We start from the raw sequence: 230,686 nt of genomic DNA on the forward strand, positions 1-230,686 counted from the left end.
GACGTGCAGAACATCGCCAGTGAACGCAAGGTTGAACCGGGCTACAGCATCACCCTGCCGACCACCGCCACCGGCGTGTTCACCATTGCCGTGTTCGCTGATGACCCGCGCAACGACGCCACCCTGCACGTCGATCAGTACACCGGCAAGGTCCTCGCCGATGTCCGCTTCGAGCACTACGGCACCGTCGCGCGCGCCACGGAAATCGGCGTGATGCTGCACGAAGGCAAGATGTTCGGCACCTTCAACCAGATTGTCGTGCTGCTGATCTGCCTGATGATTCTGCTCAGCGCCGTCAGCGGCGTGGTGATCTGGTGGAAGCGTCGGCCTGAAGGCAAATTCGGTGTGCCGCCGCTGCGCCATGACCTGCCGAAGTGGAAAACCGGCGTGGCGATCATGCTGGTGCTGGCGGTGGTGTTTCCACTGGTGGGGGCGTCGCTGGTGGTGGTCTGGTTGCTCGACCGGTTTCTCGTGCCCCGACTTGGCGAGCGTTCCGCGCAGGTGCAGCGTTGATGTGACGGGCGCGGGCCGTTGCGGCGGCCCACGCCTGTTCATTCATTTCACTTACAACTCGTCGCGCAAGCGCACGGTTCCGGGTGTCGGGGTCTGCTGACGACGGCTTCGCCAGGTAGTGTTCATGCGGCCGGTCTGGCGCCAGTAATAACCGCCGATCAGCACCCGAAACTCACCCAGCGCCATAAGCCGCGAAAGAAACTCTCCAGGGCTCAGCCGGCTGATCCAGCGTCCGCCCTCGAAAGTGGCTGAGCGGGTCAGCAACAGATCTCTTTCCGCCCTTGAATACACAGGTGTGTACTTGAGCAGCACATCGTGCGGCGTTGAATAGTAGTAGTGCAGGATATGCACGCCTTTTTCCGTGGGTGCATGGGTGTGCGCATGCACCAGCGAAGGCGCAGCGTAATTGGCATAGACCTGATCCACGTCCGCCGCCAGCGTGGTGTTGCCCGAGACATGCAATTGATGGGTGGCCATCACCGAGTAACCCTCGGGATAACGCGGCGCCGGATCGCGCCAACTGACAGCCGGATCCGCGACGGTACGCAGTATGCGCAACAGCGGATTGTCCTCGTTGGCCAGATACACGATCGGCTCAAGCGGAACGAAGCGAAGGCTGGACGGGTTCGCCAGAATCGCACTCTCATAACCGGTGCCTATTACCGCCTGGCCGGCTACCCGCCCATGAACATGGCAGGCGGCATCATCGGGATGATGAAAGACAGGTCCCAGCGCTGGCGCCGGATGCTCGCGCCAGCGTTGCTCACTGGACACCTCGGTCAGCCGTGGCTGCCAGTGTTCATCCACCTGACCATGCCGCGACCAGTATTCACTGGTTTCGATTACCTCAAGTCGACCGGCATGAGCCATCCGTTGGACATAGTCGACAAATCTGAACGTACCGCTGGCAATGCCCCGCTCATCGACCGCCGCTTCCACCTTCGACACAAAGGCATTGGGGCGCAGTTGCACTTGCCCGAACTCATCGTAGAAAGTGCCGGGCTCGAATGCATGCAGTTGCAATTTCAACAACGCGCCATCGGCGCAGGAGAAGTAGATCGGCCGGTAACCCTGGGGCGTGTTGGCCCAGGCGCAGGCTGCCTGGACATCGTTGGGCACCAGAAAAAAGTGCCGTACGTCGTCCGGCCGCGCGCCCAGCGGTGGCAGCGCTGCTCGCAAGTAAATGGCGTTCAGATTGAAACCTGACGGCAGCTTGCCCTGCTCGAAAACCCGATCCAGCGCCAACCCCGAACGCTGCACCGCAACTGGCAGAGTGGACACGAACAGACCCTCCGGGCCGTTCAAAACGTAGCCGAAGGTCTGCGTATCCCTGCTCAACGACAGTTGATGAGCGTACCGCGCGGCAGCGTCTGCCTGGATGAACAGCGGGCTGCCGACCGGGCTGCTCAACGCCTTGTCATAATCGGCGGCCGGCAACAGATCCCCGGAGTATGGTGCCCACTGGATAATCTGGCGCGGTTGCCCCCAGATCGCGCTTGCGGCGACCACCCACAGACGTCCGGCCCTGGCCAGCTCGTTCACCCATTCGACGGGTTTCAATTGCCGATTGCGCAAGCGCTGTCTTATCGCTTTTGCATCGACGACGGACAGCCGCTCGCCCTGATCAAGCAGCTGCGAAAGCAGTTCGGCTTGCGGCCGATAGCCAATCACCGCGCCATCCGGACAGAACAGGTATTCATCCCGTGGGGCGGGTGTATAGCGAATCAGCGAACCGTCCGCCGCCACCCGGTATTCCTCTTTGATGCCGCGTTTGTTGAACGCCGACTCCAGCACCTCGACCGAAAACACGTTCTGGTACACCTGCCTTTGCACAGGCGCCAAGACCAACGATACCTCTTGGGCAACGCGCGATCGGTATCGCGCTGCGATGCGACAACCCGCAGGAAACAATCCGGCTGCGCGACTTTCCTCAGGGCAGATATCGGTGAAATCAAAATCCTCATGGCTGACTTCAACAGGCACTGTGGCAACGTAGCGCTTGTCGACCGTCTCCAGAATCAGCCCGCCATGCACCCTGTCGGTCACCAGAGGCACGAGTGTCCTGGCGTGGACGGCCGCGTCGTCAGCCGTCAGAAAAACCGGACCGAGCCGGCGCCGTTCGAGATTTGCGTACGGTTGCCAGGTGGCTGGCACCAGCCCCGCTCGGTCCCAGCACAGACCGGTGCGCATGACGGACAGCTCGCCGCTGCTGGCGACCTCATGGATAAAGTCGGTCGGTCGGCGGACTCCAGCGGCCAGATCGCTTTTGATCTGTTCAAGCGTGCGCTGGGACGAGGCGTCATGAAACAGTTTGCTGGACTTGCTCCACACATATTTGAGCAAAGCACCATCGCGCACGGCGATATAAAGCGCTGCGGGCACGTCCGGCACCATGACCGGGCGCCGGCCGCCGTAATACATCGAGGCTGTCAGGTGGTCCGGCGAGATGAAGTAATGCGCCAGCCATTCATCCGGGCTTTTCGTCGGATCACCGGCTCGTTGCGACGCATAAAAATTGCCGTGCAGTTCGAAGCCCTCGGGCAACGCATGCCAGGGCTCTGAGGGCAGGTCGGCGAAAACCGAATCGAGCCTGAACAGATTTTTGCCTTGATCACTGACGGGCACCAGCTCGGTAGCCACATACTCTGGCCGGCTCTTGTGCCTGAGAATGAAGCCGAAGTACGCGCGCGTTTCGCCCTGTGGACGAAAGTCCCCCATGCATCGATCCCGTGCAGCCTCATCCGCCGAGGGAAAAATCGCGCCGAATGCCACACCTTCCAGGCGTTTCCAGGGCAACGGCAACGTCAGCGGCGGCAACGGTATTTGCGGCTGCGGGAGTGGCGTGGGTTTGGGCAGGATCGGCTTGTCTCTGTCCGGCTGGGGATACAGAAGCGGCGGCAGTTGCACCACCGGCAACTGCGGCACGGGCAAAGGCGCGGGCGTGGTGCGCAGCGACCAGGTAGCCGGCACCCGCCCGCGATAGCCCCACAGTTCATTATCGATCAGAACCGTTAAACGTCCGGCCGCTGCCTGTTCACGTATGAAGTCCTGCGGGCGTTTACGGCCGCTGTCCAGTTCCAGCGCCAGGGCGCCCGGATGCTGGCGCGTGCCCAGGCGCCGAGCCAATTCCGTGGAGCCCGCAGATCCGATGACCTCATACCTGACGAGACTGTCCGGCGCCGCGCTGACATACAAGGCAATCTCGTCGAGCAGGACTTGCCTGACCTCCGCCACACTCAACATCTGCAAGCTCACAGCCGCTTCCTGATACGCCCAGCCAAAAAGCTCCGTATCCACCGGCAACAGTTGTGACAGCGCCGTGTGTGAGACGTAACGGGCGTGCAGCGCATGGTCGTCGGGAAAGACCGGACGCCCATGATTGTCCATCGGATAAAGCCTGCCCTGACTGAGCGTGTCGATATCTCCCGGCAACGGTTCGGTCACCACGAAACGCTTGTCGCTGCGCTGAAAAACATACCCGGCGTACGGTTTGTCACGGCGCAGGCCGGCGAGTTCATGGGCATGACGAGCGGCATCATCGGCGCACAGAAAAGCGTCGCTCAATCGCGGCCAGGGGAAGTTCGCGAAGGGTTGCCATTGCAGATCCACCGGCCCCAGATGCGCCCACAGCGCACTGCCGCGCACGACCTCCAAGGTGCCAGCCAGTACCAGCATCGAGACAAATGCGCGGGTATCCAGTGTGCCGGCCAACAGCCTTGCCTGCAGACCATTGTCACTGACCGTGCCGTCCGACTGCGTAACGCTCAGTGCCGCTTCGATCGAATCGCCGCTGAAGCGGTACTTCAACATCGCATGATCCTGCGCCCGCATGTACAGCGACAACGCATGTCCCGCTTTCGCCAGATGTTTGCTGCGGGCATTCGCTTCGATAGCGACGGCGATCTCCCGGGGCGTGAAGAAGTTCTCGTAGAGCCACGGCTGAGCGGGTGGAAACTGCGCAGGGTCGGGCCGCGAGGCGAAGTAGAAGCCCTCCAGCAAATAACCCCTCGGCAGCTGCAATTGCCCTTGGGCATCAACCGGAAATATTCGCTCAGGATCCCATGCAGCCAGCCCGGCCGGGCGCGCATGGGTGGCGACATACTCCTCGCCAATCAATTTTTTCAATATCAGGCCCGTCGTCTGTGCGCCTCTGGATTTCAAGGCGGCAAGCACGGCGCGTTCGGCATTGACGCATACCCGGGTCATCAGCGGCAGTTCGGTGACCGCACCCTTTGAAAACGACGCCCCGGCCTTCCAGTCCGCAGGTACGCGCCCCACCGAGTAGCCCCAGTCGGCATTCGAAACAATGACTTTGAGTTCACCCACGGTCGCCAGCTTGTTGATCACCGCCATCACGTCATAGGCCCCCGCCGGATGGCCCGACGGCCCGCCGGACTGCTGCCAGAGGAAGTAGTCGCGTTCCTCGGGCGAGCCGCTCGAGACGTATTTGAGCAAGCTGCCATCCGGGCCTGAAAGGTAAGCGCTGCGGAAAAAATCCCGCGCCGACACATCGCCAATGAAATCGCCGCCTGAATAGAAGCTCATGAACAGCCTGAGCAGGGTTTCATCCTGACGCCGATTGCCATTGCGGAACTGGTCATGTATCGGCGGATGGCTGTGTACGCTGGCGATACATCGGTAGCCCAGCGGATGGAGCATGCCGCCAAGGGCATCGGTCTGCACAATCGTGCCGAAGTCGAAGCGCGTGGCTTCACCTGCGATGGGAGAGGTGGCGAGGAATTTCCCGTCCGGTCGCAGCAGGATCACGCTGCCGTACTCTTTGTCCGGGTTGAGTGGAATTCGTGTGTGCACCCAATAGGCGGCGTCTTCTTCAGTCAGAAAAGCCGGGCTCAGTGGGGGCAGCTTGAACGTTGCTGAAGAACTTGCGGTACGACCGGATCGGCCTGAGACATGACTCATAAAAACCTGCGCTGAGAATCGGATGAGCAACTGAGTGTGGCCCGTCGGTTTTCTCGAGCTGTGGTACAGGGTTATCGCTTTTGTATCCGCATCTGAGTGCCAGCGGGCGCCCCAATCTGGCGCAACTCGACGCACCATCGGCCGCCTGCCGTCCCCTCCTGGTGCACGCATTCAGCACGCAAGCGCTCTGGCACGACATTTTCTTGCCTGAACGCGACCGGGCACAGCCTTTGCAAAACACAGCTTCAGTCGTCCGCATCTGCCAACCAGAAAAAATCGAATGTTCATGGAGATCGCACAATGAAGCGTCGCAGTTTGATCAAGGCTTTCACACTCACGGCATCCATTGCCGCGATGGGCATGACCTGGACTGTCCAGGCCGCCGAGACCATCAAGGTCGGGATTCTGCATTCGTTGTCCGGGACCATGGCGATCTCCGAAACGTCGCTCAAGGACATGGCACTGATGACCATCGACGAGATCAACGCCAAGGGCGGTGTGAACGGCAAGATGCTTGAACCTGTTGTCGTTGACCCTGCATCGAACTGGCCGCTGTTCGCCGAAAAAGGCCGGCAGTTGCTGACCCAGGACAAGGTCGCGGTGGTGTTCGGCTGCTGGACCTCGGTATCGCGCAAATCGGTATTGCCGGTGTTCGAAGAGCTCAACGGCCTGCTGTTCTACCCGGTGCAGTACGAAGGCGAAGAGATGTCGCCGAACGTCTTCTACACCGGCGCCGCGCCGAACCAGCAAGCGATCCCCGCCGTTGAATACCTGATGAGCGAAGAAGGCGGCAGCGCCAAGCGCTACTTCCTGCTCGGCACCGACTACGTCTACCCGCGCACCACCAACAAGATCCTGCGCGCGTTCCTGCACTCCAAAGGCGTGGCCGACAAGGACATCGAAGAGGTCTACACGCCGTTCGGTCACAGCGATTACCAGACCATCGTTGCCAACATCAAAAAATTCTCCGCCGGCGGCAAGACTGCGGTCATCTCCACCGTCAACGGCGACTCCAACGTGCCGTTCTATAAAGAGCTGGCCAACCAGGGCCTGAAAGCCACCGACGTACCGGTGGTGGCGTTCTCGGTCGGCGAAGAAGAACTGCGCGGCATCGACACCAAACCGCTGGTGGGCAACCTCGCGGCGTGGAACTACTTCGAGTCGGTGGAAAATCCTGCGAACAAGAAATTCGTCGCGGACTGGAAAGCCTATGCGAAGAAACACAACCTGCCGGGCGCCGATAAAGCCGTGACCAACGACCCGATGGAAGCCACCTACGTCGGCATCCACATGTGGGCGCAGGCGGTCGAGAAAGCCAAATCCACTGACGTCGACAAGGTTCGTGAAGCACTGGCCGGGCAGACCTTTGCTGCGCCGTCCGGTTACACGTTGACCATGGACAAGACCAATCACCACCTGCACAAGCCCGTGATGATCGGCGAAATCCAGAGCGACGGGCAATTCAACGTCGTGTGGCAGACCGAAGGCCCGATCCGCGCACAACCGTGGAGCCCGTTCATTCAGGGCAACGACAAGAAGCCGGATTATGCGGTGAAGAGCAACTGAGTCACCGGATGTCAGTCTCGCGCCTGGCGTGAGGCTGATGCAATTCCCTGTGGGAGCGAGCCTTTGTGGTGAGGGGATTTATCCCCGATGGTTGCGAAGCAGCCCCAAAGCCATCAGTCGCGGTGTATCAGATCGATCGCGTCGACCGATATCACGACTGCTTCGCAGCCGAACGGGGATCAATCGCCTCGCCACAAAGGCTCGCTTCCACAATGTCCGCGTCAAGGCGACTGACTATGCCCACTGCCCTTTTCCGATTTATCTGTGCCATCGCACTGTTGCTGCCACTCCTGGCCCACGCCGGCGACGCCGAAGACTTCGTCGCGGCCAACCCGATGCAACAGGCCAAACTGCTGGAAGCCTGGGCCGCGCAGCCCGATCCGGCGCGTATCGAATTGCTCAACGCCCTGCAACAAGGCGAACTGACGATCGACGGCCAAGCGAAAACCCTGCGCCTGAACAATCGCCTGCGGGGTCTGATCGACACCGCAATGGCCAGCCATCAATTGCTCGCCGCTGACAGCAAAATCCGTCTGAGCGCCGCGCAGCAATTGCAGAAAAGCGCGAAACCCGCGCAGCTGAAATTTCTCGACCGGCAACTCGCTGGGGAAAAAGACCCAAGCGTCCACGCCGCCCTGAGCCTGGCGCTGGCCAATCTGCAACTGGTCGACAGCGACCCGGCGGTGCGCCTCGCGGCGGTACGTCTGCTCGGTGAAACCGGCGACCCGCTGGCACGCACGCGTCTTGAAGGCCTGCTCGAGCCCGGCATGGAAAGCGATGCCGGCGTGCGCACCGCCGCCGAAACCAGCCTCGCTCAGGTCAAGCGCAAGCTGCTGATCGGCGAAGTGCTCGGCCAGGCCTTCAGCGGCATGTCGCTGGGCTCGATTCTGCTGCTCGCGGCCCTCGGCCTGGCGATCACCTTCGGCCTGCTCGGGGTGATCAACATGGCGCACGGCGAGATGCTGATGCTCGGCGCCTACTCGACCTACGTGGTGCAGTTGATGTTCCAGCGTTACGCGCCGCAAGCCATCGAGTTTTATCCGCTGATCGCGCTGCCGGTAGCGTTTTTCGTCACCGCCGCCATCGGCATGGCCCTGGAGCGCACAGTCATCCGCCACCTTTACGGTCGGCCACTGGAAACCCTGCTCGCGACCTGGGGCATCAGCCTGATGCTGATCCAGCTTGTGCGTTTGTTGTTCGGCGCGCAGAACGTTGAAGTCGCCAACCCGGCGTGGTTGTCCGGCGGCATCCAAGTGCTGCCCAATCTGGTGCTGCCGTACAACCGCATCGTCATCATCGCTTTCGCATTGTTCGTGGTGGTGCTGACCTGGCTGTTGCTGAACAAAACCCGCCTCGGCCTCAACGTCCGCGCCGTCACTCAGAACCGCAACATGGCCGCCTGCTGCGGCGTGCCGACCGGGCGCGTGGACATGCTCGCCTTCGGCCTCGGCTCGGGCATCGCCGGCTTGGGCGGCGTGGCGCTGAGCCAGATCGGCAACGTCGGTCCCGACCTTGGCCAGAGCTACATCATCGACTCGTTCCTGGTGGTGGTGCTCGGCGGCGTCGGCCAACTGGCCGGTAGCGTGCTCGCCGCATTTGGCTTAGGGATCGCCAACAAGATTCTCGAACCGCAGATCGGTGCGGTGCTCGGCAAGATCCTGATCCTCGCGCTGATCATTCTGTTCATTCAGAAACGTCCGCAAGGCCTCTTCGCACTGAAAGGACGGGTGATCGACTGATGAACCAGCCTCTGTTAGTCACGGCCACACAAAAGGCCGGGCCGAAAGTCACGCTCGCGGTCGGCGGGGTGATCCTCGCGCTGCTGATCGTTCTGCCGCTGCTCTCGTTGTTGTCGCCGGACAATGCCCTGCACGTCTCGGCCTACACGCTGACCCTGGTCGGCAAAATCCTCTGCTACGCCATCGTCGCTCTGGCGCTGGATCTGGTCTGGGGCTATGCCGGCCTGCTTTCGCTGGGCCACGGCCTGTTCTTCGCCCTCGGCGGGTACGCGATGGGCATGTACCTGATGCGTCAGGCGGCCGGCGATGGCTTGCCAGCGTTCATGACTTTCCTGTCGTGGAGCGAATTGCCGTGGTACTGGACCGGCACCAGCAGCTTCCTCTGGGCGATGTGTCTGGTGGTGCTGGCGCCGGGGTTGCTGGCGCTGGTGTTCGGCTTCTTCGCCTTCCGCTCGCGGATCAAAGGCGTGTATTTCTCGATCATGACCCAGGCCCTGACCTTCGCCGGCATGCTCCTGTTTTTCCGCAACGAGACCGGTTTCGGAGGCAATAACGGCTTCACCAATTTCCGCACGATCCTCGGTTTCGGCATCACTGAGCCGGGCACGCGCGCGGTGCTGTTTCTGGCCACGGTGTTGCTGCTGGTGGCGAGCCTGTTCATCGGCTGGCGCCTGGCGCAAAGCAAGTTCGGTCGCGTGCTGACGGCGTTGCGCGATGCGGAAAACCGTTTGATGTTCTGCGGCTACGACCCGCGCGGTTTCAAGCTGTTCGTCTGGGTGCTGAGTGCGGTGCTGTGCGGTCTGGCCGGAGCGCTTTATGTGCCGCAGGTCGGCATCATCAACCCCAGCGAAATGTCTCCGACCAACTCGATCGAAGCGGCGGTGTGGGTCGCCCTTGGCGGGCGCGGCACGCTGATCGGGCCGCTGCTCGGTGCCGGCGTGGTCAACGGCATGAAGAGCTGGTTCACCGTGGCCTTCCCGGAATACTGGCTGTTCTTCCTCGGCGCGCTGTTCATCGTCGTGACGTTGTACCTGCCCAAGGGCGTGATCGGTCTGCTGAAGAAACGAGGTGAACAATGAGAGTCACAGCGAGTGCTGAATTCATGCTGGAGCCGGCGTTTTTCCCCGTGGAACCGAACAAGGACGAAGGCACCAGCCGCGACTCGATCGGCCTCGGCCAGCGCGTCGGCCCGGGCCTCGATACGCGTCACGGCACGATCCTCACCCTGGAGGACATCAGCGTCAGCTTCGACGGCTTCCGTGCGTTGAACAATCTCAACCTGTACATCGGCGTCGGCGAACTGCGCTGCATCATCGGCCCCAACGGCGCGGGCAAGACCACGCTGATGGACGTGATCACCGGCAAGACCCGGCCCAGTCACGGCAAGGCCTGGTTCGGCGAAACCCTGGACCTGACGCAGATGAGCGAAGTGCAGATTGCCCAGTCCGGCATCGGCCGCAAGTTTCAGAAGCCAACGGTGTTCGAAGCCTTGAGCGTGTTCGAAAACCTTGAGCTGGCGCAGAAGACCGACAAGTCGATGTGGGCGAGTTTGCGTGCACGCCTGAGCGGCGAACAGAAGGACCGCATCAGCGAAGTGCTCGAGACGATTCGCCTGACCACCTCGGTCAATCGCCAGGCCGGCCTACTGTCCCACGGCCAGAAGCAGTTCCTCGAGATCGGCATGCTGCTGATGCAGGACCCACAACTGCTCCTGCTCGACGAACCGGTGGCGGGCATGACCGACGCCGAAACCGAGTTCACTGCCGAGCTGTTCAAATCGCTGGCGGGCAAGCATTCGTTGATGGTGGTCGAGCACGACATGGGCTTTGTCGGCTCGATTGCCGACCACGTCACCGTGCTGCACCAGGGCAGCGTGCTGGCCGAGGGCTCGCTTGAGCAAGTGCAGGACAACGAGCGCGTGATCGAGGTCTACCTCGGCCGCTGAACATTGCGAATACAAAACCTGTGGGAGCGAGCCTGCTCGCGAAAGCGGTGCATCAGGCGATGAACATGCTGAATGTCACACCGCATTCGCGAGCAGGCTCGCTCCCACAGGGTTCTGTGTGCAACAGAAGGAATTCGAACATGCTGCAAGTCGACAAGCTGCATCAGTACTACGGCGGTAGCCACATCCTGCGCGGCCTCAGCTTCGACGTGAAAGTCGGCGAAGTCACGTGCCTGCTCGGCCGCAACGGCGTGGGCAAGACCACTCTGCTCAAATGTCTGATGGGCCTGCTGCCGGCCAAGGAAGGCGCGGTGAACTGGGAAGGCAAACCGATCACCACGTTCAAACCGCATCAGCGTGTGCATGCCGGTATCGCCTACGTGCCGCAGGGCCGTGAGATCTTCGGGCGCCTGACGGTAGAAGAAAATCTGCTGATGGGCCTGTCGCGCTTTCCAGGCTCAGAAGCCAAGGAAGTTCCAGGTTTCATCTACGAATTGTTCCCGGTGCTGCTACAAATGAAGCAGCGCCGTGGCGGCGATCTGTCCGGTGGTCAGCAACAGCAACTGGCGATCGGCCGGGCATTGGCCAGCCGCCCGCGCCTGCTGATTCTTGATGAGCCCACCGAAGGCATTCAACCGTCGGTGATCAAGGAAATCGGCGCGGTGATCAAGCAGCTCGCGGCGCGCGGTGACATGGCGATTCTGCTGGTCGAGCAGTTCTACGACTTTGCTGCAGAACTGGCCGATCAATACCTGGTGATGTCGCGGGGCGAGATCGTTCAGCAGGGTCGCGGTGAAAATATGGAGGCCGAGGGTGTACGCGGGCTGGTCACGATCTAACGCGCCGGTCTAATCTGTAGCTTCCTAACGATAATCACAAACCATGAATTCGATTGTTGCACCTGCCCTGTTTACCCCGAGCTGGCACGCCGAGCTGGAACTGGCGTACGCGCGTTTCGGCGATTGCACGCGTCCGGTCATGCGCCGTCACCTCGGCCCGCTGCGCGTGCAAAAGCATCTGTACGCCGAAGGCCCGCAAGTCTGCCAGCACATCATCGTCCATCCGCCGGGCGGAATTGCCGGTGGTGATCGGCTCGATATCAGCGCCCGCGTCGAACACAACGCCTGGGCGCAAATCACCAGCCCCGGCGCCGCCAAGTGGTATCGCGCGGGTGGGCCGGCGTATCAACAGCTCGACTTGAAAGTCGCTGCCGGTGCGACACTGGAATGGCTGCCGCAGGAAACCATCGTCTACAGCGCCGCGCAGGCCGAGTTGACCACAACGATCGAGCTTGAAGGCGATGCGCGGCTGTTCTACTGGGACGTGGTGGCGCTCGGTCGGCCGGCCAGCGGCGAGCGTTTTGACCTCGGGCATTTTCAGGCGCACCTGGACATCCGCCGCGACGGTCGGTTGCTCTGGCACGAACGGCAGCGCATTGTCGGCAACGATGGTTTGCTCGACTCGCCAATCGGCCTGGATGGGCAACCGGTGTTCGCAACGATGCTGGTGACCGGTGAGATAGACGCCGAGTTGCTGGAGCGCTGCCGCTCGCTGGGGCATGGGGTACGCGGGGATCTGACGCAATTGCCGGGACTGCTGGTGGCTCGTTGCCTGGCCAGTGAGGCGTTGCTCGCCCGCGCCTGGCTCATCGATTTGTGGCGATTGCTCAGACCTGCGCTGCTGGGGCGCGAAGCTATCGCGCCAAGAATATGGAGCACCTGAAACCCCGACCCTCACCCCCCGCCCTCTCCCGGAGGGAGAGGGAGCCTGACCGAGTCGTCTGAAATAAATTTATCTGCCTGAACGAATATTGCTGACTGAATTGGCCATTGAAAACAACCAAGATCAGTCCCCTCTCCCTCGGGAGAGGGCTAGGGTGAGGGGCTGCTCCAACTGGCACCCCACACTTCTCGAGAGCCACCCGAATCTGCCCTGATGGAACCCGAACCATGGACCTGACCCCACGCGAAAAAGACAAGCTGCTGATCTTCACCGCCGGCCTCGTCGCCGAGCGGCGGCTGGCCCGTGGCGTAAAACTCAACTACCCGGAAGCCATGGCCTACATCTCCGCCGCGCTGCTGGAGGGTGCCCGCGACGGCCAGACCGTGGCCGAGCTGATGCACTACGGCACCACCCTGCTCAGCCGCGAACAAGTGATGGAAGGCATCCCGGAAATGATCCCGGAAATCCAGGTCGAGGCGACGTTCCCCGACGGCACCAAACTGGTCACCGTTCACCAGCCGATCGTCTGAGGCCGCGCCATGACTTACGCCATTCGCGATGCAACCCGGGCCGACCTGCCGGCGATCCGCGACATCTACAACGACGCCGTGCTCAACACCACGGCGATCTGGAACGAACAAGCGGTCGACCTCGGCAATCGCCAGGCATGGTTCGACGCGCGTCAGTTGCAGGCGTACCCGATTCTGGTGATCGTCGACAGCCACAACGCGGTGCTGGGTTACGCCTCGTTCGGCGATTGGCGGCCGTTCGACGGTTTCCGCCACACCGTCGAACACTCGGTGTACGTGCGCAGCGATCAACGCGGCAACGGCCTCGGCCCGCAACTGATGACCGCGTTGATCGAACGCGCCCGCGCCTGCGGTAAACACGTCATGGTCGCTGCCATCGAGAGTGGCAACGCCGCGTCGATTCGCCTGCACGAGCGCGCCGGTTTCAGCATCACCGGGCAGATGCCGCAAGTCGGCACCAAGTTCGGCCGCTGGCTCGATCTGACCTTCATGCAGTTGACCCTCAATCCCGGCGCACAGCCGCCGGATACTCACAAGGAGTGATGTCGATGAACGCCGCCCAGTTGCGCCGCGTCAACGCTGAAAGCTTTGCCCACTATCGCCAGGGCCTGATCGATCTGCTGCTCGACGCCGTCGGTTACGGCGCCAGCGTCGGTTTTATGGCCGACCTCGATGAGGTGCAGGCGCGCGCATATTTCGATGAGGTGCAGGACAACATCAACAAGGGCAGCACGCTGCTGTGGGTGGTGGTCAAGGACGAGCAGGTGCTGGCCAGTGTGCAATTGTGTCTGTGCCAAAAGGCCAACGGTCTGAACCGCGCCGAAGTGCAGAAGCTGCTGGTACGCGAAGACGCCCGGCGGCGTGGCCTCGGTCAGCAACTGATGCAGGCGCTGGAACTCGAAGCGCCCAAGCACAAGCGCGGCATGCTCTATCTCGACACCGAGGCCGGCTCGCCGGCGGAAGATTTCTACAAGGCGCTGGGCTACGTGCGCGCCGGCGAAATCCCTGATTACGCCTGCGACCCCAACGGCACCTATCGCCCGACCGCGCTCTATTACAAAGTCCTGCAAGGAGCCCAGCGATGATTCCTGGCCAATACCAGATCCAGCCCGGCGACATCGAACTCAACGTCGGCCGTCGCACCCTCAGCCTGAAAGTCGCCAACAGCGGCGACCGGCCGATTCAGGTCGGCTCGCATTTCCACTTTTTTGAAACCAACGACGCGCTGACCTTCGATCGCGCCGCCAGTCGCGGCATGCGCCTGAATATTCCGGCGGGCACGGCGGTGCGCTTCGAGCCAGGGCAAAGCCGTGAAGTCGAGCTGGTCGATTACGCCGGGCATCGCCGGGTGTTCGGCTTTGCCGGCCGCATCATGGGTGATCTCTAAACAACACGGTGCCCGCTCTGGCCCCTTCGCGAGCAGGCTCGCTCCCACATGAGAACGCGATCAAATGTGGGAGCGAGCCTGCTCGCGAAAGCGAGTAATGCGAGCGATTTCAGACCCAATTGAATCTCAAGGCATGCCCATGAAAATCTCCAGACAAGCCTACGCCGACATGTTCGGCCCCACCGTCGGCGACAAGGTGCGCCTGGCCGACACCGAGCTGTGGATCGAAGTCGAAAAGGACTTCACCACCTACGGCGAAGAAGTGAAATTCGGTGGCGGCAAAGTCATCCGCGACGGCCAGGGCCAGAGCCAATTGCTCGCCGCCGAAGTGGTCGACACGCTGATCACCAACGCGCTGATCATCGACCACTGGGGCATCGTCAAGGCCGACGTCGGCCTCAAGAACGGGCGCATCGCCGCGATCGGCAAGGCCGGCAACCCTGACGTGCAGCCCAATGTGACCATCGCCATCGGCGCCGGCACCGAGGTGATTGCCGGCGAAGGCATGATCCTCACCGCTGGCGGCATCGACACGCATATCCACTTCATCTGCCCGCAGCAGATCGAAGAAGCGCTGATGAGCGGCGTCACCACCATGATCGGCGGCGGCACCGGGCCTGCCACCGGCACCAACGCCACCACCTGCACCTCCGGCCCGTGGCATCTGGCGCGCATGCTCCAGGCCGCCGATGCTTTCCCGATGAACATCGGCCTGACCGGCAAGGGCAACGCCAGCCTGCCGGAGCCGTTGATCGAACAGGTCAAGGCCGGTGCCATCGGTCTCAAGCTGCACGAGGACTGGGGCACCACTCCGGCGAGCATCGACAACTGCCTCAACGTCGCCGACCAGTACGATGTGCAGGTGGCGATCCACACCGATACCCTCAACGAATCCGGCTTCGTCGAAACCACCCTTGGCGCGTTCAAGGGCCGCACCATCCACACCTATCACACCGAAGGTGCCGGTGGCGGCCACGCGCCAGACATCATCAAGGCCTGCGGCTTTGCCAACGTGCTGCCAAGCTCGACCAACCCGACCCGGCCGTTCACCCGCAACACCATCGACGAACACCTCGACATGCTGATGGTCTGCCATCACCTCGACCCGAGCATTGCCGAAGACGTCGCCTTCGCCGAAAGCCGGATCCGCCGCGAAACCATTGCCGCCGAAGACATCCTCCACGACCTCGGCGCGTTCTCGATGATCAGCTCCGACAGTCAGGCCATGGGCCGCGTCGGTGAAGTCATCACGCGCACCTGGCAGACCGCCGACAAGATGAAAAAACAGCGCGGCCCGCTGCCACAGGACGGCGCAGGCAACGACAACTTCCGCGCCAAGCGTTACATCGCCAAGTACACGATCAACCCGGCAATCACTCATGGCATCAGCCATGAAGTCGGCTCGATCGAAGTCGGCAAGTGGGCCGATCTGGTGCTCTGGCGCCCGGCGTTCTTTGGTGTGAAGCCGACGCTGATCCTCAAGGGCGGTGCGATTGCCGCCAGCCTGATGGGCGACGCCAACGCTTCGATTCCAACACCGCAACCGGTGCATTACCGCCCGATGTTTGCCAGCTACGGCGGCTCGCTGCACGCCACCAGCCTGACCTTTATCAGCCAGGCGGCGCAGGAGGCCGGATTGCCAGAAGCCTTGGGATTGAAGAAGCAGATCGCTGTGGTGAAGGGCTGCCGCGACGTGCAGAAAACCGACCTGATCCACAACGACTATCTGCCGAACATCGATGTCGATCCACAGACCTATCAGGTCAAGGCCGATGGCGTGTTGCTGTGGTGCGAACCGGCGGAAACGCTGCCGATGGCGCAGCGCTATTTTCTGTTCTGATGAAGGCGTGCGCTGAATACGGACGCGCAGGTCCGTATTCAGTCGCGATCGCTCAGGCAATCACGGGAACAGTTTCGCGATGTCCGCATCGCTGTAGTTGTAATCGATGCGTAACTCGGTTCCCGCCGGAATGTCTTCGGTAGCGAAGATGGCGTTGAGAATGAAGTCTCGGGTGACCAGTTCCTTGCCTATCCACTGTTGCGCTTCGACATCGAACGGGACGAACTCGACGTTGTAACCCTCCGTAGCCTGACGAACTGGTTTGCCCGTGGCGTCATACCAAAAGCGCGTGTTGATCCGGGAAATAATCGTGTCACCGACCAGCGCGAATTCGTAGGGGATCAAATATCCAGGCCCTGGTTGATAACGGACGCCGACCTTCATGGTGTATGACTGCTGGGGCAGCGGCACAAGACGTCCCGGCATGATCGCGCCAGCATAGACACCGACCACCTCGCCTCGGGTGATGCGCCGGTTGGCGACCACCATTGACTGGCCGACCAGGGCCTGCTCTCCGGGCACCGTCATGTCGGCCTCGGTGAACAATCGCCATTGCAGCTTTTCTTCATACAACCGCGCGACATGCTCGTAGGCGCCAAACTTGATGTAGGGCTTGATCTGCTCGGAGGTATAACGGCTGCCGTCTTCGAAACGCGCCAGGGTCTGGAGCTTCTTTATCCTGACAGGCCGGCCGGCCATGTCCCGGAAAGGGTATTTGCCGTTATTGGCACGGTCGTAGACCCCGGGCCGATTGGCAAGGAACGAAAACCGCGTTTCGCTGCGCATCGCACGCAATTCGTCAGCGGTGAAGGGTTTGACGGGCATCGACTCGGACGCCAGATAAAAATGTTCCTGCGTTGCACCGCCATCGTCGGGCAGCTCCTCAACGGCAGACTCATAGTCTTCATCGCTCTGGCGCGCCACCCTGCGGCTTTTACCCGGGACAGCGGCAGCGTCCGGCGACGCGCCGGACTCTTCAAGCGCGTACCAGTGCTTGGTCAACGGATCGTAGGCAAGCACAGGGCCGGACGGCTGCAGCTCGCTGGACAATCTGGCCCGATGCAGACCGGTCTCGGCATCGACGCCGATCAGCACCGTACCACCGCCCTGCAGGTCCGCGTATTGGCGTCCTTTGAATACGCGAAACCCGTCAACGTCCGCTTGCGGTAGAGGGGCTGTCGAGGCAATCAGGTAACGCTCCAGAGCCGAGGTTTTAAGCTTCGGGACGAGACCAGATGTAGACGGCGTCGGGTCGACGTGCACGCTGTGCGGGGCAACTGCAGTTTCCATTTGCTGCGTGTTGCTGCCGGGCTCACTGGCATCGGGCGGGGTCTTGCGAATGAACGGACCGGGGGTCACGTGCGGCGACTCGATACCGTGCGTGGCGGAATCCCGGGATGTGCGCCCAGGGGTGGTGATATCGACTGCGCCCGGCTTGGGCGGCTTGGGTCTGACTGGCATTGACAGGCTTCCTTGCAAAGATTGCGCAGCGCTGGCCAGTCTGGCTGGCGCTACGACCGTCGGCATCCATTGCCAACATGTGCCCGGAAAACTATCAGACCATCCTGCCGGTTCATACCGGACGAAACACCCGCAAACATTAATCAGGCGGGAGCGGGCCGGCACGTGATGAGGCCTGCTAGGACCTCACGGCCTCAAACAATTCATTCGACCACCAACCGCCCCAAACGCTGGCGCAACATGCGGTTCTCGGCACGCAACTGCTTCACCTCGTCCAGCAGATCCAGCGCCAGCGCCACGCCTTCCCACTCCAGTTCCAGATCACGGCGCAGCTTGGCGGCGCGTTTGGCCAAGGCCAATTCGTAATCGGTGAAGCGCCATTCCCGGGGCTGCGCACCCTGAGGTTCGAGGATGCCGTGCTCGACGATTTCGATCACGTAGACGTCCGACAAGTCGGCCGCCTCACAGAATTCTGCCAGGTCCAGTTGAACGATCAGGGGGCTGCTCATGATGGGCTACTCCGTCGTCGGGTTCAGAAGTTCTCTCGCGGATTGAAGGCGGCTTTCTTCGCCAGTTCCTGCCACAGCGCCTTGACCTCATCGTCGGAGGCTTTGGGCATCACGGCCTTGAGCTGCACGAACAGATAACCGCGTTCGCCGGCCTTGTTCAGCAGGCCATGGCCCTTGGCGCGCATGCGCTGGCCGTTCTGGCTGCCGGCCGGGACCTTGAGGTTGATCTTGCCGGTCAGGGTCGGCACGGCCACTTCAGTGCCCAATGCCAATTCCCACGGAGCCAGGGGCAAGGTGATGATCACGTTTTCTCCTTCGACATCGAATTTCGGGTGCGGCGCAAAACGAATGGTCAGGTACAGGTCGCCATTCGCCCCGCCACCGATGCCCGGTGCGCCCTGGCCCTTCAGGCGAATCCGCTCGCCGTCGGTGACGCCGGCCGGAATCTTCACGTTCAGGCTCTTGCTGGTGTTGCTGACATGCTGGCCGTGCGCGTTGTATTGCGGCACCTGAAAGGTGACTTTCTTCGATTCGTTCGACAGGGTTTCTTCGAGGAAGACCGGCAGTTCCATTTCCACGTCTTGCCCTCGGCGTCCGCGTGATTGGCGGCTCTCGGCGCCACCGAAACCGGGGCCGCGATTGCCGAAGATCGAACTGAAGAAGTCCGAGAAGTCGCCCGTGTCGCCACCCCCGCCACCGAAGCCGCCACGGCTCTGCCAGCCCGGTGGGCCCTGAAACGGCTGACCGTGCTGGCCATAACGGCGCAGTTCGTCGTATTCGGCGCGCTTGTCGGCGCTTTTCAGCGCTTCATAGGCTTCCGAGGCATCCTTGAACTTGGCCTCGGCGTCTTTTTCCTTGCTGACATCGGGGTGGTATTTGCGCGCCAGCTTGCGATAGGCCGCCTTAATGGCCTTGTCGTCGGCTGTCGGCTCCACGCCGAGTATCTTGTAATAGTCTTTGAAGTCCATGGAAGGATCACCATCCGTTATCGATTTCGCGCCGAGACCAGCATGCGCCGATTGGCACGTGCCGGGTTGACCGATCTCAAGTTTGTGACCGGGTGGCGCCGCAGAAGTTTATCGGCAGTGGACGGCGGTTCTTGCGACCGCCGGTGTGTCTGCCGGCCCATGCCAGCAAGTTTGGGGCGATGCGGTGGTTTTCAACTGTCAGGTGGCGAAATAGCGGATGACCGGCCTTCGAATCTGCCGCGCACTGACATACACTGCGCGGCCGTTTTTTTGACCGGAAACCGAAAGACATGAAAGACGCCTCTCCAGCCCGTGCCTGCGGCATCGACTTCGGCACGTCCAACTCCACCGTCGGCTGGCTGCGCCCCGGCATGGACACCATGATCGCGCTGGAAGACGACAAGATCACCCTGCCGTCGGTGGTCTTCTTCAACATCGAGGAACGTCGCCCGGTCTACGGTCGCCTAGCCCTGCACGAGTATCTGGAAGGCTACGAAGGCCGGCTGATGCGCTCGTTGAAAAGCCTGCTCGGCTCCAAGCTGATCAAGCACGACACCAGCGTCCTCGGCACGGCGATGCCGTTCAAGGACCTGCTCGGGCTGTTCATCGGCCAGCTCAAGAGCCGCGCCGAAACCGCCGCTGGTCGGGAATTCGAGCAAGTGGTGCTGGGTCGCCCGGTGTTCTTCGTCGACGACGATCCGCTCGCCGACCAGGAGGCCGAAGACACCCTGGTCGAAGTGGCGCGCAAAATCGGCTTCAAGGACGTGTCGTTCCAGTACGAGCCGATCGCGGCAGCGTTCGACTACGAGTCGACCATCGAGAAAGAAGAGCTGGTACTGATCGTCGACATCGGCGGTGGTACCTCCGACTTCTCGCTGGTGCGCCTGTCGCCCGAGCGTCGTGGTCTCGACAACCGTCACGATGACATCCTCGCCACCGGTGGTGTGCACATCGGTGGTACCGACTTCGACAAACAGCTCAGCCTGCAAGGCCTGATGCCGCTTTTCGGCTACGGCAGCCGCATGAAGAGCGGCGCGTACATGCCAACCAGCCACCACATGAACCTGGCGACCTGGCACACGATCAACTCGGTGTACTCGCAGAAATCCACGCTGGCACTGGGCAGCATGCGTTACGACATCGAAGACACCGGCGGCATCGATCGCCTGTTCAAGCTGATCGAACAGCGCGCCGGGCACTGGCTGGCGATGGAAGTGGAAGAAACCAAGATCCAGCTGACCCACGCCGACAGCCGCCACGTGCCGCTGGACCGCATCGAAGCCGGGCTGAGCGTCGAGCTGAGCCGCGCGCTGTTCGAATCGGCGATCGAAGCCTTGCTCGAGCGCGTGCGCGGCAGCGTTACGCAATTGCTCAATGATGCCGGCGTGGCGGTCGATCAGGTCGACACGGTGTTCTTCACTGGTGGTTCGAGCGGCATCCCGGCCCTGCGTAACAGCGTCTCGGCGATGTTGCCGAACGCGCGGCATGTCGAAGGCAACATCTTTGGCAGCATTGGTAGCGGTTTGGCGATTGAAGCGATGAAGCGTTACGGTTCGATGGCCTGATCACAATCTGTGGCGAAGAGCCTTTGTGGCGAGGGGATTTATCCCCGTTGGGTCGCGAAGCGGCCCCCGATTTATGAAAGCAGGGGCCTGCTGCGCAGGCCATCGGGGATAAATCCCCTCGCCACAGATGCATTCAATTCAGTTGCTTGGCCTTAGACCATCCCGCCCAGCTTCAGCTCACTCTTCAGATACGCGTAATAAATCGGCCCCGCCACCACTCCCGGCAAACCGAACGCGGCTTCGAACACCAGCATCGCCAGGAGCAACTCCCACGACTTGGCACTGATCTGCCCGCCGACGATGCGCGCGTTGAGGAAGTATTCGAGCTTGTGGATAACGATCAGATAGCCCAGCGCGGCGATCGCCACCCAGATCGACAGCGACAGACCGACGATGGTGATCAGCGTGTTCGACATCAGGTTGCCGATCACCGGCAGCAGGCCGAGCAGGAAGGTCAGCACGATCAGGGTTTTGGTCAGCGGCAGCTTGATGCCGAACATCGGCAGGATCACCGCGAGGAAGATCCCGGTGAACACGGTGTTGAGCAGGGAAATCTTGATCTGCGCGAAGACGATATTGCGAAACGCCTGCACCAGCAGATGCAAACGGTCGAACAAAGCGGCGGCCAGCGGCTTGCGCTTGGTCACGTCGGGGATGCGCTGCAGGGCGATGATCGCGCCGAGCACCATGCCGATCAGCAGGGTGACGAACATGTGCGCGGCGTCCTTGCCGACCAGTTGCAGGTCGGCCAGATGCTTGCTCGCCCACTCGCCGATCGCCACGCGAAATTCCGCTGCACTCGCCGGCAGGTAGGCATCGATGAACGGCGGCAACTGCCCGCGCGCGCGATCGACTACGCCCATGAATTTGTCGAGTGAAGCGCCGGGGTTTTCCGCTTCATGCAGGAGGAAACTGATAGCCCCGGCGAAAATCAGCGCCAGCGCACTTACTACCAGCGTGCCGAGCAGCGCCACCGCTAACCAGCGGGCACGCCGCCCTTCGATCAGCCGTTGCAGTTGCGGGGTGAGCATGTTGACCAGCTCGAACACCAGCAACCCGGCCAGCAGGCTGGGCAACAGGCGCAGCGGCAGCACCAGCAGCAAACCGCCAAAAATGATGATGCAACTGACCCAGAACACAACATGACGCTGAGAAAACGTTGGCATACAGCCTCAAAACGAACGGCGTGAAAGGATGGGCAGTCTGCCAGCGATCCTGGGTTAGCACTAGGGATATGCGGGGTTTCGGATTTTCGTGCAAGGCTTGCGAATTTCCCCCTCACCCTAGCCCTCTCCCAGAGGGAGAGGGGACCGATTGGGGGTTGCTCGAAAAATTTTCCGACCTGAACGTGCAGTGCCGAATCCGCAATCGACCCGGTATTTCAGACCCCAGTTCCTGTCGGCATCAATGCGGTCGGTCCCCTCTCCCTCCGGGAGAGGGTTAGGGTGAGGGAAAATCTCAAGCCGACCGAGTCAATCGGACACCCATGGCGCCCGCTTATTTTTTCTTCAGACACTCACTCATGAACGCCTTGCGCGCATCGCCGGTCAGCGCCTTGGTTTTCGCATCGGCATTGCAGGTGGTCATCTTCTGCTGCTGCGGGGTCAGCTCCTTGCCATCGTTGGCCGCTGGTGCCGCTTTCAGGCAGGTGCTCATGAACGCCTTGCGCTCATCGCCCTTCAAACTCTTGGCGGTCGCATCGGCATTGCAGGTGGTCATCTTGTTCTGTTGCGCCGTGGCGGCGAAACCCTGGGAACACACAAGCAGCCCGATCATCAACAACGGCACACGCAACATCTTCATGGAGTTTTCTCCTTGTTGCCGCACCGATGGATGCGGCCTCTGTCGCAGTGTAGTCAAAGCTTGTTACACCTTCCTGCCCTCGAGGTGGCTGCGCCGATACTGCTCCGGCGTACAACCCGCCTGACGGGCGAACATGGCGATGAATGCCGAGCCGCTGCTGTAGCCGAGGTCGAAAGCGATTTCCTGCACCGAACGCGAGGTCTCAAGCGCCTCGATCGCCGCCAGATAACGCAAGCGCTGACGCCACTCGCCAAAACTCATGCCCAGCTCACGAACGAACTGCCGCGCCAGAGTGCGCTCGCTGACATGCACTTGCGCGGCCCAATGCGCCAACGGTTGGTTGTCGCCCGGCGCGGCCTGCAAGGCGTCGAGAATCGTCAGCAAGCCCGGGCTGCTCGCGTACGGCAGATAACATTCCTGCACCGGTGCCTGTTGCAGTTGATCAACCAGTACCTGGGCCAGACGCTGATCGGCTTCATGCTCGGGGATCTTCACATCGCGGGCGGCGAAGTCTTTGAGGATGGCCTTGAGAATGTCGCTGATTGCCAGCGTGCAGGCCCGCGCCGGCAATCGCGCGCAGACGTCGGGATCAAGACACACCGCGCGGTAGTTGACCGGTTGATGGCTGTAGAAACTGTGCTCGACCTCGGGCGGCACCCACACCGCGTACTGCGGCGGCGACATGAAGCGGCTGCCGTCGACATCCATGTGCAGCACGCCATGGGCCGCGTATTCCAGCGTGCCCCAAGGATGCCGGTGTGGCGCGGCATATTCGTGGGCATTGAAATCGGCGTAGCGGAAATACACCGCTGACGGCAGTTCGCTGAAATCGAGCAGATCGATGTGTTTGCTGTTCATGCTGTCCGGATGCAAAGGCAGGTTGTCTGGATCGCAGTATAGGCCTGCATCCAGACAGGCGATAATCGCGTTTCATCAACGTTCTGGTTTTGTCCCATGCAATACGCGTTTCCCCTGCTGGCGATTTTCATCTGGGCCGGCAACACCGTGATCAACAAACTGGCGGTCGGGGCAATCTTCCCCGCCGAGATCGGTTTCTATCGCTGGCTGCTGGCCGGCGTGCTGTTCACGCCATTCATGCTGAAGAAAGTCATCGCCCACTGGCCGCAGATTCGGCCGAACCTGGGGCGGATTTTCGTCCTCGGCGTGCTCGGCATGGCGGTGTATCAGAGCCTCGCCTATTTCGCCGCAACACTGACCACCGCGACCAACATGGGCATCATCCTGTCGCTGATGCCATTGATGTCGCTGGCCATGGCGATCATCAGCCTCGGCCAGCGCCTGACCGCTGGTGCGCTGGTCGGTGCGGTGCTGTCGTTCGCTGGCGTGCTGGTGGTGGTGTCATCCGGCAGCCTCGGAGCGCTGCTGCAACACGGGGTCAATCTGGGCGATGCGATGATGCTGATCGCCACGCTGGCCTACGCGGTTTACAGCACGCTGCTGAAAAAGTGGCAACTGCGCCTGCCGCCGCTGGTGCTGCTGTACTTGCAGGTGCTGGTGGCGATTGTGGTGTTGTTTCCGTTGTTCGCTGTTTCGCCGAAGACCGGTTTGAATCTGCAGAACGTGCCGCTGGTGCTCTATGCATGCCTGCTGGCTTCGATGGTCGCGCCGCTGGCGTGGATGCAAGCGGTGCAGCGGCTGGGACCGAGCCGGACGACGTTGTTCTTCAATCTGCTGCCGCTGATTACCGCGTTGATCGCAGCGCTGGTGCTGAAGGAACAGTTGGCGATGTATCACCTGGTGGGCGGTTTGCTGACCTTGGGTGGGGTGGTTTTGTCGGAGCGCTGGACCACCGTGTTGGGCCGCAGGATCAGCGTTGCCTGATAAGGCCCCTTCGCGAGCAGGCTCGCTCCCACATTGAAATGCAGACACCTGTGGGAGCGAGCCTGCTCGCGAAGAACGATGACGCGGTCTGTTTGGCTATAACCCTGCAGCCTCCAGCCGCGCCGCATGCTCGACAAACAGCCTTACCGGATCCGCGCCTTTGCCCACCAGTCCCAGCGACTGATTGACGATGTCGAAATGATCCAGCGGATAGTCATCACCGATCACCGTGCCCAGATGCGAGCTGTAACGGCCGACCATGCCATCGCACTGCCCCGGCTCACGGACGAAGGTCTTGGCAAACAAGCGACAACTGCGGTTGGTGCCGTCAAAAAGATTGCCGCCACGATCAGTCTTGCCCGGTTGCAGCGTCCCTGACCAGGAGTAATAACGAACACCGTTGACCTCTTCCCGCCCCTGGCCGCCCCAGACTTCCGGCAGCCCTTGTGGATAACGCTGATTGAATAATGCAACGCCCGCCGTCGTCAGCGATTGGTGAGAAGCGTGGATATCCACCGGCAGTTTCGGCCCGTGGTAACCCGTGTCGAGCAATGCCATGACCCAGCCGATCAAGCGCAGCAACGCTTCGAGCAAGCGGCCCTTGGCACTGCTACCGGGGTAGTGCTTTTCCAGATAATCAGCCAGCTCGGAACCATGATTCGGCCCGGCGACCGATGTTACCGAGGCGACCAGATCCGGACGCTTCGCCGCCGCATACCGTGCGGTCAACGCGCCTTGGCTGTGGCCGAACAGATTGACCTTTTGCGCCCCGCTCTCGCGCAGGATTTCCTCGATCCGCGCCAGCAACTGCTCGCCGCGCACTTCAGTAGAGTTGAGCGGCGAGACCTGCACCGCGACCACCGTCGCACCACCACGGCGCAAGGCCTTGATGATGCCGAACCAATACGGGTAAAGCACCAGCCGGATAAAGCCGAGCATGCCCGGCACCAGCACCAATGGATAACGTGTCGACATGGGTTACATCCTTGTGCGCGGTGAGTGGATGCCAGACTTGCAAGACGCCCGCCAAGCATCCAACGTGACGATGACAACTGAACGATGAGCCTACTTCAGCCCGCCACGATCCGCTCCACCGAAACCGGACTGACCAGCGTCAGGCCCTCCCGACATAGCAGTCTTCAGCAGTTCCTGCAGCGCGTCCGGCATAAATCGCATAAAACTTTTCGCTTCGCTCAAGACTCACAACCTGGGTAGCGACCGCGTCTTCAGAACGTGGCGCCTATCGGATTAGCCTCCAGGAGAATGAAATGAGTGACGTGCATTTGTCTGATGTTCAAACCCTGCGCGAGCGCGCGCGGCAACACGTGGAAAACGGCGCGGTCACCGAGGGCTACAACGCCAACCGTGAAGAAATACTGCGTTTGCTCAATGAGTCGCTGGCCACCGAGCTGGTGTGCACCTTGCGCTACAAGCGCCACTACTTCATGGCCAACGGCTTGAAAGCCAATGTCGCCGCCGACGAATTCCTCGAACACGCCAACCAGGAAGCCGAGCACGCCGATCGCCTCGCCGAGCGGATCGTGCAACTGGGCGGTGAGCCTGAGTTCAACCCTGACCTGCTGAGCAAGATGTCCCACGCGCAATATGTGGCTGGCAACACGCTCAAGGAAATGGTTTACGAAGATCTGGTGGCCGAGCGCATTGCTATCGACAGCTATCGCGAAATCATCCAGTACATCGGTGACAAAGACCCGACCACCCGCCGCATCTTCGAAGACATCCTCGCCCAGGAAGAAGAACACGCCGACGACATGGCGGATATCCTCAACGACCTGTAATCACAGTCAGGCCGCATTCGCGAGCAGGCTCGCTCCCACCGGATCGCATTTCAATTGAAGGAATGCGTTCGAATGTGGGAGCGAGCCTGCTCGCGAAGGCGCCTTCAGAGACGCCGCATTACTTACTGGGTTTAACGGTCACCGGCGCCTTGCCCTGCTTCATCTGCTCCAGCAACGGTGCACATTGATTCGGCTCGCCACCGCTCGGCGCCACCAGTGCCAGCAACCCCGCCGCCGGTGCGGCGATCACGCCCAGCGCAACCATCCCCGCCCCGCGCAGCATCAACGGTACGGCTTTGACGCCGGCATCCGGTTTGATGAACTTGCCGCGCACATACAGCGGCGAGCGCAGCGAGATCAGACGCCAGCCCTTGGATTCCGGGGTCACGGTCAGATCGAGTTGTTCGGTGGCCATGTTCGCCGTGCCATCGATGTAGATGATTGCGTTCTCGGTATCGAAGACAAACAGCCGTGTCGTGGCCAGGCCGGTCTTGATGTCGAAGTCCGCCGCCGCGCAATTGATCTTCACTTCCTTGTCGCCAAAGATCTTGCCGACCACGTAGTTACCGACGTTGAGCCCGGCCAGCTCCATCAACTCACGGCTGATTGCACCGTCGTTGATCAGCATCTTCAGATTGCCGTTGGCACCACCGAGCAGCTTGGCCACGGAGTTGCCCCGGCCACTGATGTCGGCATCGCCATTGAGCTCACCGAAACTGGTCTTCATCGGCTCGAAGGTCGGGAACAACTCTTTGAGTTTGAATTTGCGTGCGGTCAAACGCGCCCGGCCTTCCAGCGGCTCGGTGCGGCCATTGAGGCGAATCAGCGCATCCAGCGTGCCGCCGGCGACGCCAAAGCGCAGCGGTTCTAGGCTGAGCTCGCCGTCGTTGAGTTTCAGATGGGTATAGAGGTCTTTGAACGGCAGCTTCTCGCTGTGGACGATGCGTTTGCCGGTGAACTCGACATCGGCGTCCATGGCCCGCCAGCGATCGGTTTTGAATTCTTCGACCGGCAGGACTTTGTCCGCCGGTTGCTTGCTCGCGCCGCCACGGGCCTTTTGCTCGGTGTTGGAGTCGGCGCCGATCAGTGGCGCGAGGTCGGCAAACAGCAGTTGATTGGAGAGCAGCGCACCGCTGAGTTTCGGCCGTGGCTGGCTGGCGACGTAGGTGAGGTCGCCGTGGATGTCGCTGTCGCCGATCTTGCCGTTGAATTTCTCGTAAGTGAATCTCGCCCCGGCCTCGTCATGCAGCTTGGCGATAAGGTGACCGTCGGTGGAATACGGTGGCGTGTCCGGTAGGGTCACGCCGGTCAGCGGGTAGAGATTGCCGAGGCTGTCTCCAGCGAGCTTGAGGCGCAGATCAAGAGCGCCAAGATTCAGCGGGTCAGTCAGGGTGCCGGCCAGTTCGATACGGGTATCGCCGATCTTCGCCTGGGCCTGCAACGGGAACGGCTTGCTCGCGTCCTGCAACGCCAGCAACCCGCCGATCTTGCCCTGCCCGGTGAGGTTCTGCCCGTGGTACTGGCCTTTGACCTTGAGCGCAAAGGCGTAATCCTGCGGTGCGCCGCCCTTGTCCTGAGCAGTTTTCGCCGCTTTGTCGCCGACGATCTCGCTGAATGGAATCGGCTTGCCGAGCGGGTCGATCAACACATCGAGATTGGTCTTCAAGGTCTGATCGTCGAGGGTCACGTGGCCCTTGTCGAAACCGATCGCGCCGATATCGACCACCCAGCTCGAAGGCTCGGCGTTCGGGTCCTTGGGATCGAATTTGAACGTCCAGTTGGCGCGGCCATCGGCCAGACGTTGCAGCTCGGCATTCGGCTCGGTCAGGTCGATGCGCGGAATCACCACGCGCTGGGCCAGCAGGGCCAGCGGCGAAATGCGCAGCTCGACACGTTTCAGAGTGACCATCTGCGGCTGCTTCGACCAGTCAGGATTACCCAGGCTCAGATCCTCGGCGACCACGTGCGGCCAAGGCACCCAAGAGCGCCAGCCGCCCTCTTCCGGCTCGCGCTGCCAGATCACCGCGAGGTTGCCATTGATGGCAAACGCCCGGTGCAGTTCTTCCGAGACTTTGGCATTGATGGTCGGTTTGATCCGGTTCCAGTCGAAGAACACGATGATCAGAATCAAGGCTGCCAGCAGCAGCACGAGGATGGCGAAGATCCAGCTGAAGATTTTTCCAGTGCGCGTCATGCACAAAGCTCCTGATCACGACCGCACGCCGATTACCCGACGCACAGCTGAAACGGCAGACCTAAGCGGCCCCTATGCAGTCTGTGACTGGCGAAAGGCCCGCAGGTTTAATCGAAAGGCAGTTTAAGCCATAAAAAGCGCAGCAAAACTGACCGATCGGTCGAGCAGTGTTACCGCGACCCGCACTTTTGCGAGGCACGAGTGAGTCGAAAATACCCACGACGGTGCAAAACCGTCGCCCGCAAAGGCCCGATCTAGAGCCTTCGCGCCGAACAATCAATTCTGTTGATTATTACCATTGCGTTTATGAACTTTTATATCGACATATCGAGAGTAGCATTGCCCTCGTACCCACTTTATCGCCCTCCCAAGGAGCCACTATCATGAAACGCCAATTACTGCTCAGCCTTACCCTGTCGATGCTAGCCAGCACTGCTTTTGCCCTGCCCGCTGCCGATCAGGCCACTCCGCAAGTCAAAGACAGCCACTCGGTGTTCAGCCAGACGCTCGCTGAAGACGGCTACGACAAAACCCCACAAGGCCAGACTCTGGCTGAAGACGGCTATGACAAGACCCCTCAAGGTCAGACTCTGGCTGAAGACGGCTATGACAAAACCCCACAGGGCCAGACCCTGGCTGAAAACGGCCGCAATCGTCTCGAAGAAAAAGGTCTGGTGGAAGACGGCTACGACAAGACTCCCCAAGGTCAAGCCCTCGCCGAAGGTGGTGGTGATCGTGTAATCGAACGCAACAGCGCCGTGAGCTGAGCCTATGACGGCCCAGCGAAAAAGCCCAATCAGCGGATTGGGCTTTTGACTTTTCAGCTTCTGTGAATCCCTCGCTGCATGACTCCCCGTTCGACGCCGACAAAGCCGATTTGCTAGAGTGCGGCGCTTGTCCTGCCGAAGAACACACCCTGCGATGCTGCCCCGCGCCGAACAGAAACAACAGACCCGCAACGCCCTGATGGACGCTGCCCGCCACCTGATGGAAAGCGGCCGAGGATTCGGCAGCCTGAGCCTGCGCGAAGTGAGCAAGACCGCCGGCATCGTGCCCACCGGTTTCTACCGGCACTTTGCCGATATGGACGAGTTGGGTCTGGTACTGGTCAGCGAAGTCGGCCAGACCTTCCGCGAAACCATCCGCCTGGTGCGGCACAACGAATTCGTCATGGGCGGCATCATCGACGCTTCGGTGCGCATCTTCCTTGATGTGGTCAACGCCAACCGCTCGCAATTCCTGTTTCTCGCCCGCGAACAATATGGCGGCTCGCTGCCGGTGCGGCAGGCGATCGGACGCCTGCGGGAGAACATCAGCGCCGACCTCGCGGCGGACCTGGCGCTGATGCCCAAGCTGCAACATTTGGACATCGCCGGTCTGAGCGTGATCGCCGACCTGATCGTCAAATCGGTGTTCGCCACCCTCCCCGACATCATCGACCCGCCCGCCGAGGCCTTGCCGGAGCATCTGACGCCGCAGGCGAAGATCACCCAGCAACTGCGCTTCATCTTTATCGGCCTCAAGCACTGGCAAGGGCTGGGCAGTACCGAGTAATCCCCTTCTCTATCTGACACAGCGCAAAGCCTCTGTGGGAGCGAGCCTGCTCGCGAAAGCGCTGGGTCAGCTGAATACATCTGTCTGACACGGCGCATTCGCAAGCAGGCTCGCTCCCACATTGAACATCCGTCACGGCATCGAATTGGTGCATGACAAATCCTTCATGCACCAAAACCTTCCAGAATCGCCGCGCCTGTTGAAAGATCAGGCAAGCGCCGACAGCTATTTCCTACAGATCACCCGATTGGCGCGGCGCTTGCTCTAGCCCATTCAACGTTCATTGCTGGAAGCTTTCCGATGCTGGTGATTCATCGCAGAATCGACCCTCAACCCGTCTGGGCCGCCGAGCTGCACCTGACCTTCGAAGCGCGCAGCAAAAGCCGTTTGCGCTGTTTCAGTGCCGAAGGCGAAGACGTCGGGTTGTTTTTGGAGCGCGGCCAGCCACCGCTGTATGACGGCGAATGCCTGCAGGCTGAAGACGGCCGTGTCGTGCGCGTCTGCGCCCGCCCTGAACAACTGCTCCATGTCACTTGCGCCAATGCGTTCGAACTGACCCGCGCGGCCTATCACCTCGGCAACCGCCATGTCGCCCTGCAAGTCGGCGGTGGCTGGCTGCGCCTGCTCGACGATTACGTGCTCAAGGCGATGCTCGAACAGCTCGGCGCGCAGGTCGAGGCTATCGAAGCGCCGTTCCAGCCGGAACACGGCGCTTACGGCGGCGGCCATCATCATTCCCGCCACGGCGACGAAGACTTCAACTACGCGCCGAAACTCCACCAGTTCGGCGTGCGCCTGTGAATCCGGCCTGGGCGCTGCTGCGTCTGGCCAGTCCGCAATTGCCGATTGGCGGCTACAGCTATTCCCAGGGTCTGGAAATGGCGGTGGATAATGGCCGGGTCCACAACCCGGACGGCGCCCGCCGCTGGATCAGCGATCAACTGCTGCTCAACCTCGCGCGCTTCGAAGCGCCGCTGCTGTTGGCGCATTGCCAGGCCGCAGCAGATGAAAACTGGGCCGAATTACGACAACTCTGCGAGAGCCACCGCGCCAGTCGCGAAACCCGCGAGTTGCATCTGGAGAGCCGGCAGATGGGCTACTCCCTGCAGCAGTTGTTGAACGGTTTGCCAGAACTCGATGCGCCCGCCCGCGACTTTCTTGAACAGACCACAGAACCGCATCTCGCCCTGTGCTGGGCACTGGCGGCACGCGCCTGGGGCATCACCCCGCAGGACGCTCTTGCCGCGTGGCTGTGGAGCTGGCTGGAAAACCAGCTCGCCGTGTTGATGAAAACCCTGCCGCTGGGCCAGCAAGCCGCCCAGCGCCTGACCAGCGAACTGCTGCCGCTGCTGCAACAGGCGCAGCACGACGCGACCCACCTCAACCCCGAACACATCGGCAGCGCCGCGTTTGGCCTGTCTCTGGCGTGCATGGCCCACGAGCGCCAGTACAGCCGTCTCTTCCGCTCTTAGGGCTGTTTATTTTGGAGAATGAAATGGATACACAACCTCTGCGCGTCGGCATCGGCGGCCCGGTCGGTTCCGGCAAAACCGCACTGACCCTGGCCCTGTGCCTGGCCCTGCGCGAGCGCTACAACCTCGCCGTGGTCACCAACGATATCTACACCCGCGAAGACGCCGATTTCCTGGTGCGCAACGAAGCCCTCGCGCCGGAGCGGATCATCGGCGTGGAAACCGGCGGCTGCCCGCACACGGCAATCCGCGAAGACGCCTCGATCAACCTTGAAGCAGTCGACCAACTGAACCGGCGCTTTCCCGGGCTGGATCTGATTCTGGTGGAGTCCGGCGGCGACAACCTCTCGGCGACCTTCAGCCCGGAGCTGTCGGACCTGACCATCTACGTGATCGACGTCTCCGCCGGCGACAAGCTGCCGCGCAAGGGCGGCCCGGGGATCTGCAAGTCCGACCTGCTGGTGATCAACAAGATCGACCTCGCGCCACTGGTGGGCGCCTCGCTGGAAATGATGGACAGCGACACCAAACGCATGCGCAACGGCAAGCCGTTCGTTTTCAGCAACCAGAAAACCGGTCAGGGCCTTGAAGAAATCATCGCCTTCATCGAACGCCAGGGCCTGCTGACCGCCGCCTGATCCACTTATCAACAAGGAAGCTTATCCATGACACTCAAACGCATTCTTGGCGCTCTGGCGTTGCTGCTGACACCGGCACTGGCCTTCGCTCACCCGGGGCATGGCGACAGCGGCCTCGTCGCGGGCATCAGCCACCCGATCGGCGGTCTCGATCACTTGCTGGCAATGCTCGCCGTCGGTTTGTGGGCCGCGCAGCAACAAGGCGCGGCGCGCTGGGCGCTGCCGTGCACGTTTGTCGGCACCATGCTGCTGGGCGGCCTGCTCGGTTTTGAAGGGCTGGAGTTGCCGGCGCTGGAAAGCGGGATTGCTGCTTCGGTATTGGCGCTGGGCCTGGCCGTGGCACTGGCCGTGCGTCCGCCGCTGGTGATGGCGGTGGCAGCGACGGCGCTGTTTGCGCTGTTCCATGGCGTGGCGCATGGGCTGGAGCTGCCGGAAATGAGCAGCCCGTGGGCGTATGCGGCCGGGTTTGTCGCGGCGACAGCGGTTTTGCATGCGCTCGGTTATGGCGTGGTGCGAGTTCTTCCGCAGGCAGCGGCGCCGCTGGTGCGGTTGGCGGGTGCGGCTTCGGCGGCGACTGGGGTGTGGTTGCTCGCAGGCTGATTTTTTATTGCCTGAACTGGCCTCTTCGCGAGCAGGCTCGCTCCCACAGGTTTTGTGTACGCTGCAAATCCACTGTGGGAGCGAGCCTGCTCGCGAAGACGGCCTGACAGACACCGCCTCTCTCAAGCAGTGCTCTCTGCTACCATGTCGCGCAATCGCCCCAGCCCGTGACGACGCCCGCCCATGCCCCACGCTTCCCGCTCCACCGCCCTGCCCGAATTGACCGCCCTGTTTGGCCAAGTGCAGCAGCACTTCCTCGACGTGATCGTGCCGCTGTGGCAAGGCCCGGGCTGGAATGCCGACATGGCGTTGCCGTACGAGGCGCTGGACGCCGCGCATCAACCGCTGCCAGTGCAGCGCTATCGGGCGATGGCCTGCGCACGGCAGCTGTATCTGTTCTCCAGCCTGATCGGGATTGTGGATAACGCCGAAGTCCGCGCCGCCGCGTTGTTCCGTTCGCTGCAACGCCATTTCCATGATGCCGAGCACGGCGGCTGGTTCTACAGCATCGATGCGCAAGGCAAGCCGCTGGACCAGCGCAAGGATCTCTACACCCACGCCTTCATCCTGTTCGCCTGCGCGCATTACTGGGACAAGTCCCGGGATTCGCTGGCCGAGTCGACATTGAACGCCGCGCTGGAAATCATCGGCCGCCGATTCGCCACCGGCGACGGTTTATACGAAGCCTGCCTGGAGCGTGACTGGCTCACCCTGCAAACCGGGCCACTGCAAAATCCGCTGATGCACTTGGCCGAAGCTTTTCTGGCGACCCTCGCCGTGCGTGAAGACCCGCAAACGCAGAAGGCCCTGCTTGAGTTATGCACAGCCATGCACAAGCAATTCGTCGATCCGCAATATGGCGTGTTGATGGAGAAGCCGCTGGGCGCTGTGGATAACTGGTACGAGCCGGGGCACCAGTTCGAATGGTATTTCCTGCTCGAATCGTCGGCGCTGTTGCGCGATTCGAAACTGCATCGGGCGCTGGATCGGGCATTTGCCTTCACCGAGCAGTACGGCGTGCTGGAGTCCTGCGGCGCGGTGCGGGCGATGCTTGATCTGGAAAGCAATGGACGGCCAAGGGATTCGACCCAACGGATCTGGGCTCAAGCCGAATACCTGCGCGCGCTGACCTTGCGGGCGGACAGCGAAGCGATGGTACTGCGCCAGTTGCAGGCGTTGCAGCAGCGGTTTCTGCATGCCGGCGGCTGGCATGAGTGTCGCGATGAGAATGGAGAGGTCAGCCGCAAGGACATGCCTTCGACCACGCCTTATCATTTGGCGACTTGCTACCACGGTTTGGCTGCGTATCTTCGCTGACCGAACAATTGCTATCGCGAGCAGGCTCGCTCCCACATCTTGGAATGCATTCTCCTGTGGGAGCGAGCCTGCTCGCGAATGGCCTCAGCGCGGTATCAAGCCTTGTTACGCTCGATGGCAAACCCGGCCCAGGTCTGGCTCACCGGCATCAGCTCCAGGCTATTGATGTTGATATGAGCCGGGGTGTTCATCACCCAGAAAATCGTCTCGGCGATGTCCTGCGGCTGGATCGGCTCGGCGCCGGCGTAAGTGGCGTTGTAGCGTTCCTGGTCACCGGCAAAACGTACCAGCGAGAACTCGCTTTCGCACAGGCCGGGTTCGATGTTGCTGACCCGCACGCCAGTACCCTGCAGGTCGCAACGCAGGTTCAGCGAGAACTGTTTGACGAAGGCTTTGCTCGCGCCGTACACGTGGCTGCCCGGGTACGGGTAGTTACCGGCGATGGAACCGAGGTTGACGATACCGGCGCCACGGCCGTGGGCAATCAGCCGTGGCAGCAGCAGGCGAGTGGCGTACATCAGGCCTTTGACGTTGGTGTCGACCATGGTGTCCCAGTCATCCAGATCGCACTTGGGCGCCGGATCGACGCCGAGCGCCAGGCCGGCGTTGTTGATCAGGCCACGGAGTTTGGCGAACGACGGCGGCAGGTTGGCGATAGCCTCCTCCATCGCTTTGCGATCGCGCACATCGAGAACCAGACCATGCACTTCGGTCTGCTTCGACAGTTCGGCGCACAGGGCATTGAGGCGTTCTTCACGACGGCCGGTCAGGACCAGCTTCCAGCCAGCCTCGGCAAAACGCCGGGCACAGGCTTCACCAAAACCGGACGTCGCGCCGGTGATAAACAGGGTGTCGGACATCGTGTTCTCCTTGCTTCGGCCGCCACGGCAGCCCTTGGAATAGAAAATCAGCAGGCAGCATGCCCGCCCTCGCGAATACGGGCAACACTTGCCAGCTGTACAAAAAACAACCAGACCTGCCAAGACCACAGCCAGCGTGGCCTGTAGCCATGTGCACGCATGTTATCCACAGTCTGCTCCACAGTTTCCGGGGGCAAGTGCAAACGCGCAAAGCCGCGCCACACAAGGCTTTGCGGGCGAAATGGAAAGTTTTTTGCTTGACCGTGATGCGGGGGATGTGCGGGACAGGGCATTTTGCACGACGGGCGGTGTCACCGGGTGATTGCGCGAGGCCAGCAATTACGGCGCTCCGCGAGGTCTTTCCAGAGTTTAGTCACAGACTTATCCACAGGCTTGCGCACAGGGAATTGCCATGTCTCTGCCCCCCAGAAAAAGGTTGACAACGACGCCGCGCGCTCCAGCAAAAATGCCTGATCAAAAAACAAACACATCCCTGCAAGCCACGTTTCATAAGGCTTGCAGCCAGATACACCCACGTTATTCACAGCCAGCTCCACAGTAACCGGGGACAAGTCAAAACTGTGGAAAAACAGCCATTTGCAGCGTCTATATGTCGCGCTTTGGCAGCTTGGGGAATTTGTTTTCCACAATTCTGAATTCCGCTTGATGTCATGCCTTGATTCCATGTAGGAGCTGCCGAAGGCTGCGATCTTCTGATTTTTTTAAGATCAAAAGATCGCAGCCTTCGGCAGCTCCTAAACAGTGAGTTTGAGGAATAAAAACAGCCCCGGGACTCTCGTCGCCGGGGCTGTGTGCAACCGCGAGAAAATCAGTGCCCACCCAGATAGGCGTTACGCACCTCCTCATTCACCAAAAGCTCTTTGCCTGTGCCGGTCAGACGGATTTCGCCGTTGACCATCACATATGCCCGGTCCGACAGCTTCAGCGCATGGTTGGCGTTCTGCTCGACGAGGAAAATCGTCATCCCGGTTTTTGCCAACTCACGCAGCGTGGCGAAAATCTGCTTCACCACGATCGGAGCCAGACCCAGGCTCGGCTCATCGAGCAGCAACAGCTTCGGCCGGCTCATCAGCGCACGGGCGATGGCGAGCATCTGCTGTTCACCGCCAGACATGGTCATCGCCCGCTGATTGCGTCGCTCCTCAAGCCGTGGAAACAGCTCGAACATGCGCTGCATGTCCTCTTTGGCGTACTTGTCGCCAATCGGGATGGTGCCCATCAGCAGGTTTTCCTCGACGGTCATGTCGGGGAAAACCCGCCGCCCTTCCGGCGACTGCGCGATACCGTTGGAGGCGATGTAGTGCGAGGACTTCTGCGTGATGTCGACGCCCTGATAGAGAATCTGCCCGCCCGCCGCTCTGGGCTGGCCGAAGATCGACATCAGCAAGGTCGACTTGCCGGCGCCGTTGGAGCCGATCAGGCTGACGGTCTCGCCTTCGTTGATCTGCAATGAAACGCCCTTGAGCGCCTGAATCGGGCCGTAGAACACGTCCAGATTGCGCAGTTCGAGGATCGGTTGGCTCATACCAGCTCCTCTTCGTCGGCGCCCAGGTAAGCCGCAATCACTTTTGGATCATTGCGGATCGCTTCCGGTCCGCCCTCAGCGATGACGATGCCGTGGTCCAGCACCACGATGTGGTCGGAAATGCTCATAACCATGCCCATGTCGTGTTCGATCAGCACCACGGTCAGATCGTGCTCGTCGCGCAGCAGCCGGATCATCGCGCTGAGCGCTTCGGTTTCCTGAGGATTGAGGCCGGCGGCCGGTTCGTCGAGGCAGATGATCTGCGGCCGCGTGCACATGGCCCGGGCAATTTCCAGACGCCGTTGTTGGCCGTAGGACAGCTCACCGGCCAGACGGTTGGCGCAGTCGACCAGATCGACCACTTCGAGCCAGTAGAACGCGACATCCAGCGCATCGCTCTCGGCCTTGCGATAGCCCTTGGTGTTGAGGATGCCGGCGAGCATGTTGCGGTTGACCCACATGTGCTGCGCCACCAGCAGGTTTTCCAGCACCGACATTTCCTTGAACAGGCGAATGTTCTGGAACGTACGGGCGAGACCGGCACGGTTCACCAGGTGAGTACCGCCGAACATTTTGTAGTACATGCGGCTGAGGAAGGATTTCGGCGAAACGAAATCGGTCGGTTTGAACGACTCGCCCAGCAACTGGATGACGTTGGTCTGCTGGCCGCGCACATTGAGTTCGATCTTGCCGCCCGTGGCCTTGTAGAAACCGGTCAGGCAGTTGAACACCGTGGTCTTGCCGGCGCCATTGGGGCCGATCAGGGCGAAGATCGAATTGCGTTTGACCTTCAGGCTGACATCGCTCAAAGCCTTGATGCCACCGAAATGCATCATCAGTTTTTCAACAGAGAGTACGACTTCACTCATGGCGCAGTCCTCTCGTAGTGAATGGCACCTTTGCGTGGTTTGACCCCGGTGCGGCTGATGCGGATCAGCCCGCGTGGTCGCCAGATCATCATCAACACCATCAGGATGCCGAACAGCAGCACGCGGTATTCAGCGAAGCCACGCAGCAGTTCCGGGGCGACGGTGAGCACGAATGCGGCGATGACCACGCCGATGGTCGAACCCATGCCGCCGAGCACGACGATGGCGAGGATCAGCGCCGATTCGAAGAAGGTGAACGAGGTCGGGTTGACGAAGCCTTGATAGGTGGCGAAGAACACCCCGGCCAGACCCGCCGTCGACGCACCGATGGTGAACGCCGAGAGCTTGACCAGTACGTGGTTGAGGCCCATCGAGCGGCAGGCGATTTCATCTTCACGCAGGGCTTCCCAGGCGCGACCGACCGGCATCTTCACCAGCCGATGCTTGACGTACAACACCGCCAGCACCACCAGGAACAGCACCGCGTAGATGAAGTAATACTTCACGTCGGGGTTGTAGGTCAGGCCGAAGAACTCATGAAACGGCACCCCGCCATCCTTCGCCCGCTTGCCGAACTCCAGACCGAAGAACGTCGGCAATGGCGCCGGCATGCCGTTCGGGCCGCCGGTCAGGGACAGCCAGTTGTTCAGCACCAGACGAATGATTTCACCAAAACCCAGGGTCACGATCGCCAGATAGTCACCGTGCAGACGCAACACCGGGAAACCGAGAATGCAGCCAGCCAGGCCTGCGGTGATTGCCGCCAGCGGCAGCACGGTCCAGAAACCCAGACCGAGATACTGGTAACCCAATGCCAGACCGTAGGCGCCGATGGCGTAGAACGCCACGTAACCGAGATCGAGCAGCCCGGCCAGACCGACCACAATGTTCAGCCCCAGCCCCAGCAGCACGTAGATCAAACCAAGGATGACCACCCCCAGCAGATAGGAGTTGGAGACAAACGGCACGATGATCGCCAGCACGATAATCAGCGGGATGATCCAGCGCAGCCGTGATTTGTAATCCGCCGGCAGCACGTGCACACCGGAACCGCTGCTCTCGAATCCGTCGAGGATCTTCAAGCCTTTGGGTGTTTGCAGGAACAGGCTGAGGGCAAAGCGACCGGCCATGACGATGGCAATGATCCACGCCACGCGAGTCGCTTCGAGGTTGAAGCTGTAGCCGTCGAGGACCACGCCGACAATCGGCCCGAACACGATCAGCGCAATCAGGCCGGCAAGAATCGCCTCGACCAGACTTTTTTTGATATCGATGGATTTTTCAGTGGTTGCAGACATCGCTTACACCTTCGACACAAGAGGACGGCCCAACAGGCCCTGCGGCCGGAAGACCAGTACGAGGACGAGCAGCGAGAAACTGAACACGTCTTTGTAGTCGGAGTTGACCAGACCGGAGAACAGCGACTCGGAGATGCCGAGGATGATCCCGCCGAGCATCGCGCCGGGCAGTGAACCGATGCCGCCCAGCACCGCTGCGGTGAACGCCTTGATGCCGATGATGAAGCCGGCATAGAAGTCGAACGTGCCGTAGTTCATGGTGATCAGCACACCGGCCAGTGCCGCCATGGCTGCACCGATGATGAACACGTAGGAAATCACCCGGTCGGTGTTGATCCCCAGGATCGAGGCCATCTTGCGGTCTTGCTGGGTCGCACGGCACATGCGGCCGAGCTTGGTGTATTTGATGATGTAGGTCAGCAGCCCCATGCCGACAAACGCGGCGATCAGGATGAAGACTTTGGTGTAGGTCAGTTGCACGAAGCCGGTGCCGACTTCAACACGCCAGGCACCGGTCAGCAGCGTAGGCACGCCCTGTTGTTTGGCGCCCTGAGCGATCTGTGCGTAGTTCTGCAGAATCAGCGAAATACCGATAGCGCTGATCAGCGGCGCCAGGCGGGTCGAGTTACGCAGGGGTTTGTAGGCAACACGCTCGATGACCCAGCCATATACCGCCGTGACGACGATGGTGAAGATCAGCGTGCCGAGCATCAGCAGCGGGAAGGATTCGATACCGAAGTAAGCCAGCAGAGCCAGACTGATTGCCGCCAGGTAAGCGGAAATCATGTAAACCTCGCCGTGGGCGAAGTTGATCATGCCGATGATGCCGTAGACCATTGTGTAGCCGATGGCGATCAGGCCATAGACCGACCCGAGGGTCAGGCCATTGACCAGTTGCTGCAGGAAAATACCATCCATAACGCAATCTCACGCAGTGAGAACCTGCGCGCCCATGACGCGCGGTTCTTCTAGGAAAAATACAGATGTACGTCGGAGCAATGTCGGAGCGTGATCAGCCCGATCGCCACTGAATCCTGTGGGAGCTGGCTTGCCAGCGATAGCGGTGGATCAGCCAACTTGTGTGTCGATTGACCTGACGCCATCGCGGGCAAGCCCGCTCCCACAGGGTTTCAAGTGAGCCGAGTGATCGCTTCAGCCCTTACTTCTGCTTTTCCAGCTGGTGGTATTTGCCGTCCTTGTCCCACTGGTAAACCACGTAGTCGGAGACTTTCAGGTCGCCTTTGGCGTCCCAGGTCTTCTCGCCCATCACGGTTTTCACCGGGTTGGCCTTCAGCCACTTGGCAGCGGCTTCGCCGTCGTTTTTCTTCGCGCCATTGAACGCTGCCGCCAGGGTCTGAACCGAGGCGTAAGCGTACAGGGTGTAGCCTTCAGGCTCGGTGCCGGCCTTGCGGAACGCGTCTACTACGGTCTTGCTTTCTGGCAACAGGCGCGGGTCGGCGCCGAAGGTCATCAGCACGCCATCGGTGAATTGCGGGCCGCCAGCGGTGGTCACCAGTTCGTCGGTCACGATGCCGTCGTCGGACATGAACTTGACGTCTTTCAGACCTTGTTCACGCAGCTGACGAACCAGCGGACCGGCTTCCGGGTGCAGGCCGCCGAAATAGACGACATCGGCGCCGGCGCCACGGATCTTGGTGACGATGGTGCTGAAGTCTTTCTCGCCACGGGTCAGGCCTTCGTACAGCACAGGCTTGACGCCGCGCTTTTCCAGCTGAGCCTTGGTGGCGTCCGCCAGGCCTTGGCCGTAGGTGTCCTTGTCGTGCAGCACGACGACTTTCTTGCCCTTGAGCATGTCGACGATGTAGTCGCCGGCAACGATGCCTTGCTGGTCGTCACGTCCGCACATACGGAACATGGCGCTGAGACCGCGTTCGGTAACTTGCGGGTTGGTCGAGCCCGGGGTGATCGCGATGATCCCGGCTTCGTCGTAGATTTCCGACGCTGGAATGGTCGACGAGGAGCAGAAGTGCCCGACCACGCCGGCGACTTTCTGGTTGGTGAGGTCCTTGGCGACCGTCACTGCCTGCTTCGGTTCGCAGGCGTCATCGCCTTTGACCAGGACGATTTTTTCCCCGTTGACGCCACCCGCCGCGTTGACCGCATCGGCCGCCGCCTGTGCACCCTTCATGTACTGCTCGCCGAATGCCGCGTTGGCACCGGTCATAGGACCCGCTACACCGATCTTGATATCAGCTTGAGCAAACGCAGAAACACCCAGCGCAGTAGCGACTGCGAGGGCCAGAAAGCCTTTCTTGTAAAACGTCTGGGACATGAGGTGGTGCTCCAAGGTTTTTTTTAGTTGGCACTGCGACTTCACTTCACTCAAAGCTCAGAGCAAGGCCCGTGCCATCGGTTTTTTATTCTTCAAAAAGTCGCTGCGTTGTTGTTATTTCGACTGTTTCGGTCCCATTTTCATTGGGCGTGCAACCGTCTAAACCGCGGAAGGTGAAACCATTTGTTTTTTCCGGCGCAACCCGCACGCGCCATCATTGCAACCGCAGCGGCAAACGACGTGCAACCAGCCTGTAACAGCCCGCGTCACCGAACTGCACACTGCTGGTGCGGGACTGCTACAACCCGCACCATTACAGGCTAGTCGCTGGATGCAAAAGCGCCGCTTGCGGCAACAAATTTCAACACTCAAATAACGATGCGCAGGCACTGGCCCGCGTGATACAGGGAAAACCCGGCCTCGTACAGGCAACTGCGCAAGCCCACACCGGCCAGGGGCTGCATCGGTGCGAAGGGAATCGGCAGTGCCTGCGGATCGCCGTTGCACAGGTAATCGGCGAAAGCTTTGCCGACGACCGTGCCGGTGGTGACGCCGCGACCGTTATAACCGGTGACGGCCACCAGTCCCGGCGCCGGCTCGAACAGACGCATCAGGTGATCAGGGGTAAACGCAATGCGCCCGGTCCAGGTGCACTGCCACTCGACCGGCTTCAGATTGGGGAAGTAATGCTGCTGCACCCGATCGGCCCAGGCTTTGAGAAACCAGGTCGGTTTCTGGTTGCCATTGCCGAGGCTGCCTAGCAACAGGCGCCCGTCCTTGTCACGGCGGATGCTGCTCAATACCTGACGGGTGTCCCACGAGCCCTGACCGCCCGGGAGAATTTCTTGCGCAGCGTCTTCGGTAAGTGGCACCGAGGCGACCTGGTAGTAATAACCGGGAAAGAAATTGCGCTTGAGTTCGGTCCAGTCGCCTTCGGTGTAGGCGTTGGAGGCGATGACCACTTGTTCGGCGAGTACCGAACCCTGGGCGGTTTGCACCGACCAGTTCTGCCCGATGCGCTCGAGGCGAGCCACTGGCGAATGATCGAACATCTGCCCGCCGAGCCCGCGCACGGCATTGGCCAGCCCGGTGACATAGGCCATCGGATTGAGCGTGCCGGCGCGGCGGTCAAGCAACGCGGCGGCGATTTTCTGCGTGCCGGTGGCTTGCTCGCAGGCCTTGCCGGTGAGCAGTTCGACCGGCGCGCCACGACGTTTCCATTGCTGCTCGCGACTGCGCAGATCCGCCTCGCCCTTGGCGTTATGCGCCATGTGCAAAGTGCCTTCGCGGCGCAATTGGCAATCGATAGCGTATTTATCCACAAGGCTGAACACCAGCGCCGGCGCCGCACCGAGCATGCGGTTGAGCTGACTGCCGACCGCCTCGCCGAACCCCGCTTCGATCTCGTCCGGAGGAATCCACATGCCGGCGTTGACCAGCCCGACATTGCGCCCGGAGCCACCATGCCCTGCGCGATGCGCTTCCAGCACGCAGACGCTTTTGCCTTTTTCCAACAGATGCAGCGCCGCTGACAACCCGGTGAACCCGGCGCCGATCACACAGACATCGACCTTGACCTCGCCCTTGAGCGCGGTGTTATCCGGGCGTTGTGGCGTGAGCGTTTCCCACAGACATTCTTCGCGTAACGGCATTGCCAGACTCCAACAGAAACCCAACAAACACACAAACCTGAGTGAGCCCCCTGTGGCGAGGGGATTTAGCGAAACGTCGCACCGCCCCGCTGGGTCGCGGAGCGGCCCCAAAATTTCAAAAGCGACGACTGCTTCGCAGCCGAACGGGGATAAATCCCCTCGCCACAGTGCTCACTCCTACAGAGGATCTCCACCTGTCAGTCGAATGTAATGCCCTGCGCCAACGGCAATTCCAGCGAATAGTTGACGGTATTGGTCTGCCGCCGCATGTACGCGCGCCAGGCATCGGAGCCGGACTCACGGCCGCCGCCGGTTTCTTTCTCGCCACCAAACGCGCCGCCGATTTCCGCGCCGCTCGGGCCGATGTTGACGTTGGCGATGCCGCAGTCACTGCCGACCGCCGACATGAACCGCTCGGCCTCACGCACGTCGGTGGTGAAGATGCACGAAGACAAGCCTTGCGGCACGGCGTTGTTCAGGCGCAGCGCTTCCTCGAAATCGCTGTAGCCGACCACGTAGAGAATCGGCGCGAAGGTTTCGCTGCAGACCACATCGCTCTGCTCGGGCATTTCCACGATGGCCGGCGACACGTAATAAGCATTGGGGAATTGCTCTTCCAGTTGGCGCTTGCCACCGAACACCCGGCCGCCTTCGCTCAGCGCCTGTTCCAGCGCATCCTGCATGTTTTCGAAGCTGTGCCTGTCGATCAGCGGGCCGACCAGATTGCCTTGCAGCGGATGGCCGATGCGTACTTTCGAATAGGCAGCCTTGAGGCGCGTGACGATTTCTTCCTTGACCGATTCATGGGCGATCAGACGGCGCAAAGTCGTGCAGCGTTGCCCGGCGGTGCCGACGGCGCTGAACAGAATCGCGCGCACTGCCATGTCCAGATCGGCGCTCGGGCCGAGGATCATCGCGTTGTTGCCGCCCAGTTCAAGGATGCTGCGGGCAAAACGCGCGGCGACTTTCGGCGCCACTTCGCGGCCCATGCGCGTGCTGCCGGTGGCGCTGATCAGCGCGACACGCGGATCATCGACCAGCGCTTCGCCGGCATCGCGACCGCCGATCACCACCTGGCACAGGCTCGGTGGGGCATCACTGAAATTTTTCACCACGCGATCAAACAGCGCCTGACAGGCCAGCGCGGTCAGCGGGGTTTTCTCTGATGGCTTCCACACCACCGGGTTGCCGCAGACCAGCGCCAGGGTGGTGTTCCACGCCCACACTGCGACCGGGAAGTTGAACGCGCTGATGACGCCGACCACGCCGAGCGGATGCCAGGTTTCACGCATATGGTGGCCCGGGCGCTCGGAGGCGATGGTCAGACCGTACAACTGGCGCGACAGGCCAACGGCGAAATCGCAGATGTCGATCATCTCCTGTACTTCACCCAGGCCTTCCTGAGTGATCTTGCCAGCCTCCCACGACACCAGCTCGCCGAGATCGGCCTTGTACTCGCGCAACACTTCGCCGAACTGACGCACCAGCTCACCGCGACGCGGTGCCGGCACCTTGCGCCAGTGCTCGAATGCATGATCTGCGCGACTGATGTGCTGCTCGACTTCGGCAGCGCCCTCCCATTTCACCGAGGCAATTTCACTGCCATCGATGGGCGAATGCACCGGCACCTTGCCGTTCTGGTACAGGGCCGGGTTGACTCCAAGACGATCAAGCAATGCGGCTACCATCGGTCTCTCCTCAAGCAAAAACAGAATGTGTGCGGCCATCCTTTGCATGGCCGGGCAGGCCTTTAGTTGTAGCCTCACTGCGGCGATGCAACAAACGACCTTTACGCCAGATATCATTCCGTTTATTCATGCTGCCTTGAGAAAGACAAGAAAAAGGACTGGCCATGCTGAACAAACGCCACTTGCCCTCGATCACCGCGCTGCAATGCTTCGAGGCCGTGACCCGGCACCTGAGTTTTACCCGCGCCGCCGAAGAGCTGAACCTGACCCAGAGTGCGGTGAGCAAACAGGTCGCACAGCTTGAAGAACTGTTGCAGCACTTGCTGTTCCGCCGCGTGCGTCGGCGCTTGCAGATGACGCCGGCCGGGGATTTGTATCTGGTCGAGGTCAGAAAAATCCTCAGCCAAGTGGAGATGTCGACGCATTACCTGCGTTCCTACGGCGGCGAAACCGAAGTCTTGCGCGTCTCCACCCCGTCAACCTTCGGCGCCCGTTGGCTGGTGCCGCGCCTGAAAGGCTGGCGCCTGCGCCATCCGTCGATTCATCTGGATCTGTGTAACGAGCAGGAAGCCGACGATCTGTTGCAGGGGCGCAGCGATCTGGCCTTCTATTTCGGCCAGGCTTCGCGTCCGGGCACCGAATGCCTGAAATTGTTCGGCGAACAACTGGTGCCGGTCTGCGCCCCGGGCAGCCTGCCGGACACGCCATTCACTGACCCGACGCAACTCACCGACCTGGTACTGCTGCAAAATGCCTCGCGACCGCAGGCCTGGCACGACTGGTTCGACAGTCAGGGCTACCACACCGAACACAGCTACCACGGGCCGCGTTTCGAAACCTTTTACATGTGCATCCGCGCCGCCCAGGTCGGCTGTGGCGTGGCGCTGCTGCCGCGGTTTCTGGTGGAAGAGGAATTGGCCGAAGGCAAACTGGTCATACCCTGGCAGCATGCGATGCCCAGCAGCGATGCCTATTACCTGGCCTACCCGGAGCACGCGGCGGAAGTGCCGAAGGTGCGGGATTTTGTGAAATGGATGCTTGAACAAATCGATAGCCCGGTGTGAGGTCAACCGGGATCCCTGTGGGAGCGAGCCTGCTCGCGAAAGCGTCGGGTCAGCCACATCATCTTTAACTGACACACCGCATTCGCGAGCAGGCTCGCTCCCACAGTGGATCTGCGGCGCTCTGAAAAAATGCTGGCAATCCCCACCGCCGATATGCGCCACTAGCGCCATCGATATAGACCGCGCCAGGCGCGGCGCAACTGGAGACCCGTTTATGAGCGAGAGTGTGTTTGCCGATCGCATCGTGCAGAACCTGCTCGACACCGACTTCTACAAGCTGACGATGATGCAGGCGGTGCTGCACAACTACCCCAACGTCGAAGTCGAATGGGAGTTCCGCTGCCGCAACGCCGAAGATCTGCGCCCGTATCTGGCCGAGATCCGTCATCAGATCGAGCGTCTGGCCGAGCTGAGCCTGAGTGCTGATCAGTTGAGTTTTCTCGAGCGTATCACCTTCCTGAAACCGGATTTCCTGCGTTTCCTGGGTCTGTTCCGCTTCAACCTGCGCTACCTGCACACCGGCATCGAGAATGGAGAGTTGTTCATCCGCCTGCGCGGGCCGTGGCTGCATGTGATCCTCTACGAAGTGCCGCTGCTGGCGATCGTCAGCGAAGTGCGCAATCGCTATCGCTACCGGGAGACTTCGCTGGAGCAGGCACGCGAACAGCTGTATCGCAAGTTCGACTGGCTGACCGCCAATGCTTCGGCCGATGAGCTGTCGCAATTGCAGGTCGCCGATTTCGGCACGCGTCGACGCTTTTCCTTTGGCGTGCAGGCCGAAGTGGTCAACGTGCTCAAGCACGACTTCCCGGGTCGTTTCGTCGGTACCAGCAATGTGCACCTGTCCCGCGAGCTGGACATGAAACCGCTGGGCACCATGGCTCACGAGTGGATCATGGCCCATCAGCAACTCGGCCCGCGCCTGATCGACAGCCAGATCGCCGCGCTCGATTGCTGGGTTCGCGAATACCGTGGCCTGCTCGGTATCGCCCTCACCGACTGCATTACCACAGATGCGTTTCTTGGCGATTTCGATCTGTTCTTTGCCAAGCTCTTCGACGGTCTGCGCCACGATTCCGGGGACCCGGTAGCGTGGGGTGAAAAGTGCATCGCGCACTACCACAAGCTCGGCATCGACCCGATGAGCAAGACCCTGGTGTTTTCCGACAGTCTGACCCTGCCCAAATCGCTGGAGATTTTCCGCGCGCTGCACGGTCGCATCAATGTGAGCTTCGGCATCGGTACCAACCTCACTTGTGATATCCCGGGTGTCGAACCGATGAGCATCGTGCTTAAAATGACCGCCTGCAACGGCCAGCCGGTGGCGAAGATCTCCGACGAGCCTGGCAAGACCCACTGCAAAGATCCGAATTTCGTCGCCTATTTGCGACATGTGTTCAAGGTTCCTGCCGAATCCAGTCTATCTAGCAAGGAGTGAATTCATGCAAGCCGTACAGCGTGAGATTGCTGAGCAGCTCAAGGTGCAACCACCGTTCGCCGACGATCAGGCCCTGCAGGCCGAAGTCGCCCGGCGCCTGACGTTCATCCAGGAATGTCTGGTCAATTCCGGGCTCAAGACCCTGGTGCTGGGCATCAGCGGCGGCGTCGACTCACTGACCGCCGGCCTCCTGGCCCAGCGCGCGGTACGTGAACTGCGCGAAAAAACCGGCGACGACCGCTACAAATTCATCGCCGTGCGCCTGCCGTATGAAACCCAGTTCGACGAGCACGACGCCAAGGCTTCGCTCGACTGCATCGCCCCTGACGAAATCCACACCGTGAACATCGGCCCGGCGGTCAAGGCACTGGCGGCTCAGGTGTCAGCGTTCGGAGGCAAACCGGCGGCGTCGGTGGACTTCGTGCTGGGTAATACCAAGGCGCGGATGCGCATGGTGGCGCAGTACACGATTGCCGGGGTGGCGGGCGGTCTGGTGATTGGCACCGACCATGCAGCGGAAGCGGTGATGGGTTTCTTCACCAAATTCGGCGATGGCGCCTGCGACCTCGCCCCGCTCAGTGGCTTGGTGAAAAATCAGGTGCGCGCCATTGCCCGCAGCTTTGGCGCGCCGGAATCGCTGGTCGAAAAAGTCCCGACAGCCGACCTCGAAGATCTTTCGCCAGGCAAGCCGGACGAAGCAGCGCATGGCGTGACCTATGCCGAGATCGATGCGTTTCTGCACGGTGAAGCGGTGCGGGACGAGGCGGCGAAGATCATTGTCGATACGTACAACAAGACCCATCACAAGCGCGTGATGCCGTTTGCGCCTTGAGGCATGGAAGTGCCTGCACGAGCCTGTAGGAGCTGACGAGTGCAACGAGGCTGCGATCTTTTGATCTTGCTTTCAAGATCAAGATCAAAAGATCGCAGCCTTCGGCAGCTCCTACACAAAAAAGCGTCCCGGGGGGACGCTTTTTTTGTGCCTGGTTTACTTGACGACGATAGTGCCTTTCATCATCGAGATGTGCCCAGGGAACGAGCAGAAGAAGCCGTAGCTACCGTCAGCCACCTTGGCCACATCGAAGGTCACCGAATCGGTTTCCTTGGCGCCGATGATCTTGGTGTGGGCGATGATGCGTGCGTCGCCGTCTTTCAGGTAGTTCTTGTCGATGCCAGCGGCGAGCCCGTCGGTGGCGATTGGCTGCATGTCAGCTTCTTTGCTGATCACCAGGTTATGGCCCATGACGTTCTTCGGCAGGCTGCCGGAGTGGGTCAGTTCGACGGTGAAGGTCTTGCAGCTCTTGTCGATCACGATTTCCTTGGTGTTGAAGGTCATCTGATCGGTGGAATCAACGGTGGTTTTGCACTCGGCAGCCATCAATTGGCTGCTGGCCAGCGCCAGCAGGGATACCGCAACAACTTTGGAAAACATGGTGAATCTCCAAGGCAGGGTTAACAAAAACACTAGTGGTGGAAAGACTGCCTGAAATCATCGCAAGTTCATATGACTTGAGTCAAAAATTGTATACAACTTTCAGGCTATGGCACCCATCGACACAATCTAACGGCCATTTCGTACGGCCAGCCCTATGATCGGCCCACCTACTGAAACGGAGTGCCAGTCATGTTCTTTAACGGTCTGTTGTGCAGCTTGCTCGCCGCCTACGCCTGTGGCGCCAGCGGTACTTTTGAATCACCTGAACGCGAAGTCTAGTCCTTGGAGCGCAGCGTGCCAGCCGTTACCCTGTGCGCCTGATCGACTCAGGAGTAACGCATGTCGCTGAAATCCGTTTGTGTGTTTTGCGGTGCCAACGCCGGTACCGTACCGGCCTACACTGAAGCTGCCGTGGCCCTTGGCCGGGCATTGGCCGAGCGAAATCTGACGCTGGTCTACGGCGGTGGTGCCGTCGGTTTGATGGGCATTGTGGCTGATGCCGCGCTGGCCGCTGGCGGCGAAGTGATCGGCATCATTCCGCAAAGCCTGATGGACAAGGAGATCGGCCACAAAAGCCTGACGCGCCTGGAAGTGGTAGACGGCATGCATGCGCGCAAGGCGCGGATGGCCGAACTCAGCGATGCATTCATCGCCCTGCCCGGCGGCCTCGGCACGCTGGAAGAGCTGTTCGAAGTCTGGACCTGGGGCCAGCTCGGCTACCACGGCAAGCCTTTGGGGCTGCTGGAAGTGAACGGTTTCTACAGCAAACTCACGGCTTTTCTCGATCATATCGTCGGCGAAGGCTTCGTTCGCGCGCCACACCGTGACATGCTGCAAGTGAGCGAATCGCCAGAATCCCTGCTCGACGCCCTCGATCAGTGGCAGCCGACCGTCACGCCCAAGTGGGTCGACCAAAAACCCGGTTAACCCCCGGACACCGATACAGGGCAGAATACGCGCCGCTCAACCTCACCTTCGACCCCAGAGGATCGCCCATGGCCAAACCCAATTACTCCTTCGCCAAACGTCAACGAGACCTGGCAAAGGAACAGAAGAAAGAGGAAAAGCTTCAGCGCAAGAAGCAAACCGCTGAAGAAGCGGCACTGAACCCTGACGGTGAAGTGGCGACCGATGATGATGTTGATGCATCCGATGCACCGAAAGATCAGACGCCCGACGCCTGAGCCCCACCGGGTTTGATGATCGAATCAGACCCTGCGGATTTGTGACGGGGCTGGCAGTTCTGCTGCCGGCCCTCACAGCCCTGCTTTCCCTGAAACACCAAAATCCCCTGTGGGAGCGAGCCTGCTCGCGAATGCGATATATCTGTTACAAATCTATTGGCTGACCTGACGCTTTCGCGAGCAGGCTCGCTCCCACATTTGAAGACTCATCAATTCTGAGGCATCACCGTAACCCGCACTTCCGGGTCGTGATTACCGCCACCGAGAATCACCCCCCGCAACGGCGACACATCGGAAAAATCCCTCCCCCACGCCAACGTGATGTGTTCCAGCGCCGGCCGCACATTGTTGGTCGGATCGAAATCCACCCAGCCCGATACCGGACAGAACACCGATACCCACGCATGCGAGGCGTCGGCGCCGATCAGGCGTGGCTGTCCCGGCGGCGGCTGGGTCAGCAGGTAGCCGCTGACATAACGCGCCGCCAGACCGCGCGAGCGCACACAGGCCAGCATCAGATGAGCGAAGTCCTGACACACGCCGCGTCGACGCTCCAGCACTTCCACCAGCGGCGTCGCCACCTGGGTGGCTTCGGCATCGAAGGTGAATTCGCTGAAGATCTTCTGCATCAGCGCCTGCACGCCGAGCAGCAACGGTCGCCCTGGCGGAAAACAGCTTTGCGAGAACTCGACGAAGCTGCGCTTCAAATGCACATAAGGTGACTGGAACCGGTAGCGACAGGCTTCGAGCAAGTCGGCGGACAACGGCTGACTGCTGTAGGTCAGCGCATCGCGGGTCTGCTCCCACGCCGGCGACTGATTGAAATCCAGCGCCGGTCGCGCCAGCACTTCGACCGTCAGCCGGGCGTTGACCTGCAATTGGTCATGGGGCCGCTCAAAGGCCAACCGCGTCAGCGGATTGCCGAAAACATCCAGCTCATCCCGGCGCATGGTCGGTTCGGGGCTGATCAGCAACTGCTGCTCGGTGCAGCGCTGCCAGCTGCATTCGCGCGGCCACAGGTGCGCCAGTTGCTGCGCGAGGGAGACCGGGCTGTCGTAGTGATAACAGGTGTCGTGAAAGATCTGGTACTGAGCGCTCATCACACGGACACCGTTCGCTGGCTGACATCATCGACATGGGCGAAATGGCGCAGGGCCAGACGATCCGATACCTGGCCGCTGGCTTCGGCGATTTCCTGCAACAGATCGGCCAGACCATCCAGCGCGGCACGTACGCTGGATTTGCCGAACAGCGGGTTCTCCAGACAACCGAGATCAAACCGCGAGAGGCGTTCGACCAGCTGCGGCAGCGCGGTTTCGCGAGGTGCGCCGAAGTCGTCGTTCAAGCGTTTCAGCGTGCGGGTGACCAGTTTCAGCTGAAACAGCACCGCGTGGGGGTTCTGCTCATCCAGCAACAGCAGATCGAGCACCGGAATCAATTGCGCCACCGCCAGATAGCGCGAGCGGTAGGTGATGCTGCTGTTACCCAACTCCAGCAACCACTCAAGCCCCGCCTGATCGAACGCACCCGCACCGCGCAGAAACGCGGCGAGGCTGCTGCTGAGAAATTGCAGGCGTTCGATGCGCCGGCCAATCATCAGAAAGCGCCAGCCTTCGTCACGGGTCATGTCATCCAGCGCAAACCCCGACAGCGCTGCCAGCGACATCACCAGACGGTTGAGGAAATCCAGCAGTTCGCCGAAGTCCGGTTCATCGACTTCCAGCTCCAGCGCCTCGCGCTGCAACTCGACCAGCGCCTGCCAGTTTTCCCGGGACAGCTTGCCGCGCACTTGCGACGCAGCCCACTGCAAGCGCTGCAAGTTGGAACGCAGGCTGAACGACCAATCCTCGCCCAGCAACGCAGCGAGCAGGCGCTCCGGCAGTTCGCCTTCATCGGGCAGCAAGGCCAGCCGCTCGCCGAGATCGACCGCTGCTTGCAGCGCCTGCGGATCATCGCCATCGACGTAACGCGTGAGCATGATGCGCAGCAGCCGCGCGCTGTCGTCGCAGCGTTCGCAGTAGCGACCGAACCAGAACAGATTCTCCACTACCCGCGATGGCAGGTAAGGATCGCGCCGCACCAGATCGTGCACGCCGACATTGCGCTGCGCCTTCCACTGCTCGCCACTCGGCGCACGGTCGCTGAGCACCCAGGTGTCCTTGCTCGCCCCGCCGCGCTGCATCGACACCACTTCGGCATCAGCCTCGGCCGCCACTCGGGTCAGACCGCCCGGCAACACGCGGTAGCCATCGTGGCTGGCCACCGCATACATGCGCATGCCGATCGCGCGGGGTTGCAGATGACCGTCCTCGGCTTGCCAGACCGGCGCCTGCGACAGTTGCGCAAGCTCTTGCGCGACGTAGGCATAAGGCCGTGCCTGCATACGCTGCGCCAGCTCGAGGCGCTGGCTTTCATTCAAGTCACGGCCGAAAACAGGCGCGAAGCTCTGCGACGGGAACGCCGGTTTGATCAACAGCTCCGGAAGTTTTTCCAGCGCCTGCGCCAGCACCGGCGCTTCACCGCACCACCAGGTGGCGATCGAGGGCAGGATCAGTTCTTCGCCGAACAGGTACTGATTGATCTTCGGCAGAAACCCCAACAGCCCCGGCGATTCCAGCACGCCGCTGCCCAGCGCATTGGCCACCAGCACCCGCCCCTGACGCACCGCCTCAAGCAGACCGGGGACGCCAAGCGCCGAGTCGGTACGCAGTTCCAGCGGGTCGCAGAAATCATCGTCGAGGCGGCGCATGATCGCGTGCACCCGGCGCAGGCCACTGAGGGTTTTCAGGTAAACGGTGGCATTGCGCACCGTCAGATCGCCGCCCTCGACCAGCGGATAGCCGAGCTGGCGCGCCAGATACAGATGTTCGAAATAACTTTCATTGAACCGCCCCGGTGTCAGCAGCACCACCAGCGGTGCGTCATCGCCCTCCGGTGCCTGACGGGCCAAAGTTTCCTGCAAGGTGCGGAAGAAACCGGCCAGATGCTGGACCTTAAGATCCCGGTACAAATCGGGAAAGGCGCGGGAGACGATGGTGCGGTTTTCCAGCGCATAGCCGGCCCCGGACGGCGCCTGGGTGCGATCGGCAGTGACCCACCAGCGACCATCCGGTGTGCGCGCCAGATCCACGGCATACAAATGCAAAAAGGCTGATTCGGGCGGGGCAATGCCCTGACAGGGCCAGAGAAAATTGTTGTGTCCGAATACCAGCTCGGCGGGCAGCAGGCCTTCGCTGATCAACCGCTGCGGACCGTACAGATCCGCCAGCACTGCATTGAGCAAGCGCGCACGCTGAGCGATGCCGGCGGACAATTGCTGCCATTCATCTGCCGCGATCACATGGGGCAGCAGATCCAGCTCCCACGGCCGGTCAGCGCCCTTGGGATCGGCATAGACGTTGTAGGTGACGCCGTTTTCCTGAATCTGCCGCGCCAGCAAGGCTTGGCGCTGCACCAGTTGCGCCGGACTGCTGCGCTGCAACTGATCGAACAGGCGCTGCCAATGCGAGCGCACCGCGCCGCTGCCGTCGAGCAGTTCATGATAGGTGCCCGCGGTCAGCGGGTAGCGGTCTAGCAGGTCAGGCATGGAAAGCTCGGCAGACAGCAGGGAACGGTCAGACTAACGCAGGCACATGACACGCGGATATACGAAAAATCCGCGTGTTGCGTAGGCTCTAGAAACGGCGCAGATCGATGGTCATCGGTAGCTCGTCATTGATTTCTACTTTGGGTACGGGAAGCTTCCCCGGCGTGTGTCCGAGGCGGAAAAACCGCGCCATGCGCCGACTCTCCGCTTCATTGGCATTGACCGGCAAGGTTTCGTAATTGCGCCCGCCGGGATGGGCCACGTGATACTGGCAACCGCCCAGCGAACGCCCCATCCAGGTATCGAGCAGGTCGAATACCAATGGTGCGTGCACCGCTATGGTCGGATGCAGACAGTTGGCTGGTTGCCAGGCCCGAAAGCGCACCCCGGCGACAAACTCGCCTACTCGTCCGGTCGGGTGCAACGGCACCGCGACGCCATTACAGGTCAGCAGATAGCGCTGTGGCGGCAGGCCGTTGAGCTTGACCTGCAAGCGCTCCAGCGATGAATCGACGTAGCGCACCGTGCCGCCCGCCGAGCCCTCCTCGCCCAGCACATGCCAGGGTTCAAGCGCCTGACGCAGCTCCAGCTCGATGCCATTGACGGCGTAGTCGCCGACCTTGGGAAAACGAAATTCCAGATGCGCCGCGAACCACTCGGCGCGCAACGGGTAGCCAGCGTTGTTGAGTTCGACGATAACGTCGGCGAAATCCTCTTCGATAAAGTGCGGCAGCAGAAAGCGGTCGTGCAGCTCGGTGCCCCAGCGCGCCAGTTTCGCCGGCGCATAAGGCTCGCGCCAGAACCGCGCGACCAGCGCCCGCAGCAACAACTGCTGAGCCAGACTCATGCGCGCATGGGGCGGCATTTCAAAAGCGCGCAGTTCCAGCAAGCCAAGACGCCCGGTGGCGCCGTCCGGTGAATACAGTTTGTCGATGCAGAATTCGGCGCGATGGGTATTGCCGGTGACGTCGATCAGCAAATTGCGCAGCAGTCGATCGACCAGCCACGGTGCACATTCCTCGCCCGGTTCCGGCATTTGCGCAAAGGCGATTTCCAGTTCGTACAAGGCGTCATTGCGCGCCTCATCAACCCGTGGAGCCTGGGACGTCGGACCAATGAACAGCCCGGAAAACAGGTACGACAGCGAAGGATGGTTGTGCCAGTAACTGATCAGGCTGCGCAGCAGATCCGGCCGCCGCAGAAACGGTGAGTCCGCCGGTGTCGCGCCGCCGAGGACGAAATGGTTGCCGCCGCCGGTGCCGGTGTGGCGCCCGTCGATCATGAACTTCTCGGTGGTCAGGCGGGTTTGCCGTGCCTGTTCATAGAGAAACTCGGTGCGCTCGACCAACTCGTCCCAGGTCGCCGATGGCTGCACGTTGACCTCGATCACGCCCGGGTCCGGAGTGACACGGAAGTTGCTCAGGCGCGGATCACTTGGTGGTTCATAGCCTTCCAGCAGCACCGGGCAGTGCAGTTCTTCGGCGGTGGCCTCAATGGCCGAGACCAGTTCCAGATAATCCTCGACCCGCTCCAGCGGCGGCATGAACAGATACAGCCGGCCTTCGCGGGCCTCGGCGCAGAATGCGGTACGGGTCAGCCAGTCAGCGGATTCGTCGATTTTCGGCACCCGCTCATCCAGCGCAGCAGGTTCGCCGTGCACACCGAGCTGCGCCGGATCCGGCAGTTCAGCGAAGTCCTGATTCGGATCGTTGGGATGGATGAACGGATATTCCGCCGCTTTCACCCACGGCTGCGAGGCCAGCGGCAAGCGGTAACCCAGCGGCGAATCCCCCGGCACCAGGCGACAGTGCTCGTCACGCAGATACCAGCGCCCGCTCTGCCATTGATCGCCCTTGGCCGTGCGCGCCAGCGGCAGCACCTGGCCGATCACCTTGTTCAGGCCCTGACTGAAGACCTTGCGCAATCGCGCGCGCTCCAATGGCTCTTCCAGACGCGAATCTTCGGCGCTGACGTTGCCGGGCAACGCACCCTCGCGCCACAGGTAGTAGAGATGATCCTCGTAAGCCGGGAAGACGAAGCGCGCAGGCAACTTCAGACGCTCGGCGACGCTGGCGAGAAAGCGTCCGGCCAGTGCGCCGTCGGCGCCATAGTCCTGCTGTTCGTCGGCGATCAATGCGTCGTTGTGCCAGATCGGCTGACCGTCGCGGCGCCAGTAACAATTGAGCGACCAGCGCGGCAACTGCTCGCCGGGATACCACTTGCCCTGGCCGAAATGCACCAGCCCCTGTGGTGCGTATTGCTTGCGCAGGCGCTGAAACAGTTCGGCGGACAGCCGGCGCTTGTCCGGCCCCAGCGCGGCGGTGTTCCATTCGGCGCCGTCCGGATCGTCGATGGAGACGAAGGTCGGCTCGCCGCCCATGGTCAGGCGCACATCGCCTTCGAGCAGGTCGGCATCGATCTGCCGGCCCAGTGCCTGGATCGCCCGCCACTGTTCATCGGTGTAGGGCTTGGTGACGCGTGGCGCTTCCCAGATTCGCTCGACCGACATTTCATGGCTGAACTGCGTCTCGCAAGGTTCGACCAGACCACTGATCGGTGCCGCCGAGGACGGATCGGGACTACAGGCCAACGGAATATGCCCTTCCCCAGCGAACAACCCGGACGTGGCATCGAGGCCGATCCAGCCGGCACCCGGCAAATACACCTCGCACCAGGCGTGCAGGTCGGTGAAGTCGACGTCGGTGCCGGACGGGCCGTCGAGGCTTTTCACGTCGGCGGTCAGTTGAATCAGGTAGCCGGAAACAAACCGCGCCGCCAGACCGAGATTGCGCAACAGCTGCACCAGCAACCATGCCGAATCACGGCAGGAACCGGAGGCGTGTTGCAGTGTGTGCTCCGGAGTCTGCACGCCGGGCTCCATGCGGATCAGGTAGCCGATGTCTTCACTGAGGCGCTGATTGAGCGCCACCAGAAAATCCACCGCCGGCAGTGGCGTGCGGTCGATGCTGTCCAGGTAAGCCTTGAACGTTGGCGTCAGCGGCAGGGTTTCGAGGTACGGCGCCAGCTCCTTGCGTTCATCGGCGGCGTAGCTGAACGGAATTCTCTCGGCGTACGGTTCGAGGAAGAAGTCGAACGGATTGAACACCGCCATTTCCGCGACCAGATCGACTTCGATGCGCAGCTCTGCGGTTTTTTCGGGGAACACCAGACGTGCCAGGTAATTGCCCTGGGGGTCCTGCTGCCAGTTGATGAAATGCTGCTCGGGCGAGACTTTCAGCGCATAGGAAAGAATTCGCGTGCGGCTGTGGGGCGCCGGGCGCAGGCGGACGATCTGCGGGCCGAGTTCGACAGCGCGGTCGTAGCGATAATGCGTGACGTGATGCAATGCGACATGAATCGACACGGCGTGCCTCCTGCGAGCCTTGGGCGTATGGGAAAGCGCGCAAGACTTATGCCATGCACAGGCTTGCGCGCTTTCGCGAAATGCTCAAGGCAGTACAGCACCAAAACCGGGCGATGCGAGGAAATGCTTGGACTCAGTTGCACGCAAATGTTGCGGACGCTGATTCTTGCGGTGTTTGATCGGACGCTTTCGCGAGCAGGCTCGCTCCCACATTTGGAATGCGTTCCCCTGTGGGAGCGAGCCTGCTCGCGAAGAGGCCAGTGGCAACAACTTGATCATTCCCACGCTCTGCGTGGGAATGCAGCCCGTGACGCTCCGCGTCACAACCATGTTCGACAATACTGCGAGTAACGGCTGGAACGCGGAGCGTCCCGAGAGGCATTCCCACGCGGAGCGTGGGAACGATCAGCAAAACGCCAACCCGAAGGTTGGCGTTCTGTTCAGCTCAAGCAGTGTTTAGCGCGGCACGACCGGCTTGCGTGTCGGCTTCGGCCCTTTGCCTTTGGCCGCATCCTTGCGCTCCTTGGCCGCCTGCTGGTTGCGGGCGAAAGCCGCAGCCTTGGCCTGTTCACGCTTGTCCCACGGATTACCGCCATCACTGGCACGCGGCGGCAGACCGGTGTGCTGGGTGAGAATCTTGGTGGTCTTCTCTTTGGCGACCTTGTGGCTGCCGGCCGGCGTCGAGTTCTTGCGACGGGCGCTCTGGTAGCTGTCGGTGGCTGGCTGATGCGCCGGGATCAGTTGATCCTTGCCCGGCCCGATCAGATCGGCGCGGCCCATGCGGATCAGCGCTTCACGCAGCATCGGCCAGCCTTTCGGGTCGTGATAACGCAAGAACGCCTTGTGCAGACGACGCTGATCTTCGCTCTTGACGATGGTCACGCCGTCGCTCTTGTACGTCACCTTGCGCAGCGGGTTCTTGCCCGAGTGGTACATCGCCGTGGCGGTGGCCATCGGCGACGGGTAGAACGCCTGCACCTGATCGGCGCGGAAGCCATTGCCCTTGAGCCACAGAGCAAGGTTCATCATGTCTTCGTCGGTGGTGCCCGGGTGGGCAGCGATGAAGTACGGAATCAGGTACTGCTCCTTGCCCGCTTCCTTGGTGTACTTCTCGAACATGCGCTTGAACTTGTCATAGCTGCCGATGCCCGGCTTCATCATCTGGTTGAGCGGACCTTCCTCGGTGTGCTCCGGGGCGATCTTCAGATAACCGCCGACGTGGTGAGTCACCAGCTCCTTGACGTATTCCGGCGACTCGACGGCGAGGTCGTAACGCAAACCGGAGGCGATCAGGATCTTCTTCACACCCGGCAGGGCACGGGCGCTGCGATACAGCTGAATCAGCGACGAATGGTCGGTGTTCAGGTTCGGGCAGATACCGGGGAACACGCACGAAGGCTTGCGGCAGGCGGATTCGATTTCCGGGCTCTTGCAGGCGATGCGGTACATGTTCGCAGTCGGGCCGCCGAGGTCGGAAATGACCCCGGTGAAACCCGGCACCTTGTCGCGGATCTCTTCGATTTCGCGAATGATCGACTCTTCGGAACGGTTCTGGATGATGCGGCCTTCGTGCTCGGTGATCGAGCAGAAGGTGCAGCCACCAAAGCAGCCACGCATGATGTTCACCGAGAAACGGATCATGTCGTAGGCCGGGATCTTCTCCTTGCCGTACGCCGGGTGCGGCACACGGGCGTAAGGCATGCCGAACACGTAGTCCATTTCTTCGGTGGTCATCGGAATCGGCGGCGGGTTGAACCAGACATCGAGCTCGCCATGCTTCTGCACCAGCGCACGGGCGTTGCCCGGGTTGGTTTCCAGGTGCAACACGCGGTTGGCGTGGGCGTAAAGAACCGGGTCGTTGCGCACCTTCTCCATCGACGGCAGACGAATCACGGTCTTGTCACGGGTCATGCGCGGGCTGGCCAGGATCTGCACGACCTTGGCTTCCTGCGGATCTTCGACCGGGCCTTTTTCCTGCTCGATGGCGCAGGCCTGGGTGTCCTGGGTATTCACGTACGGGTTGATGATCTTGTCGACCTTGCCCGGACGGTCGATGCGCGTGGAGTCGACTTCGTACCAGCCCTGTGGCGTGTCGCGACGGATGAACGCGGTGCCGCGCACATCGGTGATGTCTTCGATCTTGTGGCCCCACGACAGGCGCTGGGCAACTTCGACAATGGCCCGCTCGGCGTTGCCGTACAGCAGAATGTCGGCGCTGGCGTCGATCAGGATCGAGTTGCGCACGCGATCCTGCCAATAGTCGTAGTGGGCGATGCGGCGCAGCGAGGCTTCAATGCCGCCGAGCACGATCGGCACATGCTTGTAGGCTTCCTTGCAGCGCTGGCTGTAGACCAGACTGGCGCGATCCGGACGCTTGCCGGCCATGCCGCCGGGCGTGTACGCGTCATCGGAACGGATTTTCTTGTCCGCGGTGTAACGATTGATCATCGAGTCCATGTTGCCCGCCGCGACGCCGAAGAACAGGTTCGGCTCGCCGAGCTTCATGAAGTCGTCTTTGGACTGCCAGTTCGGCTGCGCGATGATCCCGACGCGGAAGCCTTGCGACTCCAGCAGCCGGCCGATGATCGCCATGCCGAACGACGGATGATCGACGTAGGCATCACCGGTAACAATGATGATGTCGCACGAATCCCAGCCGAGCTGATCCATCTCCTCCCTGCTCATCGGCAGGAATGGCGCTGGCCCGAAACATTCGGCCCAATATTTTGGATAGTCAAATAACGGCTTGGCTGCTTGCATGTCGACGACCGGTGTTGAAGTGAAAAATCGCGGGCGCGGAATATAGCACAAATTTTGACCAATTCCGACGACGGTGGTCGGTTTCTCTGCGAGCTGGTCTCGCGCAGCCAGCCCGCGACACATCACGAGTTTTCGCTGAGCGTACGACGCACCAAAACGGCAAGGAAGCCGCCCGCCCGCAGCACTCCCCCGGGAGTAACGGGGCATTCAACGTAAAGGAAGACAGGCAATGTCACCCAAACCGCCAATCAGAGGTATTACAACCGTCTCGGTCCATAATCCGCGACCCGATTATTCGCTAACCCGGCCTGGTTTCCCCCTGTCCTTCGATGGCACGTCGGGGCTCAGGATTCCCACGCGCCCGACGACAACGATCGCAACAGCGATCGATCACGTGCTCAACCACATTATCCCCATGCCTGCGCGGGCGGCGGTCAGAACGGCAGCGGTAGCGCAATCTGTTGCCTTTGTGCACGACCGCCCTTTGAAGGATTACTGGATCACTTCGCTGGTTGTGCTGCCGGCGGCCGATGCCGAAGGCATGTCGACGCTCAATGGACGCCAGTATGTCCAGGTACCGGAGGGTGGCACCGTACAGGTGAGTCTGGACTCGGCCAGCGGTTTCTACCGGGCAAAATTGCCCAGCGAATTGCACGCGTCGGGACCGCTATTGCGCTTCGATACCGACAGCCGTCTCTGGCAGCCCATCGACACCTCGGCGCCCTCCACCTACCCCTTGTCCACGACCCGGCTGGAGGCGTTTCGCACCGATCTGGATTTCAGCACGGTCGAGCCGGACGGCGATGGCCTGTTGCGCTTCAACGGCAAACTCTATGTGCAGATCGAGAGCTACGCCTATCAGGTTCTGCATGATCTCGACGCCTCGACACCGCACAGAGCGGTGATGCGCATCGTTCGCCCTGAAGATCCGATCGCCGCCGATGCGACAAACGTTTACGTCGCATCACGTTTCGGCAGGTCGGAAGCGATTACTTTCAATGCTCAATCCGGCTGGCGCGGAACCTCCTTGACAGGTGTAGCCGGAATGCCGAGAGGCGCAGCGGCGCGACCCTCAGACTTATGGCTGCATCTGGAGGTGACAGTCGCACTCGAGGGTATCAACAAGCGGATCAAGCAGGATCAGGATAAACGTGAACAGCTGATAAACGCCTGGCTGGAGGCGAGTAACGCACAGGGAGAGCATGCGCAAACCGTTCGACGCGAAACAATGGCGCTGCTTGATCGCGAGGTTCACTGCCACAAAGAACTGAAACACCTTGGAAAGGCGCTGAAATACTACGAGGAGCAAAAATCCTCGATCAAGCGCTTCATGAAGCAGGACGCTTACCTGAACAACATAATCAGGCTGCAAAAAAAACAGATGCTCGCCTATCAGCAACTGATCGAATGCGGCTTGACGCGCCACGCCCTGGAGGGTCCGATGATCGACCTCGACCCGGAGCGGCTTCCGCGAACAGTCAACGTTCTGGGCAGGATGCTGAGTCATCTGAAAGAGCGCCAGCAAATCGCCGACAATCTGGTGAACAAATGGCGGGTCTCTCCAGACGAGTTCAGCGCGGATGTTCTTTCACCAATGGACACCCATAACGTTGTTGCCTCCTGGGTCCTGACCAAAAGTCTGATGCTGGATACCCCACAATCGGCCGGCAACGCCCCTCTGGCATCGGAACTGGCCACCCGCTTTGGTCAGGTGACCTTTGTTTATGGAGCGCTTGGCGCAGTTCCCGAAGTTTCCCACCCTGCCGTATTGAATAACCTGTTCCAGGAATGCACAGCCATCCGCCACTGGTTCGAACGCCTTGATCTGGCACCGGGGGAGCAGCACGCCACTTCACGCAGGGAGATCACTGCGGAAATCGAAATATTCGAGCAGACGCTGGTAGGCCGCTTGAACCAGTTTCTCCATCAGGCTGACCGTCCGGTGCTGACGTTCGACCAGCAGAACATTGATTTCGAGTTCATTCCGGCCCAGGACAGAAGCGGTCTCCAACCGCCGCCCAAGCTCATCTTTCGGGCAAAGAAAAACGGCGTCTACAAGCTCAATGTCGGCGAGTCTCGACGCACCGCGCAAAACGAAGAGGTGATTGAGGTCCGCAACCTCCACAATCCCAGGCAGCCGTCACAGACCTATGACCGAGGACGCGGTGAATGGCGCTCGCCGCGGACAACGCCGCAGAGGAGCTTGCCGTCATTGGTTGCCGAAGCCACTCGGCACCTTGACCGTGTCGACGCGCATGTCCGCGCTGCCCTCCACGAAGAACGGCAAAGAAACCATCCGGACAACATTGTCGAGATGCTCGAAAGCAGCGCCGGGGCAATGGATGACACCGTATTGCAGTTGCAGCGGGCGGAACCGGCCCATGATGAGACCGCCGCGCTGATTCGACGCCTGCAGGACGCCAGTGAACGTCTGCGCAATGAGGGCGAAAACATCCGCCTGCGAATCTATAAGGACAAGCATGTTCTGAACGTCGACCGACTGCTGTACCTGATCGACAAGGGCCACGTGAACGCCCGGAAAATCGAGAGCCGATTGAAACGTGGCAAGGGTTCGGACCGGCAATATCTCGACATTTATCTAGTCACCGATGCACATACCCACGATCCCCTCTGGCACGCACATTTTCATTATGCGAGACAGGATTCCCCGGACTTGAATTTCAACGTGCGCGGCGCGCATCTGAAAACCCTTGAACAAAGCAGCAGGGGTATTCAATCGCAGCGCAGGGAAGAACTGGCGCAGCGGCCGCATCAACCTGTCTGGCGCGAATATCTCGATGGACGCACAGCGCAGAAAATCTTCGACCTGGCCGCCGCCTCCGCTCACCCGATGACACAGCCTAAGGCAATGACGCCGAACAGGCCGGCAGCTTCCGCTGAAGAAGCTACCGTGCAACGACTACAAGGAATGTAAGACATGCCAAGCAAACCGCCGTCGAAAGTGACGCTTCCCGGTCATTCACATATTCGACCGGACACATCCATGGATACGCCCCCGCCACGCCTCAACCTGACCCCGCGCCCCGGCCTGGATCCGACCACGTTGAGCGGCCCGTCAATCCGCGCGAACAGGCCCACAGACGGTATCGATCCTGATGCAATCGTTCCTGCTCCCAACGTCACAGTGCAGGCGATTGCTTCAATGCATGACGCCTTCGCTCATGTGGGCCACCCGCCTGAGCATTACCGGCTCAGTGCAACGATCGGCTTGCCCGATGCCGACGCTGAAGGCCTGAGAACATTCAAGGGCCGCCATTACGTGGAAATGACCGATGGTGGCTTCGTGCAGGTGGGCAAGGATGCGCAGAGCGGCCTCTGGCGCGCCAGGCTGGCCAGTGAATCGATCCCCTCCGGACCGCTGATGCTGCACGACCCCGACAATGGTCGATGGCATGCGCTGGAGTTTTCGCAACCAAGCACCTTCGCTTTATCGGGGGCGCGTCTGCAGGCGTTTCGCACGCCGCTCGACTTCAGCACCAGCTCACCCGACAGCGACGGGCTGCACCGCCATGACGGCAAGCTCTATGCAGTGATCGATAATCACGGCTATCAGGTCTTGCACGATCCCGATGCATCGACGCCTCTGGCCGAAGTGATGCGCATCGTTCGCCCGCAAGATCCTGTCGCCGCCGACATCGACAACATCTACAGCGCTACGCGCCCGGGCAGATCCGAGCCTGTGGTGTTCGATGCCCGTCAGGGCTGGCAAGGCATCGTAGTCGGCGGAGCCGGCGGAATGCAGCGTGGCAGTCCCGACCAACCGGCTTCACCGGGGCTGCGGGAACGGCTCAACACCGCGTTCAACCGACTGCGCACGCCACAATCGCGACTGCGAAAACTTTATCCCTCTCTGGACAGCGAGCAGATCCGCACGCTGCTGAGCCCCCACGGCGACGATGTACAAGGCTTCTTGACCCGCGTCGAGACTGAATACAAGACCTTGAAGCTGGAACTCGCGACGTGGCTGAAGACCAGTGCGCTGGCCGGCGGGGCGACCCATCCCTCGGTGGAGCGCGCCGCGCAAGAGATCAAGCGTTGCTGGAAACGGCAGACGGGAACAACGCTGCAGCTGGATCTTGGCGGCGCCGGCATCGCTGCGCTCTCGGCAGATTTCAGCCATGTACGCACGCTGCACTTGCAGGCGGTGGCATGGTCGGCGGGCTCCGAAACTTTTCTCAAGCGGTTCACAGCCCTTGAGCGCTTGAAAATCAACGCTTCGGCGCTCGATACACCGCCGGCGAACCTCACGCAGATGCCCGGCCTGAAGGAACTGGACCTGCGAGCGAACCGCATTGAACTGAGCGAGCAAACCGCCGGCGAGCTGGCTTCGCTCAGCCAACTGGAAAGCCTTGATCTGTCGGACAACCCGCTGGGCAAGACCCTGGACTTCAGCGGCATGCTCCAGCTCAAGACCGTGAGTCTGCGCAACACCGGGCTGGATGAATGGCCAACCGGGCTGCGAGATCAGCTAGCGATAGAGTCAATCGATCTGCGCAACAACCGATTGCGCGAAATTCCGCAGGCGATCATCAATCCGGCGAGTGATCAGTTGCTCGACATCGCCAACATCAACCGCGTCACCCTGATCGAAGGCAATCCCTTCGCCAGCGGTTATTGGCGGCGGCTGGAAGTCTATTGGCAGCGGGTTACGGCGCAATACCCGGCACTGATTACCAGCGCACGCACGGCTGCATTCCGGATTGATGGCGACATTCCAGAAGTCGCCATGCTGCTGCGGATGCATCCAGAGAGAACCCCGCAAACTGCCCGGGAATACCTGATCGGTCTGGGGGATGATGCAGAAGCCACGATCAGCCGGCGTTTCGAGGAGTTCAAGGTGCTCGACGCACAGCTGCAGGCTTACGTCGCCGACAGCACGTCGGCAGCATCCAGCGCCGCCGGCCAGGAAAAGCTTCGGGCAGAATACATTGCCCGGACTATCAAGGACTGCTGGCTCCAGGAATCGACGTCGCTCATGCTGCCAGCAGTGAACGGACCGCTACCGTCACTGACGGCCGACTTCAGTCGGTTGAAAATGCTCATCCTCAATAACGTCGTCTGGTCCGACACTGCCGACACGTTCCTGTCGCGGTTGCCTGATCTGGACATTCTGACGATCACCCGCTCCGGCCTGAAAAAATTGCCCGCAGCCATCAGCGGGATGAGCCGGCTCGCCCACCTCAATCTGACTGAAAACCAGATAAAACTCGATGAGCACAGCGCTGGTGCATTGAGTGCATTGCATCAGCTGGTTACCGTCAAGCTCTCTGACAACCCACTGCAGATACCGCCCGATTTCAGCGCGATGTCCGGACTGCAGACACTGGAGCTGAGGAACACCGGAATCAGCGAGTGGCCCCTCGGGCTGGCTGACAAGACCACCTTGACCGGCGTCGACCTCAGCAACAATAAACTGCGCATCGTCCCCGACGCGCATATCAACCCGCCTGCCGATCAATTGGCCGTGGTCGCGCGGATCAACAACCGCACGCTGATTGAGGGCAACGACTTCCCTTCGCCTTACTGGAGAAAGTTCGATGGCTACTGGCGAAGACTCAATGAACTGCATCCCGAGTTGATGACTCCAGCCCACCCCGCCGTATTCGATACTGAGAACTCGCGAGCGCAACGCTACCGAAGACTGTTTCCGGGCAAAAGCATCAAGGCCTGCCGGGATTTTATCTGGAGCCATGACAAGGGCACTGTCGCGACCAGGCTGTTGGCGCTCGAGCAGGATTTCGCCGTGCTGAAAAACCAGTTGGATGACTGGGTTTTTTCCGGAGGCAGCAATCGTCTGCGCTATATCCGCGTCAATCAATTGCACGCCAACACTCAAACCCGCAATGAGCGCATCGAGGCACGTGACCGGATCATCAGTTGCTGGCGACGTGAAACGCCGGAGCAACACGCCTTCGACGGCACGCCGATAGGTCTTGAACTGGATTTGAGCGGTTTGACACTGCCAACCCTGCCGGATCTGAGCAGCGACTTCAGCCATGTCGGCTCACTCAAACTCAACAACATGAATCTCACCGAATCCCCGGAAGGTTTCCTGACCCGCTTCCGGCATTTGCGCTGGCTGAACATGGCGAACAATCGACTCAGGGATCTCCCTCCGGCCATCGGCGAGATGCACGGGATGACGCGGTTGTTCCTGCAGGGCAATCAACTGGAACTCACCGCCGAGACCGCGCAGATACTGGCCGGGAGAACCACTCTGAGGGCCTTGTGGATTCACGACAACCCGCACTTGAGCGTGAGCCCGGATTTCAGTGCGATCACTGACATGCGCGAGGTCGACATGTCCAATACGGGCATCGAAAGCTGGCCAACCGGACTGTTCGATCAGCCCCTGCTGGGCAAGGTCCATCTGAACGACAACCGGATCACGAGTCTGCCCGACTTTGTCGTCGCACCGGCAGCGGATCGCCTGACGCACTCGATTCAGGTCAACAGTGGCACTCAGATAAGCGGTAATCCCCTGAGCGCATACACACGAGAACGCCTGGCCGGCTACGGTGAATGGCTGAACCGCTCCGCAGCATCGCTCTACAATCCATTGAACCTGCTGACGACTTCTGTTTCGGCAGCCCACCCGCAAGCAGTGGCAACGAACTCTGTTTCGGTCTATCCGCAGTTGACCGTCGGCATGACGGCAGACGAGGCGATGATTCGCGCCGAGCAATTGAACAGGCTCAAAGCACAGGTGGGCTCAGATGGCTTTTTCAACATCATTTCCAAGCTCGCCCACCATGCCGATTTCCGCCGACAGATCTGGGACGTGGTCGATGCGATCAGCGAGAACAGCGTGCAGACACGTGCGCTGCGCAGAGACGTTTTTGATCGCGCCTGCGAGGCTGGCTGCACTGACCTTGCCGCTGCCACGTTTACAGACATGCAAGTACTGACCATGACGCACAAGGCGCGAATGCAGGCGAGGCAAGACGGCGATGGTGCTCGATTGGTGGACCTGTCCAGAAGCCTGTTCAGACTCAGACAGGTCGATGATCTGGCCGCAGCCGAAATCGCTGCGAGCAGGGCAATCGTCGACGATCCGCAAACTTCAGCGAGGGAGCGCAATATCCATCAGCTGCGCTTGCGCGACCCGCACGAGATGACGATGGCCTACCGCTTTGGGCTCAAGGATCGGCTGCAGTTACCGTTTCAGCCGCAGACACTGTCCTTTATCGGCATGGCCGGCGTCACATCGCCGATGCTGGAAGTGGCCTACCGAAAGGTCATCGCCTTGAACGACTCCCCCGATGAGTTTCAGGCTCTGGTATCGATGGATTTCTGGCAGGACTTCATCACGCACAAATACTCGTCCCGGTTCGACGCCGCACGTCAGCCCTATCAACAGAAACAGGCCGCACTGGACGCGCAGTCTGCGACAAATGCCCTGACCGAAACCGAATATCAGGCGCAAACCAATGACCTCACAGCACAGCTGGCCATCAGCGAAGCGACGCTGATCCAGGCACTGACCCGCGAGGAAATTCGCCCCGGTGACGGAGTCGAAACAACTGCAAGCAGCGAGACGGCAGCTTCGGCCGATTGAAACCGACCACGACAGCAGGCCGGATGATCCGGTCTGCTGTTACTCGTCGTCGTCGAAGTTGTAACTGCCCGGCGCGAGGTTTTCGAAGCGCGTGTACTTGCCGATGAACGCCAGCCGAATAAACCCGATCGGGCCGTTACGCTGTTTGCCGATGATGATTTCGGCAATGCCCTTGTGCTCGGTTTCCGGGTGATACACCTCGTCGCGATAAACGAACATGATCACGTCGGCGTCCTGCTCGATCGCTCCGGATTCGCGCAAGTCGGAGTTGACCGGGCGTTTGTTGGGGCGTTGTTCGAGGGAGCGGTTGAGCTGCGACAGGGCGACTACCGGGCAGTTGAATTCCTTGGCCAGCGCTTTCAGCGATCGCGAAATCTCGGAAATTTCGTTGGTGCGGTTGTCACCGCTGGAACCGGGGATCTGCATCAGTTGCAGGTAGTCGATCATGATCAAGCCGACATCGCCGTGCTCACGCACCAGACGCCGGGTCCGCGCGCGCATTTCCGAAGGGCTGATACCGGCGGTGTCATCGATGAACAGTTTGCGATCGTTGAGCAGGTTCACCGCTGACGTCAGGCGCGGCCAGTCGTCATCTTCGAGCTGGCCGGAACGCACCTTGGTCTGGTCGATTCGGCCGAGCGAAGACAGCATACGCATGATCAGCGATTCGCCTGGCATCTCGAGGGAGTAAACCAGGACAGCCTTTTCGCTGCGCAACACGGCGTTTTCCACCAGGTTCATCGCGAAGGTGGTTTTACCCATCGATGGACGGCCGGCGACGATAATCAGGTCGGACGGCTGCAAGCCGCTGGTCTTTTCATCGAGGTCGGTGTAACCCGTAGACAGGCCGGTGATGGCGTCGGCGGTGTTGAACAGGGTATCGATCCGGTCGATAGCCTTGGTCAGCAACTCATTGACGCCGACCGGGCCGCCGGTCTTCGGCCGCGCTTCGGCGATCTGGAAGATCTGCCGTTCGGCTTCATCGAGGATCTCTTCGGCGGTGCGGCCTTCGGGGTTGAAGGCGCTGTCGGCGATCTCGGTACTGATGCCGATCAGTTGGCGCAACGTCGCACGCTGACGGACGATCTGCGCATAGGCCTTGATGTTGGCGACGGACGGGGTGTTTTTCGCCAGTTCGCCAAGATAGCCGAGGCCGCCGACTTGCGACGTCTGACCTTCCTTGTCCAGCTGTTCGGCAAGGGTCACGACGTCGATCGGCGAGTTCTGATCAGCCAGTTTGGCGATCGCTCGGAAGATCAGACGGTGGTCATGTCGATAGAAATCGCCATCGGAGACTTGATCGAGCACGCGTTCCCAGGCGTTGTTGTCCAGCATCAGACCACCGAGTACGGCCTGTTCGGCCTCGATGGAATGCGGCGGCACCTTCAGGGCAGCGGTTTGCAGATCGTATTGCTCGGGAGCGGAGATATCGTTCATGGCCACTTGAGTGTTGGATGAAAAGCAGGGAATTCAGAAAGACAAAGGGCACGACCTGTAAACAGGATCGTGCCCGATGTTAACCGTCTGACGGACAAGCCGCCAGCCGATCGATGTTGCTTAAGCTGCTACCACGACAACGCGTACGGTGGCTTCAACTTCGGCGTGCAGGTGCACGGCCACGTCGAATTCACCCACGTTGCGGATGGTGCCGTTCGGCAGACGAACTTCGCTCTTCTGCACTTCAACGCCGGAGGCGGTCAGTGCGTCAGCGATGTCGTGAGTACCGATCGAACCGAACAGCTTGCCTTCGTCGCCAGCGGTGGCAGTGATGGTCACTTCCAGCTCAGCCAGTTGGGCAGCACGGCTTTCAGCCGATGCCTTACGGTCTGCGGCGGCTTTTTCCAGCTCGGCGCGACGCTCTTCGAACGCAGCCAGGTTGGCAGCGGTCGCAGCGGTAGCCTTGCCGAAAGGCAGCAGGTAGTTACGGCCGTAACCGGCCTTAACGTTTACTTTGTCGCCCAGGTTGCCCAGGTTGGCGATTTTTTCCAGAAGGATCAGTTGCATGTGAAAATCCTCTAACTTTTAACCTTCACCGTTCGCGCTGTCGGTGTCTTTCGACACGTGACGACCGCGAAAATCAATCAGGCTGTCGACAATGGCCAGAACCACGAGCAACGGATAGATCAGCTGCATGAACAACAGCAGCGTGACGTACAACCCCACCAGCCAGAAACCGGCCAGTCGCTTCTGCCCGACCAGCCCGTGAATCAGGGCCAGCCCAGCGAACACCAGCGGTACACTGCACAACGGCGTCAACATGGCCATCTGTGCACCGAGATTCGGGCCCAGAAGCATCAACGCCAGCAGTAACATCGCCGGCCCCAGCGGGATGCGGATGGCGCGAAACTCGCGACCGAAACCACCCGGGTTGTACAACAACGCCTGCCAATGCCGCCCGACAATCAGGCTCAGCACGCTGACGATCTGCAACAAGGCCGCAATCAGTCCGGTCAGGACCGGTGCAATCAGGGACGCGAAACGCGCTTGCTCATCGACCGACAATTGCTTGTAGGTCTCACCGAGAAGTGCCGGCATGACCTTTATGAGGGCCTGCGCGAGCATCTCGATCTGGGCCGCAAACGCGACCCCGAGCACCACTGAAAACACCACTCCGATCACTACGCTGACCAGCAGCGTGCGGACCCAGGATTCGCTTGCGCGCAAAACCAACGCAAGCCCCGAAGACCCCAGCAGCACCAGAAGTGCCCGTGGGTCGTCGGCATACAGCCACCAGATCAAGGCCGGCAGCAGTCCCAGTGACAGAACGCCAAGGGCGTCCGTCAATCCGCGCCGCAGCAGCACAAGGCTCCCGGCGGCAGCACCCAACCAATACAACAACGGCAATGTTGCACATCCGGCCACCACGAGAGTGGCCTGCATTCGGCCTCGCATGATGAACTCAGCTAAGGCGCGCATGCATTCAATCCTTTGCTACTTGTCGACTGCCCGGTCTCAGCGGCCGTGGCTGTCGGTGTAGGCCAGCAGGGCCAGGAAGCGGGCGCGCTTGATAGCGGTGGCCAGCTGACGCTGATAACGAGCTTTGGTACCGGTGATGCGGCTTGGAACGATTTTGCCGGTCTCGGATACGTAGGCTTTCAGAGTGTTGAGATCTTTGTAATCGATCTCTTTCACGTCTTCAGCGGTGAAGCGGCAGAATTTACGACGACGGAAGAAACGTGCCATTTGATAGGCTCCTTAATAAGGTCCGTGGATTACTCGTCAGCGTTATCGCTGTTGTCGCTGTCATCACTGTCGGTGCCTTCGGCGCCTTCGTGCTCAGGACGGTCGCGACGCTCACGGCGCTCACTGCGGTTTTCTTCAGCCTTGAGCATCTCGGACTGGCCGGTAACGGCTTCGTCGCGACGGATGACCAGGTTACGGATCACTGCATCGTTGTAGCGGAAGTTGTCTTCCAGCTCGGCCAGGGCCTTGCCAGTGCACTCAACGTTCAGCATCACGTAGTGAGCCTTGTGAACATTGTTGATTGCGTAGGCCAGTTGACGACGGCCCCAGTCTTCCAGACGGTGGATTTTGCCGCCGTCTTCTTCGATCAGCTTGGTGTAACGCTCAACCATGCCGCCGACTTGCTCGCTCTGATCCGGGTGGACCAGAAAGATGATTTCGTAATGACGCATGAATGCTCCTTACGGGTTGTAGCCTGCCGCTCAAAAACGGTCAGACAAGGAGTGAATGACACTTATGGACTTGCTGGCGCGGGGCACTGGCGTGCCTGCCGTCACAGCAAGGGGCGCAATTGTAGAGAAGGGACTGCGGGCGCGCAAGGCAATTGGTGAATATTTGAACAACCACCGATCTTCCAGACACCGTAAACGAATGTGGGAGCGAGCCTGCTCGCGAATGCGGCCTGCCAGGCAACAATGACGGACTGACACTCCCTCTTCGCGAGCAGGCTCGCTCCCACAGTTGATTGCGTTAAGCTTATTTCTTCGCGGCAGCCTTGGCCTTCGCACCGCGCTGGCGCTGGGCTTCGAACAGGCACACGCCGGTGGCGACCGAGACGTTGAGGCTGCTGACGCTGCCGGCCATCGGCAGGTTCACCAGATAGTCGCAATGCTCGCGGGTCAGGCGACGCATGCCTTTGCCTTCGGCGCCCATGATCAGAATGGTCGGGCCGGTCAGGTCCTGGTCATAGATGCTGACCTCGGCTTCACCAGCGGTGCCGACTACCCACAAACCGCGCTGCTGAAGTTTTTCCAACGTGCGCGCCAGGTTGGTCACGGCCACCAGCGGGATCACTTCCGCCGCGCCGCAGGCAACTTTACGCACCACCGGGGTCAGCGTGGCCGACTTGTCCTTCGGCACGATCACCGCCAGCGCACCGGCCGCATCGGCCGAACGCAGGCAGGCGCCGAGGTTGTGCGGATCGGTCACACCGTCGAGCACCAGCAACAGCGGCGCGCCTTCGGTGCGATCGAGCAACTCGTCGAGCATCGCCTCGCCCCAGACCTGACTCGGGCTGACTTCAGCGACAACGCCCTGATGCACGCCTTCAACCCAGGCGTCCATTTCGCGACGCTCGGCCTGGCCGACCTGAACACGGTTTTCATTGGCCAGCTCGACCAGCGTCTGCACGCGCGGATCGTTGCGGCTTTCCGCCAGCCAGATCTGCTTGACGCGCTTGGGGTGGTGACGCAGCAACGCTTCTACCGCGTGAACGCCGTAGATTTTTTCCAACTGACTCATGACTTCGCCTTCGGTTTACGCGCCCCGCCACTTTTGGCTGGAGCGGAACCCGCTTTTGGCGGGCCCTTACGGTGTTTGCTCGGCTTGGCTGGCTTGCCGTCGGTCGCCCTGTCAGGCGCCGACCGTCCGGTCTTTCCCCCGGACGCCGCTTTACCACCGTTTTTCGCATCGGCCAGCAAGGCCTTCTTCAATTCACGGCTTTTGCGCAGCTCGGCGTTTTTCGCCACGGCATCGCTCGGACGATAGGCTTCGGCAACCTTTTCCTTGGCCGGACGACGGCTGGCGGTTTTCGCTGGAGCCTTTTCTTCCGCAGCCTTGGCAGCAGGCGCAGCGGTTTCGGCGCCACGTTTCTTGCGACCGATCGGCGCGCTGATGGTTTTCTCGGCCATCTCGAAGTCAATCTTGCGCTCATCAAGGTCGACGCGCATGACGCGTACTTCAACGGTGTCGCCAAGACGGAAACTGCGACCGGTGCGCTCGCCCGCCAAGCGGTGATGCACAGGATCGAAGTGGTAGTAATCGCCCGGCAGCGCGGTGACATGCACCAGGCCTTCGACGTAGATATCGGTCAGCTCGACGAACAGACCAAAACCGGTAACAGCGGTGATTACGCCCGGGAACGATTCGCCCACGCGATCCTTCATGAACTCGCACTTGAGCCAGTTCACCACGTCACGGGTCGCTTCGTCGGCACGACGCTCGCTCATCGAGCACTGCTCGCCAAGCTGCTCCAGCGCCGCTTCGTCGTACGGATAGATGCGCGCTTTCGGAATGGTCATCGCACCGGCACGACGAACGTGCGGGGTGTCCTGTTTCGAATGGATCACGCTGCGGATCGCGCGGTGCGTGAGCAGGTCCGGATAACGACGGATCGGCGAAGTGAAGTGGGTATAGGCTTCGTAATTCAGGCCGAAGTGGCCGTCGTTTTCAGCGCTGTACACCGCCTGACTCAACGAACGCAGCATCACAGTCTGGATCAGGTGGAAATCCGGACGATCCTTGATGCTCGCGAGCAAAGCCTGATAATCCTTCGGCGACGGACCGTCCTTGCCCTTGTGCAGGGACAGGCCGAGCTCACCAAGGAACGCGCGCAGCTTTTCCAGACGCTCTGGCGGCGGACCGGCGTGAACGCGATACAGCGCAGGGATTTCGTGCTTCTTGAGGAATTCGGCAGTGGCCACGTTGGCGGCCAGCATGCACTCCTCGATCAGCTTGTGCGCATCGTTGCGCACGGTCGGACGGATTTCCGCGATCTTGCGCTCGGAGCCGAAGATGATCCGGGTTTCCTGGGTTTCGAAATCGATCGCGCCACGCACGTGACGGGCGGCCAGCAATACCTTGTACAACGCGTAGAGCTGCTTGAGGTGCGGGACGACGTCGGTGTACTCGCCACGCAATTTGCGCGCTTCGGTAGCCTTCGGCGTTTCCAGCATCGCGCTGACCTTGTTGTAGGTCAGACGGGCGTGGGAATGGATCACCGCTTCATAGAAGCAGTAGTCGGTCATTTCGCCGGACTTGGAGATGGTCATCTCGCAAACCATGGCCAGACGATCGACTTGCGGGTTCAGCGAGCACAGGCCGTTGGACAGTTGCTCGGGCAGCATCGGAATCACGCGCTCGGGGAAGTACACCGAGTTGCCGCGAACCTGAGCTTCGTTGTCCAGCGCCGAGCCGATCTTCACGTAACTGGAAACGTCGGCAATCGCCACGTACAACTTCCAGCCACCGGAGAACAGACGCAGCTTGCCCGGTTTGGCTTCGCAGTAGACCGCATCGTCGAAGTCGCGGGCGTCTTCGCCGTCGATGGTGACGAACGGCAGATGACGCAGGTCGATGCGCTTTTCTTTGTCTTTTTCTTCGACTTCCGGCTTGAGCTTGGCGGCTTCTTTCACAACCGCCTCAGGCCAGACGTGCGGAATATCGTACGTGCGCAGAGCAACGTCGATTTCCATGCCCGGCGCCATATAGTTGCCGACCACTTCGACCACATCGCCTTGCGGCTGGAAACGCGGCGTTGGCCAGTGGGTGATTTTCACCTCGACGAACTGACCGATCTGCGCATTGGCGTTGCGGCCCGGGGTGACCAGCACTTCCTGCTGGATCTTCGGATTGTCGGCAACGACGAAACCGATGCCGCCTTCTTCGAAGTAGCGGCCGACGATGGTTTCGTGAGCGCGGGAAACCACTTCGACGATCACGCCTTCACGGCGACCACGACGGTCGAGCCCGGAAACCCTGGCCAGCGCGCGGTCACCGTCGAACACCAGACGCATTTGCGCCGGGCTCATGAACAGGTCGTCGCTGCCGTCGTCCGGCACCAGGAAGCCGAAACCGTCACGGTGACCGCTGATGCGGCCGAGGATCAGGTCGAGCTTGTCCACCGGCGCGTAAGTGCCACGGCGGGTGTAGATCAGTTGAGCGTCGCGCTCCATGGCGCGCAAGCGGCGGCGCAGGGCCTCGATCTGGTCTTCGGTGGTCAGACCAAACTCTTCGACCAGTTGCTCGCGGGCAGCAGGCGAACCCCGATCGGCGAGGTGCGCCAGGATCAGTTCGCGGCTGGGAATAGGGTTTTCGTATTTTTCCGCTTCACGAGCGGCCTCGGGATCGAGGGACTGCCAATCGGCCATTAGAGAGTTTTCACCTTGTCTATATGCGGGTTAGTTTGGCATAGGCGCCGGGAAACGGGAAATTTCCGCTTCTATAAGGCTTTGCATGGCCCTGTATCGACGCTCTGATAGGGTTTTGAACGCCGCTGGTAAAAAAATTCAGTTTTTTCTGCAGTAGGGGTTTACAGTTAAAAAGGCGCTCCGTATAGTGCGCGCCATCGACGACGCACAAGCGCTTTCGATGATGCCCAGGTGGTGAAATTGGTAGACACGCCAGCTTCAGGTGCTGGTGACCTTACGGTCGTGGAAGTTCGAGTCTTCTCCTGGGCACCAATTTCGAGTTTGAGACTAGATCAGTTTCAAGACTCACACAAAACCCGCGAAAGCGGGTTTTTTGCATTTGCGGGAAAGCTTTTGTTCACACTGATTTATTAAAACCAAATCAGGGGTTTACAGATCAAAAAGGCCTCCGTATAGTGCGCCACATCAACAGCGGCAACGCTTGCGATGATTGCCCAGATGGTGAAATTGGTAGACACGCCAGCTTCAGGTGCTGGTGACCTTACGGTCGTGGAAGTTCGAGTCTTCTTCTGGGCACCAATTCAAATTCAAGGTTCACGCCTTGGATTTCACAAAAACCCGCGAAAGCGGGTTTTTGCGTTTCTGGCTTCCTGAATTTCCGCAGGTCTTGTAGGAGCCGACGAGTGCAACGAGGCTGCGATCTCTTGATCTTGCTTTTCCCCGCAACTCGCAGGAGGCAGATCAAAAGATCGTCCGAACGCGGCCCGAGCCTTCGGCAGCTCCTACCCGATCCCCTTGTCCCGCACAAGGCGCACTTGAGAAACAATATCGTTTATCATTGTTGCAAGTTTTTGCAATGCGACAGTGAGGAACCCTGCGAATGACGTTTCGAAATACCCTGCGCCGAGGCCTGACCTTCACCCTCCTCGGCCTGGCACTCGCCACTCCCCTCACCCAGGCTGCCGATGCGGTTTCCCTGACTCTCTACAACGGCCAGCACAAGGAAGTCGGCGACGCGATTGCCAAGGCTTTCGAAGCCAAGACCGGCATCCACGTCAACGTGCGCAAAGGCAGCAGCAACCAGCTCGCCAGCCAGATCATCGAAGAAGGCGACCGCTCCCCCGCCGATGTGATCTACACCGAAGAGTCGCCGCCGCTGAATAACCTCGGCGAACAGGGTCTGCTGGCCAAGGCCGATGACGCCACGCTGGCAGTTCTGCCGGAAAAATACGTCGCCGCCAATGGCACCTGGATCGGCGTTACCGCCCGCGTACGCGTGGTCGCGTTCAATCCGAAACTGATCGATGAAAAAGACCTGCCGAAATCGGTGATGGAATTTTCCGAGCCGCAGTGGCAGGGCAAGGTCGGCTTCGTTCCGACCAGCGGCGCCTTCCAGGAGCAGGCCGTAGCGATCATCAAGCTGCACGGTCGTGACGCCGCCGAAGAATGGCTGACCGGCCTGCGCGCATTCGGCAAGACCTACAGCAACAACATGGTCGCGCTCAAAGCGGTGGAAAACGGCGAAGTCGCTACCGTACTGGTGAACAACTACTACTGGTTCGCCCTGCAACGCGAGAAGGGCAAGCTCGATTCCAAATTGCATTACTTCACCGGCGGCGACGCTGGCGGCTTGATCACCGTGTCCAGCGCTGCCGTACTGAAATCCAGCAAACATCCAAAAGAAGCCCAGCAATTCCTCGCCTTCATGGCCAGCGAAGAAGGTCAGCGCGTGATCACCCAGACCACCGCTGAATATCCGCTGCACAAAGGCATGGAATCGGATCGCGGTCTCAAGCCGTTCAGCGAACTGGAAGCGCCGAACGTCACCCCGGCGGATCTGGGCAACGCTGAAGAAGCGCTGGAACTGGAACGCGAAGTTGGCCTGAACTGATGGCAGCATCGTTATCGCCCCCCGCCGCGCGCGGGGGTTATGTGCCAAGGCGCAAGCGGCCGTCGATCTGGCTGGTGCTGCCGGTATTGCTACTGGTGGTACTGAGCCTGTTGCCACTGGCCTACGTCGGGGTGAAAGCCTGGCAGGCCGGCTGGGCCGAGGCGCTGCATTTGCTGTGGCGCCCGTATGTGTTTGGCCTGTTGCGCAACACCTTGGCACTGATGGTCGGCGTGACGATCACCTGCGCCGTGATCGGCCTGTCGCTGGCATGGCTACTGGAACGCAGCAATCTGCCGGGTCGACGCCTGTGGGGCGTGATCCTGTGCCTGCCGTTTGCGGTGCCGGCGTTTGTCAGCAGCTTCACCTGGGTGTCGCTGAGTGCGCAGTTCGAAGGCCTCGGCGGAGCGATTCTGGTGATGAGCCTGTCGAAGTATCCGCTGATCTTCCTGCCAGTCGCGGCGACCCTGCGCAATCTCGATCCCTCTCTCGAAGAATCCGCCCGCACGCTGGGACAGAATCGCTGGGGCGTGTTTTTCCGCGTCACCCTGCCGCTGTTGTGGCCATCGCTGTTGGCCGGCTCGCTGCTGATTGCCCTGCACATGCTGGTGGAATTCGGCGCGCTGTCGATCATCGGTTTGCAGACCTTTACCACGGCGATCTACCAGCAATTCGAACTGGAATTCAGTAACGCCAACGCAGCGATGCTTTCGGCGGTGTTGCTGGCGCTGTGCCTGCTGCTGTTGTGGCTGGAACTGCGGGTGCGCGGCAAGGGCCGGCATGTGCGCACCGGCCAAGGTGCAGCGCGACAGGCTGAGCAAGTAAAGCTTGGGCCATGGGCTGCGGCAGGTCAGTTGTATTGCCTGTTGCTGGCGATTATCGGCAGCGGCGTTCCGCTGGGCATGTTGGCCTACTGGCTGGCGGTCGGCTCATCGGCGGCGTTCCCGGTAGCGGCGATCACCGAAGCGCTGTTGTCGTCACTGGCACTGTCGCTGGGCGGCGCGGCGCTGTGCCTGGTACTGGCGGTTCCAGTCGGCTTGCTGGTGGTGCGCTACAAAGGCCAATTGGCAATCTGGGCCGAACGCCTGCCTTATCTGCTGCACGCGCTGCCGGGCCTGGTGATTGCGTTGACGCTGGTGTATTTCGCCCTGCATTACGTACCGGTGCTGTATCAGACGTCGGGCTTGCTGCTGATCGCCTATGCGCTGCTGTTTCTGCCACTGGCGCAGGCGCCGATTCGTACGGCACTGAACAAGGCTGCGCCACAGCTGGAAGAAGCGGCGCGGACCTTGGGCGCATCGTCGTTCACGGCTTTTTGCCGGGTGACATTACCGATCATTTTCCCGGCACTGGGCGCGGCGTTTGCGCTGGTGTTTCTCGATGCGATGAAGGAACTGACGGCAACGTTGCTGCTCAGCCCAACCGGACTCAATACATTGGCGACCGAGGTCTGGGCGCATACGGCGAATGTCGAGTTTGCGGCGGCGGCGCCTTATGCGGCGTTGTTGATTGTGGTCTCGGGGCTGCCGGTTTATCTGCTGACGACGCGGATGTATCTGAGCCGCTGATACCGCTTTCGCGAGCAGGCTCGCTCCCACAATGGATTGAGTTTCCCTGTGGGAGCGAGCCTGCTCGCGAAGATGCCAGCCCGGATAACATCAAGCGCGAAACTGCCCCAGGCTAGCCTTCAACTGCGCCGCCAGACCATCCAGCACCTTGCCACTGGCCGTGGTTTCCACCACTGCCTGCGCCGCTTTCTCGGCTTGGGCGTGAATCGTTTCGACGCGCCCACGCACTGCCTGTGCACCCTGCGCCTGATGCGCTGCTGCTTGCGTCGCCAGACCGATCGCCGCATGCACCTGCTCGACCGAAGCCTGCACCGATTGCTGCAAGCGCGCACTGTCGCGCAAGACCAGCAAACCTTCGCTGGCCTGCCGTCCGGCCTGGCCAATCGCCTCGACTGCCTCACGTGCGCCCTGTTGCAGAGCGACGATGTGCGCTTGAATATCGCCCGTCGAGCTCTGCGTTTTGCTCGCCAGTGCCCGCACTTCATCCGCCACCACGGCAAACCCACGCCCGGTTTCACCGGCCCGCGCCGCCTCGATCGCAGCGTTCAACGCCAGCAGGTTGGTCTGTTCGGCGATGCCATGAATCACCGTCAGCACCACCTCAATCTGCTCGCTCTGCTGCGCCAGTCGCTCGATAACCTTCGCCCCGGTATCGACCTGCCCGGCCAGCGCTTCGATCAGGCTGCCAACTTTCGCCGAAGTCCGGGTGTTCTCATCGGTGGCCTGACGAATATCGACAACCTGCTTGAGTGCCGCCTGCATTGCCTGACTTTCCGACTGCGCCTCGTCTGCCATTTGCGACAGCGCGCGCAGGCTTTCTGCAACTTCATCGCGCTGCATTCCGGCAGCCGCATCGGCGCCAGCGTTGCGCAAAGTCATCGCGCCGATTTCCACGCCAGTGCGCTGAGCGACATCACCCGCCTCGCGTACGATCGGCTGCAATTTATCTACAAAGCGATTGACCGCTGAGGCCATGTCGCCGATTTCATCCTTGCTGTTGATCTGCACACGCTTGGTCAGATCACCCTCGCCTGCTGCCAGATCGTCCATCGCTGCATTGAGCATTTTCAGACGATTGACCACCCGATGACCGAGCACCACGGCCAGCAACAGCAGCACGCCGCAACCGACCAGTGCCAGGCCAAGGCCAATGCGCCAGCGCAGTGTCGCGGCAGCGTCTTGAACGGTTTGTGCGGTGTTGGCTTTCATTTCGCCAGCGGTGCCCTGCGCCGATTGCAGACGCGCCTGCATCGCTTTGGCGCTGTCCGCCGCCGCGCCTTTGAGGCTGTCGCCGACCAATTGATCGCTGCTGGCAATCAGCGCCAGGAAGCGCTTGTCGAGCTCGGCCAGATCGGTTTCCACCGAGGCCGTGGACACACCCATCAGCACTTTGCCGATTTCCACGCCGTTGGGATTGATCGAGGCCTCGAGGTAGTAGACCGAAGGATCATTCTTCGCCGCATCCAGCACTTTATCCAGCGCGCGCTCGCCCTGACCTTTTTCCAGCAAGGCCTTGTTGATCGGGTTTTCACGGTTGAGATAACGGGTCAGATGCTGGCCGGTGGCGTCGTCATACACCACGAACAACACGTTGGGATTGCGCTGGGCGCGACGAGCGAACTCCGAGAGCGTCGGCACGTCGCTGTCCCACATGGCACGCGGCGCTACGGATGCAAGCAACTGCGCCATGTCGTTGGCCGAATCCTTCAGATCCTTTTCCAGCGTCGCTCGCAGCTGCGCCTGCTCTTCTTTCAGACGCGCGGACAGGCCGACCGTCAGGCGCTGACGAGTGCTGGCCGATAACGCATCAAGACTTGAAGTGACTTCACGCCCGGCCTGCTCCAGCTCACCGGAGAGCTTCTGGCTGTCGGCACCCAGGCGCAAGGCCAGATCGGCTTCCAGCGCCGTGACCGTGCTCCGCGTCAGGGCAACCGCCACCAACACCTGCACCAAAAGGGCGATACCAAGGGTAACGAACACCGGCCGCAACAAACGGCTTTGTAACAGTGAGAGAACGGCTGACACTTTAAATCCCTCTACTTCTGACGCCATTAATTTGATGGCACTCTTGTAGACAGATTCACAGCAAAGGTCATGCCGTCCAACAGGCATAAACGACAAAGGCCCCGATTAAGGGGCCTTTGTTTTTTACATCAACGACTTATCAAGCAAACGGATGACGCAGAACGATGGTTTCGTTGCGGTCCGGGCCCGTCGAAATAATGTCGATCGGCGCGCCGATCAACTCTTCAACGCGTTTGATGTAGGCACGAGCATTGGCCGGCAGCTCTTCCAGGGTTTTTGCACCCACGGTAGATTCGCTCCAGCCTGGCACTTCTTCGTACACAGGCTGCAGGCCTACGTAGCTGTCAGCATCGGTCGGGGCAACAGCATTGCCTTGCGCGTCTTTGTAGCCGACGCAGATGTTGATGGTTTCCAGACCGTCGAGTACGTCCAGCTTGGTCAGGCAGATGCCCGAGATGCTGTTCACATCGATAGCGCGACGCAGGATGACGGCGTCGAACCAGCCGCAACGACGGGCACGGCCGGTGGTAGCGCCGAACTCGTGACCCTGCTTGGCCAGGTGTGCACCGACTTCGTCAAACAGCTCGGTCGGGAACGGACCGGAACCGACGCGAGTGGTGTAAGCCTTGGTGATGCCCAGGATGTAGTCGAGGAACATCGGACCAACGCCCGAACCGGTCGCCACGCCACCAGCGGTGGTGTTGGAGCTGGTCACGTACGGGTAGGTGCCGTGGTCGATGTCGAGCAACGAACCTTGCGCGCCTTCGAACATGATGTCCTTGCCAGCACGACGCAGGTCGTGCAGCTCGGCGGTCACGTCGAGCATCAGCGGCTTGAGCAGCTCAGCGTATTCCTTGCACTCGGCCAGGGTCTTTTCGAATTCGATGGCTGGTTCTTTGTAGTAACCGACCAGCATGAAGTTGTGGTAATCCACCAGTTCACGCAGCTTGTCTTCGAAGCGTGGCATGTTCAGCAGGTCGCCGACACGCAGGCCACGACGGGCAACTTTATCTTCGTACGCCGGGCCGATGCCGCGACCGGTAGTACCGATCTTCAGCTCGCCACGGGCCTTTTCACGGGCCTGGTCCAGCGCGACGTGGAAGGACAGGATCAGCGGGCAGGACGGGCTGATACGCAAGCGCTCGCGCACTGGTACGCCTTTCTCTTCCAGCTTGGTGATCTCGCGCAGCAGGGCGTCAGGTGCAACCACCACGCCGTTGCCGATCAGGCATTGCACGCCTTCGCGCAGCACGCCCGACGGAATCAGGTGCAAGACGGTTTTCTCGCCGTCGATCACCAGCGTGTGACCCGCGTTGTGGCCACCCTGGTAGCGCACTACGGCGGCAGCATGTTCGGTCAGCAGATCAACGATCTTGCCTTTGCCCTCATCACCCCACTGGGTGCCCAGGACTACGACATTCTTACCCATAACACTTGTCCTCATTCGCGCAAACTTGGTGCCGGCGATGGCCGGCAGGAAAACTCAAGAAGCCAGTGGCGATACTTGCCAAAGCCCGTTCTGCTGAATCAATTGCCGGTCGCAGTCCGCATCACGGGCGGCGGCCAATGGTTGTCCAGGCAAGGCCTGAACGACACGCTGACCCTCACTGCGCAACTGGCAAACCTGCTGCCAGAGTGCCGCATCCGTACTGTCAGGCATCCAGATACCGCCAGACGGTAGCTCGATCTCAGCACGCCCCAGGGTCACCAGGGTTTTCAAATCGGTAGAGAAACCAGTCGCCGGACGCGCGCGGCCGAAGTCAGCGCCGATGTCATCGTAACGACCGCCCTGAGCGATGGACTGGCCAACGCCCGGCACGAACACCGCGAACACCACACCGGTGTGGTAGTGGTAGCCGCGCAACTCGCCGAGGTCGAAATACAGTGGCAGCTGCGGGAAGCGCACGGAAAGACGCTCGGCGATCGCCAGCAGATCTTCCAGCGCCGCCAACACCGGCGCCGGGGCATTGGCCAGACGCTCGCGGGCAGCGCTCAACACTTCCCGGCCGCCACACAGATCAACCAGTGCGCGCAGCATGCCCGACAGATCCGTCGGCAGGCCTTCGGTCAGGGTAATCACTTCATCGATGGCCTTGCGCTGCAGGGCATCGAACAACTGCTGCTCGACTTCACCGGACAGACCGGCGGCGCGAGCCAGACCACGATAGATGCCGACATGGCCTAGGTCCATGTGCACGTCCGGCACATCGGCCAGTTGCAGCATGGCCAGCATCAGGCTGATGACTTCGACGTCGCTGCTCGGGCTGGCGTCGCCGTACAGCTCGGCGCCCAGCTGGATCGGGCTGCGCGAGGACGACAATGCACGCGGCTGGGCGTGCAGGACACTGCCTGCGTAGCACAGACGGCTCGGGCCTTCGCGGCGCAGGGTGTGCGCATCGATACGCGCCACCTGCGGTGTGATGTCGGCACGGAAACCCATCTGCCGGCCCGATTGCGGGTCGATGACCTTGAAGGTACGCAGATCCAGATCCTGGCCCGCGCCGGTCAGCAGGGATTCCAGGTACTCGATATGGGGAGTCACGACGAACTCGTAACCCCAGCTCTGGAACAGATCCAACACCTGACGACGCGCGACTTCAATGCGCGCCGCCTCCGGTGGCAGTACTTCTTCGATGCCATCTGGCAGCAGCCAGCGGTCTACCGTTGCCATTACGCCATTCCCCTTTGATCCGGGCGGCCAGCACTAGGCGAGCCTTGAGTGAAGCAGAAAATGACCGGAGCGTTCAAAACGCACGCGCATGAACGACGCAGCGAAAGGCCGGCTGGCGGCTTCGCCCATCACTTTCCTCGAAAAACGCTCGGGCTATTCAAACCCGATGCCTGCAACAAAAACAGCAATCAAACGTGCAGACGCAAAAAAGCCGGGAATTTCCCGGCTGCCGCATCATACACACGTTTTCCGAAAGGATCACCCCGCCCGAGGTTTTAGCCGCCGGGCGGAATGATTCAGGTCAACGTCGTATCAAGGTTTGGCTTTTTCCAGGTAACGGAAGAAGTCGCTGCTTGGGTCGAGGACCAGGACGTCGGATTTGTTCGCGAAGCTTTCACGGTAGGCACGCAGGCTACGGTAGAAACCGTAGAACTCCTGATCCTGACCGTAGGCCTTGGAGTAGATCGCAGCTGCCTGGGCGTCACCGTCACCGCGAACCTCTTCGGATTCACGATAGGCTTCGGCCAGCAGCACGCGGCGTTGACGATCGGCGTCGGCACGGATGCCTTCGGCCAGCTCGTTACCCTTGGCGCGGTGCTCGCGAGCTTCACGCTCACGCTCGGTGCTCATACGCTCGAACACACTGCGGTTCACTTCCTTCGGCAGATCAATGGCCTTGACCCGGACATCAACCACTTCGATACCCAGCTCTTTTTCCGCCATCTTGTTCAGCGATGCAGTGATGTCAGCCATCAGCGCATCACGCTCACCCGACACCACTTCGTGCAGGGTGCGCTTGCCGAACTGGTCACGCAGACCGGACTCCAGACGACGGGACAGACGTTCGTCGGCGATCTGCTTCAGACCCGAAGTCGCGGTGTAGAAGCGCTCGGCATCTTTCACCCGCCACTTGGCGTAGGCATCGACCATCACGGCTTTCTTTTCCAGGGTCAGGAAGCGCTGCGTCGGCGCATCCAGCGTCAGCAGACGCGCATCGAATTTGCGCACCTGGTTGACGTAAGGCACTTTCACATGCAGACCCGGCTGGACATCCGCCTGAACCACACGACCGAATTGCAGCAGCACCGCGCGCTCGGTCTGAGCGACGATGTAGAAGCAATTCCAGCCCACCAGTACCACAACGACGCCAACGATCAGGGCGATCAGCGATTTATTGCTCATCAGCGGGTCTCCCTTGTACGCGTCTGCGGCACGTCAGTGACATGCGGCGTGACGTCCGTGTTGTTGCTGGCGGCCGAACCGGTCACCGGTGCGTTGCCCGAGCTGTTCTGGATCATTTTGTCCAACGGCAGGTAAAGCAGATTGCTCTGGCCGTTCTTGTTGCCGGTCACGAGTACCTTGCTGGTGTTGCTGAAGACTTCCTGCATGGTGTCCAGGTACAGACGTTCGCGGGTGACTTCAGGTGCCTTGCGATACTCGGCGACCAGCTTGGTGAAGCGATCGGCCTCACCCTTGGCGCGCGAGATGGTCTCGTCGCGATAACCGTTGGCATCTTCGATGATGCGCTGGGCCTGACCACGGGCTTCCGGCACAACGCCGTTGGCGTAGGTTTCAGCCTGGTTGCGCGAACGCTGCTCGTCTTCACGGGCGCGGATCACGTCATCGAAAGCTTCCTGCACTTCACGCGGTGCTGCTGCGCTCTGTACGTTGACCTGGGTGACGGTGATACCGGTGCGATAGGTATCGAGGAAACGTTGCAGACGCTCCTTGATTTCGCTGGCCATCAATTCACGACCTTCGGTCAGCACCTGGTCCATGGCGGTGGACCCGACCACGTGACGCAGTGCACTTTCGGTCGCGTGCTGCAGACTGATTTCCGGCTGATCGACGTTCAGCACGAAGTCCTGCAGGTTGCTGATCTTGTACTGCACGGTCAGCGGCACTTCGACGATGTTCTCGTCTTCAGTCAGCATCTGGCCCTGCTTGGTGTACGCACGCTCACGCGTCACGTTCTCCATGTACTTCTTGTCGATCGGCGGGAAGTAGATGTTCAGGCCCGGGCCGACAGTCTCGTAGTACTTGCCGAAGCGCAGCACCACGGCTTGCTCCTGCTCGTCCACCACGTAGACCGCGCTGTACAGCCAGACAGCCGCCAGCACGACCAGACCGATGCCGAGCAGACCGCCGAAGCCGCCACTGCTGCGCCCCGATCCGCCGCCGTCATCACCGCGTTTCTTACCACCACCGAACAACCCGTTCAGGCTTTCCTGCAGCTTTCGGAAGGCCTCGTCGAGATCCGGTGGCCCCTTGCGGTCGCCGTTATTGCGGCGCTTGCCACCCCAGGGATCCTGATTATTCGAGTTGCCACCCGGCTCATTCCAAGCCATAGCGCTCTCCATCTGATAAAGCAAAGACGCACCCACGGCGCGCCGACCAATGCTACAGAATGCCTGCCGTTGCGGCACAACCGCTTTGTCAGGCTTTTATTGCAAAGTGTGTTGCTCGATGAATTCCATCGGCTGCAATCCTTCGCGGCTTACCAATCGATTCAACTCGATCCGGGGCAAACGAACGGCCAGCAGGCTGACACCTTCATCATCGTATTCTTCTTTCTGCACCGCCCCGAGTTCGAAGAACTGCGCACGCAGCCGAGCGAATCGTTGCGGCAAGCGCAAGGTACCGACGAACAGATCACTGCCGAGCAACTCGGCGATGGCCTGTTCAAGCAATTCCAGACCGCTGCCATCACGCGCCGAGAGCCAGACCCGTTGCGGCTTGCCATCGGCATCGCGCTGGATCTGCGGCTCGACGCCTTCAAGCAAATCGAGTTTGTTATAGACCTCGAGGATCGGCAAGTCCTGGGCACCAATCTCGCCCAGCACCACCATCACCTGCTCGATCTGCAACATGCGATCCGGTTCGGCTGCATCGATCACGTGCAACAGCAGGTCGGAGTTGCTCGACTCTTCGAGCGTAGACCGAAATGCCTCGACCAGCTTGTGTGGCAGGTGACGAATGAACCCCACGGTGTCGGCGAGGACGATGGGACCGAGGTCGTCAAGCTCCAGCCGGCGCAGGGTCGGGTCGAGCGTGGCGAACAGTTGATCGGCCGCGTACACCTCGGACTTCGTCACGTTGTTGAAGAGTGTCGATTTGCCGGCGTTGGTGTATCCCACCAGCGAAACGGTAGGGATGTCCGCACGGGATCGGCCACGGCGCGACTGCTCGCGCTGACTGCGCACCTTCTCCAGCCGCCCCTTGATCTGACGCAGGCGAACCCGCAGCAGACGGCGGTCGGTTTCCAGCTGGGTTTCACCCGGACCGCGCATACCGATACCGCCACCCTGACGCTCAAGGTGAGTCCAGCCGCGAACCAGCCGCGTGCTCATGTGGTCAAGCTGGGCCAGTTCGACCTGCAGCTTGCCCTCATGGGTGCGTGCGCGTTGGGCGAAAATATCGAGAATCAGCCCGGTGCGGTCGATCACGCGACACTCGAAGACACGTTCGAGGTTGCGTTCCTGACTGGGCGTGAGGATGTGATTGAAAATCACCAGATCGGCTTCTTCAGCCTTGACCAGGTCGCGCAGTTCTTCGACCTTGCCGCTGCCGATCAGATATTTGGCGGTTGGCCGATGACGCGGCACGTTAAAAAACGCGACGGTCTCGGCGCCAGCCGAATTTGCCAACTCCTGAAACTCCTGCGGATCTTCGCGCGCCTCAGGGTCCTGTCCATCCAAGTGAACGAGGATGACTCGTTCACCACCACCGTGGCGCTCAAAGAACAAAGGAGACTCCTATCAGGCGTTACCCGGCGCTGCATCGGCATCGCCCTGTTCGTTTTCGGTTGCGCTAGGCAGACGAATTGGACGAACCGGCACGACGGTCGAGATAGCGTGTTTGTAGACCATCTGGCTTACGGTGTTTTTCAGCAGGATCACGAACTGGTCGAACGACTCGATCGTCCCTTGCAGCTTGATACCGTTGACCAGATAGATGGAAACCCCGACTTTCTCTTTACGTAAAGTGTTCAGGTAAGGGTCTTGTAGCGAATGCCCTTTTGACATGTGCCGCACTCCTTTAAGGATTCAATAATAAAAACAGGTAAATTCAGATGGCTTCGGCCGTCACACCCCCAAGGATAGACGGCAATTGCAAGGACTCAGCTCAATATGGAGATGGTCCCGAGGTATTTCAAGGCGCGTGGCAGATTGTCGCAATCAAGACTGTCCAGCCAATGCAAATCGTCCCAGCTGCGCAGCCAGGTAAACTGGCGTTTGGCCAATTGGCGCGTGGCGATGATGCCCCGCTCCTGCATCTGGGCCAATGTCAGCTTGCCGTCCAGGTAATCCCAGACTTGGCGGTAGCCTACCGCACGTATAGACGGCAACCCCGAATGCAGGTCACTTATTTTACGCAGGGCTACGACCTCGTCGATGAATCCCTGTTCCAACATATTTGTGAATCTTTGTTCAATTCGCTGGTGCAGAACCTGACGATTCGCCGGAGCAATGGCCAGGTTCGCGACAGTATAGGGCAATTGTTGCCGTCCCGAAGCGGCTGCTTCAGTACTTTGCACAGATTGTTGCTCGCGCAGAGCGGTCATGCTCTGCCCGCTGACTCGATACACTTCCAGTGCCCGACTCAAGCGTTGCGGATCATTGGGATGGATGCGCGCCGCCGACACCGGATCGATCTGCGCCAACTGTTCGTGCAGGGCTTGCCAGCCGAGGCGTGCAGCTTCTTCCTCGATCTGCGCGCGGACCTCGGGATCGGCTGCCGGCATGTCCGCCAGACCTTCGACCAGAGCCTTGTAATAGAGCATGGTGCCGCCGACCAGCAGCGGGATCTTTCCTCGCCCAGTGATTTCGGCCATGGCCTGCAACGCGTCGCGACGGAAATCGGCAGCGGAATACGCTTCAGCGGGGTCGAGAATGTCGATCAGCCGGTGCGGGTATTCGGCCAACAACTCTTTCGAAGGCTTGGCCGTGCCGATGTCCATGCCGCGGTAGACCAGCGCCGAATCGACACTGATCAATTCGCACGGCAGCACCTTGGTCAGCTCGATGGCCAGATCGGTCTTGCCCGCAGCGGTCGGGCCCATCAGGAAAATCGCTGGAGGCAGCTGGCTCATCAACGACCGCGCAGGAACAGTTTGTCCAGATCGTCCAGGCCCAATTGGGTCCAGGTCGGTCGGCCATGGTTGCATTGACCGCTGCGCTCGGTGTTTTCCATATCGCGCAGCAGACCGTTCATTTCCGGCAGGGCCAGACGCCGGTTGGCGCGGATCGCGCCGTGGCAGGCCATGGTGCCGAGCAGTTCGTTGAGGTGCGCCTGGATACGGTCACTGGTGCCGTATTCCATCAGGTCAGAGAGCACGTCGCCGACCAGTCGATTGGCTTCGGCCTGCTTGAGCAAAGCGGGAATCTGCCGGATCGCCAGGGTTTCCGGCCCCAGTCGCTGCAATTCAAAACCAAGACGCTGAAACCAAGCGGCGTGTTCTTCAGCGCAATCGGCCTCGCGCTGACTGACCGCCAGCGATTCCGGCACCAGCAACGGCTGGCCACTGAGACCTTCGCTGGCCATGGCGATTTTCAGGCGCTCGTACATGATTCGCTCGTGGGCGGCATGCATGTCCACCAGCACCAGGCCATGGGCGTTTTCGGACAAAATATAGATGCCCTTGAGCTGCGCCAGTGCATAGCCGAGCGGCGGGATATCTTCCTGACCGGTTGGCAGCGCGCTGGCATTGGCTTCAGGCAGCGGCGCGAAAAATTCCTTGTATGCGGCTTGCGCCTCGGCAGCGGGCAGCGCCGATTGCGGACGCGGCGTGTATTGATACTGATAAGCGCCGCCAGCGCTAGCCCCGGACGGAGTATTGAACACCGGCTGCGCCTGAGGCTGCTCCAGCAGCGCATTGGCGGCTAGACGCATCTCGCCTTGCGGGCCGAACTCGCCAGCCTCGATCCCACTCGGCCGAACGATCGCCGTGGTGACCGAGCCGGCAAGTTGATCTTCCGGACGCACATCGCCCAGCGCACGGTGCAGCGTGCCATACAGGAAATCGTGGACCATGCGCCCGTCACGGAAACGCACTTCGTGTTTGGTCGGGTGCACGTTGACGTCTACCGCTGCGGGATCGACCTCGAAAAACAGCGCGAAGGTCGGGTGCCGACCATTGAACAGCACGTCGCGATAAGCCTGGCGTACCGCGTGGGCCACCAGTTTGTCGCGCACCGCACGGCCGTTTACGAAGAAATACTGCAAATCCGCCTGACTGCGGTTGAAGGTCGGCAAACCGACCCAGCCCCACAGGTGCAAGCCATTGCGTTCGATCTCGATCGGCAACGCCTGCTCAAGGAAACCCGAACCGCAGATCGCCGCCACACGCCGGGCGCGGGCTGCATCATCGTGGGCCTCGTGCAGGCTGAGGATGGTCTTGCCGTTGTGGCGCAGATGAAAAGCCACGTCGAAGCGCGCCAGCGCCAGACGCTTGATCACTTCCTGCAGGTGATCGAATTCGGTTTTTTCGGTCTTGAGAAATTTGCGCCGGGCCGGGGTGTTGAAGAACAGGTCGCGGACTTCCACCGAAGTGCCGACCGGATGCGCCGCCGGCTGCACGCGCGGCGCCATGTCCCGGCCTTCGGTTTCGACCTGCCAGGCCTGATCGGCATCGCGGGTGCGCGAGGTCAGGGTCAGACGCGCCACGGAGCTGATCGACGCCAGCGCCTCGCCACGGAAACCCAGGCTCATCACCTGTTCGAGGTCTTCGAGGTTGCGAATCTTGCTGGTGGCGTGACGGGCCAGGGCCAGCGGCAGGTCATCGGCGGAAATACCGCTGCCGTCATCGCGCACGCGCAGCAACTTGACGCCGCCCTGCTCGACATCGACGTCAATACGCCTGGCGCCGGAGTCGAGGCTGTTTTCCAGCAACTCCTTGATCACCGAAGCCGGGCGCTCAACCACCTCACCAGCGGCGATCTGGTTCGCCAGTCGTGGGCTGAGCAGCTCGATGCGCGCGGTGTTCATTACCTGGTTCATTCTTTGGACGCCAGTTCGGTGCCTGGAATGGTCAGGTGCTGACCGACTTTCAGCTCATCGCTTTTCAGATTGTTGGCGGCGCGCAAGGTGGCCGGCGAAACCTGATAGCGCACGCCGATCATCGCCAGGGTTTCCCCCGGCCCGACGCGGTGGTCGCGCGGGCCTTGGGCAATCTTGCCGGAATCACGCAGCCAGGCGATGTAGGTGCCCGGCGGCGGATTCTGCTGGAAGAACTGGCGCACGCCGCTGCTGATCGAACGGGCCAGCGCTTGCTGATGGCTCGACGCGGACAGCTTGTTCGCTTCGTTGGCGTTGGAAATGAAGCCGGTTTCAACCAGGATCGACGGAATGTCCGGCGACTTCAGCACCATGAAGCCGGCCTGTTCCACGCGCTGTTTATGCAGCGGCGTAACGCGACCGATATTGGTCAGCACCTTCTGGCCGACGTTGAGACTGGAGGTCAGCGACGCAGTCATCGACAGGTCGAGCAACACGCCGGCGAGCATGCGGTCCTTGTCGTCGAGGCTGACGTTGCCGGCACCACCGATCAGGTCGGATCGGTTTTCACTGTCGGCCAGCCAGCGGGCGGTCTCGGAGGTAGCGCCACGATCGGACAGGGCGAACACCGAAGCACCGAAAGCGGCCGCGGACGGCGCAGCGTCGGCGTGGATCGAGACGAACAGGTCGGCGCCCTTCTTGCGGGCGATTTCGGTACGCCCGCGCAATGGAATGAAGTAGTCGCCGGTACGGGTCAGCTCGGCGCGGAAGCCTTTCATGCCGTTGACCTGACGCTGCAGTTCGCGGGCGATCTGCAGCACCACATCTTTCTCACGCTGGCCGCGCGAGCCGGACGCGCCCGGATCTTCCCCTCCGTGGCCGGCATCGATCACGACGATAATGTCGCGCTTGCCAGCCGGGGCTGGCGGCAGCTTGATCGCCGGTTCGGTCGGAGTCACCGGCACCGCCGGCACGGTCGCCACCGATGGCGTCGGGGCTGGCGGCGGCGCGGCATCGGCCGGGTTGTCGAACAGATCGACCACCAGACGGTTGCCGTATTGCGCGTTCGGCGCCAGCGAGAAGCTTTTCGGGGTGACGGCTTTTTTCAGGTCGATGACCACGCGCAGGTCGGTCGGCGTGCGCTGGGCTGAGCGCATCGCGGTGATAGGCGTGTTCGCGGTCTGCACGTTCAACGGCGCGCCGAGGGTGGCGCCGTTGATGTCGATCACCAGCCGGTCCGGGGCTGTCAGGGTGAAAACGCTGTGCTGCACCGGGCCGCTGAGGTCAAAGACCAGTCGCGTGTTGTCCGGCGCCCGCCACAGGCGCACGCTGTTGACCTTTGAATCGGCCACAGCGTTGACGGTTACTGCCATCAACATCAGTCCAGCGGCAGCCACCAACGCGCGAAAGCGCATACCAAACCCCATCATTTAATTGGATTCCAATGCCAAAGCGGCACACCAGGCCTCGCCACGCGAGCCCTGGGCTAAAATTTTCAGCGAACGCCCGCTGTCTTGCGGGCTAATGGTAATGGTCAGGTCAGGCTTTGGCAAAAAGCCTGCACCTTTATCGGGCCATTCGATCAGGCACAGGGCATCGTCTTCGAAGTAGTCGCGGATGCCGAGAAACTCCAGCTCCTCGGGATCGACCAGACGATAGAGGTCGAAGTGGAAGGCACGAATGTCACCGATCTCGTAGGGCTCGACCAATGTGAAGGTCGGACTTTTTACCGCGCCAACATGCCCCAAACCGCGAATGATGCCCCGCGACAGGGTGGTTTTGCCCATACCCAGATTACCTTCAAGAAAAATCAGGCCATGGCCCTGGGTGACGCGGGCGATCCGTGCGCCAAAGTCGCTCATTGCCTGTTCATCGGCCAGGTACAGGGTTACTTCAGACACGGTGCTTGCTCCTCCAACAACTGACGAATGGCTGGAATCAGATCACTGGCCGCCAGCCCACGGCCGAATTTGCCTTGTTGCATACCCGCGTTGGCGTGCAGCCAGACGGCCAGGCATGCCCCATCGAACGCGTCCATGTCCTGGGCCAGCAATGCGCCGGTCAGACCGGCCAGCACATCCCCCAACCCGCCCGTGGCCATCGCCGGATGGCCCTGATGACACAGGGCCATCCGCCCATCGGGATGGGCGATCAGACTGCCGGCCCCTTTCAGAACCACTACCGCTGAATACTTTTTGCTCAACGCCAGAGCAGCGGCCGGGCGATCGGCCTGCACTTCGGCGGTACTGATGCCAAGCAAGCGCGCCGCTTCACCCGGATGCGGGGTGATCACGCAATCCTTGGGCAACTGGACAAAATCGCTGGCCAGCAGGTTCAACGCGTCGGCGTCCCACACTTGCGGCAACGCAGCATTGGCGGCCGCCGACAAAAGGGCACGGCCCCAACTGGCCTGACCGAGACCCGGCCCGACCACCAGCACCGAAACCTTTTCCAGCAGCCCCATCAGTTGATTGGCTGACGAAGTGCCGAGCGCCATCGCCTCCGGGACCCGAGTCAGCGCCGCCGGCACATGCTCTGGGCGAGTCGCCAGCGAGACCATGCCCGCGCCGCCGCGCAAGGCCATTTCCGTGCTGAGCAGAATCGCTCCGCCGAAACCGTGATCGCCGCCGATCAGCAACACATGGCCAAAGCGGCCCTTGTGCGAGGTCGGCGCGCGCGGCGCAAGTGCTGGAAGATTAGCGGCGCTCAGGCGCTGAGCGCAGACAGGAATGTCACTGAAAATTTCGTCGGGGGCTTGCAGGTCGCTGAAGACCAGCTCACCGATATGATCCGCAGCATCACCGGTCAACAGTCCGACCTTCATACCAATGAAGGTCACCGTTAGATCGGCGCATACCGCGACACCCAGTTCACACCCGGTATCGGCACACAGCCCGGAAGGAATATCGACCGCCGCTACCGGCAAGCCGCAGGCGTTGATCGCCTTGATCGCCGAGGCATAGGGCTCACGCACTTCGCCGCTCAGGCCAGTGCCGAGCAAGGCATCGAGGACGACACCGCGCAGCTCGCTTTGCGCCTGCCAGCCTTGCACCACAACACCAGCAGCCACGGATTCGGCATGGGCCAGTGCGGCATCGCCCTGCAAACGTTGCGGATCGCCGACGGCGAGAACGCGCACGGTCCAGCCGGCCCGCAGCGCCAACCCGGCCACCAGATAACCGTCACCGGCATTGTTGCCATGGCCGGCGAGCACGGTCAGCTCGTTCGCGCCCGGCCATTTGCGCACCAGTGCGCGCCACGTCGCGCGGGCGGCGCGTTGCATCAATTCGAAGCCCGGCGTGCCGGCGGCGATCAGCCGCGCGTCGAGTTCGCGCACCTGCGCGGCGCGGTACAGCGCGTCGGGTAATTCATCTTTCGTCTGCGGCATGCGTCTTCGGGCTCCGATGTCTGGCAGAATTATACGCACCTCAGCTCCGGTTTCTCTCGCCTCATGTCCGCCATCACCACAGACCTGCCCGCCCTCGCCCAATCGATCAAGGATTGGGGCCGCGAGCTGGGCTTCCAGCAAGTCGGCATCAGCGGTCTGGACCTGGCCGAACACGAGCAGCATCTGCAGCGCTGGCTCGAGGCCGGCTACCACGGCGACATGGACTACATGGGCGCCCATGGCAGCAAACGCTCGCATCCCGAAGAGCTGGTGCCGGGCACGTTGCGCGTGGTTTCCCTGCGCATGGACTACTTGCCAGGCGATACCGAAATGGCCAAACGCCTGGCTGAGCCGGAGAAGGCTTACGTGTCGCGTTATGCCTTGGGCCGCGATTACCACAAATTGATCCGTAAACGTGTTCAACAATTGGCCGACAAGATCCAGGCGGAGATCGGCCCGTTCGGCTTTCGTGCGTTTGTCGACAGCGCACCGGTGCTGGAAAAAGCCATCGCCGAACAGGCTGGACTGGGCTGGATCGGTAAAAACACCTTGGTGTTGAACCGCAAGGCCGGCAGTTATTTCTTCCTGAGCGAACTGTTCGTCGACCTGCCGCTACCGGTGGACGAACCGCACAGCACTGAACATTGCGGGCGTTGCACCGCATGCCTGGATATCTGCCCGACCAACGCCTTTGTCGGCCCGTACGTGCTGGACGCCCGGCGCTGCATTTCCTATTTGACCATTGAGCTGAAAACCGCGATTCCCGAAGAATTGCGGCCATTGATAGGCAATCGGGTGTTTGGCTGCGATGACTGCCAGATCGTCTGCCCATGGAACCGCTTCGCTCGGCCGACTGGAGAAAGCGATTTCAAGCCACGGCACAATCTCGATAATGCCGAGCTGGCTGAACTGTTCATGTGGGATGAAGAAAAGTTCTTGAGCAGCACCGAAGGTTCACCGTTGCGGCGTGCCGGGTACGAGCGCTGGTTACGCAATCTGGCGGTGGGGCTGGGCAATGCGCCTTCAACGATTCCTGTGCTGGAAGCGTTGAAGGCGCGACGTGATTATCCGTCAGAGTTGGTCAGGGAACATGTCGAGTGGGCACTGGAACAGCACGCCCACCGCGCGCTCGCAAAACCGGCAAGCGCACTGTTCAAATCGTAGCCGGACCTTGAGTGTTCCTGCTTTCGCCTTGTATCGTTTCGTTGCGTGCTCCGACTTACTTTTTTTCCTTTAAATGACCACCCAGCTGGTTGATGACCGCGATCCGCTCCTTGGCGTTTTCGGTCATATATATTCGGTCTCCTTGCGACAGATAAAGATGCATCGGCTTTGATGCTGAGCCGGATGGACCATGCATGGGCGTGTATTTGGCATGAATCAGCGCTGCAGAAGACGTCGGGGAGTTACCCGCCTCAATGTGCTGCATGAAAGTTTCGGCCTTTTCAAGCAAGCCGGTAAGGCCCTCTTTCTCAAGGATGTTCTTTTTGGGGTCGACCCTGACGAGTGACCATGGTTTCTCGGCCTCTTCCTGAACGGCCGCGCTGGCCTTCGCCTTCGCCTTGGCCGCCGCCTTGTTTCCCTTACCCTTGATCATGCCTCGGGCCATCTCTTGACCCGCTGCTTTGGAGCCTTTACTACTCAGGCCCTGCTTGAAGGCGCCAGCCAGTTTCCTGCCAGCATTGATGCCCGCTTTGGCACCAGCTGCCAGCCCTGCCCCCACCGAAGCCAGCCCAAGACCAAAACTGATCCAGCCCAATATCTCGCCCGCTTGAGAACCCGGTGCGAGTTCATTGACCACCTCGCTGGCAATACCCGCCAGGCCTGAAGCAACCGCCAGCCCCAATGCCGCCACTGCCCATGGCGTCGCCGCGCCCATCGTCACCACGCTGGCAACAATTCCGAGAAAACTGAGGCCGATGCCCAGGATCGATTGCCAGGAGATATGCCCGGTAGGGTCGACACGATTGACAGGGTCGCCCAGGCAATAACTGTAGGCATTCAATCCGCCCGCGCCAAATGGACTCATGCTGTCGGGGGCGAGAAAGCGCATCAGTGTCGGACTATAAGCCCTGTAACCGTTGCCCAGCAGATACAGCCCGGTAACCGGATCCAGCTGTTCGCCGTTGAACCCTGCCACGCTGAACAATCCACCTTCGGCGGGACGATGCCCATAAGGGCTGTAGGCGCAATCGGTGAGCTGCTCCTTGCCCAGCGTTGCCAGCACACTTTGCTGCTGATCGGTGGCGTATAGCTGCGCGTCGGGGTTCAACCCCGATTGCTGTTGCCCCACGAGCGCTCCACCGTGACGCACAACACTGGTTGAACTTTCACCACTCACCTCGTTGGCAACCCGGCCTGCGTAGTAGTAACGCTGCACAATTGCTTTTTCGGCTTGCGACAGCTCCACCAGATCGTCGAAACCGTCGTAATGGTAGCCACGAATCACTGATCCCCCTGCGCTGGACAACTGCTCGAGACGTCCGAACGCGTCATAGGCCAGCGTTCGCGCCTGGTCGTCCTTGATCATCCTGCCGTTGGCGTCGTATTCCAGCGTCACTGCCGAGGGATAGTCGACGTGGGAATGTTTGACGGCGCTGAGCTGTGCAGGATCAGGATTGTCGTAACTGAAGGTGGTCAGATTCACCCCCAGCGGGAACTTCGTCTGCACGGTGAGGATGTTATCCAATGCATCGAAGGTGAATGTCTGGCGGATAATTTCCTTGCCATACGGATCGCGCGGCTTTTGCGTGCCGGCACAGTCGTACTGGATCAAGCGCCCGCGCACATCGTAGGTGAACTGTTCATCACGTAACACTTGAGTGCCACGTCTGGACACTTTCTGCGCCAGCTTGCCAGCCAGCGTGTAAGTCGATTCCAGGGTCTGGTCTGGCTGCCCCTGAATCTCGAATGTTCGGCGGGTTTCACGCCCGATATCGTCATAGGCAAACCGGGTGAGCATTTGACGCTTGATTGACGTTTCTTCGGTTTTCGTCCAGTCCAGCATCCCCGTCTGCGCGTCGTAGTGGAATTCGGTTTTAAGCGAGCCTTGAGAGGTGGATAGCAGGCGGCCGTGCTTATCGTATTCGGATGTGCTTTCGACTCCGAGCACATCGACATGGGCGATCGGTCGCCCCTGCAGGGACCAGGTACTGGAGGTTGCTTTGGTGATAGCGCCGAGGGTCGTCGTTTCGGTTTTCACACGCCCGGAGGGGTGATAGGCGAAATTGCGCTCTCTGCCGTTTTCGGTACAGGTCAAGGGATTGCCACTGAGGGGGTCATACGTCATGGTCGTGACCAGATCCCCTGCCTTGCGCTCAGTCAGCAGGCCGCCCAGTTCCCGCAAATAAGTGAATTCGGTTTTTTTGCCATCAGCACTCCTGTACCACTGCGGCTGGGTGAAGCCCGCTTCATAACCTGCCTCGGACTTACGTCCGCCAACGGTACTTCGGATCAAGCGACCCAGACCGTCATAAGTTTGCTGCCCCAACACTTTGTCAGCGACCTTGATGTTGATCGGCAGACCTTCATCACTGTGCCCGGCGTAGTCGGTCACGACCGCAGTGGCGTCGGGCAGGACACTGCGGGTTATCCGGTCAAAAACGTCGTACTCATATCGGCTGGTATTGCCGACAGGGCCTGTCTGACTGGTTGTGCGCCCGTAGCCGTCATAGGTGTACACGGTTTTGCCGAGACTTTTGTTCTTCAGATTGAAGCTCTCGACACTCAGCGGTTTACCGAAATCATTGACGAGGGTGATCGTCTTGCCCATCCCCTGGAGCCAATGGGTCTGCCGGCGAAGAACCGGGTCCGCCTCGCTGTGTTCGATACGTCCATCATCGTGCAGCGTCTTGCTGACCTGGCCCCAGGAATCGAATTCGTAGCCGGTGCTGACCGGATAAGGCTTGCCATCACGCCAATCAGTCAGCGTCACTTTCACCTTGTGGCCGACCGAATCATGCAGCGCAGAATAAAGCGTGCGTGTCTGAATCAGACCGTCCTTGTCGGGATGGTCGCAGTCCTTTTCATGAACGGTGATCACCCGTTCCATCCCGTCATAAGTCACTTTTTGCTCGCCGCCAGCAGGATCCGTGGTCACCATTGTCGCCGGATGCTGTTTGCTGGCAGCCAGATAGGTCCACCGGGTAACGGCCGCATATGGGGTGCCGCCAGCAACCGTTTTGCCCACTGCCCGACCGATTGCGTCGTACTCATGCTCGATGTGCTCGCCATCGACACCGACTTCAGAGACCTGTAATCCGGTCAGCGTCGACAGCACTTTCTCACTGGTCTGCAGCGTGCCGTCAAATCCGCGCGTGCTGGACCTGACTCGCAAACTGTCACCCTCAAGCTCATAGGAAAATTCGATAGCGGTTTTTTTTTCATTCAGGATGACACTCTGCTCTTTCGTGGCTCCATGCTTGAGTGGATCCTCGGGCGTATTCAAATAACTGCGTGCGGTTTTCGAACGCAATACCTCAACGCCTTCCAACACTTCACAAAAACGCTCCTCGACCGGTAACACGGATGCCAGTTCCGCACCGTCCAGCGCCGGATGCAGCGCGTAGTCGTAGTAGGTGACTGTCGAAGCACCATCGGATGCGGCAGCAGTCACCGTCCTTTTTTTCGGGAATCTGGAAAAGCCCAGCGGATCCTCTGGGCAGTTATCTCCACCACTGGCCGGATAAAATTCCGTGGTCGTCGTCACCCCTGTGGGCTCGACCTGCTTGAGCAAGTTACCTTCGTCATCGAACTCCGTGACGGTGGTTTCCACACGCTGCTGTTGAGTACGCCGATCGAGGTACGTCACCGTGTGGACTTTAGGCATGCGGAACTGAGCCACCTGCTCACTGAATGGCTTGGTAACGGAACAGTGATATTCCGTGGTGGTGGCGATCTGGGCGTCACCGCAGGTTGTAACCTCAGCCACCAACAGATGGAATTTGTTGTAGGTGCGTTTGATGCGGGTATGTACTTTGCCGCTGACCAGCAAGTGCTCGTCCGAGGTGTAGACGTAGTGGCCGGGCGCCAGATAGAGAGGATCCAGGTCACTATCCTTGGCAGGAAGGAGGCCCTGCCCAAGGAAGTTATGGTCGGAGTACGTGTAAGTCTTGCACAGTCGGGGCTGGCTGCGCCCAGGGTAGACATCGTGAGCAATCACAAACGGCAGTGTCCGTTCCACACCGCTGATGAAGCTGTGGCCGTGCCGCTTGTAGCGAATGATTTCGACCCCGCGCAGCGGATTGACGATGCGATGAACATAGCTGGCCCCGGCGATGACTTCATACTCAAGGTCCCAACCCTTACCAACCGGCAGCTCGATGGCCGTCACTCGAGAGTTCTTCAAGATCAGCTTGTAGTTGGAACTGGAAGTAGTGTCGGGATGCCGGGACAGCGTCACCTGACCTGCCGCGCGGGTGATTTTCAACAGGCAGCGCTTGGCATCACGGACTTCGGCCAATCGGGGAAACTGGTTGAACAACTCATGCTTCAGGGTAATGCTCACACCGTTCGCCGCTATTATTTTTTCCGCGACGGCGACCTGAGTGCCGGCCAGGACTTTGAGCAGTTCACGCCGGCCATCCTTGTATCGAACTTCATAGCGCCCTGCTCCAGCGACTGACACTTTCGCCGTTTGCAGTTTCATTTCCTTGAACTTAAGGCCGGTAGGCGTCTCGACAGCCTTGTAGCGCTCACCGTTGGACAAGGTCATCACGTTGCTGCGCAAGTCATAATTGGTCAGTGTCAAAGACCAGCCAACGCCGAAACCACTATCCGCCTGATTGAGCGGATTAAAGCCCACTGAAAGCGCAAGCTCCGGACCATTGAGATCCGCCGAGTGCAACTTGCCAAGCGAAAATGCGCAGGTGTACATGCCCGTGCGCGGATCAACGCCCCCGGAAACAAATTCACCGAAGTTGAAAGCGTTGGAGTGAACAGCGGAAGATGAATTACTTTCCATAGAAAAATATCCTTTATTCCAGGTGCAAATTTAAACAGGTCAAGCTGGCCAACGAAAATTCGCTGAATCACGCAAATGAAATCAGGCAAATTGTTTTGTTGACCGTTTCGACTCATCCAGAATAAAAGTTCGCTGTTCTGTATCACCTTTGATAGCAAGCCAGTGCTCCGTACCGAACTCATCAATCACGGCGAATTCGAACGCACCTCTCGTCGCCGGCTTCTCCTCCGCCTGTAGAGTCGTGCGCTGCACCAGCGTCAATACACCAGACACATCGTTAATCGGGAAAGTAATAAAACCAAGAGGCGTATTGACCGAAGCCGATCGCCCATAGATTGGCGCCAGATAGCCATAAAAACTCCTGCCGCCACCACTGTAGTGGTTTATCGTGCCTGACGAGTACACCATTACCGCGTCCTCAGCATCATACGGATTAAGTCTTATATCGGTGCTATACCAGTCAAGAATGTTGATCTGGCGACCGTCAGCGTGAAGCCCGAGATGAAAATACTGAATGCGCTCCTCGTACACTCTTTCGCTGAAAGTACCGTACTTATAAAGAGAGAAACTGTTCTGATTGTATTTTTTCGGAGGAATCGCCTCCAGCGTAACACTGCTGTCGAAACCAACCCCATTACTTCGCAATACCACGCCATTCAAGGAGATCTCGGCAGCCACTTCCATAATTCCAGGTCGGGAAGCCGAGACCCAGAACTGGAAAATCTGTACCGGATCTGCGGCGTTGCTTATCTGGTTGTCACTGACCCGAGGGAGTTCTGTCAGGCGCGTTGCACCACCCGACATTTCGTGAGCGTAACGATTTTCCTGAATCGAAACACTCCAGTCTCCCTCCAGAGGCCGAGCACCGTTGTAGGCAATCAGCCGCAATGACGGCAATGCAGGATGTCCATGCAGCGATACCCCGTCGCCATTGTTATCGATACCGTGCAGAAGCACCAATACACGCACCTGCATGCGACCGTTGGCATAAAGCACTTTGTGCTGGCCATGATTTGTGGCGTCGAGCTTTACCTCGATACGGGAAATACCAACTTGCTCATCAAACATCTGATAACACCTCAGCCGATTAATATATTTCGCCCTTCAAGGGCTCGGCAAAGTATTAACGTCGAATTTAAATATAAACAGCCGCAACATTTGACATTTTGTGAAAAAGCAAACTTTCAACATCATCTTTAATAATTCACACAGATGCTAATAACTTCAAAAAATGCGATCTGCATGTTACGAGATTCAACACTAAGCCTTTCGCCCCTATGATTCTGGCCCACGAAGGCCTGTTACCCCTTCCGAATTCAATCAACCCGAACCGGAAGGGGAGTCAGCGAGTAGCTTATGTTTGCCAAATCATGTTGGCAGCGTGATCGATCCGTTACTTTCGACAACACTCAGTCGCTATCTGGACCTGTCGAAAATCCGCTCTCCGATGACTCACTATCGGAATCAACGTCTGAAACTGTTTCTTCCGTTTGGATTTCCACTTTCCGGTCCATACTGGAATTTTCAAGATATTGATTAATCCGCCGCATCGACTCGTCACTCAGCGGATTGTTCAATAAACCAACATATAGATCTTGAGTATCCGGAATATCGAACAAATCGCCCCCTACGTCTGAGATATTATTATCCTGTAACGCCACGACCCGAAGATCTCCCAGCCTGTCTATGCCGGAGGGTAGGCTGGAGAGATTGGCGTTATATAGCATCAACTCGGTTAAACCTGTCATGAAGCCTACATGCGGAGCAACTGTCAGAGGGTTGTTGGCCAGATTCAACAAAGTGAGCGTCTCGATCCTGGACACACCTTCAGCCGTCGCTTCAGATAATTCAAGCGAGCAATCGTCCAGCACCAGTTGACGCAACTGGCGCATTTGGAATATCCCTGACGGGAAGTCCTCCATTTTTATGCCAGTGACCATCAAATATTGAACATTGGGAAAACTGTCAAAAAAAGCGCCGATGCGTGCGCCTGGTGTTTCTACAGTCAATATCAACTCTGTTACATAGTCGAACCTGGCGGATAATCTTGGTAACTCACCAGTAAAATCGACATGATGGGAAAAATGATAGTCACCGTAACCCCATCTCGAAACCGACTTGCGTCGCCAGATATCTTGCAGTTTTGCGCTAAATTGCTCGCGAGCCGGGCGCTGTTCTGCGATCTGCATTGCGTCCTGCGAAGAGTCCGCTTGGGTCGATAATCCTTCCGCACTCCAGATCGCCAATTCATTGCGCAATATTGCGAGGTCTGTCTCCAGGCGCGCTAAAACTGTGGACGGCTCAGATCCCAGGCGCTCGGAAACGAACGCGGCCAACTCCTTGTCATCAAGTTGCGGATAGAGGCTACGGACACGTTCCACAACGGATCCTGTCAACATCGGGTTGACATCGCCGCCGCCTCGCAGCCCCGCTTGCGCGTATTGGGCGCTGGCCGGAACAGCCGTTACCTGCACCGGTGCCAGTCCCAACAATTCGCTCACGCGTTGGCGCGACGGCAATGGCTGTGCGCGTACCAGTTGCCGCAGAGCCGCACCACCGCCCTGCGCTACACCGAGCAACTGGCGCTGCCCGGGCAGTAAAAGGCGCCAGACGGCGGCATACAGATCCATCCGATCCTGGGGGGACGCGATGCCGCTGCGTTGGATAACGTAGCCTTCATGCTGACGAATCAATATGTGCCGCACTGGCGATCGAGCATCGCCAATAGCACTCAATGACTCACCCTCTGACGCTTGCAGACGAATCTCGATACGAATCTGTCGCGGCCACTGATCAAGCTGCCCGAGCATCTGCAAAGCCAGTTGGTCAGTGTCCAGGCTGGCTACCGCATCCAGATAGATTCCTTCGCACGCCCTGGCGAGACGCACCTCGCGTAGCGCCACCAGCGTTTTTTCTGCCATGTGCCTCGGCATTCCCGGCCGCAGGCGCAAATGCCTGTGGTCGGCGGCACTGGCTTCTCGCCACAACGCCTGAGCAATCGTCTTGGGCAGATGAGGAAAAATCCGTCGCATCTGCAACGTATTGTCATCGCAATCGAGTTCGAACGCCCGCTCGCTCTGCTCAAAGAGCAAAGCGCGGGACTGTTCGATAACGCGCTCGCTCAGATCAGTTGCCTGTAGCGTTAACAAAGCCTGCAGTTGTGAATCGGCTTGCGCACGCACGGTCGGATCGGAATGTTGCACTTGGGTGATGAACTGACGGATCTTTTGATCGAGGGCGAAGCGCCTCGCAGTGTCCTGCAGCAATGCCAGCGAAGCGGGATGAATGTCGGACCTGTGCGCCATCATCGCGTCGACGCCGCTCACGGCAAATATGCGTTGGGTCATCAGTGGAGGGAAATCCTTTATTGAATACTCCGTGCCGGGAAGCTCTGTCGTGCGATTTCGTCCGGTAAAGACAGTTGCAACTGGATTGGCCGACTCAGGATCATCCAGCGGATGCCACAAATGGCCCTCGCTGTCAGGCCTCAACAGCGGACCGGAAGGATGCAGTTCTCTGGCATGTGTGGCGCGAAACAGGCCGCTCTCGGGGTCTCGGACCACTTGTACGATGTGATTGTCAGCGACGGCAACATACTGACGCTGCTTCATGATTGCGATGCCCCATGCATCGGTCTCGTCGAGACGCTCTTGCGTGGGTATCCAGTAGTTCTCCAGCGAATTCCTTGCGGACACACTTGCGAACTCGTCGATCGTGGAATATTTCGGCCTCGTGCTCACACTGATGACAGGCATCACTGCAAGCGAATCTGAAGAAGATAGCGAAGGCAAGGGTCCCTGATGATGTGCAACAGTCGAATGCGGCATTGTCGAAGACGGGTTCAGAGCCCGGGGCAGGCCATCCCCGCTGGACTCGATGGGTCTGGTTGGGGCAGATACAGGTTTGATTTTCGGCGGTTTGCCAGTCATGAATGCTCATCCTTGAGGAGTGGTGACGCTGGCCACACATCGCTGCGGGCCAGCGCAAGACATCAGATAAAGCACTTTCGTGCATATGCCTGATCATCGAACATGGCAGCTTATCTGCAGCCGCGATGCCAAACGCATATACAGCTACTACATCCCAAGACATTGCATCAATGGATGATGAAACTCAGCCTCGCTGAAGAGACAAATTGCGCTCATAAAAACTCACGCGAATCGCCAACTTATGCCCGGTACCATATTCATCGATAGCGATAAAGTAGAGGACACTTCCATATTTTTGCGCACCGGTATTTTCCGAGTATTCGGATAACGCCTGCACAATAGTGAGTTCTCCGTCGCTTTGCGTATTTACTTTGTAATGCTTGTGATTCCATGTTTGCGCATCGCCGGTGAAAGCATATACAAACGGATCACCCCTATCAGGCAAGGTGACGGTCACACTGGTTTTTTCGGGACGGACGAAAATGCACTTCATATAATTGGTTTTGATTTCGTTAAGCCTGTTCCCGCCCGCAAAATCGAGGTTTTCGCCCTCTTCAGCCCCCTCGACCATCCAATCGACCAGGCGGATTTGCTTCCCGTCCGGGTACAGCCCCAGATGGTACTTCCAGATACGATTACCAGGCGACTCATTACCAATCCTGTTCTGATACAACTGGAAGACTCCATATGTCGCAGGCTTTTCAGCCTCCAGAGTCACGCTGCTGTAATGAACACTGACAGAGGTGGTTCCGTTGCTCAAAATCCTCTCCCCGTTGAGAGACAGGCGCGCACCGACCTCAGTCGTTCCGGCACTCGACGAGGAAACCCAGAACGTACGCACCTGTGGATGTACGCTGTCATTCTCAAGATCATCATCGTGCCTGTCCAAGGCATCCGGTGCAGGCCGTGCCTCACGCGTAAACCGGCCTTGGACTGCGCTCGCGACCCAACCATCGCGCAAGGTCTTGCCGGTCGCGTAATGAATAAGCTGGATGCTTTCCATTACATCTTCCGGTACATGCACAGCGTTGCCGTCGGCGTCTACTCCGGCAACCAGCACCTGAACTTTGACTTGCATCCGGCCATTAGCAAAAAGTGCCCTGCTTTGAGTGTTATCACTGGCGTCAAACTTGACCTTCAGACTGGACAACCCCACAAGAACGGGCGAAGTGTTTTGTTGATTACCTGTAGCATCCATGCTTTCACTCATAATACAGCTCCTCTGTGAGAATATAACTTGATAGTGACATCGAAAACATGTCAGCAAAAAAAGTTACATACCCACCGAGAAAATATCAAAGTGAAAAGTGTAAGAAATATGCGCGCACCAGCCGCCGGCAACTCATACGCCTTTAAACCAGCCTCCAATACACCAACGCAAGAATGATCAATGTTCGTCGTTATAGACGAACTTCGGCATTTCCCAATGGAAACGGATGGCCAGCAGACGTAACAGAAACCCGCCAAACAAAGTGATCAGGATGGCTTGTTCGCCCGGCACATTTATATAAAGACAAAACATGTAGCACCATGCCGCAGCGAATGAAACACTGGCATAAAGTTCGCGGCGAAATATCAGCGGAATGTCATTGCAGAAAATGTCGCGCAGGATGCCGCCGAACACACCGGTGATGACGCCGCTGACCGAGGCCACCAGCATGCCGTGGCCCATTTCCAGCGCTGTCATGCAACCGATCAAGGTAAATGCCACCAGCCCCACCGCGTCGAGCACCAGAAACAGCGAGCGCAGGTGACGCATCCAGCGTGCGGCAAACACCGTAAACATCGCCGCCACCGAGGTCAGCACCAGATATTCCGGGTGTTTGACCCAAGTCAGCGGGTAGTGCCCGAGCAACACGTCGCGCACCGAACCGCCACCGAGCGCGGTGATGCAGGCGATCAGCACCACGCCGAACCAGTCCATGCCTCGTCGTCCGGCGGACAGCGCGCCAGTCATGGCTTCGGCGGTAATGGCGATCAGATATAGCATCAGCAACATGATGGCAGTCCAGGCAGGAAGGCGCGCAGTCTAGCCATTTCGGCCCCGCACCAGAAGAGGGCGCGCCTCTCGCGAGCAGGCTCGCGAAGGCGGAAAGCCGCTCCCTCAGAACTTGATGAAGTGCTTGCGGTAATGCTGCAGCTCGGCGATCGATTCGCGGATGTCATCCAAAGCCAGGTGGGTGCTGCCCTTCTTGAAGCTGTCGCGCACATCCGGAGCCCAGCGCGCGGCCAGTTCCTTGAGCGTGGAGACGTCGAGGTTGCGATAGTGGAAGTAGCTTTCCAGCGCCTTCATGTGGGTATAAAGGAAGCGACGATCCTGGCAGATGCTATTGCCGCAGATCGGCGACTTGCCCTTCGGCACCCACTTTTCCAGAAAGGCGATGGTCTCAGCTTCTGCCTCAGCCATGCTGATGCGGCTGTCGCGCACACGCTGGGTCAGACCGGAGTTGCCGTGGGTGCGGGTATTCCACTCGTCCATGCGCGCGAGCACTTCGTCGCTATGGTGGATGGCAATCACCGGACCTTCAGCCAATGTGTTCAGCTCACTATCGGTAACGATAGTGGCCATTTCGATGATGACATCGTTGTCCGGGTCCAGACCGGTCATTTCCAGGTCGATCCAGATCAGGTTCTGCGGATTTTGCATATTCGGGCTCCTAGGCAATGCTGCGCAGTTTAGCCTAGGCCGGTGGCCGGGCGTGCTAAACTCGCGGCCGTTTTACCTAATCGCTGCATTCTTCAGACGGAACACCCATGGCCAAACGCCAACTCAATCGTCGTCAAAACTGGCGCATCGAAAAGATCCAGGGCGAGCGCGCCGCACGCGCCGCCAAACGCGAGTCCTCGGCGGTCGAAGCCCTCGAAGGCGGCGACCTTGGCCCAGAGCAACACGGCCTGGTGATCGCCCACTTCGGCGTGCAGGTCGAAGTCGAAGCCGTCGACGGCGAACTCGCCGGTCAAGTGTTCCGTTGCCACTTGCGCGCCAACCTGCCAGCGCTGGTCACTGGCGACAAAGTGGTCTGGCGCGCCGGCAACCAAGGCATTGGCGTGATCGTCGCGCAACTGCCGCGCAGCACCGAACTGTGCCGCCCCGACAGTCGTGGCCAGCTCAAGCCGGTTGCCGCCAACGTCGACATGATCGTCATCGTTTTCGCGCCGCTGCCCGAGCCTCACGCCAACCTGATCGACCGCTATCTGGTCGCCGCCGAACATGCCGGTATCCGCCCGCTTCTGCTGCTGAACAAATTCGACCTGATCGACGAGCAGAACGCCCCGGCGCTGAACGCGTTGCTGGCGGTGTACCGCACGCTGGGTTATCCGGTGCTGGAAGTCTCGGCTCACCACGGCGATGGCATGGAACAGCTGCAAAAGCAGCTCGACGGGCGCATCAGCGTGTTCGTAGGCCAGTCCGGCGTCGGCAAGTCGTCGCTGGTCAACAGCCTGCTGCCGGAAGTCGAAACCCGCGTCGGGCCGTTGTCGGAATTGTCCGGTCAGGGCACGCACACCACCACCACCGCGCGCCTGTTCCACTTCCCTGGCGGCGGCGAACTGATCGACTCCCCGGGCATCCGTGAATTCGGTCTGGGCCACGTCAGCCGCGCCGATGTCGAAGCCGGTTTCATCGAGTTCGATGACCTGCTCGGCACTTGCCGTTTCCGCGACTGCAAGCACGACCGCGAACCGGGTTGCGCGCTGCTCAAGGCGCTCGAAGATGGCCGCATCCAGCAGCAACGGATGAACAGCTATCGCTCGATCATCGCCAGCCTGCCCGAAAACGGTTATTAAACAGTCGCGCCGGCAGCCCTGTGCCATGGGTTGCCGGCTGTCGGACTGCATCTGACTCACCTCTCTCCTCTTAAACGTCAGCCTCTTCTGTAGGCACTTGCGCGACTGCTTGCAGGACCTTTCTGTTTTGCCGCGCAGACCTTGTAGGCCTGAGCCAGCGGCCTACATTCCTTTCCTCCTTCGCTCACAGCGACCTTCGAGGAAAGCCATGCCAACCTGTGTTTTATTCATCCGCCATTCGTCTCGCTACATCCACGCGTGCAGTGCCCACAGCATCGTCGGCGCGATCCGCCTGCACACGGTGGGGTGACCATGCGCAAGGCACTGTTCATCGGCATCAACGATTACACGCATATCGGCGGCCTGAGCGGCTGTTGCAACGACGCCATGGCCATGGCTTCGGTGCTGAAAACCAATGCCAACGGCGACCCCAACTTCAAGAATGTCGTGTTGACGTCCGCCGAGGATTATTTGAGCCGGCAAAAACTCGAAGATCAGATCCGCGAGTTGTTTTCCGGTGACTGCAACGTCGCCCTGCTGTATTTCGCCGGCCATGGCGGTTTCGACGCCGACACTGACGAAGGCATGCTGATACCCCAGGACTACCGCAACGCCAAGGACGGCATCCGCATCAGCGACATCCTCAACTGGGCGGACAAGGCCACGCGGATCAAAAACAAAGTGATTATCCTCGACTGCTGCGAAAGCGGTTCGGCCGGCGAAGTGCGCGCCTTGCGCAGCGAGAGCAGCATGGTCAGCGAGGGTATGACGATCCTCACCGCCTGCAAAAAAACCGAGCCGGCGCTGGAGGGCGCGCAGCACGGCGTGTTCACCGGCTTGCTCCTGCAAGCGTTGCACGGCGGCGCGGCGAATATCCTCGGCAAAATCACCCCCGGCAGTCTGTATTCCTTTGTCGACAACGCCCTCGGCGCCTGGGAACAGCGTCCGGTGTTCAAGACCAATGTGTCGCAGTTCATTTCCCTGCGCGAAGTCTCGCCGCTGATCCCCAAGGAGATCCTGCGCAAATTGCCCGACTGGTTTGCCGAAGCCGAATCGGTCTACCCGCTCGACCCCAGCCATGAGCCCACCGAAAAGGAGTTCGTGCCTGAGCACGGCGAGGTCTTCGCCCAGTTGCAGAAGTGCAACCGCCACAGCCTGATCGAGCCGGTCGACGCCGAGCACATGTACTACGCCGCCCTCAACTCCACCGGCTGCCGCCTGACGGCACTCGGCGCCTATTACCGCGAACTCGCCCTCAAAGGACATTTCTGATGCCTGTCTTCATCAGCTACCGCCACATGGATCGCGCCCATGCGATCGCCATCAACACCCGCCTGACCCAGGCGAAGATCAGGACTTACCTCGACGTACTGGATCCGGAATCGCAGACCACCGACGACATCACCGGAGTCATTACCCGCAACATCACCGAGTGCACGCATCTGCTGGCGGTGGTGTCGGAGACAACTGCACTGTCGTGGTGGGTGCCGTTCGAAATTGGCGAGGCGACGATCAGCAATCGGCGGATCTGTACGTTCAAGACCGGACCTGCGCAACTGCCGATCTATCTGGACAAATGGCCGAAGCTGAGCACGGCCAGCGATCTGGATTTCTTTATCGATGCGTATCGGGATGAGGTGTCGAACAAGCGGTCGATGGCGCTGGATTCGATCAGCGAATCGGTCAAAGGGGCTTACAAGCGCGATGCAGAGATGTTTCATGAACAGCTGAAGAACCGGATTCGTCGGGGATTCTGAGACTGTGCCGGCCTGTGATAGCCACAAAAAAGCCGACATCACTGTCGGCTTTTTTTCACTTACTGCTTCGGCGCAGGCGCAGGCGCCGCCCCACCCGGCTCAGCCGGTTTCGGCGCCGCATCGTCAAACAGATTCAACCGCTCGCGCAGCTCGTGAGCCGGCACCGGCTGTTTGTCCGCCGGCAACGCATTCGGATCAACCGGGGCTGCCGGAGCAGCACCGTTCTGCCCCTGATCCGCCGGTTTCGCTGCCTCAGGCCCCTGCGCACCTTCGATGGCGGCCTGGGCTTTCTTGGTCAGTACGACGATGTCGATCCGGCGGTTGACCGGGTTGAACGGATTTTCCCGGTCGAACAACGCCGACGAGGCATAACCGACCACCCGCGCCACCTGCGCATCCGGATAGCTGCCCGCGACCAGGGCACGGCGAGCCGCATTGGCGCGGTTGGCCGAGAGCTCCCAGTTGCCGTAGTCGCCAGTGCCAATGTACGGCTTGGCGTCGGTGTGGCCGCTGATGCTGATCTTGTTCGGCACCGCTTTGATGGTGTCGGCCATGGCCAGCAGGATGTCCTCGAAGTACGGTTTCAGGCGTGCGGAACCGGAGTCGAACATCGGCCGATTCTCGGCGTCCATGATCTGGATGCGCAAGCCGTTCGGGGTGATTTCGAAGAGGATCTGATCCTTGAACTTCTGCAGTTGCGGGTTCTCGTCGACCTTGTTCTGCAGTTCTTGCAACAGCAGCTCGAGACGCTCCTTCTCGACTTGCTCGGCCATGCCTTCAACCTGATCGGTGTCGACCGTGACCTTGTCCGGTTGCGGCTGCGACTTCACTTCCGGGTTGAGGGTGTTTTCCGGCGCCAGGGTCGGCGTGCCACCCAAGTCGATGATGTACGGCGTGCCGCTTTCGGAGAAGCCGACCGGGTCCTTGAAATAACCGGCGATGGCGATCTTCTGTTCCGGCGTAGCGGTGGACAGCAGCCACAGCACGAGGAAGAACGCCATCATCGCCGTGGCAAAGTCGGCGAAGGCGATTTTCCACGCCCCGCCGTGGTGCCCGGCGGCAATGCGCTTGACGCGCTTGACGATGATCGGCTGATTATTTTCCATGACTTAGCGACCGCGAACCGCTTGTTCCAGCTCGGCGAAGCTTGGACGGTGCGCCGGGTACAGAACCTTGCGCCCGAACTCGACCGCCAGCGACGGCGGCATGCCGGACGCCGAAGCCACCAGCGAGGCCTTGATGGCTTCGTAGACGTTGAGCTCTTCCTTGGCATCGTGGGCCAGGGAATGCGCCAGCGGACCGAAGAAACCGTATGCCGCGAGAATACCGAAGAAGGTACCGACCAGTGCCGCACCCACGTGCAGACCGATCGACGCCTGGTCGCCCTCGCCCAGCGAGGCCATGGTCACCACGATACCGAGTACCGCCGCAACGATACCGAAACCGGGCATGCCGTCGGCGATGCCGTTGACTGCGTGCGATGGGTGCTCGAGGTCTTCCTTGAGGCTGTACAGTTCCATGTCGAACAGGCCCTCCAGTTCGTGCGGAGCCATGTTGCCGGAGGACATGATGCGTAGGTAATCGCAGACGAACGCGGTCATGCGTTCATCCTTGAGCACCGCCGGGTACTTGGCGAAGATCGGGCTCGCGGCGGCATCTTCGATGTCGCCTTCGATCGCCATCATGCCTTCACGGCGGCTCTTGTTGAGGATTTCGTAGATCAGCCCGAGCACTTCCAGGTAGAAGGTGTGGGTGAAGCGCGAACCGAACATGCTCAGGGATTTCTTGAGCACGTGCATCGTCATGTAACCGGGGTTGGCCTGGAGAAATGCGCCGAGGGCCGCACCGCCGATGATCATCACCTCGAAGGGCTGGATCAGAGCGGCAATCTTGCCGTGGGAGAGCACGTATCCGCCGAGCACGCTCGCGAATACGACGATGATGCCGATAATTTTAGCCATAGGTAGAAGGTACTTGTTTAAGTCGGGTTCAAGGTCATATTCGGAAGTTAAAAAATCTCTTCTTCTACTTATCGGCAAAACTGCGCCAGACTATAGCCAGTTCAGGCGAAAAGCCAATTTAGCCCATGCCGGGCGCGTCTACAGTCAGTGAAGATCTCGTCCAGACATGGCTAATGAAACGAACATTCCATCGGTAATACCGACCACGCTCCAGGCTTGGGTCAAGCTGCTCGACAGCGTCCGCCTGCCCGTACCACAAGAGGCTCACGACAAAGTCTGCCGGGCGATCCGCGACAATCGCAGCTCGCTGCGCGACATCGCCGATCTGATGCAGGACAGCCCGGCGCTGGCCTTGAGCGTCATCCGTGAGGCGAATCGTCACACCCACGGCACCATGGCCGCGCCGGCGGAAAATCTTGAGGTGGCAATCAATCGCCTGGGCCTTGCCCGCACCGAAGAATTGCTCGCGCGCCTGCCCGCCGAACCGCACCGGCAAATCCCCAAGGGTTTGCGCCAATTGCAACTGATCAGCCAACACGCGACACAACAGGCCAACGGTTTTTTTGCCAGTCGCCTCGCGCGGCTGTGGCAGGACATTCATTGGGGCAGCTTGCTGTTTTTGTCGCCGCTGTGGCCCTTGGCACTGACGTATCCGCAGTTGCTCGAGGAGTGGGAACTGCGCGTGATCCACAAGGGCGAGTCGGCACGTGTGGTCGAAAAGCAATTGTTCGGCGTGCGCCTGTTGAAGATCGCCGAGGCACTGGTCCACGCCTGGCATCTGCCGATCTGGGTCGAGCAAGGCTACAAATTGCTGCTCAGCGAACAACGCGAACTGGTCAAAGTGCTGCGCATCGCCCGCGACAGTGAACACCCGCTGCGCCAGCAGAATCGCCTCGACGATGACCCGACATTGCGCCGCTGGCTCAACCAGCCGGCGAATACCGTGCTGCTGGCCAATGGGCTGGCGCTGTCGGCGCAACAGGCCTGGGACAGTCCGCACAGCAAGCGCTGGCAGTACCTGACCAGTCTCTATCTGCAGATTTCCATGGACGAAGTGCAGCAACAGTTGCACCAGCAAGCGGCGAACAGCGCGCGTCAGCATGCGATGCCTGATCTGTGGCACCCGGCGGTTTCGCTGATCTGGCCGTGGGGCACTCGTCGCTTGCCGGCCGGCATGCTCCCGGCCGCAGCGCCGAATGCGGATGATCTGGGCCAATGGCGTCGGCAATGCGCCGAACTGCTCGCCGAGCCCAGCCGCTTCACCAATGCCATGAGCCTGACCGTCGCCGCCCGCGAGGCACTGGTGGCCAGCGGCATGCGCCGGGTGATAATTCTGATGGCCGACCGCACGCACTCGACCCTGCGCGTACACCAGACCGCCGGTTTGCCGAAGGATGCGGCGGCGCTGAGTTTTGTCGTCAGCCAGAGCAAAGTCCTGCAACGCCTGCTCGCTCAGCAGGCGCAGGTGCGGATCACGCCGGAGAACAACGCACAATTCTCGGCCTTGTTACCGGCGAGCCTGCGCACGCTGTTTCGTGGCGAACATCTGTTTCTGCGTTCATTGGTCAACAATGGTCGGGTGATCATGATCGTCGTTGCCGATCAGGGCGGCGGGCCGTTCGCCGACATCACCGTACAAGCCTTCGGCAAAACCGCGCAGTGCATCGAAAAAGCCCTGCACAGCTTTAGCAGCCGTGGCCAATGAGCCTGCGCTACAATCCTCCCCTTTGTGCTCTGGAGACCTCACATGTCTGACTTCTCTGGCTTGCCGCTTGTCATCGAGCCGAGCGACCTGCTGCCGCGTCTGGAGTCCCCGGAACTGATTCTGGTGGACCTGACCAGCCCTGCCCGGTATGCCGAAGGTCACTTGCCCGGCGCACGTTTTGTCGACCCGAAACGCACCCAGCTCGGCCAGCCACCGGCGCCGGGGCTGATGCCGGCGAAGGCCGATCTGGAAGCGTTGTTTGGTGAGTTCGGTCATCGCGAAGATGCGGTCTACGTCGTGTATGACGATGAAGGCGGCGGCTGGGCCGGGCGTTTCATCTGGCTGCTCGATGTCATTGGCCACGACAAGTACCACTATATAGACGGTGGTCTGCCGGCCTGGCTGGCGGACGGCATGCCCATGTCGATTCAGGTGCCGGCTGCCGTCGGTGGCCCAGTGTCGCTGACCCTGCACGACGAACCGACCGCCACCCGCGAATACCTGCAAAGCCGTCTCGGTGCCGCCGATCTGGCGATCTGGGATGCGCGCGGGCCGCTGGAATATTCCGGCGAGAAAGTCCTCGCCGCCAAGGGTGGCCACATCCCCGGTGCGGTCAATTTCGAATGGACTGCCGGCATGGACCAGACGCGTCAGTTGCGTATCCGCAGCGACATGCCGCAGATCCTCGAAAACCTCGGGATCACCAAGGACAAGGAAATCATTACCCACTGCCAGACCCATCACCGGTCGGGCTTCACTTATCTGGTGGCCAAAGCCCTCGGTTATCCGCGGGTCAAGGGCTACGCCGGTTCCTGGGGCGAATGGGGCAACCACCCTGACACGCCAGTCGAGATTTAAGGTTTTTAAGGACAACTAATGAAAGAGCGTCTGTTTATCCTCAGCCAGTACCTGCTGCCGCATCACCTGCTGTCGCGCCTGGCCGGCTGCATCGCCGAATGCCGCGTGCGCTGGTTCAAGAATGCCTTCACCCAATGGTTTGCCAAGCGTTATCAAGTGGACATGTCGCAAGCGCTGGTCGAAGACCTGACCGCTTACGAGCACTTCAACGCCTTCTTCACGCGTGCCCTGAAAGACGGCGCGCGTCCACTGGACGAGACCCCGGGCGCAATCCTCAGCCCGGCCGACGGTGCGGTCAGCCAGCTCGGCCCGATCGAGCACGGTCGTGTGTTCCAGGCCAAGGGCCACAGCTTCAGCGTGCTGGAGTTGCTCGGCGGGGATGCGGCCAACGCAGCGCCGTTCATGGGCGGCGACTTCGCTACCATTTACCTGTCGCCTAAGGACTACCACCGCGTGCACATGCCGCTGGCCGGCACCCTGCGCGAAATGGTCTACATCCCGGGCCGCCTTTTTTCGGTGAACCAGACCACTGCCGAAAACGTCCCGGAGCTGTTCGCCCGCAACGAGCGCGTGGCGTGCATTTTCGATACAGAACGCGGGCCGATGGCCGTGGTGCTGGTCGGTGCGATGATTGTCGCTTCGATCGAAACCGTGTGGGCCGGTCTGGTCACGCCACCGAAGCGCGAGCTGAAAACCTTCCGCTACGACGAAGCCGCACGCGCACCGATTCATCTGGAAAAAGGCGCGGAACTTGGGCGCTTCAAGCTCGGTTCGACGGCGATCGTGCTGTTTGGCCCGGATCAGGTGAAGTGGGCCGAAGAGCTGGTGGCCGGTTCACCCGTGCAGATGGGCCAAGGTCTGGCACTGCCAAAAGCGTGACTCTGTTCGCGGAAGCAGCCGAGGCTGCTTCCGCAAACCGCGGCATTTGCTGCTATGGTTTTGCTCATGAGCCAGACCAACTTTTCTCCCAAGCTGCGCGCTCCGACTCCCACGCAAACGCGCCTGTCGTTCTGCGACGCCAGCCCGCGCGACCTCAAGCGCTGGATCGCCGGCCTGCCCAAGGCCAACATCGGCGAAACCGCCCGCCTGCTCTTTCAAGGCCTCGGCGAACTGAACCTGTTGCTCACCCCCAGCGACAATCGCCTGCAATTGCTTGAGCTGCTGCGGCCCGAGGTGTATTTCGTCTGCCAGCATCTGGAACGGCATTTTCTGCATCAGGCGATCATGCTCGACGAGCGTTCGCGCAAAGTCAGCAACCTGTGTCAGGCGCTGCAGAGTCAGTTGGCCATCGGCTATAAACAGATCACTCTGCGCATCCTGCCCAAATACGGCAAGGATCGCGCGACATTGGTCAGCACCGCCTTGCAACGCGCGGCGCATGCCCTCAAGGCGCAACTGGTGCGCGCCACGCAGCTGTACAGTTCACCGCCGGAACACGTGTGGTTGGAATTGCATCAGCTGTATCGCAGCGCTGCGCAATTACAGCTGCAACAACGGCGGCTGCGCGATGATCTGGCGTTTTTGACCAGCGAATTGAGCGTCGAACAGACCTACATCGCCGCACTGCTATTGGGCAGTGCCCGTTGCAATCAATTACGCCAGAGCCAGATTGCTCGCCTGGCCGAGGTGATCGAGCCGTGGAGCGCCCTGCTCACGCTGCACCCCGGCCGCGCCGACGACGGCTTGTTCGCCATCAGCCCGGAACTGGATGTTGGTCCACGCTACCGCAAGATGTTTCGCAGTGAACAACAGAGCGCGCTCCTGGGCTTCGACCCGCAGCCCTTGGTCAAGCAGCTCGAAACGCACCTGCTGCAGCAGCCGACTTTGCCCCCCCTGCCTGTTTCCGCCGGTCTCAGCATCGATACCCTGCAACATCTGCACGCGACCTGGGGCCAGGCTGCCGAACGCAGTTTTCAGCGCAGCGCCGGCCAGGGCACATTGACCGTGTGCGTCGGCATGAGCGCCCTGCACTTCTACCTCGGCGGCGAGCGCACCTTCAGCGAGTTGCTCAAACATCCCGGTGCCCGCGCGGCAAATTTCAGCAGCGTCGTGGCCAACGGCGAAAAGGACAGCTGGAGTCAGGCGTTCGACGCTGCCCCGCAAAGTAACGATGAGCTGTTGCCGTACGAGGAAATCCAGTACGACCAGCTGAGCGAGGATGAAGGCCCCGGCAACGCGCCGAATTATCCGACTTACGCCTTGCCTGTGATCAACCATAGCCCCGGCGGCTATTGCCTGGCCTGGCCGAGCGAGGTGCCGGCGGAATTGCAGGCCGGGGAAATGCTCGGCATTCAGGACAGCGAGAGCAAAGGCTGGAGCATTGCGGTGATTCGCTGGATCCGTCAGGTGCGCGGCAGCGGCACGCAGATGGGCATTGAACTGGTTGCGCCACACGCGCAGCCGTGCGGGCTGCAACTGGTTCGTTCCAAGGACGATCACAGCCATTATCTGCGCGGTTTGCTGTTGCCGGAGATCAGTGCGATCGATGTGCCGGCCACCGTGCTTGCGCCGCGCCTGCCGTTCCAGGAAGGCAACAAGGTGTTGATCAACACCCAGGGCGAAGAACACCGCGCCGGGCTGGATCGGCGGGTGGCGAGTACGCACAGCTTCAACCAGTTCGCCTACCGCTCGCTGGATCCTGCGCAGAATGGCGGAGGTGAGGAGGATTTTGATTCGTTGTGGAATTCGCTCTAGACCGAGGCGCGGCCTTCGCGAGCAGGCTCGCTCCCACACTGGAATGAGATTTCCTGTGGGAGCGAGCCTGCTCGCGAAGAGGCCAGATCAGCTTATGGAGATCTCAGAGCTGCCCGTCGCGATCCCGGAAACCCAGCAGATACAACACACCATCCAGCCCCAGCGTTGAAATCGCCTGCTTCGCCGACTGCTTGACCAACGGTTTGGCGCGGAACGCCACGCCCAGCCCGGCAATCGCCAGCATCGGCAAGTCGTTGGCGCCGTCGCCGACAGCAATGGTCTGCTCCAGACGCAGCCCTTCCTTGTGCGCCAGCTCCTTGAGCAGATCAGCCTTGCGCTGCGCATCGACAATCGGCTCGATCGCCACGCCGGTGCACTTGCCGTCGACCACTTCCAGCTCGTTGGCGAACACGTAGTCGATGCCCAGCCTGGCTTGCAGCTGCTTGGCGAAATAAGTGAAGCCGCCGGACAGGATGGCGGTTTTGTAGCCGAGGCGTTTGAGTTCGGCGAACAGGGTTTCGGCGCCTTCGGTCAGGCGCAGCGAGGCGCCGATCGAGTCGAGCACGCTGACGTCGAGGCCCTTGAGCAGCGCCAGACGCTCCTTGAAGCTGGCGCGGAAATCCAGTTCACCGGCCATGGCGCGCTCGGTGATTTCCGAAACCCGGTCACCCACGCCGGCCGCTTTGGCCAGCTCATCGATGACTTCCGCTTCGATCAGCGTCGAGTCCATGTCGAACACCGCCAGACGCCGGTTGCGGCGAAACAGCGAGTCTTCCTGGAAGGCGATGTCGACGTTCAATTCCTGGGCAACGCTGAGGAATTCGGCGCGCAGGGCCTGCGGATCGGCGGCTTCACCGCGCACGGAAAACTCGATGCAACCCTTGCCCTTGTCGGCCGGCGTGTCCAGCGGCATGCGCCCCGACAGACGGTCGATATGGTCGATGTTCAAGCCATATTTGGCGGTGATCGCGCTGACCGCCTGCAATTGGCCGGCGGTGACTTTGCGCGTCAGCAGGGTAACGATATGGCGTTTCTTGCCCTGATTGCCCACCCACTGCTGGTAATCCTCTTCGGACACCGGGGTGAAACGCACTTGCTGATCCAGTTCGTAGCCCTTGAACAGGATGTCCTTGAGCACTGACTTGCCCTGTTCGGAATCGGGAATTTCAACCAGGATGCCGAACGACAGGGTGTCGTGGATCACCGCCTGACCGATGTCGAGAATGTTCACACCACCTTGTGCCAGAACACCGGTGATGGCCGCTGTCAGACCGGGACGGTCGACTCCCGTGATGTTAATCAGGACGATTTCGCGCAACGCGCACCCCCGCAACTGGAAAAAAACCGCATTCTACCCACTTTCAGTGACCATCGGGCACCGCGAGCGCTTTGCCGGTCTGGGGCCTGTCGCTATACTGCGCGTCAACTTCACGGACAAAGAGCCGAGCTCAAGTGAACCGGCCCACGCCAGTCAAAACCGATAACTTCTTCCTGCTGATCTTCCGTGCACTGCGCCATCGCCGTGTACCGATTGCATTGCGCATTGCCAGCCACAACGTGATCCTGGTCGCTCTGGCCCTGGTGATCTATGCCGGGGTGATGGGTCTGCAATTCAAGCAGGCCATGCACGAGCAGGCCGATGCGCTGGGCGAAAGCCTGACCACGCAGACCGCCACCTCCGCCACCGAGCTGCTGGTGTCCAACGACATCCTCAGCCTCAACGTGCTGCTCAACAACCTGACCAAGAACAAACTGGTCGCCCACGCGGCGATCTACAGTGTGGACAACCGCATCCTCGCCGAGTCCGGTCAGCGTCCCAAGCACAGCCTGCTGGGCGAAGCCGAGGGCATGTACGAGAGCAAGATCACTTTCCAGGACGTGACTGCCGGGCAACTGCGCATCAGCCTGGACATGGATCAGTTCCAGCAGCCGATGACCATCAGCCTGCAAAGCATGGGCATTCTGAGCGCAATTCTGCTGGCGCTGTCATTGGCTCTGAGTCTGCGCATGGGCCGCTATCTGTCGACGCCGTTGCTGCAATTGCGCGTGTGGCTGCGCCGGATCGACGCGCACACCCCGGGCATCGATCGCCAGGATGAAATCGGCGATCTGGCGCGCCAGCTGCATGCCAGCTACGCCCCGGAACCGGAGCCTGAGCCCGAACCCGAGCCGGAATTCGCCGAGGAAGAAGACGAGCCTGAATTCGAGGTGCGTAACCTGCGCGATCCGAGCTTCGACGAAAGCCGCCCGCTGGCCGCGAAGAAACCGGCACCGCGTCACCTGGTCAGCACCGTCGAAGACGATGATGACGATGACGCTTTCGCCGACCTGCGCGACGAATCGCTCAACGGCGCCGCCCAACCGCTGACGCGCAAACCGAGCCCTGACGTGCCACAGCACACCGCCGTACTGGCCGTGCAACTGGGCTCGCAGGAACAATTGCGTCGTTTGCCTCGCGCACGTCTGGAAGAATTGCAGGAACGCTATCGCGACTGCCTCGAGCAGGCCGCGTCGCTGTATCAGGGCGAAATCGAAACCCTCAACGATGGCAGCACGCTGTTGCTGTTCCATACCGAAGATTGCGGCGACGACTACCTGACCAATGCCATCTGCTGCGGCGAACTGCTGCGTGCACTCGGCCACCAATTGCAGATCGAGGTCGCGGACAGCGGCATCACCCTGCAATTGCAGCTGGGCCTGACCTTGGGCGATGAGTTGTTCGGTCTGAGCCAGATTGATCTGCTGCTGACCGATTCGGCTCAGGATGCACTGGCCTTGTCGCAACACAGCCGCAATCTGCTGCTGGTCGAGCGCAAGATCAGCGATGACACCTTGATCCGCCAGCGTGCGCGGATCCGGCCGATCGCCAGCCCTGAAGGCGCTTGCTGTGTGGAGCGGTTGATGGAGCCATATCCGTCGATGCTCGAACGGCAACTGGCGCGGATGCATGAGCGCCGGGCGTAAGGCTTAGGCCCGATACGCAAAAGCCCGCAGACAATTAATTGTCTGCGGGCTTTTTTGTGCGCGGTGTTATTGGATTCGAGAGCATCCCTGAAAAGCCCCTCACCCTAGCCCTCTCCCAGAGGGAGAGGGAACCGGTTGGGGGAAATTCCAGAATTACACCGACTTGAACGCCCTGCTTTGAATCCACAATCGCCAACATCTTTCAGGTCGACGTAAGACGCCCGACACCTCAGTCGGTCCCCTCTCCCTCCGGGAGAGGGCTAGGGTGAGGGGCTTTTGATCTTCCACCCCACCCCCAGACACAACAAAGCCCGCACTAGGCGGGCTCTGATCTGGCTCGTTCCAGCCTCAGAAGCGAAACACTTCCATATCGGTACGAATCGGCGAGGCCATCGGGATCTTCGGCTGCTTCTCGGCATCCGCCGCCGGCGCTGCGGGTTTCGGCGCGGCTTTACGCGGTGCCTCGGCCACGGGCGGCTGGTTGGCCAGTGGCTTGAGCGCCACCGACAACTGCTCGGCCAGACGCTGCAACAGAACCCCTTGTGCCTGCACCTGGGACGCGGTGCTGCCGGCGTGCGTTTCCTGCAGGTGAATGATGCGGTTATCGCGCACCTTGCCGCGACGATCGATCAAACGCCATTGCGCATCGAGAATCGCCGGTTGTTTCGCCCCGGAATCCAGACGGGTGATGGTCAGCAGAACCTGCACATCCGGCGTGAATCCGGCAGTAGCAGGCGCCAGCACCACACGCTGACTGTCCAGGTGACCGGCGACCTGACGCATCAGCAGTTGATCGATATCCGACGAAAGGCTGCCAGCCCAACGACCGTCGGTCGCCGCTTGCAGGCTGCCGTCGGGTTGACGTTGCAGCAGGGTTTCGCGTTGCAGGTAATCGGCAACAACTACCGGCCCCAGCAAAACCGCCATGCCTGCGCTTTGCGCAGGCTGAACCGGACTTCCGCTGTCCAGTTGGTACAGCGACACCGGCTGGTGAACGCTGCAACCCGCCAGGCCAAGAACGCCGGCGAGCAACAAAATAAGGGGGCGTAGAGCAGTCATCATCCCGTCCAGGTGGCCGCCACAAGGCTGACCACAGTGAAAATACTCAATAAATATGAAGAACGCTCGGCCACGCCGGCGCTTGAAAGGCCATATCATCCGTGAATATGCGTTCCGACTCCAGCGCCAAAGCGTCGATCTACGCGTTTAATCGCAGATCGAACGCTCTAGGAAGGCGTTCTCGCCTAATTGAGGTTTTCGACGAGCAGCGCATCCACTCTCTGGAAGCCCCGCGGAAGTTTGTTTCCGCGCCGTCCACGCTCACCTTTGTAGTGCTCGAGGTCGTCGGCTTTCAGCGACAGGGTCCGTTTGCCAGCCTGCAATACCAGGGTGGCGCCTTCCGGCAGGACGGCGATGTCCGTGACATATTCTTCGCGACTGGCCACGCGTTCACCGGATATACCGATGATCTTGTTGCCTTTGCCCTTACCTAATTGTGGCAGATCGCTGATTTTGAAGATCAGCAGGCGACCTTCGGTCGTGACCGAGGCCAGCCAGTTCTGCTCACGATCGGCCACAGGGCGCGGCGCGATGACCTTGGCGTTGTTCGGCAGGCTCAACAGGGCCTTGCCGGCCTTGTTCTTCGCTTGCAGATCTTCGCCTTTGACCACGAAGCCGTAACCGGCATCGGACGCAATCACGTACAGCGCATCGTCTTCGGGCATCAGCACGCATTCGAACGAAGCGCCCGGTGGCGGCGTCAGACGGCCGGTCAAGGGTTCGCCCTGGCCACGGGCCGACGGCAAGGTATGCGCGGCGACCGAGTAGCTGCGACCGGTGGAATCGATGAACACGGCAAACTGGTTGGAGCGCCCCGCCGCCGAGGTCTTGAAGCCATCGCCGGCCTTGTACGACAAACCGGTAGCGTCGATGTCGTGGCCCTTGGCCGAACGCACCCAGCCTTTTTCCGACAGCACGACAGTGACTTTCTCGTTCGGCAGCAGATCGTGTTCGCTCAGCGCCTTGGCTTCGGCGCGCTCGACGATTGGCGAGCGGCGGTCGTCGCCGTAGGTTTCGGCGTCTTTGAGCAGCTCGGTGCGCACCAGTTTCTTCAGCTTCGCTTCGCTGCCCAGCAGGGCTTGCAGCTTGGCTTGTTCCTTGAGCAGTTCGTCCTGCTCGTCGCGCAGCTTCATTTCTTCCAGTCGCGCCAACTGACGCAGACGGGTGTCGAGAATGTAGTCGGCCTGGATCTCGCTGAGGGCGAAACGCTCGATGAGCTTGGCTTTCGGGTGTTCCTCGGTGCGGATGATGTGGATCACTTCATCCAGGTTGAGGTAGGCGATCAGCAAACCGTCCAACAGGTGCAGGCGACGCTCGACCTTGTCGAGGCGGAATTGCAGGCGGCGACGCACGGTGAGCACGCGGAATTCCAGCCATTCGACCAGCAAGGCGCGGAGGTTTTTCAGCTGCGGCTTGCCGTCCAGACCGATGATGTTGACGTTGACCCGGTAGGTCGATTCCAGCTCGGTGCTGGCGAACAGGTGCTGCATCAGCGCTTCGTGATCGACGCGGCTGTTGACCGGGATGATCACGATGCGGCACGGGTTTTCATGGTCGGATTCGTCACGCAGATCGGCGATCTGCGGCGCTTTCGACGGTTTGGCCTGCATCAACGCGGCGATCTGCTCCAGCACCTTGGCGCCGGAGACCTGATGCGGCAGCGCGGTGACGATGATGTCGCCGTCCTCGACGTGGTACACGGCGCGCATACGCACCGAGCCCTTGCCGGTTTCGTACATCTTCAGCAGGTCGGCACGCGGCGTGATGATTTCCGCTTCGGTCGGATAATCCGGACCCTGGATGTGTTCGCAGAGCTGTTCGACCGTGGCTTTCGGCTCATCCAGCAAGCGCACGCAGGCGGTGGCGACTTCACGCAGGTTGTGCGGCGGCACATCGGTGGCCATGCCCACGGCGATACCGGTGGTGCCGTTGAGCAGAATGTTCGGCAGGCGCGCCGGCAACACCAGCGGCTCCTGCAGGGTGCCGTCGAAGTTCGGCCCCCAGTCCGCGGTGCCCTGGCCCAGTTCGCTGAGCAGCACTTCGGAATAGCGCGACAGCCGCGCTTCGGTGTAACGCATGGCGGCGAAGGACTTCGGATCGTCCGGCGCACCCCAGTTGCCCTGGCCGTCGACCAGCGTGTAGCGATAGCTGAACGGCTGCGCCATCAGCACCATCGCTTCGTAGCACGCCGAATCGCCGTGGGGGTGGAACTTGCCGAGCACGTCACCGACGGTACGCGCCGATTTCTTGTGCTTGGAATCGGCGTCCAGCCCCAGTTCGCTCATGGCGTAGACGATACGCCGCTGTACCGGCTTCAGGCCGTCGCCGATATGCGGCAAGGCGCGGTCCATGATCACGTACATGGAGTAGTTGAGGTAGGCATTTTCGGTGAAGTCAGCCAGCGAGCGGCGTTCTACACCATCCAGGCTGAGATCAAGGGAGTCGCTCATGCGGGCCTCATCGGTTCGTTGTCTGGCGCAGCAGCATGGTGCCACCGCGCTGGGTAAATTCAAGTTTGTTCAGGGCGCTCATGCCGAGCAGCACCTGGTCGCCATGCAGCCCCGGCGCCACCAGTGCACGGACATCCCGCAGCACGATGTCGCCCAGTTGCAGGCGGGCAATCTTCGTTCGATAGCCCTGGCTCAGGCCATTGGCCGTGCTCAGGGTCACGCCGAAACCTTCTTGCAGCTTCAAACGCTTGGCCAGATCCGCCGGGATCGCCACATCGGTCGCGCCGGTGTCGAGCATGAACTCCACCGGCTCGCCGTTGATCTGGCCGCTGGCGACAAAATGCCCTTGGGCATTGCTCGCCAGTTTCACTTCGATAAAACCTTCGCCCTGCTCCGACGTAACCACGATGTTCGGATTCTGCTGGCGCTGCTCCCACTGACCGAAAAACCGCGTCGCGAGAAACAGCGCCGCGCACCAGGCGAGGATCATCAACACCCGACCGGCACGCTTGCCCGGTGGCTGCTGACTCATGGCCTGGCGCTCCAGCCACCGTCCGGCGCGGCGAAGCGCCAGACCACCGGGCGGACTTCGCCATCAGCACGCGGGCCAAAATTGTTGTCGACGCCGATCCACGCACCCTCGACGTCGATGATCAGCGCTTCCTCCAGTCCGTAGTTCTGCGAGTAACGGCGATTTTCCTGCAACAGTTCGCCAGCATACGACCAGCATTGCTCGACCTTGGCCGTCTGTGCATCGCGACGGCAGATCTCGAAAGCGTTGCGCTCAAGGGTAAACAGCTTGCCGTTGAACAAGGAAATGTCGGAAAAGTCGCGATGAACCGCTTTCGCCTTGGGAAACTGTGGCGGCTGCATCTCCTTGCCGCCCTCACTGAGCAGCACGCAGCGACCGTCACAATCCCACACCGTCTGCTGGCGCTTGATCAGCAGCAAACCGCGCTTTTGCCGTTCGGCGGCCAGCCATATCTGATCACCGGCCGGGTTGATCGCCAGGCCTTCGAAGATCGAATTGAACTTGAGCAGCAGGCCGCTCGCCCGCGCTTCGCGAACCAGCAGCGGCGAGATTTTCAGCCAGTTCGCCGGGCCACTGACCGGCACCTGCAACACCGCCGCATGGGCTTCGCTGACGATGTAGCGATTGCCAGCGCTGTCGCAACTGATGCCTTCGAAATCCAGTTCGCCCCCGCGAATGAACGACGCCGCCCAGGTACGCGAGCTCAAGCCCCACGGCAAGCCGCTCTCGGGCACGGGCGGCACGTCGATGTGCACGGTTTGCGCCTGCCAGACCGGATCGCGGGTATCGAGCCGATAGATCTGCTCGTCATCGCGATCGGAAACCGTCCACAGCTCATTGCCGCACATGGCCAGACCCGACAGGTTACCGCCGCGCATGCCTTCGACCGGGTGTTCGGAAAGCAGCCGCAATTGTTGCAGCGGCTCGGCCGACACGCTCAGCGCACTCAGCAGCAACGCACCCGCCAAGGCCCAGCCAAACTGCATCAGGCCAGCACCTCGGCGAGGTTGCCTTTGGATTCGAGCCAGGTCTTGCGGTCACCGGCGCGTTTCTTCGCCAGCAGCATATCCATCATTTCCGAGGTTTCGGCGAAGTCTTCGCCCAGCGTCAACTGCACCAGACGCCGGGTGTTCGGGTCCATGGTGGTTTCACGCAACTGCGGCGGGTTCATTTCACCCAGACCTTTGAATCGGGTGACCTGCGGCTTGCCGCGTTTCTTTTCGGCCACCAGGCGATCGAGAATGCCGTCGCGCTCGGCTTCGTCGAGGGCGTAGTAGATCTCTTTGCCGAGGTCGATGCGGTACAGCGGCGGCATCGCCACGTAGACGTGACCGGCATCCACCAACGGGCGGAAATGCTGGACGAACAGCGCACACAGCAAAGTCGCAATGTGCAGACCGTCGGAGTCGGCGTCGGCGAGGATGCAGATCTTGCCGTAGCGCAGCTGGCTCATGTCCGCCGCGCCCGGATCGACGCCGATGGCCACGGCGATGTTATGCACTTCCTGGCTGGCGAGCACTTCGCTGCCGTCGACTTCCCAGGTGTTGAGGATCTTGCCGCGCAACGGCAGGATCGCCTGGAACTCCTTGTCCCGCGCTTGCTTGGCCGAACCGCCGGCGGAGTCACCCTCGACCAGGAACAGCTCGGAACGCATCGGGTCCTGCCCGGCGCAGTCAGCCAGTTTGCCGGGCAGCGCCGGGCCTTGGGTGACGCGTTTGCGCTCGACTTTCTTGCTCGCCTTGAGACGGCGGCCGGCGTTGTTGATCGCCAATTCGGCCAGGGCCAGACCGGTTTCCGGGTTGGCGTTGAGCCACAGGCTGAAAGCGTCTTTAACCACACCGGAGACGAACGCCGCTGCTTCACGGGAAGACAGACGCTCTTTGGTCTGGCCGGAGAATTGCGGTTCCTGCATCTTCATCGACAAGACAAAAGCGATGCGCTCCCAGACGTCTTCCGGCGCCAGCTTCACGCCGCGCGGCAGCAGGCTGCGGAACTCGCAGAACTCGCGCATCGCATCGAGCAGGCCCTGACGCAGACCGTTGACGTGCGTACCGCCCTGGGCGGTCGGGATCAGGTTGACGTAGCTTTCCTGCACCGCGTCGCCACCTTCCGGCAGCCACAACAGTGCCCAGTCGACCGCTTCTTTATTACCGGCGAAAGCGCCGCAGAACGGCTCGTTCGGCAGACGTTCGAATTCGCTGACCGCATCGACCAGGTAGGAGCGCAGGCCGTCTTCGTAATGCCACTCGACTTTCTCGCCGGTGCCTTTGTCTTCGAAGCTGACCAGCAGCCCCGGGCACAACACAGCCTTGGCCTTGAGCACATGCTTGAGGCGGCTGATGGAGAATTTCGGTGAGTCGAAGTATTTCGGGTCCGGCGCGAAGTACACGCTGGTGCCGGTGTTGCGCTTGCCGACGGTGCCGACGATTTCCAGCTCGGAGGCCTTGAAGCCGTCCTTGAAGGTCATCTGGTATTCGTTGCCGTCACGTTTGACCCGTACGCGCACTTCGGTCGACAGCGCGTTGACCACGGAAATACCCACACCGTGCAAGCCGCCGGAGAACTGGTAGTTCTTGTTGGAGAACTTGCCGCCCGCATGCAGCTTGGTGAGGATCAGTTCGACGCCGGACACACCCTCTTCCGGGTGAATGTCGACCGGCATGCCACGGCCGTCGTCGCTGACTTCCAGCGAATGGTCGGCGTGCAGGATGACCTGCACCGATTTGGCGTGGCCGGCCAGGGCTTCGTCGACGCTGTTGTCGATGACTTCCTGGGCGAGGTGGTTCGGCCGACTGGTGTCGGTGTACATGCCGGGGCGTTTGCGCACCGGGTCGAGGCCCGAGAGGACTTCGATGGCGTCGGCGTTATAAGAACTAGCGCTGGGAGTGGCCATAAGGTCTCGTCGTCAGTCATTCATGAAAGAGGGGCAAGACTTCACAGCGTGGTGAAATCGATTGCCTGATACATATCGGCAGCCATGCCGGCAAAACTCAGCAACGCCGGCAATTGCCCGGCAAAGCCCTGGAAACTGTGGTCGCCGCCGGCCTGGATGCGCAAGGCACAGGCGCGGTAATACTGTTGGGCGAGGCGATAATCCAGCGTTTCGTCGCCGGTTTGCAACCAGACCTGATAACGCTGCGGATCCTGCGGTGGTGGCACTTCCAGTTCGGCCAGCGCCGTGACGTGGTCGTGGGTCAGTTCCCAGGTTTCATCGGTGTAGAGGTTCTGCTGCGTGCCCAGATAACCATCGAACATCCGGTGCGGGCTGACCGCCGGGTTGACCAGCAGGGCTTTCAGGCCATGGCGCTCGGCCAGGTGAGTCGCATAGTAGCCGCCGAGCGAACTTCCCACCAGCAACGGCCGGCCCAGCTCGGCGATTGCCTGCTCGAGCTGACCGATGGCTTCGCGCGGATGGTGATGCAGCGCCGGCACGCGCAATTGCCCGCTCAACCCCAGCCGCTCCATGACCGCGACCAGCTGACAGGCCTTCTTCGAGGCCGGCGCGCTGTTGAAACCGTGGATATAGAGGATCGAACCGGACATTTGAGCTCCCTGGCTGTCGGCGAAAGATAGCGGAGTTTACAGGGAGAAGGACCGGGATTGGGGGTGGGTTCAATAAATTGGTGTGACAGCACAAGCTGCCCTCACCCTAACCCTCTCCCGGAGGGAGAGGGAACCGACTGGGGGATATTCGAGAGCTACACCGACCTGAGCGTTTTGCTGCGAATCCATAATCGATATCGCTGTTTCAGGTCGATGCACAGCCAAAGACACCGCGGTCGGCCCCCTCTCCCTCTGGGAGAGGGCTGGGGTGAGGGTCTTTGATTGTCAGTTCAGTAACCGTTGGAGCCGTAATCGACTGTGAACTCGAAGTCGGTGACTCTTTCGACGCCCGTTTCCAATTTCCCGTCCGGCAACAATCGCAACCAGCGATACCCCGGCGCCTGCTCGCCCACTTTGAAATCCGCACTCCCCGGCTCGAACTGGATACACGTCGAGGGCGAGGCCATCAAGCGCACGCCATTGCGGTCGCGATCGATTTCCTGATGCACATGCCCCCACAGCACCGCGCGAACCTGTGGAAAGCGATCCAGCACTTCAAAGAACGCTTCCGGGTTGCGCAAGCCGATCGGCTCCATCCACGCGCAGCCGATCGACACCGGGTGATGATGCAGGCACACCAGATGATGGCGCTCAGGCGCCTCGCTCAGCGCGCGGGCGAGCAGTTGCAATTGATCATCCTGCAGATAGCCCGGCACCGAACCCGGCACCGCCGAATCCAGCATCGTCACCCGCCAATTGCCAATATCGACCACCGGCTCCAGCAGCGTGCTTTGCACCGCCGCCTCGGCCATGACCATCGGCTCGTCGTGATTGCCGGGAATCCAGCGCGCGGGTGCACTGATCTGCGCGCTCAGTTGGCGGAATGCCTGATACGACTGCAGCGTGCCGTCCTGGGAAATATCGCCGGTCGCCAGCACCAGGTCGATCTGCGCCTGTTGCGCCAACACCAGGTCGATGACCCTTTGCAGGCTCTCGCGGGTCTTCATGCCCAGCAGCGTGCCGTCCGCCTCGGCGAACAGGTGGCTGTCGGACAACTGCACCAGCAGCGCCGGGTCGGCGCTGGTCAATGTCGATACGCTGGGCAAGGCGCTCTCCCGGGGCTAAGCACGCAATGGATGGGTGCGGCAATTATGCTGGGGGATGACACAAAGGGGAAACCGCCGAAGCGGACGCAGTTCACAACTAGCGAACGACTTCGTACTCGTGCCCCAACGCCAGGCAATGACTCAGCCATTCGCCCAGAAACACATTGAGCTGGGCCTTTTCATCGGGCTGGTGCATGGCGGCGTTCGGATAAGGATAGATGCCGCGAAAGCGTCGTGCATGCTCGGCGCTGACCACTTCGGCCATGCGCGCGTCGTGATAGACCTGCACTTCCAGTTGCGGCACCGGCAACCACGGCAGGCTGTGCTCCTGGCGCACCTGCAAGGTCGTGGTGTACGGGCAGGTCTGCAACACCTCGAGAGCGAGCACTCCAAGCATCTGCTCGCCCTGGGTCACAGCGATACGCCGCGCCTCGGGTTCGTTGCGCATGTCCGGCAGCAGTCGCATCAGGCGCGCGTAGTTGGCCTCGCAGGCGGCTTGCAGCCCTACGAGGTCAACCCGATAACGATCGCGCAGCTTGTTTACGACCATAGCCCCCTCACTTCGGCGCGGTTCAGCGCCAGCCACTGCAAGGCGATGATGCTCGCCGCGTTGGCAATACGTCCGTCACGCACGGCCTGCAAGGCATCTTCAAATGCCCAGACCGTTACGCGAATGTCTTCGGCCTCTTCTTCCAGCCCGTGCAGACCGCCGACACCGTCGGTGCTGCAACGCCCCAGATACAAATGCACGAATTCGTTGCTGCCACCCGGCGAGGGGAAGTACTTGGTCATCGGCCACAACGCCTTGATGTCCAGCCCAGCTTCCTCCTGCGCCTCGCGGTGAGCAACTTCTTCCGGTTGCTCATCCTTGTCGATCAGACCGGCGACCAGTTCGACCAGCCACGGGTTGTCGGCCTTGCCCATGGCGCCGACACGAAACTGCTCGATCAACACCACTTCATCGCGCTGCGGATCGTAAGGCAGGACGCACACGGCATCGTGGCGCACGAAGATTTCACGATTGATTTCGCGGCTCATGCCACCGGCGAACAGCTCATGGCGCAGGTGCACACGGTCAAGCTTGTAAAAGCCCTCGTAGCATTTTTCGCGCCGCACGATATCCACGGCGGTCGGAATGGCGTTGGCAAAGTCAGTCATAATCTTCCTCTTTACTGCACATCCATTACGAGGTTGCTGTGTACAACCGGCAACCTCGACTTCGCGCCATCCTAACGCGCCCGCACCGTTTGATGCAGCCCCTTTACCGTCAGCGGGATGGACGGTGACGGTGAAACACACTCTAATCAGCTTAGTGGCGAACTGACTGCTCCGTTGAGAGTCGAAGCGGTATCTTTTTGCCTTCCCCTGCTTTCGAAAGGACGCCCATGTCGCTTTTCAAAATTGCCTCTGTGGCCGCTATTGCCCTGACTCTGGGCGCTTGTGCCAGCCTGTTCCAGCCCAACTATCGCACGCCGCTGGAAACCACCCGCGACGCCTCGGAACAACTCAAACCCGGTTGTTCCAACCCCGATTGCCCGCTGGTGAACATCGACACCCTGCGCTTCCCGGACGAGCCGGCGCTGGATGGCATCATCGAAAAACGTCTGCTGCAAATGACCCGCACCGAGAAGAACGCACCCGTAGCGCCAACCCTGGCCGCCTACCGCGAGCAGTTCCTCGCCAGCGCCGGCCCGCGCAACAGCAGCTATCTGCAAGCGAAAGTACGCGAGCAGCATGACGGACTGGTGATCATCGAGCTGTCGAGCTACCTCGACACCGGCGGCGCCCACGGCACGCCGGGTCGCGGTTTCATCAACTATTCGCGCCAGCAGCACAAGGTGCTGAACCTGTCCGACATGTTGCTGCCGGGGCAGGAAGAGGCGTTCTGGAAAGCCGCGCAAGTGGCGCACAACAGTTGGCTGATCAGTACCAAACTCGATCAGGAGGCGGAATTCGTCGCGAACTGGCCGTTCGTGAAAACCCCGCACGTGGCGCTGACCTACGGCGGCGTGATCCTCAAGTACGACGTGACCACTATCGCGCCATATGCGCTGGGCCACGTCGAACTGAAGATCCCTTACCCGCGCCTGAACGGCATTCTCAAGCCTGAGCTGTTTCCCGGCCGTAACTGAAGGCCCGGCCCAGCACCAGTTGAAGCAATCCTGCCAGCACCAGCGCCGGCAGGGTTGCGCCGACATCCGGATACAGATTCGCCAGCAAGTGGTAGGTGCTCACACCACCCAGCCACGCCAGCAACGCCGGCCAGCGCAATGCGGCTGACGCGACCTGAGCACTGCGTTTGCGCAGGATGAAGTGATCCACCAGCACCACGCCGAACAGCGGCGCGAACACCGAGCCGATCAACAGCAGGAAATTCTGGTACTGCGCCAATGGCGCCAGCAGTGCGATCAGCGTGCAGATCACGCCGATGGCCAAGGCCAGATGCTCGACTTTCAGACGCAACAGAATCCCGCTCGAGACCGCTGCCGAATGTATATCGGCAAAAGCGTTTTCCGACTCGTCGAGCAGAATCAGCAACAGCGGAATGCCCAGGCCGGCGCCAGCCAAGGCCAGCAGCAACGCATTGACTTCACCGCTCGGCGCGAACGCCAGGGTGTAGGCCACGCCAAGGCTCATCAGCCAGAAGTTACCGATGAAGAAACCGACAGCCGTGCCACCGAAAACATTCTTCGCACGCTTGCCGAAACGCGAGTAGTCGGCAATCAGCGGCAGCCACGACAGCGGCATGGCGATGGCAATGTCGAAGCCCACGGCGAACGGCATCGAACCGTCACCGGCGCGCGCCCACAGCGCCGCGAGGTCGGCTTTGGCGAACAGGTTCCAGGTCAGCCACAGGCACGCGGCGAGCAACAGCCAGATGCCCCACTTGCGCAGAATCTGCCGCACGAACGTCAACGGCCCGCTCACCGCGAGCAAGGTCGCCAGCGCACCGAAGAACAGCGTCCACAGAATCGGATTGGCCCACAGCGAGCCTTCGCTGAAGGCGCGGCTGCCGAGCAGACTGGCAGCGTCGCGCATGACGATGATTTCGAACGAGCCCCAGCCGATCAGTTGCAGCAGATTGAGCAGCGCCGGCAGGCTCGCGCCTTTGCTGCCGAGGCTGAGCTTCAGCGCCGCCATCGATGAAAGGCCGGTGTCGCTGCCGATCACGCCGACTGCAGCCAGCAACAGCACGCCCACCAGCGTGCCAAGGAAGATCGCCAGCAAAGAACCGGACAGACCCAGACCCGGCGCGAGCAATGCGCCGGTCTGCAAAACCATCAGGCCGATGCCGAGGGAGAACCACAGGGAAAGCAGATCGCGCCCGCCGAACACACGCTTTGCAGCGGGGACGGCGAGATCGGGGGAATAAGTGCCGGGTTGAATGCTCAAGGGTGTTATCTCAAAGGGACATTTGGTGTGATCGTTCCCACGCTCTGCGTGGGAACGATCAGTACGGGGTCAAACTTTCTTGTACAGCTGACTGCCTTCCTTCTTGAACCGCTCGGCCTGTTCCGCGAGTCCTTTGGCGACGTCCACGTCGACCGCATCGATGCGTTGGTTGGCTGCGTATTCACGGACTTCCTGGGTGATCTTCATCGAGCAGAATTTCGGCCCGCACATTGAGCAGAAGTGCGCGACCTTGGCCGAGTCCTTCGGCAGGGTTTCGTCGTGATAGGAGCGCGCGGTGTCCGGATCCAGGCCGAGGTTGAACTGGTCTTCCCAGCGGAATTCGAAACGCGCCTTGCTCAGTGCGTTATCACGAATCTGCGCGCCCGGGTGTCCCTTGGCCAGGTCCGCTGCGTGGGCGGCGATCTTGTAAGTGATGATCCCGGTCTTCACGTCATCCTTGTTCGGCAGGCCCAAGTGCTCCTTCGGCGTCACGTAGCAGAGCATCGCGCAACCGAACCAGCCGATCATCGCCGCGCCGATACCCGAGGTGATGTGGTCATAGCCCGGAGCAATGTCGGTAGTCAGCGGGCCGAGGGTGTAGAACGGCGCCTCATCGCAGCATTCGAGCTGCTTGTCCATGTTCTCTTTGATCAATTGCATCGGCACGTGGCCCGGGCCTTCGATCATGCATTGCACGTCGTGTTTCCAGGCGATCTTGGTCAGCTCGCCGAGGGTTTCCAGTTCGCCGAATTGCGCTTCGTCGTTGGCGTCGGCAATCGAGCCCGGACGCAGGCCATCGCCCAGCGAGAAGCTGACGTCGTAGGCCTTCATGATTTCGCAGATTTCGTCGAAGTGGGTGTAGAGGAAGTTCTCTTTGTGGTGCGCCAGGCACCACTTGGCCATGATCGAACCGCCACGGGAGACGATGCCGGTGACGCGTTTGGCGGTCAGCGGCACGTAGCGCAGGAGCACGCCGGCGTGAATGGTGAAGTAGTCGACGCCCTGCTCGGCCTGTTCGATCAGGGTGTCGCGAAACAACTCCCAGGTCAGGTCTTCAGCGACGCCGTTGACCTTCTCCAGCGCCTGATAGATCGGCACGGTACCGATCGGCACCGGCGAGTTGCGGATGATCCACTCGCGGGTTTCGTGAATGTGTTTGCCGGTGGACAGGTCCATCACCGTGTCCGAGCCCCAGCGAATGCCCCAGGTCAGTTTCGCCACTTCTTCTTCGATCGAAGAACCCAGGGCGCTGTTGCCGATGTTGCCGTTGATCTTCACCAGGAAGTTACGGCCGATGATCATCGGTTCCAGTTCGACGTGGTTGATGTTGGCGGGAATGATCGCGCGGCCACGGGCGATTTCTTCGCGGACGAATTCAGGGGTGATTTCTTGCGGAATGCTTGCGCCGAAGCTGTGGCCGGCATGTTGCTGCTTGAGCAAACCGGCCGCACGGGCTTCTTGCAGTTTCATGTTTTCGCGGATGGCAACGTATTCCATCTCGGCGGTGATGATGCCTTTGCGCGCGTAGTGCATCTGGCTGACGTTGGCCCCGGCCTTGGCGCGGCGCGGGTTGTTGACGTGGGCGAAGCGCAGTTTGGTCAGCTCGGCATCGGCCAGACGCTGCTGGCCGAAGTTCGAGCTCAGGCCCGGCAGGCGCTCGGTATCGCCACGGTCATCGATCCACGCTGAACGCACATCGGCCAGACCTTTGCGCACATCGATGACCACGTTCGGGTCGGTGTACGGGCCGGAGGTGTCGTAGACCGTGACCGGCGCATTGATCTCGCCGCCGAAATCGGTCGGGGTTACATCGAGGCTGATTTCGCGCATCGGCACGCGGATGTCCGGGCGCGAGCCCTGAACGTAGATTTTTTGCGAACGGGTGAACGGCTTGACCGATTGCTCGTCGACCATGGCCGAGTCACTCAGGTTGATCGCGTTTTTTTCTTTTGTTGTCATCACGGGCTCTCCAGACAGCATCCAGCAGTGGATTGTCGGAGCAGAACCTGAAAGGCACGGACGCACCAGGACCGGTGCTGTGCATTCGTCATGAGCGTTCGATTGTCGAACAATATCCCGGACGAAGCACAAGAGGACTCGCCGGGTGACGAGAAATCTTGTTCCCTACGCAGGCGCTAACCTGATCAGGTTCAACGGGATCCGAAATTATTCGATCTCAGCCTCATAGCAAGGCACCCCGACAAGAACCCGGCCAGTCTAGACACAACCACCGAGGAACGCCAACACCGCAGCGAACGCCATGATGAATGGCGTAAATACCCAGGCTGGCCGATTGTTGCCGGAGCAATGCGCAACTACACTCGCTTGGCCTGCCCAGCCTTGACGCTGTGCGGGCTGCGCCTTACCTTTGGCGCCCGGATTACTTCCATAATATTCATGCTAGGGATCGCCTCATGCTGCGCAAACTTTCATTGGCTGTTGCCGTGTCCTGTGCGTCCAACACAATGGCCTGGGCAGCGGAAGCACCCTTGTCGACCAAAACCGATCTGGTCAGCGTCTATCAGGAAGCGGTCGACAATAACGCCGACCTCGCGGCGGCCCGCGCCCAGTATGGCGCGCAGAAAGAAGTGGTGCCGCAGGCCCGCGCCGGTCTGCTGCCGAACCTGTCCGGTGGCGCCGAAGTCGCCGACGTGCGCACCTCGATCGACCAGCCTTCGGCCGTCGCCAACCGCAGCGCGCATTCCTATCAGGCGACACTCGCGCAGCCGCTGTTCCGCGCCGATCGCTGGTTCCAGTATCAAGCAGCCAAAGACGTCAACGAACAGGCCGCGCTGCAGCTCTCGGCCACCGAGCAGAACCTGATCCTGCAGAGCGCCGAAAGCTACTTCAACGTGCTGCGCAGCCAGGACAATCTGGCCTCGACCAAGGCTGAAGAAGCGGCGTTCAAACGTCAGCTCGATCAGTCCAACGAGCGCTTCGATGTCGGCCTTTCGGACAAGACCGACGTGCTGCAATCGCAAGCCAGTTACGACACCGCGCGAGCCAACCGCATCGTCGCCCAGCGTCAGGTCGATGATGCGTTCCAGGCGCTGATCACCCTGACCAACCGTCAGTACAACTCGATTCAGGGCATCGTCCACACGCTGCCGATTCTGCCGCCTTCGCCCAACGATGCGAAATCCTGGGTCGACACGGCGGCGCGGCAGAACCTCAATCTGCTCGCCAGCAACTACGCGGTCAGCTCCGCCGAGCAGACGCTCAGGCAGCGCAAGGCCGGCCACTTGCCGACCCTCGATGCCGTGGCGAAATACGAGAAAGGCGACAACGACGCCCTCGGCTTCGCCAACCCCAACTCGTTCGGCGCACCTTATGGCGGCAACGTCGAGCAGAGCACGCTGGGCCTGCAACTGAACATCCCGATCTACAGCGGCGGGCTGACCAGTTCGCAAGTGCGTCAGTCCTATGCGCAACTGGATCAGAGCGAACAGCAGCGCGAATCGCTGCGCCGGCAAGTGGTGGAAAACACCCGCAATCTGCACCGAGCGGTAAACACCGACGTCGAGCAGGTGCAGGCGCGCCGCCAGTCGATCATCTCCAACCAGAGTGCGGTGGAAGCCACGGAAATCGGTTATCAGGTCGGCACGCGCAACATCGTCGACGTGCTCGACGCGCAGCGCCAGCTGTACACCTCGGTGCGCAACTACAACAACACCCGCTACGACTACATCCTCGACAACCTGCGCCTGAAGCAGGCGGCGGGGACGCTGAACCCGGGTGATCTGGAAGATCTGCGGCGCTATCTGAAAGCCGATTACAACCCGGACAAGGACTTCCTGCCGCCGGATCTGGCGTCGGCGGCTGAGGCGCAGCTCAAGGCCCGGCCTTAAGCGCTAAAAACAAAAGATCGCAGCCTTCGGCAGCTCCTACAGGGAAATGCATTCCAACTGTAGGAGCTGCCGAAGGCTGCGATCTTTTTGCTTACTTGATCAATCTGCCCAAGCTATCCAGCAGCCGCTGCAACGCGCCCTGATTGCGCCGCATCACCGCCAGCCCGGCCTCCGCCATGCGCTGCGCATCACGCGGCAGTTCGAACAAGCGCTGCACCTCGACTGCGAGCCCTTCGGCATCATCCACTTCGGCCAACGCCCCGGCTTCGCGCAATTGCGCGGCGATGTCGAGGAAGTTGAACAGGTGCGGGCCGCTGAGTACCGGTTTCGCCAGCGCGGCGGGTTCGAGCAGGTTGTGCCCGCCGTTCGGCACCAGACTGCCGCCGACAAATGCGCTGTCGGCCAGGGCATAGAGAAACAGCAACTCACCCATGGTGTCGCCGAGCAGCACGCTCGTTTGCGCATCGACATTGGCCCCGGTCGAGCGACGTACCGTGGCGAAACCTTCGCGCTGGCACAAGTCGAACACCGAATTGAAACGCTCGGGATGACGCGGCACCAGAATCAGCAACGCATCGGGATGACTGCCCAGCAAACGACGATGGGCGTCGAGCACCACTTCGTCTTCGCCTTCGTGGGTGCTCGCAGCGATCCATACCGGGCGATCCTGCGCCTGCCACCGGCTGCGCAGTTCGGCTGCACGCTGCAACAGTTGCGGGTCGATGGTCAGGTCGAACTTGATCGAACCGGTGACCTCGACAGTTTCCGGACGTGCGCCAAGATCGCGGAAGCGCTGGGCCTCGGCTGCGGTCTGCACGGCCAGCAAACTCATCTCGGCGAGCATCGGCGCAGTGAGTTTGCTGAAGCGGCCATAGCCTTTGGCGGAACGCTGCGACAACCGCCCATTGGCCAACGCCACCGGAATCCCGCGCTTGGCACATTGATGAATATGGTTAGGCCACAGCTCGGTCTCCATGATCACTGCAAGCCTGGGCTGTACGCGATCAAGAAAACGCGCCGCCGCACAAGGCAAGTCATACGGCAGATAGCAGTGTTGAATGCGCGCCTCGTTGGCGAACAGTGCCTGAATCCGCTCCGAACCGGTCGGGGTCATGCAGGTCACGGTGATCGGCAGCGTCGGGTAGCGTTCCAGCAGCGCGCGGATCATCGGCGCGGCGGCAATGCTTTCGCCGACCGACACCGCGTGCACCCAGATGCCACCGGGCTGCAACGTCGGCATGCCATAAGTAAAGCGCTCGCCAATGCGTTTGGCATACGCCGGCGCCTTGCGCGCACGCAGCCATAGTCGAATCGCCACCAATGGCAGCCCCAGGTAAAACAGCGCGGTGTAGAGAGTTCTATTCATGGCGGCGGAGTTTATCGGCTTTTGTCGCCGATCGCCCGCAAGTGCACGGCAAAACGTTCCGCCAGCCAGCGCGCGGCCGGGCCGAGCGGTTCGTCGCGGCGCCAGACCAGTTCCACCACCAGCGCTGGCGGCGTCCATTCGCTGTCGAGCTCAATCATCTGGCCTTGATACGCCGAGTACTGCACAACGTGGCGCGGCAACCAAGCCCAGCCGAGATCGCGCACCAGCCATTCGGACATTACGTAAAAGCTGTCGGCGCGCCACACCTGTGGGCTGGCCGGCTCGTTGCCGGGATAGACGCTGGTCTGCGTCGACATCAGCAATTGCCGGTGCTGCGCCAGTTGCTGGCAGGTCACATAGGAATGCTGCGCCAGCGGATGATTGACGCCACAGACCGTGACCATTTCCACTCGACCCAGCACGCGGCGCTCAAGGGCTTCGGGGATTTCATCGTGATAGAACAGCAGGCCGAGGTCGGCGCGACGTTCGACCAGTTTGCGCGCGACTTCGCCTTGGGCGGCGCTGGTCAGTTGCACTTCCAGGCTGGGAAACTGCTCGGCCAGTTCGCCGAAACTTTCCACCAGCGCCTGATACGGCATCGCCTCGTCCTGAGCCACCCGCAACTGCGCCTCCTGGCCGCGCAGCATGGCCATCGCGCGGCCGTTGAGGCGCTCGCACTGGCGCAACACTTCCCGCGCCTCTTCCAGCAACGCCGCGCCCGCCTCGGTGAGCATCGGCTGCCGACCGCTGCTGCGCTCGAACAGGCTTACGCCCAAATCCTCTTCAAGCATCGCAACGGCGCTGCTGATCGCCGACTGCGCCTTGCGTTGCCGCCGCGCCACGGCGGAGAAAGACCGCTGTTCAGCGACATCGACAAATACCCGCAGCTGATCGAGATTCCATTGCATGCTTGCTACCAACCCATCTATAGAACAGATAGGTAATGACTTTACCCCATCTGAGCAATCCCTAAAATGTCGCCTCAGCAAGCAAAGATTTATTTGAGGATCGAAACCATGAACGCCTACGTCTATCTGGCCATCGCCATCTGCGCCGAAGTGATCGCCACCGTTTCGATGAAAGCGGTCAAGGGCTTCAGCACGCCGCTGCCGCTGATTCTGGTGATTGTCGGCTACGGGATTGCATTCTGGATGCTGACGCTGGTGGTGCGCACCGTACCGGTCGGCGTGGCCTACGCGGTCTGGGCCGGTATGGGCATTGTGATGGTCAGCGTGGCGGCACTGTTTATCTATGGGCAGAAGCTGGATATCCCGGCGATGCTGGGGATGGCGTTGATCGTGCTGGGCGTGGTGGTGATTCAATTGTTCTCGAAAACCGCCGGCCATTAACTGCCAGACACAATCCCCTGTGGGAGCGAGCCTGCTCGCGAATGCGGTACATCAGTCAACACATATGTCGACTGGCATTCCCTCTTCGCGAGCAGGCTCGCTCCCACATTGGCCCATATGTTCGGCATGTTGATCATCGACAAATCCGCCCCTTTCCCGAGTCTGTATACTGCGCCCTCGTCTTGAACACTGAGGTCGCTGCATGCCATCCGTTATTTCCACCGACGTTCTGATTGTCGGCGCTGGTGTCGCCGGCCTCTGGCTGAATGCGCGCCTGCGCGGTCAGGGTTTTTCGACCGTGCTGGTGGAAAGCGCCAGCCTCGGTGGCGGGCAGAGCGTGAAGTCCCAGGGCATCATCCACGGCGGTGCCAAGTACGCGCTGCACGGCGCGCTGACCGGGGCCTCGGAAGCCATCGCCGACATGCCGCGCCGCTGGCGCGAGGCGCTGGCCGGCAATGGTGAGCTGGATCTGTCCGGCGTGCGCCTGCTGTCCGAAGCCCATTACCTGTGGTCGCCAGGCACTTTGGCCGGCAATCTGACCAGTTTCTTCGCCAGCAAAGCCGTGCGTGGCCGGGTCGATCAGGTCAAGGGCGATGAACTGCCGCTGGCCCTGCAAGACAAGCGTTTCAAGGGCAAGGTCTATCGCCTCGCCGAACTGGTAGTGGATGTCCCGAGCCTGATCCAGCGCCTCGCCGAGCTGGCCGGTGACGGTCTGCTCGCCGGGCAGGTCATCGAGCCGCTGCTGGAAGCCGGCGTGCTGGTCGGCCTGAAAGTCGACGGCCGTGAGATCCGCGCCCAGCGCATCGTCCTCAGCGCCGGCGCCGGCACGGCCGAACTGCTTGAAGCCCTGGGCCTGAGCCGTCCGGCCATGCAGCGCCGCCCCCTGCACATGATCCTCGCCAAAGGCCCCGGCTTGAAACCGCTGTACGCGCACTGCCTGGGCGGCGGCACCAAGCCGCGCATCACCGTGACCACGCATCCGGCGGCTGATGGCCAGTGGGTCTGGTACATGGGCGGCGACATCGCCGAAAGCGAAGGCGTGGCCCGCGAACCAGCCGAACAGATCGCCACCGCGCAAAAGGAAATCGCCCAATTGCTGCCGTGGATCGACCTCAGCACCACGCAATGGGCCACCCTGCGCGTCGACCGCGCGGAGCCGCTGCAAACCGGCCTGACCCGTCCGGACAACGCATTCCTCGCCGAGGAAGGTCGCTTGCTCGTCGGCTGGCCGACCAAACTGGCACTGGCGCCGGACTTCGCCGACCGCGTTATCGCCTCGCTGCAACGCGACGGCATCCAGCCGCAGGCGACTGATCCGCTGCCGCCGCTGCCGAAACCACCGCTCGGTGTACCCGCGTGGGAGCAACTGCTGCCATGAGCATCGCCACTCTGCACGAACTGCATCGCCCACTGGGTAGCACCGGCCTGACGGTTTCGCCGCTGGGCCTGGGCACGGTCAAACTCGGCCGCGATCAAGGGGTGAAATACCCCAACGGCTTTCAGATTCCCGGCGATGATGAAGCGCGCATGCTGCTGCGCCAGGCGCGCGATCTGGGCATCAACCTGATCGACACCGCACCGGCCTATGGGCGCAGCGAAGAACGCCTCGGCCCGCTGCTGCGCGGCCAGCGTCAGGACTGGGTGATCGTCAGCAAGGTCGGTGAAGAGTTTGCCGATGGCCTGTCGCGTCACGATTTCAGCGCCGCGCACACGCGAATGTCGGTCGAGCGCAGCCTGCAACGTCTGGAAACGGATTTTATCGATCTGGTCCTCGTGCACTCGGACGGCAACGACATGGCCATCCTCGAGCACGAAGAGGTCTACGCCACCCTCGCGGCGCTGAAGGCCGAGGGCAAGATTCGCGGCTTCGGGTTTTCCGGCAAAACCGTCGAAGGCGGCTTGAAAGCGCTGGAGCAAGGCGACTGCGCGATGGTCACCTACAATCTGAACGAACAAAACGAAAAGGCGGTCATTGACTATGCTGCTGCCCACGGCAAAGCCATTCTGGTGAAAAAAGCCCTGGCCAGCGGTCATGTCTGTCTGAGTCCGGGAGTCGATCCGGTGCGCGCCAGCTTCGAGTTGCTGTTCACTCATCCCGGCGTTGCCAGTGCTATTGTCGGCACGATCAATCCGCTGCACCTCGCCCATAACGTAGCGACCGTTGCCCAGGTCCTGCGTAGTCACTGACGCCGCCCCGCGGCCTTAAGCCAGGAGCCGATATGCCGCGCACGCTCATCCGCAAGAACCCGAGCAACTTCAAGACACTGCCGCTGTTCGTCGAAGCCACGCCCGAAGGCCTGAGCTATCAGAGCGTCGGCATGCCGCTGAACTTCGCCCAGACCCTGCAACGGCGTAAACCGGTCAGCGTCGCCGACAGCGAGCGCTTCGCCCTGGAACTGGCCAACCTCGGAGTGTCCGTGCGCCTGACCCTGCATTGGCAGAATCGCGATTACTGGGTGCTGGTGCGCCAGCGTCGGCAGGATCGCGGCGACGTGGTGCTGAAACTGATTTCCGGCTATGTGCCTGCTCATGAGCTGAACATTCCGCTGCACACGGCGATTCAGGAGATTGCCGAAGAGTGTCTGCTGGAAACCCCGGAAGGCTGGCTCGGCGGGCGCTTCAACGAGACTTGGTTGCCGGCGCCCTACTCCGCTGCGCTGCATTACCGTGAGGCGTTGCCGTTTCGCCTGACGCCGTTGTCCGGTTCGGCGCGTCCGGTGCGCTGCGCCAACCTGCAATTGCTGGAGCGACCAAGGGCGTACGTGCATCTGCCGACGGCGTCCCTGCAATTGATCTATGACTTGCGCCTGGACGTGCCCAAGGAGGCGAAGTCCTTGAGCCTGTTTCATGTCGACGAGCGTCTGGAAGGCGATCAACTGGTGGCGCGGCTCGATCGCAAACGGCCAGACCTGTACTTGATGCCATTGCACGACGGCCAGCCGCTGCCTGAGTTGTACACCCTGAAAAAGGATCAACTGTATCCGGCGAGTACCCGCGGTCTGTATCTGGCCGAAAGCTTCGCGCGACAGGATGGCTGGCTGGTGCGTGATGAGCGGATTCGCTGGAAAGACTGGTTGCGCCAACAGGGCCTGACGCCAGCGGAGAAAGCCACTGGACTGGCACGCCTGCGCGGCAAGGCCAGGCAGCTGCTGAAGAAAATCGTACCGCGCAAGAAAGTGAATTCCTGAAAGCAAAAGATCGCAGCCTTCGACGGCTCCTGCATTGGAATGTATTCCCCTGTAGGAGCTGCCGCAGGCTGCGATCTTTTGATCTTATTGGCCGCGGATCTTTTCCACGATCGCTGTCGTCGAGCTGTTTTCCACCAGCCCCAGGACTTTCACGGTGCCGCCGTAGGCGGTGACGATATCCGCGCCGACCACCTGATCGATACCGTAATCGCCGCCCTTGACCAGCACGTCCGGCTTGACCTCGCGCAGCAGGTTTTCCGGTGTGCCTTCAGAGAAACTGATCACCCAGTCCACCGCGCCGAGACCGGCGAGTACCGCCATGCGGCGATCCACGCTGTTGATCGGCCGGCCCGGGCCTTTCAGGCGGCTGACCGAGGCGTCATCGTTGACTGCCACGATCAGGCGGTCGCCCTGAGCACGGGCCTGTTCCAGATAGGTGACATGGCCGGCATGCAGGATATCGAAGCAGCCATTGGTGAAAACAATCCGCTCGTTGTGCGCACGGGCATCGTCAACCGCCAACAGCAGCTGCTCAAGTCCCAGCACGCCTCGCTCCGAACCTTCTTCGCGCTGAATGGCGCGGCGCAGTTCCGGGGCGCTGATCGCGGCGGTACCCAACTTGCCGACGACGATGCCTGCTGCCAGATTGGCCAGCGCCACGGCGTGCGGCAGTTCTTCGCCTGCGGCAATGGCCGCGGCCAGGGTCGAAATCACCGTATCGCCGGCACCGGTCACGTCGAACACTTCGCGGGCGCGGGCCGGCAGATGCAACGCCGGATGATCCGGACGCAGCAAGGTCATGCCGTGTTCACCACGGGTCACCAGCAGCGCGCCGAGGTCGAGCTCCTGCATCAGGACGGCGCCCTTGCTCACCAGTTCGTGCTCATCGGCGCAACCACCGACGATGGTTTCGAACTCGCTGAGATTCGGTGTGATCAGGCTGGCACCGCGGTAGATCGAAAAGTCCTTGCCCTTCGGATCAGCCAATACCGGTATACCTTTGGCACGGGCGGCCTGGATCAGGGCCTGGTGATTTTTCAGTGCGCCTTTACCGTAATCCGACAACACCAGCACCTTGATGCCTTCAAGCAACCCGTCAACCTGCGCGGCCAGTGCCAGAGCATCGGTGGCGAACACTTCTTCGAAATCGATACGCAGCAACTGCTGGTGCCGGCTCATGACCCGCAGCTTGACGATGGTCGGCTGGTGCGCGATGCGCTGAAACAAGGCGCGCACGCCCGCGCCCTTGAGACTGTTGCTCAGGCTGTCGGCGGCTTCGTCATCGCCGGTCACGCCCACCAGTGATGCCGGTGCACCCAGCGCGGCAATGTTGAGCGCAACGTTGGCGGCACCGCCCGGGCGATCCTCGATCTGCTCGACCTTGACCACCGGCACCGGCGCTTCAGGAGAAATCCGTGAGGTTCCGCCATGCCAGTAACGGTCGAGCATGACATCGCCGACCACCAAGACAGGGGCTTGATCGAATCGCGGCATCGACAATTTCATGGAGCAACCCACATACAAAATGAACAGGGGCGCGATATTAACAGGATCGCGCGCGCCGGGAATACACGAGGGTGAGGCTGGCCCACCCTCATCTGCAGATCAGGCAATGTCTTCAGCCGGGGCATCCAGCCCCATCGCATGCAGACGCGCGTAGTAGCCATTATGAGCAAGCAGTTGGGCATGAGTGCCGCGTTCGACGATCTCGCCCTGATCCATGACGAGGATCAGATCGGCCTTCTCGATGGTCGACAAACGGTGGGCAATCACCAGCGTGGTGCGGCCTTTCATGACATGGTCGAGTGCCGCCTGAATGTGCCGCTCGGACTCGGTATCAAGGGCCGACGTCGCTTCGTCGAGGATCAGCAGCGGGGCGTTTTTCAGCAAGGCCCGGGCAATCGCCAGGCGCTGACGCTGTCCGCCAGACAACAGCACACCGTTCTCGCCGACCTGGGTATCCAGGCCTTGAGGCATCTGCGCGATGAAGTCCATGGCAAATGCATCCCTGGCGGCTTTCTCGATATCTTCGCGAGGCGCGCCTGCCAGATCGCCGTAAGCGATGTTGTTGGCGATGGTGTCGTTGAACAGCGTCACGTGCTGGGTCACTTGCGCTACATGGCGACGCAGATTGCGCAGACGATAGTCCTCGATTTCGACATCATCGAGCAGGATTTCGCCGGTCTCGTGGTGATAGAAGCGCGGAATGAGACTGGCCAGCGTCGATTTGCCGCTGCCGGAACGCCCGACCAGGGCGATCATCTGACCTGGCGACGCGGTGAAGCTGATGTTTTTCAGCACTTCCCGTTCAGTGCCCGGGTAAGTGAAGCTGAGGTTGTTCACCGCCAGATGGCCACTGACCCGATCACGCTCGATCGTACCGGTGTCGATTTCCGGCTCGACATCGAGCTGCTCGAAAATGCTTTCGGCGCCGGCCACACCTTTCTGAATGGTCGAGCTGACTTCAGACAATTGCCGGATCGGTTTGGGCAGCAAACCGGCAGCCGTGATGTAGGCGACCAGATCACCGGCCGTTGCATCACCGCGCAGGAACAACACCAGGAACATCAACACCGCCATGGCGGTGTAGATCACCAGCTGCAGCATCGGCGTATACACCGCGCCAGTCTTGGTCATACGCAACTGTTTGTCGGTGTTGCTCTGGCTGGCCGCCGCAAAACGCTGCTGCTCATAAGCTTCGCCACCAAAACTGCGCACGACGCGATAGCCTTGAATGGTTTCGGAAGCCACATGGGTGACGTCGCCCATGGCCACTTGAATCTTCTTGCTCTGCTTGCGGAATTTCTTGCTGGTGTTGCCGACCATGAACGCGATCACCGGCAGAATGGCCAGCATCACCAGAGTCAGTTTCCAGTTCATCCACAGCAGATAGGCGAACAGGAAAACCACGGTCAGGCCTTCGCGGATCACCACTTTGATGGCATCCGTGGCGGCGCCAGTGACCATGGTCACGTTGAAAGTGATACGCGAGATCAGATGACCCGAGTTATGGGTATCGAAATAGCGATTGGGCAGTACCAACAGCTTGTTGAACAGTTCGATACGCAGGTCATGCACCAGCCCCAACGAAACCCTCGCCAGGTAATAGTTGCCGAGAAACGAGCCGAGGCCTTGCCACGCTGCGATCAGGATGATCAGCAACGGCACAGCCATCAGCAATTGCACGTCTCGCAGATAGGGAACGTTGGGGAAGAGCACCGCTTCCGGGTTGCTCAGGCCATCGACAAAATACTTGAGAATCCCGGCCAGCATTGGTTGCGTGGAAGCAAAGATCACGAAGCCCACGATACTCAGCAGGAAAAGACCGATATAGGGTTTTACGTACCCCAACAGCCGAAAGTAGATTTTCAGGCTGGATTCCTGTTCCGCTTTGGGCGGTGCGTCAGTCATCGTAGAGCTCACTGGTTAAGAAGAACGCGAAATTTTATCACAAGCGCCGCCATTGGCCCGCGCCCATACCAAAACGCTGGCAAGCCCCAACGGCAGCCAGCTGATGAACCACTCGGCGCGCGGGGTGCCGGTGAGGCTGGCAGCGTCGAATTGCATCGCCAGTGTCGAGAACAGCCAGATACCGATGATCCCCCGGGCATACAGCGTTTCCCGAACTTTCCACGCTTGGAAAATAACGGCGAACCAGACGGCAGACCATAACAGCAGTCCCGGCAGACCCAGTACGATCGCAACATGGGTGAACAGATTGTGGGCGTGATCGAAAGTCATGCCCGACCAGAAAACCCGGTAGTCCCCACCCAGGCCCAACCCACCCCAGGGATGTTGGGCAATCATATCCAGAGAGGCCATCAGAATCTGCGGACGAAAGGAAACTCCGCGCGCCAGCACCAACGGTTCGAACAGCCACAGCGCCACAATCGCCACCACCAGGGCCACGGCTGCGACGATTCGGCTGTGGCGGTCACGACACCAGATCGGCATGGCCAGGATGGTCAGAAACAACGCCAGCGCCGCGCCTCGACTCTGACTCATCAGTACAAAGATACCCAGCACCGCCAACGCCAGTGTCCAGACCCCTTGCCACATCACGCCACGCGGCGCCCACAGGGCCAGCCACACCGCCGCCAGGCCGATGACATAGCCGCCGAGGATCGGATGCGCCAGCTCACCCAGCCCTTCCACCCGGGCAGACCAGGCGTTACCTTCGATGACGTAAAACCTGACGATGGCCACCAGCGCAGTTACTGCCAATCCCAGCCCGCCCCACTGCATGAGACGAATCAATCGCTCGGGGCGTCCGCTGGCAAACACCGGAAAAAACAGCAGGAACACCACGATATACAACAGACGCTTGGCCTCGCGGCCCGTTTCCGGTGCGTTTGTCCATGCCAGACTGATCAGCGACCAGACCAGCAATCCGAGCAATGGCAGGTAGATCCAGCGTTGTTCATGGAGCACTTCTCTGACGCGGTGCCGCGCAGCCCAGCCCAGCACTAGCGCCGGCAACCAGACGAGAGCCACCAGCCCCTGCTGGTAGACCTTGTTGGTGGGCGCTACGGCAATAGCCAGTAAAAACCACAAGAGCCCCATCGCCATCCATAGTTGCGCCCAGCGTGTTTCCTGCATCAATCTGCTCCTGACAAGGGTTCGCCCATGCGACGCGGCATGGTTAAAATCGAAACTTTTCGGCATCATTGCCCGCTACTACACCCCGCACTTTCGACAAGGCTTCCTACGATGCGATGCTCCCGGCTCTCACAAGCCGCTCTAGACCAAATGATCGACGCCGCCAAAGTTCTGGAAGCGGACAGCTATGGGCCGAAAGTCTACCTGCTGCAGGATGGGAAAATTCTCAAACTGTTTCGTCGCAAAAGGTTTTTTTCATCCGCCTTGTTTCGCCCCTACTCGAAGCGATTCATCGACAACGCCGTCGAGCTGCACAAACTCGGCGTACCGACGCTGCAGATCCTCCAGTTCTTTCGCCTTGAGAAACCAGGCATGACCGCCGTGCTGTATGAGCCTCTGCCAGGGCAAACGCTGCGCCAGATCGCCGCAAAACAAGGTTTCAACTGGACTCAGGCATTGCCGGATCTGGCCGAGCTGATACGCAGCCTGCACCGCTCGGGCATCTATTTCCGCTCCCTGCATCTTGGCAACATCGTCGTCACACCAGACAACCGCATGGGCCTGATCGATGTCGCCGACATGCGCTTCACCCGCGGACCGTTGCCAAAGCGCTTGATCAAACGCAACCTGCAACACTTCGCACGCTATATTGCGCGCGAAAAGCTGAACGACAGCTTTCCGATGCAGGCACTTGAGCGCGCGGTCTTGTCGTCATGAAAACAATGCGCGGGCAGCCTGGCTGAAGTTCGCCCAGGCCTCGTCCGGTGAAAGCATCCGGTACTGCTCGGCATTGATCGCTTGAGATGAGGCACCGAAGGCGCGGTCGATGGTCTCGGACCAGGCCTTTGTGTCATTGACCGGGGCATACCAGCCGGCGCTGCCCAGTTGTTCGCTGAACACCTCCAGATCGCTGCACAACACCGGTACGCCGGCCATCACCGCTTCCTGCATGACCAGACCGAGGCCCTCTTCCAGCGAAGGGATCGCAACCCAGTCGAACGCACGATAAAGCTGCGCTGCTTCGTTCAGATGCCCGGTCAGCAAGACCTTGTCGTGCAAGCCAAGCGCGTCGATGCGCTGCTCCAGCGCCGCGCGTTTGGAGCCTTCGCCGATAATGACCAGGCGCAAGTCCGGGCGGCTGTCGAGTGCTGCGGCAAAGGCATCCAGCAAATAACCGAACCCCTTCTCGGAGACCAGCCGCCCTACCGCGCCCAATACCGGCGTATCGCCTTGCGGCAACCCCAACCGTGTCCGGGCTTGCTCGCGGGTGAACAGGTCAGCACGAAACGCTTCCGGATCAAACGCACTTCGCAACGGGGTGACAGGCATCTGCAGATCGCGGGCCAGTGAATCGGCGAGAGTGCTGGAAACGGCAACCAGTTTCAGCCGGGACGCAGGGATTGCCTGGAATAGAGCCTGGTCGCCGGCATTCAATCGCGCCGAACCGTGGAAAATAACTACCGCGCGGATATGCGGCAGCTTCTTGAGGACCGGCAATAACGTGCGGGCAACGCCCATGCCGTCCAGCAGCAGCAATCGAGCGTCACTGTCCACGAGCGCCTGGCGAAACCTCGCCCGCATCACGGGTTTGGCAAAACGCCAGAAATGCCGGCCCTTCAGGCGCGCTGACGATAACTGCCACTCACGCACCTCACCGACATCCACGCCGCACTCGGCTCCCTGCCCCTGGAGCAGCCAGGTCTTGACCACCGCCGACGGTGCCGCCTGAGAGAGTATTTGCTGATGCACTTTGTGAATTGATGCGAACGGAGCGCCACCGGCCCACATGATATTGAGAATATTCATAGGGCAGAAAGCCGTTGCACGGATTTGCGGGGACAAGCTGCGCGGTACTCGAACTCAGTTGATGAACCAGCCAATGCAGACTCCCAGCAACAGAAACAAGGCAAATTTGATCTGTTCGCGGCGATTGCGGCGCGCTTTGCGTTCACGCTCGACATCCGTTTGCACGTGCAGACCGAAACCGGTGTGCATGACCGCGTCTGCCTCGAGTATCAAGGCGTCCCTGTTCAGTTGTGAGTAGCGCTGTGACAAGGCCTTCTCGCCACCATGGCCGGCGAAAGGCGCACACAACCGATAGTCCTCAAGTCGACGCAACCCAGGGTTCAGCGAGAACCCCTGCCACTCCGGCTTGTCGGAAATCAGCGGATAACACGCAACGCCATCGACAATCTCGCGCGCGCCCAAATGGATGTAAGGACTGTGAACCCGCAGATCGTGATTATAGCTGCGCAACCAGATCTGCAGAATTTCCGGCCGCGCTTGCAGAATGGTCATCGAGTCTTCGACGAACCCCGGACGATAGAACTCCCAGTCATCTTCGCAATGAAAAATGTAGGGGGTGCTGACGTGTCCGTAGGCCAGGTCGATCGATGCCAACTGGCCCAGCTTCGGACGATTGACGAAGACCGTGCAATGCTCTTTCCAGTGAGCAGGCAGAATCCCGGCAACGCCTTCGTCGCCGGCATCTTCGGTGATGAACACTTCACGAATGGGTGCCGTGTTGTACCGGTCGAAGCTATCGAGAGTGGCCTTGAGCAGATCGAGTCGACCGCAGCTGGTAACCACCAATGTAATCTGGCTTTCTTTGGAAAATTGCACCGATATCTCGTTAATCAGAAGTCGCCAGCAATATCACTGGCTATATGACACTTGTCAAATGCCCACTTTCAGGCGGATTTTTTCCAGCAGGCTCAGCGGCGCCCGATCACGCAACGGCGGCTCAAGTTCTTCAACGATGCGCTGACCGATCCGCGCGAAGCTGAACTGCTCCACCGCCAGCTCGCGACCGTTGTCAGCGATGCGTTGCGCCAGTTGCGGATCCTCGCGCAGCGTGGCCAGCTTTTCCTGCAACTGCGCGATCGTCTGATAGAACACCACGTTGTGCATGTCCTGCAAACCCAGCGCCGCAGCTTCGGCGGCGCCTTGATCATAGGCCAGCAGGACGCAGCCGCAAGCCATGGCTTCGAAGTTCTTGATCATGAACTCGCCCATGCCCACGTCCGCGCTGACAAAAAAACGGATACGGTTGAGCGTGTCAACGTACTCGCCGCCGGACTTGGTCCGCGTCACCAGCAGCGGCTCGACCTGGCCCAGTTCATCCAGCAGCGCCTTGCGGCCACTGTAGGCCACACTGTTGGTGCTGCCGACGAAGGCGAGTTCGATATCCCGCTCGCGCCCCTGGTCCTGCAATTGCGTCTGATCGTAGCCCTTGGGCACGAACACGGCGTCGAAGCCCTCCGAGCGCAGGCGCTCGGCAACCACGAAACCGGAACTGATCACCCGTGCCCACGGCAAACGCCGATAGTGCGCACTGAACTTGCCGGTGTACTTGCAGGGGATGTAATTCTGATAGGCATCGTGCTCCAGAATCACCAGATTGGGGATAGTGCGGATAAACCCGACCTGCCGGATCTCCTGCTTGAAGCGCAGGAAAAACACGATGCGGTCATAGCGGGTAACATCGACTTCGCGGCGGAAATATCGCCGCAGATTGCGCTGCTCGTCACCGCTCAACCAGCGCAGATCGCACTCACAATGGGCGGCGACACCCTCATACAAACGATCGAGAATGGCCCGTTGATCTTTCTGCACCAGAAATAGAACTTTCATTGTCTTCCTTGCCGCAACAGCAACCCGAGCAAACCTGAACATGCCCGCCCGCAAGAAAGTCTTGCGCGGGCGCCTGTGTCGCTACAAACGCCAGAACAGTTCATGTCGCCGAACCGCCTTGCGGAAAAATTCGTTTTCGCCATAAGGCGAACCGGCGCGCCCAGCCAGCAATCGCTGCAAGCTGCGACGCAAGCGACGCTTGAACGGCGCGGGCGGCTGCAGGTCATGCATCATGCCCAGGGCCATTGCCTTGTCACGCTGCTGTTGCAGAGACAATGCCAGGCAAACCGGCTGCACCGGCACGCCAGCATCAAAGGCTGGCGGCAGCGCCACGCCATCGCCACTATTGCCCATCGGCCACCGGTCGTTATCGTGCAGATGGTTGGCATAACCGAGCAGCGTCGGCTGCCAGTCCAGCCCCTTCAACACTTCAAGCACAGCCTGCTGCGCGCAGACGTGGTCGGGGTGCGGGTCCAGCGTCGGATGCGGCAGCACGATAACGTCCGGACGCGCGCGCAGCATTGTTTCGCGCAGATCAGCCAGCAGATTGTTCCAGGTCGGCGCGCCATCGGCGTCACTTGGCAGAACAAACCGGTTGAATTGACGGAACAGACGGGTATCGCTCAAATCCGCTTCGCGCGAGCCCACCGGTTGCTCCGGCTTGTCCCGCATCGCGGCCAGTTGCAGGCAGAAATAGCCCAACTGCACGCAGCGTTCCTGGGGGACACCAGCCCATTGCGGCACGGTGAGGCTGTCCCAGGCGCGCAAGCGTCCCTTCAGCCGCGCTGCGTCGACCTTGCTCATGCCCATCTGCTGATAATGTTCGGCCTCGATTTCGCCAGCGGTCAAGGTGACGATCCAGGCTTCATCGGCCTGACTGTACAACCCGAATGCCGCCAGCTCCGCATCATCCGCGTGAGGGGCAATGACCATGACCCGCTGGCGACGATAATCAGCGTGTTCCAGCGCCCACAGTACCGGCTCGCCCGACACTCGACAGAAACGGCCGCGCAGACGCAATACTCCTTCGGACAACGCTTGCGCCTGACCGCTCAGGTTCAGGTAGCGCAGGCCGCCGACCCCGCGCTCAAAGGTCTGCACGTCAGGATTGGCGCCACCCGACAACTCGATGAAAGGGTCAAGAAAACGTCCCAGCCAAGTGCTTTTGACCTTTACAGCCAGAATCAGCACGGCTTCGTCAGCCAGCATCACCCCTTCATCCAGACGCAGTTGCTCGCCGTTCAGATGCACCTTAGGCTGCGGCGTATACGCCGGGAAGCTGTATTGGTAATCGTCGCCGGGCGCGTAGAAAAGATGATCGGCAAACCACGCCTCATGGGCGATCCAGCCGCCAATTAGCAACACCGGCGCCAGCCACCAGGCGACCAGCACGCTCAGCGCGATGATGGCGGCCAGCGCGACCAACATGGCCACGCGCTTGTTGCGTCGATGGCGTCTGAGCAATTGCTGTTTGCGGCTCATGGTCTGACTCATACGGTGAACACCGGCACAGGGTTGCACCAGCGGTCCTTGTATTCACGGTCAGCGCGACCGAACGAAAAACGCAACGGCTTGCCGAGTGCCCGTGCGTGTTCCCAGGCGCTTTGCGTATTGAGAAAGCTCAGCACGCTGCCGGGGCTGAACTCGCGGGTTTCGGGATCCACGCCGCCATTCACGTATTCGACACTGATCCATTCTGCCGCCTCAACGCGGTAGACCAATTGAATCGCAATCGGCGCATCGTTGAGGAAAATGACCGAGCCGATCAACAGCTCGCGCAGCAACTCGATGACCTCGGCCATGCGCGCCGCGCCGGTCGCCGGAAAGCCCCAGCGGCGCTGAAACAGATCGCAGTACATCGCGGCCAGCTCAACGCTGGAAAACTCGCTGACCGCTCGCACCACACCGCCCGCTTCTTCCAGCAGACGCAGCTCTCGACGCTGGTTATAGCGAAACTTTTTCGACAACTCTTCCGGCGTGCGGGCCATGGCCAGTTGTTCAGCCTGCAACTTCAGGCCACTGAAACGGCCTTCGTTGAGTGCCGACAGATAGCGCGCCCGATGCCGCAGCGGTGCCTGAGCATCGACGGCGGCCGGCAGAATCAGCTCGGCATTGCCGAGGTCGAACAGGCCTTTCTTGCCGTTGCGTTTGAGCACGTCCTTGGACAACGCCAGGTCGCGTCCCCAGGTAGCGATGGCGGCTTCAACCTCGCCCTGCTGCTGCCAGGCCAGATAACGCACCGGGATCCCGGCCAGATCCGCCAGGCGCTCGATGACCAGCGGATGTGTCGCGACACTGCCGCCATAACGTTGCCAGGTAGTGGCGTAGGTCGAGGCGTCAACGGGCGACCAGCCACGTTCGCGCCAGCCTTGAAATCGGTTGAGCATCAGCCCCTCGTTGCCAGATCGGTAACTGGCGGCAGGCGCCAGAAGGTCTCGCGCACCGCACGGTCGGAGAAACGCTCATGCAGTCGCTCGAGCATCATCTGCGCACATTGACTACGCTGCTGCGCATCCATCGCGGCCAGATGTTGCAGCCCCTGAGCCAGATGCTCGGCATCGCCCAATGGAAACAGAATGCCCACACCCTCCACCACTTCCTTCGCCCCGCCGCACGCGGTGGCCAGCAACGGTAAGCCGGCGGCCATGGCCTCCAGCAAGACCATGCCGAACGGCTCATGATCGGAGCTCAAGGCGAACACATCGAAGGCGCGGAAATAATTGCGCGCATCGGGCACCTGACCGAGAAACAGCACTCGGTCGGCAATGCCCAGCTCACGGGCCAGCACCTTGAGATCCTGCTCCAGGCGACCGCTGCCGAGAATGACCAACTGACTGTGGTCCGGCAGGCCTGGCAGCGCCTGGGCAAACCCGCGCAGCAACGTGGCCTGATCCTTGTCCGGGTGCAGGCGGCCGACGTTACCGACAATCCAGGCATCCGGCGACAGCCCGAGGATCTGCCGCGCTTCTTCGGAAGGTACCTGACGGGCTTGCAGTGCAGGCACATCGATGCGGTTGTAAAACGTCTGGATTCGGCTTGCCGGCCATTTCGGCAGGCAGCGCCGCATGTCGTCACGCACTGCATCCGACACGCCGAGAAGGCTCAGGCGCTGGCGGAAAATATGCGCGAACAACTTGCGCGTCCCACGCTGGTAATCGCCGAACGCGTGGTGCACACCAATGACCGGCAGCGATGTGCCGAGCAAGGCGATATAGATCGGCTTGAAGCGATGGGCGATGCAAAGACTGAAATTGCGTGAGGCGACGATCTTGCGCAGATCGCCGATAGCCCCCAGTTTCAGGCCACGAATGGCCTTGGAGCTGTACTCCATGAACAACACTTCATCGGAAGCACACGCTGCGGCCACCTCGCTATCGGCGGCCCCGGTCAGAAACACCGTGGTCACCCGATAGCCGGTGCCGGCAAACAGGCTGGCGTACTGCCGCGCGCAGTCCAGGAACGGCCCGTCATAGCCGTGACAGAACTGCAGCACATGGCGTTCAGCCGAGCGAGTCATAAGCGTTGGCGCCCTCTTTGACCACCAGAATGTCTTCCATGATCAGATACTGCAGATCCGAGCCGAAAAACATGTTCAGCGCGTCGGTCGGCGAGCAGATCATCGGTTCGCCACGACGGTTGAGCGAAGTGTTCAGCGACACGCCGTTACCGGTGAGGTTTTCCAGCGCCTTCATCATGTCGTAGTAGCGCGGGTTGTATTCGCGCTTGAGCACCTGGGCACGGGAAGTACCGTCCTCATGGACGACTTCCGGCACGCGGGTTTTCCATTCTTCGGCGACTTCGAAGGTGAAGGTCATGAACGGCGCCGGGTGATCGATCTTGATCATCTGTGGAGCGACTGTGTCGAGCATCGACGGGCAGAAAGGCCTCCAGCGCTCGCGGAATTTGATCTGGTGGTTGATGCGGTCGGCGACACCGGCCACGCTCGGGCAACCGATGATCGAACGACCACCCAACGCGCGCGGACCGAATTCCATACGGCCCTGGAACCAGGCGACCGGGTTGCCATCGACCATGATCTGGGCGATCTGCTCCGGCATGTTGTCGAGCTTGCGCCAGGTCGGCTTGTTCTCGTGCCGGGCACACGCGGCAATCACGTCCTCGTTGCTGTACGACGGGCCGAGGTAGACGTGTTCCATCTTCTCGACCGGTACGCCACGGGCGTGCGACACGTAAGCGGCAGCGCCGACTGCGGTGCCGGCATCGCCGGACGCAGGCTGTACGAACAGCTCTTTGATGTCGTCGCGAGCGATGATTTTCTGGTTCAGCTTGACGTTCAACGCACAGCCACCAGCGAAAGCCAGTTTGCCGGTTTCCTTGAGCACGTCGCCCAGATAGTGGTCGATCATCTGCAACGCGAGCTTCTCGAACAGTGCTTGCATGCTCGCGGCGTAGTGGATGTACGGCTCGTCGGCAATGTCGCCTTCGCGCTTCGGACCCAGCCACTCGATCAGCTTCGGCGAGAAGTAGAAACCCTTGCCCTTCTCTTTATAGCGACGCAGGCCGATCACGTTGGCGTAGTCGGTGTTGATCACCAGCTCGCCATTTTCGAACGAGGCCAGACGCGAGAAATCGTACTTGCTGGCATCGCCGTATGGCGCCATGCCCATGACCTTGAACTCGCCGTCGAGCATCTCGAAACCGAGGAATTCGGTGATCGCACCGTACAAACCACCGAGGGAATCCGGATCGAAGAATTCCTTGATCTTGTGGATCTTGCCGTTTTCGCCGTAACCGAAGAAGGTCGTGGCGTATTCGCCTTTACCGTCGATGCCGAGGATCGCGGTTTTCTCTTTGAAACCGGAGCAGTGATAAGCACTGGAGGCGTGAGCCAGGTGATGCTCGACCGGCTCGATCTTGATTTTCTTCGGATCGAAGCCCAGTTGCTCGAGGCACCAGACGATCTTGTTGCGATAGCGCTTGTAGCGACGGTTGCCCATCAGGATGGCATCGAGTGCGCGATCAGGGGCATACCAGTAGCGCTTGGCGTAGTGCCAGCGGGCCTTGCCGAACAGGCTGATCGGGGCGAAAGGAATCGCCACCACGTCAACGTCGGACGGTTTGATGCCGGCTTGCTCGAGGCAGAATTTCGCCGATTCGTAGGGCATGCGGTTCTTTGCATGTTTATCGCGTACGAAGCGCTCTTCCTCAGCCGCCGCGACCAGCTTGCCGTCGATGTACAAGGCTGCGGAAGGATCATGGCTAAGGGCGCCGGACAGGCCAAGAATCGTCAATGCCACAGGGGTCTAGCCTCTTTAGTCTGCATGCAGGCGCGATGCGCCTTGAAAATTGATGTGCCCTCGCACAGGGCGAGTGGCAGCTAAAGGGCGGGATTATAGCGTAAACATGACGGGAATTACCTTGTACGAATTGCCACCTGCGCGATTGATCCGATTCAACGAGTCCAACGACTCAATAGCCGTCTCTGCGCCAGTAAATACTCAGATTTGAATCGGTAATCTGCCGATAGACCGTGTAAGGCAACGAAAGCGTATCGAACACGGCGGACAGCGGAAGATCGAGCAACACAAAGGGCGCCAGCATACCCGTAGGATCAGGCGGCGCATTCAGCGTGCAAAAATCGAAGGCCAGACCACTGTAGATGCGCGGAATCGATTGGCAGTAGGTCTTCTTTTTGCGCAGGTCACGGGCAGCATCGGCGTCGCCCTGCAAAACGGTCGAGACACTGCCACAGCCTGAGAGCACCACAGACATTACGCCCAGCGTCAGAATTTTTTTCATGCTCAAGATTCGCCCTCCGAGATCGTCAGGCAAATTAGCATCGAGCCCGAGCAGGGCACAGTTCATGGCTTCTGGAGAAGTTGTAGGACAGATCGCTGTATTTTGTCCGCTACTGCCCACAGACTCCGTTTCGCAGTGGACCAGGTCCATTGCAAGAACGAGTCTGCTCGTGAGAAGGAATCACCCTGCGCTGGAGACTTCTTTCGGCAACCGCTGATCAATGACCTGGTACAACGCGCTGCTTTCAGGCCAGTTGCGCATGAACCGCGCGCGATCGCGGGCGTAAGCTGGGGCAAAACTGCCGACCGATGAGTGCTGACACATGGAGTCGAGGTCGATCAGCGCCCAGCGATCCGTCTGCCAGAATAGGTTGTGGCCTTTGAAGTCGCCATGACTGATGCGCTCGGCGATCAATCGGGCAAACAATTGATCAAGCGCCAGCAACTCGGCTTCCGGCGCCTGGCCATTTTCCACGTACGGCGCAAAGCGCTCGATGATGTCCGGCCCGGGCAGGTATTCGGTGACCAGATAGGCACTGCGGCGCAGCCACAAAAAACGCTTTTCCAGTACCGCCAGCGGTTTCGGCGTGGCGATGCCCAGGAACGCCAGGCGATTGCCTTCACGCCACGAATGCCAGGCCCGGCTCGGGCGCCAGAAGCGCTTGAGCCAATGGGCGAAATTCTTGATGTTGTAGCGCTTGATAACCAGAGCTCGCCCGGCCACCTCGACTCTGCCGACGCTGGCCGCGCCGCCGGTCTTGTACAGATGCCCCTGATCAAGCAAGGCGTCGGCCTGCTCAAGCACCGGCAGCATGGCCGCTGCTTCTTCACGGCGAACGGCGCGCAGGGCAAATGCACCGCGCTGCACGGCAAACAGCGTGCATTCACGGCCGACCTTGTTCAGGTAGTCCCTGAGCCGCCAACTGCGCACCTTGTCGATCTGTTTCTGCAGAGCCTCCAGCGGCAAAGCATGTTCGCTGTTGCTCAACAAGTAATAGACCAGCAACTCTTCGGTGAACGGCTCGAGTGACTTCGGAAGCTGAGCGAAAAACACCCCGAGATTTTCCAGCACTTTTTGTCGGGACAGTGGCTGGCCCGCAGCTTCCGCACGAACTCCGGCGCCATCGATCAGGTACAACTGACCGCCGTGACGCAGCAGATTGTCCAGGTGCAGATCCTCCTGCCAGAGTCCTTTGCCATGCATCCGACCGATAGCGTCAAGCGCTTCGGCCAGAACGGCGGTCTGCTCATCGGCCAGTGTTGGCAGAGACTCGACCTCGGCCCAGGCATCACCGAGGCTCTCGGCGCCCTCGAGGAATTCGAACAGCAGCCAGCCACCCTCACCGTCTTTCAGTCCATCGGCCAACAGCAGCGGCGTGGTCAGGCCTTGCGCAGCGAGCAGGCGCACACCGTCCAGCTCCCGCTGAAAATGTCGGGCGGCCTTGCTGCCGACCAGCAACTTGGCCAATACCGGCCGACCGCGCCAGACGCCGGCGCCAACATAGCGCTGCCCGGGCAACACCCGCAGCAGGCTCAGCAACTGCAAATCCGCAACACCGGCGGCGTCCGCCAGGGTCACGGTCAGCGGCAGTGAGGGGGTACGCCCGGAGCGGGCCAGCTCGGACAATTGCATCAGCGGGTCTCCTTGTGGCTGCGCCGCGCTGTCAGTCGGCTCAGCCAGCTGTCGAGCAGCGAGCTGTCAGTCGGCTGATCGAGATAAGCCGCGAGCAACTGGCGCAAGTCTGCCTCGCTCCATTGCGGCGCTCGCCGTTGCAACGGTTCCAGATCCTTGACCCGATCACGCATGCCGAACAGCAACGGCCGGGTTTTCTCCAGATCGATCAGCTGCGCCTCATAGCCGTCGCCGGTGGCGCGCAGGAAAATATGTTTGGGATAGAAACAGCCATGCACCTGACGCGCGCCGTGCAGCCGCCGCGCCAACAGCCCGCAAGCCTTGAGAATGGCCGAATGCTGCGCGGCACTGAGCTGCGCCCAGCACGCCAGCAACGAATCCAGGTCGCTCCAGCCGTCCAGTGCACGGGTGAGCAGAATGGCGCGCACTTCCCCGGCGACCTTGCGCTCACCGAAAAAGGCTGCCTGCAACGCCGGAATGCCTAGCTTGCGGTAACGGCTGATGTTGCGAAATTCGCGGGCAAAGCTCGGTTCGCCAAACGGCGCCTGCAAGGTGCGGGTCAGATAATTGCTCTGGCGCTTGAGGTAATAGCCCTGGCCTTCAAGATCGAGACGGAACACGCTGCTCCAGCCGCCACCGGCAGTGTTGGGCTCATCCACAGCTTCAAGCTGTTTGGCCCACAGTGCATCGAAATTGCCGAGACCGTGGCGCTCCAGCAGTGCGCGGTCCTGTTCGGCAAGAAAATCAGTCATTCGCGCCCCTCAAAAAATCTCACCACATGGCGGATCCGTTTCTTGTCGGCGACATCGAGCCGATCACACTGGCGATACTGCTTGTAGAAGCGCAGGCGCTGGGTGTTGGACAGGTGATATTTGGCCAGTTTGTCGAGACAGGCGAGGTCCTTGGTGATCCGGTACTTGAGCCAGAAGCCGCGCCAGAATTCGCCGTTGGGGCAGTCGATGAGGTAGATGCGCGCCTGATCGTCGATCAGCAGGTTGCGCCATTTCAAATCGTTATGCGTAAACCGATGGTCGTGCATGGTCCGGGTGTAACCGGCCAATTGCTGGCTGACACCGTCGACCCAGGCGCGATCCTTGAGCCTGGGATCCTTGCGCTCGGCCAGTGCCGAAAGGTCTTCGGTATTGGGCAGTTCACGGGTGATCATCGCGCCCCGATCATAGGCCGCGCCCCGCCGCTCCAGCCCCCAGGCCACCACCTCGGCCGTGGGGATGCCCCACTTGGCGAAGCGCTTGAGGTTCTGCCATTCCATTTTTACGCGCGGCTTGCCGAGGTAACGGCGCAGGCCCTTACCGGCGCCGACGTAGCGTTTGACGTAATAATTGACGCCGTCGCGCTGCACCCGAACCACCTCCGACAGCGGATCGCGGGTGAGGCGTTCGCCCTGCAAGGCAAATACGGCTTCGAGGCTGCCGAAATCTTCGGCGAGTTCGCCGTACTGCGGCTCAAGTGTCCAACCCGCCATCAGAGCGCATCCCCGTAACGCTGTTTACGCTCGTAGAGCTTGTCGGCCTTGCCTTGCAGCCAGCTCAGCAATGGCGCTTCTTCCGCCAGAATCTGCCGCACTGGTTGCTGGAAATAGCCTTTGAGAAAACGCAGTTTGTCGCGGCGGGTCAGGCCGATGTCCAGCGCGGAGAAGTACAGCGCCGCCAGATCCTTGTTGCGCCAGCGCTGAGTGATCTTTGCGCGGGTCTGGGCTCGATGCAGGTCAATCACCGAGAGTTTGAAATCCTGCGGTGTGACCGGTTTGTCGGTGTGCAGCAGAAAATGGCAAATGTAGCAGTCACGGTGATTGACCCCGGCGCGGTGCATCATCCCGGTCATCCGCGCGACTTCGGCAATCAGCGCGCGCTTGAGTGTTGGCTCCGGCGGCTGCTTGACCCAGTCAATGCTGAAGTCTTCGAGGCTGATGGTCGGCGCGAGTTCTTCGGTGACGATGAACGAATGCTGATCCGCCGGGTTGCTGCCTTTCTCGCCGTAGGCGACGGCAGTCATGGTCGGCACGCCGGCTTCCTGCAGACGCTGAATGGCTTTCCACTCCTGACCCGCGCCGAGCACCGGCAGCTTGGCGGTCAGCAGGTTCTTGAAGATCTCGCCCCAGCCGATGCCACGGTGGATTTTCACAAAAAACCCGTTGCCGTCGACTTCCGTGCGCAATGTCCGGCGCGCTTCCAGCTCGCGGTACACCTCGCCCTGCAAGCCTTCGACTTCGGCGAACGGGTCGCGTCCGGCCCAAAGGCTTTTGAACGGTTCAGCCAGCATCAACTTCATTAAGCGTGCTCCGCCAGAATCACATCCGCCGCGTGCTGCGGCATGCTGTAGAGGTCGGCCGTCTCGGCGAAGGCCAGACCGTTGCGGCTCCAGGCCGCCCGTGCAGCGTCGTCGCTCAACATCTCGGTCAGGTATCGGGTCAGCTGCGCCTGCTCGAACGGCTCGTCCAGCACTCGCCCGGCATCAGCCTCGGCGATGTAATGGGCGTAACCGCAGACCGCACTGACCAGCACCGGCAAACCGGCCACCAGTGCTTCAAGCAGCACGGTGCCAGTGTTTTCGTTGTAGGCCGGGTGAATCAACAGGTCGGCACCGAGCAGGAAACGCGGGATATCGCTGCGGCCTTTGAGGAAGGTCACATTGTCGCCCATGCCCAGCGTCGCACTCTGCATCTGGAACAATTTGGGGTCATCCTGGCCGATTACAAACAGCCGGGTGCGTTTTCTCAACTCGGCCGGCAGCGCGGCCAGCGCCTTGAGGCTGCGATCGACACCCTTGGTCTTGAAGCCGGAGCCGATCTGCACCAGCAGCAGGTCGTCGTCCTTGAGATTGAATTCCGCGCGGAACCCGGCGCGGATTTCATCGGCATCCGCCGGCCGCCGACGGTCCTGGGCAATGCCCGGCGGCAGCAGGTGGAAGCGCTCGAGCGGCGTGTCGTAATACTTGATGAACAGCGGCTGCTGCACTTCGGAAATCATCAGCACTTCGGTCTTCGCGTCCTTGGCGAACACCGCGCGCTCATACTCGGCGAAGTGGCGATAGCGGCCCCAACGGCGGTACAGCGAGTTGCGCAGGTTCTGCGCCTTGTCTTCGAAGCAGCCGTCGGCGGCGTAGTAGACGTCCAGGCCCGGCATCTTGTTGAAGCCGATCAAGCGATCGACCGGACGCTTGGCCAGATCCGCTGCCATCCACGCGCTGAGCTTTTCGTTGCGACGGTGGTTGAAGAACGCTTTGACCGGCGCCACCAGCACTTCGAAACCGGGCGGCACGTCGCCTTCCCAGATCAGCGTGTAGACGCGAATCTGATGGCCGCGCTTCTGGCATTCGAGAGCGATGCGCATGAAGTCGCGCTGCAAGCCACCGAACGGGAAATATTTGTACAGGACAAATGCCAATTGCATCAGCGCAGCTCCTCAGCCATTAACAACGTGCTCAGTCGGCTGGCGACACGCTCGGGGTTCACACGCGTGAAGCACAAAGGCTGCTCGCGTTTCAGGTCAAACTGACGGGCATCCTGCGCGGTCGGTTGATAGGTACATTTTTTCTGCATGCAGGGCGCGCACGGGAAGTCGCTGGCCAGATGAATCTGCAGCTTGCCGTAGGCGCCGGTGAGGCCCGGGTTGGTCGGGCCGAACAACGAAATCGTCGGTACATCCAGCGCAGCGGCCAGATGGCCGAGCCCGGTGTCCACCGCCACGCAGGCTTGCGCGCCGGCGAGGACTTTGCCGACGCCGGCCAGATTGAGTTTCGGCAGCACTTCGGCGTGTTTGAAGCCGGCGGCGATGCGTTCGGCGCGGGCCTTTTCCTGAGGGTTGCCCCATGGCAGCCTGACGCCAACGCCGAGGTAGCCGACACGCTCGGTCAGCTCGCGCCAGTAGATTTCCGGCCAGTGCTTGGTGTCCCAAGTGGTGCCGTGGAGGAACACCACGTAGGCATTCTTGCGCGGCAACTCGACCAGTCGCTCGACGTTGAGGCCGTAATCGCCGAGGCCTTTGGGCAGGTCGTAACCCAAGGCAATGGCGAACAACTGACGCACGCGTTCGACGGCGTGCTGACCACGGGCGACAGCGAGTTTGCGATCGTAGAAGCGCGCAGCTATCGGTTCGCGCGCGGAGGTTTTATCGAGGCCGGCCACCGGGGCTTTGACGTAGCGGGTCAGCCAGGCACTTTTCAGCAGGCCTTGGGCATCGATCACCAGATCGTATTTATTGGCGCGCACGCTTTGCTTGAAGCGTTTCCACTCGCCGCTGGTGATGGTTTTCCAAAGATTCTTGCGCCAGCGGCGGATCGCCACCGGAATCACTTTATCGACCGCCGGGTGCCAGCTCGGAATCTCGGCGAAGCCCTCTTCCACCACCCAGTCGAACTTGATCCCCGGGATCGCGCGTGCAGCGTCGGTCAGCGCCGGCAACGCGTGAATCACGTCGCCCAGCGATGAGGTCTTGATCAGCAATACCCGCAAGTTAATGAACCTCGACCACGGAGCCCTGCAACTTCTGCAAGGCATCGTTGACCGCTTCCGGCATCAACTGACGCAGGCAGTTGTAATGGCCGAACCGGCAAGTGCGATCGAAGCAAGGGCTGCATTCGATGCCCAGGCGCACGATCTCGACCTGCTCAGCCAGCGGCGGGGTGAAGCCCGGCGAGGTCGAGCCGTATACCGCGACCAGCGGACGATTCAATGCCGCAGCTACGTGCATCAGGCCGGAGTCATTGGACACAACGGAATCGGCGCAGGACAGCAGGTCAATGGCCTCGGCCAGCGAGGTGCCGCCGCTGAGGTTGACCGATTCTTCGCGCAGGCCCGGGATCAAACGTGCGCGGATATCTTCACCGACCGCGTGATCGTTTTTCGAGCCGAACAGCCACACCTGCCAACCTTCGCGGATGCGCGCTTCGGCGACCTTGGCGTAATGCTCGGACGGCCAGCGCTTGGATTCGCCAAACTCGGCGCCGGGGCACAGGGCCAGGACCGGGCGATCGAGGCTCAGGCCGAACTTGACCAGTGCCGCCTCGCGGGTCACCGGGTCGATTTGCAGACTCGGGCGCGGGTACGGCTTCGGCAGCTCGGCGTTGGCTTCATAGGCCAAGGCCATGAAGCGCTCGATCATCAGCGGGTAGCGTTCTTTGTCGAGAGTGCGCACGTCGTTGAGCAGGCCATAGCGGAATTCGCCGCGCCAGCCAGTGCGTTTCGGGATGCCGGCGAAAAACGGCACCAGCGCCGACTTCAGCGAGTTGGGCAGCAGGATCGCCTGATCGTACTGACCGCGCAGAGATTTGCCGATGCGCCGGCGCGTCGCCAGTTCCAGCGCGCCATGGCCGAGCGGGAAGCTCAAGGCCTTGCGTACCTCGGGCATGCGCTCAAGGATCGGCCGGCTCCACTCGGGGGCCAGCACGTCGATTTCGCACTGTGGGTGGCGCTGCTTGAGACACTGAAACAGTGTCTGCGCCATCACCATGTCACCGACCCAACTGGGCCCAACGATCAGAATATTCATGTGGTTTCCAAAAACGAACCGGGGAGGCATTTACGCCTCCCCGCCTCGAGAATTCTACAAACACTGTAGATCTACTGTGGGAGCGGGCTTGCCCGCGTTGGGGTCTTCACATTCAACATTATTGTTGTCTGATACTCCGCTATCGCTGGCAAGCCAGCTCCCACAGGGTTTTGCATCTGTTTCAACATCTGCATTTCAGCGCAGATTACTGTGGGAGCGAGCCTGCTCGCGAAGGGGCCATCACATCCGACATCGGTGTCGTCTGACACTCCGCCTTCGCGAGCAAGCTCGCTCCCACAGGGTATTGGGTGCTGCATAAACCGCTTTCAGCTTAGCCCCATCTCTTTCCATATCCGCAAAACCTGCCGGCGTTCGTCGGCAAACTGGTCGCCCGGTATTACCCCGGCGTCCTTCTGCAAGGCCTGCCGGTGAGCGGCGGAGCGGTAGGCTTTGTAGGCCTCGCGCAACAGACTGGCATCTTCGGCGGGCATCAGCCCTTCGTGTTCCAGCTCTTCCAGAATGCGGATGTTATCGGTCCAGCGCAGCAGCGGCGGATGGCTGTGCGACCACGCCAGGGCCGCGTATTGCACCATAAATTCAATATCGACGATACCTCCGGCGTCCTGCTTGAGGTCGAACGGCACGCCCGCGTCGAACGCATTCGCCGCCGTGCCGGCTGCGGTGCTGCGGGTGCCGAGGTTGTCGCGCATCTTGGCGCGCATCTCGCTGACTTCCTGTTGCAGCTTGGCCAGATCCCTAGGTTTGCCCAATACTTGCGCACGGACTTTTTCGAAGGCCTGGCCAACATCCTGACTGCCCACCAGCACCCGCGCGCGCACCAAAGCCTGATGCTCCCACGTCCAGGCTTCATTTTCCTGATAGCGGGCGAACGCGCCGAGGGAACTCACCAGCAGCCCGGAAGCGCCGGACGGCCGCAGGCGCATATCCACTTCATACAGCTGGCCGGAGTTGGTCTGCGCTGTGAGCAGGTGAATGATCCGCTGCCCCAGGCGCGTGAAGAACTGCGCGCCGTCGATGGATTTCGGCCCGTCGGTTTCCGCCTGCGGATCGCCGTCATGGATGAACACCAGATCCAGATCGGAACCATGCCCCAATTCCAGGCCGCCGACTTTGCCATAACCGACAATGATGAAGCCGGGATCGCACAGCGTGCCGTCGGTGCGCAGCGGCGTGCCGTACTTGGCCACGGTCTGCCGCCAGGCCAGGGCCAGCACCTGTTCGAGAATCGCTTCGGCCAGCCAGGTCAGGTAATCGCTGACTTTCATCAGCGGCAGGCTGCCTGCAATTTCCGAGGCGGCGACGCGCAAGCGGTGCGCCAGTTTGAAATGGCGCAGGGCTTCCATTTGCTGCTCGAGGTCGTCCTCGGGAATTCGTGTCAGCCGCTCGCGCAACTCGGCCGCCAGTTCCGGCGCCAGCGGCGGCTTGAACAGCCGACCTTCGTTGAGCAATTCGTCGAGCAGCAGCGGGAAGCGCGTGATCTGCTCGGCAATCCACGGGCTCGCCGCACACAAGGTCAGCAGGCGGCGCAGCGCACCGGGGTTTTCCGTGAGCAACACCAGATACGCCGAACGCCGCGCCACCGCCTCCACCAGCGGCAGCACGCGCTCGAGTACCAGATCGGGATTGTCGTGCTCCACCGCTTGCGCAAGCAGTCGCGGGATAAAAGCATCGAGACGCTCGCGCCCCAGCCGCTGCATCGCGCGCAATTGCGGACTGCCACGCAAACCGGCCAGCGCTTTCAGGGCTTTGCCGGCATCGACGAAACCGCCCTCCTGCAACTGTCGGCACGCGGCCTCTTCGTCCTGTTCTTCCTCCCACAGCGGCAGCCACTCACCACCGACCACCACTTCGCTTTCGCCGCCCTCTTCTTCGTCGGGATCGGCGATCACCTGGGCGAAATGCCAGGCTACGCGCCCGCGCCAGTACATCAGCTGTTGGTGGAACGCCGGCCAATCGGCGAAACCCAGCATGAAGGCGATCCGCGCCTGATCCTGCGCGCTGTCCGGCAGCATCTGCGTCTGACGGTCGGCAATCGCTTGAATGGCATGTTCGGTGTAACGCAGAAACTCGTAACCCTCGCGCAGTTCACTGACCACCGCCGGCGGCAGATAGCCCTGCCCTTCCAGCGTGCTCAACACCTTTAATAGAGGACGCTGTTGCAGGCTCAGATCGCGGCCACCGTGGATCAACTGAAAGGCCTGAGCGATGAACTCGACTTCACGAATGCCGCCGGAGCCGAGCTTGATGTTGTCGGCCATGCCTTTGCGGCGCACTTCCTGCTGGATCAACTGCTTCATGGTGCGCAGCGCTTCGATCGCCGAAAAATCCAGGTAACGGCGGTAGACGAACGGCCGCAGCATGTCGAGCAACTGCGCGCCGGCAACCTGATCGCCAGCCACCACCCGCGCCTTGATCATCGCGTAGCGTTCCCAGTCGCGGCCCTGATCCTGGTAATACTGCTCCAGCGCATTGAAGCTGAGCACCAGCGCGCCGGACGATCCGTAGGGGCGCAGGCGCATGTCGACGCGAAACACGAAGCCGTCGACGGTCATCGGATCGAGCGCCTTGATCAGACGCTGGCCGAGGCGGATGAAGAATTCCTGATTATCCAGCGAGCGTTTCACGCCGACGGTTTCGCCGCCTTCGGGGTAGGCGAAGATCAGGTCGATGTCGGAAGACAGATTCAGCTCGACCGCGCCGAGTTTGCCCATGCCGAGGATGACCATCTGCTGCGGCTCACCGCTGCGCCGGCCGGTGGGTGTGCCGAATTGCTCGCAATGGCGGCTGTACAGCCATTGATAAGCCTGATCGATGGTGGCGTCGGCCATGTCCGAGAGGTCGCGGCAGGTCTGCACCAGATCGGCCTGACGGGTCAGGTCGCGCCAGATGATCCGCACCTGATGGCGTGCACGCTGGCGGCGCAAGGCGCGGCCGAGTTCGTCTTCGCTCTGCGCGCTGTTCACGGCGGCGGCGATCTGTGCGCACAGTTCGCCGGGCGCGAACGCCCGATCAAGTTCGCCGGACGCCACCAGCGACAGCAACATCAAAGGGTCACGAATGCTCTGTTCAATGACAAATTCGCTGGCGGCGCTGACGCGGGCGAATTGCGCCCAGCGCTCCGGCGTCCAGTTCGACAGGCCGTGATCGTCTTCAAGGGCGGCGACGGACGTACGGAACGACTGCTCGGATCGGCTGACCAACGGCAGGAGAATGGCGGGCAGTTCGGCAAGCACGGGCAGGGTCATGGTCTATCCTTGATCGGCGTAATAAGGGCCGCTTGTAGTGAATGATGAAAACCCGCTACGTGAAGGACTGTCGAACAAAAGTTAGAAATAGCTGAAATTTCTTCTTCTTTGGCATCCAGCATCAAACTTTCACCTTATTCGGATGGAAATCGACCCGCCTTAACGATTATTCTCACAACGCAGTCGGAGGCCACAAGCCTTTCATCTGTAGTTTTACTACTCGTCTATACATTCGAAAGGCTGAAATGCCGGAAGATTTGTAGTAAAACTACACGCCGCCGGAACAACCTGTCGGCAATCCAAGAATTTTAAATCGTCTGCCCACAAGGCCAGTCGCAAACTCAGGCAACCGATTCTGGAAGCCTTTCCGCCCTGGAGCAAGCCATGCAAGACCTCGATCCCGTCGAAACCCAGGAATGGCTGGACGCCCTGGAATCGGTTCTCGACAAAGAAGGCGAAGACCGTGCTCACTATCTGATGACCCGTATGGGCGAACTCGCGACCCGCAGCGGCTCGCAGCTCCCTTACGCGATCACCACGCCTTACCGCAACACGATCCCCGTTACCCACGAAGCACGCATGCCTGGCGACCTGTTCATGGAACGCCGCATTCGCTCGCTGGTACGCTGGAACGCGATGGCCATGGTAATGCGCACGAACCTGCGAGATTCGGACCTGGGTGGTCACATCTCCAGCTTCGCTTCCAGTGCGACCCTGTATGACATCGGCTTCAACTATTTCTTCCAGGCCCCGACCGACGAACATGGCGGCGACCTGATCTACTTCCAGGGCCACACCTCGCCAGGCGTTTACGCCCGCGCATTCATGGAAGGCCGCATCACCGAAGACCAGATGAACAACTTCCGTCAGGAAGTCGATGGTCAAGGCCTGTCGTCCTATCCGCACCCTTGGCTGATGCCTGACTTCTGGCAGTTCCCGACCGTATCGATGGGTCTGGGTCCGATCCAGGCGATCTACCAGGCGCGCTTCATGAAGTACCTGGAGCATCGCGGTTTCATCCAGCCGGGCAAACAGAAAGTCTGGTGCTTCCTGGGCGACGGCGAGTGCGACGAGCCGGAATCCCTGGGCGCGATCTCCCTGGCCGGCCGCGAGAAGCTGGACAACCTGATCTTCGTCATCAACTGCAACCTGCAGCGCCTCGACGGCCCGGTTCGCGGCAACGGCAAGATCATCCAGGAACTCGAAGGCGTGTTCCGTGGTGCGCAGTGGAACGTGACCAAAGTCATCTGGGGCCGTTTCTGGGACCCGCTGCTGGCCAAAGACGTCGACGGCATCCTGCAACGCCGCATGGACGAAGTCATCGACGGCGAATACCAGAACTACAAAGCCAAAGACGGCGCATTCGTTCGCGAGCACTTCTTCAACACGCCTGAACTCAAGGCAATGGTTGCCGATCTGTCCGACGACGAGATCTGGAAACTCAACCGTGGCGGCCACGACCCGTACAAGGTCTACGCGGCGTACCACGAAGCGGTCAACCACAAGGAACAACCGACCGTCATCCTCGCCAAGACCATCAAGGGTTATGGCACCGGTGCCGGCGAAGCGAAAAACACTGCGCACAACACCAAGAAAGTCGACGTCGACAGCCTGAAGCTGTTCCGCGACCGCTTCGACATCCCGGTCAAGGACGAGGAGCTGGAGAACCTGCCGTTCTTCAAGCCAGAGCCAAACAGCGCCGAAGCCCGCTACCTCGCCGAGCGCCGTGCCGCACTGGGCGGTTTCGTGCCACAGCGCCGCGCGCAGAGCTTCAGCGTACCGACTCCGGATCTGGACACTCTGAAAGCCATCCTCGATGGCTCGGGCGACCGTGAAATTTCCACCACCATGGCTTTCGTGCGGATCCTAGCGCAACTGGTCAAGGACAAGGAAATCGGCCCGCGCATCGTCCCGATCATCCCGGACGAAGCCCGTACCTTCGGTATGGAAGGCATGTTCCGCCAGTTGGGCATCTACTCCTCCGTCGGCCAGCTCTACGAGCCAGTCGATAAGGACCAGGTGATGTTCTACAAGGAAGACCAGAAAGGTCAGATCCTTGAAGAAGGCATCAACGAAGCAGGCGCCATGAGCTCGTTCATCGCTGCCGGTACTTCGTACTCCAGCCACAACCAGCCGATGCTGCCGTTCTACATCTTCTACTCGATGTTCGGCTTCCAGCGTATCGGCGACCTGGCCTGGGCCGCTGGCGACAGCCGTACCCGTGGCTTCCTGATCGGCGGCACCGCTGGCCGCACCACCCTGAACGGTGAAGGTCTGCAGCACGAAGACGGTCACAGCCACCTGCTGGCCGCGACCATCCCGAACTGCCGCACCTACGATCCGACCTACGGCTACGAGCTGGCGGTGATCATTCAGGACGGCATGAAGAAGATGACCGAAGAGCAACAGGACATCTTCTACTACATCACCGTGATGAACGAGTCGTACCAGCAGCCAGCCATGCCGGCCGGTGCCGAAGAAGGCATCAAGAAAGGCATGTACCTGCTCGAGGAAGACACTCGCGATGCGGCGCACCACGTTCAGCTGATGGGCTCCGGCACCATCCTGCGCGAAGTGCGTGAAGCGGCGAAGATCCTGCGTGAAGAGTTCAACGTCGGCGCCGACGTGTGGAGCGTTACCAGCTTCAACGAACTGCGTCGCGACGGCCTGGCCGTAGAACGCAGCAACCGTCTCAAGCCTGGTCAGAAGCCTAAGCTGAGCTACGTCGAAGAGTGCCTGAACGGCCGTAAAGGTCCGGTCATTGCTTCTACCGACTACATGAAGCTGTTCGCCGAGCAGATCCGTCAGTGGGTACCGTCCAAGGAATTCAAAGTCCTGGGCACCGACGGTTTCGGCCGTAGCGACAGCCGCAAGAAACTGCGTCATTTCTTCGAAGTCGACCGTCATTTCGTGGTGTTGGCAGCCCTGGAAGCATTGGCTGACCGTGGTGATATCGAACCTAAGGTTGTGGCTGAAGCCATCGCCAAGTTCGGCATCGACCCGGAAAAACGCAACCCACTGGACTGCTGAGGAGACATTTTGTGAGCGAACTCATTCGCGTACCTGACATCGGCAGCGGTGAAGGTGAAGTAATTGAACTGTTTGTGAAGGTCGGCGACCGCATCGAAGCCGACCAGAGCATCCTGACCCTGGAATCGGACAAGGCCAGCATGGAAGTGCCGGCCCCGAAAGCCGGCGTCATCAAGAGCCTGAAAGTGAAGCTGGGCGACCGTCTGAAAGAAGGCGACGAACTGCTTGAGCTGGAAGTCGAGGGCGCCGCTGAAGCGGCACCTGCGCCTGCCGCTGCTCCTGCCAAAGCCGAAGAGAAACCGGCTGCGACACCTGCTGCTGCCGCGCCTGCCGCTGCTCCTGCTGCCGCTTCGGTAAAGCAAGTGCACGTGCCGGACATCGGTTCGTCGGGCAAGGCGCAGATCATCGAGATCCAGGTCAAGGTCGGCGACAGCGTCGAAGCTGATCAGTCGTTGATCACCTTGGAATCCGACAAGGCCAGCATGGAAATCCCGTCGCCTGCCGCTGGCGTGGTCAAGGCCATCAGCGTCAAGCTCAACGACGAAGTCGGCACTGGCGACCTGATTCTGGATCTGGAAGTGGCGGGTGCTGCGGCCCCTGCGGCTGCCGCTCCGGCCCAGGCTGCTGCACCGGCCGCTGCCGCTGCGCCTGCTCCGGCAGCCGCGCCAGCAGCACCGGTTGCCGACAGCGTTCAGGACATCCACGTTCCGGACATCGGCTCGGCTGGCAAAGCCAAGATCATCGAAGTGTTGGTCAAGGCGGGCGATACCGTTGAAGCCGACCAGTCGCTGATCACCCTGGAATCCGACAAGGCAAGCATGGAAATCCCATCACCTGCCGCTGGCGTGGTGGAAAGCGTTTCCATCAAGCTGGATGACGAAGTCGGTACCGGCGATCTGATCCTCAAGCTGAAAGTCAAAGGCGCGGCCCCTGCTGCTGCCCCGGCTCCAGCTGCCGCAGCTCCGAGCGCTCCGGCACCTGCCGCTGCTGCTCCGGCTGCCGCTGCACCTGCTGCCGCCGCTCCAGCCGCCGCACCGGCCAAGCCGGGCGCGAAAGTTCACGCCGGCCCTGCCGTGCGTCAACTGGCCCGTGAGTTCGGCGTCGAGCTGAGCGCCGTTGGCGCCAGCGGTCCGCACGGTCGCATCCTCAAGGAAGACGTGCAGGTTTACGTCAAGGCGATGATGCAGAAGGCCAAGGAAGCCCCGGCCGCTGCCGGCGGCGCTACCGGTGGTGCGGGCATTCCGCCGATCCCGGTGGTCGATTTCAGCCGTTTCGGCGAAATCGAAGAAGTGCCGATGACCCGCCTGATGCAGGTCGGCGCCGCCAACCTGCACCGCAGCTGGCTGAACGTGCCACACGTGACGCAATTCGACTCGGCGGACATCACCGAGCTGGAAGCTTTCCGTGTTGCGCAGAAAGCCGTGGCCGAGAAGGCTGGCGTCAAGCTGACCATCCTGCCGCTGCTGCTCAAGACCTGCGCGCACTTGCTCAAGGAGCTGCCGGACTTCAACAGTTCGCTGGCGCCAAGCGGCAAGGCGATCATCCGCAAGAAATACGTGAACATCGGCTTCGCCGTCGACACTCCGGATGGCCTGTTGGTGCCGGTGATCAAGAACGTCGACCAGAAGAGCCTGCTGCAATTGGCAGCCGAAGCGGCTTCGCTGGCTGAGAAAGCCCGCACCAAGAAGCTGTCGTCGGACGAGATGCAAGGCGCCTGCTTCACCATTTCCAGCCTCGGCCATATTGGCGGCACCGGCTTCACGCCGATCGTCAACGCGCCGGAAGTGGCGATCCTCGGTGTGTCCAAGGCAACCATCCAGCCCGTCTGGGACGGCAAAGTCTTCCAGCCGAAGCTGATGCTGCCACTGTCGCTTTCCTACGATCACCGCGTGATCAACGGCGCTGCAGCTGCGCGCTTTACTCAGCGACTGGGCAGTCTGTTGGGCGACATCCGCACCATCCTGCTGTAACTCAAACGGCCCTCCGGCGACGGAGGGCCGCTTGCTGCACCCTTTCGAGCGCCACACGCTCGTACCTCAACCCCGTCAATTGACGGGGCTTTTTTTTGCCTGAAATAAACCGGATCGCGCCTCTTTCCTACAACCTGCGCTGACATCGGCCACAGGTCTGGTCCACTTAACGCCAATATTTTCCGCCGCTGGCCAACTAACCTCTGCTCAGGAAAGTTGCTTCAACGCGCTCCGCTTATTTAAATCTTGTTTATTAAAATCTCGAACGGAATCGATCATGTTCAAACCGACTATCGGCCCCATCGTGGGCCACGCCACAACTAACGAAGTGCGCATTTTCATGCGCGGCGAACAACAGGACAAAAAACGTGTATTTGCCGGAGTTCGCGCTCGCAAGGCCGGCACGGAAAAATGGTCGAACAGCGTATTTGCACTTTTGAACCCGGCCAATGACATGTCGGGTGTACTGGTATTGCAGGATCTCGAAGCTGATTGTGAATACGAATATCAAGCCGGCTGGTTAAGTCCGATGAATCCGGTGCATACCATCGACACGGTCATTGAGTTTCCATTGCAATGGCCGCGACAGCTCCACCGCTTTCGCACCCGCACCGCGAAAGCCAGCCAGCCTCGGGGCTTTGTCGTCGGTTCGTGTCGTTATCTGCGGATTACCGCTGGCGTCGCTTCCTTGCCGCAACTGGGCGACCGCATCTTTGGCTCGATCAATCAGCTCGTCGAAAACAGTCATTTACCGGTCAGTGCGGTGATCATGACCGGCGATCAAGTGTATGTAGATGATTTGAATGTCATTGCTCCGGATCGCGAAGCCAAAGACATCCTGAAGAAATATCGAACGGCATTTTCGCAACCGAATATTCAGCGACTGATGTCCAATACATCGACTTACATGATGCTCGACGATCATGAAATAGAAGATAACTGGCCTGCCAATGCCACCGCAGCGGACGAGGACTTATATCGCAACGCCATGGCCGCTTATGAACTTTATCAAGCCAGCCACAGCCCGGTTTATGCATGTAATGAGAAGGGTCAGATAGACCGGGATACGTTGAAGCATTACTGGTATCAGTTTGGCGACAGCGATATCGCCTGGTTCGTCACCGACAGCCGCACCCGACGCAACTTGTCGAAGGATGACCGGCGCATTCTCGACATCGAGCAAGAACAGGCCCTGCTGCGATGGCTGATCCATAGCCCGGCGCGGGTGAAATTCGTGGTGACCAGCGTGATGTTCTATCCCGATCGCAAGTTCAACGGTGACGATGCCTGGAAAGCATTTCCCGAACAGCGTCTGCGCCTGCTGGAAACCATCCGCACTCACCGGATCAAGAACGTGGTGTTCGTCTCCGGCGACGTTCATGGCTCTCTGACAAGTCGCCTGTCTCACAGCGAGGACGCCGATTTCGAAGTGCACACCATCGTGTCCTCGCCGCTGCACAACAGCAAATTGCTGCCGTATGCCAAGGCCTCGACGTTTATCCTCGATCAACCGCTGGTGCGCACGGCGGCAGGGGATTATCGGCACGAGCTGACCAGTGCAGTGGTGAGCCAAGACAATTTTGCGCATGTGGTCGTTGAGGCTGATCAGATATTGGTCAATTACCATGACCGCGATGGCAAGAAGTTGCAGTCGATCAGTATGAAATTGTGTTGAAACACCCAAAGATCGCAGCCTTCGGCAGCTTCTACACAAGGCGCATTACCCTGTTGGGGCTGCGTGAAGCTGCGATCTTGTGCTCATTTCAGTTGTGCACTGGAGAAATGTTCACTGCAGCCGACATATTCTTATAGCACTTGGCCTTCATCTCTCTTGTCAGTCGGTGCCGCAATGATGCAACCTTGCCGCAGCCAACAGACAAGAGGGCGAGAGCCCGGCGCATTCAGCATATTTCCAAGCGAGTTTCCTTCATGAAGAGCCAGCCCGATGCCGCCAGCCGTATGGCGGCCGAGGTAGTGACGCAGTTGCCTGTGCCCTCGCGGCTCGGCATGCTGCGTTTCGAGCGCTTGAATGAAGCGAGTTGGGCAATGCTGTTCCTCGATCCCAACTGCGAACGCCAGTTTGGCCAGCCGGCCGTCGAGCTCTGCGCGCTGGTCGGCTCGCCCTACGCCAGCCTGATGGAGCCCGAGGCGCGCTATCAACTGCACGATGCGATTCAGCAGCAGTTGAGCAAAAGCGCACATTACGTGGTGCGCTACACCCTGCACACCGCCGCCGGCGCGTTGAACATCCTCGAGCTGGGCGAAGCCTACAAACAGCACAACCGGCACTTGCTGCGCGGCTACCTGCTGGCGGTCGACGAGGTGTTCGACGAAACCCAGTCGCTGCCTTCGGTGGATCTGGAAACCCAGAACTCGCGCCTGCAAATCGCCCTTGAGCTGAACCAGCGTGCCCAGCAGGAACAACTGCAGCATCTGGAGCGCGTGCGTGCCCAGCAGGATCTGATTCTGCTGCTCGCACGCCAGCGCTACAGCACGCACAACTCGCTGCAGGAAGCCGCTGAACTGATCACCCGCTGCGCCTGCGATATCTACGAGATCGACTGCGCCAGCCTGTGGAACCTCGAAGGCCAGCGCTTGCTGCCGATCTCCGCTTACCATCGCGCGACCCAGGAATACATCCTGCCGGAGCCGATCGATATCAGCGGCTTCCCTGACTACATGGAAGCCCTGCACAGCAGCCGCGCCATCGATGCCCACAACGCCATGCACGACCCGCGCACCCGCGAGATGGCCGAGGCGATGCGTCCGCGTGACGTCAACGCCATGCTCGATGCCAGCATTCGCGTCGACGGCCAGGTTGTCGGCGTGTTGTGCCTGGAACAGACCGGCGTCACCCGTGCCTGGCAGTCCGACGAAATCGCCTTTGCCGGCGAACTGGCCGACCAGTTCGCACAAGTGATCAACAACCATAACCGACGCACTGCCACCAGCGCCCTGCACCTGTTTCAGCGCGCGGTCGAGCAAAGCGCCAACGCCTTCTTGCTGGTCAACTGCGACGGCGTGGTCGAGTACGTCAACCCGAGCTTCACCGCGATCACCCAGTACACAACCGAGGAGGTCCACGGTCAGCGCTTGTCGGAATTGCCGGCGCTGGAAAACCTAAGCGAACTGCTGTTCGACGCGCCCTCGGCGCTGGCCCAGAGCAACAGCTGGCAGGGCGAATTCAAGAGCCGACGCAAGAACCTCGAACCGTACTGGGGCCAGCTGTCGATCTCCAAGGTCTACGGCGATAACCGTGAGCTCACGCATTACATCGGCATCTACGAAGACATCACCCAGACCAAATTGGCCCAGCAACGCATCGAGCGCCTGGCCTACACCGACAACCTGACCAACCTCGGCAACCGTCCGGCATTCATCCGCAATCTCGATGAGCGCTTCGCCCGCGACAGCGATACGCCGATCAGCCTGTTGCTGGTGGACATCGACAACTTCAAGCGGATCAACGACAGCCTCGGTCACCAGACCGGCGACAAACTGTTGATCAGCCTCGCCCGGCGCCTGCGCAACAGCCTCAGCCCGAGTGGCAGCCTGGCGCGTTTTGCCAGTAACGAATTCGCCGTGTTGCTCGACGACACCGACCTTGACGCCGGGCAGCAGATCGCCAGTCAGTTGCTGATGACCCTCGACAAGCCGATGTTCGTCGACAATCAGTTGATCAGCGTCACCGGCTCCGTCGGCCTGGCCTGCGCGCCGCTGCACGGCCGCGACCCGCAGACCCTGATGCGCAACGCCGGCCTGGCGCTGCACAAGGCCAAGGCCAACGGCAAACACCAGTTGCAGGTGTTCACTGAAGCGCTGAACGCTGAAGCCAGTTACAAACTGTTCGTCGAGAACAACCTGCGCCGCGCCCTCACGCAGAACGAGCTGGACGTGTTCTACCAGCCCAAGCTGTGCCTGCGCAGCGGTCGCCTGCTGGGCATGGAAGCGCTGTTGCGCTGGAACCACCCGGAGCGCGGCATGATCCGCCCGGATCAGTTCATCAGCGTCGCCGAGGAAACCGGCCTGATCATTCCGATCGGCAAATGGATCGCGCGTCAGGCGTGCCGCATGAGCAAATCCTTGACCGCTGCCGGCTTGGGCAACCTGCAAGTGGCAATCAATCTGTCACCGAAACAGTTCTCTGATCCGGATCTGGTCGCCTCGATCGCCAACATCCTCAGGGAAGAAGCGCTGCCGGCCAATCTGCTCGAACTCGAGCTGACCGAAGGCCTGCTGCTGGAAGCCACCGAAGACACGCATTTGCAACTCGACCAGCTCAAGCGCCTGGGCCTGACCCTGGCCATGGATGACTTCGGCACCGGGTACTCGTCGCTGAGCTATCTGAAGAAATTCCCGATCGACATCATCAAGATCGATCGCAGCTTCATCCACGAAATCCCCGACAATCAGGACGACATGGAAATCACCTCCGCGGTGATTGCCATGGCCCATAACCTGAAACTCAAGGTGGTCGCCGAAGGCATCGAAACCGCCGAGCAACTGGCGTTCCTGCGCCGGCATCGTTGCGACGTCGGTCAGGGTTATCTGTTCGACCGACCGATTCCCGGTGACGAGTTGATCAAAGCCCTCAAGCGCTACCCGCGTGGGCCGCTGTGCCTCTAAAGCCTGCCTCTATGAAGATCCCTTGTGGGAGCGAGCCTGCTCGCGAAGGCGATAAAACCGTCGACATCTTCGTCGCCTGACACCCCGCTTTCGCGAGCAGGCTCGCTCCCACAGTTTTGATAGTGCGAATTCCGGCATCATTCGGCACACTGGCGGTCTGACTTTTTACCTCCAACCTGACTGAGAGGAACGCTCATGGTTCTGCGCTCGGAAATTCTGGTGAACAAAAACGTGCTTCCAACCAAAGAACAAGCCCTGCCCGGCCGCGAAACCGCGATGACCCTGCCGGAAAAACACTTCGTCTTCGAAGACACCCCGCTGCTCGGTCCATTCTTTCAGGACGTCGACTTTGCGATTTTCGGTCTGGGTTGCTTCTGGGGCGCGGAACGACGTTTCTGGCAGCGCGAAGGTGTGGTCAGCACCGTGGTCGGTTACGCCGGCGGCTTCACGCCGAACCCGACGTACGAAGAAGTCTGCTCGGGCCTGACCGGCCACGCCGAAGTGGTCTTGGTGGTGTATGACAAGGCCCAAGTCAGTTACGAGGAACTGCTGGCGATGTTCTGGGAACTGCACAACCCGACTCAGGGCATGCGTCAGGGCAACGACATCGGCACCCAGTACCGCTCGGTGATCTACGCGACCTCGCCTGAGCATCTGGACGCGGCGCTGAAGAGCAAGGCTGTGTATCAGGCGGAACTGTCGAAGGCGGGTCTGGGCGAAATCAGCACCGAGATCGAACAGGCGCCGACCGTGTACTTCGCCGAGACGTATCACCAGCAATATCTGGCGAAGAACCCTGAGGGTTATTGCGGGATTGGCGGCACCGGCGTTTGCATGCCTGCGAGCCTGGCGGGCAACTAACCCCGCCTGATCGTTCCCACGCTCTGCGTGGGAATGCAGCCCGGGACGCTCCGCGTCCTGACAGCGGACGCAGAGCGTCCATTGAGGCATTCCCACGCGGAGCGTGGGAACGATCGCTCGGCGATCAGCTCTCGGCAATTAACCAATCCATCTGCCAGCCACCCTGGGTCTGCCCCAGCTTCTTCGACAACCACGGCAGCAACTCACGCAACTCTTCTTCCAGCCCCCACGGCGGATTGGCGATCGCCAGCCCGGAACCGTTCAGGCTGTTCGGCGTATCCAGCGGATGCACCAGCAGCTCCACACGCAGCAACTTCGGTGCACCCGTGCCTGCCAGGTCCTGATAGAAACGCCGCAGTGCACGCTGATCCTTCACCGGATACCAGATCGCAGCCACAGTCTGGCGCATGCGGCCGATGGCTTCTTTCATCGACGCCGCGCAACGCTGCATCTCGTCGAGTTGCTCGAACGGCGGATCGATCAGCATCACCGCGCGCTTCTCCTGCACCGGCAACATCGCCCGCGCCACATGCCAGCCCTCGCCCAGATGCACTTTCACTCGACGATCGCCGGCCATGTTGTCCTTGAGCAACACGCCATCTTCGGGATGCTTCTCGTTGAGCATCACCCGATCCTGCGGCCGCGTCAGACGCCGTGCCAGCTCCGGCGAACCCGGGTAATAGCGCAACTGGCCATCCGGGTTCATCTCGTGCAGCACCTTCATATAGTCGGCAGTCAGCGCCGGCAGGTCCGGCTGATCCCACAACCGCGCAATGCCTTCCAGGTACTCGCCGGTGCGATTGGCCTGATCGCCCTGCAAGTCATACAGACCGATGCCGGCGTGCGTGTCGAGATAGGCAAACGGCTGCTCCTTGCGCGACATCAGAGCGATGAGGCGGGTCAAGGTCAGGTGTTTGAACACATCGGCGTGATTGCCGGCATGGAAGGCGTGACGATAATTCATGGCTGCTCCTGCGAGGGCCGCAAAGTTTACCTTTTACCGGGCGGCAAGTCAGGGGTTCGCAGCCGAGTGGACAAACGCCTTTCCCTCACCCTAACCCTCTCCCGAAGGGAGAGGGGACTTACGGTGGCGATCTTGCGAGTTACATCGACCTGAATGATCGACGTGATCTCAGGCTTGGCCAAACGAAGTTCACCGCTGAAGTCGCAGGTCGGCGTACAACACCCAGACAACTCGGTCAGTCCCCCGAAAGAACACCACCATCCAGGCTTGGCCAAGCGAAGTTCACCGCTGAAGTCGCAGGTCGGCGTACAACACCCAGACAACTCGGTCAGTCCCCTCTCCCTCTGGGAGAGGGCTAGGGTGAGGGGCTTTGCTTTTATGGCGTTAAACTGGCTAACCATCAACGACAGGAAGTCAAAAATTCATGCGATATCTGATCATCTGTTTACTCAGCCTTCTTAGTCCATACCTCGCCCTTGCCGACGAAACCCACATTGAACAGGCACGCCAGACACTAAAGAACTACGGGCTGAGCCAACTGCATCCCGGCGCCATTCAATGAGCAATCAGCCCAGAGAAAAGACATTGCACTATCCGCCAATGCCTACTCATCCATGGGCAACGGCCTGCATTCCATCCAGCATAATGAAGACACGCTGCAAGTGCTGCACGATCGTTATAAAACAACCAGAAACTATGTGTATGCGGCATCTGAGCAGACACCGTCGATCAGCAAACACTCGAAAAGCCATTTCGTTTTTTATGGGTGCCTGGAGGTCTCAAGTCAGAGGCTTTCGACAGTTTTATCAAGACCCAGGATCGGCACATCGCAGACTGACTGCTGAACCCTAAACGTCAAAAGATCGCAGCCTTCGGCAGCTACTACAGATGATCCCGTGTAGGAGCTGACGAAGGCTGCGATCTTTTGATTTTGCTTCTGAACAGTTCAGGCAGGCATGGCGCCCAGACGTCGCCCGATGACGTCGAGCAAGGGGATGGCGCAGAATTTGGCGAAGTCGCTGAGGATCATCGAGTCACCTTGATCGAACGGCGCATGCATATATTCTCCAGCACCAGGAGCACGGCGCAAAGTGGGGGGTAGTTGAAGGCCATATCAGGAAATCGGAGATGAGGAATTTTACGGAGCTGCACAAAGGTCGAATTTGGATAGACGGTAGTATTTAATGCAATTACCTGTCAGATCTGACAGTGGCGTTATCGGTAGCTACTGATCCATAGTCTGAACGACGCGAAAATCAATCGATCGCCCTGATTCTAGACTACGACTGGAAGGAGATTGGAAATGGCAAAAATTACTGTAAATACATCGGGCAATGGCACCGTGATTAGCGCCTATACCAGTGGTGCAGGCGGGCCGTACCCAACATACTCAATAACGGTGAAACCCGATGACAACAGTGGAGACCTGAGCGTAAGCACTCCGGGCGATCCCCGCCTGAAAGTTGGTGACAAGGTCAGCTTTACCATTAGCGACGGCGCTGCTGGCAGACTTCTGGGAAATGTGACAAAGATATAAAAAAAGTAACCCTGATAAAAAATTCTGTTTACCGCTTCAATAAGGTTGGCTTCGCAGCCTAAAACAACGCCGTGACTTGCTCTTCAACGACAAAAGATCGCAGTCTTCGGCAGCCCCTACATGGGATAGGCGTCCACTCTGCCGAAGGCTGCGATCTTCTGATCTTCAGGCGGGCATGCTGCGCAAGCGTCTGCCGATGACATCGAGCACATCACAGCCATCGCGCAATGGGATGGCGCACAGCAGGGCGAAGTCGCTGAGGATCACGGAGTCGCATTCGATCGAGCCGCGCATGCACATGTTTTCCAGGACCTGGACCACGGCGCGGATGCGATGGTTGGCGGCGTCCATGAGGATGTCGAGGGGCACGTGGGTGTCGACGAACAGGCTGGGCATGTCGCTGCAATTGCCGGTGAGGGCCATGAAGCGGTTGTCGGGGTGAGGAGTGATTTTTTCGTAGGGTGAATCAGTATGCATATTGGTCATTTTCCGGGTCCCATGATTGATAAACGTGAGCCGCCATCACACCTTCCTACGGGTTAGGGTGGCAGCTGTGCGCGGGAGTAGGAACCGAGCAATCATGGACCTCGGCCACGCCGAAGCGTGCCCCACGCACAGCCGCCGCGAACGATCTTACGGACTTGAACCAAGTGCCGCAAAAAGCCAACGAACTGTAACGTCATGAATGCGGGAATCCTTCACCCTGCCACCACTCTCGCGGTGACAACGAAAAGACTATCCCTGCAACCCACCACGCACCAGTTCATGAAAACCGCCGCGATTCGAAGGAAACGTCCGAAGCGTTTGCCCCGAAACTTCACTCTGCCTCTGCCAGCAAAAACTCCAGAAGCGCCGATCGTGACGAATCTTCCGACATCGATAATTTGAAAAACTGCCCGACCTTGCAACGCAGGACCGTCTCGGGAAACGCCTCGAATATGGCCGGTTGCTCCTCGCTCAGCCATTGCAGAGCATTGGCGATGCGTACGCTTGCATCAGTCTGCGCCAACAGCGATTGCGGCACGCTCCACCACGGAAAGACTCGCCCCGAAACCAGCGCACGGCCCCCGATTTCAATGGCTTGGCCATTGATCAAGGCTCGTGAAACGACTGGCAGCAATTGCGCGGAATTGACCTCGTCAGAGTGCAAAAGAGGCAGCAGAAACCGACCATCCCAAAAGCGGAAAAAAACGGTTTTACCGTCCGGCATCAGCACTTGAGTCAGGCTGCGGAAATGTTCGACCAGCACGTCCAGATCTGCCGAAGACACCGCCAACCATCCCCAATCCCGGGATTCTGTTTCCGCCACCCAACGTAAAAACTCACTGTCTGCAGCGACAATTCCCACGTAGGGCATCACCGCGTCCCACTCGGCATAAATGGTTTCGGCCCAGACCGGATTCGCCGTGCCCTGCCAGGCTTTGAAGGCATCGGCGTCGCTGGCGCGGCTGAAAATGGCGAACAGTTGTTCCGACGCATGCAGCGGCTGCCGCGCCAGCCATTGTTCGGGCGTCAATTCCTCACGCTGCACAAACACCATCCTTACAACGCTCACACTCCTCGCAGAATGGCGCATCACCTTTGAGACTCATGATCTGTGCGGCGGTGAGAATCGCCGCCGGCGCAGCGGCCAGTTTCTCCGGCAATCCCGGCACCACCGGCGCAGCGCTGGTCGCCGCCATCGGCGCGCCGCCCACAACAATTGGCACGCTGCTGAAAATTCCGCCGGGACCAATGTTGATCCACTGTCCCCCGGCCTGAATCGTCGCGCTCGCGCCGCCATCAATGACCACTTGCTGGCCTGCGCTGATATGGATCTGCGCCGAGGCGCTGGTGGCCTGGCTGTTCACCCGCACCTGCCGGTCGCCGAGCACGGACAAATGATCATCCTGCCTGACTTCGGTCTGGCGCTGGCCGTGGGTGATGCGTTGCTCGTCGGCCTTGAGTTCATGGCGGGCGGTGCCGGTGACCACCACACTGCGCTGATTATCGACCTGCAGCTGCTGGTCGTTGAGCACATGCTGGGTCCAGTTGCGCTGGGCACGCAGGTAGATTTCCTCGGCGCCCTTTTTGTCCTCGATGCGCAGTTCGTTATAACCGCCACCGCCGGGACTGCTCTGGCTGCGGAAGATACTGCGGGTCTTGTCTGCCGGCAGATCCAGCGGCACCGGGGTCGCCGCATTCGGCAGGCAACCCATGACCAGCGGCTTGTCGGCATCGCCATCAATGAAGCCGACCAAAACTTCCATGCCGACGCGCGGAATCAACACGCTGCCGTAGTGATCGTGAGCCCAACCGGTCGCAACGCGCAGCCAGCAACTGGAGTACTCGTTGAGTTCGCCATCGCGGTCCCAGGCCAGTTGCACCTTGACCCGGCCGTATTCATCGCAATGGATTTCCAGATCTTTCGGGCCGGTGACCACGGCAGGTTGGTAGCCCGACATGCGCGGTTTTTCCAGGCACAGTGCCGGACGAAAGACCACGTCCCACGGCGTGGCAACGAAAGTATTGCGATAACCCTGAAAGGATTCGCCATCGCTGGTCACCGACTCCTCCAGTACCTGCGGCTGGCGGCCGCGATGCTCGATACAGGTGAGTAACCACAGATCATTCCAGTCGCTGCGCGGATGCTCGGTGAGTTGCAGGAAATGTCCGCAGACCAGCGAGGATTCGTCGCTGGTGCCTTCGGCTTGACGGTAATCGGCGACATGACGTTCAAGCGCGCGGCGCGTCAGGCCTTTGCCGGTTTCGCGATCATTGAATTGACCGGGAAAGTGATAGTCCTCCAGCACTGGACGCTGCTCGCCGTCACTGCGACTTTCCAGCGACAGGCGTGGTTTTTCGAAGTTGTAGTCGCGCCGGGTGACGACGCTGGTGCGGGTTTCCACGCGCACATTGAAACGCTGAATCGCCGGCGCGCCCGCCGACATGCCGCTGCCCGGCAGATACAGCGTCGGCTCGGGCAGCTTGGGGAACACGGTCTGGTCGTCGCCGAATACCAGCAAATGGCCTTCGGGGCTGTGTTGAAAGTGGTAATGAATGCCGACTTCGGCACACAGACGCTGGATGAAGGCCAGATCGCTTTCGGCGTATTGCACGCAGTATTCGCGCTCCGGGTATTCGCTGCCCAGGCGAAATTCAAAGGCATCGCGCAGGATCGAATGGTCCTTGAGGATCTGCGTGACAATTTGCGGCACGTTCTGATGCTGAAAAATCCGCTGGTTGATGCGATGCCCCAGATACGTCAGACGCGGGACAAGGCTGAGGTGATAGCGTGTCAGACGTTTCCCGGAATCGCCCTGCCCGACCTGATAAATCTGACCATGAATACCGCAACCCTGAGCATCGAAACTCAGAAACGCCTGACCATGCAGCAGGCTTTCCAGATCCAGGTCCGGCCGCTCGCTGACCAGTTCCAGCTCGAAGCGAAAGGGTTGGCTGATGGCTTCCCTGCCCGTGAACTCAAGGACCTTGAGGTCGTGCCGGGCGCCTTCGAGGGTCAACGTGAAACGCGGTTGATTGGCAGGCGCGAACATCCGATGTCTCTCTGCAGTGTGAGGGCGGGCGATTCTGCATGAGGGGCAAGGGGTGATGAGCAGGTGACGGGAAATTCAGATTTGCCCTACGTGGTTTGCTGAAAGGACCTTGTTAATTCGGCCGTTCGACTACAGACAATTCAATCAAACCTGCCACCCACCCTGTGGGAGCGAGCCTGCTCGCGAAAGCGGCATGTCAGTCGATACATTCATTGAATGATCAATCGCATTCGCGAGCAGGCTCGCTCCCACAATGGATTTCCACAGGATTCGAGAAATCACAGGCCATAAAAAACGGCCCGCCTCCGGTAGGAAACGGGCCGTTTTCATGTGAGCCGCAGCTCAGTCCATCACTTGTTCAGATGGAAATCTTTTTCCGCTGCCTCGAAGCGCTCAACCATGCCGCGAGTCGGTTCACCCGCCTTGCTGACAAAGTAGATGGCCAGGCTGGCGAAGATGAAGCCAGGAATGATTTCGTACAGACCCAGCAGTTCGAAATGCTTCCAGACCACCACGGTGATTGCGCCGACCAGAATACCGGCCAGTGCGCCGTTGCGGGTCATGTCTTTCCAGACGACCGAGATCAGCACCACCGGACCGAACGCAGCACCGAAACCGGCCCAGGCGTAGGACACCAGACCCAGTACGCGGTTTTCCGGGTTGGCAGCCATCGCGATGGCAATCAAGGCTACCAGCAGCACCATGGCACGACCGACCCAGACCAGCTCAAGCTGGGAGGCGGACTTGCGCAGAAAGGTCTTGTAGAAGTCTTCGGTCAGGGCGCTTGAGCACACCAGCAACTGGCAGCTCAGGGTGCTCATTACCGCAGCCAGAATGGCCGACAGCAGCACACCGGCAACCCATGGGTTGAAGAGGATTTTCGCCAGTTCGATGAACACGCGCTCCGGGTTCTCGGTGACCGGACCGGCCACTTCCGGGTGCGCCGAGAAGTAAGCGATACCGAAGAAGCCCACCGCCACGGTGCCGCCCAGGCACAGGATCATCCAGGCCATGGAAATGCGACGCGCCTTGGCGATCGACTTCACCGAATCCGCCGCCATGAAACGCGCGAGGATGTGCGGCTGGCCGAAGTAGCCCAGACCCCAACCCATCAGCGAGATGATGCCAATGAAGGTGGTGCCTTTGAGCATGTCGAAGTTGCTCGGATCCTGCGCTTCGATGGCCAGGAACGTGGTGTCGACGCCGCCGGTGGCCAGCAGGACGATGATCGGCGTAAGGATCAGCGCGAAGATCATCAGGGTCGCTTGTACGGTGTCGGTCCAGCTCACCGCGAGAAAACCGCCGACGAAGGTGTAAGCAATGGTCGCCGCAGCACCGGCCCACAGCGCCGTCTCGTAGGACATGCCAAAGGTGCTTTCGAACAGACGCGCACCGGCGACGATGCCGGAGGCGCAGTAGATGGTGAAGAACACCAGAATCACCACCGCCGAGATAATCCGCAGCAAGCCGCTTTTATCTTCGAAACGGCTGGAGAAGTAGTCCGGCAGAGTCAGTGCATCGCCGTTGTGCTCGGTCTGCACCCGCAGACGGCCGGCGACGAACAGCCAGTTCAGGTAGGCACCGACGATCAGGCCGATGGCGATCCAGCTTTCAGACAGACCGGACATGTAGATGGCGCCCGGCAGGCCCATCAGCAACCAGCCGCTCATGTCGGAGGCACCGGCAGACAGCGCGGTGACGACGCTGCCGAGGCTGCGACCACCGAGAATATAGTCAGAAAGGTTGTTGGTGGAGCGATAGGCCATCAAGCCGATCAGCACCATTGCTGCGATGTAGATCACGAATGTGATCAGGGTTGGATTGCTTACGCTCATTGAGTTACGCCCTGGCTTTGTTTTTATGTAGCGGCGGTAGTGAACCGCTCGCAAACGACGACGTTTGGCAGACGATCCGGGATCCCGCGCATTTAAGACTGATGTTTCCCCAGGAAAGCCATCAGCCGGTACACCGGGTTATTCCCGGTTGCACCTTGGCGGCGAATGCTATGCAACAAAGCAAATAAGGTGCAACCAGTTTCGCGAGAATTAGTTGCACCCAGTCGGATTAATCGACGATCACCCCGTTTTTGCTCCCTTTTGTGGCAGTCACGCCTCTTTGCTAGAAGCAAAAGCACCAAGCAGGAGCAGCACTTTCGTACCAGAAATTATTTCCTGACGAGCTGCGTATTATTCCGGCAAAAAAAGGGTTGCACCCGGTTGCACCTCATTCAGCGCACGGCTAATCTTGCGGCCAGCTGATGCCACGCAACTGTGGCAACCATGAGGATAAAAATATGGCTACCACCACCCTTGGGGTCAAACTCGATGACCCGACCCGCGAGCGCCTGAAGGCTGCCGCAACCTCGATTGATCGCACGCCGCACTGGCTGATCAAGCAGGCAATTTTCAATTACCTGGAAAAACTCGAGGGTGGTGCAACCCTGACCGAGTTGAACGGTTTGACCGCCAAAGACGCCGATGACGCAGGCGAAGTGCAGACCGATCACGCTCACCAATGCTTCCTCGAATTCGCTGAAAGCATCCTCCCGCAATCGGTGCTGCGCGCTTCGATCACCGCTGCTTACCGCCGCCCTGAGCCGGAAGTGGTGCCAATGCTGATCGAGCAGGCACGCCTGCCGGCACCGATGGCCGAAGCCACCAACAAGCTCGCGGCGACCATCGCCGAAAAACTGCGTAACCAGAAAAGTGCCGGCGGTCGTGCCGGTATTGTTCAGGGTCTGTTGCAGGAATTCTCCTTGTCGTCCCAGGAAGGCGTGGCTCTGATGTGCCTGGCCGAAGCGCTGCTGCGCATCCCGGACAAAGGCACCCGCGATGCGCTGATCCGCGACAAGATCAGCACCGGCAACTGGCATCCGCACCTGGGCAACAGCCCTTCGCTGTTCGTCAACGCTGCGACCTGGGGTCTGCTGCTGACTGGCAAACTGGTCTCCACCCACAACGAAGCCGGCCTGACCTCGTCGCTGAGCCGCATCATCGGCAAGAGCGGCGAGCCGATGATCCGCAAGGGCGTCGACATGGCCATGCGCCTGATGGGCGAGCAGTTCGTTACCGGCGAAACCATCGCCGAAGCACTGGCCAATGCGAGCAAGTTCGAAGCCAAAGGCTTCCGCTATTCCTACGACATGCTCGGTGAAGCGGCACTCACCGAAGTCGACGCACAGAAATACCTGGCCTCGTACGAACAGGCGATCCACTCGATCGGCAAAGCGTCCCACGGCCGTGGGATTTATGAAGGCCCGGGCATCTCCATCAAGCTCTCGGCGCTGCACCCGCGCTACAGCCGTGCGCAGTACGAGCGCGTGATGGACGAGCTGTATCCGCGCCTGCTGTCGCTGACCCTGCTGGCCAAGCAATACGACATCGGCCTGAACATCGACGCCGAAGAAGCCGACCGCCTCGAGCTGTCGTTGGATCTGCTTGAGCGCCTGTGCTTCGAGCCGCAGCTGACTGGCTGGAACGGCATCGGTTTCGTCATCCAGGCTTACCAGAAGCGTTGCCCGTACGTGATCGACTACGTGATCGATCTGGCCCGCCGCAGCCGCCATCGCCTGATGATCCGCCTGGTAAAAGGCGCGTACTGGGACAGCGAAATCAAGCGCGCCCAGGTTGAAGGCCTGGAAGGCTATCCGGTCTACACCCGCAAGGTGTACACCGACGTTTCCTACATTGCTTGCGCACGCAAACTGCTGTCGGTGCCGGAAGTCATCTACCCGCAATTCGCCACCCACAACGCCCACACCCTGTCGGCGATCTACCACATCGCCGGTCAGAACTATTACCCGGGCCAGTACGAGTTCCAGTGCCTGCACGGCATGGGCGAACCGCTCTACGAACAGGTTGTAGGCAAGGTTTCCGAGGGCAAGCTGAACCGTCCGTGCCGCGTGTACGCACCGGTCGGCACCCACGAAACCCTGCTGGCGTACCTCGTGCGTCGTCTGCTGGAAAACGGCGCCAACACCTCGTTCGTCAACCGTATCGCCGACCAGTCGATTTCGATTCAGGAACTGGTGGCCGATCCGGTGGCACAGATCGAGCAGATGGCCACCGTCGAAGGCGGTTTCGGCCTGCCGCACCCGCGCATTCCGCTGCCGCGTGACCTGTACGGTGCCGAGCGTGCCAACTCCAGCGGCATCGACATGGCCAACGAACATCGTCTGGCCTCGCTGTCCTGCGCCCTGCTCGCCACCGCGCACAACGACTGGAAAGCCGCGCCGATGCTCGGTTGCGCGTCCAGCAACGAAACGCCGGTCGCCGTGCTGAACCCGTCCGATCACCGCGATGTGGTCGGTCATGTTCAAGAAGCTACCGTTGAAGATGTCGACAGCGCCATTCAATGCGCGCTGAACGCCGCGCCGATCTGGCAGGCCACCCCGCCGGCCGAACGTGCTGCGATCCTGGAACGTGCCGCTGACTTGATGGAAGGCGAGATCCAGCCGCTGATGGGCCTGTTGGCTCGCGAAGCCGGCAAGACCTACGCCAACGCCATCGCCGAAGTCCGCGAAGCCGTCGACTTCCTGCGTTATTACGCAGTGCAGGCGCGCAACGATTTCAGCAACGACGCCCACCGCCCACTGGGCCCGGTGGTGTGCATCAGCCCGTGGAACTTCCCGCTGGCAATCTTCAGCGGCCAGGTCGCTGCGGCATTGGCTGCCGGTAATCCGGTACTGGCCAAACCGGCCGAGCAGACTCCGCTGGTAGCGGCTCAGGCTGTGCGCCTGATGCTCGAAGCCGGCATCCCGGAAGGCGTGCTGCAACTGCTGCCGGGGCGCGGTGAAACCGTCGGCGCCGGTCTGGTCGGTGACGAGCGCGTCAAAGGCGTGATGTTCACCGGTTCCACCGAAGTCGCGCGCTTGCTGCAACGCAACATCGCTGGCCGTCTCGACAGCCAGGGCCGTCCGATTCCGCTGATCGCCGAAACCGGTGGCCAGAACGCGATGATCGTCGATTCCTCGGCTTTGACTGAACAAGTCGTGATCGACGTAGTGTCGTCGGCCTTCGACAGCGCCGGTCAGCGCTGCTCGGCGTTGCGCGTGCTGTGCCTGCAGGAAGATTCCGCCGATCGCGTCATCGAAATGCTCAAGGGTGCCATGGCCGAAAGCCGTCTCGGCAACCCCGAGCGTCTGTCCGTGGACATCGGCCCGGTGATCGACGCCGAAGCCAAGGCCGGTATCGACAAGCATATCCAGGGTATGCGCGATAAGGGTCGCAATGTTTACCAGGTGGCGATTGCCGACAGCGAAGAGATCAAGCGCGGCACCTTCGTCATGCCGACCCTGATCGAGCTGGAAAGCTTCGACGAACTGCAACGCGAAATCTTCGGCCCGGTACTGCACGTGGTGCGCTACAAGCGCAAAGAGCTGGATCAACTGATCGGCCAGATCAACGCCTCCGGTTATGGCCTGACGCTGGGCGTGCACACGCGCATCGACGAGACCATCGCCAAGGTGATCGACAACGTCAACGCCGGTAACGTCTACGTCAACCGCAACATCGTCGGTGCCGTGGTCGGCGTGCAGCCATTCGGCGGCGAAGGCCTGTCGGGTACTGGCCCGAAAGCCGGCGGCCCGCTGTATCTGTACCGTTTGCTGTCGACGCGTCCTAGCGACGCCATCGAGCAATCCTTCGCTCGCGGTGACGCCATCGTCGCCCCGGACGTGCGCTTGCGCGATGCCATGAGCCAATCGTTGAACGCTCTGAAAGCCTGGGCCGACAACAACAAGTTCGCCGATCTGAGCACCCTGTGCGTGCAATACGCAGCACAATCGCAGAGCGGCATCACCCGCGTGCTGGCTGGCCCGACCGGCGAGAAAAACAGCTACGCCATTCTGCCGCGCGAACACGTGCTGTGCCTGGCGGAAGTTGAAGGTGATCTGCTGACGCAACTGGCGGCGGTGCTGGCGGTTGGCGGTTCGGCGGTGTGGCCGGAAACCGAGCTGACCAAGGCGTTGCTCGCCCGTCTGCCGAAGGAAGTCCAGGCGCGGATCAAACGCGTTGCCGACTGGAACAAGGACGAAGTGGTGTTCGATGCCGTGCTGCATCACGGCCACTCCGACCAGTTGCGCGGCGTCTGCCAGCAGATCGCCCAGCGTGGCGGCGCGATCGTTGGCGTTCAGGGACTGTCCCAAGGCGAGACCAACATTGCCCTGGAGCGCCTGGTGATCGAGCGGGCATTGAGCGTGAACACCGCTGCGGCGGGGGGTAACGCCAGCTTGATGACGATCGGTTAAACCGCTGTAAATCCAGGCGACCGCAATGGTCGCCTGGTACGCAATACTCTGTGGGAGCGAGCCTGCTCGCGAAGACGGCGTTTCAGTCGACATCAATGTTGCCTGACCCACCGCTTTCGCGAGCAGGCTCGCTTCCACAGAAGATCAAAAGATCGCAGCCTTCGGCAGCTCCTACAGGGAAACGCATTCCAAATGTAGGAGCTGCCGAAGGCTGCGATCTTTTGCTTCTGCATCACTCTCATCAATCATCCTATCCAGCCTCTATTCCACCGCCTTAGACTCGGTCCACCCCCAATTTCCAGGTAGGCCGCCATGTCCGAGACGCTGCTCAGTTCCCGCAATCTGGCTTTCGAGCTGTATGAAGTCCTTGATGCCGAGGGCCTGACCCGGCGTGAGCGCTTTGCCGAGCACAACCGCGAAACCTTCGACGCCGCCATCGGCACCGCGCGCAACATCGCCGAGAAGTACTTTGCGCCGCACAACCGCAAGGGCGACGAGAACGAGCCGCGCTACGAGGATGGTAAGGCGATCCTGATTCCTGAAGTGAAACCGGCGGTGGATGCCTTCCTTGAGGCCGGATTCCTTAACGCAGCGCGAAGTTTCGACGCCGGCGGTATGCAATTGCCGACCCTGCTGTCGCAAGCCTGCTTCGCGCATTTCCAGTCCGCCAACGCAGCTTCGACGTCCTACCCGTTCCTGACCATGGGCGCGGCCAACCTGATCGAGAGCTTTGGCAGCGAAGAGCAGAAACAGCGCTTCCTGCAACCGATGATCGACGGACGTTTCTTCGGCACCATGGCCCTGACCGAGCCCCATGCCGGTTCATCGCTGTCGGACATTCGTACCCGCGCCGAGCCTGCGTCCGACGGCACCTATCGCCTGAAGGGCAACAAGATCTTCATTTCCGGCGGCGATCATCCGCTGTCGGAAAACATCGTACACATGGTGCTCGCCAAACTGCCGGACGCACCGCCGGGGGTGAAAGGTATTTCGCTGTTTATCGTGCCGAAGTTTCTGGTCAACGACGACGGCAGCCTCGGCCAGCGCAACGACGTGCTGCTCGCCGGCTTGTTCCACAAGATGGGCTGGCGCGGCACCACATCGACGGCGCTGAACTTCGGCGATAACGGCGAGTGTGTCGGCTATCTGGTGGGCAAACCGCACCATGGTTTGAGCTACATGTTCCAGATGATGAACGAAGCGCGGATCGGCGTCGGCATGGGCGCGGTCATGCTCGGTTATGCCGGTTACCTGTATTCACTGGAATATGCGCGTGAGCGGCCGCAGGGTCGGGTGCCGGACAGCAAGGATCCGACCACGGCGCCGGTGGCGATCATTCAGCACGCGGACGTCAGACGCATGCTGCTGACGCAGAAATCCTACGTCGAAGGGGCATTTGACCTCGGCCTGTATGCCGCGCGGTTGTTCGATGACACCACCACGCTGGAAACCGAAGCCGAACGCAAACAGGCTCATGAACTGTTGGACTTGCTGACACCGATCGTCAAATCCTGGCCTTCGGAGTTTTGCCTGAAGGCCAACGAACTGGCGATCCAGATTCTTGGCGGCCACGGCTACACCCGTGAGTACCCGGTGGAGCAGTACTATCGCGACAACCGCTTGAATCCGATCCACGAAGGCACCCACGGCATCCAGTCGCTGGATTTGCTCGGGCGCAAACTGGCGCAGAACGGTGGCGCCGGTCTCAAGCAGCTGATTCGATTGATCGCCAACACGGCCGAACGTGCCACTGCATACGATTCGTTGACCACCCTGCGCGAACCGCTGGAAAAACTCGTTGCCCGCCTGCAAACCGTGACCATCGGCCTGCTCACCGATCTGGCCCAAGGCAAGGTCAACAGCAGCCTGGCGAACTCGGCGCTGTACCTGAAAGTGTTCGGCCACGCAGTGATCGGCTGGCGCTGGCTGGAGCAGGCGATCCGCGCCGAGGAAGGCCTGGCCAAAGGGAATGCTGCAGATGTCGACTTCTATAAGGGCAAGTTGCAGGCGGCGCGGTATTTCCTGACATGGGAAGTGCCAGGTTGCCAGCATGAGCTGGACTTGCTGGAGGCGCGGGATGATACGTGTCTGGGGATGCGGGATGCGTGGTTCTGAAACGCTACCCTCACCCCAGCCCTCTCCCGGAGGGAGAGGGGGCCGAATGGGGGATATTCAAGAAGTACGCCGACCTGAAAGGGCCTTGCCGGATCCATAATCGACTGGTGTTTTCAGGTCGACGTATAGCGATAGACGCCTCGGTCAGTCCCCTCTCCCTCCGGGAGAGGGCTAGGGTGAGGGGCTTTTCAGGTCTGATACTCAACTCAGTTTGAACCCACCCATCTGCCGCGCCAGATCATCCGCCAGCCGCTGCAACATCTGACAATCCTCACGACACGCACGAACCTCCCCCGCCGTCGCCCGCGCCAGATCGGAAATCCCCTGCACGTTGCGGTTGATCTCTTCAGTCACCGCGGACTGCTCTTCGGTTGCCGTCGCCACCTGATGGTTCATATCGCTGATGCGCTCGACCTGGCCGGTGATCGCCGTCAGCGACGCGCCGGTCCGCTGGCTCGATTCAACCCCGGTGCCGGTCGCGGCCTGGCCGGTGCGCATCGATGACACGGCGTTTTCCGCGCCTTGCTTGAGGCTGCCAATCATCAGTTGAATTTCGTCGGTCGAGGCCTGGGTCCTGCGCGCGAGGGTGCGCACTTCATCGGCGACCACCGCGAAGCCGCGGCCCATGTCGCCAGCGCGGGCGGCTTCGATGGCGGCGTTGAGTGCCAGCAGATTGGTCTGTTCGGAAACGCCACGAATCACCGCCAGCACCGAATCAATCGACGCCACTTGCTGCGCCAGCTCACCCACCGCCCCTGCCGCCACGCCGATCTCATCGGACATGCTCTCGATATGACGGATCGAGCCACCAACCACTTCCCGTGCCTGCAACGCCTCATCGCGCGCGGTTTGCGAGGCAAGCGCGGCGTTGCCAGCGTTCTGCGCGATTTCCTGCACGGTCAGGCCCATTTCGTGGACGGCGGTGGCTACCATGTCGGTCATTTCCTGCTGCCGGCCGGAACGCTCGGCGGTGTTGTCCACCACCTTCGCCACTTGCCCCACGGCTGTGCGCAGGCGCTCGCTGGTGGTCAGCACTTCGCCGATCATCGCGCGCTGGCTGTCGAGGAAACGATTGAAGCCGCGCGCGAGGTCGCCGAGCTCATCGGCACGACTGGAATCTAACCGGTGAGTCAAATCTCCACCACCGCTACCGATGGCCACCAGCGCTCGTGTTACTTGTCGAATCGGTCGCACCAGCCCCTGCGCCAGCCACACCACCAACGCCAGGCAGACCAGCGCCACCACCAGACCGATGCCGCCGCTCATCCACATCGCTTTCCGTGCTTCGGCGTAGATCTGCGACTGCGGCACTTCGGCCACCAGGGTCCAGCCGAGATCGCGCAGCGGCAGGCTGAAGGCGAGGAAGTCTTCACCGTCGCGCTGGAAGCTGCTGTTGACCGCGTCCTTGTGCCCCATCAGCGCTTGCGCCGCGTTGGCGCCGATCTGCTCGGTCAAGGTGCGTTTGCCGCTGAACTGCGCTTCAGGATGGACCTGAATCAAACCATCGGAACGCACGAGATAGACCTTGCCGCGCTCGCCGAAACTGAAGTTGTGAATCAGCTCCGACAGCTCTTTCATGCTCAGCCCCAGCCCGGCGACACCGACGACTTTGCCGGCCTGCTCGACCTTCAGATCGATGAACAAGGCCAGCTCGCCCGTGGCGCCGTCGTTGTCGATGTTCAGCGTGCGCGGCTGATTGCTGTCGAGAAAGGAATAGAACCAGGCGTCGGCCGGTTTCGCGCGACTGAGGGTGCGATCGAGGCCTTTTTCGGTGATGTAATGATTGGATTCGGTGCCGATGATCAACGCGGTAAAGGCTTTGTGTTCAGCGCGGATGCCTTCCAGATATTGCGCGAAAAGCGCGGTTTTGCGGCTGTCTTCGCCGGATGCCAGCCAGTCACGCACCATGCTGTTGCTGGCGATGTCCTTGGCGGCGGTGAGTGGCTGGACGAGGATGCGTTCGATATCGTTGCGCGTCGCTTCAATGCTCGACGGCAGCGCCTGTTCGACCAGATAGCTCTGGGCGAGGCGGTTGACCACCAGGGTATAAATGCCAACCACAATCACGATGCTGATCAGCAGGGCCGCGCCCATGCCGAGAATCAACTGCCACTGAATACTGCGTCGCCACCACTGCATGGAGCACCCCCGAAGAATAAGAGCCTGAACCACTGCAACAGCCGTGCCGATTGTATACAAAGAGCATCAGAATAAAACACAACCTTCGGTACAGCCGTATCCTTACAAGCAAGAAGCTGGCCGTTATATCGAGGGATTCACTGTCAAGTCTGACAGGTTACAACTTGCATCGGGTGGCTTAGATTCGCGGTTTCACGTCTGTGACAAGCATCCGCGTCGCAGATCCAAGCCGTCCATCGCAGGAGAAAGAACATGACTGACACCGGTCCACGAGAGAATTTTGTTCAGGCAATGGCTGACAACGATACGTTTGTTAAATCGGCGCTCATTGGCGACTTTGTCGGGAGCTCGACTTCTCAATCGATGATTATTCGCAGGCACTTCACCGAGGTCATGGTTTTCCCGGTAATCCATTACAAAATTACGATCACCACCCTCGCAGGCACGACGTACAGCACAGTTCAGCCAATTCCGTCGGCAGAATATATCTACCTGCTTTCCAAGGGTGATGAAGTGACGATCGAAAATACTACCTATAGAGTTTCCCACTCAGAGTTCATCAAGCAATCCGATGGAGAATGGACAACAAAAGTCTACTGGCAGCCAATACTCCAAGCCTCATAGCAACAAGACCTCAGCATGTTCAGCGCCTCAATGTACCGAGGCGCTGCGAAAAGCGAGTCAACCCTGACTGATCGTCTTGGCAATGGTGTCGACCGTGGCGCTGACTTGCTCTTGATAACGGTCGAGTTCTTCCTGGTGCTGTTTCTTCATTTCGATCTGCTGCGAGCACAGATTCATCGCCGCCAGCACCAGCAAACGGTCGCCGATCAGCGTCGGGTATTTGCGCTTGGTGTCTTCCAGCGCTGCCTTGAGCATCATCGCCGCGTCCAGCAGGGTCTGTTCTTCCCCGGCCGGTGCCTTGATCGAATAGTCCTCGCCGAGAATGGAGATGACTTTTACCCCTGCTGTGCCGTGGTTCATGCGCTGACAGGACCGGCATTGACGCGATCAACCAGCGCCTGGATACGCGCGGCGGTGGCGCCGTGTTTTTCTTCCTGCTCCATCAGGTTCAGTTGCAGGCTTTCGTTTTCATCCTTGGCCTGGGCCAGTTCCGTGGACAGGGTCTGGTTGGTCTGCAGCAAGGTCTGGTTCTGTTGCACCAGGTCGCTGACGAGCTGTTCCAATTGGCTGAGGGATGCTTCCAACATTTTGATCTTCCAAGCGTTTTTCAAAGGGCGCGTACGATAAAGAAAAGTCACCACGGATGCCAGGGTTAACCTGGCGCAAGGCCTTGATTTTCCTGGGTGGCGAAGCTTCTCGCGAGTTTAAAAGACTGTGATTGGTCGATCTGGTTCCTGCACTTCGTCGCTCAAGCCTGTCTGCGACAAATACGCACACCACCTCAAGACTTTAGTCGTATGACCGATAAGTCACCCATACAGCAGTCTCAGCCCGCATGGATGCGGCCCTTTTCGGTATCCGCCCATGTCCCTTCGCAATATGAATATCGCCCCACGGGCGTTCACCGGTTTCGCCCTGATCGGCGGCCTGATGTTGATCCTCGGCGTGTTTGCACTGAACCAGATGAGCAAGATCCGCGCGGCCGGCGAAGACATCGCCACCGCCAGCGTGCCGTCGATCAAGGCTCTGGACGAATTCACCCAACTGACCCTGCGCCTGCGCGTGCTCTCCTATCGTTTGCTGATCAACCGCGAACCCGACGTGCAGCAGAAAACCATCGAACTGTTCGACCTGCGCAATCGCCAGATCGCCGATGCGCAACGCGCATACGAGCCACTGATCGAAGGCCCGCAGGAACGTGCGGCGTACGATCAGTACGTGCAATTGCTGGCGCAGTACCGTCAGCTCGAAGAGCGGATGAAAACCCTGTCGCGCAACAATCAGATCGACGAGTTGCGGCAGATGCTCAACAGCGATTTGCTGAGCAATTCGGAAGCGGTGAATACCGCGCTGGCGCGCTTGCTGGAGATCAACACCCAGCAGATCGCCGAAACCGACCAGGGCGCGAAGGATCAGTATTCGATGTCGTTCAATCTGGTGGTGACCTTGCTGGTGATCGCCAGCGGCCTGACCCTGCTGTTCGCCTGGTTGCTGACCGTGAGCATTACCAAGCCGATTTCCAAGGCACTGGAGGCGGCGGAAACCATCGCCGAAGGCAACCTGACCCAGCCGATCCATGTCGATGGCGAAGATGAAGCCGGGCGCTTGCTGGCGGCGATGGGGAAGATGCAATCGAAGCTGCGCGATACCCTGCAGCGCATCTCCGGTTCGGCCACACAGCTTGCGTCTGCCGCAGAAGAGCTGAACAGCGTCACCGATGAAAGTGCTCGCGGCCTGACCCAGCAGAACAACGAAATCGAGCAGGCGGCCACTGCCGTGAACGAGATGACCAGCGCCGTCGAAGAAGTCGCGCGCAACGCGGTCAGCACTTCGGAAGCCTCGAAAAACGCCACCACTTCGGCGGGCGACGGTCGTGATCTGGTGCAGGAAACCGTCAGTGCCATCGAACGCATGAGCGCCGATGTGCAGAGCACCGCTTCGCTGATCGGCGACCTGGCCAATGAATCCCGCGACATCGGCAAGGTGCTCGACGTGATCCGTGGCCTCGCCGACCAGACCAACCTGCTGGCATTGAACGCAGCGATCGAAGCGGCCCGTGCCGGTGAGGCCGGTCGTGGTTTCGCCGTAGTGGCCGACGAAGTGCGCGCCCTGGCCCATCGCACCCAGCAGTCGACCAGCGAAATCGAGCGGATGATCGGCAGCATCCAGAGCGGCACCGAGCATGCCGTGGATTCGATGCGCAACAGCACCGAGCGCGCCGAGTCGACGCTCAACATCGCCCGTGGCGCCGGGATGTCGCTGGACACGATCAACAGCGCCATCGTCGAAATCAACGAGCGCAACCTGGTCATCGCCAGCGCTGCCGAAGAGCAGGCGCAGGTGGCGCGGGAAGTCGATCGCAATCTTGTCAACATCCGCGATCTGTCGGTGCAGTCGGCGACCGGCGCCAATCAGACCAGCGCGGCGAGCAATGAGCTGTCGCGCCTGGCGCTGGATCTGAACAACATGGTTGGGCGGTTCAGCCTCTAAGATCAAAGGCTACCCCCCTCACCCCAGCCCTCTCCCCCAAGGGGGCGAGGGGGAAAGGGAGCAGATTGAGGGCCTTTCAGATTTTGAGTTCGGCTCGATATTGCAAGTCGGTGTAACCTGCACAAACACCTCGGTCAGTCCCCTCTCCCTCCGGGAGAGGGCTAGGGTGAGGGCCGCAATCCTCCGCCTGCCGCAAAACCTGATGCACCCTGAAAACCTTTTTGACAGCATCACATTTCAACAGGTTAGAATCGCTGGCACGCAGACTGCATGGTCAGTTTGTGCCCCCGTCTTTACGCTTCTGGAGTACTGCCTTTGAATGCGACGACCATCAACAGCCTGTTCTTGATCGGCGCGTTGCTGGTAGGCGCAAGCATTCTTGTCAGTTCTCTTTCTTCACGTCTCGGCATTCCGATTCTGGTCATCATTCTCGCGGTCGGCATGGCGGCCGGGGTCGATGGTGGCGGGATCATTTTCGATAACTACCCGACGGCCTATCTGGTCGGCAACCTCGCCCTGGCAGTGATCCTGCTCGACGGCGGCTTGCGTACGCGGGTGTCGAGTTTCCGCGTGGCGTTATGGCCGGCGCTGTCGCTGGCCACGGTCGGGGTGTTGATCACCACCGGGCTGACCGGCATGGCCGCTGCGTGGCTGTTCGACCTCAATCTGATTCAGGGCCTGCTGATCGGCGCCATCGTCGGTTCGACCGACGCCGCTGCGGTGTTCTCGCTGCTCGGCGGTAAAGGCCTCAACGAACGGGTCAGCGCCAGTCTGGAAATCGAATCCGGCAGCAACGACCCGATGGCGGTGTTTCTCACCGTCACCCTGATCGACATGCTCGCCAGCGGCGAAACCGGCCTGCACTGGAGCCTGCTGACCCACCTGATCCGCGAGTTCGGCATCGGTGGTGTGATCGGTCTGGGCGGTGGCTGGGTGATGCTGCAACTGGTCAATCGCATCAATCTCGCCGCCGGGCTCTATCCGATTCTGATCATCGCTGGCGGTCTGGTGGTGTTCGCGCTGACCAACGCCTTGCATGGCAGTGGTTTCCTCGCCGTGTACCTGTGCGGTCTGGTGATCGGCAACCGCCCGGTGCGTAGCCGCCACGGCATTCTGCACATGCTCGACGGCATGGCCTGGCTGGCGCAGATCGGCATGTTCCTGGTGCTGGGCCTGCTGGTCACGCCCCACGATCTGCTGCCGATCGCCCTGCCCGCCCTCGGTCTGGCGCTGTGGATGATCCTGTTCGCGCGGCCGCTGTCGGTGATGGTCGGCCTGCTGCCGTTCAAGGCTTTCCATGGTCGTGAAAAAGCCTTTATTTCCTGGGTCGGCCTGCGCGGCGCGGTGCCGATCATTCTCGCGGTGTTCCCGCTGATGGCCGGGCTGCCGCAAGCGCAGCTGTATTTCAACCTGGCCTTCTTCATCGTACTGGTGTCGCTGCTAGTGCAAGGCACGAGCCTGCCGTGGGTGGCCAAATTGCTCAAGGTGACCGTTCCGCCAGAACCCGCGCCGATATCCCGGGCGGCACTGGAAGTGCACGTCACCAGCGAGTGGGAACTGTTCGTTTACAAGCTCGGCGCGGAGAAATGGTGCATCGGTTCGCCGCTGCGCGAGCTGAAAATGCCCGAGGGCACACGCATCGCGGCGCTGTTTCGTGGCCAGCAACTGCTCCATCCGTCGGGTAGTACGGTGCTGGAAGTCGATGATTTGCTGTGTGTTATTGGCCATGAACACAACTTGTCGGCCCTCGGCAAACTGTTCAGCCAGGCGCCGCAACGTGGCCTCGATCTGCGCTTCTTCGGCGACTTCGTACTCGAAGGAGATGCCCAGCTTAAAGCGGTTGCAGCGCTGTATGGCTTGCCGGCCGAAGGCATCGATCCGGACATGACCCTGGGCGCGTTCATCGCCCAGAAAGTCGGTGGTGCACCCGTCGTCGGTGACCAGGTGGAGTGGAACAACACCCACTGGACGGTTGCGGTCATGGACGGGAACAAGATCGGCAAAGTGGGCGTCAGATTCCCCGAAGGAAGTCGCCCGGGCCCCGGACTCTTCCTCTAAACTGCTTCCACTCTCACTTGCTTGACCGGTCTCTATGCCTACCCTGCGCTCCTTTTTCGCCGCGGCCCTGCTGGGCCTCAGTCTTGTCGTCGGCCCGCTGCATGCTGCCGAACCACCGTCCAGCGATGCCGTGCAGGCCAGCCTCGACAAGCTGGCTGACAGCAAACTGCCGGACGCCGACAAGAAGACCCTGCAGACCGTCCTGCAGAACACCCTCAATCAACTGAACAACCAGCGTGATTACGAGCAGAAGCTGATCGATCTCAAGCGTCAGCTGGCCAACGCGCCGAAGCAGACGATTGAAAATACCCGCGAACTGAGCCGCCTCAAGGCCACCGCACCGGTGCCGGTAGCGCAACGTTTTCCGAAAGAGTCGATCCAGCAACTGGAGCAGATCCTCACCGATCGCTCGACCCAGCAAAGCGATCTGCAAAAAGCCCTGGCCGAAGCCAACAGTCTGATCATCACCGCGCAGACTCGCCCCGAGCGTGCGCAGGCGGAGATTTCCGCCAGCCAGACGCGCATCCAGCAGATCAACACCATCCTCAAATCCGGCAAGGACACGGGCAAAACGGTCACCGCCGAACAGCGCGACCAGTTGAACGCCGAACTGGCCGCACTCAATGCACTGATTCCATTGCGCCGCCAGGAACTGGCAGGCAACACCCAGTTGCAGGATCTGGGCAACGCTCAGCATGACTTGCTCTCGGAGAAATCCGATCGCCTCGACCGCGAGATCCAGGAACTGCAAACCCTGATCAACCAGAAGCGTCTGGCGCAGTCGCAGGAAACCGTTACCCAGCAATCGATCGAAGCACAGAAGGCCGGCGGCAGCAGCCTGCTGGCGAGCGAGAGCGCGACCAATCTCAAGCTTTCCGACTATTTGCTCAAGAGCACCGACCGTCTCAACGAAGTCACGCAGCAGAACCTGCAGACCAAACAGCAACTCGACACCCTGACCCAGAGCGATTCGGCACTGGACGAACAGATCAGCGTGCTCAAGGGCAGCCTGCTGCTGTCGAAAATTCTCTACAAACAGAAGCAGGCGCTGCCGCACTTGAAGGTCGACCGCGACCTCGCCGACCAGATTGCCGATATTCGCCTGTATCAGTTCGATGTCAGCCAGCAGCGGGAGCTGTTGAGCAATCCGGCGACCTATGTCGACAATCTGCTGGCCACGCAGCCGCCAGAGCAGGTCACCCCGCAACTGCGCAAAAGCCTGCTCGATCTGGCCAACACCCGTGCTGATCTGCTCGAGCGCCTGAACCGCGAATTGAGCGCGATGCTCAATGAATCGATCACCCTGCAGCTCAACCAGAAACAATTGCTGAGCACCGCGCAAAGCCTGCGCGCGACCCTCGACGAACAGATGTTCTGGATCCCCAGCAACAAGCCGCTGGACGTGGAATGGATGCGCGGCGTGCCCGAGCGTCTCGAGCGACAGGTCAACACCCTGCCCTGGGCGTCGAGTCTGAGCGAACTGACTGACGGCCTGACCCAGCGGCCATTGCTGTTTCTGCCATTGGCGCTGCTGATCGGCGCCCTGTTGTGGCGACGCAAAGCGCTGTACGGAAGACTCAACAAGGTTCACCAGGACATCGGCCACTTCAAGCGCGATAGCCAGTGGCACACGCCGCAGGCGATTCTGATCAACATTCTGTTGGCGATGCCGGTGGCGTTGGGTCTGGCGCTGTGCGGTCTGGCCCTGCAGATTGACGCGCGCGGGCAGAACGCCAACATGGGCGCGGCGCTGTTGCAGATGGGCCAGGCCTGGCTGGTGTTCTACACCGCGTACCGGATTCTTGCGCCGGGTGGCGTGGCGGAATTGCACTTCCGCTGGGAGAAGCCGCAGGTCGAGTTCCTTCAGGGCTGGGTGCGTCGACTCGGCCTGGTAGTAATGGCGCTGGTCGCCGTGGTGGCCGTCGCCGAGTTGCAACCGGCGGCGCTGGCCGATGACGTGCTCGGCATGCCGGTGGTGCTGACTTGCTATGCGTTGATGGCATGGCTGCTCAGTCGCCTGCTGATCAGCAGCCCGACGCACCAGAATGCCTCGCTGTTCCGCAAAGCCGTCGGGGTGATGTTCACCCTGCTGCCGATCGCCCTGTTTGTCGCGGTGTGCTTCGGCTACTACTACACCGCACTGAAACTCAGTGATCGCTTGATCAATACCTTGTATCTGCTGATGTTCTGGCTGGTGATCGAGGCGACCTTCGTGCGTGGCCTGAGCGTTGCCGCGCGGCGTCTGGCTTACCAGCGCGCGCTGGCCAAGCGGCAGGCGGCAAAAGAGGCCGGCGACGGCGAAGCGGTGATCGAAGAGCCGACGCTGGATATCGAAAAGGTCAACGAACAGTCCCTGCGCCTGATCCGCCTGGCCCTGCTCGGCGGCTTCATTGCGGCGCTGTACTGGGTCTGGTCGGACCTGATTTCGGTGTTCTCGTATCTGGACAACATCACCCTTTACGAATACACCAGCGGCACCGGCGCCAACATGAGCATGGTGCCGATCAGCATCGGCGACATGCTCGGCGCGCTCATCATCATCGGTATCACCTTCGCTCTGGCGCGCAACTTGCCCGGCCTGCTCGAAGTGTTCGTGCTGTCCAAACTCAATCTGGCCCAGGGCAGCGCTTATGCGACAACGACGCTGCTGTCCTACGTGATTGCCGGCGTTGGTTTTGTCACCACCCTGTCGACCCTCGGCGTCAGTTGGGACAAGTTGCAATGGCTGGTGGCAGCGCTGTCGGTGGGCCTCGGTTTCGGTATGCAGGAGATCTTCGCCAACTTCATCTCCGGCATCATGATCCTCTTCGAACGCCCGGTGCGGATCGGTGACACCATCACCATCGGCAACCTGTCGGGCACGGTGAGCAAGATCCGCATCCGCGCCACGACCATCACCGACTTCGACCGCAAGGACATCATTGTCCCGAACAAAACGTTCATCACCGGGCAATTGATCAACTGGTCGCTGACCGACACCATCACCCGCGTCACGCTGAAACTCGGCGTCGATTACGGTTCGGATCTGGACCTGGTCAAGGAACTGCTGCTCAAAGCGGCCCGGGAGAACCCGCGCGTGCTCAAAGAACCTGAGCCACACGTGTACTTCCTCAACTTCGGCGAAAGCACGCTCGACCACGAACTGCGCATGCATGTACGCGATCTCGGTGACCGCAACCCGGTGCTGGATGAGGTCAACCGCTTCATCAATCGCGAGTTCAAGAAGCAGCACATCAACATCTCGTTCCGGCAGATGGAGGTTTATCTGAAGAACCTGCACGGTCAGGAATACAAGATGGTGCCTGTGGAACCCGAGAACAAAACCATCGTGCCGATCGTCGACGGGCAGAAACCTTTGCCGGAACCGCCACCGAGCAAACTCGACTAACCGACATGGTCCCAGCAGAATGCTCGGACATTCTGCTGGAGCCGGCCCGTGAAAGCCCTCGACGAACTGACTTTCGACAACCGCTTTGCCCGCCTGGGCGACGCGTTCTCCGCGCACGTGCTGCCCGAGCCGATCGACAATCCGCGTCTGGTGGTCGCCAGCCCGGCCGCTCTGGCCTTGCTTGATCTCGATGCGGCCAGCGCCGACACCGAAGAATTCGCGCAACTGTTTGGCGGCCACAAGCTGTGGGCCGATGCCGAGCCGCGGGCGATGGTGTATTCCGGGCATCAGTTCGGCGGTTATACCCCGCAACTGGGTGACGGGCGCGGTCTGCTGCTGGGTGAGGTGTACAACAACGCTGGCGAGCATTGGGACTTGCACCTCAAAGGCGCCGGGCAGACGCCGTTTTCACGCATGGGCGATGGTCGCGCGGTGCTGCGCTCATCGATTCGCGAGTTTCTCGCCTCCGAGGCGCTGTTTGCGCTGAACATTCCATCTTCGCGGGCCGCCTGCGTGATTGGCTCCGACACGCCGGTCTGGCGGGAAAAGCAGGAACGCGCGGCGATGGTGCTGCGTCTGGCGCCGAGCCATATCCGCTTCGGCCACTTCGAATATTTCTACTACACCAAACGCCCCGAGCAGCAGAAACAGCTTGGCGAGCATGTGCTGGCGATGCACTTCCCTGAGTGCCTGGAGCAACCGGAACCGTATCTGGCGATGTTCCGCGAGATCGTCGAGCGCAACGCCGAACTGATCGCCAAGTGGCAGGCTTACGGCTTCTGCCACGGCGTGATGAATACCGACAACATGTCGATCCTCGGCATCACCTTCGACTTCGGCCCGTTCGCCTTCCTCGATGACTTCGACGCGCATTTCATCTGCAATCACTCCGATGATCAGGGTCGCTACTCGTTCAGCAATCAGGTGCCGGTGGGCCAGTGGAACCTCAGCGCGCTCGCCCAGGCGCTGACGCCGTTCATCAGCGTCGAGGCCCTGCGCGAAACCCTCGGCTTGTACCTGCCGCTGTTCCAGGCGCACTACCTCGACCTGATGCGCCGCCGCTTCGGCTTCACCACCGCCGAGGACGACGATCAGCAACTGCTGGAAAACCTGCTGCAACTGATGCAGAACAGCGGCGTCGACTACACGCTGTTCTTCCGCCGCCTCGGTGAAGAGTCAGCCGAACAGGCCATCGCCCGCCTGCGCGACGATTTTGTCGATATCAAAGGTTTCGATGCCTGGGGCAAACGCTACGTCGCCCGGGTCGGCCGCGACGGCAATGCCGATCAGGCACAACGCCGCGCACGGATGCATGCAGTCAATCCGCTGTACATCCTGCGCAATTATCTGGCGCAAAAGGCTATTGATGCGGCGGAACAAGGGGATTATGCCGAGGTACGCCGACTGCATGCGGTGCTGAGCAAACCGTTTGAGGAGCAGCCGGGGATGGAGGGTTACGCCGAGCGGCCACCGGAGTGGGGAAAGCATTTGGAGATCAGTTGTTCTTCGTAGGCGCTTCAGCTTAGCGGGTCGATTGCACTGATTACACGGTCGACGATGTCAGACATTGTCACGTCATCCAGTCGCTCGATGAATTTGGCCGTGCCGTCTCGTACCCGTTGTTCTATGTCAAAACTGCGAACCTGATTACACACCGCTACACCATTGGTTTCGTGGCCAGTAATGGCGACCGCCAAACCCATATACCGGCTGAAATTCCCACCGCTAGTAACAGGCACCGTCATGCTCACGCCCAATGCGTTGATCTCTCTGGGCGTGATCACCACAAAGCGATGTCTGTTCATCATCTCCCGCCCCGCCACTGGGTTTGGATCAATCCAGTAAACGTCACCCCGCTGAGGGGGCTGTCGGCGCACCATCAACCCAGCTCCCGGCCGACAGAATCACCTTCAAGGGTCTCGCTAGTCTGGGCGTTAAGTTTCTGCAATTCTTCTGCGCCTTCGAGTAGCTCTGACAAACTATAACGCTTACGCGTAGCGGCTACGGCTGGACGAGCAATCAGTTCGCCATCGACCACATTCAGCTCTAGCTGTGCGCCAACCTCCAGATGCAACAACTTTAAAAGCGTGGGCGGAATCGTAATGACGGCAGCGCCACCTTGGCGGCGTATCTTGGAAGTTACGGACATTATGTCGCTCCGATTTGATGCATAGGAATCATCGATTCCTGAATTAGTGCAACAAAAGTAGCACGCGGATAAAGACAAAGCGATCTCCTCACGACAAGCGTAAAACGCCGAATTGGTCTTCAGACTAGCCATCGATCCCGGAACTGTTTTGAGAAAAATGTGAGCAGTTGCGACATTGATAAGTTGGCAGATCGACTCCAAATCAGTTCTATAGACTGCCTATCAGAGAACCAATCATGACCACCCCACTCCTCATCCCCTGCCCCTCCTGCAATGGCGTCAACCGCATTCCAGCCGAGCGTCTCGCCGATCAACCCAAGTGCGGACGCTGCAAATCTGCGGTACTGCTGAGCAAGCCTTTCGAACTCAAGCAAGGCGATTACGCCAGTCAGATCAAGGGCGATCTGCCGTTACTGGTGGATGTCTGGGCGGACTGGTGCGGGCCGTGCAAATCGTTTGCGCCGGTGTTCGAACAGGCTGCGGCGCAGCTGGCAGGCAAGTGCCGGCTGGCCAAGCTCGACAGCGAAGCGAACCAGCAATTGTCGGCGCAGTTGGGGATTCGCTCGATTCCGAGTCTGATTCTGTTTAAAAACGGCAGGGAAGTGGCGCGACAGAGCGGTGCGTTGCCATTGCCGCAGTTGATGGCGTGGCTGCGTAGCCAAGGCATCTGATCCAGCACAGATCCCCCTGTGGGAGCGAGCCTGCTCGCGAAGGCGGTCGATCATTCAGCGCCGATGTTGAATGTGCCGGCCTCTTCGCGAGCAGGCTCGCTCCCACAGGATTTGCGTGTGAGTCGGGGAATCAGTGGCCTTCCAGCAGATTGTGCAGTTCAACGAACTGCTGCGTGAGCTTGTGCCGTGGATCGAGGTGGATCAGCGGCATGCTGGCCTGGTGCGACTCGCGCATGCGCACCGAACTGCTCAGGTACACCGGCAGTACCGGCAAGCCTTCGGCGATCAACTCGTCGAGCATCTGCTGCGGCAGGCTGGCCCGCGCCTGAAACTGATTGACCACGATGCCTTCGACTTCCAATCCTTCGTTGTGGTCATCCTTCAACTCTTCGATCTCGGCGATCAGTCCATACAGGGCCTGACGTGAAAAGCTGTCGCAGTCAAAGGGGATCAACACTCGATCCGCGGCAATCAGCGCCGATACCGCGTAGAAATTCAGTGCAGGCGGGGTGTCGAGATAGATCCGGTCGTAATCCTCGGACAATTCGTCCAGCAACTTGCGCAGCTTGTTGATCTTGTGTTTCGCCTCGAGCTTGGGCTGCAGGTCGGCCAGCTCGGCGGTGGCGGTAATGATGTGCAGGTTGTCGAACGGCGTTTCGTAGATGTCCGCCTGATTCTTTTTCGAGAACGGCCCGGAGGACAGGGTCTGTTTGAAGAAGTCAGCGATACCCATCGGGATATCGTCGCCGGTGAGCCCGGTCAGATACTGAGTGGAATTGGCCTGGGCATCGAGGTCGACCAACAACGTGCGATAACCCTCGCTGGCGCTGACCGCCGCCAGATTGCAGGCGATGCTGGATTTGCCCACGCCACCTTTCTGATTGAACACCACGCGCCGCATGACCAAACCTCCGTGTATCAAAGAATGACCGAGTGTAGTTGGCGGTGACCGCGCTTCGCTACCTTCACGGACATGGACTACGTCGTCAGGTGTAAAAATCGACGCCCAGGCATGGAAAAAACCGCCAGCCATTACGGAGACACCTGACAGACACGCCGCGTCAAATCCGGATAATGGCCAAGTGATAGCCATGCAGCGAACCGCTCGGTACATTTTGTTGGGCAAAATGTAACCAACATTTGCTACACACCCGTCGCACCGGGATAATGCGCGCCACCCGGCGCCCTGCGCCAAGCCAAGCCTGCTGCGGCGCTGGCGACTCAACGCGTCAACGAAAGCCCGCAGGGGCGGGATGAATGTCCGTGATCAACTTCAACATCGCCCAATGGCGCGCGTGGGCCCCGGGGCTCGACAGCGTGGACGCCTGGCAGGCCTGGAGCCGACAACCGGTCGTGCTGCAGAGCAGTGATGCCGCGCCCGATGTGTCGTTTCTGCCGGCCATGCAGCGCCGCCGCCTCAGCAGGCTGGCGCGGATGGCCTTCAGCGTTGGCTGGCCGCTGGCCGACGGGCGGGACAACCTGCCGCTGGTGTTCGTCTCGCGGCACGGCGAAACCCCACGCACATTCGAAATCCTCCGCGATCTGGCCACCGAGCAGCCCTTGTCGCCGACCCAATTCAGCCTGTCGGTGCACAACGCGATCATCGGTTTGTGGTCGATCATGCGCGGTGAAACCAGCGAAATGACCGCCCTCGCCGCTGCTGGCGACGGCCTCGAACACGGCATGCTCGAAGCAGCGGCACTGCTTGATGAAGGCGCCCCGGCCGTGCTGCTGGTGATCACCGAAGAGCAACCGCCCGAGGCGTATTCGCAGTGGGTCGATGACGTGCCGTTCCCTTATGCGCTGGGCTTGTTGCTCACGCCCGGTACCGACTGGCGGCTGACCCTGAACAGCAGCACCGAAACCCGGTCAAAGGCGCACTGGCCGCACGCGCTCAACCTGCTGCGAACCCTGCTCGGCCAGCAACCTGACTGCCAACATGCGTGGAAAAATCGTGTATGGACCTGGCATCGCAACCCGTGACCGCCAAACACCGCGACGCCTACTACTGGCGCCTGCTGGCCACTGCTGCGAGCTTCGCCTTGTTCGGGCTCGGCGGGCTGTGTCTGCGCCTTCTGGTATTTCCGCTGCTCGGCTGCCTGCCCGGTGACGCGCTGGTCCATCGCCTGCGCGCGCGGCGTACGGTCAGTCGGTTGTTCTGGTTTTTCGTGCGTTTCATGGCCCGCACCGGCGTGCTCACTTATGACATCGAGGGTGCCGAGCGCCTTGGCCGACCGGGGCAGATGATCATTGCCAACCACCCGTCGCTGATCGATGTGGTGTTTCTCATCGGTCTGGTGCGCCACGCCAATTGCGTGGTGAAAAAAACCCTCTGGGAAAACCCGTTCACCCGTGGCCCGCTGCGCCGCACCGAGTACATCAGCAACGACGGCAGCATGGACATGCTCGACGCGGCCGCGCAGTCATTGCAGGACGGCCAGACCCTGATCATTTTCCCCGAAGGTACGCGCACCCAGCCGGGGCAGGCGCCGGCCTTTCATCGGGGGGCGGCGGCAATTGCCCTGCGCGGTGCGAAAATCGTTACCCCGGTGATCATCAAGGTCAGCCCGACCACCCTGACCAAAGCCGAGCCGTGGTATCGCATCCCCCATCGCCGCGTGCACTTCAGTTTTCGCGTGGGGGCCGATATAGACCCACAGACCTTCGCCGCGCAAGGCCCCGCACCGCAGGCCTCGCGCAAGCTCAACGATTATTTGCATGACTATTTCATTAAGGAGCTCGCCGCAGATGAGCGAACTGAACACCGCTAGCCTGGTGCGTGACATCAAACTGCTGATCATCGATGCCCTCGGCCTCGAAGACATCAGCCCCGAGGACATCGGCGACGAGCAGACATTGTTCGGCGAAGGCCTCGGCCTGGACTCCGTGGACGCGCTGGAACTGGGCTTGGCGATCCAGAAAAAATACGGCATCAAGATCGACGCCGATGCCAAAGACACCCGCAACCATTTCACCAACGTGGCCAGCCTTGCGGCATTCGTCACGGCAAAACAGGCAGCTTGAGACCGGACCATGCAAACTCGTGACGATATTTTCAACACCCTGCGCGATGCCCTGGTCGAGCTGTTCGAACTGGATCCGGCCCGCGTAAGCATGGACGCCAATCTGTATCAGGATCTGGAAATCGACAGCATCGATGCGGTCGACCTGATCGATCACATCAAACGCCAGACCGGCAAGAAAATCGCCGCCGAAGAATTCAAATCGGTGCGCACCGTCGGTGACGTGGTCGAGGCGGTGTTCCGTCTGGTTCAACCGGCCGCATGAGCCGACTGATCGGCCTGGGCCTGCTGCTGGCCGGTCTGCTGTACCCCTTTGCGGTGTATTTCGGCATGGAGCATTTCGCCCCGTGGCAATTTGCACTGCTGCTGGGCAGCCTGTGGCTGGCGCGAGCCCTGACCGGCGAACGCAAGCCCGGCAGCCTGTGGATGGCGTGCGTGGCGATGGTGTTCTGCCTGCTGCTCGCGGTGTTCGACAGCCCGCAGCTGCTGCGCTGGTACCCGGTGCTGATCAGCGCATTCATGCTGGTGCTGTTCGGCGCAAGCTTGAAATTCGGCCCGCCGATGGTCGAGCGTCTGGCGCGCTTGCGTGAGCCGGAGCTGCCGGAGGTTGCCATTCGCTACACGCGCAAGGTGACGCTGGCCTGGAGCGTGTTTTTCTTCTGCAACGGTTTGTGCGCCGCCCTCCTCACCCTGTGGGCGCCGCTGGATTGGTGGATGTTGTACACCGGCCTGATCTCCTATGGATTGATCGGCCTGATGTTTGCCATTGAATGGCTGATACGACAACGGGTAAGAGGCCGTACATGAATTGGATAAAACTTGAGCAGCTGTTGCTCAAGGCACTGCCGGCACGGGCGATCTGCCAGGCGCCGGCACTCGATCACACGCAACTGCGAGCGCAGGCCCTGAGCGTCGCCGCGGGTCTGCAAAGCCAAGGCGTGAAAAGGCTGGCCGTGCATCTGGAAGATGCCGCCGACCTCGCCATCGCCCTGCTCGGCGCGTGGCGTGCCGGCGTCAGCGTGTTGCTGCCGGCGGATCTGCAAGCGCAGACGCGTCAGCGCTGGTCGCAGGAAGTCGATCTATGGCTGACCGATCAGCCGGGCGATGCACAGTTGGACGACTTCACTCAGCCCGAACTGCCCGGTGCACAACTGGATCTCGATCAATGCCGCCTGAGCCTGTGCACTTCCGGCTCTAGCGGCGAGCCCAAGCGCATCGACAAGACCCTGCGCCAATTGGCCAACGAGGTCGAAGCGCTGGAACAGTTGTGGGGCGCAGACCTCGGTGAAGCCTGCATCATCGGCAGTGTCGCCACCCAACACATTTATGGCCTGCTGTTTCGCGTGTTGTGGCCCTTGTGCGCCGGGCGTCCGTTCGTGCGCCGGCAACTGGCGTTCTCCGAAGACTTGCAGCGCGCCAGCCGCGAACACTCGGCCTTCGCCTGGGTTGCGAGCCCGGCGCTGCTCAAGCGCATGGGCGACAACCTCGACTGGCCGGCCCTGAGCGCGGTGCGCCGGGTGTTTTCCTCCGGGGGCGCGTTGCCGTCGGAAGCGGCGCAAAGTCTGCAACAGCGCTTGCAGCAATGGCCGACGGAAATCCTCGGCAGCTCGGAAACTGGCGGCATCGCCTGGCGTCAGGGCGAGTCGTTGTGGCGGCCGTTTGCTGGCGTCGAACTGAGCCAGGACAGCGACGGCGCCCTGCTTATTTCTTCGCCTTATCTGCCTGCCGGCCACGTCGAACACAGCGCCGACGCCGCACGCATTGCCACCGATGGTCGCTTCGAACTGCTGGGGCGACTGGACCGCATCGTCAAACTGGAAGAAAAACGCATCTCGCTGCCGATGCTCGAGCAGGCCTTGGCAGCCCATGACTGGGTCGCCGAAGCGCGGCTCGGTGTGGTCCAGGAAAACCGCGCCTCGCTCGGCGCGCTGCTGGTGCTCAGCGAATCGGGTCTGTTCGCCCTGCGCGAGCACGGCCGCCGTGGCCTGACCGAGACCCTGCGCAAACATTTGAGCCAGCATTGCGAAGCCCTCGCCCTGCCCCGACGCTGGCGCCTGCTGCGGCAGATGCCATTGAACAGCCAGGGCAAACTGGCGCAAGCCGACGTCGAAGCATTGCTGCTGGCCGCGCGACCCAAAGCCCCCGAAGTGCTGGAGCAAAGCGAAAGCGACGGCGAATGGAGCCTGCAACTCAGCGTGCCGCCGGATCTGGCCTACTTCAGCGGGCATTTTCCCAAGGCACCGGTGTTGCCCGGTGTGGTGCAGGTGGAATGGGCGCTGAATCTGGGTCGGCAGTTGCTGAAGCTGGATGGCGGGTTCGCGGGAATGGAGGTGCTGAAGTTTCAGCAACTGGTGCGCCCGGGTGATGAAATCCAGCTGCATCTGCGTTTCGATGCCGAGCGCGGCAAGTTGTATTTCGCTTATCGCAACGACACGGCGACCTGTTCCAGCGGACGCATTCTCCTGGGGCCTGCCCATGCATAACCCCTGCGCCGTAATCCCGGTGTACAACCATGAAACCGCGATCACCACCGTGGTCGATGCCCTGCTCGCACAAGGTCTGCCGTGCATTCTGGTGGACGATGCCAGCGAGCCGTCCTGCGCGCGGGTGCTCGACACCCTGGCCGAGCGCGACAGGGTTTTTCTGGTGCGCCTGACGGCCAATCAGGGCAAGGGCGGCGCGGTGATGACCGGTCTGCGTGAGGCCTCGCGTCTGGGTTACAGCCATGCCTTGCAGGTCGATGCCGACGGCCAGCACGATTTGCATGACGTCGCGCGCTTCGTCGGCGAATCCCGCGGCCATCCCGAGGCGATGATCTGTGGCTATCCGCTGTTCGACGAGAGCGTGCCGAAAGGGCGTTTGTACGCGCGCTACCTGACCCACGTGATGGTCTGGATCAACACTCTGTCATTGCAGATTCGCGATTCGATGTGCGGCTTCCGTGTTTATCCGCTGGCGCCGACTCTGGCCGTGATCGACTCGGCCAAGGTCGGCAAGCGCATGGATTTCGACTCGGACATTCTTGTGCGGCTGGCCTGGCGCAATCAGCCGATGCGCTGGCTGCAGACCAGCGTGCATTACCCGCTGGGCGGCGTGTCGCACTTCCGCCTGTTCCACGACAACGCGCTGATTTCCAGCATGCACACGCGGCTGTTCTTCGGCATGTTGCTGCGTTGGCCGGTGATCCTCTGGCGGCGGTGGAAACCATGAGCGAAGAAGTCGACAAGAAGCACTGGGCCGACCGCGAAGAGCGCGGCAGTTTCCTGCTGATGAAATTCACCGCGTTCGCCGCCAAAGTCCTCGGCCGGCGCCTGCTCAGTCCGTTGCTGTACGGCATCGTCCTGTATTTTTTCCTCTTCGGCCGGATCGCCCGGCGCAGTGCCTGGCAGTACCAGCAGCGGCTGGCCGAGTGGAGCCGGCGCGACGATCTGCGCCCGAGCCACTGGCGGGTGTTCAGCCAGTTCATGACCTTTGCCGATTCACTGCTCGACAAGCTCGACGTGTGGAACGGCAAGCTGAGCATCGAGCAGATCGAAATCATCGACCCGGCGCTGCTGCGCAAGCAGTTGCGCGGCAGTCGCGGGCAACTGCTGGTCGGCGCGCATCTGGGCAATCTCGAAGTCTGCCGGGCGCTGGCGGAGATCGGCGAAAAGGTCACCATGAACGTGCTGGTGCACACCAAGCACGCCGAGCAATTCAATCGCCTGCTCGGCGAGGCCGGGGCGACCAATCTGCGCCTGATTCAGGTCAGCGAACTCGACCCGGTGATCATGCTGCAACTGCACGAACGGCTGGAACGCGGCGAGTGGCTGGCGATTGCCGGTGACCGCGTGCCACTGCACGGCGGGCGCAGCGTCACGGTGGACTTTCTCGGCCATCCGGCGCCATTTCCGCAAGGCCCGTGGTTGCTGGCTGGCCTGCTCAAGTGCCCGGTCAACCTGCTGATGTGTCTCAAGCAACCCGACGGCCACTATCGCCTGACCCTCGAACCGTTCGCCGACGCGGTGGTGTGGACACGCCGCGAGCGCGAGCAGGTCATTCATCAGTGGGCCACCCGCTACGCGCAGCGCCTGAGTCACTATTGCCTCGAAGCCCCACAGCAATGGTTCAACTTTTACCCTTTCTGGAAGACCGATGACGACGCCAACCCATGAGCCGGTAACCTTCGGCGAACGCCCTTTGCGCATCGAAGACGTGCTGGCCCTGGCCAACCGTCAGGCGCCCGTGCAGTTGCAGGCTGACGCCGACTATCGCGAGCGCATCGCCAAAGGCGCGCGGTTTCTCGATTCGCTGCTGGACAAGGAAGGCGTGATCTACGGCGTCACCACCGGCTACGGCGATTCCTGCGTGGTCGCGGTGCCGCTGCATCACGTCGAGGCGCTGCCGCGTCATCTCTACACCTTTCATGGTTGCGGCCTGGGCAAACTGCTCGACGCGCAGGCGACCCGCGCGGTGCTGGCGGCGCGCTTGCAGTCGTTGTGTCACGGCGTTTCCGGGGTGCGCGTCGAACTGCTCGAGCGTCTGCACGCGTTTCTCGAATACGACATCCTGCCGCTGATTCCCGAAGAGGGTTCGGTGGGTGCCAGCGGCGATCTGACGCCGTTGTCCTATGTCGCCGCAACCCTGTCCGGCGAGCGCGAAGTGCTGTTCCGTGGCGAACGTCGTCAGGCTGCCGACGTGCATCGCGAGCTAGGCTGGACGCCGCTGGTGCTGCGCCCGAAAGAGGCGCTGGCGCTGATGAACGGCACGGCGGTGATGACCGGCCTCGCCTGTCTCGCTTTCGCCCGCGCCGATTACCTGCTGCAACTGGCCACGCGCATCACTGCGCTCAACGTCGTCGCGCTGCAAGGCAATCCGGAGCACTTCGACGAACGCCTGTTCGCCGCCAAACCGCACCCGGGGCAGATGCAGGTCGCCGCGTGGCTGCGCAAGGATCTGGCGATCGACGCGCCGACCGCGCCACTGCATCGTCTGCAGGATCGTTACTCGCTGCGTTGCGCGCCGCATGTTCTCGGCGTGCTGGCCGACAGCCTGAACTGGCTGCGCGGCTTCATCGAAACCGAGCTGAACAGCGCCAACGACAACCCGATCATCGATGCCGAAGCCGAGCGCGTTCTGCATGGCGGGCACTTCTACGGCGGGCACATTGCGTTCGCTATGGACAGCCTGAAAAACCTCGTGGCCAACGTCGCCGATCTGCTCGATCGGCAATTGGCGTTGCTGGTCGACGAGCGCTACAACCACGGCTTGCCGAGCAACCTCTCCGGCGCGCCAGCCGATCGGGCCATGATCAATCACGGCTTCAAAGCGGTGCAGATCGGCACCAGCGCCTGGACCGCCGAAGCGCTGAAAAACACCATGCCGGCCAGCGTGTTCTCGCGCTCCACCGAGTGCCACAACCAGGACAAGGTGAGCATGGGCACCATCGCCGCCCGTGATGCGATTCGCGTGCTGGAGCTGACCGAACAGGTCGCCGCCGCCACGCTGCTCGCCGCCAATCAGGGCGTTTGGCTGCGCGCTCAAGCCGCCGATGCGCGTCCGCTGCCGCCGGCACTGGCAGCGATGCACGAAGAACTCGGCAAAGACTTCCCGCCGGTCATCGAAGACCGCGCGCTGGAAGGCGAACTGCGCCTGTGCCTGCAACGCATCGCCGCGCAACACTGGAGGCTGCATGCGTAGTGCCGGAGTGCTTCACGCCGATACCGAGATTCTCGTGCCGTTTTTCGACGTCGACACCATGCACGTGGTCTGGCACGGCCATTACGTCAAATACCTCGAAGTCGCGCGCTGCGCGTTGCTGGACAAGATCGGCCACAACTACACGCACATGGTCGAGTCGGGTTACGCCTGGCCGATCATCGACCTGCAATTGCGCTACGTGCGCAGCGCGGTGTTCGGCCAACGGCTGAACGTGCGCGCCAGTCTGATCGAGTGGGAAAACCGTCTGAAGATCAATTACCTGATCAGCGACCTGCAGACCGGCGAACGCCTGACCCGCGCAAGCTCCGTGCAAGTCGCTGTGGAAGTCAGCAGCCGCGAGATGCAACTGGCCTCACCCAAAGTCTTCACCGATGCCGTGGAAAGGATGCTGCGATGAATGTGTTGTTCAAAAGCCTTGGCGCGTTGGCGCTGCTGGCCGTGTCGTCATGGGCCTATGCCTTCGACCTGCAACAACTCAGTGAACAACTGGCGAAACCGGATGTTATCCACGGCCAGTTCACTCAGGAAAAACACCTGCGCGCCCTGCCGCAGCCGCTGATCAGCAAGGGCAGCTTCGTCCTCGCGAAAAATCATGGCCTGCTGTGGCTGTTGAAAACCCCGCTGCAACAGGATTACCGCATCACCGCCAATGGCATCGCCCGCCGTGACACCAATGGCTGGCAACTGCTGCCGAACAAGAGCGCCGGTGCCGAGCAGAACCGTTTGTTCCTCGCCGTGCTGCAAGGTGACAGCAGCGGTTTGCAGCGCGATTTCGAACTGGCCCTGAGCGGCACGGCGCAGCAGTGGCAACTGACTCTGACGCCGCGCTCGATGCTGCTCAAGCAAGTGTTCCAGCAGATCAATATCGACGGCGGTACTCTGGTGCAAACCATCGAACTGCTGGAAACCCAAGGCGACAGCACACTGCTACGCATGCAGGACAGCACGGCCGAGCAACCCTTGAGCGAAGCGGAGCAACATGACTTTGCCGAGTGAACGCAAGCTGCCCTGGCTGTTTCTGAGCCTGCTGCTGGCCGTCGTCGCGCTGGCTGCCTGGCAGTGGCGCGACGGTGCGCCGCTGTCGGCCAATCTCATGGAGCTGGTACCCGGGACCAATCCAGACGCGCTGGAGTTGCGCGCCGAACAGCGCATGCAAGAACCGCTCAATCGCGAAATGCTGGTGCTGGTCGGCCACGCCGATCGCCAGCAAGCGCTGACCATGGCTCAACAACTGGGCGAACAATGGCAGGCCAGCGGTCTGTTCGAAACCGTGCAGTGGAACCTGCAAGCCGACTTGCCGGCGCTGCGCAAGCAATTGCTGCAAGGACGCCTTGCGATGCTCTCGGCGGATGATCGGCAGCTACTCAGCAAGCACCCCGACGCGTTCATCCAGCAGCGAGTACAGGCGCTGTTCGATCCGTTCAACGGCTTTACTCTGGTGCCGAGCCAGGACGATTGGCTGGGCCTGACCGGACGCATCCAGAACAGCCAGCCGAAACATGGCGCAGTGCAACTGGACATTGGCAGCGGCGCACTGGTCGCCGATGCCGACGGCAAGAGCTGGGTGATGTTGCGTGCGCGCACCACCGGCAACGCCTTCGACATGAACCTGCCGTTGCAAGTGGCAGAGCTACTCAAGCACAGCCGCGAACAAGCGGCGCAAAGCGATGTGCAGTTGCTCGCCGCCAGTGGCCTGCTCTACGCCGCCAACGGTCAGCAACAGGCCACCCGGGAGATGACCTGGGTCGGCGGCGGCGCAACGGTCGGCATTCTGCTGTTGCTGCTGTTGGCGTTTCGCCGCTGGGGCGTGCTGCTGGCATTTGTTCCGGTGCTGGTCGGCATGCTGTTCGGCGCGGTGGCCTGCGTGGCGCTGTTCGGCCACATGCATGTGATGACGCTGGTACTCGGTTCGAGTCTGATCGGTGTCGCCGTCGATTACCCGTTGCACTATCTGTCCAAAAGCTGGAGTCTCAAGCCGTGGCGCAGCTGGCCGGCCCTGCGCCTGACCTTGCCGGGGCTGACCCTGAGCCTGATCACCAGCGTTATCGGCTATCTGGCGCTGGCCTGGACACCGTTCCCGGCGCTGACGCAGATCGCCGTGTTCTCCGCCGCCGGCTTGCTCGGTGCCTATCTGTCGGCGGTCTGCCTGCTGCCGGCGCTGCTGAAAAATGTTCAACTGCGCCCGGCGCAATGGCCGCTGCGCCTGGCCGAGCGCCTGATTCATCTGCGTGAGGCGCTGCTCGGTTGCATTCGCACGCCCGCGCTGCTGGCGCTGCTGATTGCCTTCTGCATCGGCGGCTTGATGCAGTTGCAGAGCAAAAACGACATTCGCCAATGGGTTGGCGCGCCGCAGCATCTGACCGACGAAGCGCAGACCATCGCGCGCATCACCGGTTTTCAACCGACCAGCCAGTTTTTCCTCGTCCGCGCGGCCAATCAGGAGCAATTGCTCGAGCGCCAGGCAGCGCTGAGCGAGCGCCTGCAGCAACTGGTCAACCTCGACAAGCTGCAAGGCTATCTGGCCCTCGATCAACTGGTCAGCGCGCCGAGCCAGCAACAGCAAGTGCGCGAATCACTGAACAAGCTGCCGTCATTCTGGCAACCGCTGCTCGATCTCGGCGTGCCAGCGACGGCGTTGCAAAACGAATTGCAGCAATTGCAGACCCTGCCCGCCGAAGACATTGACGCCGCGCTGGCCGGCCCGCTCGGCGAGCCGTATCGCACGCTATGGCTTGGCCCGACTGAAGACGGCGTCGCAGCAATCACCAGCCTGCAGGGCTTGAACAATCCGTCGTTGTTGCGCGTGCAAGCACTCGATTTGCCGGGGGTGGTGCTGGTCGATCGCCTCGGTGATCTGAACAAGGTGTTCGCCGCCACGCAGATCAGCGCTGCCGAGCTGAAACTGGCCTCCTGCGTGTTGATCGTGCTGGTGCTGATGCTGCCGTTCGGCCTGACCGGCGCCCTGCGTATCGTCGCCCTGCCGCTGCTGGCGGCGCTGTGCAGTCTGGCCAGCCTTGGCTGGCTCGGTCAGCCACTGACCCTGTTCAGCCTGTTCGGCCTGTTGCTGGTGACGGCGATCAGTGTCGACTATGCAATCCTCATGCGCGAACAGGTCGGCGGCGCGGCGGTGAGCCTGCTCGGCACCTTGCTCGCAGCAGTGACGACGTGGCTGTCGTTCGGGCTGCTAGCGGTGTCCAGCACCCCGGCGGTGAGCAATTTCGGCCTGTCGGTGAGCCTCGGCCTGGCGTTCAGCTTCATGCTCGCGCCGTGGGCCGGGCGCCATGAACCGGTTGCGGAGCCAGCGGCATGATGGTCTTCGGCTTCTGGTTGCTGGCCTTGGCGCTGTTTGCGCTGGCGACTCGTGTCGGCCGTCACTTCGGCCTGATTCCGATCGTCAGTCAGTTGCTGCTGGCGAGCTTCGGTTTGCCGTTGCTGATGTATTTCTGGATCGAGCCGGGCTGGCAGCTCAGCGGCGCACAACTGATCGCCCCGGACTGGCTGAAAGATCTCTACAGCCTGAGCTTCGCCTTGCTGCTCGGGCACATCCTCAGCGATGTCATCGATCTGCGTCTGGATCGCCAGAGCGTCAAAATCGCTATACCGAGTTTCGCTGTGCCGTTCGCTTGCGGGCTGGCGGTCGCGTACTGGTTGCTGCCGGCGCAGCCGTGGCTCAGCGCATTGGCCATCGGACTGGTCTTCGCCATTACCGCGATCCCGGTGTTGTACCTGTATTTGCGTCACATTGATTACCCGCCCGCTGCCACGCGGCGGCTGGTGCAGACCGCGATCCTGATCGATCTGACCTGCTGGACGCTGTTCGGCCTCGCCCAAGGCAGTCTGCACTTGAGCAGCCTGTTGCTGCCTGTGGCCATGGCCGGCGCGCCGCTGCTTTTGCACCTGCTGCGCGTGCGTCGCCCGCTGACCTACAGCCTCGGCTTCTTCGCGTTGCTGGTGATGGCCGAGCATTACAAACTCAACGCGCTGATTTTCGGCATCGGCTATCTGCTGTGCATGGCGCTGCTGAAAGTGCCGTTGGTGCTGCCGTTGCCGGCACGCTGGATGAGCCGCTTGCAGACGTGGATCGCGATCCCGCTGATCCTCACGTTCGGCATCGTCCAGATCGACGTGCACAGCGCCCTCGCCAGCCTCGACGCCGGGCAGTGGGCGGCGCTGCTGCTGTTGCCGATTGCCAGTAAACTGCTGGGCAACTGGCTCGGCCTCGGTTGGGCGGGCGCCTCGTTCGCTGGCGCCAGCCGCTGGCGCGAAAGCGTGCTGCTGAACATTCGCGGCCTGAGCGAAATCGTCTTTCTCAATCTGTTGTTGCAGCAACAGCTCATCACCCCGGCGCTGTATTTCGCGCTGATGCTGATGGGCCTGATCGCGACGCTGCTGCCGGCCCTGATCGGCCTGCATCGCGCGCCCCTGAATCTGAACAGTCCTCTGCCCCGGAGCTCACGTGCCAATCGTTGAAATGGAATCCCGTCAGGTCGTGATCATCGGTGCCGGCCCGTCCGGTGCTATCGCCGCTGCCCTGCTCAAGCGCAAGGGCCACGATGTGCTGGTGCTCGAGCGCCAGCACTTCCCACGCTTCTCCATCGGCGAAAGCCTGCTCAGCCACTGCCTGGACTTCGTTGAAGAAGCCGGCATGCTCGACGCCGTCAACGCCGCCGGGTTCCAGCGCAAGACCGGCGCGGCGTTTGCCTGGGGCGAGCGCTACAGCGCTTTCGATTTTGGCGACACTTTCACCGCCGGCAAGCCGACCACGTTCCAGGTGCAGCGCGCCGATTTCGACAAGTTGCTGGCCGATCAAGCAGCATTGCAAGGTGCGGAAATCCGTTATGGCGATGCGATTGTCAGCGTCGATTTCGATCAGGCGAAACCACAACTCGATGTGCGCCGCGAAGATGGCAGCGAGTACCGCGTCGAAGCCGATTTCGTCCTGGACGCCAGCGGCTACGGCCGCGTGCTGTCGCGCTTGCTCGACCTCGAAGCACCTTCGAATTTCCCGGTGCGTCAGGCCGTGTTCACCCATGTCGAAGATCACATCGACAATCCGGCGTTCGACCGCGAAAAGATCCTCGTCACCACCCATCCCGAGCATCGCGATGTGTGGTTCTGGACCATCCCGTTCAGCAACGGCCGCTGCTCGGTGGGCGTGGTCGCGGCTGAAGAACATTTCCGGGGCCGCGACAGCGACCTCGATGCCTGCCTGCGCAGCTTCATCGCCGAGACGCCAAGCCTCGCCGGGGTTCTGAACAACGCGGTCTGGGACACCCCGGCGCGCACCCTCGGCGGCTATGCGGCCAACGTGAAAACCCTGCACGGCCCGGGCTTTGCGCTGCTGGGCAACGCCGCAGAATTCCTCGATCCGGTGTTCTCCTCCGGCGTGACCATTGCCATGCGTTCGGCGAGCATGGCCGCTGGCGTGCTGCACCGCCAGTTGCAGGGTGAAACGGTGGACTGGCAAAGCGAATTTGCCGAACCGTTGAAACGCGGCGTCGATACCTTCCGCTGCTACGTCGAAGGCTGGTACGCCGGCACCTTCCAGGACGTGATTTTCTACGAGGACAGTCAGGCGGAGATTCGCCGGATGATCTGCTCGATCCTCGCCGGTTACGCCTGGGACGAGCGCAACCCGTTTGTCAGCGAAGCGCGGCGCCGGCTGAAGATGATTTCCCAACTCTGCGCGCAGGACGCCTCATGAATTACTTGAGCGACAGTTACGTCGAGGAAACCCGCTTCGGTCTCTGGTTCTTGCGCAGCCACACCTGGCAGCACCATGTGCTGCGCGTGGCGATCAACGATCTGCATGGATTATTCAGTGAGCCGCTGCCGGAACACCCGGTGCTGCTCGACGCCGGTTGCGGTCAGGGCAAGTCGTTCGGCCACCTGCGCCAGACCTTCGCCCCGCAGCGACTGATCGGCGTCGACGCCGACCCGCACAGCCTGCAACTCAGCGCCCAAGAGGCCACGCGCCTAGGCATGCCAGTCGAGTTGATCGGCAGCGATTGCGCCACGCTCAACGTCGCCGATGCCAGCGTCGACCTGCTGTTCTGCCACCAGACCTTCCATCATCTGGTCGAGCAGGAAAAGGCTTTGGCCGAGTTCTATCGCGTGCTCAAGCCGGGCGGCTATCTGCTGTTCGCCGAATCCACCGAGGCTTACATTGATACCTGGGTGATTCGCTGGCTGTTCCGCCATCCGATGCATGTGCAGAAGAGCGCCGCCGGCTACCTGCAGATGATCCGCGAGCAGGGCTTCGGGTTTGCCGAGCGCAATGTTTCCTACCCGTATCTGTGGTGGAGCCGGTCAAAGGATTTTGGTTTGCTGGAGCGGCTGGGGTTGAGCAAACCCAAGCCATTCGGTGAGCGTGAAGAGACGCTGGTAAACGTCGTCGCGCGCAAGCCATTGCAGGAATCTGTCTGATGTACGGCTATCGATCTGAACACCTGAAACCCTGTGGGAGCGAGCCTGCTCGCGAAAGCGGTGTATCAGTCAGCCAAAGTGGCGAATGTCAGATGGCATTCGCGAGCAGGCTCGCTCCCACAGGGTTTGCTGCATGGCTGGCGATCGTTTTGTCAGCCTTGCTGTTGAGTGCCTGCGCCAGCCAGCCACCGCTACCAGCGGCCAACCCGACGCTGCCTCTGCCGCTGCAACTGCACATTGAGCGCGAGCAGGCCGGGCAGCGTCAGGACTGGCTGCTGGTGATCCAGCGCGAAGGCGCCGGCACGCGTTGGTCGATGATGGATCCGCTGGGCATTCCCCAGGCCCGCCAGCAACTGATCGACGGGCACTGGCAGGCCGACGGTCTGCTGCCGCCGAACCCGGAAGCGCGGGAGTTGTTCGCCGCACTGCTGTTCGCCTTGACGCCTCCTGCCGAGCTGCTGCGCAACTATCCCGACGCCCGCCAACAGGCCGATCAGCGTTCACTGCCGGCGCGCTGGAACGTCCGCTATTCACAACCGTTGAGCTTCCAATTGAATCTGCCCCAAGGCCCGCACTATCGCGTTTCCCAGTTAGGTGAATCGACGCCATGACCGCTTACCTGAATGCCCTCGGCGTGATCTGCGCCCTGGGCCGCGACAAGTCTGAAGTCGCGCGCAATCTGTTTGCCGGCGACTGTTCGGGGATGCGCCGCGAGTCCGGCTGGGTCGCCGAACGTGAACTGCCTGTGGCTGGCGTACACGGTGAATTGGCGGCGATCCCTGCGGACCTGGTCGAGCACAGCAGTCGCAACAATCAGCTGTTGCTGGAAGCCGCGCTGCAGATCCGGGACGACATCGATCGTGCGATCCAGACCTTTGGCCGCGAGCGCATAGGCGTGGTGCTCGGCACCAGCACCTCAGGCATCGACGAGGCCAGCCGGGGTCTGGCGCATTACATCCGCGAACAGCAATTTCCCCACGAGTACGACTATCGCCAGCAGGAACTCGGCGCCCCGGCGAATTTTCTCGCCGAATGGCTGCAACTGAGCGGCCCGGCCTACGTGATTTCCACCGCCTGTACCTCCAGCGCCCGCGCGCTGATGAGCGCTCAACGCCTGCTCGATCTGGGCCTGTGCGACGCGGTGCTGTGCGGCGGCGTCGACAGTCTGTGCAAGCTCACGCTGAACGGTTTCTCATCGCTGGAAGCCGTTTCAGATGAGCGCTGCAATCCGTTCTCCGCCAACCGCAACGGCATCAATATTGGCGAAGCAGCGGTGCTGTTCGTGATGAGCAAACAGCGCGGCGAAGGCCCGGGCATCGCCCTGCTGGGTGCGGGCGCCAGCTCGGATGCGCACCATATCTCCGCGCCGGAGCCGAGCGGTCGCGGCGCCCTGCAAGCCATGCAGAAAGCCCTTGGTCGCGCGCATCTGCAAGCCGGGCAAATCAACTACCTGAACCTGCACGGCACCGCCACCCAGCACAACGACGCGATGGAAAGTCTGGCGGTCGCGGCGCTGTTTCCCCAAGGCGTCGCCTGCTCGTCAACCAAGCCGCTGACCGGCCACACCCTCGGCGCGGCTGGCGCGCTGGAAGCGGCGTTCTGCTGGCTGAGCCTGAGTGCCGACAACCCTGAGCAGGCGTTACCGCCGCATATCTGGGACGGCCAGGCCGATCCCGCGCTGCCGCCGCTCAAGTGGGTGACCGCGAGCGAACGCCTGACGTCCATTGCACCGCGCTACCTGATGAGCAACTCGTTTGCCTTCGGCGGCAACAACGTCAGCCTGATTATCGGAGACGCCCCATGAGCCACTGGCCGCTCGCCGAACTGCTGCCGCATGCCGGCGACATGATTCTGATCGACGCGATCGAGCGCTTCGACGATGAGCAGATTTTCACCCGCCTCACGGTCAAGCCCGACGGCCTGTTCAACCTGCCCGACGGCAGCCTGCCGGCGTGGGTCGGCGTCGAGCTGATGGCGCAGAGCGTCGCCGCTTTCGCCGGTTGCCACGCCCGGCAAAAAGGCAATCCGCCGGAGCTGGGCTTTCTCCTCGGTACGCGCAAATTCGAGTGCAACGTCGCAGCCTTTGCGGCCGGCAGCGAGCTGACCATCCACGGCCTGCGCTCACTGGAAGACGACAACGGCATGGGCGTATTCGAATGCCATATCCACGGCGACGGCATTCATGCCAGCGCCCGGCTGAACGTGTTCCGTCCGCCGCAAGCCAACCAATATCTGCAACAGACAAAGGAGTCGCACGATGACTGAATCCGTACTGGTCACCGGCTCCAGCCGTGGCATCGGCCGCGCCATTGCCTTGCGTCTGGCGCAAGCCGGGCACGACATCGTCCTGCATTGCCGCAGCGGCATGACCGAAGCCCAAGCGGTGCAGGCCGAAATCGAAGCACTGGGTCGCCGCGCACGCATTCTGCAATTCGACGTCGCCGACCGTGAAACCTGCAAAAGCATTCTCGAGGCCGACGTCGAAAACCATGGCGCCTATTACGGCGTGGTACTCAACGCCGGGCTGACTCGCGACGGCGCGTTTCCGGCGCTGAGCGATGACGATTGGGACGTGGTCCTGCGCACCAACCTCGACGGTTTCTACAACGTCCTGCACCCGGTGATGATGCCGATGATCCGTCGTCGCGCCGCCGGGCGCATCGTGTGCATTACTTCGGTTTCGGGCCTGATCGGCAACCGTGGCCAGGTCAACTACAGCGCTTCGAAGGCCGGGGTGATTGGCGCCGCTAAGGCATTGGCGATCGAGCTGGGCAAGCGCAAAATCACCGTTAACTGCGTCGCCCCTGGCCTGATCGACACGGCCATGCTCGACGAAAACGTGCCGGTGGAGGAACTGATGAAAATGATCCCCGTGCAACGCATGGGCACCCCTGAAGAAGTGGCCGCTGCGGTGAATTTCCTGATGTCGGCGGAAGCCTCGTACATCACCCGCCAGGTGCTGGCGGTCAACGGAGGCCTGTGCTGATGAAACGCGTCGTCGTCACCGGCATGGCCGGCATCACCTCTCTGGGCAGCGACTGGCCGACCATTGCCGGCAATTTCGCGGCCAATCGCAGCGGCATTCGCCGGATGGACGAGTGGGATCGCTTCACTGAGCTGAACACGCGTCTGGCCGGGCCTATCGATGATTTTCTCGTACCGTCGCACTGGACCCGCAAGCAGTTGCGCAGCATGGGCCGGGTTTCGCGACTGGCGGTCGGCGCAGCAGAAAAGGCTCTGGCCGATGCTGGCCTGCTCGGTGACGAATCGATCAAGGACGGGCGCATGGGCGTCGCTTGTGGTTCATCTACCGGTAGCACTGACGAGATCAAAGCCTTCGGCAACATGCTGCTCAACTCGGTGGCCGAGGGGCTCAACGCCAACTCCTACGTGCGGATGATGCCGCACACCACCGCCGCCAATATCAGCATTTTCTTCGGCCTCACCGGCCGCCTGATCCCGACCTCCAGCGCCTGCACCAGCGGCAGCCAGGGCATCGGCTACGCCTACGAAGCAATCAAGTTCGGCCGCCTGCCGTTGATGCTCGCCGGCGGTGCCGAAGAACTGTGCCCGACTGAAGCCATGGTGTTTGACGCGCTCTACGCCACCAGCCTGAAAAACGATGCACCACAGACCAGCCCACGCCCGTACGACAAGGGCCGCGACGGTCTGGTGATCGGCGAAGGCGGCGGCATGCTCGTGCTTGAAGAGCTGGAACACGCCCTCGCCCGTGGCGCGCACATTCACGCGGAAATCGTCGGTTTCGGCAGCAACGCCGACGGCCAGCACACGACCCGCCCGGAACAGGTCACCATGCGCCGCGCCATGGAGCTGGCCTTGGAAGATGCCGGCCTCAGTCCGGACGCCATTGGCTATGTGAACGGCCACGGCACCGCGACCGAACAGGGCGACATCGCCGAAACGTTGGCCACCAGCAGCTTGTTCGGCGAACACATGCCGATCAGCTCGCAAAAGAGCTTTCTCGGCCATACCCTCGGTGCCTGCGGTGCGCTGGAGTCATGGTTCAGCATCGAGATGCTCAACAGCGACCGTTACGTGCACACCTTCAACCTCGACGAGGTCGACCCGCACTGCGGCAAGCTCGATTACCTGCGCGGCGAGTTTCGTCAGATGCACCACGATTACGTGATGAACAACAACTTCGCTTTCGGTGGCGTCAACACATCGTTGATCTTCCGCCGCTGGGCATAACCGAATCAATCCAGGTCAAGGAGACCTACATGCACTTCAAGAAATTCGCCGCCGTTACCCTGCTGCTCTGCGCCCTGCCAGCGGTCAGCCAGGCCCGCGACACGGCGGTCTACCTGCCATTCGACAAAGCCGTCGCCGAAGCCACCCGCTCCGGCAAGATCGATGGCAGCGTGAAATTCTATCTGGCCGGCAACACCCCGGCCGGTAAAGTCACCGTGGTCAGCGCCGACGCCGTGACCAACAAGAAAACCAACGCCTTCAACAAGTCCGACGAAGTCGCCTGCGAATGGGTTGCCCAATCGGCAATCATCAGCCTGCACCAGGCCGCGAAAAACGCCGGCGCCAACGCCGTGACCAACATCGTCAGCTTCTACAAGCGCAACGAGCGCAAGGACGCGCAAACCTACGAATGCCACGCCGGCGCGATCATGGCGGGCGTTGCGCTGAAGGGTGATCTGGCGAAGGTTCAGTAAACGCCAGAAATGACAAAGGGCGCCGTTTGGCGCCCTTTTTATTTTCAGTGATTCAGCAGCATCTACACTCGCTGATGCAGGTCGCAGCACCGTCACCTGCCCTCGCAGTCTCTTTCACCGTCAAAGGAGATGACCATGCAAGTGAAAGCCCTGATGGCCGCTGCGCTTATCGCCCTGCTGCCCAGTGCCAGCCATGCCACCAACCTCATGTACATGCCTTTCGAAACCGTGCTGTCGGACGCCATTCGCGCCGGGCGGCTGGATGGCAGTGTGAAGTTCTACCTGATCGGCAACGGGCCGCAGGGCACTCAGCAGTTGCTGCGCCAAGGGGTGGTCAGTGATTTGCAAACCAACGGCTTCAACAAGAGCGATCAGGCTTCGTGTGAATGGGTGTTGCAGTCGAATCTGATCAAATTGCAGGCTGATGCCAAGCGGGTCGGGGCGAATGCGGTGGTCAACATCGTCAGTTACTACGACCAACGTGTACGCAAGGATTTGAATACCTACGAGTGCCGGGCAGGAGTTTTTGTTACCCGGGTGGCTTTGAAGGGGGATTTGGTGCGGTTGCCCTGAAATCTGTGATGTTTGGGCCGACGCCTTCGCGAGCAGGCTCGCTCCCACCTTGGAATGCGTTTCCCTGTGGGAGCGAGCCTGCTCGCGAAAGCGCCAGCCGCCTTCACACCGTCAGCGGTTCAACCTTGCGCGTAAGCAGTTCGACAAACGCCTTGGCCATCGGCGATTTCTGGTCTTTGCGCTGCACCAGCCACACCGCTGAGATCGCTTCGGGATCGAGCAGCGGACGGTAAACCACGCCGTCGATGCGCATGCGTTGGTAGGACGCTGGCAGCACCGATACACCCAAGCCCGCCGCCACCAGACCAATAATGGTCATCGCCTCACCAGCCTCTTGAGCGAAGTGCGGGCTGAAGCCGGCGTCACGGGCCAGGTTTAGCAGTTGCGCATAGAGCCCGCTGCCATAGCTGCGCGGGAAAAACACGAATGGCTCCAGCGCCAGCGCCGAGAGAAACAGGCCTTCATCGCTACTTTGGGCCAGTGGATGCTTGGAACTGAGCACCGCCACCAATGGCTCGCGCATCAACTCCACAACACTCAGTGAATCCGGCAATCCGAGCGGGCGCATGATGCCGACTTCGATCGACTCGTCCACCAGAGCATCGGCGACCATGGTGCTGCTCATTTCGCGCAAATTCAGATGCACCGCCGGAAAGCGCTGACGAAAGGAAAAAATCGCCTGCGGAATCGTCGAGTTGAACGGCGCCGACGAGGTGAAACCAATCTTCAACTCACCCAGCTCACCAAGTTGCGCACGCCGGGCGACATCCGCGGCCTTGTCGACCTGCGCCAGCACCAGCCGCGCCTCCTGCAGAAACAGCCTGCCCGCCTCGCTCAATTCGACCCGACGATTGGTGCGCTCGAACAAGCGCGCGCCGAGCTGTTGCTCCAGCGCCTGAATCTGTTGGCTCAGTGGTGGCTGGGAGATGCCCAGCACCTGTGCGGCCCGGCCGAAATGCAGTTCTTCGGCGACTGCGATGAAGTAACGCAGATGACGCAGTTCCATAGGATTTCCATTAGGTCGCTGAAGCTATCAAACAGGTCGAACAATATATTGGATAGAAACATTAGCCAGCTATATGATTTTTTCATTGCCTGCCCGGCTGTGCTTTCCGAGGTCTGAAGTGAAAACTGCTGTCGCGCCCCTTGCCCACGAAATCCCGCCCGCAGCCGACGACGATGCCCTCGCCGAGCTGCAGGAGATCTACATCGAAAAAGGCACGCCGGCGTTCATGCGCACGGTGCTGGCGCTGTTCTGTGGCGGCTTTGCGACGTTTGCCCTGCTCTACTGCGTACAACCGATGATGCCGATGCTGTCCCACGAATACGGGATCAACGCGGCGCAGAGCAGTCTGATCCTCTCGGTGGCAACCGGCATGTTGGCCTTCGGTCTGCTGATCACCGGGCCGATCTCCGACCGCATCGGCCGTAAACCAGTGATGGTCGCGGCGCTGTTCGCTGCCGCGTTGTGCACCATCGCCAGTTCGATGATGCCGAGCTGGCACGGCGTGCTGATCATGCGCGCATTGATCGGCCTGTCATTGAGCGGTCTGGCAGCGGTGGCGATGACCTATCTGAGCGAAGAAATCCATCCACAGCACATCGGCCTGGCGATGGGTTTGTACATCGGCGGCAACGCGATCGGCGGAATGAGCGGACGCTTGATAACTGGCGTGCTGATCGACTTCGTCAGCTGGCACACGGCGATGCTGGTGATAGGCGGTCTGGCGCTGGTCGCGGCGGCGGTGTTCTGGAAGATCCTCCCGGAGTCGCGCAACTTCCGCGCCCGCTCGCTGCACCCGCGCAGCCTGCTCGACGGCTTCACCATGCACTTTCGCGACGCCGGTCTGCCGCTGCTGTTTCTTGAAGCGTTTGTGCTGATGGGCGCGTTTGTCACGCTGTTCAACTACATCGGCTACCGCTTGCTGGCTGCGCCGTACAACCTCGATCAGGTATTTGTCGGATTGCTCTCGGTGGTCTACCTGTCGGGGATCTACAGCTCGGCGAAGATCGGTTCGCTGGCGGACAAACTGGGGCGACGCAAAGTGCTCTGGGCGACGATTGCGCTGATGTTCGCCGGGCTCGCGCTGACGATGTTCACGCCGCTGTTGCTGGTCATCATCGGCATGCTGGTGTTCACCTTCGGCTTCTTCGCTGCGCACTCGGTAGCAAGCAGTTGGATCGGCCGGCGCGCGTTGACCGCCAAGGGTCAGGCGTCGTCGCTGTATCTGTTCAGTTATTACGCCGGGTCGAGCATTGCCGGGACTGCGGGCGGGGTGTTCTGGCATCTGGGCGGGTGGAACGGCATCGGCCTGTTTATTGGTGCGTTGTTGCTGATTGCCCTGCTGGTGGCGTTGAAGCTGGCGAAGTTGCCGCCGTTGCAGGGTGTCAAAGCCTGACATAAAACCCTGTGGGAGCGAGCCTGCTCGCGAATGCACTGTGTCAGGCAACATCAGTGTTGAATGACACACCGCTTTCGCGAGCAGGCTCGCTCCCACAGTTGATTTGGGTACGACATTAGATCGTGCAAAAGAAAACGCCCGGCATTGGCCGGGCGTTTTTTATTGGGCGCTGATCACTCGTGATACTGCGCCGACAGCTCATGCACCGCACGCAGGAATGCGCCGGCATGTTCCGGATCGACTTCCGGGGTGATGCCGTGGCCAAGGTTGAACACGTGGCCGCTGCCCTTGCCGTAGCTGGCCAGAATGCGCCCGACTTCAGTGCGGATCGCTTCGGGTTTGGCGTAGAGCACGGTCGGGTCCATGTTGCCTTGCAATGCGACCTTGTCGCCGACACGGGCACGGGCGTTGCCGATGTCGCAGGTCCAGTCCAGGCCGAGGGCGTCGGCGCCGGCTTCGGCGATGCTTTCCAGCCACAGGCCGCCGTTTTTGGTGAACAGAATCACCGGCACTTTGCGTCCGTCGTTCTCGCGGATCAGGCCGCTGACGATTTTCTTCATGTAAGCCAGGGAGAATTCCTGATACGCCGCCGCCGACAGGTTGCCGCCCCAGGTATCGAAGATCTGCACCGCTTGTGCACCGGCCATGATCTGGCCGTTGAGGTACGAAGTCACCGACTGCGCCAGCTTGTCCAGCAACAGGTGCATGGCTTGCGGGTTGTCGTAGAGCATCGCCTTGGTCTTGCGGAAGTCTTTCGAGGAGCCGCCTTCAACCATGTAAGTCGCGAGGGTCCACGGACTGCCGGAGAAACCGATCAACGGCACGCGACCGTTGAGTTCGCGACGGATGGTGCTGACCGCATCCATCACGTAGCCGAGGTCTTTGTGCGGATCCGGGATCGGCAACGCTTCGATGTCGGCCATCGTGCTGACGACTTTTTTGAAGCGCGGACCTTCACCGGTCTCGAAGTACAGGCCCTGGCCCATGGCATCGGGAATGGTGAGGATGTCGGAAAACAGGATCGCCGCGTCCAGTTGCGGGTAGCGGTCGAGCGGTTGCAGGGTGACTTCGCAGGCGAATTGCGGATTCATGCACAGGCTCATGAAGTCGCCGGCATGCGCGCGGCTGGCGCGGTACTCCGGCAGGTAGCGACCGGCCTGGCGCATCATCCACACAGGGGTGACGTCAACGGGTTGCTTGAGCAGGGCGCGGAGGAAACGGTCGTTCTTCAGGGCAGTCATGTCGGCATCCGGAAAAAAAGTGCGGGCATTTTCTCAGAGCGCGAGGCAAAAGGCACGGATGTGGGTCAGCCTTTTGTCTATCGGGTCAATTTGTCGCGCTGGAATGCGCTATCAGCAACACCGAGAAACAACTGTGGGAGCGAGCCTGCTCGCGAAGAGGGCTTCACATTCAACATCTCTGTTGACTGATCCACCGCTTTCGCGAGCAGGCTCGCTCCCACAATTAATCCCATTCCAATTTTGGAAAGTGATCAGACACCCAGGTAATCGAGGATCCCTTCAGCCGCATTGCGCCCTTCAAAGATCGCCGTCACCACCAGGTCGGAACCGCGCACCATGTCGCCGCCGGCGAAGATTTTCGGGTTGCTGGTCTGGTGCTTGTACTGACCTTGCTCAGGCGCAACAACGCGGCCCTGGCTGTCGGTCTGGATCTCGAACTGTTCGAACCACGGCGCCGGGCTCGGGCGGAAGCCGAAGGCGATGACCACGGCATCGGCCGGGATGATCTCTTCGGAACCCGGGATCGGCTCGGGGCTGCGACGGCCACGGGCATCCGGTTCGCCGAGACGGGTCTCGACCACCTTCACGCCTTCGACCTTGTCTTCACCGACGATGGCGATCGGCTGGCGGTTGTAGAGGAATTTCACGCCTTCTTCCTTGGCGTTCTTCACCTCTTTGCGCGAGCCGGGCATGTTCGCTTCGTCGCGACGATAAGCGCAGGTCACCGACTTGGCGCCCTGACGGATCGAGGTGCGGTTGCAGTCCATCGCCGTGTCGCCGCCGCCGAGCACCACAACCTTCTTGCCTTTCATGTCGACGAAATCTTCCGGCGACTTTTCAAAGCCCAGGTTGCGGTTGACGTTGGCGATGAGGAAATCCAGCGCGTCATAAACGCCCGGCAGATCCTCCCCGGCAAAACCACCCTTCATGTAGGTGTAGGTGCCCATGCCCATGAACACCGCGTCGTATTCGGCGAGCAGTTGTTCCATGGTCACGTCTTTACCGACTTCGGTGTTGAGACGGAACTCGATGCCCATGCCGGTGAAGACTTCGCGACGATTGCTCAGCACGGTCTTTTCCAGCTTGAACTCGGGGATGCCGAAGGTCAGCAGGCCACCGATTTCCGGGTTCTTGTCGAACACCACCGGAGTTACACCGCCACGCACCAGCACGTCGGCGCAACCCAGACCCGCCGGGCCTGCGCCGATGATCGCGACACGTTTGCCGGTCGGCTTGACCTTGGACATGTCCGGGCGCCAGCCCATGGCGAACGCGGTGTCGGTGATGTACTTCTCGACCGAACCGATGGTCACCGCGCCGAAGCCGTCGTTGAGGGTGCAGGCACCCTCGCACAGACGATCCTGCGGGCACACCCGGCCGCAGACTTCCGGCAGGGTATTGGTCTGGTGCGACAACTCGGCGGCCTGGAGGATGTTGCCCTCGGCGACCAATTTGAGCCAGTTGGGAATGAAGTTGTGCACCGGGCACTTCCATTCGCAATACGGGTTGCCGCAACCCAGGCAGCGGTGGGCCTGATCGGCCGACTGCTGGGGTTTGAACGGTTCGTAGATTTCAACGAACTCTTTCTTGCGTTGACGCAACAGTTTCTTCTTCGGATCCTTGCGCCCGACATCGATGAACTGGAAGTCGTTATTCAGACGTTCAGCCATTGTTAAAACCTCATCAAACTCTTCAGGCGCATATCACTGCGGGTTGGCACGAGTGCTGGAAAGCAGGGTTTTCAAGCTGGCAGCCTTGGGCTTGACCAACCAGAAACGCCGCAAGTAATCGTCGAGGTTCTCGGCGAGTTCACGACCCCACTCGCTGTCGGTTTCGGCGACGTACTCGTTCAGCACGTTCTGCAGGTGGCTGCGATAGGCTTCCATCGCCTCGCCGCTGATCCGCTGGATTTCCACCAGCTCGTGATTGACCCGGTCAACGAAGGTGTTGTCCTGATCAAGCACGTAGGCGAAACCACCGGTCATGCCAGAGCCGAAGTTGTAACCGGTCTTGCCCAGCACGCAGACGAAACCACCGGTCATGTACTCGCAGCAGTGATCGCCAGTGCCTTCCACGACGGTGTGGGCACCGGAGTTACGCACGGCGAAACGCTCGCCTGCGGTGCCGGCGGCGAACAACTTGCCGCCAGTGGCGCCGTACAGGCAGGTGTTGCCGATGATGGCGCTTTCCTGAGTTTTATAGACGCTGCCCTTCGGCGGCACGATGACCAGCTTGCCGCCGGTCATGCCTTTGCCGACGTAGTCGTTGGCGTCGCCTTCCAGGTACATGTTCAGACCGCCGGCGTTCCACACACCGAAGCTCTGCCCGGCCGTGCCTTTGAAACGGAAGGTGATCGGCGCCTTGGCCATGCCCTGGTTGCCGTGCTTGCGCGCGATTTCGCCGGAGATCCGGGCGCCGATCGAACGGTCGCAGTTGCAGATATCCAGCTCAAACTCGGCACCGCTGAGGTCGTTGATCGCCGACGCGGCCAGCTCGACCATCTTCTCCGCGAGCAGACCTTTGTCGAACGGCGGGTTGCGCTCAACGCCGCAGAACTGCGGTTTGTCCGCCGGGATGTGATCGCTGCCCAACAGCGGGGTCAGGTCCAGGTGATGTTGCTTGGCGGTCTGGCCTTCGAGGATTTCCAGCAGATCAGTGCGACCGATCAGTTCTTCGAGGGAGCGCACACCAAGCTTGGCCAGCCACTCACGGGTTTCTTCGGCGACGTAGGTGAAGAAATTCACCACCATGTCGACGGTGCCGATGTAGTGATCCTTGCGCAGCTTCTCGTTCTGCGTCGCGACGCCAGTGGCGCAGTTGTTCAGGTGGCAGATGCGCAGGTATTTGCAGCCCAGTGCGATCATCGGCGCGGTACCGAAGCCGAAGCTCTCGGCGCCGAGGATTGCCGCTTTGATCACGTCGAGGCCGGTTTTCAGGCCGCCGTCGGTCTGCACCCGGACTTTGCCGCGCAGGTCATTGCCGCGCAGGGTCTGGTGGGTTTCAGCGAGGCCGAGTTCCCAAGGTGCGCCGGCGTATTTGATCGAAGTCAGCGGCGAAGCGCCGGTACCGCCGTCGTAGCCGGAAATGGTGATCAGGTCGGCATAGGCCTTGGCCACACCGGCGGCGATGGTGCCGACGCCCGCTTCTGCTACCAGCTTCACCGAAACCAGCGCCTGCGGGTTGACCTGCTTGAGGTCAAAGATCAGTTGCGACAAGTCTTCGATCGAGTAGATATCGTGGTGCGGCGGTGGCGAAATCAGGGTCACGCCCGGCACTGCGTAACGCAGTTTGGCGATCAGCCCGTTGACCTTGCCGCCCGGCAGTTGCCCGCCCTCGCCCGGCTTGGCGCCTTGGGCGACCTTGATCTGCAGCACTTCGGCATTGACCAGGTATTCCGGGGTTACACCGAAACGGCCAGTCGCGACCTGCTTGATTTTCGAACTCTTGATGGTGCCGTAACGCGCCGGATCTTCACCACCTTCGCCGGAGTTGGAACGCGCGCCGAGGCGGTTCATGGCTTCGGCCAGGGCTTCGTGAGCTTCCGGCGACAGCGCGCCGAGCGAGATACCGGCGGAGTCGAAGCGCTTGAGCACCGATTCCAGCGGCTCGACTTCACTGATGTCCAGCGGCGTGTCGAGGGTCTTGACCTTGAACAGGTCGCGAATCATCGACACCGGACGGTTGTCCACCAGTGAGGTGTATTCCTTGAATTTGGCGTAGTCACCCTGCTGCACTGCGGCTTGCAGGGTGTTGACCACGTCCGGGTTGTAGGCGTGATATTCGCCACCGTGGACGAACTTCAGCAGACCGCCCTGCTGGATCGGCTTGCGCGGGCTCCAGGCTTCGACGGCGAGGGCTTTCTGCTCGGCTTCGATGTCAACGAAGCGCGCACCCTTGATCCGGCTCGGCACACCACGGAAGCTCAGCTCGCAGACTTCTTCGGACAGACCAATGGCCTCGAACAGCTGCGCACCACGGTACGAAGCGATGGTCGAGATACCCATCTTCGACAGGATC

182 protein-coding genes, 2 tRNA genes, 3 pseudogenes and 1 riboswitch (2 of these 188 only partly in view) are annotated in these 230,686 nt (G+C 60.7%); of the genes and pseudogenes, 88 read left to right on the plus strand and 99 right to left on the minus strand.

Annotated elements, in window-relative coordinates:
- On the plus strand, positions 1 to 513 hold the 3' portion of the coding sequence (locus J2Y39_RS18840) for a PepSY domain-containing protein (RefSeq protein WP_310219155.1). 861 nt of this gene lie to the left of the window's left edge; only the last 513 of its 1,374 coding nucleotides appear in the window; its start codon lies off the left edge, out of view; the stop codon is at positions 511 to 513.
- 51 nt (positions 514 to 564) lie between these two features.
- Here the strand turns inward: J2Y39_RS18840 and J2Y39_RS18845 are convergent, their stop codons facing one another.
- On the minus strand, positions 565 to 5,433 hold the full coding sequence (locus J2Y39_RS18845; RefSeq protein ID WP_310219157.1) for a DUF4329 domain-containing protein: 4,869 nt from the start codon (positions 5,431 to 5,433) through the stop codon (positions 565 to 567).
- 300 nt (positions 5,434 to 5,733) lie between these two features.
- Here J2Y39_RS18845 and urtA point away from each other — a divergent pair, with 300 nt between their 5' ends.
- The 11 genes from urtA to ureC all read left to right on the plus strand — a co-directional run bounded on the left by urtA (position 5,734) and on the right by ureC (position 16,162).
- Complete coding sequence (gene urtA / locus J2Y39_RS18850; protein WP_056787644.1) at positions 5,734 to 6,999, plus strand: urea ABC transporter substrate-binding protein; 1,266 nt, start codon at positions 5,734 to 5,736, stop codon at positions 6,997 to 6,999.
- Between the two features lie 236 nt (positions 7,000 to 7,235).
- Positions 7,236 to 8,738, plus strand: coding sequence for an urea ABC transporter permease subunit UrtB (gene urtB / locus J2Y39_RS18855; RefSeq protein WP_310219158.1), 1,503 nt, complete (start codon positions 7,236 to 7,238; stop codon positions 8,736 to 8,738).
- A complete protein-coding gene (gene urtC / locus J2Y39_RS18860; protein ID WP_056787639.1) occupies positions 8,738 to 9,817 on the plus strand; it encodes an urea ABC transporter permease subunit UrtC in 1,080 nt (359 codons plus the stop codon). Before urtB ends, urtC begins: the two co-directional genes overlap by 1 nt.
- Positions 9,814 to 10,683, plus strand: coding sequence for an urea ABC transporter ATP-binding protein UrtD (gene urtD, locus J2Y39_RS18865; RefSeq protein ID WP_409037435.1), 870 nt, complete (start codon positions 9,814 to 9,816; stop codon positions 10,681 to 10,683). The genes urtC and urtD overlap by 4 nt, the downstream gene beginning before the upstream one ends.
- A 140-nt stretch (positions 10,684 to 10,823) precedes the next feature.
- Positions 10,824 to 11,522, plus strand: a complete 699-nt coding sequence (gene urtE, locus J2Y39_RS18870) for an urea ABC transporter ATP-binding subunit UrtE (RefSeq protein WP_016771889.1) — start codon at positions 10,824 to 10,826, stop codon at positions 11,520 to 11,522.
- Positions 11,523 to 11,565: 43 nt separating this feature from the next.
- A complete protein-coding gene (locus J2Y39_RS18875) occupies positions 11,566 to 12,405 on the plus strand; it encodes an urease accessory protein UreD (protein ID WP_310219159.1) in 840 nt (279 codons plus the stop codon).
- Positions 12,406 to 12,632: 227 nt separating this feature from the next.
- On the plus strand, positions 12,633 to 12,935 hold the full coding sequence (gene ureA / locus J2Y39_RS18880; RefSeq protein ID WP_003221215.1) for an urease subunit gamma: 303 nt from the start codon (positions 12,633 to 12,635) through the stop codon (positions 12,933 to 12,935).
- Between the two features lie 9 nt (positions 12,936 to 12,944).
- Positions 12,945 to 13,478, plus strand: a complete 534-nt coding sequence (locus J2Y39_RS18885) for a GNAT family N-acetyltransferase (RefSeq protein ID WP_150638237.1) — start codon at positions 12,945 to 12,947, stop codon at positions 13,476 to 13,478.
- Positions 13,479 to 13,483: 5 nt separating this feature from the next.
- Positions 13,484 to 14,020, plus strand: coding sequence for a GNAT family N-acetyltransferase (locus J2Y39_RS18890; RefSeq protein ID WP_310219162.1), 537 nt, complete (start codon positions 13,484 to 13,486; stop codon positions 14,018 to 14,020).
- On the plus strand, positions 14,017 to 14,322 hold the full coding sequence (locus J2Y39_RS18895; protein ID WP_095180936.1) for an urease subunit beta: 306 nt from the start codon (positions 14,017 to 14,019) through the stop codon (positions 14,320 to 14,322). Before J2Y39_RS18890 ends, J2Y39_RS18895 begins: the two co-directional genes overlap by 4 nt.
- A gap of 139 nt (positions 14,323 to 14,461) precedes the next feature.
- Positions 14,462 to 16,162, plus strand: a complete 1,701-nt coding sequence (gene ureC, locus J2Y39_RS18900) for an urease subunit alpha (protein ID WP_310219166.1) — start codon at positions 14,462 to 14,464, stop codon at positions 16,160 to 16,162.
- A 60-nt stretch (positions 16,163 to 16,222) separates the two neighbouring features.
- Here ureC and J2Y39_RS18905 read toward each other — a convergent pair whose 3' ends face one another.
- From J2Y39_RS18905 to J2Y39_RS18915, 3 genes are all read right to left on the minus strand, one after another.
- Positions 16,223 to 17,623: an SET domain-containing protein gene (locus tag J2Y39_RS18905; RefSeq protein WP_310219168.1), complete on the minus strand. Its 1,401-nt coding sequence runs from the start codon at positions 17,621 to 17,623 to the stop codon at positions 16,223 to 16,225.
- 203 nt (positions 17,624 to 17,826) lie between these two features.
- Positions 17,827 to 18,132 (minus strand): chaperone modulator CbpM, encoded by a 306-nt coding sequence (locus J2Y39_RS18910; protein WP_016771896.1) that lies wholly within the window; start codon positions 18,130 to 18,132, stop codon positions 17,827 to 17,829.
- Positions 18,133 to 18,155: 23 nt separating this feature from the next.
- Entirely contained in the window at positions 18,156 to 19,100 is a 945-nt protein-coding gene (locus J2Y39_RS18915) for a DnaJ C-terminal domain-containing protein (protein ID WP_310219170.1), read from the minus strand.
- A gap of 290 nt (positions 19,101 to 19,390) precedes the next feature.
- On the opposite strand from J2Y39_RS18915, the gene J2Y39_RS18920 reads away from it, so the two are divergent.
- Complete coding sequence (locus J2Y39_RS18920; RefSeq protein WP_016771898.1) at positions 19,391 to 20,665, plus strand: Hsp70 family protein; 1,275 nt, start codon at positions 19,391 to 19,393, stop codon at positions 20,663 to 20,665.
- Positions 20,666 to 20,817: 152 nt separating this feature from the next.
- On the opposite strand, the gene J2Y39_RS18925 is transcribed toward J2Y39_RS18920, so the two are convergent.
- From J2Y39_RS18925 to J2Y39_RS18935, 3 genes are all read right to left on the minus strand, one after another.
- A complete protein-coding gene (locus tag J2Y39_RS18925; protein ID WP_016771899.1) occupies positions 20,818 to 21,831 on the minus strand; it encodes an AI-2E family transporter in 1,014 nt (337 codons plus the stop codon).
- Positions 21,832 to 22,162: 331 nt separating this feature from the next.
- Positions 22,163 to 22,468, minus strand: coding sequence for a PsiF family protein (locus J2Y39_RS18930; RefSeq protein WP_016771900.1), 306 nt, complete (start codon positions 22,466 to 22,468; stop codon positions 22,163 to 22,165).
- Between the two features lie 63 nt (positions 22,469 to 22,531).
- A complete protein-coding gene (locus J2Y39_RS18935; RefSeq protein ID WP_252877347.1) occupies positions 22,532 to 23,326 on the minus strand; it encodes a helix-turn-helix transcriptional regulator in 795 nt (264 codons plus the stop codon).
- A gap of 96 nt (positions 23,327 to 23,422) precedes the next feature.
- Here J2Y39_RS18935 and J2Y39_RS18940 point away from each other — a divergent pair, with 96 nt between their 5' ends.
- Positions 23,423 to 24,310, plus strand: a complete 888-nt coding sequence (locus J2Y39_RS18940; RefSeq protein WP_310219177.1) for a DMT family transporter — start codon at positions 23,423 to 23,425, stop codon at positions 24,308 to 24,310.
- A gap of 96 nt (positions 24,311 to 24,406) precedes the next feature.
- Here J2Y39_RS18940 and J2Y39_RS18945 read toward each other — a convergent pair whose 3' ends face one another.
- Positions 24,407 to 25,285 carry a triacylglycerol lipase gene (locus tag J2Y39_RS18945; RefSeq protein ID WP_310219179.1) on the minus strand — a complete coding sequence of 293 codons (879 nt, stop codon included), beginning with the start codon at positions 25,283 to 25,285 and terminating at the stop codon, positions 24,407 to 24,409.
- A 293-nt stretch (positions 25,286 to 25,578) separates the two neighbouring features.
- On the opposite strand from J2Y39_RS18945, the gene J2Y39_RS18950 reads away from it, so the two are divergent.
- Positions 25,579 to 26,109: a bacterioferritin gene (locus tag J2Y39_RS18950; protein WP_016771904.1), complete on the plus strand. Its 531-nt coding sequence runs from the start codon at positions 25,579 to 25,581 to the stop codon at positions 26,107 to 26,109.
- A gap of 118 nt (positions 26,110 to 26,227) precedes the next feature.
- Here J2Y39_RS18950 and J2Y39_RS18955 read toward each other — a convergent pair whose 3' ends face one another.
- Positions 26,228 to 28,303: an AsmA family protein gene (locus J2Y39_RS18955; protein ID WP_310219180.1), complete on the minus strand. Its 2,076-nt coding sequence runs from the start codon at positions 28,301 to 28,303 to the stop codon at positions 26,228 to 26,230.
- Positions 28,304 to 28,686: 383 nt separating this feature from the next.
- Here J2Y39_RS18955 and J2Y39_RS18960 point away from each other — a divergent pair, with 383 nt between their 5' ends.
- The 7 genes from J2Y39_RS18960 to J2Y39_RS18990 all read left to right on the plus strand — a co-directional run bounded on the left by J2Y39_RS18960 (position 28,687) and on the right by J2Y39_RS18990 (position 33,884).
- Positions 28,687 to 29,070, plus strand: a complete 384-nt coding sequence (locus J2Y39_RS18960) for a hypothetical protein (protein WP_041480705.1) — start codon at positions 28,687 to 28,689, stop codon at positions 29,068 to 29,070.
- A 154-nt stretch (positions 29,071 to 29,224) separates the two neighbouring features.
- On the plus strand, positions 29,225 to 29,857 hold the full coding sequence (locus tag J2Y39_RS18965; protein WP_056787610.1) for a TetR family transcriptional regulator: 633 nt from the start codon (positions 29,225 to 29,227) through the stop codon (positions 29,855 to 29,857).
- Positions 29,858 to 30,157: 300 nt separating this feature from the next.
- Positions 30,158 to 30,658 (plus strand): urease accessory protein UreE, encoded by a 501-nt coding sequence (ureE, locus tag J2Y39_RS18970; RefSeq protein WP_056787607.1) that lies wholly within the window; start codon positions 30,158 to 30,160, stop codon positions 30,656 to 30,658.
- Positions 30,655 to 31,329 (plus strand): urease accessory protein UreF, encoded by a 675-nt coding sequence (locus tag J2Y39_RS18975; protein ID WP_150638248.1) that lies wholly within the window; start codon positions 30,655 to 30,657, stop codon positions 31,327 to 31,329. The genes ureE and J2Y39_RS18975 overlap by 4 nt, the downstream gene beginning before the upstream one ends.
- A gap of 23 nt (positions 31,330 to 31,352) precedes the next feature.
- Entirely contained in the window at positions 31,353 to 31,967 is a 615-nt protein-coding gene (gene ureG, locus J2Y39_RS18980; RefSeq protein ID WP_016771910.1) for an urease accessory protein UreG, read from the plus strand.
- Positions 31,968 to 31,994: 27 nt separating this feature from the next.
- A complete protein-coding gene (locus J2Y39_RS18985) occupies positions 31,995 to 32,567 on the plus strand; it encodes a HupE/UreJ family protein (RefSeq protein WP_123443929.1) in 573 nt (190 codons plus the stop codon).
- 183 nt (positions 32,568 to 32,750) lie between these two features.
- A complete protein-coding gene (locus J2Y39_RS18990) occupies positions 32,751 to 33,884 on the plus strand; it encodes an AGE family epimerase/isomerase (protein ID WP_310219182.1) in 1,134 nt (377 codons plus the stop codon).
- Between the two features lie 95 nt (positions 33,885 to 33,979).
- Here J2Y39_RS18990 and J2Y39_RS18995 read toward each other — a convergent pair whose 3' ends face one another.
- The 8 genes from J2Y39_RS18995 to J2Y39_RS19030 form a co-directional block, all read right to left on the minus strand.
- Positions 33,980 to 34,744, minus strand: a complete 765-nt coding sequence (locus J2Y39_RS18995) for an SDR family oxidoreductase (RefSeq protein ID WP_016771914.1) — start codon at positions 34,742 to 34,744, stop codon at positions 33,980 to 33,982.
- Between the two features lie 829 nt (positions 34,745 to 35,573).
- Complete coding sequence (locus J2Y39_RS19000) at positions 35,574 to 36,290, minus strand: ABC transporter ATP-binding protein (RefSeq protein WP_016771915.1); 717 nt, start codon at positions 36,288 to 36,290, stop codon at positions 35,574 to 35,576.
- On the minus strand, positions 36,287 to 37,159 hold the full coding sequence (locus J2Y39_RS19005; protein WP_016771916.1) for an ABC transporter ATP-binding protein: 873 nt from the start codon (positions 37,157 to 37,159) through the stop codon (positions 36,287 to 36,289). The genes J2Y39_RS19000 and J2Y39_RS19005 overlap by 4 nt, the downstream gene beginning before the upstream one ends.
- Entirely contained in the window at positions 37,156 to 38,457 is a 1,302-nt protein-coding gene (gene livM, locus J2Y39_RS19010; RefSeq protein WP_016771917.1) for a high-affinity branched-chain amino acid ABC transporter permease LivM, read from the minus strand. The genes J2Y39_RS19005 and livM overlap by 4 nt, the downstream gene beginning before the upstream one ends.
- A 3-nt stretch (positions 38,458 to 38,460) precedes the next feature.
- On the minus strand, positions 38,461 to 39,375 hold the full coding sequence (locus tag J2Y39_RS19015; RefSeq protein WP_041480712.1) for an ABC transporter permease subunit: 915 nt from the start codon (positions 39,373 to 39,375) through the stop codon (positions 38,461 to 38,463).
- A 241-nt stretch (positions 39,376 to 39,616) separates the two neighbouring features.
- Complete coding sequence (locus J2Y39_RS19020; RefSeq protein WP_041480713.1) at positions 39,617 to 40,750, minus strand: ABC transporter substrate-binding protein; 1,134 nt, start codon at positions 40,748 to 40,750, stop codon at positions 39,617 to 39,619.
- A gap of 368 nt (positions 40,751 to 41,118) precedes the next feature.
- Positions 41,119 to 42,402, minus strand: coding sequence for an FAD-binding oxidoreductase (locus tag J2Y39_RS19025; protein ID WP_310219186.1), 1,284 nt, complete (start codon positions 42,400 to 42,402; stop codon positions 41,119 to 41,121).
- Between the two features lie 197 nt (positions 42,403 to 42,599).
- Entirely contained in the window at positions 42,600 to 44,090 is a 1,491-nt protein-coding gene (locus tag J2Y39_RS19030) for an aldehyde dehydrogenase family protein (RefSeq protein WP_310219188.1), read from the minus strand.
- Positions 44,091 to 44,254: 164 nt separating this feature from the next.
- Between J2Y39_RS19030 and J2Y39_RS19035 the strand changes: the two genes are divergently transcribed.
- The 3 genes from J2Y39_RS19035 (at position 44,255) to nadE (ending at position 47,424) form a co-directional block, all read left to right on the plus strand.
- Positions 44,255 to 45,154: a LysR family transcriptional regulator gene (locus tag J2Y39_RS19035; protein WP_071174249.1), complete on the plus strand. Its 900-nt coding sequence runs from the start codon at positions 44,255 to 44,257 to the stop codon at positions 45,152 to 45,154.
- A 214-nt stretch (positions 45,155 to 45,368) separates the two neighbouring features.
- A complete protein-coding gene (gene pncB, locus J2Y39_RS19040) occupies positions 45,369 to 46,592 on the plus strand; it encodes a nicotinate phosphoribosyltransferase (protein ID WP_076565435.1) in 1,224 nt (407 codons plus the stop codon).
- A 4-nt stretch (positions 46,593 to 46,596) separates the two neighbouring features.
- Positions 46,597 to 47,424, plus strand: coding sequence for an ammonia-dependent NAD(+) synthetase (gene nadE / locus J2Y39_RS19045; RefSeq protein ID WP_310219192.1), 828 nt, complete (start codon positions 46,597 to 46,599; stop codon positions 47,422 to 47,424).
- A 156-nt stretch (positions 47,425 to 47,580) separates the two neighbouring features.
- Here nadE and azu read toward each other — a convergent pair whose 3' ends face one another.
- Entirely contained in the window at positions 47,581 to 48,024 is a 444-nt protein-coding gene (gene azu, locus J2Y39_RS19050) for an azurin (RefSeq protein ID WP_305382097.1), read from the minus strand.
- Positions 48,025 to 48,366: 342 nt separating this feature from the next.
- Here azu and J2Y39_RS19055 point away from each other — a divergent pair, with 342 nt between their 5' ends.
- Positions 48,367 to 48,954 carry a TIGR00730 family Rossman fold protein gene (locus J2Y39_RS19055; protein ID WP_310219194.1) on the plus strand — a complete coding sequence of 196 codons (588 nt, stop codon included), beginning with the start codon at positions 48,367 to 48,369 and terminating at the stop codon, positions 48,952 to 48,954.
- 68 nt (positions 48,955 to 49,022) lie between these two features.
- The gene (locus tag J2Y39_RS19060) at positions 49,023 to 49,211 is read left to right on the plus strand and encodes a hypothetical protein (RefSeq protein WP_016771927.1); all 189 of its coding nucleotides are present in this window, start codon (positions 49,023 to 49,025) and stop codon (positions 49,209 to 49,211) included.
- Between the two features lie 209 nt (positions 49,212 to 49,420).
- Here the strand turns inward: J2Y39_RS19060 and J2Y39_RS19065 are convergent, their stop codons facing one another.
- The 4 genes from J2Y39_RS19065 to J2Y39_RS19080 all read right to left on the minus strand — a co-directional run bounded on the left by J2Y39_RS19065 (position 49,421) and on the right by J2Y39_RS19080 (position 58,921).
- On the minus strand, positions 49,421 to 50,311 hold the full coding sequence (locus J2Y39_RS19065; RefSeq protein WP_110602754.1) for a transglutaminase family protein: 891 nt from the start codon (positions 50,309 to 50,311) through the stop codon (positions 49,421 to 49,423).
- Entirely contained in the window at positions 50,311 to 52,797 is a 2,487-nt protein-coding gene (locus J2Y39_RS19070; RefSeq protein WP_310219195.1) for a circularly permuted type 2 ATP-grasp protein, read from the minus strand. Before J2Y39_RS19070 ends, J2Y39_RS19065 begins: the two co-directional genes overlap by 1 nt.
- 88 nt (positions 52,798 to 52,885) lie before the next feature.
- Complete coding sequence (locus J2Y39_RS19075; protein WP_310219196.1) at positions 52,886 to 56,161, minus strand: transglutaminase family protein; 3,276 nt, start codon at positions 56,159 to 56,161, stop codon at positions 52,886 to 52,888.
- Positions 56,162 to 56,617: 456 nt separating this feature from the next.
- On the minus strand, positions 56,618 to 58,921 hold the full coding sequence (locus J2Y39_RS19080) for a YgiQ family radical SAM protein (RefSeq protein WP_016771932.1): 2,304 nt from the start codon (positions 58,919 to 58,921) through the stop codon (positions 56,618 to 56,620).
- A 229-nt stretch (positions 58,922 to 59,150) separates the two neighbouring features.
- Between J2Y39_RS19080 and J2Y39_RS19085 the strand changes: the two genes are divergently transcribed.
- Positions 59,151 to 61,856: a hypothetical protein gene (locus J2Y39_RS19085; RefSeq protein WP_310219198.1), complete on the plus strand. Its 2,706-nt coding sequence runs from the start codon at positions 59,151 to 59,153 to the stop codon at positions 61,854 to 61,856.
- 3 nt (positions 61,857 to 61,859) lie between these two features.
- On the plus strand, positions 61,860 to 66,500 hold the full coding sequence (locus tag J2Y39_RS19090) for an NEL-type E3 ubiquitin ligase domain-containing protein (protein WP_310219201.1): 4,641 nt from the start codon (positions 61,860 to 61,862) through the stop codon (positions 66,498 to 66,500).
- 39 nt (positions 66,501 to 66,539) lie between these two features.
- Here the strand turns inward: J2Y39_RS19090 and dnaB are convergent, their stop codons facing one another.
- From dnaB to rnr, 7 genes are all read right to left on the minus strand, one after another.
- Positions 66,540 to 67,937, minus strand: coding sequence for a replicative DNA helicase (gene dnaB, locus J2Y39_RS19095; protein ID WP_016771936.1), 1,398 nt, complete (start codon positions 67,935 to 67,937; stop codon positions 66,540 to 66,542).
- Between the two features lie 120 nt (positions 67,938 to 68,057).
- The gene (gene rplI / locus J2Y39_RS19100; RefSeq protein WP_003221136.1) at positions 68,058 to 68,504 is read right to left on the minus strand and encodes a 50S ribosomal protein L9; all 447 of its coding nucleotides are present in this window, start codon (positions 68,502 to 68,504) and stop codon (positions 68,058 to 68,060) included.
- Positions 68,505 to 68,522: 18 nt separating this feature from the next.
- Entirely contained in the window at positions 68,523 to 69,416 is an 894-nt protein-coding gene (locus J2Y39_RS19105) for a hypothetical protein (protein WP_016771937.1), read from the minus strand.
- A 36-nt stretch (positions 69,417 to 69,452) separates the two neighbouring features.
- Positions 69,453 to 69,683, minus strand: a complete 231-nt coding sequence (gene rpsR / locus J2Y39_RS19110; RefSeq protein ID WP_002551829.1) for a 30S ribosomal protein S18 — start codon at positions 69,681 to 69,683, stop codon at positions 69,453 to 69,455.
- A gap of 29 nt (positions 69,684 to 69,712) precedes the next feature.
- The gene (gene rpsF / locus J2Y39_RS19115; protein WP_016771938.1) at positions 69,713 to 70,135 is read right to left on the minus strand and encodes a 30S ribosomal protein S6; all 423 of its coding nucleotides are present in this window, start codon (positions 70,133 to 70,135) and stop codon (positions 69,713 to 69,715) included.
- A gap of 304 nt (positions 70,136 to 70,439) precedes the next feature.
- Positions 70,440 to 71,204, minus strand: coding sequence for a 23S rRNA (guanosine(2251)-2'-O)-methyltransferase RlmB (gene rlmB, locus J2Y39_RS19120; protein WP_024011372.1), 765 nt, complete (start codon positions 71,202 to 71,204; stop codon positions 70,440 to 70,442).
- Positions 71,201 to 73,831, minus strand: a complete 2,631-nt coding sequence (gene rnr / locus J2Y39_RS19125) for a ribonuclease R (RefSeq protein WP_024011371.1) — start codon at positions 73,829 to 73,831, stop codon at positions 71,201 to 71,203. Before rnr ends, rlmB begins: the two co-directional genes overlap by 4 nt.
- 225 nt (positions 73,832 to 74,056) lie before the next feature.
- Here rnr and J2Y39_RS19130 point away from each other — a divergent pair.
- From J2Y39_RS19130 to J2Y39_RS19145, 4 genes are all read left to right on the plus strand, one after another.
- Positions 74,057 to 74,143 (plus strand) — tRNA-Leu (locus tag J2Y39_RS19130).
- Positions 74,144 to 74,323: 180 nt separating this feature from the next.
- Positions 74,324 to 74,410 (plus strand) — tRNA-Leu (locus tag J2Y39_RS19135).
- A 301-nt stretch (positions 74,411 to 74,711) separates the two neighbouring features.
- A complete protein-coding gene (locus tag J2Y39_RS19140) occupies positions 74,712 to 75,722 on the plus strand; it encodes an extracellular solute-binding protein (protein WP_016771941.1) in 1,011 nt (336 codons plus the stop codon).
- The gene (locus tag J2Y39_RS19145; protein WP_095180955.1) at positions 75,722 to 77,287 is read left to right on the plus strand and encodes an iron ABC transporter permease; all 1,566 of its coding nucleotides are present in this window, start codon (positions 75,722 to 75,724) and stop codon (positions 77,285 to 77,287) included. Before J2Y39_RS19140 ends, J2Y39_RS19145 begins: the two co-directional genes overlap by 1 nt.
- A gap of 90 nt (positions 77,288 to 77,377) precedes the next feature.
- Here J2Y39_RS19145 and J2Y39_RS19150 read toward each other — a convergent pair whose 3' ends face one another.
- The 3 genes from J2Y39_RS19150 to J2Y39_RS19160 form a co-directional block, all read right to left on the minus strand.
- Complete coding sequence (locus tag J2Y39_RS19150; protein WP_310219203.1) at positions 77,378 to 79,312, minus strand: methyl-accepting chemotaxis protein; 1,935 nt, start codon at positions 79,310 to 79,312, stop codon at positions 77,378 to 77,380.
- Between the two features lie 139 nt (positions 79,313 to 79,451).
- Entirely contained in the window at positions 79,452 to 80,741 is a 1,290-nt protein-coding gene (locus J2Y39_RS19155) for an adenylosuccinate synthase (protein ID WP_016771943.1), read from the minus strand.
- A 54-nt stretch (positions 80,742 to 80,795) separates the two neighbouring features.
- Positions 80,796 to 81,983 (minus strand): ATP phosphoribosyltransferase regulatory subunit, encoded by a 1,188-nt coding sequence (locus tag J2Y39_RS19160; protein WP_041480727.1) that lies wholly within the window; start codon positions 81,981 to 81,983, stop codon positions 80,796 to 80,798.
- An 88-nt stretch (positions 81,984 to 82,071) separates the two neighbouring features.
- Here J2Y39_RS19160 and J2Y39_RS19165 point away from each other — a divergent pair, with 88 nt between their 5' ends.
- Positions 82,072 to 82,278 (plus strand): hypothetical protein, encoded by a 207-nt coding sequence (locus tag J2Y39_RS19165; protein WP_143497950.1) that lies wholly within the window; start codon positions 82,072 to 82,074, stop codon positions 82,276 to 82,278.
- Between the two features lie 17 nt (positions 82,279 to 82,295).
- Here J2Y39_RS19165 and hflC read toward each other — a convergent pair whose 3' ends face one another.
- The 9 genes from hflC to J2Y39_RS19210 all read right to left on the minus strand — a co-directional run bounded on the left by hflC (position 82,296) and on the right by J2Y39_RS19210 (position 92,367).
- A complete protein-coding gene (gene hflC / locus J2Y39_RS19170; RefSeq protein WP_016771945.1) occupies positions 82,296 to 83,165 on the minus strand; it encodes a protease modulator HflC in 870 nt (289 codons plus the stop codon).
- Complete coding sequence (gene hflK, locus J2Y39_RS19175) at positions 83,165 to 84,331, minus strand: FtsH protease activity modulator HflK (RefSeq protein ID WP_024011368.1); 1,167 nt, start codon at positions 84,329 to 84,331, stop codon at positions 83,165 to 83,167. Before hflK ends, hflC begins: the two co-directional genes overlap by 1 nt.
- Positions 84,332 to 84,427: 96 nt before the next feature.
- Positions 84,428 to 85,729, minus strand: a complete 1,302-nt coding sequence (hflX, locus tag J2Y39_RS19180) for a ribosome rescue GTPase HflX (protein WP_041480728.1) — start codon at positions 85,727 to 85,729, stop codon at positions 84,428 to 84,430.
- Between the two features lie 12 nt (positions 85,730 to 85,741).
- Positions 85,742 to 86,008, minus strand: a complete 267-nt coding sequence (gene hfq, locus J2Y39_RS19185; RefSeq protein WP_016771947.1) for an RNA chaperone Hfq — start codon at positions 86,006 to 86,008, stop codon at positions 85,742 to 85,744.
- A gap of 95 nt (positions 86,009 to 86,103) precedes the next feature.
- On the minus strand, positions 86,104 to 87,075 hold the full coding sequence (miaA, locus tag J2Y39_RS19190) for a tRNA (adenosine(37)-N6)-dimethylallyltransferase MiaA (protein ID WP_305382089.1): 972 nt from the start codon (positions 87,073 to 87,075) through the stop codon (positions 86,104 to 86,106).
- A complete protein-coding gene (gene mutL / locus J2Y39_RS19195) occupies positions 87,075 to 88,982 on the minus strand; it encodes a DNA mismatch repair endonuclease MutL (RefSeq protein WP_310219206.1) in 1,908 nt (635 codons plus the stop codon). The genes miaA and mutL overlap by 1 nt, the downstream gene beginning before the upstream one ends.
- Positions 88,979 to 90,358, minus strand: a complete 1,380-nt coding sequence (locus J2Y39_RS19200) for an N-acetylmuramoyl-L-alanine amidase (RefSeq protein ID WP_370593506.1) — start codon at positions 90,356 to 90,358, stop codon at positions 88,979 to 88,981. The genes mutL and J2Y39_RS19200 overlap by 4 nt, the downstream gene beginning before the upstream one ends.
- Positions 90,359 to 90,409: 51 nt before the next feature.
- Positions 90,410 to 90,880 carry a tRNA (adenosine(37)-N6)-threonylcarbamoyltransferase complex ATPase subunit type 1 TsaE gene (tsaE, locus tag J2Y39_RS19205; RefSeq protein WP_016771950.1) on the minus strand — a complete coding sequence of 157 codons (471 nt, stop codon included), beginning with the start codon at positions 90,878 to 90,880 and terminating at the stop codon, positions 90,410 to 90,412.
- A complete protein-coding gene (locus tag J2Y39_RS19210) occupies positions 90,868 to 92,367 on the minus strand; it encodes an NAD(P)H-hydrate dehydratase (protein WP_310219207.1) in 1,500 nt (499 codons plus the stop codon). Before J2Y39_RS19210 ends, tsaE begins: the two co-directional genes overlap by 13 nt.
- A gap of 63 nt (positions 92,368 to 92,430) precedes the next feature.
- Between J2Y39_RS19210 and queG the strand changes: the two genes are divergently transcribed.
- Positions 92,431 to 93,531, plus strand: a complete 1,101-nt coding sequence (queG, locus tag J2Y39_RS19215; RefSeq protein ID WP_041480733.1) for a tRNA epoxyqueuosine(34) reductase QueG — start codon at positions 92,431 to 92,433, stop codon at positions 93,529 to 93,531.
- A gap of 55 nt (positions 93,532 to 93,586) precedes the next feature.
- Here queG and J2Y39_RS19220 read toward each other — a convergent pair whose 3' ends face one another.
- The 6 genes from J2Y39_RS19220 to orn form a co-directional block, all read right to left on the minus strand.
- Positions 93,587 to 98,329: an RHS repeat-associated core domain-containing protein gene (locus J2Y39_RS19220; protein ID WP_310219210.1), complete on the minus strand. Its 4,743-nt coding sequence runs from the start codon at positions 98,327 to 98,329 to the stop codon at positions 93,587 to 93,589.
- 81 nt (positions 98,330 to 98,410) lie between these two features.
- Positions 98,411 to 99,397, minus strand: coding sequence for a hypothetical protein (locus tag J2Y39_RS19225; protein WP_236168137.1), 987 nt, complete (start codon positions 99,395 to 99,397; stop codon positions 98,411 to 98,413).
- A gap of 341 nt (positions 99,398 to 99,738) precedes the next feature.
- Positions 99,739 to 102,258 carry a hypothetical protein gene (locus J2Y39_RS19230; protein WP_236168138.1) on the minus strand — a complete coding sequence of 840 codons (2,520 nt, stop codon included), beginning with the start codon at positions 102,256 to 102,258 and terminating at the stop codon, positions 99,739 to 99,741.
- 184 nt (positions 102,259 to 102,442) lie between these two features.
- Positions 102,443 to 103,468, minus strand: coding sequence for a hypothetical protein (locus J2Y39_RS19235; protein WP_236168139.1), 1,026 nt, complete (start codon positions 103,466 to 103,468; stop codon positions 102,443 to 102,445).
- Positions 103,469 to 103,645: 177 nt separating this feature from the next.
- Entirely contained in the window at positions 103,646 to 104,260 is a 615-nt protein-coding gene (locus tag J2Y39_RS19240; RefSeq protein ID WP_177342722.1) for a trimeric intracellular cation channel family protein, read from the minus strand.
- Between the two features lie 102 nt (positions 104,261 to 104,362).
- A complete protein-coding gene (orn, locus tag J2Y39_RS19245; RefSeq protein WP_016771957.1) occupies positions 104,363 to 104,905 on the minus strand; it encodes an oligoribonuclease in 543 nt (180 codons plus the stop codon).
- A 107-nt stretch (positions 104,906 to 105,012) separates the two neighbouring features.
- On the opposite strand from orn, the gene rsgA reads away from it, so the two are divergent.
- From rsgA to J2Y39_RS19260, 3 genes are all read left to right on the plus strand, one after another.
- Complete coding sequence (gene rsgA / locus J2Y39_RS19250; protein ID WP_024011360.1) at positions 105,013 to 106,044, plus strand: small ribosomal subunit biogenesis GTPase RsgA; 1,032 nt, start codon at positions 105,013 to 105,015, stop codon at positions 106,042 to 106,044.
- 312 nt (positions 106,045 to 106,356) lie between these two features.
- Positions 106,357 to 107,316 carry a caspase family protein gene (locus J2Y39_RS19255; protein WP_310219213.1) on the plus strand — a complete coding sequence of 320 codons (960 nt, stop codon included), beginning with the start codon at positions 106,357 to 106,359 and terminating at the stop codon, positions 107,314 to 107,316.
- Entirely contained in the window at positions 107,316 to 107,801 is a 486-nt protein-coding gene (locus J2Y39_RS19260; RefSeq protein ID WP_041480739.1) for a toll/interleukin-1 receptor domain-containing protein, read from the plus strand. The genes J2Y39_RS19255 and J2Y39_RS19260 overlap by 1 nt, the downstream gene beginning before the upstream one ends.
- A 59-nt stretch (positions 107,802 to 107,860) precedes the next feature.
- Here the strand turns inward: J2Y39_RS19260 and motB are convergent, their stop codons facing one another.
- Together motB and motA are read right to left on the minus strand one after the other, a co-directional pair.
- Complete coding sequence (gene motB / locus J2Y39_RS19265; RefSeq protein WP_041480740.1) at positions 107,861 to 108,907, minus strand: flagellar motor protein MotB; 1,047 nt, start codon at positions 108,905 to 108,907, stop codon at positions 107,861 to 107,863.
- A 3-nt stretch (positions 108,908 to 108,910) separates the two neighbouring features.
- The gene (motA, locus tag J2Y39_RS19270; protein ID WP_024011357.1) at positions 108,911 to 109,762 is read right to left on the minus strand and encodes a flagellar motor stator protein MotA; all 852 of its coding nucleotides are present in this window, start codon (positions 109,760 to 109,762) and stop codon (positions 108,911 to 108,913) included.
- A gap of 166 nt (positions 109,763 to 109,928) precedes the next feature.
- Between motA and J2Y39_RS19275 the strand changes: the two genes are divergently transcribed.
- The 4 genes from J2Y39_RS19275 to J2Y39_RS19290 all read left to right on the plus strand — a co-directional run bounded on the left by J2Y39_RS19275 (position 109,929) and on the right by J2Y39_RS19290 (position 115,019).
- The gene (locus J2Y39_RS19275; RefSeq protein ID WP_310219215.1) at positions 109,929 to 111,467 is read left to right on the plus strand and encodes an HDOD domain-containing protein; all 1,539 of its coding nucleotides are present in this window, start codon (positions 109,929 to 109,931) and stop codon (positions 111,465 to 111,467) included.
- A gap of 42 nt (positions 111,468 to 111,509) precedes the next feature.
- Complete coding sequence (rhdA, locus tag J2Y39_RS19280) at positions 111,510 to 112,325, plus strand: thiosulfate sulfurtransferase (protein ID WP_310219217.1); 816 nt, start codon at positions 111,510 to 111,512, stop codon at positions 112,323 to 112,325.
- Positions 112,326 to 112,343: 18 nt separating this feature from the next.
- Complete coding sequence (gene asd, locus J2Y39_RS19285) at positions 112,344 to 113,204, plus strand: archaetidylserine decarboxylase (protein WP_310219218.1); 861 nt, start codon at positions 112,344 to 112,346, stop codon at positions 113,202 to 113,204.
- Between the two features lie 66 nt (positions 113,205 to 113,270).
- Positions 113,271 to 115,019, plus strand: coding sequence for a molecular chaperone (locus J2Y39_RS19290; RefSeq protein ID WP_310219220.1), 1,749 nt, complete (start codon positions 113,271 to 113,273; stop codon positions 115,017 to 115,019).
- A gap of 103 nt (positions 115,020 to 115,122) precedes the next feature.
- On the opposite strand, the gene serB is transcribed toward J2Y39_RS19290, so the two are convergent.
- Positions 115,123 to 116,337 (minus strand): phosphoserine phosphatase SerB, encoded by a 1,215-nt coding sequence (serB, locus tag J2Y39_RS19295; RefSeq protein ID WP_041477650.1) that lies wholly within the window; start codon positions 116,335 to 116,337, stop codon positions 115,123 to 115,125.
- Positions 116,338 to 116,471: 134 nt separating this feature from the next.
- Here serB and J2Y39_RS19300 point away from each other — a divergent pair, with 134 nt between their 5' ends.
- Entirely contained in the window at positions 116,472 to 117,983 is a 1,512-nt protein-coding gene (locus J2Y39_RS19300) for an AhpA/YtjB family protein (RefSeq protein ID WP_095180973.1), read from the plus strand.
- 348 nt (positions 117,984 to 118,331) lie between these two features.
- On the opposite strand, the gene J2Y39_RS19305 is transcribed toward J2Y39_RS19300, so the two are convergent.
- The 9 genes from J2Y39_RS19305 to J2Y39_RS19345 form a co-directional block, all read right to left on the minus strand.
- Positions 118,332 to 119,042, minus strand: a complete 711-nt coding sequence (locus J2Y39_RS19305) for a membrane integrity-associated transporter subunit PqiC (protein WP_024011350.1) — start codon at positions 119,040 to 119,042, stop codon at positions 118,332 to 118,334.
- Between the two features lie 185 nt (positions 119,043 to 119,227).
- Positions 119,228 to 121,492, minus strand: coding sequence for a DNA topoisomerase IV subunit A (gene parC / locus J2Y39_RS19310; RefSeq protein WP_024011349.1), 2,265 nt, complete (start codon positions 121,490 to 121,492; stop codon positions 119,228 to 119,230).
- A gap of 7 nt (positions 121,493 to 121,499) precedes the next feature.
- A complete protein-coding gene (locus J2Y39_RS19315) occupies positions 121,500 to 122,024 on the minus strand; it encodes a TIGR02281 family clan AA aspartic protease (RefSeq protein WP_071174225.1) in 525 nt (174 codons plus the stop codon).
- On the minus strand, positions 122,021 to 123,010 hold the full coding sequence (locus J2Y39_RS19320) for an esterase-like activity of phytase family protein (RefSeq protein WP_310219223.1): 990 nt from the start codon (positions 123,008 to 123,010) through the stop codon (positions 122,021 to 122,023). Before J2Y39_RS19320 ends, J2Y39_RS19315 begins: the two co-directional genes overlap by 4 nt.
- Positions 123,010 to 124,917: a DNA topoisomerase IV subunit B gene (gene parE / locus J2Y39_RS19325; RefSeq protein WP_095180975.1), complete on the minus strand. Its 1,908-nt coding sequence runs from the start codon at positions 124,915 to 124,917 to the stop codon at positions 123,010 to 123,012. Before parE ends, J2Y39_RS19320 begins: the two co-directional genes overlap by 1 nt.
- A 41-nt stretch (positions 124,918 to 124,958) precedes the next feature.
- Positions 124,959 to 125,567, minus strand: a complete 609-nt coding sequence (locus tag J2Y39_RS19330; RefSeq protein WP_041477646.1) for a YqiA/YcfP family alpha/beta fold hydrolase — start codon at positions 125,565 to 125,567, stop codon at positions 124,959 to 124,961.
- Between the two features lie 290 nt (positions 125,568 to 125,857).
- Complete coding sequence (cpdA, locus tag J2Y39_RS19335) at positions 125,858 to 126,673, minus strand: 3',5'-cyclic-AMP phosphodiesterase (protein ID WP_056787517.1); 816 nt, start codon at positions 126,671 to 126,673, stop codon at positions 125,858 to 125,860.
- A 97-nt stretch (positions 126,674 to 126,770) separates the two neighbouring features.
- Positions 126,771 to 127,223: a DUF1249 domain-containing protein gene (locus J2Y39_RS19340; protein WP_016771972.1), complete on the minus strand. Its 453-nt coding sequence runs from the start codon at positions 127,221 to 127,223 to the stop codon at positions 126,771 to 126,773.
- Positions 127,214 to 127,831, minus strand: coding sequence for an NUDIX domain-containing protein (locus J2Y39_RS19345; RefSeq protein WP_024011344.1), 618 nt, complete (start codon positions 127,829 to 127,831; stop codon positions 127,214 to 127,216). Before J2Y39_RS19345 ends, J2Y39_RS19340 begins: the two co-directional genes overlap by 10 nt.
- Before the next feature lie 227 nt (positions 127,832 to 128,058).
- Here J2Y39_RS19345 and J2Y39_RS19350 point away from each other — a divergent pair, with 227 nt between their 5' ends.
- The gene (locus tag J2Y39_RS19350) at positions 128,059 to 128,805 is read left to right on the plus strand and encodes an RsiV family protein (protein WP_016771974.1); all 747 of its coding nucleotides are present in this window, start codon (positions 128,059 to 128,061) and stop codon (positions 128,803 to 128,805) included.
- Here the strand turns inward: J2Y39_RS19350 and cytX are convergent.
- Both cytX and thiC read right to left on the minus strand, forming a co-directional pair.
- Positions 128,774 to 130,066, minus strand: coding sequence for a putative hydroxymethylpyrimidine transporter CytX (cytX, locus tag J2Y39_RS19355; RefSeq protein ID WP_310219226.1), 1,293 nt, complete (start codon positions 130,064 to 130,066; stop codon positions 128,774 to 128,776). The two genes, J2Y39_RS19350 and cytX, sit on opposite strands and share 32 nt — an antisense overlap.
- 69 nt (positions 130,067 to 130,135) lie before the next feature.
- Positions 130,136 to 132,025, minus strand: coding sequence for a phosphomethylpyrimidine synthase ThiC (gene thiC, locus J2Y39_RS19360; protein ID WP_310219228.1), 1,890 nt, complete (start codon positions 132,023 to 132,025; stop codon positions 130,136 to 130,138).
- Positions 132,026 to 132,170: 145 nt separating this feature from the next.
- Positions 132,171 to 132,276, minus strand: a riboswitch (TPP riboswitch).
- A 204-nt stretch (positions 132,277 to 132,480) separates the two neighbouring features.
- Here thiC and J2Y39_RS19365 point away from each other — a divergent pair.
- Entirely contained in the window at positions 132,481 to 133,914 is a 1,434-nt protein-coding gene (locus J2Y39_RS19365; protein ID WP_150638304.1) for a TolC family outer membrane protein, read from the plus strand.
- Between the two features lie 91 nt (positions 133,915 to 134,005).
- Here J2Y39_RS19365 and waaA read toward each other — a convergent pair whose 3' ends face one another.
- Both waaA and J2Y39_RS19375 read right to left on the minus strand, forming a co-directional pair.
- Entirely contained in the window at positions 134,006 to 135,280 is a 1,275-nt protein-coding gene (gene waaA / locus J2Y39_RS19370; RefSeq protein ID WP_310219230.1) for a lipid IV(A) 3-deoxy-D-manno-octulosonic acid transferase, read from the minus strand.
- 11 nt (positions 135,281 to 135,291) lie between these two features.
- Positions 135,292 to 136,188, minus strand: coding sequence for a LysR family transcriptional regulator (locus J2Y39_RS19375; protein ID WP_122751680.1), 897 nt, complete (start codon positions 136,186 to 136,188; stop codon positions 135,292 to 135,294).
- A gap of 108 nt (positions 136,189 to 136,296) precedes the next feature.
- On the opposite strand from J2Y39_RS19375, the gene J2Y39_RS19380 reads away from it, so the two are divergent.
- The 4 genes from J2Y39_RS19380 (at position 136,297) to J2Y39_RS19395 (ending at position 139,817) form a co-directional block, all read left to right on the plus strand.
- Positions 136,297 to 136,629: a multidrug efflux SMR transporter gene (locus tag J2Y39_RS19380; protein ID WP_150638310.1), complete on the plus strand. Its 333-nt coding sequence runs from the start codon at positions 136,297 to 136,299 to the stop codon at positions 136,627 to 136,629.
- Between the two features lie 202 nt (positions 136,630 to 136,831).
- A complete protein-coding gene (locus tag J2Y39_RS19385; protein ID WP_056787503.1) occupies positions 136,832 to 138,007 on the plus strand; it encodes an FAD-binding oxidoreductase in 1,176 nt (391 codons plus the stop codon).
- A complete protein-coding gene (locus J2Y39_RS19390; protein WP_095180984.1) occupies positions 138,004 to 138,816 on the plus strand; it encodes an aldo/keto reductase in 813 nt (270 codons plus the stop codon). Before J2Y39_RS19385 ends, J2Y39_RS19390 begins: the two co-directional genes overlap by 4 nt.
- A gap of 32 nt (positions 138,817 to 138,848) precedes the next feature.
- Positions 138,849 to 139,817, plus strand: coding sequence for a hypothetical protein (locus tag J2Y39_RS19395; protein WP_056787497.1), 969 nt, complete (start codon positions 138,849 to 138,851; stop codon positions 139,815 to 139,817).
- An 84-nt stretch (positions 139,818 to 139,901) separates the two neighbouring features.
- On the opposite strand, the gene hldE is transcribed toward J2Y39_RS19395, so the two are convergent.
- From hldE to J2Y39_RS19410, 3 genes are all read right to left on the minus strand, one after another.
- Positions 139,902 to 141,323, minus strand: a complete 1,422-nt coding sequence (hldE, locus tag J2Y39_RS19400) for a bifunctional D-glycero-beta-D-manno-heptose-7-phosphate kinase/D-glycero-beta-D-manno-heptose 1-phosphate adenylyltransferase HldE (protein WP_041477636.1) — start codon at positions 141,321 to 141,323, stop codon at positions 139,902 to 139,904.
- Positions 141,324 to 141,422: 99 nt separating this feature from the next.
- Positions 141,423 to 143,228, minus strand: coding sequence for a lipid A export permease/ATP-binding protein MsbA (gene msbA, locus J2Y39_RS19405; protein ID WP_016771984.1), 1,806 nt, complete (start codon positions 143,226 to 143,228; stop codon positions 141,423 to 141,425).
- Between the two features lie 15 nt (positions 143,229 to 143,243).
- Positions 143,244 to 144,416, minus strand: coding sequence for an O-antigen ligase (locus tag J2Y39_RS19410; RefSeq protein ID WP_056787494.1), 1,173 nt, complete (start codon positions 144,414 to 144,416; stop codon positions 143,244 to 143,246).
- A 150-nt stretch (positions 144,417 to 144,566) separates the two neighbouring features.
- Here J2Y39_RS19410 and J2Y39_RS19415 point away from each other — a divergent pair, with 150 nt between their 5' ends.
- On the plus strand, positions 144,567 to 145,133 hold the full coding sequence (locus tag J2Y39_RS19415) for a lipopolysaccharide kinase InaA family protein (protein WP_224787295.1): 567 nt from the start codon (positions 144,567 to 144,569) through the stop codon (positions 145,131 to 145,133).
- Here J2Y39_RS19415 and J2Y39_RS19420 read toward each other — a convergent pair.
- The 17 genes from J2Y39_RS19420 to J2Y39_RS19500 form a co-directional block, all read right to left on the minus strand.
- Positions 145,128 to 146,222: a glycosyltransferase gene (locus J2Y39_RS19420; RefSeq protein ID WP_310219237.1), complete on the minus strand. Its 1,095-nt coding sequence runs from the start codon at positions 146,220 to 146,222 to the stop codon at positions 145,128 to 145,130. The two genes, J2Y39_RS19415 and J2Y39_RS19420, sit on opposite strands and share 6 nt — an antisense overlap.
- 54 nt (positions 146,223 to 146,276) lie before the next feature.
- Positions 146,277 to 147,038, minus strand: coding sequence for a glycosyltransferase family 2 protein (locus J2Y39_RS19425; RefSeq protein ID WP_252887212.1), 762 nt, complete (start codon positions 147,036 to 147,038; stop codon positions 146,277 to 146,279).
- Between the two features lie 54 nt (positions 147,039 to 147,092).
- Positions 147,093 to 148,049, minus strand: a complete 957-nt coding sequence (locus tag J2Y39_RS19430; RefSeq protein WP_305382068.1) for a glycosyltransferase — start codon at positions 148,047 to 148,049, stop codon at positions 147,093 to 147,095.
- An 81-nt stretch (positions 148,050 to 148,130) separates the two neighbouring features.
- Positions 148,131 to 149,531 carry a PIG-L family deacetylase gene (locus tag J2Y39_RS19435; protein ID WP_310219500.1) on the minus strand — a complete coding sequence of 467 codons (1,401 nt, stop codon included), beginning with the start codon at positions 149,529 to 149,531 and terminating at the stop codon, positions 148,131 to 148,133.
- A gap of 8 nt (positions 149,532 to 149,539) precedes the next feature.
- The gene (locus J2Y39_RS19440; RefSeq protein WP_310219240.1) at positions 149,540 to 150,436 is read right to left on the minus strand and encodes an antimicrobial resistance protein Mig-14; all 897 of its coding nucleotides are present in this window, start codon (positions 150,434 to 150,436) and stop codon (positions 149,540 to 149,542) included.
- Positions 150,436 to 151,566, minus strand: coding sequence for a glycosyltransferase (locus J2Y39_RS19445; protein ID WP_310219242.1), 1,131 nt, complete (start codon positions 151,564 to 151,566; stop codon positions 150,436 to 150,438). The genes J2Y39_RS19440 and J2Y39_RS19445 overlap by 1 nt, the downstream gene beginning before the upstream one ends.
- Positions 151,550 to 153,307 (minus strand): carbamoyltransferase, encoded by a 1,758-nt coding sequence (locus tag J2Y39_RS19450; protein ID WP_024011327.1) that lies wholly within the window; start codon positions 153,305 to 153,307, stop codon positions 151,550 to 151,552. Before J2Y39_RS19450 ends, J2Y39_RS19445 begins: the two co-directional genes overlap by 17 nt.
- A gap of 172 nt (positions 153,308 to 153,479) precedes the next feature.
- A complete protein-coding gene (locus tag J2Y39_RS19455) occupies positions 153,480 to 153,809 on the minus strand; it encodes a YceK/YidQ family lipoprotein (RefSeq protein WP_409037436.1) in 330 nt (109 codons plus the stop codon).
- Between the two features lie 180 nt (positions 153,810 to 153,989).
- Positions 153,990 to 155,441: a lipopolysaccharide kinase InaA family protein gene (locus tag J2Y39_RS19460; RefSeq protein ID WP_310219244.1), complete on the minus strand. Its 1,452-nt coding sequence runs from the start codon at positions 155,439 to 155,441 to the stop codon at positions 153,990 to 153,992.
- Positions 155,441 to 156,193 (minus strand): lipopolysaccharide kinase InaA family protein, encoded by a 753-nt coding sequence (locus J2Y39_RS19465; RefSeq protein WP_056787474.1) that lies wholly within the window; start codon positions 156,191 to 156,193, stop codon positions 155,441 to 155,443. The genes J2Y39_RS19460 and J2Y39_RS19465 overlap by 1 nt, the downstream gene beginning before the upstream one ends.
- On the minus strand, positions 156,190 to 156,924 hold the full coding sequence (locus tag J2Y39_RS19470) for a lipopolysaccharide kinase InaA family protein (protein WP_310219246.1): 735 nt from the start codon (positions 156,922 to 156,924) through the stop codon (positions 156,190 to 156,192). Before J2Y39_RS19470 ends, J2Y39_RS19465 begins: the two co-directional genes overlap by 4 nt.
- The gene (gene rfaP, locus J2Y39_RS19475; protein ID WP_252877312.1) at positions 156,924 to 157,730 is read right to left on the minus strand and encodes a lipopolysaccharide core heptose(I) kinase RfaP; all 807 of its coding nucleotides are present in this window, start codon (positions 157,728 to 157,730) and stop codon (positions 156,924 to 156,926) included. The genes J2Y39_RS19470 and rfaP overlap by 1 nt, the downstream gene beginning before the upstream one ends.
- Positions 157,730 to 158,851, minus strand: coding sequence for a glycosyltransferase family 4 protein (locus tag J2Y39_RS19480; protein ID WP_310219249.1), 1,122 nt, complete (start codon positions 158,849 to 158,851; stop codon positions 157,730 to 157,732). Before J2Y39_RS19480 ends, rfaP begins: the two co-directional genes overlap by 1 nt.
- Positions 158,851 to 159,912 carry a lipopolysaccharide heptosyltransferase I gene (gene waaC / locus J2Y39_RS19485; RefSeq protein WP_252877310.1) on the minus strand — a complete coding sequence of 354 codons (1,062 nt, stop codon included), beginning with the start codon at positions 159,910 to 159,912 and terminating at the stop codon, positions 158,851 to 158,853. The genes J2Y39_RS19480 and waaC overlap by 1 nt, the downstream gene beginning before the upstream one ends.
- Before the next feature lies 1 nt (position 159,913).
- The gene (gene waaF / locus J2Y39_RS19490) at positions 159,914 to 160,948 is read right to left on the minus strand and encodes a lipopolysaccharide heptosyltransferase II (RefSeq protein WP_236168154.1); all 1,035 of its coding nucleotides are present in this window, start codon (positions 160,946 to 160,948) and stop codon (positions 159,914 to 159,916) included.
- 326 nt (positions 160,949 to 161,274) lie between these two features.
- On the minus strand, positions 161,275 to 164,214 hold the full coding sequence (gene glnE / locus J2Y39_RS19495; protein ID WP_310219251.1) for a bifunctional [glutamate--ammonia ligase]-adenylyl-L-tyrosine phosphorylase/[glutamate--ammonia-ligase] adenylyltransferase: 2,940 nt from the start codon (positions 164,212 to 164,214) through the stop codon (positions 161,275 to 161,277).
- Complete coding sequence (locus J2Y39_RS19500) at positions 164,211 to 164,336, minus strand: hypothetical protein (RefSeq protein ID WP_256584330.1); 126 nt, start codon at positions 164,334 to 164,336, stop codon at positions 164,211 to 164,213. Before J2Y39_RS19500 ends, glnE begins: the two co-directional genes overlap by 4 nt.
- A 262-nt stretch (positions 164,337 to 164,598) precedes the next feature.
- On the opposite strand from J2Y39_RS19500, the gene aceE reads away from it, so the two are divergent.
- The 5 genes from aceE to msrA all read left to right on the plus strand — a co-directional run bounded on the left by aceE (position 164,599) and on the right by msrA (position 174,701).
- The gene (gene aceE, locus J2Y39_RS19505) at positions 164,599 to 167,244 is read left to right on the plus strand and encodes a pyruvate dehydrogenase (acetyl-transferring), homodimeric type (protein ID WP_101156503.1); all 2,646 of its coding nucleotides are present in this window, start codon (positions 164,599 to 164,601) and stop codon (positions 167,242 to 167,244) included.
- 11 nt (positions 167,245 to 167,255) lie between these two features.
- On the plus strand, positions 167,256 to 169,214 hold the full coding sequence (gene aceF / locus J2Y39_RS19510) for a dihydrolipoyllysine-residue acetyltransferase (protein ID WP_236168156.1): 1,959 nt from the start codon (positions 167,256 to 167,258) through the stop codon (positions 169,212 to 169,214).
- A gap of 277 nt (positions 169,215 to 169,491) precedes the next feature.
- Entirely contained in the window at positions 169,492 to 170,889 is a 1,398-nt protein-coding gene (locus J2Y39_RS19515; RefSeq protein WP_310219252.1) for an alkaline phosphatase D family protein, read from the plus strand.
- 254 nt (positions 170,890 to 171,143) lie between these two features.
- Positions 171,144 to 173,840, plus strand: coding sequence for an EAL domain-containing protein (locus tag J2Y39_RS19520; RefSeq protein WP_310219254.1), 2,697 nt, complete (start codon positions 171,144 to 171,146; stop codon positions 173,838 to 173,840).
- 195 nt (positions 173,841 to 174,035) lie between these two features.
- Positions 174,036 to 174,701 (plus strand): peptide-methionine (S)-S-oxide reductase MsrA, encoded by a 666-nt coding sequence (msrA, locus tag J2Y39_RS19525; RefSeq protein WP_056787451.1) that lies wholly within the window; start codon positions 174,036 to 174,038, stop codon positions 174,699 to 174,701.
- Positions 174,702 to 174,825: 124 nt separating this feature from the next.
- Here the strand turns inward: msrA and J2Y39_RS19530 are convergent, their stop codons facing one another.
- Complete coding sequence (locus tag J2Y39_RS19530; protein ID WP_016772007.1) at positions 174,826 to 175,665, minus strand: 23S rRNA (adenine(2030)-N(6))-methyltransferase RlmJ; 840 nt, start codon at positions 175,663 to 175,665, stop codon at positions 174,826 to 174,828.
- A 1,303-nt stretch (positions 175,666 to 176,968) separates the two neighbouring features.
- On the opposite strand from J2Y39_RS19530, the gene J2Y39_RS19535 reads away from it, so the two are divergent.
- On the plus strand, positions 176,969 to 177,202 hold the full coding sequence (locus J2Y39_RS19535) for a hypothetical protein (protein WP_150638083.1): 234 nt from the start codon (positions 176,969 to 176,971) through the stop codon (positions 177,200 to 177,202).
- Positions 177,203 to 177,367: 165 nt separating this feature from the next.
- Here the strand turns inward: J2Y39_RS19535 and J2Y39_RS19540 are convergent, their stop codons facing one another.
- The 4 genes from J2Y39_RS19540 to putP all read right to left on the minus strand — a co-directional run bounded on the left by J2Y39_RS19540 (position 177,368) and on the right by putP (position 182,573).
- Entirely contained in the window at positions 177,368 to 177,688 is a 321-nt protein-coding gene (locus tag J2Y39_RS19540; protein ID WP_056787448.1) for a hypothetical protein, read from the minus strand.
- A 331-nt stretch (positions 177,689 to 178,019) separates the two neighbouring features.
- Positions 178,020 to 178,733: a DUF4123 domain-containing protein gene (locus tag J2Y39_RS19545; RefSeq protein WP_310219256.1), complete on the minus strand. Its 714-nt coding sequence runs from the start codon at positions 178,731 to 178,733 to the stop codon at positions 178,020 to 178,022.
- Positions 178,723 to 180,738, minus strand: a complete 2,016-nt coding sequence (gene tssI, locus J2Y39_RS19550; protein ID WP_310219257.1) for a type VI secretion system tip protein TssI/VgrG — start codon at positions 180,736 to 180,738, stop codon at positions 178,723 to 178,725. The genes J2Y39_RS19545 and tssI overlap by 11 nt, the downstream gene beginning before the upstream one ends.
- A gap of 350 nt (positions 180,739 to 181,088) precedes the next feature.
- Positions 181,089 to 182,573 (minus strand): sodium/proline symporter PutP, encoded by a 1,485-nt coding sequence (gene putP / locus J2Y39_RS19555; RefSeq protein ID WP_252877305.1) that lies wholly within the window; start codon positions 182,571 to 182,573, stop codon positions 181,089 to 181,091.
- Positions 182,574 to 183,031: 458 nt separating this feature from the next.
- On the opposite strand from putP, the gene putA reads away from it, so the two are divergent.
- On the plus strand, positions 183,032 to 186,985 hold the full coding sequence (gene putA / locus J2Y39_RS19560) for a trifunctional transcriptional regulator/proline dehydrogenase/L-glutamate gamma-semialdehyde dehydrogenase (RefSeq protein WP_217851110.1): 3,954 nt from the start codon (positions 183,032 to 183,034) through the stop codon (positions 186,983 to 186,985).
- 312 nt (positions 186,986 to 187,297) lie between these two features.
- The gene (locus J2Y39_RS19565; protein WP_310219260.1) at positions 187,298 to 189,100 is read left to right on the plus strand and encodes an acyl-CoA dehydrogenase; all 1,803 of its coding nucleotides are present in this window, start codon (positions 187,298 to 187,300) and stop codon (positions 189,098 to 189,100) included.
- Between the two features lie 201 nt (positions 189,101 to 189,301).
- Here J2Y39_RS19565 and J2Y39_RS26560 read toward each other — a convergent pair whose 3' ends face one another.
- The gene (locus J2Y39_RS26560) at positions 189,302 to 190,147 is read right to left on the minus strand and encodes a methyl-accepting chemotaxis protein (protein ID WP_408005097.1); all 846 of its coding nucleotides are present in this window, start codon (positions 190,145 to 190,147) and stop codon (positions 189,302 to 189,304) included.
- 21 nt (positions 190,148 to 190,168) lie between these two features.
- Positions 190,169 to 191,239, minus strand: a pseudogene (locus J2Y39_RS26565) (cache domain-containing protein); the annotation flags it as partial.
- A gap of 252 nt (positions 191,240 to 191,491) precedes the next feature.
- On the opposite strand from J2Y39_RS26565, the gene J2Y39_RS19575 reads away from it, so the two are divergent.
- The gene (locus J2Y39_RS19575) at positions 191,492 to 191,863 is read left to right on the plus strand and encodes a hypothetical protein (RefSeq protein WP_056787429.1); all 372 of its coding nucleotides are present in this window, start codon (positions 191,492 to 191,494) and stop codon (positions 191,861 to 191,863) included.
- A gap of 57 nt (positions 191,864 to 191,920) precedes the next feature.
- On the opposite strand, the gene J2Y39_RS19580 is transcribed toward J2Y39_RS19575, so the two are convergent.
- Both J2Y39_RS19580 and J2Y39_RS19585 read right to left on the minus strand, forming a co-directional pair.
- Entirely contained in the window at positions 191,921 to 192,223 is a 303-nt protein-coding gene (locus tag J2Y39_RS19580) for a cell division protein ZapA (RefSeq protein WP_056787426.1), read from the minus strand.
- A complete protein-coding gene (locus J2Y39_RS19585; protein WP_122508526.1) occupies positions 192,220 to 192,450 on the minus strand; it encodes a hypothetical protein in 231 nt (76 codons plus the stop codon). The genes J2Y39_RS19580 and J2Y39_RS19585 overlap by 4 nt, the downstream gene beginning before the upstream one ends.
- Before the next feature lie 343 nt (positions 192,451 to 192,793).
- On the opposite strand from J2Y39_RS19585, the pseudogene J2Y39_RS26570 reads away from it, so the two are divergent.
- The 5 genes and pseudogenes from J2Y39_RS26570 to selO form a co-directional block, all read left to right on the plus strand.
- Positions 192,794 to 193,450 (plus strand): annotated as a pseudogene (locus J2Y39_RS26570) (MCP four helix bundle domain-containing protein); the annotation flags it as partial.
- 303 nt (positions 193,451 to 193,753) lie between these two features.
- A pseudogene (locus J2Y39_RS26575) lies at positions 193,754 to 194,353 on the plus strand (methyl-accepting chemotaxis protein); the annotation flags it as partial.
- A gap of 315 nt (positions 194,354 to 194,668) precedes the next feature.
- A complete protein-coding gene (locus J2Y39_RS19595) occupies positions 194,669 to 196,411 on the plus strand; it encodes a potassium/proton antiporter (protein ID WP_217851103.1) in 1,743 nt (580 codons plus the stop codon).
- Between the two features lie 34 nt (positions 196,412 to 196,445).
- A complete protein-coding gene (gene mscK, locus J2Y39_RS19600) occupies positions 196,446 to 199,799 on the plus strand; it encodes a mechanosensitive channel MscK (protein WP_095181005.1) in 3,354 nt (1,117 codons plus the stop codon).
- 48 nt (positions 199,800 to 199,847) lie between these two features.
- On the plus strand, positions 199,848 to 201,311 hold the full coding sequence (gene selO, locus J2Y39_RS19605; RefSeq protein WP_252868669.1) for a protein adenylyltransferase SelO: 1,464 nt from the start codon (positions 199,848 to 199,850) through the stop codon (positions 201,309 to 201,311).
- Between the two features lie 5 nt (positions 201,312 to 201,316).
- On the opposite strand, the gene J2Y39_RS19610 is transcribed toward selO, so the two are convergent.
- Together J2Y39_RS19610 and J2Y39_RS19615 are read right to left on the minus strand one after the other, a co-directional pair.
- Complete coding sequence (locus J2Y39_RS19610) at positions 201,317 to 201,679, minus strand: type II toxin-antitoxin system PemK/MazF family toxin (RefSeq protein ID WP_056787412.1); 363 nt, start codon at positions 201,677 to 201,679, stop codon at positions 201,317 to 201,319.
- Positions 201,679 to 201,948 (minus strand): hypothetical protein, encoded by a 270-nt coding sequence (locus J2Y39_RS19615; RefSeq protein ID WP_008077592.1) that lies wholly within the window; start codon positions 201,946 to 201,948, stop codon positions 201,679 to 201,681. The genes J2Y39_RS19610 and J2Y39_RS19615 overlap by 1 nt, the downstream gene beginning before the upstream one ends.
- Positions 201,949 to 202,184: 236 nt before the next feature.
- Here J2Y39_RS19615 and trxC point away from each other — a divergent pair, with 236 nt between their 5' ends.
- A complete protein-coding gene (gene trxC / locus J2Y39_RS19620) occupies positions 202,185 to 202,619 on the plus strand; it encodes a thioredoxin TrxC (RefSeq protein ID WP_095181008.1) in 435 nt (144 codons plus the stop codon).
- Positions 202,620 to 202,749: 130 nt separating this feature from the next.
- Here the strand turns inward: trxC and J2Y39_RS19625 are convergent, their stop codons facing one another.
- Positions 202,750 to 203,520 (minus strand): ParA family protein, encoded by a 771-nt coding sequence (locus tag J2Y39_RS19625; protein ID WP_056787407.1) that lies wholly within the window; start codon positions 203,518 to 203,520, stop codon positions 202,750 to 202,752.
- Positions 203,521 to 203,876: 356 nt separating this feature from the next.
- Between J2Y39_RS19625 and J2Y39_RS19630 the strand changes: the two genes are divergently transcribed.
- The 22 genes from J2Y39_RS19630 (at position 203,877) to J2Y39_RS19735 (ending at position 223,026) form a co-directional block, all read left to right on the plus strand.
- The gene (locus tag J2Y39_RS19630; protein ID WP_041477598.1) at positions 203,877 to 204,602 is read left to right on the plus strand and encodes a beta-ketoacyl synthase chain length factor; all 726 of its coding nucleotides are present in this window, start codon (positions 203,877 to 203,879) and stop codon (positions 204,600 to 204,602) included.
- Complete coding sequence (locus J2Y39_RS19635; RefSeq protein WP_041477597.1) at positions 204,578 to 205,390, plus strand: 1-acyl-sn-glycerol-3-phosphate acyltransferase; 813 nt, start codon at positions 204,578 to 204,580, stop codon at positions 205,388 to 205,390. The genes J2Y39_RS19630 and J2Y39_RS19635 overlap by 25 nt, the downstream gene beginning before the upstream one ends.
- Entirely contained in the window at positions 205,368 to 205,643 is a 276-nt protein-coding gene (locus tag J2Y39_RS19640) for a phosphopantetheine-binding protein (protein ID WP_039756723.1), read from the plus strand. Before J2Y39_RS19635 ends, J2Y39_RS19640 begins: the two co-directional genes overlap by 23 nt.
- 9 nt (positions 205,644 to 205,652) lie before the next feature.
- A complete protein-coding gene (locus J2Y39_RS19645) occupies positions 205,653 to 205,907 on the plus strand; it encodes an acyl carrier protein (protein ID WP_016772026.1) in 255 nt (84 codons plus the stop codon).
- Positions 205,904 to 206,449: a hypothetical protein gene (locus J2Y39_RS19650; RefSeq protein ID WP_310219269.1), complete on the plus strand. Its 546-nt coding sequence runs from the start codon at positions 205,904 to 205,906 to the stop codon at positions 206,447 to 206,449. Before J2Y39_RS19645 ends, J2Y39_RS19650 begins: the two co-directional genes overlap by 4 nt.
- The gene (locus tag J2Y39_RS19655) at positions 206,446 to 208,125 is read left to right on the plus strand and encodes an AMP-binding protein (RefSeq protein WP_310219271.1); all 1,680 of its coding nucleotides are present in this window, start codon (positions 206,446 to 206,448) and stop codon (positions 208,123 to 208,125) included. The genes J2Y39_RS19650 and J2Y39_RS19655 overlap by 4 nt, the downstream gene beginning before the upstream one ends.
- Positions 208,118 to 208,852: a glycosyltransferase family 2 protein gene (locus J2Y39_RS19660; protein ID WP_310219273.1), complete on the plus strand. Its 735-nt coding sequence runs from the start codon at positions 208,118 to 208,120 to the stop codon at positions 208,850 to 208,852. Before J2Y39_RS19655 ends, J2Y39_RS19660 begins: the two co-directional genes overlap by 8 nt.
- A complete protein-coding gene (locus tag J2Y39_RS19665) occupies positions 208,849 to 209,796 on the plus strand; it encodes a glycosyl transferase (protein ID WP_110644852.1) in 948 nt (315 codons plus the stop codon). Before J2Y39_RS19660 ends, J2Y39_RS19665 begins: the two co-directional genes overlap by 4 nt.
- Entirely contained in the window at positions 209,777 to 211,321 is a 1,545-nt protein-coding gene (hutH, locus tag J2Y39_RS19670) for a histidine ammonia-lyase (protein WP_095181015.1), read from the plus strand. Before J2Y39_RS19665 ends, hutH begins: the two co-directional genes overlap by 20 nt.
- A complete protein-coding gene (locus tag J2Y39_RS19675) occupies positions 211,314 to 211,739 on the plus strand; it encodes a thioesterase family protein (RefSeq protein ID WP_056787385.1) in 426 nt (141 codons plus the stop codon). Before hutH ends, J2Y39_RS19675 begins: the two co-directional genes overlap by 8 nt.
- Positions 211,736 to 212,338: an outer membrane lipoprotein carrier protein LolA gene (locus J2Y39_RS19680; RefSeq protein ID WP_305382047.1), complete on the plus strand. Its 603-nt coding sequence runs from the start codon at positions 211,736 to 211,738 to the stop codon at positions 212,336 to 212,338. The genes J2Y39_RS19675 and J2Y39_RS19680 overlap by 4 nt, the downstream gene beginning before the upstream one ends.
- On the plus strand, positions 212,322 to 214,652 hold the full coding sequence (locus J2Y39_RS19685) for an MMPL family transporter (protein ID WP_310219276.1): 2,331 nt from the start codon (positions 212,322 to 212,324) through the stop codon (positions 214,650 to 214,652). The genes J2Y39_RS19680 and J2Y39_RS19685 overlap by 17 nt, the downstream gene beginning before the upstream one ends.
- Complete coding sequence (locus J2Y39_RS19690) at positions 214,649 to 215,812, plus strand: sodium:proton antiporter (RefSeq protein WP_310219278.1); 1,164 nt, start codon at positions 214,649 to 214,651, stop codon at positions 215,810 to 215,812. Before J2Y39_RS19685 ends, J2Y39_RS19690 begins: the two co-directional genes overlap by 4 nt.
- Entirely contained in the window at positions 215,799 to 217,046 is a 1,248-nt protein-coding gene (locus tag J2Y39_RS19695) for an NAD(P)/FAD-dependent oxidoreductase (RefSeq protein WP_252887197.1), read from the plus strand. The genes J2Y39_RS19690 and J2Y39_RS19695 overlap by 14 nt, the downstream gene beginning before the upstream one ends.
- Positions 217,043 to 217,768, plus strand: coding sequence for a class I SAM-dependent methyltransferase (locus J2Y39_RS19700; protein ID WP_310219281.1), 726 nt, complete (start codon positions 217,043 to 217,045; stop codon positions 217,766 to 217,768). The genes J2Y39_RS19695 and J2Y39_RS19700 overlap by 4 nt, the downstream gene beginning before the upstream one ends.
- Positions 217,768 to 218,379, plus strand: a complete 612-nt coding sequence (locus J2Y39_RS19705; protein WP_177342720.1) for a hypothetical protein — start codon at positions 217,768 to 217,770, stop codon at positions 218,377 to 218,379. The genes J2Y39_RS19700 and J2Y39_RS19705 overlap by 1 nt, the downstream gene beginning before the upstream one ends.
- Positions 218,376 to 219,572 carry a beta-ketoacyl-[acyl-carrier-protein] synthase family protein gene (locus J2Y39_RS19710; protein ID WP_310219283.1) on the plus strand — a complete coding sequence of 399 codons (1,197 nt, stop codon included), beginning with the start codon at positions 218,376 to 218,378 and terminating at the stop codon, positions 219,570 to 219,572. The genes J2Y39_RS19705 and J2Y39_RS19710 overlap by 4 nt, the downstream gene beginning before the upstream one ends.
- A complete protein-coding gene (locus tag J2Y39_RS19715; protein WP_236168180.1) occupies positions 219,569 to 220,033 on the plus strand; it encodes a hotdog family protein in 465 nt (154 codons plus the stop codon). The genes J2Y39_RS19710 and J2Y39_RS19715 overlap by 4 nt, the downstream gene beginning before the upstream one ends.
- Entirely contained in the window at positions 220,026 to 220,754 is a 729-nt protein-coding gene (fabG, locus tag J2Y39_RS19720) for a 3-oxoacyl-ACP reductase FabG (protein ID WP_310219286.1), read from the plus strand. The genes J2Y39_RS19715 and fabG overlap by 8 nt, the downstream gene beginning before the upstream one ends.
- Positions 220,754 to 221,980 carry a beta-ketoacyl-ACP synthase gene (locus J2Y39_RS19725; protein WP_041477581.1) on the plus strand — a complete coding sequence of 409 codons (1,227 nt, stop codon included), beginning with the start codon at positions 220,754 to 220,756 and terminating at the stop codon, positions 221,978 to 221,980. The genes fabG and J2Y39_RS19725 overlap by 1 nt, the downstream gene beginning before the upstream one ends.
- 29 nt (positions 221,981 to 222,009) lie before the next feature.
- Positions 222,010 to 222,453, plus strand: coding sequence for an excinuclease (locus J2Y39_RS19730; RefSeq protein WP_095181023.1), 444 nt, complete (start codon positions 222,010 to 222,012; stop codon positions 222,451 to 222,453).
- Positions 222,454 to 222,588: 135 nt separating this feature from the next.
- Positions 222,589 to 223,026: an excinuclease gene (locus tag J2Y39_RS19735; RefSeq protein ID WP_095181024.1), complete on the plus strand. Its 438-nt coding sequence runs from the start codon at positions 222,589 to 222,591 to the stop codon at positions 223,024 to 223,026.
- Positions 223,027 to 223,129: 103 nt separating this feature from the next.
- Here J2Y39_RS19735 and J2Y39_RS19740 read toward each other — a convergent pair whose 3' ends face one another.
- Positions 223,130 to 224,032: a LysR family transcriptional regulator gene (locus J2Y39_RS19740; RefSeq protein WP_056787362.1), complete on the minus strand. Its 903-nt coding sequence runs from the start codon at positions 224,030 to 224,032 to the stop codon at positions 223,130 to 223,132.
- A gap of 118 nt (positions 224,033 to 224,150) precedes the next feature.
- Here J2Y39_RS19740 and J2Y39_RS19745 point away from each other — a divergent pair, with 118 nt between their 5' ends.
- Positions 224,151 to 225,425, plus strand: a complete 1,275-nt coding sequence (locus J2Y39_RS19745; protein ID WP_310219290.1) for an MFS transporter — start codon at positions 224,151 to 224,153, stop codon at positions 225,423 to 225,425.
- Positions 225,426 to 225,601: 176 nt separating this feature from the next.
- Here the strand turns inward: J2Y39_RS19745 and hemE are convergent, their stop codons facing one another.
- The 3 genes from hemE to gltB form a co-directional block, all read right to left on the minus strand.
- The gene (hemE, locus tag J2Y39_RS19750; RefSeq protein ID WP_056787355.1) at positions 225,602 to 226,669 is read right to left on the minus strand and encodes a uroporphyrinogen decarboxylase; all 1,068 of its coding nucleotides are present in this window, start codon (positions 226,667 to 226,669) and stop codon (positions 225,602 to 225,604) included.
- A gap of 251 nt (positions 226,670 to 226,920) precedes the next feature.
- Positions 226,921 to 228,339, minus strand: a complete 1,419-nt coding sequence (locus J2Y39_RS19755) for an FAD-dependent oxidoreductase (protein WP_007909438.1) — start codon at positions 228,337 to 228,339, stop codon at positions 226,921 to 226,923.
- A gap of 33 nt (positions 228,340 to 228,372) precedes the next feature.
- A protein-coding gene (gene gltB / locus J2Y39_RS19760) for a glutamate synthase large subunit (protein WP_056787352.1) crosses the window boundary here: on the minus strand, positions 228,373 to 230,686 show its 3' portion. Its footprint extends 2,132 nt past the window's final position; only the last 2,314 of its 4,446 coding nucleotides appear in the window; its start codon lies off the right edge, out of view; its stop codon occupies positions 228,373 to 228,375.

This window comes from Pseudomonas sp. 2957 (genome assembly GCF_031456345.1).
In the GTDB taxonomy this organism is placed as follows: Bacteria; Pseudomonadota; Gammaproteobacteria; order Pseudomonadales; family Pseudomonadaceae; genus Aquipseudomonas; species Aquipseudomonas siliginis.

Bases quoted from the DNA above. Each gene is read 5' to 3' on its own strand.
- ureA (WP_003221215.1), top strand. From the start codon at position 12,633: ATGGACCTGACCCCACGCGAAAAAGACAAGCTGCTGATCTTCACCGCC.
- J2Y39_RS18910 (WP_016771896.1), bottom strand. From the start codon at position 18,132: ATGAGCAGCCCCCTGATCGTTCAACTGGACCTGGCAGAATTCTGTGAG.
- hflC (WP_016771945.1), bottom strand. From the start codon at position 83,165: ATGAGCAATAAATCGCTGATCGCCCTGATCGTTGGCGTCGTTGTGGTA.
- fabG (WP_310219286.1), top strand. From the start codon at position 220,026: ATGACTGAATCCGTACTGGTCACCGGCTCCAGCCGTGGCATCGGCCGC.
- J2Y39_RS19200 (WP_370593506.1), bottom strand. From the start codon at position 90,358: ATGTTGATGGCAGTAACCGTCAACGCTGTGGCCGATTCAAAGGTCAAC.
- J2Y39_RS19380 (WP_150638310.1), top strand. From the start codon at position 136,297: ATGAACGCCTACGTCTATCTGGCCATCGCCATCTGCGCCGAAGTGATC.
- J2Y39_RS18875 (WP_310219159.1), top strand. From the start codon at position 11,566: ATGAATTCGATTGTTGCACCTGCCCTGTTTACCCCGAGCTGGCACGCC.
- J2Y39_RS19700 (WP_310219281.1), top strand. From the start codon at position 217,043: ATGAATTACTTGAGCGACAGTTACGTCGAGGAAACCCGCTTCGGTCTC.
- J2Y39_RS18895 (WP_095180936.1), top strand. From the start codon at position 14,017: ATGATTCCTGGCCAATACCAGATCCAGCCCGGCGACATCGAACTCAAC.
- rpsF (WP_016771938.1), bottom strand. From the start codon at position 70,135: ATGCGTCATTACGAAATCATCTTTCTGGTCCACCCGGATCAGAGCGAG.
- waaF (WP_236168154.1), bottom strand. From the start codon at position 160,948: ATGAATATTCTGATCGTTGGGCCCAGTTGGGTCGGTGACATGGTGATG.
- thiC (WP_310219228.1), bottom strand. From the start codon at position 132,025: ATGACAACAAAAGAAAAAAACGCGATCAACCTGAGTGACTCGGCCATG.
- J2Y39_RS19660 (WP_310219273.1), top strand. From the start codon at position 208,118: ATGCATAACCCCTGCGCCGTAATCCCGGTGTACAACCATGAAACCGCG.
- aceE (WP_101156503.1), top strand. From the start codon at position 164,599: ATGCAAGACCTCGATCCCGTCGAAACCCAGGAATGGCTGGACGCCCTG.
- J2Y39_RS19635 (WP_041477597.1), top strand. From the start codon at position 204,578: ATGGACCTGGCATCGCAACCCGTGACCGCCAAACACCGCGACGCCTAC.
- ureG (WP_016771910.1), top strand. From the start codon at position 31,353: ATGGATACACAACCTCTGCGCGTCGGCATCGGCGGCCCGGTCGGTTCC.
- J2Y39_RS18945 (WP_310219179.1), bottom strand. From the start codon at position 25,285: ATGTCGACACGTTATCCATTGGTGCTGGTGCCGGGCATGCTCGGCTTT.
- J2Y39_RS19685 (WP_310219276.1), top strand. From the start codon at position 212,322: ATGACTTTGCCGAGTGAACGCAAGCTGCCCTGGCTGTTTCTGAGCCTG.
- msrA (WP_056787451.1), top strand. From the start codon at position 174,036: ATGGTTCTGCGCTCGGAAATTCTGGTGAACAAAAACGTGCTTCCAACC.
- J2Y39_RS19705 (WP_177342720.1), top strand. From the start codon at position 217,768: ATGTACGGCTATCGATCTGAACACCTGAAACCCTGTGGGAGCGAGCCT.
- hldE (WP_041477636.1), bottom strand. From the start codon at position 141,323: ATGAAATTGTCGATGCCGCGATTCGATCAAGCCCCTGTCTTGGTGGTC.
- J2Y39_RS19645 (WP_016772026.1), top strand. From the start codon at position 205,653: ATGCAAACTCGTGACGATATTTTCAACACCCTGCGCGATGCCCTGGTC.
- J2Y39_RS19220 (WP_310219210.1), bottom strand. From the start codon at position 98,329: ATGGAAAGTAATTCATCTTCCGCTGTTCACTCCAACGCTTTCAACTTC.
- hflK (WP_024011368.1), bottom strand. From the start codon at position 84,331: ATGGCTTGGAATGAGCCGGGTGGCAACTCGAATAATCAGGATCCCTGG.
- nadE (WP_310219192.1), top strand. From the start codon at position 46,597: ATGCAAGCCGTACAGCGTGAGATTGCTGAGCAGCTCAAGGTGCAACCA.
- rnr (WP_024011371.1), bottom strand. From the start codon at position 73,831: ATGGCCGATTGGCAGTCCCTCGATCCCGAGGCCGCTCGTGAAGCGGAA.
- hutH (WP_095181015.1), top strand. From the start codon at position 209,777: ATGACGACGCCAACCCATGAGCCGGTAACCTTCGGCGAACGCCCTTTG.
- J2Y39_RS19630 (WP_041477598.1), top strand. From the start codon at position 203,877: ATGTCCGTGATCAACTTCAACATCGCCCAATGGCGCGCGTGGGCCCCG.
- urtB (WP_310219158.1), top strand. From the start codon at position 7,236: ATGCCCACTGCCCTTTTCCGATTTATCTGTGCCATCGCACTGTTGCTG.
- rhdA (WP_310219217.1), top strand. From the start codon at position 111,510: ATGTCTGACTTCTCTGGCTTGCCGCTTGTCATCGAGCCGAGCGACCTG.
- rplI (WP_003221136.1), bottom strand. From the start codon at position 68,504: ATGCAACTGATCCTTCTGGAAAAAATCGCCAACCTGGGCAACCTGGGC.
- J2Y39_RS19070 (WP_310219195.1), bottom strand. From the start codon at position 52,797: ATGCCTGACCTGCTAGACCGCTACCCGCTGACCGCGGGCACCTATCAT.
- hemE (WP_056787355.1), bottom strand. From the start codon at position 226,669: ATGACTGCCCTGAAGAACGACCGTTTCCTCCGCGCCCTGCTCAAGCAA.
- J2Y39_RS19440 (WP_310219240.1), bottom strand. From the start codon at position 150,436: ATGCTCAACCGATTTCAAGGCTGGCGCGAACGTGGCTGGTCGCCCGTT.
- J2Y39_RS18995 (WP_016771914.1), bottom strand. From the start codon at position 34,744: ATGTCCGACACCCTGTTTATCACCGGCGCGACGTCCGGTTTTGGTGAA.
- dnaB (WP_016771936.1), bottom strand. From the start codon at position 67,937: ATGAACGATATCTCCGCTCCCGAGCAATACGATCTGCAAACCGCTGCC.
- J2Y39_RS19540 (WP_056787448.1), bottom strand. From the start codon at position 177,688: ATGACCAATATGCATACTGATTCACCCTACGAAAAAATCACTCCTCAC.
- urtE (WP_016771889.1), top strand. From the start codon at position 10,824: ATGCTGCAAGTCGACAAGCTGCATCAGTACTACGGCGGTAGCCACATC.
- J2Y39_RS19145 (WP_095180955.1), top strand. From the start codon at position 75,722: ATGGCAGCATCGTTATCGCCCCCCGCCGCGCGCGGGGGTTATGTGCCA.
- J2Y39_RS19330 (WP_041477646.1), bottom strand. From the start codon at position 125,567: ATGTCCGGTTCGATCCTCTATATCCACGGTTTCAACAGCGCGCCGGCC.
- J2Y39_RS19005 (WP_016771916.1), bottom strand. From the start codon at position 37,159: ATGAGTGAAGTCGTACTCTCTGTTGAAAAACTGATGATGCATTTCGGT.
- J2Y39_RS19320 (WP_310219223.1), bottom strand. From the start codon at position 123,010: ATGCAGTTTGGCTGGGCCTTGGCGGGTGCGTTGCTGCTGAGTGCGCTG.
- J2Y39_RS19625 (WP_056787407.1), bottom strand. From the start codon at position 203,520: ATGCGGCGCGTGGTGTTCAATCAGAAAGGTGGCGTGGGCAAATCCAGC.
- J2Y39_RS19155 (WP_016771943.1), bottom strand. From the start codon at position 80,741: ATGGGTAAGAATGTCGTAGTCCTGGGCACCCAGTGGGGTGATGAGGGC.
- J2Y39_RS19090 (WP_310219201.1), top strand. From the start codon at position 61,860: ATGCCAAGCAAACCGCCGTCGAAAGTGACGCTTCCCGGTCATTCACAT.
- glnE (WP_310219251.1), bottom strand. From the start codon at position 164,214: ATGACCCTGCCCGTGCTTGCCGAACTGCCCGCCATTCTCCTGCCGTTG.
- J2Y39_RS19065 (WP_110602754.1), bottom strand. From the start codon at position 50,311: ATGAGCGCTCAGTACCAGATCTTTCACGACACCTGTTATCACTACGAC.
- J2Y39_RS19585 (WP_122508526.1), bottom strand. From the start codon at position 192,450: ATGTTGGAAGCATCCCTCAGCCAATTGGAACAGCTCGTCAGCGACCTG.
- J2Y39_RS18960 (WP_041480705.1), top strand. From the start codon at position 28,687: ATGAAACGCCAATTACTGCTCAGCCTTACCCTGTCGATGCTAGCCAGC.
- J2Y39_RS18890 (WP_310219162.1), top strand. From the start codon at position 13,484: ATGAACGCCGCCCAGTTGCGCCGCGTCAACGCTGAAAGCTTTGCCCAC.
- J2Y39_RS18985 (WP_123443929.1), top strand. From the start codon at position 31,995: ATGACACTCAAACGCATTCTTGGCGCTCTGGCGTTGCTGCTGACACCG.
- J2Y39_RS18920 (WP_016771898.1), top strand. From the start codon at position 19,391: ATGAAAGACGCCTCTCCAGCCCGTGCCTGCGGCATCGACTTCGGCACG.
- J2Y39_RS19690 (WP_310219278.1), top strand. From the start codon at position 214,649: ATGATGGTCTTCGGCTTCTGGTTGCTGGCCTTGGCGCTGTTTGCGCTG.
- J2Y39_RS19730 (WP_095181023.1), top strand. From the start codon at position 222,010: ATGCACTTCAAGAAATTCGCCGCCGTTACCCTGCTGCTCTGCGCCCTG.
- J2Y39_RS19470 (WP_310219246.1), bottom strand. From the start codon at position 156,924: ATGGCGGGTTGGACACTTGAGCCGCAGTACGGCGAACTCGCCGAAGAT.
- J2Y39_RS18915 (WP_310219170.1), bottom strand. From the start codon at position 19,100: ATGGACTTCAAAGACTATTACAAGATACTCGGCGTGGAGCCGACAGCC.
- J2Y39_RS19085 (WP_310219198.1), top strand. From the start codon at position 59,151: ATGTCACCCAAACCGCCAATCAGAGGTATTACAACCGTCTCGGTCCAT.
- J2Y39_RS19445 (WP_310219242.1), bottom strand. From the start codon at position 151,566: ATGACTCGCTCGGCTGAACGCCATGTGCTGCAGTTCTGTCACGGCTAT.
- J2Y39_RS19275 (WP_310219215.1), top strand. From the start codon at position 109,929: ATGGCTAATGAAACGAACATTCCATCGGTAATACCGACCACGCTCCAG.
- J2Y39_RS18885 (WP_150638237.1), top strand. From the start codon at position 12,945: ATGACTTACGCCATTCGCGATGCAACCCGGGCCGACCTGCCGGCGATC.
- rsgA (WP_024011360.1), top strand. From the start codon at position 105,013: ATGGCCAAACGCCAACTCAATCGTCGTCAAAACTGGCGCATCGAAAAG.
- J2Y39_RS19565 (WP_310219260.1), top strand. From the start codon at position 187,298: ATGTCCGAGACGCTGCTCAGTTCCCGCAATCTGGCTTTCGAGCTGTAT.
- ureE (WP_056787607.1), top strand. From the start codon at position 30,158: ATGCTGGTGATTCATCGCAGAATCGACCCTCAACCCGTCTGGGCCGCC.
- J2Y39_RS18845 (WP_310219157.1), bottom strand. From the start codon at position 5,433: ATGAGTCATGTCTCAGGCCGATCCGGTCGTACCGCAAGTTCTTCAGCA.
- rlmB (WP_024011372.1), bottom strand. From the start codon at position 71,204: ATGAGTCAGTTGGAAAAAATCTACGGCGTTCACGCGGTAGAAGCGTTG.
- J2Y39_RS19735 (WP_095181024.1), top strand. From the start codon at position 222,589: ATGCAAGTGAAAGCCCTGATGGCCGCTGCGCTTATCGCCCTGCTGCCC.
- azu (WP_305382097.1), bottom strand. From the start codon at position 48,024: ATGTTTTCCAAAGTTGTTGCGGTATCCCTGCTGGCGCTGGCCAGCAGC.
- J2Y39_RS18940 (WP_310219177.1), top strand. From the start codon at position 23,423: ATGCAATACGCGTTTCCCCTGCTGGCGATTTTCATCTGGGCCGGCAAC.
- parE (WP_095180975.1), bottom strand. From the start codon at position 124,917: ATGGCCACTCCCAGCGCTAGTTCTTATAACGCCGACGCCATCGAAGTC.
- J2Y39_RS19390 (WP_095180984.1), top strand. From the start codon at position 138,004: ATGAGCATCGCCACTCTGCACGAACTGCATCGCCCACTGGGTAGCACC.
- J2Y39_RS19210 (WP_310219207.1), bottom strand. From the start codon at position 92,367: ATGCCGCAGACGAAAGATGAATTACCCGACGCGCTGTACCGCGCCGCG.
- hfq (WP_016771947.1), bottom strand. From the start codon at position 86,008: ATGTCAAAAGGGCATTCGCTACAAGACCCTTACCTGAACACTTTACGT.
- J2Y39_RS19025 (WP_310219186.1), bottom strand. From the start codon at position 42,402: ATGCCGTTACGCGAAGAATGTCTGTGGGAAACGCTCACGCCACAACGC.
- asd (WP_310219218.1), top strand. From the start codon at position 112,344: ATGAAAGAGCGTCTGTTTATCCTCAGCCAGTACCTGCTGCCGCATCAC.
- J2Y39_RS19165 (WP_143497950.1), top strand. From the start codon at position 82,072: ATGAACGACGCAGCGAAAGGCCGGCTGGCGGCTTCGCCCATCACTTTC.
- J2Y39_RS19230 (WP_236168138.1), bottom strand. From the start codon at position 102,258: ATGACTGGCAAACCGCCGAAAATCAAACCTGTATCTGCCCCAACCAGA.
- urtD (WP_409037435.1), top strand. From the start codon at position 9,814: ATGAGAGTCACAGCGAGTGCTGAATTCATGCTGGAGCCGGCGTTTTTC.
- J2Y39_RS19255 (WP_310219213.1), top strand. From the start codon at position 106,357: ATGCGCAAGGCACTGTTCATCGGCATCAACGATTACACGCATATCGGC.
- J2Y39_RS19665 (WP_110644852.1), top strand. From the start codon at position 208,849: ATGAGCGAAGAAGTCGACAAGAAGCACTGGGCCGACCGCGAAGAGCGC.
- putA (WP_217851110.1), top strand. From the start codon at position 183,032: ATGGCTACCACCACCCTTGGGGTCAAACTCGATGACCCGACCCGCGAG.
- queG (WP_041480733.1), top strand. From the start codon at position 92,431: ATGTCCGCCATCACCACAGACCTGCCCGCCCTCGCCCAATCGATCAAG.
- J2Y39_RS19160 (WP_041480727.1), bottom strand. From the start codon at position 81,983: ATGGCAACGGTAGACCGCTGGCTGCTGCCAGATGGCATCGAAGAAGTA.
- J2Y39_RS19535 (WP_150638083.1), top strand. From the start codon at position 176,969: ATGGCAAAAATTACTGTAAATACATCGGGCAATGGCACCGTGATTAGC.
- urtA (WP_056787644.1), top strand. From the start codon at position 5,734: ATGAAGCGTCGCAGTTTGATCAAGGCTTTCACACTCACGGCATCCATT.
- J2Y39_RS19035 (WP_071174249.1), top strand. From the start codon at position 44,255: ATGCTGAACAAACGCCACTTGCCCTCGATCACCGCGCTGCAATGCTTC.
- J2Y39_RS19650 (WP_310219269.1), top strand. From the start codon at position 205,904: ATGAGCCGACTGATCGGCCTGGGCCTGCTGCTGGCCGGTCTGCTGTAC.
- J2Y39_RS19680 (WP_305382047.1), top strand. From the start codon at position 211,736: ATGAATGTGTTGTTCAAAAGCCTTGGCGCGTTGGCGCTGCTGGCCGTG.
- J2Y39_RS19460 (WP_310219244.1), bottom strand. From the start codon at position 155,441: ATGCAATTGTCCGAGCTGGCCCGCTCCGGGCGTACCCCCTCACTGCCG.
- J2Y39_RS18905 (WP_310219168.1), bottom strand. From the start codon at position 17,623: ATGCCAGTCAGACCCAAGCCGCCCAAGCCGGGCGCAGTCGATATCACC.
- rfaP (WP_252877312.1), bottom strand. From the start codon at position 157,730: ATGAAGTTGATGCTGGCTGAACCGTTCAAAAGCCTTTGGGCCGGACGC.
- J2Y39_RS19375 (WP_122751680.1), bottom strand. From the start codon at position 136,188: ATGCAATGGAATCTCGATCAGCTGCGGGTATTTGTCGATGTCGCTGAA.
- J2Y39_RS19420 (WP_310219237.1), bottom strand. From the start codon at position 146,222: ATGAATATTCTCAATATCATGTGGGCCGGTGGCGCTCCGTTCGCATCA.
- mutL (WP_310219206.1), bottom strand. From the start codon at position 88,982: ATGAACCAGGTAATGAACACCGCGCGCATCGAGCTGCTCAGCCCACGA.
- mscK (WP_095181005.1), top strand. From the start codon at position 196,446: ATGCCTACCCTGCGCTCCTTTTTCGCCGCGGCCCTGCTGGGCCTCAGT.
- J2Y39_RS19575 (WP_056787429.1), top strand. From the start codon at position 191,492: ATGACTGACACCGGTCCACGAGAGAATTTTGTTCAGGCAATGGCTGAC.
- J2Y39_RS19515 (WP_310219252.1), top strand. From the start codon at position 169,492: ATGTTCAAACCGACTATCGGCCCCATCGTGGGCCACGCCACAACTAAC.
- J2Y39_RS19710 (WP_310219283.1), top strand. From the start codon at position 218,376: ATGACCGCTTACCTGAATGCCCTCGGCGTGATCTGCGCCCTGGGCCGC.
- J2Y39_RS19385 (WP_056787503.1), top strand. From the start codon at position 136,832: ATGCCATCCGTTATTTCCACCGACGTTCTGATTGTCGGCGCTGGTGTC.
- msbA (WP_016771984.1), bottom strand. From the start codon at position 143,228: ATGACTGACGCACCGCCCAAAGCGGAACAGGAATCCAGCCTGAAAATC.
- J2Y39_RS19350 (WP_016771974.1), top strand. From the start codon at position 128,059: ATGTCGCTTTTCAAAATTGCCTCTGTGGCCGCTATTGCCCTGACTCTG.
- J2Y39_RS19480 (WP_310219249.1), bottom strand. From the start codon at position 158,851: ATGCAATTGGCATTTGTCCTGTACAAATATTTCCCGTTCGGTGGCTTG.
- J2Y39_RS19455 (WP_409037436.1), bottom strand. From the start codon at position 153,809: ATGAAAAAAATTCTGACGCTGGGCGTAATGTCTGTGGTGCTCTCAGGC.
- J2Y39_RS19290 (WP_310219220.1), top strand. From the start codon at position 113,271: ATGAGCCAGACCAACTTTTCTCCCAAGCTGCGCGCTCCGACTCCCACG.
- J2Y39_RS18925 (WP_016771899.1), bottom strand. From the start codon at position 21,831: ATGCCAACGTTTTCTCAGCGTCATGTTGTGTTCTGGGTCAGTTGCATC.
- J2Y39_RS19435 (WP_310219500.1), bottom strand. From the start codon at position 149,531: ATGAGCCGCAAACAGCAATTGCTCAGACGCCATCGACGCAACAAGCGC.
- J2Y39_RS19530 (WP_016772007.1), bottom strand. From the start codon at position 175,665: ATGAATTATCGTCACGCCTTCCATGCCGGCAATCACGCCGATGTGTTC.
- J2Y39_RS19675 (WP_056787385.1), top strand. From the start codon at position 211,314: ATGCGTAGTGCCGGAGTGCTTCACGCCGATACCGAGATTCTCGTGCCG.
- J2Y39_RS19580 (WP_056787426.1), bottom strand. From the start codon at position 192,223: ATGAACCACGGCACAGCAGGGGTAAAAGTCATCTCCATTCTCGGCGAG.
- J2Y39_RS19395 (WP_056787497.1), top strand. From the start codon at position 138,849: ATGCCGCGCACGCTCATCCGCAAGAACCCGAGCAACTTCAAGACACTG.
- J2Y39_RS18930 (WP_016771900.1), bottom strand. From the start codon at position 22,468: ATGAAGATGTTGCGTGTGCCGTTGTTGATGATCGGGCTGCTTGTGTGT.
- rpsR (WP_002551829.1), bottom strand. From the start codon at position 69,683: ATGGCACGTTTCTTCCGTCGTCGTAAATTCTGCCGCTTCACCGCTGAA.
- motA (WP_024011357.1), bottom strand. From the start codon at position 109,762: ATGGCTAAAATTATCGGCATCATCGTCGTATTCGCGAGCGTGCTCGGC.
- urtC (WP_056787639.1), top strand. From the start codon at position 8,738: ATGAACCAGCCTCTGTTAGTCACGGCCACACAAAAGGCCGGGCCGAAA.
- miaA (WP_305382089.1), bottom strand. From the start codon at position 87,075: ATGAGCCAGCTGCCTCCAGCGATTTTCCTGATGGGCCCGACCGCTGCG.
- motB (WP_041480740.1), bottom strand. From the start codon at position 108,907: ATGGAAAATAATCAGCCGATCATCGTCAAGCGCGTCAAGCGCATTGCC.
- J2Y39_RS19030 (WP_310219188.1), bottom strand. From the start codon at position 44,090: ATGGTAGCCGCATTGCTTGATCGTCTTGGAGTCAACCCGGCCCTGTAC.
- J2Y39_RS19140 (WP_016771941.1), top strand. From the start codon at position 74,712: ATGACGTTTCGAAATACCCTGCGCCGAGGCCTGACCTTCACCCTCCTC.
- J2Y39_RS19345 (WP_024011344.1), bottom strand. From the start codon at position 127,831: ATGACTGACTTTGCCAACGCCATTCCGACCGCCGTGGATATCGTGCGG.
- J2Y39_RS19225 (WP_236168137.1), bottom strand. From the start codon at position 99,397: ATGTTTGATGAGCAAGTTGGTATTTCCCGTATCGAGGTAAAGCTCGAC.
- J2Y39_RS19615 (WP_008077592.1), bottom strand. From the start codon at position 201,948: ATGTCCGTAACTTCCAAGATACGCCGCCAAGGTGGCGCTGCCGTCATT.
- pncB (WP_076565435.1), top strand. From the start codon at position 45,369: ATGAGCGAGAGTGTGTTTGCCGATCGCATCGTGCAGAACCTGCTCGAC.
- J2Y39_RS19365 (WP_150638304.1), top strand. From the start codon at position 132,481: ATGCTGCGCAAACTTTCATTGGCTGTTGCCGTGTCCTGTGCGTCCAAC.
- J2Y39_RS18935 (WP_252877347.1), bottom strand. From the start codon at position 23,326: ATGAACAGCAAACACATCGATCTGCTCGATTTCAGCGAACTGCCGTCA.
- putP (WP_252877305.1), bottom strand. From the start codon at position 182,573: ATGAGCGTAAGCAATCCAACCCTGATCACATTCGTGATCTACATCGCA.
- trxC (WP_095181008.1), top strand. From the start codon at position 202,185: ATGACCACCCCACTCCTCATCCCCTGCCCCTCCTGCAATGGCGTCAAC.
- J2Y39_RS26560 (WP_408005097.1), bottom strand. From the start codon at position 190,147: ATGATCGGCGAAGTGCTGACCACCAGCGAGCGCCTGCGCACAGCCGTG.
- J2Y39_RS19410 (WP_056787494.1), bottom strand. From the start codon at position 144,416: ATGCAGGAAACACGCTGGGCGCAACTATGGATGGCGATGGGGCTCTTG.
- J2Y39_RS19305 (WP_024011350.1), bottom strand. From the start codon at position 119,042: ATGACTGCTCTACGCCCCCTTATTTTGTTGCTCGCCGGCGTTCTTGGC.
- J2Y39_RS19340 (WP_016771972.1), bottom strand. From the start codon at position 127,223: ATGGTCGTAAACAAGCTGCGCGATCGTTATCGGGTTGACCTCGTAGGG.
- tssI (WP_310219257.1), bottom strand. From the start codon at position 180,738: ATGTTCGCGCCTGCCAATCAACCGCGTTTCACGTTGACCCTCGAAGGC.
- J2Y39_RS19260 (WP_041480739.1), top strand. From the start codon at position 107,316: ATGCCTGTCTTCATCAGCTACCGCCACATGGATCGCGCCCATGCGATC.
- J2Y39_RS19080 (WP_016771932.1), bottom strand. From the start codon at position 58,921: ATGCAAGCAGCCAAGCCGTTATTTGACTATCCAAAATATTGGGCCGAA.
- J2Y39_RS19000 (WP_016771915.1), bottom strand. From the start codon at position 36,290: ATGAGCCAACCGATCCTCGAACTGCGCAATCTGGACGTGTTCTACGGC.
- J2Y39_RS19415 (WP_224787295.1), top strand. From the start codon at position 144,567: ATGATCGACGCCGCCAAAGTTCTGGAAGCGGACAGCTATGGGCCGAAA.
- J2Y39_RS19055 (WP_310219194.1), top strand. From the start codon at position 48,367: ATGTCGCTGAAATCCGTTTGTGTGTTTTGCGGTGCCAACGCCGGTACC.
- J2Y39_RS18990 (WP_310219182.1), top strand. From the start codon at position 32,751: ATGCCCCACGCTTCCCGCTCCACCGCCCTGCCCGAATTGACCGCCCTG.
- waaA (WP_310219230.1), bottom strand. From the start codon at position 135,280: ATGAATAGAACTCTCTACACCGCGCTGTTTTACCTGGGGCTGCCATTG.
- J2Y39_RS19740 (WP_056787362.1), bottom strand. From the start codon at position 224,032: ATGGAACTGCGTCATCTGCGTTACTTCATCGCAGTCGCCGAAGAACTG.
- J2Y39_RS19235 (WP_236168139.1), bottom strand. From the start codon at position 103,468: ATGAGTGAAAGCATGGATGCTACAGGTAATCAACAAAACACTTCGCCC.
- orn (WP_016771957.1), bottom strand. From the start codon at position 104,905: ATGCAAAATCCGCAGAACCTGATCTGGATCGACCTGGAAATGACCGGT.
- J2Y39_RS18950 (WP_016771904.1), top strand. From the start codon at position 25,579: ATGAGTGACGTGCATTTGTCTGATGTTCAAACCCTGCGCGAGCGCGCG.
- J2Y39_RS18955 (WP_310219180.1), bottom strand. From the start codon at position 28,303: ATGACGCGCACTGGAAAAATCTTCAGCTGGATCTTCGCCATCCTCGTG.
- J2Y39_RS18965 (WP_056787610.1), top strand. From the start codon at position 29,225: ATGCTGCCCCGCGCCGAACAGAAACAACAGACCCGCAACGCCCTGATG.
- J2Y39_RS19015 (WP_041480712.1), bottom strand. From the start codon at position 39,375: ATGGATGGTATTTTCCTGCAGCAACTGGTCAATGGCCTGACCCTCGGG.
- J2Y39_RS19105 (WP_016771937.1), bottom strand. From the start codon at position 69,416: ATGCGCGCCTTAGCTGAGTTCATCATGCGAGGCCGAATGCAGGCCACT.
- parC (WP_024011349.1), bottom strand. From the start codon at position 121,492: ATGAGCGACTCCCTTGATCTCAGCCTGGATGGTGTAGAACGCCGCTCG.
- J2Y39_RS19430 (WP_305382068.1), bottom strand. From the start codon at position 148,049: ATGAAAGTTCTATTTCTGGTGCAGAAAGATCAACGGGCCATTCTCGAT.
- J2Y39_RS19315 (WP_071174225.1), bottom strand. From the start codon at position 122,024: ATGAGTCAGCAGCCACCGGGCAAGCGTGCCGGTCGGGTGTTGATGATC.
- J2Y39_RS19610 (WP_056787412.1), bottom strand. From the start codon at position 201,679: ATGGTGCGCCGACAGCCCCCTCAGCGGGGTGACGTTTACTGGATTGAT.
- livM (WP_016771917.1), bottom strand. From the start codon at position 38,457: ATGTCTGCAACCACTGAAAAATCCATCGATATCAAAAAAAGTCTGGTC.
- J2Y39_RS19725 (WP_041477581.1), top strand. From the start codon at position 220,754: ATGAAACGCGTCGTCGTCACCGGCATGGCCGGCATCACCTCTCTGGGC.
- J2Y39_RS19465 (WP_056787474.1), bottom strand. From the start codon at position 156,193: ATGACTGATTTTCTTGCCGAACAGGACCGCGCACTGCTGGAGCGCCAC.
- J2Y39_RS19060 (WP_016771927.1), top strand. From the start codon at position 49,023: ATGGCCAAACCCAATTACTCCTTCGCCAAACGTCAACGAGACCTGGCA.
- J2Y39_RS19020 (WP_041480713.1), bottom strand. From the start codon at position 40,750: ATGTCCCAGACGTTTTACAAGAAAGGCTTTCTGGCCCTCGCAGTCGCT.
- J2Y39_RS19715 (WP_236168180.1), top strand. From the start codon at position 219,569: ATGAGCCACTGGCCGCTCGCCGAACTGCTGCCGCATGCCGGCGACATG.
- J2Y39_RS19520 (WP_310219254.1), top strand. From the start codon at position 171,144: ATGAAGAGCCAGCCCGATGCCGCCAGCCGTATGGCGGCCGAGGTAGTG.
- J2Y39_RS19640 (WP_039756723.1), top strand. From the start codon at position 205,368: ATGAGCGAACTGAACACCGCTAGCCTGGTGCGTGACATCAAACTGCTG.
- J2Y39_RS19655 (WP_310219271.1), top strand. From the start codon at position 206,446: ATGAATTGGATAAAACTTGAGCAGCTGTTGCTCAAGGCACTGCCGGCA.
- J2Y39_RS19755 (WP_007909438.1), bottom strand. From the start codon at position 228,339: ATGGCTGAACGTCTGAATAACGACTTCCAGTTCATCGATGTCGGGCGC.
- ureC (WP_310219166.1), top strand. From the start codon at position 14,462: ATGAAAATCTCCAGACAAGCCTACGCCGACATGTTCGGCCCCACCGTC.
- J2Y39_RS19500 (WP_256584330.1), bottom strand. From the start codon at position 164,336: ATGCTGGATGCCAAAGAAGAAGAAATTTCAGCTATTTCTAACTTTTGT.